This is a genomic window from Bacteroides xylanisolvens XB1A (assembly GCF_000210075.1).
GTDB classification, from domain to species: Bacteria; Bacteroidota; Bacteroidia; order Bacteroidales; family Bacteroidaceae; genus Bacteroides; species Bacteroides xylanisolvens.
Genome location: NC_021017.1, coordinates 3,439,693 through 3,670,378, shown reverse-complemented (window position 1 = coordinate 3,670,378; position 230,686 = coordinate 3,439,693). Strand labels below are relative to the sequence as shown.

The 230,686-nt window shown below is 42.4% G+C and carries 152 protein-coding genes, 1 tRNA gene and 4 pseudogenes (1 of these 157 cut by a window edge); 79 read left to right on the top strand and 78 right to left on the bottom strand.

Features of this window, described 5'->3' with window-relative positions; genetic code table 11:
* The 4 genes from BXY_RS14225 to folP form a co-directional block, all read right to left on the bottom strand.
* Positions 1-502: the 5' portion of a glycoside hydrolase family 43 protein gene (locus BXY_RS14225; protein ID WP_015532272.1), read on the bottom strand. The gene continues 476 nt to the left of window position 1, outside the view; the window shows 502 of its 978 coding nt (coding positions 1-502); it begins with the start codon at positions 500-502; its stop codon lies beyond the left edge, outside the window.
* Between the two features lie 23 nt (positions 503-525).
* A complete protein-coding gene (locus BXY_RS14220) occupies positions 526-2,862 on the bottom strand; it encodes a beta-galactosidase (protein ID WP_015532271.1) in 2,337 nt (778 codons plus the stop codon).
* Positions 2,863-3,170: 308 nt separating this feature from the next.
* Positions 3,171-3,935 (bottom strand): diadenylate cyclase CdaA, encoded by a 765-nt coding sequence (cdaA, locus tag BXY_RS14215; protein ID WP_004299718.1) that lies wholly within the window; start codon positions 3,933-3,935, stop codon positions 3,171-3,173.
* Between the two features lie 11 nt (positions 3,936-3,946).
* A complete protein-coding gene (gene folP, locus BXY_RS14210) occupies positions 3,947-4,813 on the bottom strand; it encodes a dihydropteroate synthase (RefSeq protein WP_015532270.1) in 867 nt (288 codons plus the stop codon).
* A gap of 117 nt (positions 4,814-4,930) precedes the next feature.
* On the opposite strand from folP, the gene BXY_RS14205 reads away from it, so the two are divergent.
* A complete protein-coding gene (locus BXY_RS14205) occupies positions 4,931-6,946 on the top strand; it encodes a tetratricopeptide repeat-containing sensor histidine kinase (RefSeq protein ID WP_015532269.1) in 2,016 nt (671 codons plus the stop codon).
* A gap of 77 nt (positions 6,947-7,023) precedes the next feature.
* On the top strand, positions 7,024-8,319 hold the full coding sequence (locus BXY_RS14200; RefSeq protein WP_015532268.1) for a UDP-N-acetylmuramoyl-tripeptide--D-alanyl-D-alanine ligase: 1,296 nt from the start codon (positions 7,024-7,026) through the stop codon (positions 8,317-8,319).
* Between the two features lie 138 nt (positions 8,320-8,457).
* On the opposite strand, the gene BXY_RS14195 is transcribed toward BXY_RS14200, so the two are convergent.
* Positions 8,458-8,850, bottom strand: coding sequence for a VanZ family protein (locus BXY_RS14195; RefSeq protein WP_015532267.1), 393 nt, complete (start codon positions 8,848-8,850; stop codon positions 8,458-8,460).
* Positions 8,851-8,953: 103 nt separating this feature from the next.
* Here BXY_RS14195 and BXY_RS14190 point away from each other — a divergent pair, with 103 nt between their 5' ends.
* Entirely contained in the window at positions 8,954-10,324 is a 1,371-nt protein-coding gene (locus BXY_RS14190) for a sodium-dependent transporter (RefSeq protein WP_008642982.1), read from the top strand.
* Positions 10,324-11,244, top strand: coding sequence for a helix-hairpin-helix domain-containing protein (locus tag BXY_RS14185; protein ID WP_008642981.1), 921 nt, complete (start codon positions 10,324-10,326; stop codon positions 11,242-11,244). Before BXY_RS14190 ends, BXY_RS14185 begins: the two co-directional genes overlap by 1 nt.
* 178 nt (positions 11,245-11,422) lie before the next feature.
* Here the strand turns inward: BXY_RS14185 and BXY_RS14180 are convergent, their stop codons facing one another.
* From BXY_RS14180 to BXY_RS14170, 3 genes are read right to left on the bottom strand one after another with little or no spacing between them, the layout of a single operon-like run.
* Positions 11,423-12,079, bottom strand: a complete 657-nt coding sequence (locus BXY_RS14180) for an ABC transporter ATP-binding protein (protein WP_008642980.1) — start codon at positions 12,077-12,079, stop codon at positions 11,423-11,425.
* An 8-nt stretch (positions 12,080-12,087) separates the two neighbouring features.
* Positions 12,088-12,822, bottom strand: coding sequence for a tRNA threonylcarbamoyladenosine dehydratase (locus tag BXY_RS14175; RefSeq protein ID WP_208946820.1), 735 nt, complete (start codon positions 12,820-12,822; stop codon positions 12,088-12,090).
* Entirely contained in the window at positions 12,804-14,939 is a 2,136-nt protein-coding gene (locus tag BXY_RS14170) for a cation:proton antiporter domain-containing protein (RefSeq protein WP_008642978.1), read from the bottom strand. Before BXY_RS14170 ends, BXY_RS14175 begins: the two co-directional genes overlap by 19 nt.
* 507 nt (positions 14,940-15,446) lie before the next feature.
* Between BXY_RS14170 and BXY_RS14165 the strand changes: the two genes are divergently transcribed.
* From BXY_RS14165 to BXY_RS14070, 20 genes are all read left to right on the top strand, one after another.
* Positions 15,447-16,454, top strand: a complete 1,008-nt coding sequence (locus BXY_RS14165) for an aspartate-semialdehyde dehydrogenase (protein ID WP_008642977.1) — start codon at positions 15,447-15,449, stop codon at positions 16,452-16,454.
* A gap of 241 nt (positions 16,455-16,695) precedes the next feature.
* Positions 16,696-19,533, top strand: a complete 2,838-nt coding sequence (locus BXY_RS14160) for a TonB-dependent receptor (RefSeq protein WP_015532265.1) — start codon at positions 16,696-16,698, stop codon at positions 19,531-19,533.
* A gap of 4 nt (positions 19,534-19,537) precedes the next feature.
* On the top strand, positions 19,538-20,770 hold the full coding sequence (locus BXY_RS14155) for a DUF4876 domain-containing protein (protein ID WP_008642975.1): 1,233 nt from the start codon (positions 19,538-19,540) through the stop codon (positions 20,768-20,770).
* Positions 20,763-22,274, top strand: coding sequence for a DUF6850 family outer membrane beta-barrel protein (locus BXY_RS14150; protein WP_008642974.1), 1,512 nt, complete (start codon positions 20,763-20,765; stop codon positions 22,272-22,274). The genes BXY_RS14155 and BXY_RS14150 overlap by 8 nt, the downstream gene beginning before the upstream one ends.
* 58 nt (positions 22,275-22,332) lie before the next feature.
* The gene (locus tag BXY_RS14145; protein ID WP_008642973.1) at positions 22,333-23,955 is read left to right on the top strand and encodes a fimbrillin family protein; all 1,623 of its coding nucleotides are present in this window, start codon (positions 22,333-22,335) and stop codon (positions 23,953-23,955) included.
* A 115-nt stretch (positions 23,956-24,070) separates the two neighbouring features.
* Positions 24,071-24,658 (top strand): hypothetical protein, encoded by a 588-nt coding sequence (locus BXY_RS14140; RefSeq protein WP_008642972.1) that lies wholly within the window; start codon positions 24,071-24,073, stop codon positions 24,656-24,658.
* A complete protein-coding gene (locus BXY_RS14135; RefSeq protein ID WP_008642971.1) occupies positions 24,645-25,211 on the top strand; it encodes a PepSY-associated TM helix domain-containing protein in 567 nt (188 codons plus the stop codon). The genes BXY_RS14140 and BXY_RS14135 overlap by 14 nt, the downstream gene beginning before the upstream one ends.
* 23 nt (positions 25,212-25,234) lie before the next feature.
* Complete coding sequence (locus BXY_RS14130; protein WP_004314891.1) at positions 25,235-26,122, top strand: ABC transporter ATP-binding protein; 888 nt, start codon at positions 25,235-25,237, stop codon at positions 26,120-26,122.
* A gap of 70 nt (positions 26,123-26,192) precedes the next feature.
* Positions 26,193-26,861, top strand: coding sequence for a hypothetical protein (locus tag BXY_RS14125; RefSeq protein WP_015532263.1), 669 nt, complete (start codon positions 26,193-26,195; stop codon positions 26,859-26,861).
* A gap of 41 nt (positions 26,862-26,902) precedes the next feature.
* Positions 26,903-27,937 carry a DUF4857 domain-containing protein gene (locus BXY_RS14120; protein ID WP_008642969.1) on the top strand — a complete coding sequence of 345 codons (1,035 nt, stop codon included), beginning with the start codon at positions 26,903-26,905 and terminating at the stop codon, positions 27,935-27,937.
* A 260-nt stretch (positions 27,938-28,197) separates the two neighbouring features.
* On the top strand, positions 28,198-29,478 hold the full coding sequence (locus BXY_RS14115) for a lamin tail domain-containing protein (protein WP_008642966.1): 1,281 nt from the start codon (positions 28,198-28,200) through the stop codon (positions 29,476-29,478).
* A gap of 92 nt (positions 29,479-29,570) precedes the next feature.
* Complete coding sequence (locus tag BXY_RS14110) at positions 29,571-31,064, top strand: sodium:solute symporter (RefSeq protein WP_015532261.1); 1,494 nt, start codon at positions 29,571-29,573, stop codon at positions 31,062-31,064.
* Positions 31,064-33,529 carry a DUF4922 domain-containing protein gene (locus BXY_RS14105; RefSeq protein WP_015532260.1) on the top strand — a complete coding sequence of 822 codons (2,466 nt, stop codon included), beginning with the start codon at positions 31,064-31,066 and terminating at the stop codon, positions 33,527-33,529. The genes BXY_RS14110 and BXY_RS14105 overlap by 1 nt, the downstream gene beginning before the upstream one ends.
* Positions 33,526-34,884, top strand: coding sequence for a SpoIID/LytB domain-containing protein (locus BXY_RS14100; RefSeq protein ID WP_015532259.1), 1,359 nt, complete (start codon positions 33,526-33,528; stop codon positions 34,882-34,884). The genes BXY_RS14105 and BXY_RS14100 overlap by 4 nt, the downstream gene beginning before the upstream one ends.
* Positions 34,885-34,898: 14 nt before the next feature.
* Entirely contained in the window at positions 34,899-36,182 is a 1,284-nt protein-coding gene (locus BXY_RS14095; protein WP_004309646.1) for an MFS transporter, read from the top strand.
* Positions 36,183-36,195: 13 nt separating this feature from the next.
* Complete coding sequence (locus tag BXY_RS14090; protein WP_008024377.1) at positions 36,196-37,032, top strand: ATPase; 837 nt, start codon at positions 36,196-36,198, stop codon at positions 37,030-37,032.
* A gap of 40 nt (positions 37,033-37,072) precedes the next feature.
* Positions 37,073-37,888, top strand: coding sequence for an N-acetylmuramic acid 6-phosphate etherase (murQ, locus tag BXY_RS14085; RefSeq protein ID WP_015532256.1), 816 nt, complete (start codon positions 37,073-37,075; stop codon positions 37,886-37,888).
* Positions 37,889-38,395: 507 nt separating this feature from the next.
* The gene (locus BXY_RS14080; protein ID WP_134993014.1) at positions 38,396-40,933 is read left to right on the top strand and encodes a glycosyl hydrolase 115 family protein; all 2,538 of its coding nucleotides are present in this window, start codon (positions 38,396-38,398) and stop codon (positions 40,931-40,933) included.
* Between the two features lie 709 nt (positions 40,934-41,642).
* Positions 41,643-44,078, top strand: a complete 2,436-nt coding sequence (locus BXY_RS14075; RefSeq protein ID WP_015532253.1) for a glycoside hydrolase family 95 protein — start codon at positions 41,643-41,645, stop codon at positions 44,076-44,078.
* Between the two features lie 158 nt (positions 44,079-44,236).
* Positions 44,237-48,256 carry a hybrid sensor histidine kinase/response regulator transcription factor gene (locus tag BXY_RS14070; protein WP_015532252.1) on the top strand — a complete coding sequence of 1,340 codons (4,020 nt, stop codon included), beginning with the start codon at positions 44,237-44,239 and terminating at the stop codon, positions 48,254-48,256.
* Between the two features lie 21 nt (positions 48,257-48,277).
* Here the strand turns inward: BXY_RS14070 and BXY_RS14065 are convergent, their stop codons facing one another.
* The 21 genes and pseudogenes from BXY_RS14065 to BXY_RS13965 all read right to left on the bottom strand — a co-directional run bounded on the left by BXY_RS14065 (position 48,278) and on the right by BXY_RS13965 (position 86,121).
* Complete coding sequence (locus tag BXY_RS14065) at positions 48,278-49,663, bottom strand: glycoside hydrolase family 43 protein (RefSeq protein ID WP_015532251.1); 1,386 nt, start codon at positions 49,661-49,663, stop codon at positions 48,278-48,280.
* A gap of 7 nt (positions 49,664-49,670) precedes the next feature.
* The gene (locus tag BXY_RS14060) at positions 49,671-51,596 is read right to left on the bottom strand and encodes a sialate O-acetylesterase (RefSeq protein ID WP_008776482.1); all 1,926 of its coding nucleotides are present in this window, start codon (positions 51,594-51,596) and stop codon (positions 49,671-49,673) included.
* A gap of 22 nt (positions 51,597-51,618) precedes the next feature.
* Positions 51,619-53,577 (bottom strand): cellulase family glycosylhydrolase, encoded by a 1,959-nt coding sequence (locus BXY_RS14055; RefSeq protein WP_008776483.1) that lies wholly within the window; start codon positions 53,575-53,577, stop codon positions 51,619-51,621.
* 44 nt (positions 53,578-53,621) lie between these two features.
* Positions 53,622-54,359, bottom strand: a complete 738-nt coding sequence (locus BXY_RS14050) for a hypothetical protein (protein ID WP_008776484.1) — start codon at positions 54,357-54,359, stop codon at positions 53,622-53,624.
* Positions 54,360-54,438: 79 nt separating this feature from the next.
* Positions 54,439-56,697: an endo-1,4-beta-xylanase gene (locus BXY_RS14045; protein ID WP_032851292.1), complete on the bottom strand. Its 2,259-nt coding sequence runs from the start codon at positions 56,695-56,697 to the stop codon at positions 54,439-54,441.
* Positions 56,698-56,733: 36 nt separating this feature from the next.
* The gene (locus tag BXY_RS14040; protein ID WP_224262915.1) at positions 56,734-57,801 is read right to left on the bottom strand and encodes a DUF5627 domain-containing protein; all 1,068 of its coding nucleotides are present in this window, start codon (positions 57,799-57,801) and stop codon (positions 56,734-56,736) included.
* A gap of 44 nt (positions 57,802-57,845) precedes the next feature.
* A complete protein-coding gene (locus BXY_RS14035) occupies positions 57,846-59,603 on the bottom strand; it encodes a RagB/SusD family nutrient uptake outer membrane protein (protein WP_015532248.1) in 1,758 nt (585 codons plus the stop codon).
* 44 nt (positions 59,604-59,647) lie between these two features.
* The gene (locus tag BXY_RS14030; protein WP_004309632.1) at positions 59,648-62,458 is read right to left on the bottom strand and encodes a SusC/RagA family TonB-linked outer membrane protein; all 2,811 of its coding nucleotides are present in this window, start codon (positions 62,456-62,458) and stop codon (positions 59,648-59,650) included.
* Positions 62,459-62,489: 31 nt separating this feature from the next.
* Entirely contained in the window at positions 62,490-64,391 is a 1,902-nt protein-coding gene (locus BXY_RS14025; RefSeq protein ID WP_004309631.1) for a RagB/SusD family nutrient uptake outer membrane protein, read from the bottom strand.
* A 14-nt stretch (positions 64,392-64,405) separates the two neighbouring features.
* Positions 64,406-67,549, bottom strand: a complete 3,144-nt coding sequence (locus BXY_RS14020) for a SusC/RagA family TonB-linked outer membrane protein (protein WP_015532247.1) — start codon at positions 67,547-67,549, stop codon at positions 64,406-64,408.
* A gap of 120 nt (positions 67,550-67,669) precedes the next feature.
* Positions 67,670-69,100: a glycoside hydrolase family 43 protein gene (locus BXY_RS14015; RefSeq protein WP_208946819.1), complete on the bottom strand. Its 1,431-nt coding sequence runs from the start codon at positions 69,098-69,100 to the stop codon at positions 67,670-67,672.
* Positions 69,101-69,316: 216 nt separating this feature from the next.
* Positions 69,317-70,648: a glycoside hydrolase family 43 protein gene (locus BXY_RS14010; protein WP_015532245.1), complete on the bottom strand. Its 1,332-nt coding sequence runs from the start codon at positions 70,646-70,648 to the stop codon at positions 69,317-69,319.
* 19 nt (positions 70,649-70,667) lie between these two features.
* Positions 70,668-72,644, bottom strand: a complete 1,977-nt coding sequence (locus BXY_RS14005; RefSeq protein ID WP_015532244.1) for a glycoside hydrolase family 97 protein — start codon at positions 72,642-72,644, stop codon at positions 70,668-70,670.
* Positions 72,645-72,665: 21 nt separating this feature from the next.
* Positions 72,666-75,110 carry a glycoside hydrolase family 31 protein gene (locus tag BXY_RS14000; RefSeq protein WP_015532243.1) on the bottom strand — a complete coding sequence of 815 codons (2,445 nt, stop codon included), beginning with the start codon at positions 75,108-75,110 and terminating at the stop codon, positions 72,666-72,668.
* Between the two features lie 25 nt (positions 75,111-75,135).
* A complete protein-coding gene (locus BXY_RS13995; protein ID WP_149968520.1) occupies positions 75,136-76,863 on the bottom strand; it encodes a glycoside hydrolase family 43 protein in 1,728 nt (575 codons plus the stop codon).
* Between the two features lie 432 nt (positions 76,864-77,295).
* A complete protein-coding gene (gene xyl3A, locus BXY_RS13990) occupies positions 77,296-79,881 on the bottom strand; it encodes a xylan 1,4-beta-xylosidase (RefSeq protein WP_015532241.1) in 2,586 nt (861 codons plus the stop codon).
* 96 nt (positions 79,882-79,977) lie between these two features.
* The gene (locus BXY_RS13985; protein ID WP_134993118.1) at positions 79,978-81,576 is read right to left on the bottom strand and encodes a glycoside hydrolase family 43 protein; all 1,599 of its coding nucleotides are present in this window, start codon (positions 81,574-81,576) and stop codon (positions 79,978-79,980) included.
* A gap of 296 nt (positions 81,577-81,872) precedes the next feature.
* On the bottom strand, positions 81,873-82,889 hold the full coding sequence (locus tag BXY_RS13980; protein WP_015532239.1) for a zinc-binding alcohol dehydrogenase family protein: 1,017 nt from the start codon (positions 82,887-82,889) through the stop codon (positions 81,873-81,875).
* 25 nt (positions 82,890-82,914) lie between these two features.
* Positions 82,915-84,211: pseudogene (gene fucP / locus BXY_RS13975) on the bottom strand (L-fucose:H+ symporter permease).
* Positions 84,212-84,249: 38 nt separating this feature from the next.
* A complete protein-coding gene (locus tag BXY_RS13970) occupies positions 84,250-85,173 on the bottom strand; it encodes an amidohydrolase family protein (RefSeq protein ID WP_015532236.1) in 924 nt (307 codons plus the stop codon).
* 15 nt (positions 85,174-85,188) lie between these two features.
* The gene (locus tag BXY_RS13965) at positions 85,189-86,121 is read right to left on the bottom strand and encodes an aldo/keto reductase (protein ID WP_008642918.1); all 933 of its coding nucleotides are present in this window, start codon (positions 86,119-86,121) and stop codon (positions 85,189-85,191) included.
* Positions 86,122-86,299: 178 nt separating this feature from the next.
* Here BXY_RS13965 and BXY_RS13960 point away from each other — a divergent pair, with 178 nt between their 5' ends.
* The gene (locus BXY_RS13960; RefSeq protein ID WP_015532235.1) at positions 86,300-87,328 is read left to right on the top strand and encodes a LacI family DNA-binding transcriptional regulator; all 1,029 of its coding nucleotides are present in this window, start codon (positions 86,300-86,302) and stop codon (positions 87,326-87,328) included.
* A 90-nt stretch (positions 87,329-87,418) separates the two neighbouring features.
* Here the strand turns inward: BXY_RS13960 and BXY_RS13955 are convergent, their stop codons facing one another.
* The 4 genes from BXY_RS13955 to BXY_RS13940 form a co-directional block, all read right to left on the bottom strand.
* Positions 87,419-88,036, bottom strand: coding sequence for an FKBP-type peptidyl-prolyl cis-trans isomerase (locus BXY_RS13955; protein ID WP_015532234.1), 618 nt, complete (start codon positions 88,034-88,036; stop codon positions 87,419-87,421).
* A gap of 11 nt (positions 88,037-88,047) precedes the next feature.
* On the bottom strand, positions 88,048-89,589 hold the full coding sequence (locus tag BXY_RS13950) for a glycine--tRNA ligase (protein ID WP_004299629.1): 1,542 nt from the start codon (positions 89,587-89,589) through the stop codon (positions 88,048-88,050).
* Positions 89,590-89,692: 103 nt separating this feature from the next.
* Entirely contained in the window at positions 89,693-90,961 is a 1,269-nt protein-coding gene (locus BXY_RS13945; RefSeq protein WP_004324509.1) for an ATP-binding protein, read from the bottom strand.
* 81 nt (positions 90,962-91,042) lie between these two features.
* Positions 91,043-91,540, bottom strand: a complete 498-nt coding sequence (locus BXY_RS13940) for an HU family DNA-binding protein (RefSeq protein ID WP_004305143.1) — start codon at positions 91,538-91,540, stop codon at positions 91,043-91,045.
* A gap of 233 nt (positions 91,541-91,773) precedes the next feature.
* Here BXY_RS13940 and BXY_RS13935 point away from each other — a divergent pair, with 233 nt between their 5' ends.
* From BXY_RS13935 to BXY_RS13865, 16 genes are all read left to right on the top strand, one after another.
* Positions 91,774-92,919, top strand: a complete 1,146-nt coding sequence (locus tag BXY_RS13935) for an AraC family transcriptional regulator (RefSeq protein ID WP_022199325.1) — start codon at positions 91,774-91,776, stop codon at positions 92,917-92,919.
* 108 nt (positions 92,920-93,027) lie between these two features.
* Positions 93,028-94,215, top strand: a complete 1,188-nt coding sequence (locus BXY_RS13930; RefSeq protein ID WP_008642909.1) for an alpha/beta hydrolase family protein — start codon at positions 93,028-93,030, stop codon at positions 94,213-94,215.
* Positions 94,216-94,383: 168 nt separating this feature from the next.
* The gene (locus BXY_RS13925) at positions 94,384-97,533 is read left to right on the top strand and encodes a SusC/RagA family TonB-linked outer membrane protein (protein WP_004309612.1); all 3,150 of its coding nucleotides are present in this window, start codon (positions 94,384-94,386) and stop codon (positions 97,531-97,533) included.
* Positions 97,534-97,545: 12 nt separating this feature from the next.
* A complete protein-coding gene (locus BXY_RS13920) occupies positions 97,546-99,180 on the top strand; it encodes a RagB/SusD family nutrient uptake outer membrane protein (protein WP_004299618.1) in 1,635 nt (544 codons plus the stop codon).
* A gap of 19 nt (positions 99,181-99,199) precedes the next feature.
* Positions 99,200-100,897: a DUF5018 domain-containing protein gene (locus tag BXY_RS13915; RefSeq protein ID WP_004314071.1), complete on the top strand. Its 1,698-nt coding sequence runs from the start codon at positions 99,200-99,202 to the stop codon at positions 100,895-100,897.
* Between the two features lie 41 nt (positions 100,898-100,938).
* The gene (locus BXY_RS13910; RefSeq protein ID WP_008642908.1) at positions 100,939-102,507 is read left to right on the top strand and encodes a glycoside hydrolase family 26 protein; all 1,569 of its coding nucleotides are present in this window, start codon (positions 100,939-100,941) and stop codon (positions 102,505-102,507) included.
* A 23-nt stretch (positions 102,508-102,530) separates the two neighbouring features.
* The gene (locus BXY_RS13905; RefSeq protein WP_004305152.1) at positions 102,531-104,735 is read left to right on the top strand and encodes a beta-glucosidase family protein; all 2,205 of its coding nucleotides are present in this window, start codon (positions 102,531-102,533) and stop codon (positions 104,733-104,735) included.
* A 6-nt stretch (positions 104,736-104,741) separates the two neighbouring features.
* Positions 104,742-106,058: a sugar MFS transporter gene (locus BXY_RS13900; RefSeq protein WP_015532230.1), complete on the top strand. Its 1,317-nt coding sequence runs from the start codon at positions 104,742-104,744 to the stop codon at positions 106,056-106,058.
* Between the two features lie 17 nt (positions 106,059-106,075).
* On the top strand, positions 106,076-107,263 hold the full coding sequence (gene nagA / locus BXY_RS13895; RefSeq protein ID WP_134993120.1) for an N-acetylglucosamine-6-phosphate deacetylase: 1,188 nt from the start codon (positions 106,076-106,078) through the stop codon (positions 107,261-107,263).
* Positions 107,244-108,035, top strand: a complete 792-nt coding sequence (locus BXY_RS13890; RefSeq protein ID WP_004305159.1) for a glucosamine-6-phosphate deaminase — start codon at positions 107,244-107,246, stop codon at positions 108,033-108,035. Before nagA ends, BXY_RS13890 begins: the two co-directional genes overlap by 20 nt.
* A gap of 6 nt (positions 108,036-108,041) precedes the next feature.
* A complete protein-coding gene (locus BXY_RS13885; protein ID WP_008649456.1) occupies positions 108,042-109,046 on the top strand; it encodes a Gfo/Idh/MocA family protein in 1,005 nt (334 codons plus the stop codon).
* 4 nt (positions 109,047-109,050) lie between these two features.
* Positions 109,051-110,460 (top strand): putative oxidoreductase C-terminal domain-containing protein, encoded by a 1,410-nt coding sequence (locus tag BXY_RS13880; protein WP_008649448.1) that lies wholly within the window; start codon positions 109,051-109,053, stop codon positions 110,458-110,460.
* 51 nt (positions 110,461-110,511) lie between these two features.
* A complete protein-coding gene (locus tag BXY_RS13875; RefSeq protein ID WP_008649447.1) occupies positions 110,512-111,282 on the top strand; it encodes an FAD:protein FMN transferase in 771 nt (256 codons plus the stop codon).
* A 1-nt stretch (position 111,283) separates the two neighbouring features.
* A complete protein-coding gene (locus BXY_RS13870) occupies positions 111,284-112,609 on the top strand; it encodes a Gfo/Idh/MocA family protein (protein ID WP_015532228.1) in 1,326 nt (441 codons plus the stop codon).
* A gap of 3 nt (positions 112,610-112,612) precedes the next feature.
* Positions 112,613-112,852 carry a hypothetical protein gene (locus tag BXY_RS23605; protein WP_004299591.1) on the top strand — a complete coding sequence of 80 codons (240 nt, stop codon included), beginning with the start codon at positions 112,613-112,615 and terminating at the stop codon, positions 112,850-112,852.
* An 87-nt stretch (positions 112,853-112,939) separates the two neighbouring features.
* Complete coding sequence (locus BXY_RS13865; RefSeq protein ID WP_015532227.1) at positions 112,940-114,283, top strand: Gfo/Idh/MocA family oxidoreductase; 1,344 nt, start codon at positions 112,940-112,942, stop codon at positions 114,281-114,283.
* A gap of 99 nt (positions 114,284-114,382) precedes the next feature.
* Here BXY_RS13865 and BXY_RS13860 read toward each other — a convergent pair whose 3' ends face one another.
* Complete coding sequence (locus BXY_RS13860; protein WP_008642883.1) at positions 114,383-114,970, bottom strand: RNA polymerase sigma-70 factor; 588 nt, start codon at positions 114,968-114,970, stop codon at positions 114,383-114,385.
* A gap of 301 nt (positions 114,971-115,271) precedes the next feature.
* Between BXY_RS13860 and BXY_RS13855 the strand changes: the two genes are divergently transcribed.
* From BXY_RS13855 to BXY_RS13765, 19 genes are all read left to right on the top strand, one after another.
* Positions 115,272-118,616, top strand: coding sequence for a PL29 family lyase N-terminal domain-containing protein (locus BXY_RS13855; RefSeq protein WP_008642881.1), 3,345 nt, complete (start codon positions 115,272-115,274; stop codon positions 118,614-118,616).
* Between the two features lie 30 nt (positions 118,617-118,646).
* Positions 118,647-121,067 (top strand): PL29 family lyase N-terminal domain-containing protein, encoded by a 2,421-nt coding sequence (locus tag BXY_RS13850; protein ID WP_229037500.1) that lies wholly within the window; start codon positions 118,647-118,649, stop codon positions 121,065-121,067.
* A gap of 12 nt (positions 121,068-121,079) precedes the next feature.
* On the top strand, positions 121,080-121,961 hold the full coding sequence (locus BXY_RS13845) for a PL29 family lyase N-terminal domain-containing protein (RefSeq protein ID WP_008642877.1): 882 nt from the start codon (positions 121,080-121,082) through the stop codon (positions 121,959-121,961).
* Positions 121,962-121,974: 13 nt separating this feature from the next.
* The gene (locus BXY_RS13840; protein WP_008020125.1) at positions 121,975-122,913 is read left to right on the top strand and encodes a glycerophosphodiester phosphodiesterase family protein; all 939 of its coding nucleotides are present in this window, start codon (positions 121,975-121,977) and stop codon (positions 122,911-122,913) included.
* 39 nt (positions 122,914-122,952) lie between these two features.
* On the top strand, positions 122,953-124,035 hold the full coding sequence (locus BXY_RS13835) for an SGNH/GDSL hydrolase family protein (protein WP_004312647.1): 1,083 nt from the start codon (positions 122,953-122,955) through the stop codon (positions 124,033-124,035).
* 123 nt (positions 124,036-124,158) lie between these two features.
* Complete coding sequence (locus BXY_RS13830) at positions 124,159-125,145, top strand: FecR family protein (protein ID WP_004312646.1); 987 nt, start codon at positions 124,159-124,161, stop codon at positions 125,143-125,145.
* 23 nt (positions 125,146-125,168) lie between these two features.
* Positions 125,169-128,711, top strand: coding sequence for a TonB-dependent receptor (locus tag BXY_RS13825; protein ID WP_008642873.1), 3,543 nt, complete (start codon positions 125,169-125,171; stop codon positions 128,709-128,711).
* Positions 128,712-128,733: 22 nt separating this feature from the next.
* Positions 128,734-130,485: a RagB/SusD family nutrient uptake outer membrane protein gene (locus BXY_RS13820; RefSeq protein ID WP_004312644.1), complete on the top strand. Its 1,752-nt coding sequence runs from the start codon at positions 128,734-128,736 to the stop codon at positions 130,483-130,485.
* 102 nt (positions 130,486-130,587) lie between these two features.
* A complete protein-coding gene (locus BXY_RS13815; protein ID WP_004312643.1) occupies positions 130,588-131,916 on the top strand; it encodes an MFS transporter in 1,329 nt (442 codons plus the stop codon).
* 135 nt (positions 131,917-132,051) lie between these two features.
* Positions 132,052-134,697 carry a DNA gyrase/topoisomerase IV subunit A gene (locus tag BXY_RS13810; protein ID WP_015532224.1) on the top strand — a complete coding sequence of 882 codons (2,646 nt, stop codon included), beginning with the start codon at positions 132,052-132,054 and terminating at the stop codon, positions 134,695-134,697.
* Positions 134,697-135,557: a DUF3316 domain-containing protein gene (locus BXY_RS13805; RefSeq protein ID WP_015532223.1), complete on the top strand. Its 861-nt coding sequence runs from the start codon at positions 134,697-134,699 to the stop codon at positions 135,555-135,557. The genes BXY_RS13810 and BXY_RS13805 overlap by 1 nt, the downstream gene beginning before the upstream one ends.
* A gap of 14 nt (positions 135,558-135,571) precedes the next feature.
* Positions 135,572-136,666, top strand: a complete 1,095-nt coding sequence (locus tag BXY_RS13800; protein ID WP_015532222.1) for a S41 family peptidase — start codon at positions 135,572-135,574, stop codon at positions 136,664-136,666.
* Between the two features lie 73 nt (positions 136,667-136,739).
* Positions 136,740-136,821: transfer RNA gene (locus BXY_RS13795), tRNA-Leu, on the top strand.
* Between the two features lie 184 nt (positions 136,822-137,005).
* Complete coding sequence (locus BXY_RS13790) at positions 137,006-138,268, top strand: site-specific integrase (protein WP_032849599.1); 1,263 nt, start codon at positions 137,006-137,008, stop codon at positions 138,266-138,268.
* The gene (locus BXY_RS13785) at positions 138,265-138,522 is read left to right on the top strand and encodes a hypothetical protein (protein ID WP_004313901.1); all 258 of its coding nucleotides are present in this window, start codon (positions 138,265-138,267) and stop codon (positions 138,520-138,522) included. Before BXY_RS13790 ends, BXY_RS13785 begins: the two co-directional genes overlap by 4 nt.
* Before the next feature lie 38 nt (positions 138,523-138,560).
* Positions 138,561-138,875, top strand: coding sequence for a helix-turn-helix domain-containing protein (locus BXY_RS13780; RefSeq protein ID WP_004313899.1), 315 nt, complete (start codon positions 138,561-138,563; stop codon positions 138,873-138,875).
* Positions 138,872-139,915, top strand: a complete 1,044-nt coding sequence (locus tag BXY_RS13775) for a DUF4373 domain-containing protein (RefSeq protein ID WP_015532220.1) — start codon at positions 138,872-138,874, stop codon at positions 139,913-139,915. The genes BXY_RS13780 and BXY_RS13775 overlap by 4 nt, the downstream gene beginning before the upstream one ends.
* 20 nt (positions 139,916-139,935) lie before the next feature.
* Complete coding sequence (locus BXY_RS13770) at positions 139,936-140,217, top strand: hypothetical protein (RefSeq protein ID WP_015532219.1); 282 nt, start codon at positions 139,936-139,938, stop codon at positions 140,215-140,217.
* Positions 140,214-140,531 (top strand): hypothetical protein, encoded by a 318-nt coding sequence (locus BXY_RS13765; protein WP_015532218.1) that lies wholly within the window; start codon positions 140,214-140,216, stop codon positions 140,529-140,531. The genes BXY_RS13770 and BXY_RS13765 overlap by 4 nt, the downstream gene beginning before the upstream one ends.
* A 567-nt stretch (positions 140,532-141,098) precedes the next feature.
* Here BXY_RS13765 and BXY_RS13760 read toward each other — a convergent pair.
* Positions 141,099-141,536, bottom strand: coding sequence for a hypothetical protein (locus BXY_RS13760; RefSeq protein WP_208946818.1), 438 nt, complete (start codon positions 141,534-141,536; stop codon positions 141,099-141,101).
* 492 nt (positions 141,537-142,028) lie between these two features.
* Here BXY_RS13760 and BXY_RS13755 point away from each other — a divergent pair, with 492 nt between their 5' ends.
* Entirely contained in the window at positions 142,029-142,208 is a 180-nt protein-coding gene (locus BXY_RS13755; protein ID WP_117683347.1) for a hypothetical protein, read from the top strand.
* A gap of 582 nt (positions 142,209-142,790) precedes the next feature.
* Here BXY_RS13755 and BXY_RS13750 read toward each other — a convergent pair.
* The 3 genes from BXY_RS13750 to BXY_RS13740 form a co-directional block, all read right to left on the bottom strand.
* Complete coding sequence (locus BXY_RS13750) at positions 142,791-143,261, bottom strand: HU family DNA-binding protein (protein ID WP_015532216.1); 471 nt, start codon at positions 143,259-143,261, stop codon at positions 142,791-142,793.
* Positions 143,262-143,741: 480 nt separating this feature from the next.
* Positions 143,742-144,215 carry an N-acetylmuramoyl-L-alanine amidase gene (locus BXY_RS13745; RefSeq protein ID WP_015532214.1) on the bottom strand — a complete coding sequence of 158 codons (474 nt, stop codon included), beginning with the start codon at positions 144,213-144,215 and terminating at the stop codon, positions 143,742-143,744.
* A 164-nt stretch (positions 144,216-144,379) separates the two neighbouring features.
* Positions 144,380-144,631: a DUF4248 domain-containing protein gene (locus tag BXY_RS13740; RefSeq protein WP_008777676.1), complete on the bottom strand. Its 252-nt coding sequence runs from the start codon at positions 144,629-144,631 to the stop codon at positions 144,380-144,382.
* Between the two features lie 121 nt (positions 144,632-144,752).
* On the opposite strand from BXY_RS13740, the gene BXY_RS13735 reads away from it, so the two are divergent.
* Positions 144,753-144,971: a hypothetical protein gene (locus BXY_RS13735; RefSeq protein ID WP_240062594.1), complete on the top strand. Its 219-nt coding sequence runs from the start codon at positions 144,753-144,755 to the stop codon at positions 144,969-144,971.
* Positions 144,972-145,506: 535 nt separating this feature from the next.
* On the opposite strand, the gene BXY_RS13730 is transcribed toward BXY_RS13735, so the two are convergent.
* The 4 genes from BXY_RS13730 to BXY_RS13715 form a co-directional block, all read right to left on the bottom strand.
* Entirely contained in the window at positions 145,507-145,728 is a 222-nt protein-coding gene (locus BXY_RS13730) for a hypothetical protein (protein WP_165450649.1), read from the bottom strand.
* 507 nt (positions 145,729-146,235) lie between these two features.
* Positions 146,236-146,556: a helix-turn-helix domain-containing protein gene (locus BXY_RS13725; RefSeq protein WP_008770400.1), complete on the bottom strand. Its 321-nt coding sequence runs from the start codon at positions 146,554-146,556 to the stop codon at positions 146,236-146,238.
* 15 nt (positions 146,557-146,571) lie between these two features.
* The gene (locus BXY_RS13720) at positions 146,572-147,120 is read right to left on the bottom strand and encodes a hypothetical protein (RefSeq protein WP_015532213.1); all 549 of its coding nucleotides are present in this window, start codon (positions 147,118-147,120) and stop codon (positions 146,572-146,574) included.
* 86 nt (positions 147,121-147,206) lie between these two features.
* Positions 147,207-147,455: a hypothetical protein gene (locus BXY_RS13715; RefSeq protein WP_008770401.1), complete on the bottom strand. Its 249-nt coding sequence runs from the start codon at positions 147,453-147,455 to the stop codon at positions 147,207-147,209.
* Positions 147,456-147,765: 310 nt separating this feature from the next.
* On the opposite strand from BXY_RS13715, the gene BXY_RS13710 reads away from it, so the two are divergent.
* From BXY_RS13710 to BXY_RS13690, 5 genes are all read left to right on the top strand, one after another.
* Positions 147,766-148,656: a carbohydrate kinase family protein gene (locus BXY_RS13710; RefSeq protein WP_151926840.1), complete on the top strand. Its 891-nt coding sequence runs from the start codon at positions 147,766-147,768 to the stop codon at positions 148,654-148,656.
* Positions 148,657-148,903: 247 nt separating this feature from the next.
* On the top strand, positions 148,904-151,969 hold the full coding sequence (locus tag BXY_RS13705; RefSeq protein WP_151926841.1) for a SusC/RagA family TonB-linked outer membrane protein: 3,066 nt from the start codon (positions 148,904-148,906) through the stop codon (positions 151,967-151,969).
* 64 nt (positions 151,970-152,033) lie between these two features.
* Positions 152,034-153,566, top strand: a complete 1,533-nt coding sequence (locus BXY_RS13700) for a RagB/SusD family nutrient uptake outer membrane protein (protein ID WP_015532210.1) — start codon at positions 152,034-152,036, stop codon at positions 153,564-153,566.
* Between the two features lie 142 nt (positions 153,567-153,708).
* On the top strand, positions 153,709-156,018 hold the full coding sequence (bglX, locus tag BXY_RS13695) for a beta-glucosidase BglX (protein WP_004324488.1): 2,310 nt from the start codon (positions 153,709-153,711) through the stop codon (positions 156,016-156,018).
* Positions 156,019-156,066: 48 nt separating this feature from the next.
* Entirely contained in the window at positions 156,067-157,440 is a 1,374-nt protein-coding gene (locus tag BXY_RS13690) for a glucoamylase family protein (RefSeq protein WP_008024291.1), read from the top strand.
* A gap of 27 nt (positions 157,441-157,467) precedes the next feature.
* On the opposite strand, the gene BXY_RS13685 is transcribed toward BXY_RS13690, so the two are convergent.
* The 3 genes from BXY_RS13685 to BXY_RS13675 all read right to left on the bottom strand — a co-directional run bounded on the left by BXY_RS13685 (position 157,468) and on the right by BXY_RS13675 (position 163,978).
* Complete coding sequence (locus BXY_RS13685; RefSeq protein ID WP_208946817.1) at positions 157,468-160,029, bottom strand: outer membrane beta-barrel family protein; 2,562 nt, start codon at positions 160,027-160,029, stop codon at positions 157,468-157,470.
* A gap of 301 nt (positions 160,030-160,330) precedes the next feature.
* The gene (locus BXY_RS13680; protein ID WP_004309583.1) at positions 160,331-160,780 is read right to left on the bottom strand and encodes a hypothetical protein; all 450 of its coding nucleotides are present in this window, start codon (positions 160,778-160,780) and stop codon (positions 160,331-160,333) included.
* Positions 160,781-162,412: 1,632 nt separating this feature from the next.
* Positions 162,413-163,978 (bottom strand): ATP-binding protein, encoded by a 1,566-nt coding sequence (locus BXY_RS13675; RefSeq protein ID WP_008642853.1) that lies wholly within the window; start codon positions 163,976-163,978, stop codon positions 162,413-162,415.
* Positions 163,979-164,169: 191 nt separating this feature from the next.
* Here BXY_RS13675 and BXY_RS23880 point away from each other — a divergent pair.
* A pseudogene (locus tag BXY_RS23880) lies at positions 164,170-164,717 on the top strand (AAA family ATPase); the annotation flags it as partial.
* Positions 164,712-165,722: a PD-(D/E)XK nuclease domain-containing protein gene (locus BXY_RS23930; RefSeq protein WP_457851321.1), complete on the top strand. Its 1,011-nt coding sequence runs from the start codon at positions 164,712-164,714 to the stop codon at positions 165,720-165,722. The pseudogene BXY_RS23880 and the gene BXY_RS23930, both read left to right, overlap by 6 nt.
* 48 nt (positions 165,723-165,770) lie before the next feature.
* Here the strand turns inward: BXY_RS23930 and BXY_RS13665 are convergent, their stop codons facing one another.
* The 4 genes from BXY_RS13665 to BXY_RS13650 all read right to left on the bottom strand — a co-directional run bounded on the left by BXY_RS13665 (position 165,771) and on the right by BXY_RS13650 (position 172,108).
* On the bottom strand, positions 165,771-166,619 hold the full coding sequence (locus BXY_RS13665; RefSeq protein ID WP_032842026.1) for a DNA/RNA non-specific endonuclease: 849 nt from the start codon (positions 166,617-166,619) through the stop codon (positions 165,771-165,773).
* A gap of 97 nt (positions 166,620-166,716) precedes the next feature.
* Positions 166,717-168,669 carry a DUF6359 domain-containing protein gene (locus BXY_RS13660; protein ID WP_004313873.1) on the bottom strand — a complete coding sequence of 651 codons (1,953 nt, stop codon included), beginning with the start codon at positions 168,667-168,669 and terminating at the stop codon, positions 166,717-166,719.
* A 20-nt stretch (positions 168,670-168,689) separates the two neighbouring features.
* Entirely contained in the window at positions 168,690-169,532 is an 843-nt protein-coding gene (locus BXY_RS13655) for a DUF5689 domain-containing protein (RefSeq protein WP_149951169.1), read from the bottom strand.
* Between the two features lie 47 nt (positions 169,533-169,579).
* On the bottom strand, positions 169,580-172,108 hold the full coding sequence (locus BXY_RS13650) for a TonB-dependent receptor (protein WP_149951167.1): 2,529 nt from the start codon (positions 172,106-172,108) through the stop codon (positions 169,580-169,582).
* A 200-nt stretch (positions 172,109-172,308) separates the two neighbouring features.
* Between BXY_RS13650 and BXY_RS13645 the strand changes: the two genes are divergently transcribed.
* Both BXY_RS13645 and BXY_RS13640 read left to right on the top strand, forming a co-directional pair.
* Positions 172,309-173,334, top strand: a complete 1,026-nt coding sequence (locus BXY_RS13645) for an endonuclease/exonuclease/phosphatase family protein (RefSeq protein WP_015532204.1) — start codon at positions 172,309-172,311, stop codon at positions 173,332-173,334.
* On the top strand, positions 173,331-174,482 hold the full coding sequence (locus BXY_RS13640; protein ID WP_015532203.1) for a DNA/RNA non-specific endonuclease: 1,152 nt from the start codon (positions 173,331-173,333) through the stop codon (positions 174,480-174,482). Before BXY_RS13645 ends, BXY_RS13640 begins: the two co-directional genes overlap by 4 nt.
* A 218-nt stretch (positions 174,483-174,700) precedes the next feature.
* Here the strand turns inward: BXY_RS13640 and BXY_RS13635 are convergent, their stop codons facing one another.
* From BXY_RS13635 to prfB, 5 genes are all read right to left on the bottom strand, one after another.
* Entirely contained in the window at positions 174,701-175,993 is a 1,293-nt protein-coding gene (locus BXY_RS13635) for an MgtC/SapB family protein (RefSeq protein WP_008776007.1), read from the bottom strand.
* Positions 175,994-176,051: 58 nt separating this feature from the next.
* On the bottom strand, positions 176,052-176,519 hold the full coding sequence (locus BXY_RS13630) for a CYTH domain-containing protein (protein WP_004305204.1): 468 nt from the start codon (positions 176,517-176,519) through the stop codon (positions 176,052-176,054).
* A 111-nt stretch (positions 176,520-176,630) separates the two neighbouring features.
* Positions 176,631-177,683 (bottom strand): porin, encoded by a 1,053-nt coding sequence (locus BXY_RS13625; protein ID WP_008770408.1) that lies wholly within the window; start codon positions 177,681-177,683, stop codon positions 176,631-176,633.
* 235 nt (positions 177,684-177,918) lie between these two features.
* Complete coding sequence (locus tag BXY_RS23735; protein ID WP_004299554.1) at positions 177,919-178,053, bottom strand: hypothetical protein; 135 nt, start codon at positions 178,051-178,053, stop codon at positions 177,919-177,921.
* Between the two features lie 84 nt (positions 178,054-178,137).
* Positions 178,138-179,254 (bottom strand): peptide chain release factor 2 gene (gene prfB, locus BXY_RS13620; protein ID WP_117683141.1). Its coding sequence is split into 2 segments (ribosomal slippage): positions 178,138-179,190 and positions 179,192-179,254, totalling 1,116 coding nucleotides; the frame shifts between segments, so codons are not numbered across the junction.
* Between the two features lie 271 nt (positions 179,255-179,525).
* Here prfB and BXY_RS13615 point away from each other — a divergent pair.
* Positions 179,526-179,852: pseudogene (locus BXY_RS13615) on the top strand (insulinase family protein); the annotation flags it as partial.
* Between the two features lie 239 nt (positions 179,853-180,091).
* Here the strand turns inward: BXY_RS13615 and BXY_RS13610 are convergent.
* The 8 genes from BXY_RS13610 to BXY_RS13575 all read right to left on the bottom strand — a co-directional run bounded on the left by BXY_RS13610 (position 180,092) and on the right by BXY_RS13575 (position 192,140).
* Positions 180,092-181,906: an AMP-dependent synthetase/ligase gene (locus tag BXY_RS13610; protein WP_015532200.1), complete on the bottom strand. Its 1,815-nt coding sequence runs from the start codon at positions 181,904-181,906 to the stop codon at positions 180,092-180,094.
* A gap of 222 nt (positions 181,907-182,128) precedes the next feature.
* Positions 182,129-183,142 carry a discoidin/SUN/FTP domain-containing protein gene (locus BXY_RS13605; protein ID WP_009039753.1) on the bottom strand — a complete coding sequence of 338 codons (1,014 nt, stop codon included), beginning with the start codon at positions 183,140-183,142 and terminating at the stop codon, positions 182,129-182,131.
* A gap of 24 nt (positions 183,143-183,166) precedes the next feature.
* Positions 183,167-184,339 carry a DUF1735 and LamG domain-containing protein gene (locus BXY_RS13600; RefSeq protein ID WP_009039752.1) on the bottom strand — a complete coding sequence of 391 codons (1,173 nt, stop codon included), beginning with the start codon at positions 184,337-184,339 and terminating at the stop codon, positions 183,167-183,169.
* 17 nt (positions 184,340-184,356) lie between these two features.
* Positions 184,357-185,475, bottom strand: coding sequence for a glycoside hydrolase family 18 (locus BXY_RS13595; RefSeq protein WP_009039751.1), 1,119 nt, complete (start codon positions 185,473-185,475; stop codon positions 184,357-184,359).
* Between the two features lie 27 nt (positions 185,476-185,502).
* Positions 185,503-187,062, bottom strand: coding sequence for a SusD/RagB family nutrient-binding outer membrane lipoprotein (locus tag BXY_RS13590; RefSeq protein ID WP_004313866.1), 1,560 nt, complete (start codon positions 187,060-187,062; stop codon positions 185,503-185,505).
* Between the two features lie 25 nt (positions 187,063-187,087).
* Positions 187,088-190,369 carry a SusC/RagA family TonB-linked outer membrane protein gene (locus tag BXY_RS13585; RefSeq protein WP_004309566.1) on the bottom strand — a complete coding sequence of 1,094 codons (3,282 nt, stop codon included), beginning with the start codon at positions 190,367-190,369 and terminating at the stop codon, positions 187,088-187,090.
* A 183-nt stretch (positions 190,370-190,552) separates the two neighbouring features.
* Positions 190,553-191,542: a FecR family protein gene (locus BXY_RS13580; RefSeq protein ID WP_004309565.1), complete on the bottom strand. Its 990-nt coding sequence runs from the start codon at positions 191,540-191,542 to the stop codon at positions 190,553-190,555.
* Between the two features lie 52 nt (positions 191,543-191,594).
* Positions 191,595-192,140 carry an RNA polymerase sigma-70 factor gene (locus BXY_RS13575; protein WP_008642840.1) on the bottom strand — a complete coding sequence of 182 codons (546 nt, stop codon included), beginning with the start codon at positions 192,138-192,140 and terminating at the stop codon, positions 191,595-191,597.
* 244 nt (positions 192,141-192,384) lie between these two features.
* Here BXY_RS13575 and BXY_RS13570 point away from each other — a divergent pair, with 244 nt between their 5' ends.
* Positions 192,385-193,452 carry a M20 family metallo-hydrolase gene (locus tag BXY_RS13570; RefSeq protein ID WP_008642838.1) on the top strand — a complete coding sequence of 356 codons (1,068 nt, stop codon included), beginning with the start codon at positions 192,385-192,387 and terminating at the stop codon, positions 193,450-193,452.
* Positions 193,453-193,572: 120 nt separating this feature from the next.
* Here the strand turns inward: BXY_RS13570 and BXY_RS13565 are convergent, their stop codons facing one another.
* Positions 193,573-194,766, bottom strand: coding sequence for a TlpA disulfide reductase family protein (locus BXY_RS13565; protein WP_008642836.1), 1,194 nt, complete (start codon positions 194,764-194,766; stop codon positions 193,573-193,575).
* A gap of 83 nt (positions 194,767-194,849) precedes the next feature.
* Positions 194,850-195,869, bottom strand: coding sequence for a DUF2059 domain-containing protein (locus tag BXY_RS13560; RefSeq protein ID WP_015532198.1), 1,020 nt, complete (start codon positions 195,867-195,869; stop codon positions 194,850-194,852).
* A gap of 337 nt (positions 195,870-196,206) precedes the next feature.
* On the opposite strand from BXY_RS13560, the gene BXY_RS13555 reads away from it, so the two are divergent.
* Positions 196,207-196,674, top strand: coding sequence for a hypothetical protein (locus tag BXY_RS13555; protein WP_015532197.1), 468 nt, complete (start codon positions 196,207-196,209; stop codon positions 196,672-196,674).
* A 239-nt stretch (positions 196,675-196,913) separates the two neighbouring features.
* Here BXY_RS13555 and BXY_RS13550 read toward each other — a convergent pair whose 3' ends face one another.
* The gene (locus tag BXY_RS13550) at positions 196,914-197,549 is read right to left on the bottom strand and encodes an HU family DNA-binding protein (protein WP_015532195.1); all 636 of its coding nucleotides are present in this window, start codon (positions 197,547-197,549) and stop codon (positions 196,914-196,916) included.
* Between the two features lie 333 nt (positions 197,550-197,882).
* On the opposite strand from BXY_RS13550, the gene BXY_RS13545 reads away from it, so the two are divergent.
* Complete coding sequence (locus tag BXY_RS13545) at positions 197,883-199,226, top strand: VapE domain-containing protein (RefSeq protein WP_009039179.1); 1,344 nt, start codon at positions 197,883-197,885, stop codon at positions 199,224-199,226.
* A gap of 182 nt (positions 199,227-199,408) precedes the next feature.
* On the opposite strand, the gene BXY_RS13540 is transcribed toward BXY_RS13545, so the two are convergent.
* The 12 genes and pseudogenes from BXY_RS13540 to BXY_RS13485 all read right to left on the bottom strand — a co-directional run bounded on the left by BXY_RS13540 (position 199,409) and on the right by BXY_RS13485 (position 221,225).
* The gene (locus tag BXY_RS13540) at positions 199,409-200,497 is read right to left on the bottom strand and encodes an acyltransferase (protein ID WP_015532194.1); all 1,089 of its coding nucleotides are present in this window, start codon (positions 200,495-200,497) and stop codon (positions 199,409-199,411) included.
* Positions 200,498-200,523: 26 nt separating this feature from the next.
* Positions 200,524-202,578, bottom strand: a complete 2,055-nt coding sequence (locus BXY_RS13535; protein WP_208946816.1) for a beta-L-arabinofuranosidase domain-containing protein — start codon at positions 202,576-202,578, stop codon at positions 200,524-200,526.
* Between the two features lie 141 nt (positions 202,579-202,719).
* Positions 202,720-203,850 carry an aldose epimerase family protein gene (locus tag BXY_RS13530; protein ID WP_015532192.1) on the bottom strand — a complete coding sequence of 377 codons (1,131 nt, stop codon included), beginning with the start codon at positions 203,848-203,850 and terminating at the stop codon, positions 202,720-202,722.
* Between the two features lie 143 nt (positions 203,851-203,993).
* Positions 203,994-205,355 (bottom strand): annotated as a pseudogene (locus BXY_RS13525) (glycoside hydrolase family 125 protein); the annotation flags it as partial.
* 104 nt (positions 205,356-205,459) lie between these two features.
* Complete coding sequence (locus tag BXY_RS13520) at positions 205,460-207,751, bottom strand: GH92 family glycosyl hydrolase (protein ID WP_015532190.1); 2,292 nt, start codon at positions 207,749-207,751, stop codon at positions 205,460-205,462.
* A 12-nt stretch (positions 207,752-207,763) separates the two neighbouring features.
* Positions 207,764-210,241 carry a glutaminase domain-containing protein gene (locus tag BXY_RS13515; RefSeq protein WP_015532189.1) on the bottom strand — a complete coding sequence of 826 codons (2,478 nt, stop codon included), beginning with the start codon at positions 210,239-210,241 and terminating at the stop codon, positions 207,764-207,766.
* A 55-nt stretch (positions 210,242-210,296) separates the two neighbouring features.
* Entirely contained in the window at positions 210,297-211,556 is a 1,260-nt protein-coding gene (locus BXY_RS13510) for a glycoside hydrolase family 76 protein (protein ID WP_015532188.1), read from the bottom strand.
* A 281-nt stretch (positions 211,557-211,837) separates the two neighbouring features.
* Positions 211,838-213,034 (bottom strand): glycoside hydrolase family 76 protein, encoded by a 1,197-nt coding sequence (locus BXY_RS13505; RefSeq protein ID WP_015532187.1) that lies wholly within the window; start codon positions 213,032-213,034, stop codon positions 211,838-211,840.
* A 108-nt stretch (positions 213,035-213,142) separates the two neighbouring features.
* On the bottom strand, positions 213,143-213,949 hold the full coding sequence (locus BXY_RS13500) for a DUF3823 domain-containing protein (protein ID WP_015532186.1): 807 nt from the start codon (positions 213,947-213,949) through the stop codon (positions 213,143-213,145).
* Between the two features lie 40 nt (positions 213,950-213,989).
* Complete coding sequence (locus BXY_RS13495; protein ID WP_015532185.1) at positions 213,990-216,044, bottom strand: RagB/SusD family nutrient uptake outer membrane protein; 2,055 nt, start codon at positions 216,042-216,044, stop codon at positions 213,990-213,992.
* A 37-nt stretch (positions 216,045-216,081) separates the two neighbouring features.
* Positions 216,082-219,261: a SusC/RagA family TonB-linked outer membrane protein gene (locus BXY_RS13490; protein ID WP_015532184.1), complete on the bottom strand. Its 3,180-nt coding sequence runs from the start codon at positions 219,259-219,261 to the stop codon at positions 216,082-216,084.
* Positions 219,262-219,380: 119 nt separating this feature from the next.
* A complete protein-coding gene (locus BXY_RS13485) occupies positions 219,381-221,225 on the bottom strand; it encodes an MSCRAMM family protein (protein ID WP_015532183.1) in 1,845 nt (614 codons plus the stop codon).
* A 472-nt stretch (positions 221,226-221,697) separates the two neighbouring features.
* Between BXY_RS13485 and BXY_RS13480 the strand changes: the two genes are divergently transcribed.
* Positions 221,698-224,244: a Kelch repeat-containing protein gene (locus BXY_RS13480; protein WP_015532182.1), complete on the top strand. Its 2,547-nt coding sequence runs from the start codon at positions 221,698-221,700 to the stop codon at positions 224,242-224,244.
* A 127-nt stretch (positions 224,245-224,371) separates the two neighbouring features.
* On the opposite strand, the gene BXY_RS13475 is transcribed toward BXY_RS13480, so the two are convergent.
* Positions 224,372-225,361 carry a glycoside hydrolase family 43 protein gene (locus BXY_RS13475; protein ID WP_015532181.1) on the bottom strand — a complete coding sequence of 330 codons (990 nt, stop codon included), beginning with the start codon at positions 225,359-225,361 and terminating at the stop codon, positions 224,372-224,374.
* A gap of 165 nt (positions 225,362-225,526) precedes the next feature.
* Here BXY_RS13475 and BXY_RS13470 point away from each other — a divergent pair, with 165 nt between their 5' ends.
* The 3 genes from BXY_RS13470 (at position 225,527) to BXY_RS13460 (ending at position 230,379) form a co-directional block, all read left to right on the top strand.
* Positions 225,527-226,636 carry a glycoside hydrolase family 43 protein gene (locus BXY_RS13470; RefSeq protein WP_015532180.1) on the top strand — a complete coding sequence of 370 codons (1,110 nt, stop codon included), beginning with the start codon at positions 225,527-225,529 and terminating at the stop codon, positions 226,634-226,636.
* A 254-nt stretch (positions 226,637-226,890) separates the two neighbouring features.
* Positions 226,891-228,705, top strand: a complete 1,815-nt coding sequence (locus BXY_RS13465; RefSeq protein WP_008997660.1) for a glycoside hydrolase family 2 protein — start codon at positions 226,891-226,893, stop codon at positions 228,703-228,705.
* A gap of 123 nt (positions 228,706-228,828) precedes the next feature.
* Entirely contained in the window at positions 228,829-230,379 is a 1,551-nt protein-coding gene (locus BXY_RS13460; protein ID WP_015532179.1) for a sulfatase family protein, read from the top strand.
* Positions 230,380-230,686: the final 307 nt, after the last annotated feature.

Sequence of the window (230,686 nt, the reverse complement as noted above, 5' to 3'; positions counted from 1 at the left end):
TGTCCGGGCCATTGCCATGTTGCATGGACCAATAGATCATGTATTTTCCGGCTTCCTTGTCATAAATCGTTTGTGGCGCCCACACACGTTTCAGGTTTTCCTGATCGGGATATTTCTTCTGGATATTCACGATATTGGAAGTCCAGTGTACAAGGTCTTTCGATTTCAGCAATACCATGGCGCGATTAGAACTCCATCCATTGGCAGATACCATGTCTGTAACTACCATATAAAATGTCTTCCCATCTTCACAACGTAAAATATGAGGATCGCGCACTCCGCCTGTTGAACTAATCACCCGGGAATCAAGTACCGGTTGATTTCCATTCAAAGCTTTATAATTATATCCGTCGAGACTAACAGCCATCCTGACGGCTTCTTCACTCATGCGATTGCCGGTGAAATAAACAAACAGGTAGGCAGATTGTTGGCAATATCCAGTCAACACTCCTACGAAGAGGAGTGCGAAAAGGATTATATTTTTCTTCATATCTATTATCATTTCAATGCTTGTACATCAATAGTTTAGTAATTAAAGTCGGCAGATTTCACATACACCCGATATTCTTTAATCATGCCCGGATATTCTTTTTCGGCACGGGGCAGATAGCGGAAGCCGGTCACTGTTTCCACTTTACTCAAGTCAATCACCAGTTGATGAGGATAAGGGACATTATCCACAGTCATCCAGAAAGTAGATTCCTGCAAATCAAATATTTTGTCGGCTGTACGGTTGCCGCTACGCGTTTCTTCGCTATCGGCATAACGAATCTTCCAATGCTCACGAGATACCGGTTTGCCATCAGCTCCCAGGACATCGAACTCTGCCACTGCTGCGATGTTATCATTTGCTTGCGGAGAAAGCGCTTCCAAACAGAAATAACGTCCTTTCACTGGAGCAGCAAATCGTACTTCCTGCCAGCCGTTGCCCGGAGTGAAAGCACCTTCATGTATTACTTTCTCACCTGCCAGTTTCAGTTTTTCTCCATCCTTGCGGTGTGTTTCGGGAGCTTTTTCACGAAGCATATCAAGAATAGGTTTCTTCAAGCCTTTGATAGAAGCCTTGGCAGGACCTTTCAAATCCAATACGAGAATTTCATTCTCTCCTTCTTTCAGCCAGCAGCCCGGCATAAAGAGGGTCTGTTGCGGACCGATTTCCCAGAAACGCCCCATTGCATGACCATTCACCCAAACCATACCTTTACCCCATGTACTCATATCCAGAAATGTATCTCCTACTTTATCCAGTTTAAAAGTGCTCTTGTAGTAAGCAGGCATAAACGGTAGTATTTTTGTATCGTTATATTTCTTGTCTTTAATAAAAGAATAATCTACTGGAAAGTTGTACACAGTCCAGTTTTTCAATTCCTTAGCCTGATTACCCGAAACTAGCTCCACCTTTTCTGTAATACCTTTGCGGTCGTGAATGGATTTGTCAAAGTTGACACGTCCCATTGCTTCCACCAGAATATCCAGTTGCGTACCTTTTTTTAGTGCGGGCAAAGTCGTAGTAAATTCTCCTTTGCGACGGTCCAAACGAGCCAGAAGTTTGCCGCCGGCATAGATTTGCGCCCAGTCGTGCACTTCCGTAATCTTCAAAACGGTTCCTGCGGGGATTGCTTCAGGCAGTGTGGTCCGATACAGAATAGTTCCCCATCCTTGATTGAATTGTTCCATCGGTTGAATATCCACTATTTGTTTGGCTTCCGGCAAATTCGAGAATAGTGGAGCCACTTTATTGAAATGAATTTCTGGAATCTCAATAACAGGCAAAGCAGCGGGGATTTCAGGCAATGATTCACCCGCCGAAAGATAGTTTTTCAATAAATCGCGAAGCAAGAAAAACTTTTCGGTAGTCCATCCGGCTTCACTGATCGGAGCGTCATAATCATACGAACTGCACATAGCGGAATAAGCCGGGTTGTTTGCACCTCCCCAATGACCGAAAGTCGTCCCTCCGTGAGTCATATAGAGACTGAAAGAAATATTCCGGTCGAGCATATCCTTGATGCCCTGTACCATGTCTTTCGCAGGACGTGTTTCGTGTTTCCGTCCCCAATGGTCGAACCATCCGCTCCAGAACTCACTACACATCAATGGAGTTTCGGGACGAAGCTCTTTCAGTTTCTTAAACTGCTGGTCGATATTAGCCCCAGTTCCGAAATTCACAGTCCAAATCAAATCGTCGAGTGCGTTATTGGTAAAGTTACTGCTCCAGTCACATTGAAACAGAGGCACATCGGTAAAACCGGATTCACGTACCAAATCACGTACGGCAGAAACGTATGGTTTATCGGTTCCGTAAGAGCCATACTCGTTCTCCACCTGAACCATGATAATGTTTCCTCCTTTATCCACTTGCAACGGAGCCAGTTGTTTGCCGACTTCTTTCATAAAAATGCCTACGCGTTCCATGTAATAAGGATCAAGCGTGCGCAAAGCTACGTCTTTTTTCTTTAACAGCCACCAGGGAAGTCCTCCCATCTCCCATTCCGCACACACATACGGACCGGGACGGACAATGACGTACATTCCATGTTGCTGCGCAAGTTTACAGAAAGCGGCAATATCATTCTGACCGGAGAAGTCGAACTTTCCTTCTTCCTGTTCGTGGATATTCCAGAAAATATAAATGCAAATCGTATTCATTCCCAATGCTTTGCACATCTCTATGCGATGACTCCAGTAAGCCTGTGGGATACGGGTGTAATGCAATTCAGCCGCCTTCACTACAAATGGTTTTCCATCAAGCAGGAATGTGTTCTTGCCCGCCTCAAATTTGTGGGCAGTGGTTTGCGCCTGTGCACTACTAAAGAGAATAACTGTAAAAAGTACCAGTAAAGCAATAATTTTGTTTTTCATGGTTTATTCAAAAATAGAATTTTAATAGTATACGGCAAAGGTAGGCGATTCACCTAAAAAGGAGGGGATAATTATCATTCAAAAAGGGTTAGAAATAAAGCAAAATAGCGCCAATTGGCGCTATTTGGCTTTATTTCATTTATTCCCGATCGCAGAAATACCTGGCAGAAACATAACCATTAAGTCACAAAAGGATAGTTCATATCTATTGTTATTGCCCTAAAGATAATAAATAAAACACCAATGGTCAAATAATGATAGTCATAAAACGACCATCATTATTTGACCATTGGCCTATCACTATAAAATCAGTTTTCTTTTGTCAGCAGACTTTCCAATTCTTCCGCGTTCAGACGAAGATAAAATTGTCCGCGATAGGCTACGGAGATACCGCCTGTTTCTTCCGAAACAATAATAGCATGAGCATCCGACTGTTGAGAGATTCCCATTGCTGCGCGATGTCGCAAGCCAAGTTCTTTCGGTATATTCAAATCATGGGATACAGGAAGAATACATCCTGCCGCCTTGATACGTTTTTTGCTGATTACCATTGCGCCATCGTGCAACGGACTATTCTTGAAGAATATATTTTCGATTAAACGTTGGTTGATTGCCGCATCAATCAGTTCGCCCGTACGGACAACTTCATCTAAAGGAACGTTATGCTCTATGACAATCAATGCACCGACTTTTTGCTTCCCCATATTCAAACAAGCCATTACCACCGGCATGATATCGTCATGCTTCAACGACTCTTTTTTCGAACCGTTAAAAAGACGGGCCAGTGCGCTGACATGTCGGTGAGACCCCAAAGTCAAGAGGAAACGGCGTATCTCATCCTGAAAAAGAACAATCAACGCGATCACACCCACATTCATCAATGTGTCGAAAATAGAGCCCAACAATTTCATTTCCAGCACTTGCGTCACCACCAGCCAGATCAGGATAAAAACCAAAATTCCGGTGAATACCTTGATGGAGCCGGAAGCTTTCATCAGTTTGTAGGTATAGTACAAAACAAAAGCTACCAGCAGGATATCGATAAAATCTTTTATACCAAACTCAAAAAACATGCACCCTCCTCTTATTTGTCATATCCACTCTCTATTTTTAATTTCTCTGTGATCCGGACAGCTTCCACCGCCTCACGCACATCATGTACACGCAGGATGTGCGCTCCTTTCATTAACGCAACAGTGTCCAATACGGTTGTCCCGTTTAATGAATCTTGCGGGGTTCCTCCCAATAATTTATAAATCATTGATTTCCGCGAAACTCCCACTAAAACGGGAAGTTCGAAGATATGAAACTCTTCCAGATGTGCCAATAGTTCATAATTATGTTCCAGTGTCTTTCCGAATCCGAATCCCGGATCGAGAATGATATCTTTCACTCCCAAGTCGCGAAGTTGCTGCACTTTACGGGCGAAATACAGGAAAACATCTTTTATCAGATTATCATAAGACGGTTCTTTCTGCATATTTTGGGGAGTTCCCTGCATGTGCATCATTATATAAGGTACTCCCAAGTCGGCTACTGTCTGAAACATCCGGTGATCCATTTCACCGGCAGCTATGTCATTAATAATAGCCACTCCATATTCTTTCACACATTCTTCCGCCACATCAGCCCGGAAAGTATCAACGGAAATAATGGCTTCGGGATGATTACGATTCAAAATTTCCAAACCGGTGCGCAGTCTTCGCATCTCTTCTTCAGCAGAAATATGTTCGGCATTCGGTCGTGAAGAATAGGCTCCTATATCAATTATTGAAGCACCTTCATCAAGTATCTGCCGGGCCCGGGCAGCAATGTCTTCTTCAGTCTGCATCCGGCTGCCGGAATAAAAAGAATCGGGAGTAACATTTAAAATTCCCATCACCTGCGGAGTAGCAAGATCAAGCAACCGCCCTTTTACATTTATACAAATAGGAGATATAGGTTTCATCATTGACAACATTCCTTTTAGATCGCCTACAAATGTAGATAAAAAAAGCAAGTATTCGTACTAAAAAGAAGAAATAAACGTATATTTGCAAACTATAGAAGAACCCGAAAAATTCATACCATGAGCCGATTAACCCTATTTCGCGTAGGATTTCTTTTCCTCATTTTGTTCTTTACCACTACTGCTAAAGCTCAAAAAGAGGCTGAAACTTTCAATGTTGACTCTACTCTCTATGAATATTATCAACGTTGTCAAGAATACTTGTTAGAGCCTGTTGTACTTAATATGTCCGACACTTTATTCCGAATGGCCGGCGAACGGCAGGACGAACGAATGCAGGCAGTAGCCATAGCCACTCAACTGGATTATTATTATTTCCAAGGAACCAATGAAGACAGCGTAATCCACTATACCAACAAAGTAAAAGAATTCGCCAAGGCCACTCATCAGCCTAAATACTATTACTTCGCATGGGCTAATAGATTAATTACCTATTACCTAAAAACAAGCAGAACAAACATAGCACTTTATGAAGTGCAAAACATGTTAAAAGAAGCTCAAGAAGAGGATGATAAGACCGGCCTCTCCCGTTGCTATAACATCATGTCGCAAATCTACACCATCAAAAGATTCGATTCGATGGCGTTCGAGTGGCGATTGAAAGAAATCGAGCTGACTGAAAAATACAAGATCGAAAACTACAACATCTCCCAGACTTATGCCCAGATAGCCAACTATTACATCAACCAGAAAAAGCAAAAAGAAGCATTGGCTGCTGTGGAAAAAGCCATTGCGACTGCCAATTCCTCTACGCAACAAATATCTGCCAAGTTGGAATTTGTAAACTATTACAGCAAGTTCGGCGACTTTCAAGCTGCCGAAAAATTATTGAAGGAGTGTCAGGCAGCGTTTGAACAGGACAAAAGACTGGAGTCTATCAAAAAGAGACTGTATAATATAGAATGTTTATACTACCAGCAGACCAAACAATATCAGAAAGCGCTGGAAGCCGCAAAGATGCAGGAAAAAGAAGAACGTCGTTTAAGCGAAAGCATACTTAGCAGCAGCCATTATCGCACACAAGGAGAAATCTACCAAAAGATGGGGAATATGAACCTGGCGGTCAAATATCTGCAAATGTACATCAACACGGATGACTCTTTGAAAATAGCCAATGAGCAAGTGGCCAGCAGCGAATTCGCCACCTTATTAAATGTAGAAAAACTCAATGCCGAAAAGAAAGAACTCATGCTTCAGGCACAAGAGAAGGAGTTGCATAATAAAACAACCTTGATTATTTCATTGATTATTTTATTAGGTATCTTATTCATATTCCTTTATAGAGAAAACTTCCTGAAACGCAAACTGAAAGTTTCGGAAGCCGAACTTAAAACAAGGAATGAAGAGCTTATGGTATCGAGGGAAGAATTGCGTAAAGCCAAAGATATAGCGGAGGCAAGCAGCCGGATGAAAACAACATTTATCCAGAGCATGACGCACGAAATCCGCACACCGCTCAACTCTATCGTAGGCTTCTCGCAGGTATTAAGCGATCATTACAGCAATAGTCCGGAAACACAGGAGTTTGTCAATATCATCAAAAGCAACAGTAACGACTTGCTTCGACTGGTGACTGATGTGCTCACGCTGTCCGAACTGGATCAATACGAACAACTGCCCACTGACCCCGAAACAGACCTTCATGCGATCTGTCAACTTGCATCTGAAGTTGCCAAAGATAACACGCAGAAAGATGTAGAAGTTTTATTCGAACCTGAAAGAGAAAGCCTGCTCATACGCAGTAATTCGGAACGTATATCACAAGTATTGAACAACCTGGCACATAATGCCGCTAAATTTACGACTCATGGCAGTATTCGCATCGCTTATTCCGTATTGGAAGCTGAAAAGAAAATTGAAATCAGTGTGACCGATACAGGAACAGGCATCCCGAAAGACCAACAGGAAGCAGTATTTGAACGTTTCTACAAAATGAATTCTTTCACGCAGGGCACCGGGCTCGGACTTCCAATATGCCGGAGTATTGCCGAAAAGTTAGGAGGTAGTCTCCGAATCGACACTTCTTATACAGAAGGATGCCGGATGATCCTGACTCTTCCTTTGATATACGCCTAAGCAAAAAACTGTCCGAACTCCCATCAAATCCGAAAGAATAGCCTATCTTTGCAACGTTTTAAATAAAAGATCAGGTTATGAAACTTTCTGCTCTTTACCAGATTTTTCTGGATTGCCAATCAGTAACTACTGATAGCCGGAACTGCCCGGACGGTTCTTTGTTTATCGCCTTGAAAGGTGAGTCGTTCAACGGTAATGCATTTGCCAAATTAGCGCTGGACTCCGGATGCGCGTTTGCCATTATCGATGAAATACAGTATGCCATAGAAGGCGACCAACGATATATACTTGTAGACGACTGCCTGCAAACCATGCAGCAGCTTGCCAACTATCATCGCCGCCAACTCGGAACGCGAGTGATCGGCATTACGGGCACTAATGGGAAGACAACCACCAAAGAGTTAATTTCCAGCGTTCTCTGCCAAGCCCACAATGTACTCTATACTTTAGGTAATCTCAACAACCACATCGGCGTACCGACTACCCTGCTACGGTTAAAACCGGAACATGACCTTGCCGTCATTGAGATGGGCGCCAACCATCCGGGGGAAATCAAGTTTCTTTGCGAAATAGCCGAACCGGATTATGGTATTATCACTAACGTAGGCAAAGCTCATCTGGAGGGATTCGGTTCTTTCGAAGGAGTTATCAAGACCAAAGGAGAGCTTTATGATTTCCTCCGCAAGAAAGATGCCATCACCTTTATCCATCACGATAACCCCTATTTGATGAATATCTCACAGGGACTGAACCTGATTTCTTATGGAACAGAAGATGATCTCTATGTCAATGGCCGGATTACCGGCAATTCGCCTTATCTTGCTTTCGAATGGAAAGCCGGTAAGGACGGTGAACGCCATCAGGTTCGCACACAGTTGATCGGAGAATATAATTTCCCGAATGCCCTGGCTGCCATCACTATCGGACGTTTCTTCGGAGTGGAAGCAAAGAAGATCGATGAAGCTCTGGCAGAGTATACGCCACAGAACAACCGTTCCCAACTTAAAAAGACGGAAGATAACACGCTTATCATTGACGCATACAACGCAAACCCAACCAGCATGATGGCTGCCTTGCAAAACTTCCAGAACATGACAGTCCCTCACAAGATGCTCATATTAGGAGATATGCGCGAACTAGGTGCTGATAGCCCGGCCGAGCATCAGAAAATCGTTGACTACATCAAAGAAAGTGATTTTGAGAAAGTATGGCTCGTGGGAGAACAGTTTGCCACAAGTGAACATTCTTTTAAAACTTATGCAGATGTGCAGGAAGTTATAAAGGATTTGCAAGAAGATAAACCCAAAGGATATACCATTCTTATTAAAGGTTCCAATGGGATCAAGCTTAGTTCAACGGTAGAATTTCTATAAAACCGGAATGGTAAACTTCAAATGATAAATAATAAACGGTGAATAATGGTTGACTATATCATATCCATTATTCACCGTTTATTATTTGCCATCGTTCACGGCTTATCGTTCACCTTTGTTGTTCATAGGTTGCCTTTACTATTTATTTATTTTCATCCTCGGCCGTACGACATAATAGGCCACTAAACTAGCCAGAATCGCCCCTGTTGTATTGGCCGCAAAATCCAACCAGTCACCACCCCGGTAAGTAGTACAGTATTCCTGCAGCAACTCCACACAACCGCTGAAAAGCACCGGACAAAGGAATGCCCCTACCCACGCATGCCACATGGGAGCATGATCCCTGCGATGTGCACGCAAAAACTCCAGCCACAACATCCCCGACATACCGAAATACATACAAACATGAACCAGTTTGTCTAAATTGGGAATTTCATTCAAATCCGTCTTAGGCGGTTTAAAGAACGACAGATAAATCACTGTCAAAATGATAAAAAGCGAGATAGGATATTTCTTAATATAAGATAGCATATCTAAATAATATTACAATTTTCGTGCAAATATAAGTATCATTTTCTATATTTGCACTTTAACTCGCATATTTTATAACGATTTGTAAGATAAAACAAGATTTATGGCAAAAATTGATAGAGCGAACTTCGGCAGCAAATTAGGGGTCATACTCGCTTCTGCCGGCTCTGCAGTTGGGTTGGGTAATATATGGAGGTTTCCATACGAAACAGGAAATCATGGAGGTGCCGCTTTTATACTGATCTATTTAGGTTGTATCTTTCTCTTGGGATTGCCTATTATGATTGCCGAGTTCCTGATAGGACGCCGATCAAGAGCCAACACTGCAAGAGCGTATCAAACATTAGCTCCGGGAACGCATTGGCGTTGGGTAGGACGCATGGGAGTATTAGCAGGTTTCCTGATACTTAGTTATTATGCAGTAGTAGCAGGGTGGACACTTGAATATATTCTTGAGGCTGCCACCAATGGCTTTGCCGGAAAAAACTCCGGAGAGTTTATCTCTTCTTTCCAACAATTCTCCAGTAGCCCATGGCGACCGGTCGTATGGCTGGTAGCATTTTTATTGATTACTCATTTCATTATCGTGAAAGGAGTAGAAAAAGGGATTGAAAAGTCTTCGAAGATCATGATGCCTACCTTGTTTATCATTATCCTCATACTGGTAGTTTGTTCGGTCACTCTACCGGGAGCTGGTGCGGGTATTGAATTCCTGCTCAAACCCGACTTTAGCAAAGTGGACGGAAATGTGTTTTTAAGTGCTATGGGACAGGCTTTCTTCTCTTTGAGTCTGGGTATGGGATGCCTTTGCACCTACGCCTCTTATTTCAGTAAAGAAACCAACCTGACTAAAACAGCTTTCAGTGTAGGAATCATTGATACTTTTGTGGCAATACTAGCCGGATTTATCATCTTCCCGGCAGCCTTTTCGGTTGGCATACAACCGGATTCAGGTCCCAGTCTGATCTTTATCACGCTGCCTAATGTATTCCAACAGGCATTTGGCGGAGTTCCCGTACTAGCATACATATTCTCTGTAATGTTCTACGCATTGTTGGCGATGGCTGCTTTAACTTCTACCATTTCTTTGCATGAAGTAGTAACCGCTTATCTTCACGAGGAGTTTAATCTTTCCCGTGGAAAAGCAGCAAGGTTAGTCACCGGCGGTTGTGTCTTCCTCGGAATATTCTGTTCATTATCATTGGGAGTCATGAAAGGATTCACCGTTTTCGGACTGGGAATGTTCGATCTCTTCGACTTTGTAACAGCTAAAATCATGTTACCACTTGGCGGACTGTGTATCTCCCTCTTTACCGGATGGTATCTGGATAAAAAGATTGTATGGTCAGAGATTACCAATGACGGCTCGTTAAAGATACCGGTATACAAGCTTATCATCTTTATATTAAAATATATCGCACCAATCGCCATCTCACTGATATTTATCAATGAACTTGGGCTAATCAAGCTATAATGTGGAAAAACTTCCTTTATTATACTAAAACCGAACGACAAGGCATTATCGTCCTTGTCGTTCTTATTTTAGGAGTATATGCAGCTCCTGAACTCTTTACCTTTTGCACTCGTACCGAAGATACCGACTGCACAGAGAATGAGAAAGCCGATCAAGAATATAATGACTTTATTTCCTCTCTCCGGGAAACAAAACCTCACCCAAAGTCCGGTCATTCTTTTCCATCAACCCCTCAAAGGGAAATCAAGCTTACGATGTTCGATCCGAACACCGCGGACTCTACTACTTTCCTTTCACTCGGATTACCGTCGTGGATGATAAAGAATATCCTGCACTATCGCCATAAACAAGGCAAATTCCGCCATCCGGAGGATTTTCGGAAGATATACGGACTCACAGAAGAACAATACCAGACTCTTCATCCTTATATCCAAATTACAGAAGATTTCAGTTCGAAAGATAAAGATACAACACGGTTATTAACCGTACAAAGCATACAACGGGACACACTTGTGAAATACCTCCCGGGAACTGTCGTCAGCCTCAACTCTGCTGATACCACCGAACTTAAAAAGATTCCGGGAGTCGGAAGCAATATTGCCCGGATGATCGTAAATTACCGCGAACGGCTGGGGGGCTTTTGCCGGATAGAGCAGTTACAGGAGATTCATCTAAAAGTAGAAAGACTCCGCCCGTGGTTTTCTATTGACACCCATCAGATACACCGTATCAATTTAAACAAAGCCGGTATGGAACGAATGATGCGTCATCCATATATAAACTACTATCAAGCGAAGGTCATCATAGAATATCGGAAAAAGAAAGGAATCTTAAAAAGTCTGAAGCAATTATCCCTTTATGAGGAGTTCACTCCTATTGATCTTGAACGGATCGAGCCCTACATTTGTTATAATAAATAAAAAAAGATGCATTCCTATCACACCAGACAAGAATGCATCACACACAAACAAAACAAACACTCTACTATCATCTTCACAGACTTCCGTAGAGAAGCGACTATAAATATATAGCTAAAAGATAGAACACTTGCAAGGCTCTACCTTTTTGGTATACATTTTTAGAAGTTAGGTTCTCTAATTAATATTTTTTAATCATACCATCCACCATATGGACTGTCCGGTCCGTAATTTTGGCAAGTCCCTCGTCATGCGTCACTATGACAAAAGTCTGCCCCAGACGGTCCCTCAAATCGAAGAACAGTTGATGTAAATCTTCTTTATTATGTGTATCCAGACTACCGGATGGTTCGTCTGCCAGAATAACTGCCGGGTCGTTAATCAAAGCCCGCGCTACCGCTACCCGTTGTTTCTCACCTCCCGACAGTTCATTCGGTTTATGAGAAGCCCGGTCAACCAGCCCCATGAAATCCAGAATCTTCGTGGCACGGTCATTTGCCTCTTTGGAAGAAACGCCTGCAATAAGGCCGGGAATCATCACATTTTCCAATGCCGTAAACTCCGGCAACAGTTGATGAAACTGGAAAACAAAACCGATATTCTTATTACGGAACGCAGATAGTTCTTTCTCTTTCATCCGGCTTACTACTGTTCCGTCAATCTGCACCGTACCCGCGTCCGGTTCATCGAGAGTGCCCATGATTTGCAACAAAGTCGTTTTACCGGCACCGCTCGGGCCTACGATACTGACAATTTCTCCTTTATTGATTTCCAGATCAATGCCTTTCAACACCTGTAATGAGCCGAAACTCTTCGTTATACCTTCTAGTTTTATCATAATAGCCTTTATAATCGTTTAATGACATATTCAGCCAGATAGCACCCAAACACGGCCGGCATATAACTGACTGTTCCACACGTCGATTTCTTATTCTGTTCATCATCCGTCAGCAACACGGCTTTCGGATCGGCTTGTTCCGTACTGAACACTACCGGAAGTTTCCGTTTCATTCCCATCTTCTGCAAGCGTTTCCGTACCGCCTTGCTCAAACCGCAATGATACGTCTCCCAAAGATTGGCAAAACGAACTTGGGTGATGTCACTCTTCGCTCCTGCTCCCATACTGGAAACAATCTTTATACGACGTTTCATCGCCTCATAAATCAGAAAGCATTTCGGACTGATTGTATCAATAGCATCTACTATAAAATCATATTGATTGGCATCCAGCAGTTCCGGTATATTCTCATCTTTCAGGTAGACGGGCAGAACGGTCAATTCGATATCCGGATTTATATCTTTATAACGGGCAGCCAATACTTCCGCTTTCGACATTCCCAGTGTGGAATGCATGGCCGGCAACTGACGATTCATATTGGTAGGCTGCACTGTATCGGCATCTACAATCGTCATCCGTCCGACTCCTGCGCGGCAGATCATCTCGGCGGCGTAAGCCCCCACTCCACCCAATCCCACGACCAATACGTGCGCGTTCCGGATGCGTTCCATCTTTTCCTCTCCTAACAGGAGTGCTGTTCTCTGTTGCCAGTCGTATTTTTCCATCAGTTTTTCTTTAACCATTTATAGAACCATTTACCCACTTTCTCATAATGTTGAGATTCATTATGTCCGCGCGGATCAGAGAATGACACAATTTCCTGCGGTTCTCCAAACTGATCGGGATAGATGATAATCAAACTATTATTAGAGAAATATTTTCCCAGTTGCGCCGGCAGACGTTCAAAAGAGGTATCGTAAGAGATAGACCCGCGACGGGCAGAAACAACCACCAGCAAGTGGTCATAATTCACCTGTCCCGTCAATAACAGGAGATCTTCCCACTCTTCCAGGATGGAAAATTCTGTCGGGGTACCTGCATGTCTTTTCTTCACCAGTTGCTGAAGGCGCATCAATGTACGCTCATTAGCAAAGAAATGCACCCGACAGCCGAGGATACTTCCCATACGGCAGAAATGTTCCACCCACTTTGAGAAACCCGATTCATATTCAGCCTTTGGCGGAACGGCAATATTAATTCGGCGCAGGGTGTTAACCGGCATCAGGAATTTGGCAATCATCACTTCACGATGCGTACCTTTCAATAGGCTTTCAGCCAGATGTCCGAAGAAAGAGTCGACAATATTGGCCTTCCGGTGCAGACCGATCACAACATCTGTAGCTTCATATTCTTTGATCGTATGGATAATCCCCGAAGCAATATTCAAATCATAACGGCTCACCATCGTGACAGGCACATCGGCGGCAGCAGCAATCATGGCAGCCTTCTCCAAATTCCGTTTACCCTGCTGCTCTTTCTTCTCCGAACTGTTATTATCATTAATCACATTCAATGCAACCAATGCATTCTTCTGCTTGGCATCCTTTATCACCAAAGCCAGATTAACCAAATCTTCAATCGTCTCCGGATTAGCGACCGGAATCAGGATCTGCTCCTTATTTATCTGTTTAGCTTCTTCTTCCGCTTGCACATTTTCATCCAGAGCGAAACGGCGGGCCGAACGTTCGGTCACCAAAGAACTGATGACGCAAGTGAAAAGTATCATCACTACCGTACCGTTCAATACATCATCATTCAACAAGCGTTCTCCATTCTCCATAATAATTTCGTGGCCGATCAGTACTGCTGCCAGTGTAGCCGCAGCCTGCGCATTACTCAAGCCGAATATCATGCTCCGTTCATTCGACTGCATCCGATAGATCTTTTGTGTGATCCAGGCAGCCAGCCATTTACTAAAGGTTGCCACCACTGTCATCACAATAGCCACTTTCAATGCTTCACCTCCGGTAAACAGGCTTCTTACATCAATAATCATTCCGACACCAATCAGAAAATAGGGAATAAACAGTGCATTTCCCACAAATTCCAACCGGTTCATCAAAGGAGATACATGAGGAATCAGGCGATTCAATACCAAGCCCGCCAGGAAAGCTCCTAAGATTCCTTCCATTCCTACAAATTCCATCAATCCTCCTCCGAGGAAAACCATCGCCAGCACAAATACAAACTGCATCACGCTGTCATCGTACTTCCGGAAGAACCAGCGTCCGATACGGGGGAAAAAGAACACAATCAGAAATCCGAGGAAAGCCACTTTTGCCACAAGAAATACCCAGAACCAGCCATCGACAGTTCCCTTAAACATGCCTCCTATGACAGCAAGAATAATCAAAGCAAGGGTGACGGTGACAGCAGTACCACCAATGGTGATATTGACACTGCGCAAACGAGACAGTCCGTAACGACTAATAATAGGATAAGCAATTAAGGTGTGAGAAGCATACATACTTGCCAACAATACCGCCGTAAGAAAACCATATCCCAGCATACTCATACTACTCCATATTCCCAACACCATAGGAATCAGAAAGGTAAGCCAGCCGAACACGAAACTTTTCGTCCGGTTCTTCTTAAAGTCCTCCATATCCATCTCAAGACCGGCAAGGAACATGATATAATAGAGCCCTACTTTGCCGAACAGTTCGAAACTACTGTCTCGGTCGAGTACATGAAAGCCGTGTTCGCCAATCAAGACACCCGCCAGAATCATGCCTATAATATGAGGTATATGAAGACGTCCGAGGATCATCGGAGCAAAGAGAATGATAATCAATACCAAAAAGAATACCCAAGTCGGGTCGGTAATCGGTAAGGTTAAATTAAAATCAAACAGGTTCATAGGCTGTGGCTTTAGGAATTCAATGCAAAGGAACAAAAAAGTTTGCAGAATCACAATGAATGTCCAGACGTATTATTCAGTAGTCAATTACTCACCTTACTACTTCTTTTCCCCCGCTTACCTATCAAGATCTATTTCATTAGGCACTTTTATTTCGTTCTACTATAGTGTCTCTTGCGTATGACTATAGTTATACGCAAGGGAGACTATAGTTATCCTTGCGTTACACTATAGTTAAACGAAGTAATATTAGGCAATAAAGATAATCTTATCAAGCTACGAAACCAATCCGATTCGCATCGCGACGGAGAATGCATCCCTTTTGGTGCATTTATCCGATCCAACAACCACACTTGATTATACGTAAGGTTAAAGAAATCCACCGAAAAACTGAAATATTTCTCTCAAAAGCGATGTTTATATGCTAAATTGTTATAATTTTGCAGCCAAATCTTTTCTATTCGACAGGAAAGAAATTCAATATTCACAATTTAACAAAAGAAAAAGATGAAAGTAGCTATTGTTGGCGTAAGCGGAGCCGTAGGACAAGAATTCCTGCGCGTGCTCGATGAGAGAAACTTCCCGATGGACGAGTTAGTTTTGTTCGGTTCTAAACGTAGTGCCGGAACAACTTACACTTTCCGCGGTAAACAGATCGAGGTGAAACTCTTACAACACAACGATGACTTTAAAGGGGTAGACATTGCTTTCACTTCTGCCGGTGCAGGAACATCCAAGGAATTCGAAAAAATAATCACCAAGTATGGTGCTGTGATGATCGACAACTCCAGCGCATTCCGTATGGATGCCGATGTACCTTTGGTTGTGCCTGAAGTAAATGCCGAAGATGCATTGGAACGTCCGCGTGGCGTTATTGCCAACCCGAATTGTACGACTATCCAGATGGTAGTTGCACTGAAAGCCATCGAAAAGCTTTCTCATATAAAAACCGTGCACGTGTCTACCTATCAAGCAGCAAGTGGTGCGGGTGCTGCTGCTATGGACGAATTGTACGAACAATATCGCCAGGTATTGGCAAACGAGCCTGTGACTGTAGAGAAGTTTGCCTATCAGTTGGCTTTCAACCTGATTCCGCAGATTGACGTATTCACAGAAAACGGTTATACGAAAGAGGAAATGAAAATGTACAATGAAACACGTAAGATCATGCATTCTGACGTAAAGGTTAGTGCAACTTGTGTACGTGTTCCTGCATTACGCGCTCACTCTGAAAGTATCTGGATAGAAACAGAACGTCCGATTTCCGTAGAAGAAGCTCGTGAAGCATTCGCTAACGGTGAAGGGCTGGTTCTTCAGGACAATCCGGCAGAAAAAGAATACCCGATGCCGCTGTTCCTGGCAGGTAAAGATCCGGTATACGTAGGCCGTATCCGCAAAGACCTGACAAACGAAAACGGATTGACTTTCTGGATTGTAGGTGACCAGATCAAGAAAGGCGCTGCCCTGAATGCTGTTCAGATTGCCGAATATCTGATTAAAGTAAAAAATATCTAATACAATAGACTGGATATAATATCCGGTCAATGACAGATAAGCCCAATAAATCAACCGGCTTGCAATGTGATAGTGATCGCAATGCAAGCCGTTTTTTTATTTTCTAAATTACCTATTAAAGAAAAGGTACCCATTATTAGGTAAAAGATCCCCAGTTGCAGGTATTAAGATTTGTGAAAATAACTATTTATAGTGATTGATATAAACTTGGTTTTTATCGAATTTTGCACAAAACTTATCTATGAAATATTGTCTTTTTAACATAGCATTCTGGGGGCTGCTATTTTTCAATTTATTTGAGGCCGCAGCTAATTCAAACATCTATACAATCTCGGGACGTGTGACCGAGCCCAAAACGAATTCCCCCTTGCCCGGTGCTTCCATTCTCATTAAAGGCACCTATTTATGGGCTGTATCCAATCAGAAAGGCGAATTCACGATACAAGGAGTGCAGGAGGGAAAATATAATCTGGAAGTTTCTTTTCTGGGTTATGTACCGGCAACAATTCCGGTAAATGTGCACAGTAATATCAAAAACCTACATATAGAACTCAAAGAAAACACGCTTGCACTGGATGATGTAGTCGTTACTGCACAAGCGCCCAAGAATGAGTTAAACACTACGCTCACTATCGGTAATAATGCGCTGGAACATTTGCAGGTATCCAACGTGAGCGATATCTCCGCTCTTCTTCCGGGAGGAAAGACAAAAGTGCCGGATCTTACCACTAATAATATCTTCTCATTACGCGACGGAGGGTCGACAGTCGGTAATGCAGCCTTTGGGACAGCCGTTGAAGTGGATGGGGTACGTATTGGCAATAATGGCTCATTTGGAAATATGAACGGAGCAGATACCCGTAATATCACCGTGGCGGATATTGAATCGGTTGAAGTCATCACCGGAGTACCTTCGGCTGAATACGGGGATTTGAATAGCGGAATGGTCAAGATTCACACCCGGAAAGGGAAAACACCCTGGAACATATTATTGTCCATCAATCCCCGCACCGAACAGGTTTCCTTCTCCAAAGGATTGGATTTAGGAAACGACAAAGGCGTTATCAACATAAACGGAGAATGGACAAAGGCTACCCAAAAGTTGGTATCTCCCTATTCGTCTTATACAAGAAGGGGATTCTCTGCCGGATATAGCAACACTTTCAGCAAAGTGTTCAGATTCGATATCGGTGTTACAGGTAATATCGGAGGAATGAATACCAAAGATGACCCGGATGCCTATTCGGGAGAATACAACAAAGTGAGGGATAACGTATTCCGGGCAAACACTTCACTGGCCTGGCTGCTCAATAAATCGTGGGTCACCAACCTCAAGTTCGACGCATCGGTATACTACAATGACAATAACTCCCATGCACATACTTTCTATTCGTATGCATCGGAACAGCCGGCTGTTCATGCCACGCAAGAAGGATATTTTATGGCAAGCAAACTGCCATATACCTACTTCGCAGATCAGATCATCGACTCCAAAGAACTGGATTATGCCGCATCGTTAAAGTATGAATGGAACAGACGGTTCAAGACTGTAAACAGCAACCTGAAAGCGGGTGTTCAGTGGAAAGCAACAGGGAATGTGGGTGAAGGAGAATATTACAAAGACCCTTCACTGGCTCCGAACGGTTATCGCCCCCGCCCTTACACCGCTTATCCATATATGCATAACGTTTCGCTTTATGCCGAAGAAAGTCTGTCGTTACCAGTGGGAAACACCCTGCTTAGACTGATGGCGGGAGTGCGTTGGGAACATTTGTTTATCAAGGGAACGAACTATAAAAACCTGAATACTCTTTCACCACGTTTCAATGCCAGATGGCAGTTGAACGAACATATCGCTATCCGTGGCGGTTGGGGAATCACTGAAAAGCTTCCCTCTTTCTATACCTTGTACCCCAAACAGGAATACCGGGACATACAGACATTCGGTTTTTCCTATAATAACAATGAATCATCTTATATCTATTACAGCCAGCCCTACACATTACTGCACAATGAGAATCTACGCTGGCAACGGAATCAGAATTCGGAATTGGGCATTGACGTCCATATAGCCCGGACCAGGATTTCGCTAGTCGGTTATTTCAACCGTACCAAGTTACCGTATAAATACACGAGTTCCTATAACCCGTTCTCTTACGATGTTCTCCAATTACCGGAGGGATTCACTATGCCGACTAATCCGCAAATCAATGTGGATAATCAGACGGGAATGGTGTACATACGTGACAATGCATCGAGCTACTGGACTCCTATGGATGTAAAGGTGACCGACCAGACTTTTGTCAAGTCAACCTCTCCCGATAATGGAATGGACGTCATTCGCCGTGGAGCGGAAATGATTGTTGATTTCCCGGAAATAACTCCTATCCGTACGCAATTCCGGTTAGATGCCTCCTATGCTTATACTAAATATATCGACAATTCTTTGTCCTATTATTATCAGAACGGATGGTCGCACACCAGTCTTGCCAACCGCTCCTACCAATATGTAGGTATCTATGCCAATGGCGACAACTTATCGACGACTGCCAACGGTAAACGTACCCACTCATTGGATGCCAATATCACAGCCATCACCCGTATTCCGAAAGCCAGACTGATTATTTCATGCAGACTGGAGGCTTCGCTTGTGAAGCGTTCGCAGAATATCTCCGAATATAAGGGAAAAGAATACGCGTTCAACGTAAGTGAAAGCAGCAATGCCCAAACGGGTGGAAGCATTTATAACGGTGACTCTTATACGGCTATCTGGCCGGTGGCATATCTCGACCTGAACAATGAGATGCATCCTTTCACGTCAGCCGAAGCCGAGAATCCGGAATTCTCTTATCTGATACGCAAATCGGGCAATGCCTACACATTTGCAGCGGATGGATATGATCCTTATTTCTCCGCCAATATCAACATAACCAAAGAGATTGGCGACCATGTGTCTCTTTCTCTCAACGCTATCAATTTCACCAATTCACGGCCGTATGTAAAATCTCATGCAACCGGTGTGAGCGCGCTCTTTACCCCGGATTTCTATTATGGACTTACTTGCCGTATTAAATTTTAAAGATATGAAGCAGTCTATCTACATATTATTACTAACAGTGACCGGGATCTTTGCAGGATGCACGGATCTTGATAAAGAGAATCCGTACGACGATCAGTTGCACAGCCTGCAAGTGACTGCCGTATACCCGGATGGATACTCGGAATATCTCCGGGAAGGAGTGACCGTAAAGATTGAAGATGTCGATCGTGGAAATTCTTACAAGGCTAAAACCGACAAGAACGGAGTGGCGCAATTCTCTCTGACTAAAGGTATATATCGCGTGCAGGTCAGCGACAAGGACGGACAGGATATTTTCAACGGACTGGCCGATAATGTGAAACTGACCAGCGGAAACATGGCGTTCAACCTCCCGCTCATCCATTCCAGAGCCGGGGCTATTATTATTAAGGAGATTTATTGCGGAGGATGTACAAAGTTGCCGCTGGAGGGAAACTACCAGTCCGACAAATATATAATCCTGCATAATAACGATTCGGAAGTGCAATATCTCGATAGTTTATGTTTCGGAGCGCTTGATCCTTACAATTCCCAAGCTACCAATGTCTGGGTAACGCAGGATGAAATAACCGGAGCAACCATCTTCCGGGATTTTGCTCCCATCGTTCAGTGCATCTGGCAGTTTGGCGGTACCGGCAAGACTTTCCCGCTTCAACCGGGAGAAGATGCAGTGATTGCCATCAATGGGGCAGTTGACCATGCAGCGCAATACCCGCAATCTGTCAATCTGAACAAACCGGGATACTTTGTCTGCTACAATAACGTTTATTTTCCGAATACACAGTATCATCCGGCTCCGGGGGATCAAATCACACCGGATCATTATCTGAACGTGGTATTGAAAACCGGACAGGCGAATGCTTACTCGTTCTCTATCTTTTCTCCTGCTACGGTTATCTTTAAAGCTAAGGATACCACGATACAGGACTTTGTTCTAAAAGAGGGAAGTGTGATACAAAAACCGGGAAGTACCACCGACCGGGTGATAGCAGTTCCGCTCGACTGGGTGATTGATGGAGCGGAAGTGTACTACGGTGGTTCCTCCAACAACAAGAAACGTATATCTCCTTCCATCGACGCAGGATATGTCACTCAAAGTGCGACATACAACGGACGCAGCTTATATCGACATGTGGACGAAGAAGCTACGCAGGAAGCAGGTTATGAAGTATTGATGGACACCAACAACTCTTCTACCGATTTTTATGAAAGAGAAAAACAATCTTTGCATGAGTGAGATGAAAAAAATATATATAACAGGTCTTTGGTTACTATGTATAGTGTACGGTGTTTCGGCACAGACTTACGACATTATAGAACGGCGTAATTCCTGGAATACCGGAAAAAATGTTACAGGTATCAGGATGGATAGCATCTCTTCTTCCTATGCCGAACTGTATGGTAAGAATAACCATGGTGATTTCCACCACTCTTACGAAGCGGAGAAATCATGGAATGCCGGAGCAATAGCCAAGTCTATCACTCATCTGAAAGGGTATTCGCTGACTGGTTCTTTCTCATTCGATCATACTTCCGGTAAGGACATGAGTGGTTCCATGTTTATCCAGCCGGGATTTTATCCGGTAGACATTCTAGAGTTCACTCCCGGACGCAAAGACCTGCAACGATACGCTTTTATGGGCGGTATTGCATCAGATATTGCACCTAACTGGCGATTGGGAGGAAAGATTGACTTTGCCGCCTCCAACTATTCCAAACGGAAAGACTTGCGACATACCAATTACCGGCTGGATTTGAAAGTAGCCCCCAGTGTGATGTATCACTCGGGCGATCTAGCCATCGGTTTTTCTTATATGTTCAGCAAAAACAGCGAATCGGTCAAGGCGGAAGTAATCGGGACTACCGAAAACTCCTACAACGCCTTCTTGGACAAAGGACTGATGTATGGAGCTTATGAAGCATGGGACGGCAGCGGGATTCATCTAAGCGAATCGGGAATCAACGGCTTTCCGATCAAAGAACTGTCTAACGGGGGAGCACTGCAACTTCAATGGAAGAGATTTTATGGAGATATCGAATATACCTATTCTTCGGGGTCTGCCGGTGAAAGAGATGCTATCTGGTTCAAATTCCCCACTCACCGGATTGCCTCTCATTTGAGTTATCATTTCAAACAGGGAAAGAAAGAGCATTTTCTACGATTGAACCTGCAATGGTCACATTTGGTCAACAACGAGAATGTGATTAATAAGGAGACTGTTAACGGAATAACGACGACTTATATCAACGGCTCCAACCGCATTTTCGAAAGAGATGCTTTCTCGGTCCATCCCGAATATGAATTTATAAGTCCTCGTACAGAAGTTCGTTTGGGAACACATATTTCAACTTTCAAACGACTGACTACCCAGATGTATCCGTATGTAGCGTCGGAAAAGATGCTTTGTACGCAGACGTATGTATCCAGCGTGTTTCATATAGGGAAATTTGACTTAAAGGCAGCCGCTTCCTTTGCCATAGGAAACTCTACTGAGAAAAGCAGAGTCATTACAACAGATACGGAGCCGGGTGATCCTCCTTATCGCCTGACAGATTATTATAATCTGCAGAATGAATATGCTACTGCTCCACAAGCAACGCTTCGTCTCGGTTTACGCTATCATTTCAACCATGGGATCTATGCTGAAGTACAGGGAAGTTATACACGCGGTTTCAACCTTCACTATATAGATGGTTCGAGCCGTTGGAATGAGACTATCAAGTTAGGATATACTTTTTGAGAACCGGGATATGCTTTTTGAAAACAATGAATATATATATAAACTAAATTATTAAGCAATGAAAAAGAGTTTAACATTTATCTTCGCAGCAGCACTTTTGGTATCTTGCCAACAGGAAGAGAACGAAACGACGACTCCTTCAGACAGTCGTATTACTATCTCGCCTGTTATCACACGCGCTACCGAAGTTAACTTTGAAACCGGAGATAAAATTGGCGTTACAATCATCCAAAACGGTGACTTCGTATATGCGGAAAATAAACTAATGACATTCAATGACGGAGTATTTGCAGGTGACCTGCTTTGGTACCCGGAAGGAAATGACAAATCGCAGATAGTAGCATACTATCCTTATAGAGAAGGTAATACTCCTACTTCTTTTTCTGTAGAAGCCGATCAGACCACCGGATATGGGGCATCAGACCTTATGGCAGCAAGCAATAAAGATGTACTTCCTACTGTAAATACTATAACAATGAACTTTAAGCATCTGCTTACCAAACTGGTCATTAATGTAACAAAGGAAGTAGAAGCCAACATAACATCCATTGCATTGAAAGGCTCTATCCCGACTGCAACTCTTGATCTGGCTGCCCTTACAGTTACTGCTGACGCGAATGTCGCAGCTACAAACATTACGGCACAGGTTGTTGAAACGAACAAAACTTACCGCGCCCTCATCGTTCCCCAAACGGTAGCTTTGACGCTCGAAGTAGCAACTTCTGATGGCAAGACCTTGTCGCAGAAACTCACATCTACTACTTTAGCGCAAGGAGGACAATACAGCGTAAACATCCGTGTATTGCCTGACGATATAGAGGTTAAACTTATCGGTGACATCGAAAACTGGACAGATGAAGGTGAAATCGGAGCAGACAATGAGATTCCTTTCGAAGAACATCTCAATGAGAACTATTTCTTATACGATAATGTAAAATATAACACGGTAACTTTGGCGAACGGTACTACGTGGATGGCTGAACCGCTTATTTATCTTCCGAAAGGATATACTCCTTCTACCGATCCTACTGCTGATAGTCATGTTTGGTACCCGTATGAAATCAAAGCTGACGGTGCAACCGTAGCCACAACAGAGGAAAGTGCTATCAAAGAATTAGGTTATCTATATGATTTCCAAGTTGCACTGGGCGGTAAGGAAATTACTGAAAGCAATCTGAACTCTTTTGAAGGAGCGCAAGGTATTTGTCCGAAAGGTTGGCACATACCAACACGTCTGGAATACTTTAATCTGGTAGGAAAAACAACGAATGATGTCGACGGCAAGGTACCGGCTGATGGTGATAAAGCTCTTTTCTATGATGCAGTTTATGACGGCGCCAAAATATCATCACTGAATAATGCAGGATTCAATTACCAATTCTCCGGCGTTCGTATGGCAACAAGCCTTACAGGTGCCGGCAGCTATCAAAAAACGGCAATAGCAGAAGATGCCAATATTCAAACTGCATGGCACGGAAAACCGGCAATGAATTATCTTATGACTTCGACTGCCTTCAAGCCCGTATACAATAGCACCAGCGGACTACTTACCAATATACAGTTCTTTGGATTAATGAGTACAATCAATGCAAAGTATTCGGAAGGCAGATTATCATTATCTTATGTCAGCATTAAAGCCGGTATGCAACTCCGTTGCGTAAGGGATCAAGCTGCCAACTAAAGGAGTAGTATTTGTTTCAAGCATGGTTGAAACTCCCCGCCCGTAAGGCGAACTATTAAAAGCTATAAACAAACGAAAAACAGATTACAAACTATATAAAAACGAAGCAATAACAATGAAAACAAAAAAGCTAACAATCGCAATTGCCCTTATGGCAATGACTTTTATCGGAACTTCATGTGGTAACAAACAACAGAAAAGCGCATCAGAAGCGACTACAGAACAGTCTGCATCTTCCGCTTTGGAAATTGATTCTCTCCTTGCCAATGCCGAAAACCTTGCAGGACAAGAAGTAACCATTGAAGGCGTTTGCACACATACCTGCAAACATGGTGCAAAGAAAATCTTCCTGATGGGCAGTGACGATACCCAAGTGATCCGTGTAGAAGCCGGAACATTGGGAGCCTTCGATCCTAAATGTGTGAACTCTATTGTCCGTGTTACCGGAACATTGAAAGAACAACGCATCGACGAAGCCTACCTCCAAAACTGGGAAGCACAACTCAAAGCACAAGCTGCCGAAAAACACGGAACCGGTGAAGCCGGATGCGATTCTGAAAAGAAAGCACGCGGCGAAACAGCCAACAGTCCCGAAGCCCGCATCGCAGACTTCCGCGCAAAAATAGCCGACCGCAAAGCAGAAACAGGAAAAGAGTATTTATCTTTCTATTTTATGGAAGCCAACTCGTATGAAGTGGAGTAGTACTGTTCGTAAATGGAGCCGGCTCATACACCGTGACCTGTCATTTTTCTTTTCCGGAATGGTATTGATATATGCCATTTCCGGAATTGTAATGAATCACCGTGACACGATTAATCCGAACTTCTCCATCACACGGAAAGAATATAAAATAGCGGAAAAGCTACCGGACAAAGCAGGAATGAGTAAAGAGAAAGTACTTACTCTACTGGAACCTTTGGGAGAAACCGGCAACTATACCAAATACTACTTCCCGAAAACGGACGTAATGAAAGTCTTCCTGAAAGGCGGTTCCAGCCTTCTGGTAAACGTGAAGACAGGAGAAGCGGTATATGAATCCGTCACCCGTCGCCCGCTTATCGGAGCGATGTCCCGTTTACATTACAATCCGGGACAATGGTGGACTTACTTCGCGGATATTTTCGCTATCGCCCTTATTATCATTACTCTTTCCGGCATTATCATGCTGAAAGGGAACAAGGGCATTATCGGCAGAGGAGGAATAGAACTAATAGTCGGAATCTTGATTCCCATTCTTTTCCTTTTCTTCTTTTGAATCGAAATAACAGATAAAATCAAATGGAACAAATTATCGAATGTAACAACCTGACGCACTACTACGGTAAACGGTTGATTTACGAAAACCTTAGTTTCACAGTGCCCAAAGGACGTATCCTGGGACTATTGGGAAAGAACGGTACGGGCAAAACCACCACTATCAATATCTTGAGCGGTTACCTGAAACCCCGTTCGGGAGAATGTCGCATCTTCGGACAGGAGATACAGACCATGGCACCGGCTCTGCGCCGCCATATCGGACTGCTCATCGAAGGTCATGTGCAATACCAATTCATGACCATCACCGAAATAGAAAAATTCTACGCAGCCTTCTACCCCGGCCAGTGGAAAAAAGAAGCGTACTACGAACTGATGAATAAATTGAAAGTAGCTACCGGACAGCGCATCTCACGTATGTCCTGCGGACAGCGCTCTCAAGTAGCTCTCGGACTGATTCTCGCACAAAACCCGGAACTTCTGGTACTGGACGACTTCTCGCTCGGACTCGATCCCGGCTACCGCCGCCTGTTTGTGGACTATCTCCGCGACTATGCCCGTTCGGAAGGTAAAACCGTCTTTCTGACCTCGCATATCATTCAGGATATGGAGCGTCTCGTTGACGACTGCATTATTATGGACTACGGAAAGATACTGATTCAGAAACCAATCGCCGAATTACTGGAAAAAGGACGCCGCTACACCTTCACCATTCCCGAAGGTTACGAGCTTCCTGCATCGGATGATTTCTACCATCCTTCCATCATGCGGAACCAGTTGGAGACTTTCTCCTTCCTGCAACCGGCAGAAACAGAAGCCAAACTGAAATCAATGTCAGTGCCCTATACAGACTTGCACTGTGAGCAAGTCAATTTGGAAGATGCCTTTATCGGCCTCACCGGGAAATACTGATTAAATTAAGAATAAGAGTTGGCAACTCGTAACCCATAAATCATCATTCATAAATCATAAATCCTCAAGAATGTACGCTATATTTTATAAAGAATGGATAAAGACACGGTGGTATTTTCTGCTTGCCGTGCTCGCCACACTTGGTTTTACAGGCTACTGTATGCTCCGTATCAACCGGGTGGTAGAAATGAAAGGGGCTGCCCATGTATGGGAAGTCATGCTGCAACGGGATGTCATCTTCATTGATATGTTGCAATATATTCCTCTGATTGCCGGAATCCTGATGGCAATCGTGCAATTTGTCCCCGAGATGCAACGCAAATGTTTGAAACTGACCCTCCATCTGCCTTATCCGGAACTGAAAATGACGGGCAATATGTTACTCTCCGGACTCATACTGCTTCTTGTCTGCTTCGCTTCCAATTTCCTGTTGATGGAGATCTATCTGAACGGAATCCTTGCCCATGAGCTCAAAAACCACATACTGCTTACCGCTTTAACGTGGTATCTCGCCGGCATCTCCGGCTATCTGCTCGTCGCATGGATTTGCCTCGAACCGGCATGGAAACGCCGTATCCTGAATCTCATTATCGCAGTATTGTTACTCCGAATCTTCTTCCTGTCGCCTACGCCGGAAGCATACAACAAGTTTCTCCCTTATTTAGTGGTCTATACTTTGTTGACAGCCTCTTTCTCGTGGCTCTCTATCGTACGGTTCAAGGCCGGAAAACAGGATTAACCAATAAAAAAATTAAAGATTAAAAATTAAAAGATTGAGAAATGAGACGTTTCAGTACCATACTATTATATGTAACCATCGCTTTTCTGCTTCTTTGGCAGTTGCCCTGGTGCTACAATTTCTTTGTCGTAAAGCCAGAAAAGACTCCCTTTACCCTGTATAGTTTCGTAATTGGCGATTTCGCCCAGATGGGACAAGAAGAAGGGAAAGGAACCGTGCGCCGCGACCTTGCAGGAAACATTTATTCGGAAGCTGCTTTCGACAGCATCCTGCCTATGTTTTATTTCCGTCAGTTGATGTCTGATGAGCGTTTTCCGGATACCATTCAAGGAATCGCAATGACTCCTAAAATGGTGCAGACAGAAAACTTCAACTTCCGCAGTGTGCCTTCGGATATAAACGCACCTTCTATCGGGCTTTACCCACTGATGGAATCTATGTCAGGACGTGTGGACCTGAAAATGCCGGATGACGTATTCCGTATCACCTCCAAAGGGATCGAATTTATCGACATGGCTACCAACAGCGTGAAGGAAGACAAAAGCCTTCAGTTTACCGAAGCTATGACTAAGAAGGATTTTCGTTTTCCGGCAACGGAAATCGTAGGAAATCCGACGGTGAAAAAGGAGTATGACGAAGGTTATCTTCTGTTGGATGCCGACCGTCGTCTGTTTCATCTGAAACAGGTGAAAGGACGCCCGTATGTCCGTGCCATCACCTTGCCTGAAGGCCTGACATTAGAACATCTGTATCTGACCGAGTTCAGAAACAAAAAGACGCTTGCTTTTATGACCGATGTCAACAAGGCTTTCTATGTGTTGCAGAACCGGACGTATGAAATCGTTAAAACAGGAATCCCGGCATTTGATCCGGAAACGGATGCGCTCACCATCATCGGTAATATGTTCGACTGGACAGTCCGCGTGACAACTCCGGCTTCAGATAACTATTACGCATTGGATGCCAACGATTATTCGCTGATAAAGAAGCTGGAGAACGAATCGAACGTTCATTCCATGCCAGGTATTACGTTCACATCTTACACAGATAAATATGTAATGCCACGCTTCGAATAATGTTTCAATAATTGAATGTAACATGGGTGAGGGGTTATCAAAAGTCACATTTAATTTATTGACTTTTGATAACCCCTCACTGTTTCCTTTCCACGCATTTAGAGAAAACAAAAGGATTTACAATTATTTCTTCAATAAGTATGTTTTTTCCAGCAAAAAGGTTTACCTTTGCCGACTCATTCAACTATTTAAACCGCAATTGCTTCTGCATTATACTCAAACAAATACGGTAAAACGAAATAACTCAAACTAAAAACCGTATGAAAGTTTACCAAGCATTTGCTTTCCTAAGTATCTTCATCATATTGTTCTATAATTGTTCGCTCCCTGCTGATGACGAAAAAAAGGGAGAATTAGGAGGAGGAGACACTATCACACCCGAACTTCCCTGGGAAGGAGAGATGGACAAATTCACCATCAACTCTAAAGAAGGAATCCATCTGAATGATCCACAGGAAGACGCCGGAACAGCTTATGTCACCATTCCTTCTACCTCTATAAAAAATACCCGTTGGGAATTTGGAGTTCACCTCACCTTCAACCCCTCCGCCAACAATTATGCACGATTTTATCTGACTTCTTCCTCAAACATTCTTTCCGGTAATTTAAACGGCTATTATATTCAGATTGGAGGAGCAAAAGACAATGTAGCTCTTTATCGTCAAAACGGAGAGCAGTCTAAACTACTGGCTTCGGGAAGAGAACTGATGAAAGGCGACTCATCACCGAAACTATATATAAAAGTAGAACGTGACAATAACGGTTACTGGACTTTTTGGACACGGCTTGAATCCGAGAATGAATACGTAAAAGAAAAACAGATAAAAGATACCGATATACAGACTTCCCGCTACTGCGGTATATACTGCATTTACACCAAAACCCGTTGTAAAGGATTCACGTTCCATCACATACAGTTGTCTAATGACGTAGAAACGAACACATCACCCGACGAAACACCCGATACCCCCGATACGGTTCTACCGGACAATCCCGACACTCCCGAATTACCGGAAGATGTGAGAGGTATGCTTCTTTTCAACGAAATAATGTATGATAATGCTACTGACGGTGCAGAATATGTAGAAATTTATAATCCGGGTGAAAAGACTATTACTCTGCCAACTCTCTATCTATACAAAATGTATGAAAGTGGCACAGTATACAGTACTACCACTCTTTGTAACGAGAGTTCCTCCACTCCCATCACCATTCCATCCAAAGGTTATCTTTGCTTCAGCAAATACACCAGCAAGGTCATTCGGAAACATAAAGTAAATGGAGAGAACCTGATAGAAATACCCAAATTCCCGACTCTTAATAACGACGGAGGCTATCTGGCACTCTCCTGTAGCGAGAAGCCGGAGAAAGGACAAACTTTTGATACTTGCCGTTTTAGAGATGAGATGCACGATTCTGACAACAAAAAGACAACCGGCATTTCGCTTGAAAAGAAATCTCCGGAGTTGTCCTCGCTCAACAAAAACTGGCGTTCGTCCAAACACGCGACCGGAGGCACACCGGGAATAAAAAATAGGTAAGAGTATACATATCTATGATAAATTCCCTACTTTTGTAGACAAAGATAAACTTATTCGAATCATTCATCCTCAAACGAATTTAAATAGCAGATATGAGTCCAGCCGTTATATCTATCACTATTGTGGCATACTTTATAATCCTGTTCACTATCTCTTATATAGCAGGACGCAAAGCTGACAATGAAGGGTTCTTCGTAGGAAACCGTAAATCGGCATGGTATGTTGTTGCCTTTGCCATGATTGGTTCCACCATTTCGGGAGTTACTTTTGTATCTGTTCCGGGCATGGTACAAGCTAGCAGTTTCTCTTATCTGCAAATGGTACTCGGCTTTATAGTCGGACAGTTTATTATCGCCTTTGTGCTTGTTCCACTGTTCTATCGGATGAATCTGGTTTCTATCTATGAATATTTGGAGAACAGATTCGGAGCTTCATCCTATAAAACAGGAGCATGGTTCTTCTTTATCTCAAAGATGCTGGGAGCTGCCGTTCGACTATTTCTGGTATGCCTGACGCTGCAACTGCTGATCTTCGAGCCTTTCCATCTTCCTTTCCTGTTGAATGTCATACTTACCGTATTTATAGTATGGCTCTATACTTTCCGGGGCGGAGTGAAATCATTGATATGGACGGATGTATTGAAAACATTCTGCCTGGTAGTCTCTGTGATACTATGTATCTATTATATAGCCTCCAACTTGCACCTCAACTTTAGCGGCCTGATTACTACCATATCAGATAGTGACTTCTCCAAAACATTCTTCTTCGACGATGTTAATGACAAACGCTATTTCTTCAAGCAATTCCTAGCAGGAGTGTTCACTGTCATTGCTATGAATGGGCTCGACCAGGATATGATGCAGCGCAATCTTAGCTGCAAGAACTTCCGGGACTCACAGAAGAATATGATTACCAGTGGAATCTCACAGTTCTTTGTCATTCTGCTTTTTCTGATGCTAGGAGTACTGTTATATACGTTTACAGCACAGCAAGGCATTGGGAATCCGGGAAAAAGCGACGAGTTGTTTCCGATGATTGCTACCGGAAATTATTTTCCCGGCATAGTCGGAATATTATTCATTATCGGACTGATAGCCTCCGCCTATTCTGCAGCCGGTTCTGCCTTGACGGCACTGACCACTTCCTTTACTGTAGATATTTTACATGCACAGAAAAAAGGAGAGGCGGCACTTAGCCAAATACGCAAACATGTACATATCGGTATGGCAGTTGTGATGGGAGCAGTCATTTTCGTATTCAATCTGCTGAACAACACCAGTGTGATTGATGCGATTTACACATTGGCCAGTTATACGTATGGCCCTATCTTAGGACTGTTCGCTTTTGGCATCTTCACCAAGAAACAAGTTTATGATAAATATATTCCGTTGGTAGCTATCACTTCTCCTATTCTTTGCTATATCCTGCAAAGAAATTCGGAAGCATGGCTCAACGGTTACCAAATTAGTTACGAGTTGTTGATAATCAATGCCCTGTTCACATTCCTTGGACTCTGTTTGTTCATCAAAAGACAAGACAAAGAAACATCTTACACAACTCATACTACAAAACAAAAAGTAAAATAATGAAAACAACAATCAACTGTTTTCTTCCTTTCAGCCGGTTGGAAGAAACTGTGCAAACAGTTAAGGAGTTACGTGCATCGACGCTGGTAGACAAGATTTATTTATTGGCATCGCCAATTACCAATGTCTGTATTCCCGGATGCGAACTCATCTCTGTAGAGAAAATGCAGTCTACACAAGCGATGCGAGCTATTGCAGATCATTCTGATAAAACATATACCTTGCTTTATACCAAACACACTGCACTAAAAATAGGCATGTTCGCTCTTGAAAGAATGGTTCAAGTAATGGAAATGACCCAAGCTGGCATGGTATATGCAGACCATTACCAACAGATAGACGGTGTGCAAAAAACAGCTCCGGTCATTGATTACCAACCCGGTAGCCTGCGTGACGACTTCAATTTCGGCTCGGTTTTACTGTTCAATGCCAACGCATTCAAGGAAGTTATAGAAAATACAGAAGAGGAATATCAATATGCAGGCTTGTATGATTTGAGACTCAAAATATCCCAAAAGAGCAAACTGGTACACATCAACGAATATCTATATACCGAAGTAGAAAGTGACAAGCGGAAAAGCGGTGAGAAGCAGTTCGATTATGTAGACCCTAAAAACCGTCAGGTACAGATTGAAATGGAACAGGCATGCACCAACCATTTGAAGGAAATTGGCGGATATCTTTATCCTATCTTCCGTCCCGTAGACTTTTCTTCTCACACTTTTGAATATGAAGCTTCTGTCATTATACCCGTACGCAACCGTATTCGCACAGTCAAAGATGCCGTACGCTCGGCACTGAACCAGCAAACGACCTTTCCGTTCAATGTCATTGTCATCGACAATCATTCAACAGACGGGACCAGTGAAGTTCTCCATGAACTTAGTTCGGACAAGCGGCTGATTCACGTCATTCCCGAAAGAGATGACCTCGGTATAGGCGGATGTTGGAACATAGGTATCCATCACGAGAAATGCGGAAAGTTTGCCGTCCAACTTGATAGCGATGACGTGTATAAAGACGAACATAGCCTGCAAATCATCATTGATACTTTCTATAAACAGAAATGTGCAATGGTAATCGGCACTTATATGATGACTAACTTTGATATGCAGGAAATTGCCCCCGGCATCATCGATCATAAGGAATGGACGCCCGACAACGGACGAAATAATGCATTACGTATCAACGGTCTGGGAGCTCCCCGTGCATTCTACACACCCATTCTTCGGGAAATCAAAGTCCCGAACACAAGCTATGGAGAAGATTATGCCCTTGGATTGAAAATTTCACACGATTATCAGATAGGCAGAATATACGACGTGATTTACCTTTGCCGCCGTTGGGACGGCAACTCGGATGCTGCACTGCCTGTTGAGAAAATCAACCAGAATAATCTATATAAAGACCGGCTTCGTACGTGGGAATTGGAACAGCGCATCCTGCAACAAAAAACGACATTAGAGAAAATTCAGCAAAGTATCGAACAGTTATTCCAAAAGCAAACTCTTTCTTGGGAACTAGCCAAAGAAAATTACCAAGCACTGGAACAGTATCGGTCACGAACAAAAAAAATATCCAAGTGGTTTGGTAACAATTGTTTAAGTGCGAAACTATTCTTTAATCCGAAACGTATTCTTTCGGCTACCGCACAGACAGATACTGCCTCCATTCACTCACGGCCTTGCTTCCTCTGCCAAACAAACCGACCGCAGGAACAAGAGTTCATCAGTTACAGGAATTATCAGATACTGGTTAATCCCTATCCCATATTTAAACACCACTTTACAATTGTAGATAAGGAACACAAGTCACAATCCATAGCCGGGCGTTTTAAAGATATGATAGAACTCACCGACATTATGGAAGAATACTTCCTTTTGTATAATGGACCGGAATCTGGAGCTTCCGCTCCCGATCATGCCCATTTTCAAGCTTGCAGTAAAGAGGAAAGTATACAGGGAGCCTATTACGATCGCATGGAATTAATAGATAACGACAAGGTGCAAATTAGTTATGAAGGTTTCCCGTACAGTTTCATCAGGATTCAGGCGGAAAATAAGACAACAATGTCGAAAACCTTTCATCTGATTTACGACATTTTAGCTGCCAATAATAACGGAAAAGAACCAATGATGAATATTCTTGCCTGGTATGGTTTGGAACGCACCAAAGAGGATTTTGGAAAGAACTATGACGATGAATTTGAGTCAGTGGCCGAACACCCTTACAATTGTATTATCTTCTTACGCAGCAAACATCGTCCTGACTGCTATTACGCAAAAGGGGACGAACAAATTATCATCAGTCCTGCTATTGCTGAAATGAACGGCATATTCCCTATAGTACGTGAAGAGGATATGGAGAAACTGACTCCTGAAAAGGTATATGAGATCTATCGGGAAATATCTATATCCAAAGAAAAACTGCAAAAAATATTAGAACGTATTAAGGCTGTATTATGACTCAACCTCAAATAACAGTTGGTATCCTTTCCGGGAAAGAGATTGAATTCTCTTTCCCGGTGAAATTTAGTTCTTCTGTCGGAACGGAAATTTCCGGGACACAGAAAGTTATTTATCAGGATGGGAAGATTCATTGGCAAGGGAAAGAGTACGACGAATTATCCTTCATTCCTCCACAAAATGCACATGCTTTCTTTGAACTGAAAGATGTGACCATCGGAATCAACTTCCATTGGGAACGCAAAGAAGTCCAGAAATTCAAAGGGGAATTAAAGATTATCATCGAAGGAGAACAACTAACCGCCATCAATGTGATTTCCATTGAAGAATATCTTACCAGTGTAATTTCATCCGAAATGAGCGCAACAGCTTCTTTAGAACTACTAAAGGCTCACGCCGTCATCTCCCGAAGCTGGCTACTCGAAAAAAATAAAGAATTAAGAATGAAGAATGAAGAATTTAAAAGAACTTTGCAAAAAGACAGCGCAGCCAATTCTTCATTCTTCATTCCTAATTCTTCATTTATTAAGTGGTATGACCATGAAGCACATAGAAATTTCGATGTATGTGCCGATGATCATTGCCAGCGTTATCAGGGAATTACACGAGCCTCAACACCACAAGCCATCGAAGCAGTCTCCGCCACGCGGGGGGAAGTGCTGATGTATAAAGGAGCGATTTGTGATGCCCGTTTCTCTAAATGTTGTGGCGGAGCTTTTGAAGAGTTCCAAAATTGTTGGGAAAACGTAAAGCATCCTTATCTAATCAGACAACGGGATAGCAAGACTGAAAAACAACTTCCCGATTTGAACATAGAGGCGGAAGCTGATAAATGGATACGTACCTCACCTGTTGCTTTTTGTAATACGCAGGATAAGAAAATTCTAAGCCAAGTACTAAACAACTACGATCAGGAAACAGCAGACTTCTATCGTTGGAAAGTCAGTTATTCGCAGCAGGAGCTTTCAGAACTGATTCATCAACGTTCAGGGATTGATTTCGGACAAATCATTGATTTAATTCCTGTAGAACGGGGAACATCCGGACGTCTTGTCCGACTAAAGATTGTAGGAACCTTACGGACACTCATCATTGGAAAAGAGTTGGAAATACGCCGTACCTTATCTACTTCTCATCTGTATAGTTCCGCCTTCGTAGTAGACAAGGAATATGAGGAAAAAGGACATAAAGAGGATAAAATCCCTTCACGATTCATCCTTACTGGAGCCGGATGGGGGCATGGAGTAGGACTTTGCCAGATTGGTGCTGCCGTAATGGGAGAGCAAGGTTACAAATATGAAGAAATACTGTCTCACTATTACCCCGGCAGTACGCTCGAGAAACAATATCAATAAAAAAGAATAATACCATGACAACCCCCACTATAAAAAGAAATCCCTGGAGCTGGATACCCACCCTCTACTTCGCAGAAGGGCTGCCATACGTAGCGGTAATGACGATTGCTGTTATCATGTACAAGCGTTTAGGATTATCCAATACGGAAATAGCCTTATACACTTCCTGGCTCTATCTTCCCTGGACTATCAAACCGCTATGGAGTCCATTCGTCGACCTGGTGAAAACGAAGCGTGCCTGGATTATTGCCATGCAAGGTTTCATCGCTGCCGGATTTGCAGGAATAGCCTTCTTTATTCCGACTGCTCATTATGTACAGTTGACTCTTGCTTTTTTCTGGCTGTTGGCGTTCAGTTCCGCTACGCATGACATCGCAGCAGACGGTTTCTATATGCTCGGACTCAATAATAAGGAACAATCTTTCTTTGTCGGTATCCGGAATACTTTCTATCGGCTTGCCAATATTTTCGGGCAGGGAATTCTAGTCATGCTGGCAGGATGGCTGGAAACGTCACAGAACAATATTCCCCTGGCATGGAGTATTACATTCTACCTCCTTGCCGGATTATTTCTGGCTCTTACTATCTATCATCGGCTTATCCTCCCCCATCCTGATTCGGACATTAAACGTCCCGGACTCACACCGGGTAAGTTGTTGGGAGATTTCCTCCTGACCTTTGTCACATTCTTTCAGAAAAAGAACCTCGGTCTCATGTTCTTTTTCCTCCTCACCTACCGGTTGGGAGAATCACAGTTAGCCAAAATAGCTTCTCCTTTCCTGCTCGACACGACCGATAAAGGTGGACTGGGTTTATCCACAGCAACTGTCGGAATGATCTACGGCACGATAGGTGTCATAGCTTTATTGCTCGGTGGAATCATTAGTGGTTTCCTCGTTTCCCGTGACGGATTCAAGAAATGGATATTACCCATGGCATTAGCCATCAACATTCCCGATCTATTATATGTATGGATGGCTGCCGCCACCCCGGACAATCCTATATTTATAGCCATTTGTGTAGCGATCGAACAGTTGGGGTATGGTTTCGGTTTTACCGCTTATATGCTATATCTGATTTATATAGCAGAAGGTGAACACAAAACGGCGCACTATGCTATCGGAACCGGATTTATGGCACTAGGCATGATGATTCCCGGTATGCCTGCCGGATGGATACAGGAACATCTCGGATACACAAACTTCTTTATCTGGGTTTGTATTTGTACCCTACCCGGTATCGTCGCCTCATTAATGATTCGCAACCGACTGGAGGATTCTTTCGGAAAGAAACAATAAAAAACTCAAAGATATGATACTCATTGCAGATAGTGGTTCTACAAAAACCGACTGGTGCATCGTTTTCAACGACACCCCAATCAAACGAATGGGAACGAAGGGAATTAATCCCTTCTTCCAATCAGAAGAAGAAATTCAACAAGAGCTGACACATTCCCTTCTGCCACAACTACCGGAAGGAACGATCAACTCCGTCTTTTTTTATGGTGCAGGCTGCACTCCCGAAAAGGCTCCCGTCCTCCGGCGGGCCATCGCCGACAGCCTGCCTGTCATCGGAAATATCAAAGCCAACTCGGATATGCTTGCCGCTGCCCGCGGACTATGCGGACATGAAGCAGGGATTGCCTGCATCCTCGGCACAGGTTCCAATTCCTGTTTCTACAACGGTGAAGAGATTGTCAACAACATCTCCCCTCTTGGATTCATCCTGGGAGATGAAGGAAGCGGCGCAGTCTTAGGAAAACTACTGGTAGGCGATGTACTGAAAAACCAGCTTCCACCCGCCATCAAAGAAGCTTTCTTAAAACAGTTCGACCTGACGGCCCCCGAAATCATCGACCGCGTTTACCGCCAACCCTTTCCGAACCGTTTTCTGGCTAGTCTCTCCCCTTTCCTTGCACAGCACTTGGAAGAACCGGCTATCCGTTCACTAGTACTCAACAGCTTTATCGCTTTTCTCCGCAGAAACGTGATGCAATATGATTATAAGCAATATCCGGTACATTTTATTGGTTCCGTAGCTCACTGTTACAAGGAGATTTTGCAGGAGGCTGCGCAAACAACAGGAATTCAGATCGGTAAGATTCTTCAAAGTCCGATGGAAGGGCTGATTCAATACCATCAACAATAGTTCTTTTACCTATTGTAATTTATAACCAGTAATTATAAAAATGCAAATAACCGAACAACCGTCCTTTTACGATCATCTGGAAAAGAAATCTGTGCGAGAGATCTTAGAAGATATCAACCAGGAAGATCAGAAAGTAGCGTTAGCCGTACAAAAGGCTATTCCACAAATTGAAGAGCTTGTCAATCAGATTGTGCCCCGCATGAAACAAGGCGGACGCATCTTTTATATGGGGGCCGGCACAAGCGGTCGCCTGGGAGTATTGGATGCTTCCGAAATTCCTCCTACTTTCGGTATGTCTCCCAACTGGATTATCGGACTGATTGCAGGAGGCGATACAGCCTTGCGCAATCCGGTAGAAGGAGCCGAAGATGATGAAAATCGAGGTTGGGAAGAACTCGTCGAACACCAGATCAACGAAAAAGACACCGTTATCGGCATTGCCGCTTCCGGCACTACCCCGTACGTAATCGGTGCTTTACGGGAAGCCCGTAAACACGGTGTCCTGACAGGTTGTATCACCAGTAATCCCGATTCTCCAATGGCGGCAGAGGCAGATGTCGCCATCGAAATGATTGTAGGACCGGAATATGTAACAGGCAGTTCCCGGATGAAATCAGGCACCGGACAGAAAATGATTCTGAATATGATTAGCACCTCTGTCATGATTCAACTTGGACGGGTGAAAGGAAATAAGATGGTAAACATGCAGCTTAGTAATCATAAACTGGTAGAAAGAGGCACCAGGATGATTATGGAGGAACTAGGATTAAATCATGACCATGCACAAAAATTGTTACTGTTACACGGTTCGGTTAAGAATGCAATTGACGCTTACCGATATTCTCAAGATCATTAAAATCTCTACTTACTCTTGTTAAACCAACTTATATTATACGCATCACATACCAATCTTATTAATACGGAATATGACACATTAACCATCATTATTCATCCGACAGCCTCATAGATACAATACAAAAAGATTTTGAAACAAAATCAAAAACATTTATTGAACAAAGCAGTTTGTTCACACTTCTTCATTTTATCTCCGAAGAAAAAACTTCAAGAAAAAGTAAATTGGTATCAACAGTATAAATAATTGAAACATACCCAAAGCCCGTTCTTATCAATACCAACTATCTTTGCATCGTGTCACAGTACAGACAAAAATAAACCATTTTTGGGATTTAAGACACAAAGAAGATAATTTCATTAAATATAGTATTTATGAAGAAGGATATTTACATCATTTTGAGCCTGCTGTTATATACTTTTCAATTACCAATTATCTGCAAAATAGAATATCCGGTTACAGTGAAACGTAAGATCAATGATTAACAACAAATTATTAAATATTGAAACCATGAAAAGATTATTTCTATTCTTCTACCTCTCTGTTGTGAGTATAGTGGCATTTGCCGCTGAACAATTTGTAATATTCACACCGGCCGGTAATCATTTTCCGTTGATTGCCAACGGAGTTCCTTGTCCGATATATGTAGATTCTTCCGAAGACAAAGGGGTAATGATAGCTGTCGGCAATCTTCAACAAGATATACTGCAAGTATGCGGAACGAAGCCTGAATTCTTAACAAACGTAAGTTCGAAACACTGTGTCATTGTAGGTACCTATAGTACTCCTTTTGTAAAAAAACTGATAGCTGCAAACAAAATAGATAAAAAGGAGCTGGAAGGGAAAAATGAGAAATATATCCTGCAAGTTGTCACCAATCCCTGTGAAGGAGTAGATGAAGCAGTGGTTATCATCGGCAGCGACAGACGCGGTACGATCTATGGTATCTATGAACTTTCCGAACAAATAGGGGTATCTCCCTGGTATTGGTGGGCAGACGTCCCTATCCGAAAACAACAGAATGTATATGTAAAGCCGGGACAGTATACAGACGGAGAACCTGCGGTGACCTACCGCGGCATCTTCCTCAATGATGAAGCGCCCTGTCTGACCGGTTGGGTAAAACAGACCTACGGCACAAACTATGGTGACCACCGTTTTTATACACAAGTTTGCGAATTGATACTACGCCTAAAAGGTAATTTCCTTTGGCCTGCCATGTGGAGCTGGGCTTTCTATGCAGACGACCCGGAGAATAGTAAGACTGCTGATGAAATGGGAATCATCATCGGTACATCCCACCACGAACCAATGGCACGCAACCATCAGGAGTGGTCACGCAAGCGCAAAGAATATGGTGCATGGGATTATACAACTAACAAAAAAGTGATCGATCAGTTTTTCCGTGAAGGTATCGAACGGATGCAGGGCACAGAAGATATCGTAACCATCGGTATGCGCGGAGACGGTGACGCAGCCATGAGCGAAAACACCAACGTGAAACTGCTGGAAGACATAGTAAAGAACCAACGCAGAATCATTGAAAAGGTGACTAAACGACCTGCCAAAGCAACCCCGCAAGTCTGGGCACTATACAAAGAAGTACTGGATTACTATGATAAAGGTATGCGTGTGCCCGATGATGTTATCATGCTATTATGTGATGACAATTGGGGCAATGTATGCCGTCTGCCAAATGCCAAGGAACGTAAGCATCCGGGCGGTTGGGGCATGTATTACCATGTAGACTACGTAGGTGCTCCGAGAAACTCCAAATGGCTGAACGTAACCCCTATACAAAATATGTGGGAGCAACTTCAACTCACATACGATTACGGAGTAGAAAAGCTGTGGATACTGAATGTAGGCGATTTGAAACCAATGGAATATCCGATCACGCTCTTCATGGATATGGCATGGAATCCCAAGCAATTCAACGTCTCTAACTTGCTGGATCATCCCCGTCGTTTCTGCGCACAGCAGTTTGGCGAAGATCAAGCGGATGAAGCTATGCGAATCTTAAACCTGTACAGCAAATATAACGGTCGCGTAACGGGAGAAATGCTCGACCGGAATACTTATAACCTGGAGACCGGCGAATGGAAACAAGTATCTGATGAATATCTGAAACTGGAAGCGGAAGCTTTGAGACAATACATATCATTGAAACCGGAATATAAAGATGCCTACAAGCAATTAATCCTCTTCCCTGTTCAAGCCATGGTAAACCTGTACGAGATGTATTATGCACAAGTCATGAACCATAAATTGTACAAAGAAAACAATCCGCAAGCTAACGAATGGGCAGATAAAGTGGAACAGGCTTTTGCACGGGATAAAGCGTTGAGTGACGATTATAACAATGTTATGTCCGGCGGTAAATGGAAGAACATGATGATTCAGAAACATATCGGTTATACCTCATGGAATGATAATTTCCCCGCTGATACATTACCACAAACCTACCGAATCAAGCATCCGGAAAAGGCTGTCGGTGGATACGTCTTCACCGGACAAGACGGATATGTAGCTATGGAAGCCGAACACTATTACAGCACTAAAGCAGCACCAAGTACGGAATGGACAGTGATCCCCTATATGGGGCGTACCCTCAGCGGCATGGCTCTGATGCCTTATACCCAGCCGACCGACGGAGCTTCTATCTCCTACAAAATAAAATTGCCTAAAGGAGTCGACAAAGTGACTGTTCACGTGATAGTGAAATCGACTCTTGCTTTCCACGACCGGAAAGGACATGAGTACAGTATCGGATTCGAAGGAGCGAAGGAACAGACTATCAATTTCAATCATAACTTAAACGAGCTTCCTGAAAATGTATACAGCATATACTATCCGACAGTTGCAAGACGTATCGTTGAGAAAAAGGTCAAACTGAATGTGCCGAATACATCAGACGGCATGCAGACACTAATTTTCAAACCTCTTGATCCGGGCATCGTGTTGGAAAAGTTGGTTGTAGACTACGGAGGCTACAAGAAATCTTATCTGTTTATGAATGAATCGAAAAGCAAGAGAGATAATAGATAAAAAGATCAATGTAGAGACAAGTCAATTACTCACACTGATTGTATTTACATATAAATTTTGCAGTTCTTATTGTCAGCCGTCATTCCTATTCATTAGACGAATGATTTCCAGCACATTAGACGCTGACAATAAGCCCTGACAATAGGCTGACAATAACATTTTATAAGTTTTATTGTCAGCCTATTATTTTATGATTTTGCTCTCCCATATCTCATATCCCTCCAGCTTTACTTACCTTTCAAGAAAAGCCTCCATTAAACATCCGTCATACAACCGGCATACTTATATCATTCAATAACTATTGTTCGATCAGGATACCGGTATACTTAATTCTTCACGGTCGTGGTAGCTTCTTCCCACAGCCGTGACGAGTTCCTACCACGGCCGTGGGAAGATCTTGTCACGGCCGTGGGGAATTAATGATACCGGTACTTTCATAGAACAATACCGGTATCCCAACGCAACTATACCAGCTTCCCTTCTTATACCTCCCTACTTAATCAGCCTGCAAATAAGCTATATGACAAGAGGGCAAGGCTGATAATAAATCAAAAAGAAACCAGCAGTTATTATTTTATCCTGTGGAACATACACCATATATATTAGTAACACAAATATGGAAAGAAGTTACTTCCAAGGTAGATTTCAGAAACAGTTTTTTGCCTTTTGTATTGGGAAATGAGCTACCTTTGCTACAAATCCATACAATATGAACAGAAACACTTTTTTTGTATTATTCCTATTAATAAGCAACCTTGTTTCAGGACAGGACCTGAAACTGTGGTATAGTCAACCTGCACAAAATTGGTCGGAAGCTCTCCCTATTGGCAACTCCCGTCTTGGAGCCATGGTATATGGCGGAATCGAACGCGAAGAATTACAACTCAACGAAGAAACATTTTGGGCAGGTTCTCCATACAATAATAATAACCCGAATGCCATACATGTTCTGCCGGCTGTACGCAAACTGATTTTTGAAGGGAGAAACAAAGAAGCGCAAAGACTCATTGACGCCAACTTCTTAACCCAGCAACACGGAATGAGCTATCTGACATTAGGTAGCCTTTATCTGGAATTTCCGGAACACCAAAACGCATCCGGCTTTTACCGCGATCTGAATCTGGAGAATGCAACGACAACTACCCGTTATCAAATGGATGACGTCACTTATACCCGCACCACTTTTGCTTCATTTACTGATAATGTCATTATTATGCATATCAAAGCAAGTAAAGCAAACGCACTGAACTTTACTATTGCATATAATTGCCCTCTAGTACATAAGGTGAATGTTCAGAATGATCAGCTGACCGTCACCTGTCAAGGGAAAGAGCAGGAAGGTTTGAAAGCCGCACTACGGGCAGAATGTCAAATCCAGGTAAAAACAAATGGCACTCTCCGCCCGGCAGGAAATACGCTCCAAATAAATGAAGGAACAGAAGCAACCCTTTATATATCGGCAGCAACCAACTACGTAAACTACCAGGATGTCAGCGCCAATGAATCCCACCGGACCAGCGAATATCTGAAAAGAGCAATGCAAATACCTTACGAAAAAGCTCTCAAAAGCCATATCGCTTATTATAAAAAACAATTTGACCGTGTACGCCTTACATTACCGACAGGCAAAGCTTCCCAACTGGAGACTCCCAAACGAATTGAAAACTTCGGATATGGAGAAGACATGGCAATGGCAGCTCTACTTTTCCATTATGGACGTTATTTACTGATTTCTTCTTCGCAACCGGGTGGACAACCGGCTAATCTGCAAGGTATATGGAACAACAGTACTCATGCACCTTGGGATAGTAAATACACCATCAACATTAATACAGAAATGAACTATTGGCCGGCAGAAGTCACTAATTTAAGTGAAACACATAGTCCGCTATTCTCTATGTTGAAAGATTTATCTGTCACAGGAGCAGAAACAGCCCGAACTATGTATGATTGTAGGGGATGGATGGCGCATCATAATACTGATTTATGGCGAATTTGCGGAGTTGTAGACTTTGCTGCAGCCGGCATGTGGCCTAGCGGCGGTGCCTGGTTAGCTCAACATATCTGGCAACATTACCTCTTTACAGGAAATAAAGAATTCCTGAAAGAGTACTATCCCATCCTGAAAGGAACAGCGCAGTTCTACATGGATTTCTTGGTAGAACATCCAGTGTATAAATGGTTGGTAGTGTCGCCTTCTGTATCACCGGAACACGGTCCCATCACGGCCGGTTGCACCATGGACAACCAGATTGCCTTTGATGCACTGCATAATACCTTATTGGCTTCATACATCGCAGGTGAAGCCCCCTCTTTCCAAGACTCCCTCAAACAAACACTAGAGAAGTTGCCACCTATGCAAATAGGAAAACATAACCAACTACAAGAATGGCTGGAAGATGTTGACAATCCCAAGGACGAGCACCGTCATATTTCACATTTGTACGGGCTATATCCGAGTAATCAAATTTCTCCATACTCGAATCCCGAGTTATTCCAGGCAGCAAGAAACACATTGCTGCAACGCGGTGATAAGGCTACCGGTTGGAGTATCGGCTGGAAAGTCAATTTCTGGGCACGCATGCTGGATGGAAACCATGCCTTCCAGATCATCAAAAATATGATTCAACTATTGCCCAGCGATCACTTGGCTAAAGAATATCCGAACGGGCGTACCTATCCCAATATGCTGGATGCCCATCCGCCTTTCCAGATTGACGGTAATTTCGGTTATACAGCCGGAGTAGCGGAAATGTTGCTCCAAAGTCATGACGGTGCCGTACATTTATTGCCAGCATTACCTGATGCATGGGAAGAAGGAAGTGTGAAGGGGCTGGTGGCACGTGGAAACTTTACTGTCGATATGGACTGGAAAAACAATGTGTTAAATAAAGCGATCATCCGATCGAATATAGGCGGTACGCTCCGCATCCGGTCTTATGTCCCACTGAAAGGGAAAGGCTTAAAACAAGTAAACGGGAAAGAGTGCTCAAATAGATTATTCGCCACCACTCCTATCAAACGACCTCTTGTAGCCAAAGGGGTAAGTGCGCAATCTCCCAAACTGCAGAAGGTTTATGAATATGACATCGAAACAAAGGCGGGTAAAACCTATATTGTAAATACAATCGAAGGAAAACAATAATACAGAAGAAGGGATAAATCTTTTCTCATGTTACATTATTTACAAACGATGTTACAACATCCGATTGTACCCCCGAAGCCTAATGAAAATATTCATTTTTTATTAGGTTATATTTAGGTTTTTAGTTTTCTTTGTACAACAAACAACGATCTATAACTATGAAAAATGTATTCACTTTTCTATTATTATTGTTTTCTTTGTTATGCAACGGGCAATCTCCTAAGTTATTCACTACTGACAAAGAACTCTCCAGTAGTCTGATTAATCAAATATATCAAGACCGGAACGGTTTCATTTGGATTGCAACAGAAGATGGTCTGAACCGTTATGACGGTGCTAAATTTACCATATACAAACATGAGCCCAATAACGAACATTCGTTAGCCCACAATTTTGTTCGTACTGTTTTTGAAGACAGCAAAGGTCATTTGCTTATCGGCACATATATAGGAATTCAAATGTATGATCCGGCCACGGACAATTTTACTCCACTTGCCAAATTGGAAGATACCGGGGAAACGCTTGAAAGCAACATTAATTCTTTCATCGAGCGAAAAAACGGAGAGATATGGGTATCCGGAAATGTGTTGTGCAAGCTGGACATCAAAGACCATCTGTTGACTGTCCGGAAAGTCGATATTGCAGTCACTTCACCCGGAAGCCTGTTTGAAGATAAAAAACAAAATGTATGGATGGCAAAAGGGGAAGAAGGAGTATATCAACTCACTCCCGACAATCAGCTTACGTTACACTTGTCTAAAGACAACGGATACGTCAAAAGTATATGTGAGGATCAACGAGGCAACATTTATGTAGGAAGTATACGAAAAGGACTATTCATTTACGATAAAGAACGTAAAACCTTTGTTCCGGTCGATTTGAAAGAGAAAGGAGAACTTCCTGTTTGCTTCCTTTATTCCGGTATACCCAATGAATTGTATATCGGCACTGACGGCAAGGGAGTAGCCATTTATAATATCCGAACACACGAAATCTCCGAATACAAGTTTGACAATAATTATTTCGATTCGGGAAACTCAAAAATACACTCCATTCTAAAGGACAATTCGGGTAACTTATGGCTAGCTGTTTATCAGAAAGGAGTTATATTAATTCCGGCCCGCACCAACAGCTTTAAGTATATCGGACATAAATCAACAGATAAAAATTGCATAGGCTCCTGTTGTATTACTTCGTTCTGCAAAGATAATAACGGAACTTTATGGATAGGAACGGATAACGACGGTATCTATGCCCTTACAGAAAAATTAGAGCCGGCAAAACATTTCTCACACACCACCCATCCTCATTCAGTACCCTCAACTGTTATTAAATTGTATGAAGACTCCGAACACAATATGTGGATTGGCTCCTTTATCAACGGTATGGGAAAGCTGAATAAACAGACAGGATTATGCGATTACCAGTACAAACTGGTAGATAAGAACAACAACTATATACAACGTGTATATGATTTCGCAGAAGATAAAAACAAGCGTCTTTGGATTGCGACAATGGGATTCGGTTTGTTCTACTATGACCTGAAAACGAAAGAATTTACATCCATACAATCTCGGACATCTCTAATCAACGAATGGATAGGTTGTCTGCACTATTCCGATGATAATAAACTGTATGTCGGAACTTATGACGGCGTCAACTGTATAGACCTTGACAGTCCTGATTTTCAAAGTCATAAGATACTCTCACAAAATGTTATTTATTCAATCTTTGAAGATGACGAAGGAGTTGTCTGGTTGGGCAGTTCCGAAGGATTATCCGGTTGGAATAAAAATACGAAAGAACTAACCACTTATACTACTGCAGACGGATTGCCCAGTAATACAATATATGCCATACAAGGAGATGGAAAAGATTTTCTTTGGATAAGCACCAATGCCGGAATTTCCCAATTCCAAAAGAAAAACGACAAATTTATCAATTATTATGTCAGCGACGGATTACAGGGAAATGAGTTCTACAAGAATGCCTCCTTCAAAGATAAACAAGGTATTATCTGGTTTGGCGGAATGAATGGTATCACCTATTTCAATCCGCAAGACATTATCAATCCGGCAAAAACATGGAATATCCGGATTACCGACTTTTTCCTGCATAACAATCCGGTTAGAAAAGGAATGAAATCCGGTATTCACAATATTATCAACTGCCCTGTATTCAACGCTAAAGAGTTTTATCTATCCCATAAAGACAATGTGTTCAGTATCGAGTTTGCCACTCTGGAATTAAATGCCCCCGAACATATCAACTACCTTTATTCTATCAACGATGAAAAATGGATTAGTTTGCCCAAAGGTGTAAACCGTATCTCATTCAGCAATCTGAAACCCGGTACCTATAACTTTAAAATCAGAGCAAAAGACAACACTGTGTATTCAAATATAAAAGAAATTACCATCTTTATATCTCCTGCATGGTATGCTTCATGGTGGGCCAAAGTTATCTACTCCTTATTATTACTGACCATTATATTTATCATTATTCTTCAGATCAGACATCGGTACAGAATGCATCAGGAAATGCTGCAACATATCCATGCCGAACAAATCAATGAAGCAAAATTGCAGTTCTTTATCAACATCTCTCATGAGATACGCACTCCGATGTCTCTAATCATCAGCCCTCTACAGAAACTGATTAAGAATGAGGAGGACAATGAACGCCTGAAAATATATCATATTATCTACAGAAATGCGGAACGTATTCTGAATCTTGTCAATCAACTAATGGATATTCGGAAAATTGATAAAGGACAAATGTTCCTGATGTTCCGGGAGACCAACATTATTCCTTTTATAGAGGATTTATGTACAACTTTCGGTCAACAGGCAAATACAAAAAATATCCAACTACAACTTCACAGTACACTCCGGGAACTGAATGTATGGGTAGACACAGGCAATTTTGATAAGATTATCCTGAATATTCTGTCTAATGCCTTCAAGTTTACTCCTGAAAAAGGAAACATAGATATTACCATCCGTACGGGAGAAGACAATACACTGCCCGATCCCTTGAAACAATATGCCGAAATAATTATCGCGGATACCGGAACAGGCATCGATGAACAGGAAAAAGAACATATCTTCGAACGTTTCTATCAGATCCGTAACAGCCAACAGAATCCGAAAGGCGGAACAGGAATAGGCTTACATCTGACTCGTTCATTAGTGGAATTACATCATGGAATTATCTATGTAGAAAATAATAAAGAACAACCGGGTTGCCGTTTTATTATCCGATTACCGTTGGGTAACAAGCATCTACGACCTGAAGAAGTTGACAACAATGAGCAAAAGGTAACAGTAGCCGTACCAACTGTTCCTGTCATCTCTCCCATTATAGAAAATGAGGAAGAAAAGAAAGTCAGGGTAAAAACTAAATATCGCGTATTAATTGTAGAAGACGATGAAGAAATCCGAAATTATATAGCGAAGGAGTTTGGGGACAAATTTCATATCATGGAAAGCCGTAATGGTAAAGAAGCATTAGAGCAAATATTTAAGAAGACTCCGGATTTAGTCATTAGTGACATCATGATGCCCGAAATGGACGGACTCACCTTATGCCGGAAGATCAAGCAGAATGTAAACCTCAACCATATCCCAGTCATTTTGCTTACCGCGAAAACGAGGGAAGAAGACAACCTTGAAGGTCTGAATACAGGAGCCGACGCCTATATCATGAAGCCATTCAATATCGAAATTCTGCAAAAGACGGTAGAAAATCTGATTAATACACGGCAGCAGTTACGCAAAGTATTTACAGGCCAGCAAAATCTGGAGAACAAGGTTCAGAAACTGGAAGTGAAATCACCCGATGAGAAATTGATGGAACGTATTATGAAAGTGATCAATGAAAACATCAGTAACCCTAACTTGACAATAGAGACAATCACCACCGAGGTAGGTATCAGCCGCGTACATCTTCACAGGAAACTCAAAGAGCTCACCAACCAGACAACCCGTGACTTTATACGTAATATACGTTTAAAAGAAGCCGCTCGTTTATTGTCCGAAAAACAGCATACCATATCCGAGATAGCCATGTTAACAGGATTCACTGATCCTAATAATTTCTCGACAACATTCAAAGAATTGTATGGAATGCCGCCTTCAATGTATATGAAAGAGCAGTTGAGTAAAAAGGAAGAGTAACCCAACTGCTCTCTAGCATGTTTATCTGTTAAACTTGTACCAATCAAAGTTAAACAGTTTGCAGCCTTTACGTCCTTTGAATACAAAATAAATATCTTGTATTCCTGTGACCGGTTTTACAATATCAGTCTGCAATGTTTTCCAGCATTCCCAACCTCCCGTTGAAGGAATAGTCAGTTCCGCAATTAATGGTCCGCTTATACTGTCTGTACGTACTTCAAGTGTTCCGCCACGAAGGGCACTGGCAACGGTAGCAGTGAACCGTTTGGGGGATTTATTGCCGAAATCCACTTCACGTACCTTTATATAATCTCCATTATGAATTTCAGATATATATATACCGGTTTTCACATTTGGTTCGGACTTCACACCTTCAGAAAAAGCGATTGTTTCAGCTTCCACCCTTTCGTAAGGATTGAGCGTACCTACCGGTGACACCCCTTCCCGGGTAGCATTAATAATCGGGAAAGTGCCGTCAGCGTTATACTTAAATTGCTCCACCGCCGTACTTCGCCCGAAGCCTCCACCACCCGGCAACTTACCCGTATGATAGAAGAAATAAGAATTGCCTTTATAGTCTATCACTCCACAATGGTTAGTAAACGAACCCGTATCTTGTAAAGGCATGATTTCTCCCATATACTTCCACGGACCAAGAGGTCCGTCACTCATGGAATAGGCAATATGTTCGGGTACACCTCCGGCAGCATAAAGAAAATAGTATTTTCCTTCCCGTTTATGAAGCCATGGACCTTCTGTATAAGTATCTTTATACTTAACACCTTTGACACGCTTTTCCGGATTAGGTGCACCAAAGCTCTCAACAGTCTGTTCCAGTTTGCCCACTCCACCTTTCAAAGAAATCATATCTTCATTCAATTCTGCATAATAGATATTCGGATTTCCCCAATACAGATAAGCACGACCGTCATCATCTATATATACGGTAGGATCTATATAATCCCAGCTCCCGTCATGAAGCGGTTTGCCGATGGCATCTTTAAAAGGACCGACAGGCGAATCGCCTACCGCAACACCGATTGCCATCGTATTGGAAAGTTTGGAATGCAGGCAGACATACCAATAAAACTTACCATTACGTTCGATGCACTGTGCTGCCCAGGCACGGTCGTCCGCCCAGTCGAATGATTCGATGGCAAGAGGAGAGCCGTGATCGGTCCAGTTCACCATATCTTTGGTAGAATACACGCGCCATTCCTGCATCCAGAAAAAATCAGCCTTATCTTCATCATGTCCCGTATAGACATACAATGTGCCATCATGCACCATAGGAGCAGGGTCTGACGTATAACAGGTTTGCACAAACGGATTTTGCGCTCCTGCCTCATGGGGTAGAGCACCTCCAAGCAGCAATAATGCCGCCACAAGTTTTGCTTTCAGATTCATATCATTTTCAATGTTTAAACAAGTGTGGAACAAACTCTTTCAGACAGCGTCTCCATGTGAGCCATTCGTGGCCGGTGCCTTGCGATTCATAATAAGCCACGTTGATGCCCAGTTTGCGGAGAGACTCCACCAACTGCTTCGTGCCCATCTGTTCGTCCGTGCCGCAGCCGAGGAAGAGATAATGCACTTTCTTGTTGAACTTACCTGCATCGGCAAACACACCGTCGAAGCACGTTTTCACGTCCAGCCCGAAAATCGCCCCGCTGAACCCGCCAATGTAGGAGAACATGTCGAGACGCGGCAACGCTGTTTGGAACGTCTGGTGTCCTCCCCACGACAAGCCTGCCATTGCACGGTGTTCGCGGTCGGTCTTGGTGCGGAATGTACGGTCTATCATCGGAATGAGGTCTTTCAAAATGACATCATAGAAAGAAGCGCCGTAAAGCGCACGCTCTTCGTTCACATCTTTCCCCGGACGCGGCACGAAGGGAGTCTCCACATCTCCGCTATCCATCACCACGAGCATGGGCACGCACTTGCCGGTGGCTATCAGGTTGTCCATGATGTAGTGCATATATCCCTGGGTGCTCCAGCCGGTTTCATCTTCTCCCATGCCGTGCTGCAAGTAGAGCACCGGATAGCGTTTTTTGGGGTGAGACTCATACTCTGCCGGTGTGTACACCATGCAACGACGAAACTCTTTCTTCGCTTCCGAATAATAGGTGCAGGAGCGCACTTGCCCATGCGACACTTGCTGCGGGCGATAGTAATCGCCCTCTGCCCCTTCGGGTATCTCGATGCCGCTCGCCATGCGGCAACAACCGAAGAAGGTGCACGAAGAGGGATCTACCACCCTGAATCCGTCTACCAACAGGAAATAATAGTGGAATCCCACCGGCAGCGGGTCGGTCTTCACGCTCCACCAGCCGTGCTCGTCCATGGCCATCTCATACTTCTTGCCGCAGACGTCTGCCTGCAAGCGTTTCACATCGGGAGCGTAGCAACGGAAATAAGCACGGTTGTCCTTGTCGATACGAGGGAAGTCGCTGCCGTGCATATTGGTGGGGGCTGCCACTGTGTGCTTCCACACATCATCGGGCGAAGGAAGTTCAATGCCCATCAGGTGGAGTGCCTGTGCCGCATAGCGGCGTCCCAGCACCCGGTAACCGGCAGCATCGAAGTGAAGATGGTCGGGAGCGCAGCTCAACCCCTTGGAGGAGACAATAGCGCAGTTCTTTATCACCTGCGGCAACATAGCAATTACCTCGTTCATGCCTGCACAAACACCACCGTGGTCGGCATTCACCACTTCACCGGCAATCAGGGGCACCTCGTCAGCCTGCAGATGAAGGTCAGCAAGCAGGTTGTCGTATACGCTCTTCACCTTTTGGGGCCACTCCTTGTCACCGGTGTTCGACTCGCCCTGATGTAGAAGTATCCCTTTTATCACACCGCTTTTCTGTGCAATGCGTGCCATCTTCACCAAACGGGTATACGGGTCGTTGTCATACTCTTTCAGCGTATTCACCATCCAGTCGGGAGCTGTTTTGATATACTCCTCGCATTTGTCTTTCTGGAAAAGCTCGATCCGGCACCCGCCTATCGCCACGTGCACCACTCCGATGCGCACATGCGGGGGCAAGTTTTCTACCAAGGTCCGTCCGAAATAATCAGCCGGTGTCAGCCCGGTGTTCGGACGGCACAGCGGAGCGCGGGCGGGATACCATTCGCCTTTCACGCGTCCCAACTCTTTATTGTCTACCGCCGCCAACACTTGGAAGCGTGCATCCACCAGCGTATCTTGTGCTTCATAGCGGGCATTGCCTTCCATGTTAGACTGCCCTAGGCACAGATAAATGTAAAAGTTTGCATCCTGTGCAACCGCGCAAAGGCTTGCACACAACAAACAACTCAACAATAATAACTTCTTCATTTACTATCTTTCTATATTATATTTATTCCAACTTCATGCTGCTTATCACAATCGGCTTGCCACCAGTCGACCAGAACCCGACAATGTAGAGGTGCGACGGGTCTACCCTATTGCCGTCAGTATCTTTCATCTGCTGCAAATCTACCACCACTCTGCGTGTCTGTCCGAAATCGTAGGTGGCGGGCTTCGTCCAGTAGTCGTTCTTGTCAAAAAGGCGGAAAGAGACACCGCACTCGTTGTCGTTGCCCAATTCCACGGTCAGCCTCCGGTAGCCCGACAAGTCAAGTCCGCCGGGGTATTTCCATCCGCCAAAGCCATATTTGCCTGTCACCAAGATGCGGGTCGTTTCGTCAAAGGTGCCTTCTTCCCATATCGAAGGGTCAAACACGTCTTCCGTCAGCACAAAAGGCGAAACCACCGTCACCTGCAATGTCTGTTGCATGCTGTTTCCCGCTGCTGTGCGGTAAGTCACCGTTACCGTAGCATTGCCTGGTGCCACTGCCACCAGTTTGCCAGTCGGCTCCACCTTCAGCACTTGTTCGTCCGAGCTATTGATAGTCGCCTCGGCAGTCACCATTCGCGAGGTGCCATCTTTATACACCGCCTTCACTTTCAGGTAGTGCACTCCTCCCATCTGCAACGAGCGTGTCGCCTGCTCGCCCATCAGTTCCAGTCTCTCGGGCTCGCCATTGACGGTCACTCCCTCGGCATACTCCTTGAACCAATGATACATTGCCCACGGACAGGCTTCGGGATCGTTGAGGAACGTATAGTTGCCCTCTGTACCCGGCACGTCCTTAAACGCTGCCAGCTCGTGGCTTCTTGTAGTGAAAAAGAGCCACGACACATTTCCCGCATTGTCGGCTATATATTTGAAGTTGGCGCCGAAGCCCTTGCCACCGGCTTCGCCTGTGATGCTTTTTCCCCAAGTGGCATCGTATTTCAAAGGTGCCCAGTCTATTTCCGTCACCATGATGGGGGCAATCGCCGCCACCGGACCTACTTGCGTATCCCATCCGCGCTGGAAGGGCTCGTAGCCGCCACCGGTGGAAGAGCCGATTCCCTCGCCACTGTCTTTTTCGGCATCGCTGCCATACCATCCGGGATAGCAGTGCACGGCAAAGCCGATGTTATCGCCCTCGATGCGGTGGGTGGCATACCCGGCATACTGCGACTGGTAGGCCAAGCCTGGCACCCAAATGATATTACGGCAATGGCTCCTTATCTTGTCTACAATGGACTGGAAGTAAATCTTTGCATTGGCAAAGCAGGCATCGGAGGTGCTACCATAGGCGCCGTCGGTCCCTTTGATGTTGACCGGTTCATTGGCAAGTTCGAACATGATGTCCGTATTGTTCTTCACTTTAGGATGTTGCGAAACGATGTCCCACACGTTAAGCAGGAACTGCTGATAGCTATCGCCCACCTCTATTCCCTGATAAGGAGCTTCGTTGGGGCATACCCCGGGCGGGCGCATCACCACATACATTCCCTTAGATACAAAATACTCCGCCATCGGCACAAACAGTTCGTCGAGATACTTGCGGAAACGGGTCTCGGAAAAGCGTTCGTGCCCTTCGTATCGTACAAACGGCTTTGAAGTATCATCGCTCCAATAAGGGTCGAGATGCATCCGCACGAAGTTGAACTTCCATCCGGCAGCCACAATTCCGTCTACCATACGTTTGTTATAGCTGAGACACGACTGCACGTCATAGTTAGTCCATGCGTTATCGTTAAAAAAGGGGCTGTAGGTCTGTGTAAATCCATGAAGATTGACCGTCTCGCCCTTTTCGTTTTTAAGGTAGCGCCCCTCTACGTGCAACACCGGCAACTGATGATAGTCTTTCTCCGGAGCCGGTTCGTCCTTAGGTGTTTCCGGTTCGGCAGGAATCTCCGGTTGTATAGGAAGAGAGCTTTCGTCTGAGCAAGACGCCAAAGTCATGCCTATCCACACCAGCAAATAAATTATCTTTTTCATAATGATGTTGATGTTACATAATAGTTGTTGCAAAAATAACAATACTACCAATAGCGATAAAAACTATAGTTGTAAATACCGTCACCACTGATAGTTCCTTCATACAATTTATAGCCTTTTATATCACCATGATAAAAAACTAACGGAGAGCCGTTATAATCCATTTCGTAAGTTCCTTTCGTTTCCCCTTTAGGAATAGTGATTGATGCACTACTCTCATACTTTCCACCATCATTGTATGCTTCGTATGGGATTCTGCAACTTATATCTTTTTTTACGGGATAAGTTGTCGTGGCAGTAAAAATAGGATGATTGGAATACAGTTCTTTCATTGAAATCATTATGCGATTATCAATTCCATTTTGAGTAATACCAACTGTTAATGTTTTATTAGATCCCGGCTGTTTCAATACAATTTTTCCACTTCTGAGAGAGGAAGTATTGTCCTGGGCTACTACCGATAGAACATATATATCATAATACTGAAAACATATAAGATAATCCAACCATGAAGGACCACTCACTATTTCAGGTTGCAATAATGTTTTTGTTCCATTAACCTCTACATAGGAACATAAAGTTCTACTAAGAGGTTGTGAGTCATCCTTCGGACTAATAACAAAGTCCTCCACTACATCCGAATCTGAAGCCCCAAAACAATATGTACTATCCGAATTTGCAGCCCTTGTAACTATATCTCCTACTTTATCTATATCAAACAGAATTTCATTACTACAGCTACACCAAATAATCAAACTTAAAATAAATAATATGTTTTTCATTATTATCCGACTTTTATTGAAACAATAAAGGCAGCGGATTCATGTTATATGCCCCGCTGCCTTTTCTTATCAATCTCTATTATTTACCAGCCAATCCGTCAGCAAAACCGGCATAAGTATGCTTACGGTTGTAGTTGGAATCCCATAAACCTACAGGTTCACCGCCACGCCAGTTAGAATCACCGGGGGCACCGGGAGCATCGGTAGCACACCACTGCGTGATGCCGTATTGCTGTGCCACAGGAATAATCTCGAAGTATTTCTTCACGATAAACTTATAATATTCAGCCATCGCTTTATGTTGTTCTTCTGTCATATCCTTTGTCAACACCGTAGTGCCGCTTTCATCCACATATCCCATATCCAGCTCAGATACTTTCACGAGTTTGCCACTCTTGGCTAAGATTTCAAACATTTTCACTACATGTTCTTCTTGCTTCTGCTGGTCAGCAGCATTGGCGCGATAAGCCACGTGCATCTGTGTACCGATACCGTCAATCTTTGTCACACCGTCAGATTCCCACTTCTCTATCCAGTGTACCAAGCTCTTGGCTTTCTGATTGTTATCCCAAGTGGATTCCAGATTGTAATCGTTGATGAAAAGTTTGAGAGGTTTAACACCACCGTTTTCTGCATAATATTTACGGGCGGCAGCTACAACAATACGAACATAATCTTCACTACCCAAGTAATCTTGCCAGTAGAAATTATTGGCAGCGTCAGCACCGGCATTAGATGCAGATTGCAAGACATAGAAACCTTCACCGTCGTTGCCACCACCTGAAATAGCTTCGTTCACTACATCCCAAGTAGTCACGTAACCACCAGTAGCTTTCATCATTCCTTCAATCCAATTGTTCATTGCCCGAGTAAGCGCTTCTTTTTTCTCTTCGGGAGTAAGAGGAATAGTGTTACCTTTAGTAACTATTTGCAATTTGATATTATCAAAATAATATTTATTAGCAGGTGCATTGGGCGCGCCTACATCCAAGTTCCATGCAAAAGTCTGCATGTTTCCCTCAGGAGAAAGGGTAGTGTTAATAGTAATAGTTTTTTCAAAGTGTTGCCATTCCGTAGTGAAACTAACAGCACACCCACCATCATAATGAATATAAGCTCCAGGGGCAGCATGAGCCTGAGACTCAGAATTATTGGGTGTATCTGCACGATAATCGAAAGAGATACGTACAACATCATTTTCCACCAACGGACGGTCAGCATACAAAAAGAATTGAGTATCCCAACTGTTTGTTCCTCCACCAGCAGAAGTAACAACGAAAGCACGACTACCGTCTTTACCTACTCCATCAACAATATCGCAAGCAGCATTAGCTCCTCCCACATGAGTAGAAACAAAATTGGTAGTTTCACTGCCTTGCGCATCACCATTAGTAATGATGTCAGTTAAAATCTCTACTGCCGCATCTCCCGGTGTAGGTATAATTGAATAAGAATGCGCATGCCAACTTGGTTTAGACCAATTAGAAGGCAGATTTCCTTCTTCAAAAGTTCCGTTCTTTATCATATTTTGCTCAGAACCTTTTTCAACCAGCACCATGTCATCAAACCAAAGATCTCCTCCAAACTGTCCGAAATTGAATAACAAACGAGAACAATCACTATTAGGTGTAAATTCAATGCTTATTGTGCTCCATGTAGTTCCTGCTGAAATCTGTGGTATGCCATAATGTGTATTACCAGCATTCGGTGTTTCTATCCAAAGCGGAAATGTCACAGCTGATGAAGCCTTGGTTCTCATAGAGAATACATAAGATTTCCCTTGTAAAAGAGGAGATTCCAAATCATAGTAATTTTGCCAATCCCATGGATTCGCCTTCGCTTCAGAAGTATTGATATGCAAACAATTTCCTTCTCCTACAGAGGGCGGCAATTCTTTGTCTTTAATCAAAGAATTCAAATACTTATTATTCTGCTGTGCATGCCAAGCCAATGTATGTCCATATATAGTAATTCCGGCAGCTTGGGCGGCAGTGACAAATTTATCCACAGTTTCGAAATTCATCTCCCCTTTATCGTTCACACACGAAGCATATTTCATCGCATTGCCTGCGGTCACTTCGTCGAAGTTGGCTTCCGCTAAACGAAATACCAATCCTCCTTCGATAAATTCGTTAGCTGCCAACGCTAATCCCAATTTAAAATCGGGATTAGCTGCACGGTCTATGTACGATTTCAGCGGGGCATAATCATTCAGATACTCGTATTGCGCTATCGACTCCGGTTTTGTCACCGTGACATCGGCAATCTCGGTATCCACGCAAGAAGCCAGCAAAGCTGCTACCAGCGTGCCCCATACCATATTATTTTTTCTATTCATCTTCATGTAGTTTTCTTAAATTGTTTAGATTGCGGTTCACTTCAACTTCACGTTAAAAGTTTCAAATTTGCTCTGTCTGTCGCGTGACACCAGCGCGTCCGTGCTGCTACATTTGGCAGTGCCCGTTTCACCGGTCACAGCATTCAACACATAAGGCGCATAAGTCACTTCATAGGTCAGTTCGAACAGGTCGCGGTCTTTGTCGCCCCACGCTTTCTTGGCACCATGATAGGTCCACTTGCCCGAACCGCTTGCCTGAGCCCCCGGTGTGTCGGTAGTGATGGAGCAATTGCCGTTGTCGTCAACCGTTATCACCAAGTCCATTGTCAACGTTTGCTTGGAAGATTCGCCTTTCTCATTCACCACATCCACCGAAAGCGAAAGAGGATAACGCACTTTGTTGAGGGCAATAGTTCCTAATGTACGTTGGTCTGCTTTCTCTATATTCTGCGGGTTACGGTTGAGCGTAGAAGTGTTGCCATTGATGTCGAGCTGGTCTGTGCCACGACTCAACCAAACGCCCTCATACTTGTTTTTGTAGGTCACCCCATAAAGCGCATAGTCTTTGGGAAGCACGTCCCAGTCTGCCACATTCAAGCGATTGGGAGACTCAACTTTAGGTTTGCCCGCCAAGATAGAGTCTGAAGCCTGTGCTAACCGTACCGGAATGACATAGGTGAGTTCGGGCGTGAGAGGATCATTGAAGAAAGCATCGGTCAACTGTATGTCCATACGTCCATAAATGTCTCCTTTGGGAAATACCACCTGTTCCGAAGAATAAGTATAATATTCCTTAGGCATAGGAAGTATCGGCTTGCCATTGTCGAAATAAGCATTGGTACACAAACTTTCATCGATAACAATCTGTGCTGTGCGCTCTTTGCGGTTTGACCACACACCGCCCAATGTAGCGATGATCTGCATCCGATATTCATTGTCTTGTTCGGTAGGATATACATCTTCGCCCAATGTGATGGTGCGTATAGGAGTCTGAGTAGCAAAACTGATGGTCTGATATTCGTAATCGTCGAATTCTTTGTCTCCGTTTTCACAGCCGGCAAACAACAAGCCAAGGACCATGCATTTCATTATTGTCTTATTCATAATCATTGTATGCTTTAGCATTTTATTAAATTTACACTATCGGTTTACCAACCCTGATTCTGTTTCAGTTCGTCATACTTAAGAACTTCCGAATAAGGAATAGGACCGTAATACATATACTCACTGAACGAGCGTTTGTCTACCTCCATCGGAGTATAACGGGTTCCACTGATATTCATCCCTTTAGCGGTTTCGGTCAGATTGCTCTTCCAGCGGCGCAAATCCCAGAAACGGAAACCTTCGAAACAAAGTTCGATGCGACGTTCGTTGCGGATGAGTTCCGCCATCTTTGCCTGATCGTTCTTGATGGATTCCAAGTAAGCATCACCATTGTCGCGACCGATGCCGGCACGGTGGCGCAACTTTTTCACCACATCATAAGCAGAATAGCCGTTGCCTCCTTTATCTTGCGGACCGTACGCCTGATTTGCCGCCTCGGCATACGCCAAGAATATCTCGGTATAGCGGATGCGCGGTGTGTAATGATACTGGTCGGCTTTCGCATTCGGGTCGAGGCTGATGTCCTGACGCAACAGTTTGCGCAGATAGTATCCGGTACGGGTAGAACGTCCTACCACCTTGTTCAGTGCATCATTGGTAGTTCCGTCGGCTGCCGTAAAGATTTCCTTATTCGTATTGCCTGCCTTACAACCATTATAGAGAATGTATGCTTCCAAGCGCGGGTCACGGTTGGCATACGGAAGATTTTCATCATATTCGCCGGACAGATGAGACACCGGATAACCGTTCAGCATCGGGAATGCATCCACCAGATTTTGAGTTGGGTTGATACGTCCGTTACCGTAGAGTGTGGGCGGGAAGTTATCTTCTTCGAGCGAGAGGGATTTGGCACGTTCACCACGCCACAGAATTTCAGCAGGTGATTCGGTTGGGCTAAGTTTTTCAATATCATCTACATTGCAATACCATGTCCATCCGGTAGGATCCATACCGTCTACCCCTCCGATATGATTCAGTACCTTTGCAGCACTAGCAGCAGCCGTTTTCCAATCAACGCCTGACTGGTCACTATATGCCGGACTGGCAGCAAGCAAATCCGCTTTTGACACAAACGCTTCCACCACCTTTCCAGACATACGGCCGATAAAGTTTGCGCCAAACACACGGGTGACTTTGCCTTGGTCTGCTCCTGCATATTTAGCAGACAAGCGTTGCATTTCCGCTGCGTCACCATATTCCCAAGGCAATCCTTCGAGTGCCAACCGGGCGTCTTCTTTCAACGCCTTCATGCAATCTACAAATGTGCTGCGGGGCACATTGAAATTGGATCCGGCTGCTTCCGGTTCGGTCAGGATGGGCACCCCCATCAACACACCGTCTTCGGTATAGCCCGCATGGGCTTCGAGGAGGTAATACATATACATGGCACGCAAGCCATAGGCTTCCGCTTTCTCACGGTCGCAGAACATCTGCGCCACCACTTCGTCTTTCGCCCATTTCACCTTGTCGGCATTGGCAAGGAAAAGATTGATATACTGTATGGCGGAACGGCAGGAAGTCCAACGGTCGGCAGGATTGTTGTTTGCCGTCCACATGCCGGAGGCTATTTTACGCCAGCTGTTTTCCGCATCATTGCTCACAGCGTCATCGGTAGCCACGTCGTTGAAAGAATAGCCTGCGCAGGGTATGCGTGTATAGGCATTTGCCAGTATTCCTTCGGCATATTGCGAATTCTCGTACATATATTCCAGTCCGAGGTTGTTCTCGATAGCCGGTTCGAACAAGTCATCGCATCCGGTCAGACAAGCGGCAAAGGCACATATTGTTATAATTTTCTTCATGACTTATTTATTCTATATTTTTATATTCTACAACGAGAGACCCATCAAAAGTCTACCTTTACACCCAGTGCGTACGAACGGCATTGGGGAGAAGTCCCTACATTCATCTCCATATATTTACGCTCCTTCGCCAAGGTCAACAGGCTTGTTCCGTTGGCATAGATTTGTAAACCTTTCACAAGTTTGCCTTTCAGCATAGCAGCCGGGAAGTCGTAAGACAATTGAACACGGTTCAAATCGAAACGTGAAGTGTCGTACAACCAGAAGTCGGAAGCCACAAAGTTCAGGTCGCCACCTTGTGTTGTGAGACGCGGGTATGTGGCGATATCTGCCGTCTCTTCCGTCCAGCGTCCGCGAACCACTTCAGAATATTTGCGATCGCCATACACGTGCATATAACTATTATTCTTCAGTCCTTTGCCACCAAACGATCCGGTGCCTGCCACAAACAATGTGAAGCCTTTGTACTTGGCAGTCAGGTTGAGACCCATCACCCAGGAAGCACCCCACTTGCCCAATACCACCTGGTCTTGCTCATTGATGACACCGTCGTTGTTTTGGTCTACATACTTCAAATCACCGGGTTTGGTATTAGCATTCACCTTTGCCGAGCTTTCCACATCGGCAGCGTCTTTGAAGAATCCGATGCATTGATATCCGCGCAAAGCATCAATCGCCTCACCTTCGGCTTTCAGCCAGTCATATTTCACATTCTCGTCCCATTTGGTGTTCTTGGAGGTGTAGTACATACCCACAAGCCCCACATTCCATTCAAAGTCACCGTGCTTTTTGCCCACATTTACACTCAAGTCCACACCCGTACGACGTTGGTTGTTCATGTTAATATAAGGACGCATATCGGACTTCGGATAATAAGTCTGGAAATAAGACGGATAATTTTGGGGCTGCGCCAGCAATCCTTCGGTATTGGTTACGAAGTAATTGGCATTGAGTCTCACCAATCCCTTCCAAAGAGAAGCGTCCAATCCTACCGTAAATTCCTTACGCTTGATGTAGCCGAGGTCGGGGTTTCCACCTTGCAGGAAGTCGGTGGTCTGCATCGAGTTGTTTACCTCGCTCCATCCCCACCACGTACCTGCCTGTGTAAACTTGGTAGCATACATGTAGTAATCACTGATATCCAAATCCTGATTGAGCACACTATAGCCTGCCATCAGTTTCAGGTTATCGAGCCAATCGGCATCTTTGAGGAAACCCTCTTCGGAAAGACGCCATCCCAACGTAAACGAAGGCGAAAGCCCTATCCGGTTGCCTTCGGGCAATTTGGCGGAATGAACCGCTGCCATGCTGAAATCGGCGTAATACTTACCGGCATAGTTATAATCGAGTTGCAAACCCAAGTTGGAATTGCTAGTGCGATGGTAGGTACCCGAATAGGTCTGCTGGCTGCCTTGAGCCAACAACAATGCATTCACATGATGATTGTCGGCAAAAGTGTTCTGATAGCCGAACTGTGCAGAGAAATAAATGGTCTGATACGCCGTACTGCCCGATACGTTTTGCGTACCGGTATGCTTGTCCATATTGTACTTAGTCAATGAAGTAATACGGTCGCCTCCGAAAGCATTGTTCCAAGAGGCTTCATACACTGCATAGTCGTCGTCGATAGAAGTGATGTAAGAAGTTCCGTAGTCTACGGAGAACTGTGTACGGAATGACAATCCTTTCAGTACTTTATACAAATCGAGGTTGATTCCCGCATCAAACTGGAAACGACGTGAAGTAGCTTTCTGATAACCGGACGCATACATGGCAGCAAAAGGATTAGTCATGTTCAACTGCGTACCTCCCAATAGATATTTGCCGTCAATAAGGTAATTGCTATTATTGATCAACGTCCACGAAGCAGCATCGTTTTTATCGACAAACTCAATGGGAATGAAAGGTACAAGAGGCGCCGAACCGGGAGCAGTCGGACGTAACGTAGCCGAGTTAGCCCAGTAGTCTGCCTTATCGTGACGGGAATCGTAGAAGATAGCATTTGCATTTACCCAACCGCTGATCCAATCGTTCATACGCAAATCCACATTACCGCGGATATTCAGGCGCGAATTGCGGTTGTTCTTACTTTCACCGAAGTTGAGCAAGTCGTTGGAACTCTCGTAACCGATGTTCGTATAGAAGTTGGCGTAGCGTCCGCCGCCCGAAAACTCGGCCACTCCGTTATAGTCCTGACTTGTCTTCCGAATATAGTCATCGGAAAAGAAGTTGATGTTCGGATAACGGTAAGGGTTACTTCCGCTTGCATAGTTGTAAATCTGCTCATCCGAGAAAGCGGGATCCAACCCGTCGTTACGCAACGCCTCGTTATACAACGTCATGTATTCGGCAGAAGCCAGATATTTAGGATAGCTTTTAGGCACATTGATACCGGCATTGGCACGCGCACTCACCCGCAAGTCTTTATCGCATCCGCGCTTCGTGGTGATAAGAATGACTCCCTTCGCACCACGGCTGCCGTAAAGCACCACGGCTTGCGCTGCTTTGAGGAATGTGATTTGGGCTATTTCGGTAGGACGAATGTTGTTTGCCTCACGAGGGACTCCGTCTACCAATACCAACGCTTCGCCCATGTTCCATAATTGTCCGTTGTAACCTCCCACTAAAGATTGCATATTGTCGAGACTGTACAGCGAATAACTTTTATTAGTCAGTTCCTCTACATTGACGGACGAGACACCACCCATCAAATCCGCCCGGTCCACTGTGCGGAAAGCCACATTCACTTTCTGAGCCAATGTATCAGTCTTCTCCACATCCGTCTGAGCCATCAGCCCGGCAGAAGCAAACAATAGTCCGGCGCTAAGAATTATATTTTTATGAATTTGTTTCATGATATTCTATTTCGTTTAATAAGTCACTTGTTTACCATCCCGGATTCTGATAGAACTCCGGATACAAGGTCACGTCAGACAATTTCAGAGGCAACCAGTAATGCTTCTCCGTGAAATTACGCGTCACGATTACCCGATATGTATAGCCGCTTACAGCTGTTTCCTGAGGGTTCTCGGCAAGGTCGCCTACCCGTTGGAAATCGACAGCAGTCTTTTCGGTATAAGGTTTCTTGTCGATAAGCAACCAGCGACGCAAGTCAGTGAAACGGTGTCCTTCGTATGCAAGTTCTACCGCACGTTCGCGGCGAATCTCACTGTTGAACAGATCGATTGAACCGGTATATTTGGCATTGACACCTTCTACTCTCGCACGTTTGCGGATGGTGTTGACTGCGGCCAGTGCCGTAAGTGTACAGTTGGTTGACTTTCCTGTAGACGAGCCGGTAGCATTTGCCGCAGCTTCAGCATACATCAGATAAATGTCTGCCAGACGCATATAGCTGCAATAGATATGCATCTGCGGACTCCATCCCCAGCCATCATCCCATTTATTGGCTGTCACCGGAATAAACTTGCCAAGCAGGAATCCGGTACGGCTTCCGAACTGGTCGTCACGGGCGTTTCCGCCTGTGTAGAGGGATGCAACGGCTAAGTCACCGACCTCCTCCGAATCTTTTTTTGCATCAGATACCATAGGCGAACCGTCGAAGCGAATATCATGATAGAAACGTGGGTCGCGTCCTTTCCAAGGATGAGTCTTGTCCCACTTGGATTCCTGGTCGTCGAGCGGCAATCCATTTGCCATACCGTAATAGTGTACATAGTTGGCTGTGGGCGAGAGTTGCGGATTGTTATCTTTCTTATAGCTGGCAGGCACAAACTGAAGAGCTAAACCAAAAGTTGAGTTTTGCCAGCCATCTGCCACCAATCCTCTGAACAATGCTTCTGTAGAACCCGGCATTTGGGCATTCTTTCCGTATGTGTAGAAGAGGTCGGAATAGTCCTCAAAGTCCACCAAGCTATATTGCGTCTGTCGGTTCTCTACCAGCGTAAGCAACTCCCCGAACGCTTCGGCAGCCTTCCGGCAATATTCCTGATTGTAGGATTCACTTCCTGTGGACACCTTGTTCATCAACGGACTTCCTGCCCACAAGTAGTTTTTACCTAAATAGCCCAGTGCCATGATTTTGTTGATGCGCAGTTGGTTGTATCCTTTCGTGCTCGGGCTGATAGATGTCTTGTCCCAATCAATAGGCAGCAGATCGGCAGCCATCCGGAAATCATCGGCAGCCTTGTCGGCACATTCGTGATAGCTGAGTCGCGGCTCGTTGAATGTTTCGTTGGGAGGCAACACCTTATCTATATAAGGCAATCCGCCGAAATATTGTATCAGCATGAAATGAAACCACCCGCGGAAGAAATAAAGCTGTCCGGCAATGGCGTTCTTCTGTTCCTGCGTTGCATCGGTAAGCAGGTCCAGATTTGCTAATCCCGTATTACATTTACGGATTCCGTACCAAGAAGCGGGCCACAAGTCGCGGTTCCATCTGAATCCGTCGTTCGGAGTAGTAAAGTCCAGATTCAGAGTTTTGCAATCCATAAATCCGGCCCCCCAGCCGTCGTGTTCAGCCTGCCACCCCCAAAAGTCGCCTTGGTCCACTTTATAGCCCATGTGATAATTGCAGTCTACACCAATCACTTCGTCTTCACCCCAGTTCCAAGAGTTTGACCAGTATTGTTTGGCCATGTCGGGAATACAAGCATAAAGCTCTTCTACAAATCCCTGAAAATTGTGGAAGTCCTTAAAGGCATTTTCCGGAGTGACATCCGATTCGGGTGCCTTGTCCAGATAGTCGGTACACGAAGCAGTCGTACCCGTCAATCCGAGACTCAAACAAGCCATTACAGCATATTTTATAATGTATTTTTTCATAATTCGATGATGTTTTAAAGGTCAAATTTAATACCCAGATTGAAACGACGTACAGTAGGATAAGCACCTTGCGAAGCCAATCCCGTACCTGCAAAGTTCGATTCGCGGTCATCCGGCATACGCGACCATACCCAAAGGTTGTTTCCGTTCAGGAATATTTTAAATCTGTTCAATCCAATTTTCTTTACCCAAGGTTGTGTAAAAGTGTAAGCCACTTCAGCATTCTTCAGACGAATAAACGAACCGTCGTAATGGAAGCGAGTACCTTCATAATAACTCGGAGTAGAATTGATACGAGGCATGGGAGCATCTGCATCAAAACGATCTTTCGACCAGAATACTCCTTCGTCGAATACAGTATTCACGTTATTGTGCAAGGAAGTAAAACCCACATAACGGTTGACGTTGGTCACTCCATAGAACTGTACAAAGCAGCTGAATCCCTTGTAATCGAATCCGATAGTAGCGTTGTACGTATTTTCGGGAGTACCCGTATAGCCGTAAGGAGCGCTGTCGTTGGCATCTATCACGCCATCACCATTATAGTCCATAGTGATATACTGTCCGGGCAATTTCTGATCGTTCATCGTATTGTGTGTAGGCATGGCGAATACTTCGTCCCACGTGTTGGCAAATCCTGCCGTAAGATGAGCGTGGTCTTGTCCGATGGCAAATCCTTCCGACTTCTGGTATGCGGGACGCAACACAGGGTCATCGTATTTGAGAATCTTGTTTTCAGCATGAGTCATATTGAAGTTACCCCACAGACGAAGACCGTTGTTCAATGTTTTATTTACACGAAGTTCCAATTCGTATCCTTTCGTACGCACGCGTCCTAAGTTGGCAGCCGGGGCGGAAATTCCTAAATAACCGGGAGTGGCACGTTTGTCGCCGGCTACAAGAATGTCCGAACGCTTGTCATAGAAAAATTCCAAACTACCGGCAAGCAAACCATCGAAGAAAGCGTAATCAACACCGATATTCTGCTTCAAAGCTGTTTCCCAATGTACATCGGGATTACCTACCGTAGCTTCCTTGTACCAAGTGTAAGGAGACTCGGTTCGATTGTTCAAACCGTGGAAAGACTTACCTCCGTAAGCCCACTGTGTAGCATATAGAAAACGAATACCAAGATTATCGTCACCTACCTCACCGATAGAATAACGTACTTTCAACATATCTACCCACTTACGGAGAGGCTTGAAGAATCTTTCTTCGCTTATCATCCAGCCCAACGCACCTGAGTTAAACAACTCGAAACGATAGTCGGGACTAAACTTCTCGGAACCGTTGTATGCACCGTTGTATTCCAAGAAATAACGGTTGCCATAACTATAAGTGGCGCGGAACGCCCAGTCTTCACGATAGTGAGGGAATTCGCTACCAGTGCTTCGTTCGGTACGGTTGAACACTCCCATGGCGCTGACATCGTGGTCACCGAACTTGCCGCTCCATGACAATTGTCCTTGATAAAAAAGATTGCGTTGAGTAGACCAGTCCCGCACAGCACCACCTGCTGTAGACCACAAGATACCTTCCTGAAAATCGAGTCCGGTTTTAGAGTCGGTTTGCGCGTTGCTATAATGCACCTCGCCTGTTTCCGGATCTATCCATTTGGTCTGCGTCCCGTGATTCAAGTCATTGACACCACGACCGGCTTCCACAAACACGTTGTCCCACGAAATCATGGCACTTGCACGTAATCCTTTTACGAGGAAACTCAAATCCTGTTCCAATACAAAGTCAGTATTGACGCGGGTAGTAGTAAGCATTTCATAGCCTGCATTGGCGAGATTCAACACAGAGTTCGGCGCACCTTGCGAATTGGGCTTGTAGTATCCCCACGTACCGTCGGAATAACGGGGCAAGAAAGCGTCTGACGGAGAACTGTAGGCAGCCTGCCACAACTGCGAGGCACCAAATGAATCGTCGGCAACTCCCCACGGTGATTTCTTCACACCGTAAGAACCGAAAATATTGGCTTTCAATACGGTAGTTTTGGTAATCTTGAAGTCCAAATTACTACGTGCATTAATACGGTTGAATCCGTAACCTGCCTGATAACCACGGTTATTGTCCCATTCGCGGAACAAGTCACCTTCATGCAGAAAGTCTACCGCAGCGAAATATTTGACGTGGCGTGTACCACCCGACAGGTTGATGCTCGGATTGTATGACATGGCATAATCTTTGAAAAGCTCTTTCTGCCAGTCAACGTTCGGATAACGTTCGGCCTCTTCCAAATTAGCAGGATGGCGATATTTGTCAATCGTCTCCATCGGCAATATTTTATTCCAAGAAGCAGGATTCAAGCCTAACTCATATTCGGCAGCCTGATTACGCACATACAACGCATCCGCCGACTCCATTCTTCCCGGCAGAGCAGAAACCACTTTAGCCGTCATGTTCATACTTACGTCAATCTTGGCCCGACCTTCGTTACCGCGCTTAGTGGTTACAAGAATGACACCATTGGCACCCTTCACACCATAAACAGCAGTTGCCGACGCATCCTTCAATACAGATATAGACTGTACAGAACTCATGTCCACACTGCTCATCGGACGTTCGATACCGTCCACAAGGATAAGCGGTTCGCTATTATTCCACGAGCTAACGCTACGAATTACAATTTTCGGGTCTTCGTCACCCGGCATACCAGTAGAGGCAGAAGTCACCACACCCGGCAAATTACCCGTCAATGCCGCACCCACATTCGACACACCACCTGCACGCTGTAATGTCTCACCAGTGGTTTGTGCAATAGCACCTACCACTGACGCTTTCTTCTGTTGTCCGTAACCTACAACTACTACTTCTTCCAGTTGTTTGGTATCATCTTCCAACGTCACTTTTATCAAACCTTTGGAAGCCACTTTTACTTCCTGTGGTTTCATTCCTACATACGAAACAATAAGGATAGACTTCTCACTGGGCACAGTCAATACAAAATTGCCATCTATATCTGAGATCGTACCTACTGAATTATTACCTTTTAAAGTTACCGAGGCTCCAATGATTGTCTCACCATTACTGTCAAGAACCGTTCCCCTCACCGTTATCCCTTTCTGTGCTGATGCTGTTACAAAACTAAACAACATAAGGAGAAACAGGTAAGGAATTTTTTGAATTTTCTTCGTTACATTTTTCATTACCATTAGTTTAAGATGTTAATTAACTACATTGTTTTCTAATCATCATTCTTTTTTTAATTGCATTAGCTATCATTATAAATACCACCCATAGTTGCTAGTATTAGATTTATATAAAAAAAATAATTATTTGCAAGTAGCGTATAATCCAATTGTAGTACCGGTAAATCCACCAGCCGTTGTAGTAGAGAGATAACTGGGATCTACATCTTTACAAAGCAGTTTCCAGCTTTTTTCACCATCAATAGAATAATAGAAATCGTAACCAATTCCTTGAGATACTAATTTCAAATATACCTCATTTGTATCTGCGTCTATTTCATCTGAAGCCAATGTCTGTTCCTTTTCACCGATTTGTTTCAGAGAAATATTTTTATTCTCACCCACTTTATTCAAGCAGAAGAAATATTGATGCGCCTCATCTTTAAACAATAACATTCCGGCTGTTTCCTTATCGTTAGAAGGATTGAACAACATACGGGTAGCACATTCAAATTTATGATGTTGTAACCGACGACAGACAAATGCCGGAGTTTTCTTTTCCGTAGCGCTAATATCTGCACACTTCAAGGTCAGGTATCCGGGCGTTTCCGTCAATGAATATAAATCGGAAGCAGAAGCTCTTAAAGTCATCCATGGCATATCAAGTACAGGAGAATCAAAGTTCGCTATTAACTCGAAATTACCATAAGTAACTGTCGTATCGCGTTTCGCACCTTCACGTTTTACAATCATAGGTACTAAATCATCTCCTTGTGTCATGTACGGGAATCCGTCTTCACTCCATTTCACCGGCATCATAAATGTTTCACGTCCCAAATTCTCAAACTGATTATTAATAGGGCGACAAGCCAGAAAAACAGCCCACCAATCTCCCTCTTTTGTTTGAATCAAGTCTGCATGACCAGCACAGGTTACCGAATTAGGACGGTCAGAATTCAAATGTCTTTGCGTCAGAATCGGATTGTTTTTCCATGGAAGAAATTTACCCATCGGAGAATCACCACGGAAAATCACTTCCGAATGCCAGTTACCCGTTCCACCTTCGGCGGACATCAAGAAATACTTTCCATTTATTTTATATAAATGAGGACCTTCTATCCAAATTGGTTTGTCTGCCGGTTGAGCTCCTTTGTTTACAAGAATCTTACGAGGACCGATCGTCTTATCTGTTTTCACATCAAACTCTTGTATGCGTATAGTACGGTGGCCGCTATATTCAGGTTTATTATCCGGAGCCTCATCATTATTAACAATATATGCCTTACCATCTTCATCAAAAAAGAAAGAAGGATCAATACCTCCGACCTCCGGCAACATGACGGGTTCCGACCATTCACCAAACGGGTCTTGCGTCTTAACAAAGAAATTTCCGGCTCCGACATTGGTTGTTACCATATTTCCTTTATAAGAAAAATAATCAAAGAGAGCCACAGATTTTCCAATAGCCGGTAATTGTTGTTCTTTCTTTGAGTTACATGACATCATTGTTATCCCCAACATAAATATGGAGAGCCGGACGATTGACATTAATTGTATTACCTGTGTATTCTTCATAATACCTCTTATTTTCTTTATAATCAAATATGAATTACTGATCTTTTTCTGCAAAGATATGCCAGCTTATAAAACTACAAACATAATTATGTTACGGGCTTCTTTTCCTAAATAACATCTTCATTTTCAATGTTACATCTATCTTTCCCCTTGTAGCATACCCAAATAATTACACTGATTATAAGCACATTACAATCTCATTTTTTTGAATAAAAGCTATTCAAATTCCCAATAATCCAGATTGAAAAGTTTGTTTCCTTTCTCTCCTTTAAAGCAGAAATAAAGATCATGTACACCCTTTGCATTCTTTATCCGGCATGACATCTGTTTATATATATCCAGTCCTCCTGTTGGTGATATACTGACACAGCCTATTACCGGACCTTCCGTGCTGTCCAGACGAATTTCTATCATTCCGCCTTTTTCAACACAAGCTGCGCTTACACTGAATTTCTTTGCTCCCTTCTTGCCAAAGTCGACACCACGCACACACAGATATTCATTATCATCAATATCGGTTATATACAAACCACCATTCTTATGATTTTCAGCTTTCAGACCATATCCCCAAGCCATCGTTTCGGCTTCCACTCTACGGTAAGGATTAAAGTTTTCAATCTGTTCCAGTTTCGTCTCCTGCCAATAAGGAACTTCCTTAATGGTTCCATCCGGATTATAATGCATTTTTGCAACAGATACCGAACGACGTTCTTTATGGTCGAAAGTCTCCAGATGAAGCAAATCATAATTTAGGCCGAACACATAAGAACTGCCTTTATAATCAATAATTCCGGGATGATTTCCTCTGGTTCTTTCCGTTGGACGCATAATATATCCTTTTGTACTCCATGGTCCGGTAGCTTTGTCGCTCATAGCATAGCCAATCCCTTCCGGACAACAAGTAGAAGCAAAAGCCATATAATAATGACCGTTACGTTTATATACCCACGGACCTTCCTGATAATGTTCCGGTTTATCAGCCAATTTGGCTATTTCCCCCGAATATGAAATCATATCTTCATTCAGTTTCACATAATAAACATTCGGATTGCCCCAATACATATACGCTTGTCCGTCATCATCAATAAATACGGTAGGGTCAATATCATCCCAATGCTCTTTTTGCCAAACTAATGGTTTATTCAAAGGGTCTTTAAAAGGACCGTAAGGAGAGTCGGATACCAATACGCCAATACCATTACCGTGAATCGGGCAATACATGTAAAACTTGCCATTACGTTCGATGACCTGTTCTGCCCAGGCACCATTATCACGTTTCACCCAATCAAAACTCTTCAGAGAAGCGACCGCTCCGTGATCGGTCCAATTCACCATATCAGTGGAGGTATAAAGCAACCAGTCCAACATTTTGAATCCTTCGGCATCATCCTCATCATGGGTTGTATAAAGGAAAACGGTATCGTTATATACCATCGGAGCCGGATCGGCAGTATATTTTGTTTGTATAATAGGATTTTGTGCAGTTCCTGAAGTAGCGGCAGTGATTGCCAACAAAAACGACACGCCTAAAAATTTAAAGTTTCTCATATTCTTTTATTTAAAATGGTTATTTGGTTATTAATACTCCACCATTGCAAGGAATAGCCAATTGTAATTCTTGTTTCTTCCCTATTTCTATTTGTTTCACACCACCCTGCAATGCCTTATCATCACTAAATAGTCTCACCTTTTCTCCATTGGAGAACATCGGCAAATTAACTTTAAGTTTCAGTGTTTCCTTCTGCGCATTTACTCCGGCAATATACCATTTGTCACCATGACGACGGGCAAGAATAACGTATTTACCAGGATAACCGTCAATGAAACGTACTTCGTCCCAAGTCGTTGGAACCTCTTTCATAAAATCAATTGCCCACGACGGAGCATCGGTCAGGTTATTCGGTGCCAAAGCGAAATGCTGTACCGGACTCTGAAATAGCACCGCCGTAGCCAGTGCGTAGACATCTGATGTCACCCGCCGGCTTCCCCGTGGAGCATTATCCGCATTATAATATTTGTTCAATGCACTACCTCCAAAATCCATGCTACCCACAGTATTACGAATAAACGGGTGCAAGGTAGCATTAAAGGCCTCATTATCACAACTGCCTTGAGAGAAATGAAGATTTTCACTAGCCAATACAGCCTCACTCGATGCGAAGTTAGGATACATACGTTCCCAGCCACGAGGCAAAGTACATCCATGGAAAATAACTAAAAGACCGTACTCGTTTGCATCCGACAAGATATCCTCATACAACTGCATAGTCATTTGCTTGTCACCTCCGAAAAAGTCAACTTTTATTCCACGAATACCAATGCTTTGCATCCATTTCATCTCCTTACGTCTGGCTATCGCATTATCCATTATACCTCTCGGAGTTTGCGGAGCATCATTCCAATACCCATTCGAATTATACCACAAATAAAGAGCTACCCCTTTGTCCTTCCCATATTTAGCCAATTCTTCAATTTTATCACGTCCTATTTGTTTATCCCACAGGGCATCCACCAACACAGATTGATACCCCATTGCTGCCGAAAAATCAATATACCGGAGTTGCTCTTTATAATTAGTACTTCCATCCATACCGATAATCCAGCTCCATGAACCCCGTCCATACGTATACTCTCCTTTTGCCGGATAAAGCGGTTTTACAACATCAAAAGGAACCGTTGTCTCCACTATTGGAGCCAAAGTCTTGCCCACAGTAATAGTACGCCAAGGCGTCTCGCCCGGTAATGCTATCCCTGGAGAAACCGTACCATTCCCATTTGCTTCACCTTCTTGCGGAAATCCAATGGTATACACCCCTTCTTTGTGTCCCAACAGACGGCTCGCACAATATCCACCATTTACTCCCGTTTCGGAAACAAGCACCCAACCGTTATCTCCATTACGGAACAGACAGGGAAATGTGTATCCTTCTCCCCAGCCATTTTTGCCTGCGACATCATCTGTCGTATAAGACGTCTCATAACTTGGAGAAGTACGGGCAAATCCCCCCATCGGTTTACTTTGCGGACAAAGAAAAGTGGTGGTTCCGTCAGGAAACGCAAATCCTGTGACTTCTTGCTTAACCACGCAACTTAGTGTCTCACCTTGCGGATACATCTTATATTTAAAAGCAACATCGTTATTACTTATGCGGAATATAACATCATAAATTGTTTTCCCTTGTTGTGTAAACGAAAATACAGCTTCATTGGCCACATAACGAACCTTGCTCTTTTTAATAGAAGCCAACTCGTATGTTTCATCTATTTTATTGGTTGAAACATTCTTTTCCAGCGACATCCCCGATGAAAAATCTCCTATATTTGCAATCATCCCCAATGGAGATGGCTTCAAAAAGAGAACATTGTCATAACTAACAGAATAAGAAGGTCTTCCATCCATATCTGAGACTGTTACTACCAGCTTTCCATCAGGACTTGTTATCTGTTTATTTTCTGCACTTGCAACGCTACTACCCAATAGCATAGCCATTACTATAAAAAACTTCATCATATTTCTACTTTTCAGATTCTTTTCTACTGACATAATCACACATTCTATTTACAATCAAAACTTTACAGAAACTGCCTTCCCATTATAATCGACGCTTTTTTGAGTTCCATCCTGAAGGGTTACAGTAAACTTACGGTTCTTCAACATTCCCTCATACGCACCTTTTCTTGCCCCTATCGTCAATTTACGAGATGCATTATTCCAAGAGATTGGAATTTCCGTATATGCTCCTTTTTCGTAATTATAATTATCAAATTCATCTTCATATAAAATGAAGTATCCATTCGCACCCGCATACACCTTCAATTCAAGATGATCCCACGGTTTTTCAGTGGCATACTGAACTTGTGGACCGACAGGAATGATACTACCCGCTTTTACATACAATGGAATAACATCCAGTGTAGTCTCTTTGGTAATTTCCTTTCCGCCTTCATGTTTCTCGTTTGTCCAGAAGTCATACCATAGCGTTCCTGCCGGTAAGTATATGTTAGTAGATTTCGTTTCCATGAAATCCACAGCAACATCAGTTTTTGTTTTTTTCGCTCCATCTCTGTTCCATCCTTCTTCTTCGGAGACTTTTACCACAGCTTCCGGTGTATATTGTGCATGAGTAATCGGAGCCACAAGGATCGATTTTCCAAACATATATTCGTCATTGATATCCCACACCTTTCTGTCATCTACAAAATCCATCATCAAAGCGCGCATAAAACTCGATTGACGATTGCTTACCTCCCAAGAAGTAGAATAAATATAAGGCAACAGAGAGTAACGTAAACCTATCATCTTCTCGATAGCATCATATACAGGCTCGCCTTTCTTTCCGAACTTATAGATTTCCCTATAAACATCCGTCCCGTGCGAACGCATCATCGGATTGAACGTTCCAAACTGCAACCAACGCACATAAAGCTCCTGATACAATGGATTTTTTGAAGCACTATCATCATTCCAGCTTTTATTATAATGTCCTGCAAAAAAGCCACCAATATCACTATTCCAGTGAGGCATACCACACAAAGAAAAGTTTAATCCGGCAGGAATCTGATTTCTAAAACTCTCCCATGTGGAAGCGACATCACCACTCCATACATTTGCACCATAACGTTGCTGCCCCAAGAATCCGGAACGGGTTAAAATAAACACGCGTTTGTCCGAAGTCACTGCACGCTGATGGTCGTAAACCCCTCCGACAGTCATCAACGGATAAGCATTGCGCACCTTACGGAACGAACCCAGATAGGTTTTGGTATCCATATCCTCCGGCTTCCAGTCCAAATGGTCGGGTTCGGTAGAGTCCATCCACCAGGCATCCATTCCCAACTTGAAAATTCCATCATTCAGATATTTCCAATAAATATCACGCGCTTCGGGATTGTAAGCATCATACACTCTTACACCGGAAGGATATTCCATATTGGGGGGCCATGACTCCAATCCCGATTGCGGCCAGGTAGTGAAGTTAAACAACATCCCTTTTTTGTCCAATTCTCTATAAGGTTTAGTCATCGGTCCGAATGACGACCAGATAGATATAGCCATGTGTGCGTTCATCGCATGGACATCCTCAATCATCTTTTGAGGATTATTGAAAGTCGGATTCTGAAAATCCATCGCATTCCACAAATAGTTATGCCCCCAATATTGCCAATCCTGAATAATGCCATCCAAAGGAATACCCAATTCACGATATTTACGAACAACGTCTACCACTTCCTCCTGACTCTTATATCTTTCCTTACTTTGCCAGTAACCATAAGTCCATAAAGGAAACATCGGCGCTTGCCCGGTCAGGTTGCGTACCTGTGCTATAACACCGTCGGCATTTTTCCCATACATGAAGTAATAATCCACACAGTCACCTACTTCAGAACGGAAAGATGTTTCAACTTCGTTATCCGTAAAAAGAGTCGGCGAATAGTTATCCCAAAACACACCATATCCTTTGGTGGACTGGAAGAAAGGTGACACATCTTCAACGTTACCCTGTAGCAGATTTTTAGTCATGTTCCGCTGAATCATCTTTCCATTTTGCAATTGTCCCAAACCATAAATGGCTTCTTCCTTATCTAATATAAAAGGTTGATAAACCTGATAAGTTTTTGTCCCGGCATCATCGAAATCGATAAACTGCATACCGGATTTCTCTGCCAATAATACTTTGCCATCCTTTGAGAAATAAGAAACAATTCCCGTCCCGGTGTCCACACTGACACTTAGTTCACTGGTATTCAATACAATCTTATTATCTTTTATATCAGCTTTGAAACTTACCTTTTCAGGTTTTGCAATTACAGAAAGACTCTCTTTTTCATAGGCAACACCTTCCGGAGACTTTATTATCCTCGCCACAGCAGGCGCAAAAAATTGTACTTCTATATCCACTGCATTCACTGTGGTCTTGATACCCGACGATGTTTTCTGATAATTTTGTGCGAATAAAACATTTGTACTGAAGCATAAACATATACCCCAAAATAGATGATGTATTTTCATAATTATAGAATAATAAGGTTTCTAATTAATTACCAACAGATGTTGCATACAGTCCAATCATTGCTCCTGTAAAGCCACCAGCCTCATTAGTAGAAAGAATATCGCCGGAAACGGTTCCTCCTAAATTCATAAATACCTTTCCATCAATCGAATAATTAAAACGATAATCATCTCCATTGGCTGTTACTTGCAGTGTCACAGGTTTCTCTGTTTCTATTTTCATCTCACCCAGGACACTCGCTTGTCCTTTTTCGGTTCTTTGCAGCATCAGGTAATAGTCTTTTCCCTTTTTAGTGATACCGAAAACATAGTGATATCTTTCATTCTGATAACATGTTATACCGGCAAAATCTTTCTCATTTTTCGGTTTGTACTCCATGGTTGCTGCCGCTGTAAATTGATTATGCTGCTGACGGTAGAACAAGGTAGAAGTAGGTTTCACTTCATTGATATTTGAGGTAAAAGGGACGATCCGCAATCCTTTATCGGTCATATCAACGAATTCTTCACGAGGACCTCTAAGACCAATCCATCTAAAGTCTAATGTCTTATCGGAGAAATCATCCTTAAAGACAAAGTTGCCACTAGGCAAATAACCGTTTTTTCCTGTTTGGTTCTCTACTCCCGAAGGCATCTTCAATGTAGGTTTCATAGGGATAAGCCCATTCTCGAAAACGGGAAATGTTCCGCTCCAGTCCACCGGAAGAATAAAAGTTTCGCGTCCGGTATTCACTCTGTTCTTCTCATTGGGGCGTATTCCTAAAAATACACCATAATATTTTCCGTCGGGTCCCTCCACTAAGTCTGCATGACCAGCCCAGTCTACTTTATTCGCCCGATTTGCAGGAAAATAACGTTGAGTCAAAATAGGATTATTATTTGCCGGAAGATAAGGTCCTTTCGGATGATCACTTACAAAAATGACTTCGCTATGCCAGCCTCCGGTTCCTCCTTCCGCACACATTAAGTAATAACGTCCATCTTTCTTATAGATATGAGGAGCTTCAATCCATATCGGCTTTTCTTCTATATTGACGCCACCGTTTACTATGATCCGGTCCGTTCCCGGAACCACTTTATCATTTTCCACATCATAATCCCATATTTTTATGACACGGTGTCCCGAGTAACGCTCGTTTGCTTTAGCAGGAGCATCATTATGTACCACGTATGCCTTGCCATTATCATCAAAGAAAAGAGAAGGATCAATGCCTTCAAATTGAAGTTTGATCGGATCACTCCAGCCATTCTCCGGATTCTTTGTCTTTACCACCATATTTCCAAAGCCGCCGGAAAATTGAGTGGTTATCATATAAAACGTATCATTATTGGGATTATATCTTATAGCAGGAGCATATACACCAGCACTAATACCACAATCTTCAACCTTTAATTGTGACGTTCTGTCCAGCACATGACCGATTTGCTTCCAGTTGACCAGATCATTAGAATGGAAAATAGGCACCCCGGGAAACATAGCAAAAGATGAGCACACTAAATAATAATCATTACCTTTCCGCGTTATACTCGGATCGGGATAGCAACCCTGCAAAATAGGATTATAGAACTCACCCGGCTTTAAAGGATTGTTTTGATAAATAGCATCCTCCCCCTGATAAATAAATTGCGTAAAGACAGGAGCATTTTTTGTTATTTTACCCTTGCCACTCACCTCCATATTAAAAAACAACATAATAAATACGACAAGCCCCACGGATTGCCAGCTCGACAAAATCAATTTTAATGTTCTCATATTATCACTTTTTATTTTCTATAATTTCCTGTTCCATAGTAGTGTTTGCAAATGTATCGATTCGGTTTTATCATATATGTACAATCATGATACAGGCATCTATATACAGGTTACATTTATCACAGACATGTAACATGATTCTTTTCTGATGTAACAAAAAGCCCAAAAACAGAAAAATGGTAAGATAAATAACTACATTACCTATTATTTCAGCACTTTTATCTTCCATCATATAAAATGCTGAATATCAATAATTAGCAAATATTCATTTTCCTTTAAAAGAAAGCCCCCATTGGTTTAAAAGAAACGGGGGCTTGGTTTAAAAGAAACGACCCGTTCCTTTTAAAGGAACAAGGTCGTTCTTTCTTTATTCATTCAATAAATAAATCCGGATTGTCTATCTGTAAAAATAAACAAAATTCCAAAGCGGTATTACTGTACGTTCATTACAATCGTTTTCAACTTATTTCTATCAGAAGTTCCTCCATACAGTAATTCATAAGTACCTTCCAACGGACACATCGTATTCGACTCTACATCAAACCATTCAAAGTTCTCACCGGTAAGAGGAATAGCTACTGATTCAGTTTTCCCTGCCGGAATATGAACGCGTTTGAAAGCACGCAAGGTATAACGGGGACCTTCCTTATCACCCGGACGTCTCAAATAAACCTGAACCACCTCTTCTCCATCACGTTGCCCGACATTACTTACCGGAATAGTCAATACTACATTTTCACCTTTGGCGATTGTATTCTTGCTCAATTTAGCTTCTCCATAAGTAAAGTCAGTATAACTCAACCCATGACCGAATGGGAAAAGTGGTTGCTGTTGCATATATCGATAGGTACGCCCCTTCATGGAATAGTCTTCAAAGTCCGGCAATTGATTCACATCCTTATAGAAAGTGACCGGCAGGCGTCCACCGGGATTATACTCTCCCCAAAGAGCATCAACGATAGCTGTACCACCCGCCTGTCCCGGATACCATGCCTGCAGAATCGCTTCACAAGTAGTCGTTTCGGGCACTAATCCGATAGCTGAACCGGAATAATTGATAAAGACAACCTTTTTACCAGCCTTCTTCAAAGCTTTCAACAAATCACGTTGAACGTCCGGAAGTTCAATATCCGTACGGTCACCACCCTTAAATCCGGGAACTTCTACCGGCATTTCCTCACCTTCCAGACTTGGAGAAATTCCACCTGCAAAAAGAATCACATCAGCATCCATTACTTTCTTCACTGCGAGGTTCAAGTCAATCCCTACCTCTTTGCCCAAATCAAAATCAAGTGTAGCCCTTTCATTCCGTTGTTTGAATAAAATCTCGATATGATACTCTTTTCCAGCTTTCGCCTGTAACGTATAGAGGTTCGTCGGATTCTTAACATATATTTTCCGAGCCACTTGCTCACTATCTATAATAAGAGTCACTTCACCATCCAGTTGGAAACGGAAAGCAACATCACCCGACTGCGAAGGACGAAAGACAGATTCATAACGAGCCGAGAAATCTGTTATCTCCACCCCAGGAGCAAAGGTAGTAGCCCCTGTCGTTGCAAAATGGAACGGAGTTGAAATCTGATCGGTGGCAACGACCTCCCCTTCACGATTACGATTATTCCAGTATTCTGCCAAGAAACCGGGTTTACCATTTATGCTACATTCATCAAACAGGCTTTGGAGTGTCTTTCCGTCCACACGGTCACAACCCGGTTCGTATATGATTTGTCCTTCCGGTAGTTTGGCACGGACAGCTTCCAATAAGGTAACCGTATGTGCCGGAATACCGTTATAATTTCCCCACTGCATCACGGAGTCATTGGCATTAGGTCCCATAACAGCTACTTTCAGATGGGTATTCAGAGGCAAGATGTTGTTTTTATTCTGCAAGAGCACCAATGATTCACGGGCCATACGCAAAGCCAATGCCTGATGTTCCTTACTATTCAAGACAGAGGTTGGAATTTCCGACCAAGCCGATTGTTCGTCCATTTCTCCCAGTTCAAAACGTGCCGTCAACAAACGTTTCAATGAAATATCTATTTCTTTTTCGTCAATCAAACCGGCTTTTACAGCATCCGCCAGTGAAGCATATTCACTTCCACATTCAAGGTCTGTACCTGCCCGCACGGCACCAGCCGAGGCGTGTTCCTTATCCGGGTGAGTCTCATGCGTTCCCGGTCTATAGAAATCGGAAATCGCTCCACAGTCAGAGACTACAATGCCTTTGTATCCCCATTCATCCCGCAATATTTGCATCAACAGGCGATTACTGCCACAACAAGGCTCTCCCTCAAAACGATTATAGGCACACATCACTTCCTTTACATGCGCTTTCTGTACCAAATCTTTAAAAGCAGGCAGATAGGTTTCCCATAAATCCCGGGGATCTATATTCTCCGCATCAAAACTATGCCGGTTCCACTCCGGTCCTGAATGAACGGCAAAGTGCTTGGCACATGCGTGCAGCTTATCATACCTGGCATCTTCCGGTCCTTGCAAACCACGGACTACAGCCATTCCCATTTGTCCTGTCAGATAAGGGTCTTCACCATAAGTTTCCTGACCGCGTCCCCAACGAGGGTCACGGAATATATTGACATTCGGTGTCCAGAATGTTAATCCCTGATAGCGTTTCAGCACGCCGCTTTCACCGAAAATACGCGATTTTACGCGAGCCTCATCGGAAGTGGCATTGAACACTTCATATAATAATGAATCATTAAAAGAAGCTCCCATACCGATAGACTGGGGAAAAACAGTAGCCAATCCGGCACGTCCCACACCGTGCAACGCCTCATTCCACCACTCATATTCTTTAATTCCCAGTCGAGGGATAGCAGGTGACGCATTTTGCATTAATGATACTTTTTCTTCCAAAGTCAACCGGGGCAACAAATCCTCCGCCCGTTGTTCCGCCGTTAAAGAAGTGTCCTGGTAAGGCAGCAATTGCTTACATGCCGAAAACGATAACACCAAACAAACACCCATAATCGGTATCCAACCTCTTTTCATAATATTATACTTATTAGTTATGATTAATTTGGAAACAAAAATAGCCTATTTTCTAATAAAACAATGTTTCATTGGTTACAAATACATATTTGTTTGTTACATTGACGCATCACAGAACGAATAATCAAAGGAGTCCACATCTACATAACCGCCCACGGAACGTGTAGCATAGTTAAATATAGCAAACTTACTGCCCATGAACATACGGGTGTAGTCAAATTTCATCTTAATAGGCAGACCGACAGGTATCCATGCTTTCCCATCAAGACTATAAGAAAAACGAGCCTCATCCCGTCCATTGGTAAAGTCACCTTCCACACGCAAGTAGACAAGCTCTTTGTTAAGAGGTATACGGGCTTGTTCGGTCATATCCACACGGCTAATGGCACGCTTCGTTTTCTCAAATACACTTTTCTGTTCACTCATCACAAGAGACAGTTTATTTCCGTTCTTTTCAATCGTAAGCACACCGCTGTCACCATTAAAAGCCGATAATCCTGCACGGTCACCATCTTTCATCCCCCCCAGAGAGAGACTGACAGTGCCCATGCATTTCGGTCCTACCATACGTTGGGTCAACGTATTGGGAGCAACAAACAGGTTATCTACCACACGGGAGGTTTTCAAACGCAGAAATCCGGGACGGTCGGTAAGACTCCATGCCTGATCGACGGGGTTATGATTCCACTGCCAATAGAGGGAAAGCCCGGAAGCGGAAAAATCATCCGAACCGCAGATACCATCCATTGACATATACGATAAAGTGGTATCATTCGGAATGTGCCCATCCTTGTCTCCCAGCATAGGCCAACCATCTTCCGTCCATGTACAAGGCATAAGACACGGTACACGCCCTACGCCACCGCGATCCTGAAAAATCAGCCCGTACCATTCACCGTTTTTCCCGTCTACGATACATCCTTGACCAACACCGCCATGCCCGTCAAACTCCGTTTCAAGAATGACACGCTTTTCGTAAGGTCCGGTAATCTTATCGGCACGATAGCATACTTCACGACGCAGACGGCCGGGAATACTCCAATCCATAGAAATCATCAGCAAGTAATATTTCCCATTATACTTGATGACGGAACTACCTTCCAACAGACCTTGTTCGTCAGCATCCCGTTCAAATATTTGCTGATTGATGCCACCGGGAAGTACATCGGTCAAATCGGGTTTCAACTCCGTAAGCTGTCCTGTACTGTGAAAGAGATACACCCGCCCGTCATCATCAAACAGAAGCGAACCGTCATGGAAATGCGGGGGGCGCGAAAGAAGTTTCCAGGGACCGGCCGGATCTGCCGCAGTATAGACAAACCCGCGTCCGGGCGCGCCATTGGCTGTAAACCATACATAGAATTTTCCGTCATGATAGCGGATAGATGATGCCCATTGTCCTTGCCCGTAAGCAGTGCCTTCGAGCAGATCATAACGAGGACCATCGTCAATGCGGGGAAATACGTAGCTGATAGTTTCCCAATGTTTCATGTCCGGCGAACGCATGATAGGTGCTCCCGGCATCAGGTGCATAGTAGTGGAAACCATGTAAAAGTAATCACCTGCACGACATACCGACATATCAGGCACGTCAGCATAAAGAATAGGATTACGGTATTGTGCTCCGGCTGATAGCGGGAAGAACAATGTAAAAAGAGTACACAGCAGAATAGTGTTGATTTTTGTTTTCAGCATAATCATCGTTTTTTTATTAACTGGCTACATTATCTATTATTTGAAAGCTAATTATTTAAAATGTTCCTTGTTATCTTCCACATCACAAAAATAGAAAATGCAAACAGATATATTGTCCAAAGTATGCTACATGATTTCTTTGTGATGCTACATATCGAATGAAGAATGTTACATCTATATTTACTCATGTTACATCACCCTATCTCCCAAAGAAAGGAGACTGTATTCAGCCTCCTCTCACTTATTACATACCCGGAACAACGAGTATCAACAACTATTCTTATTACAAGAACTTATCAGAACTCAACCAAGATACGGAACACCTTTCCCGGATTAGCAGTCCATTCCTGCATAGCTTCCAAAGCTCCTTCCGGTTTTGCTATCCTCGAAATCAGTTCTTCCACCGGACAGTTGCCTTCTTTCATATAATTAATAACCGCACGGAAATCTGCCGGCAACGCATTTCTGGAACCACGGATATCCAGTTCTTTCTGAACGAAATATTTCGTTTGGAAAGCTACTTCGCTTTTGGCATAACCGATGCAAACCACACGTCCTGTAAAACCGACTTCATCCACCGCCATCACATAAGTGACCGGACTGCCGACAGCTTCAATCACCACATCGGCACCGAAGCCCTCCGTTACCTGTTGCATCCGTTCGTGTACATTTTCTGTCTTGGAGTTAATCACATAAGAAGCACCTACCCTTTTCGCCAGTTCCAGTTTCTCGTCATCCAGATCGACAGCAATGACCGTTGCCCCTCTCAAAGCAGCACGTACAATGGCACCGATACCAATCATACCGCAGCCAATAACCATCACATATTCATTATCGATCACCTGCGCACGAGATACCGCATGGAATCCGACACTCATCGGCTCAATCAACGCACAATCGCGAGGAGAGATATTGCCTGCCGGAATAATCTTTGTCCAAGGCAATACGGCATATTCGCACATCACTCCATTGCGCTGTACCCCTAACGTTTCATTATGCTCACAGGCATTGACACGACCATTACGACAAGAAGCACATTTACCACAATTGGTGTATGGATTCAATGTCACGTTCATCCCTTTTTCGAAGCCAGCCGGAACATTCGGACCAACCTCCTCAATCACCGCTCCTACCTCATGTCCCGGGATTACCGGTAACTTCACCATTGGATTACGCCCCAAAAAGGTATTCAGATCAGAGCCACAGAAACCAACATACTTGATTCTTACTAATACTTCACCGACACCAACGGTCGGTTTTTCCAGTTCAACCACCTTCATTTCGGAGGGATTGACAATTTGAACTGCTTTCATTGGATATGTTTGATAAATAAATTTATTAATCGATTACTTTATAACCTTTCCAGCCGTAATATGCACAGAAGACAAAGCAAATCATCGGTACACAATAGGCCATATAATAGATATGCTCATTGGCATGCATGAAATAAGCCGTCAACTGTGGCAGGCAGGCAGGCATTGCCGACAATAGCCATTACCAGAAATGCCGAACCGCTCTTTGTCTGACTCCCCAGTCCTTTTAGCGCCAATGAAAACTGCGTGGGATACATTATAGACATAAAGAAAGAGATAGCCAACATTGCGTATAACCCGATCATACCTCCCCATATCATCACTGCCCCGCACAAAAGAATATTCATCAAGGCGTAAACCAGTAACATATCCTGTGGACGGAATTTCACCATCAATCCGGTACCGATCCAACGCCCCAAAAGAAATGCAAGCATATACAATCCGAAGAAGGTAGTCGCTGTATCTTCCGGCAATCCGGCATAAGTGCAACAGTAAACCAGGAACAGACTGTTTATCGCCGTCTGTCCGCCGTTATAGAAGAATTGCGCAATCACTCCCCACCGCAAATGTGAGTGCTTCAATACACCGAAGTCTATCAGTTTTTCTTTCTGGCTACCCTCTTTCGTTTTACCCGAAGAAGTCGTTTTATCGGAAGAAGCCGTTTCTCCTTCGTCCCCAATCTTCGGCAATTTTGAAAAGACGAAGACGACAGCTATGGCAATCAACAATATAGCCAATATCAGATAAGGGAGTTTCATGGCATCCGTTTCCAATTGGATATAGGCCTGCCAGCCTCCCGGATAATCTACAGGAAGGGTCTCTCGCGTGTAATGAGTTCCGCTAAGGATGAGCTTACTCAAAAACATGGCAGCGATAAAAGCTCCGAGTCCATTGAAAGACTGCGCCAGATTCAATCGGCGGGGAGCTGTTTCGGGAGCTCCTAAAACCGTCACATACGGATTGGCAGCCGTCTCCAGAAAGCACATTCCCGTAGCGATAATAAAGAAGATACAGAGGTAAGCCCAATATTCTTTTAAAATGGCGGCAGGAAAGAAAAGCAGGCCTCCGATTGCTGCTAATACCAGTCCGAAAATAATTCCCGCCTTATAGCTGTAACGTTTCATAAACATCGCTATGGGGATGGGGAAAATAAAATAAGCCAACCAGTAGGCAGTCTCGGTAAAGGAGGCTTCAAAGGTATTCAGTTCACATGTCTTCATCAATTGCCGGATCATCGTGGGAAGCAGATTGCTGCTTATTGCCCACAGAAAGAAAAGGCAGAAAACCAACGCTAAAGGTATTGTATATGTATTCTTTTTCATGGTATAAATCTAGTTTTACGATAAGGATGTTTTCTCCATCATTCGGACATGTTCTTGATGTAAGGAAGTACGGGGAGATCCGTGAATCCATAGAAGTTCCGGGCATTTTCTCCCAAAAAGAGTCTTTTATCCTCTTCCGTCAGCTCGGAAGACTTCACTATAAAATCGTATGACATCTTATAGGTGATCGCAGTAATGGTGCGCGGATAGTCCGATCCCCACATCAGTTTCTCCATGCCAACTAAATCCGCCGCTTCCCGAATGGCTTTCACTGCTCCTTTGAAAGGATAAAATTCATCATTGAAAAGCCAGGTGATTCCGCCGGATTCAATCATCACATTGGGATGACGTGCCAGGCGGATTTGTTCTTTCCAGTCCGGACGTGTCACCATTCCGAAGTGTCCGACAGCTATTTTTAGGCGGGGACATTCCTGAATAATCTCTTCCATTTCGGGAACCTGTGTTGCTCCGTCAGCCAAGTCGATGGAGAGCATGACATTCCGTTCTTCCATAGAATGAAACATCTGCATCATTTCCTCATTATTCAGCATTACCCGTCCCTCTTTTAACAACAAGCGTTGGGCAGGTATTTTTATAGCCTTAAAACCTTTGGCTATAAGCTCTTTCGCCTGCTCCAAAAATCCAGGTTTGCGAAACTCACACATTCCGCAAACAAAGAAACGGTTGGGATAATGGGAAACGACTTCCGACAAATAATCATTCTGAATACCGTCAATAAACTCTTGGGTAATGACAGCCGCAGCCACTTGCGCATAGTCCATATTCGAAAGAAAAACTTCCGCGCTATTCACTCCGTCTATCATAAAGGGCGGAACCATTTGCCGGATTTCTCCCATAAATTCCGAACGGCCATTTTCCAAAGTCCGGATAGGCAATCCGTCCACAACAGTATCCTGTCGTAACCACAGATGGGCGTGCGCATCAATAATTGTATAGTCCATACGAATGACGCTGTTTTATGAGTTTGCCCAACTTACACGTTTCTGCTCTCCGATAATCTCCTGCACTTCCCGAACGAGTTCCCAGTCAATAGGTTCTTCGATGAAAGCGATGTTCTTTTTCACATTCTCCGGATTAGTTGTACTAAATAAAGTCGTTGCTATACGGGGATTGCTGACGGAGAACTGCATAGCCAGTTTCTCAATCGGATAATTCTTAGCTTTGCAATGTTCCATTGCTTTACGGCAAGCCTCTACCAAGGGTTTGGGAGCCGGATGCCAAGCAGGCACGCCACGTTCACTCAACAGTCCCATTGAAAGCGGAGAAGCATTAATCACGCCGATTTCTTTGGATTCGAAGTAGTCCAGGAAGTCTGCTAATTTATCATCACACAGGCAATAATGGCAGAAGCTAAGCACAGATTCAATCGTACCGCTTGGTGAATGGTCAATTACCCATTTCAGGTTTTCGAGTTGCAAGTCGGTAATTCCAACGTGTCCTACCACTCCCTTTTCACGCAACTCAACCAAAGCAGGTAGAGTTTCATTAACTACCTGGTTCAAATCGGCAAACTCCACATCGTGTACATTTATCAGATCGATAAAATCTATATTCAGACGCTCCATGCTCTCATACACACTTTCTACCGCACGTTTTGCAGAGTAATCCCACAGATTTACTCCATCTTTTCCATAACGTCCCACTTTGGTAGAAAGGTAATAACGGTCGCGAGGAAGATCTTTAAGCGCCTTTCCTAAAACAGTTTCCGCTTTATAATGTCCGTAATAAGGAGACACATCGATAAAGTTCATTCCTGCCTCAACAGCGGTAAACACAGCTTGAATGCCTTCTTTTTCTTTCAAATCATGGAAAACTCCTCCTAAAGAAGAAGCTCCAAAACTAAGAGATGATACTTTCATCCCTGTCTTTCCGATTTCATGGTATTGCATACTTTTAGGTTTTAAATCATTTTGTATGCGACAAAAATAGGTCAGTAATAGTTTCAGTGCAGCAGAGAGCGGTCGAAAAACCAACGTAACGGTTTACGTAAAAAATATTGCTTCAGATGCTTTTATTTTCCGGGAATGTGCTTTCTTTGTAAAAAGAATCTAAGTTGCAGACTTTCAAATGGAAAACCGGAAACATACTTCACTCAAAGATCTCGCCCAAGCATTGGGGGTGTCGATTCCTACTGTATCCAGGGCACTAAAAGATAGTCCGGAAATCAGCCGTGAACTTTGCGCCAAAGCAAAGGCACTGGCTAAAGAGATGAACTACCGTCCCAATCCTTTTGCCATGAGCCTGCGGAAAAATGCGCCACGTATCATCGGAGTGATCGTTCCGGATATTGTCACTCATTTCTTTGCATCAATTCTGAATGGAATAGAGAATATGGCTATTGCCAACGGATATTTCGTGATTATCACGACCTCGCATGAGTCTTACGAGCACGAAAAAAGAAACATTGAGAATCTGGTCAATATGCGCGTGGAAGGCATCATCGCCTGTCTGTCTCAAGAAACAACCGATTTCTCCCACATCTCCGCCTTGAAAGACATTAATATGCCACTTATCCTGTTCGACCGTGTTTGCCTGACCGACCAATTTTCATCGGTGATAGCAGACGGGGCACAATCCGCACAGATGGCTACACAACATCTCCTGGATAATGGAAGCGAGCGGGTAGCTTTTATCGGAGGGGCCAATCATCTGGATATTGTAAAGAGAAGAAAGCACGGCTATCTGGAAGCGCTGCGCGAAAACCGTATTCCTATCGAAAAAGAACTGGTTGTTTGCCGAAAGATTGATTATGAAGAAGGTAAGATTGCAACAGAAACCTTGTTATCCCTACCACAACCTCCCGATGCCATTCTTGCGATGAATGATACGCTGGCTTTTGCTGCGATGGAAGTAATCAAAAGCCACGGACTTCGGATTCCGGAGGATGTTGCCATTATAGGATATACGGACGAGCAACACGCTAACTATGTAGAGCCCAAACTATCTGCCGTATCTCATCAGACTTATAAAATGGGGGAAACTGCTTGCCAACTACTTATCGATCAGATAAAAGGAGATAAGACAATCAAGCAGGTAACGATTCCGACACATTTGCAGATTAGGGAGAGTAGTATAAAATACGATAAGAAAAAATAAAAACAAGACACGATTTATACCTAAAAAGAAAAAGTTATTTGACGTTCTATAAACAATCAAACAACTTTTTCTTAAATAACAATATATTTTTTAATCTTTTGACGGCTCCGACTTCTTCTGAATACTATCTGCATCAAGCAGTTGAATATCAAAAATCAAAGCTGAATAACCAGGAATGAGAGTTGTATTACTATTTCCGGTACTGCCATAACAATATTTCCAAGGTATATATATCAACCAACGTTCACCAACTTTCATATGAGGTATTGCTTCTTTCCAGCCTTCTATTACCCTACCGGACAAATCGAATGACACTGGAGGGGTATCCGGTTGAGAGGCATTCGAATCTCCATCCACCGGATCAGCTCCCTCAAAACCATCGAAACGTTCACCCAATATATTCGTACCTTTATAGAAAGCCTTCACAACCGCTGTGGATGTCGGCTTCTCTCCGAGAACTTCCGTATGTACGCTATTCACAGTGATCGGAGTTTTCGTCTTATAATAAATATAATCATTGCCTTGTTCCACTTTAATCCGTAGTAACAGAGGGTCAGTTCCCGCTTCAAACACATTTGCCAAAGAATCAATAAATGATTCATTGCGTGAACGCCAATTATCATACTTGTCTACTGTTTCCGTTTCACTACAAGCAGTGAACGCCAAAGCCAGCAATACTAAGGAGAATAAATAGATCTTTTTACTCATTCGTTAAAGGTTTATTGTAAAGTTTTCAATAGAGAAGTGATGCTTACTCTGTCTGCAATAATGTTATTCAGTTCAGAGATAGCTACACGCTCTTGTTGCATGGTATCGCGATTACGCAATGTCACGCAGTTATCTTCTAATGTCTGATGATCGACTGTTACACAGTACGGAGTACCAATAGCATCCTGACGGCGATAACGCTTACCGATACTATCCTTTTCGTCATATTGGCAATGGAAGTGGAACTTCAGGCTGTCAATAACTTCACGGGCTTTTTCAGGCAGACCGTCTTTCTTCACCAACGGCATAACTGCCAGTTTCACCGGAGCCAAAGCAGCAGGCAATTTCAGAACCACACGGCTTTCACCATTCTCCAATTGCTCTTCGCAATAAGATGCGCTCATGATGCTAAGGAACATACGGTCAACACCGATAGAAGTTTCGATTACGTACGGAGTATAAGACTCGTTCAGTTCCGGATCGAAGTATTTGATGCTCTTGCCGGAGAACTTCTCATGTTGAGACAAGTCGAAGTTAGTACGAGAGTGAATACCTTCCACTTCTTTGAATCCGAACGGCATCAGGAATTCGATATCAGTAGCGGCATTTGCGTAGTGAGCCAGTTTATCGTGATCGTGATAACGATAGCTTGCATCGCCGAATCCAAGAGCTTTATGCCATTTCAGACGGATTTCTTTCCATTTCTTGAACCAGTCAAGTTCAGTTCCCGGTTTTACAAAGAACTGCATTTCCATCTGTTCGAACTCACGCATACGGAAGATGAACTGACGGGCAACGATCTCGTTACGGAAAGCCTTACCAATCTGTGCGATACCGAAAGGAACTTTCATACGACCCGTCTTCTGTACATTGAGGTAGTTTACAAAAATACCTTGTGCAGTTTCCGGACGAAGATAAATCTTCATTGCTCCTTCGGAAGTAGAACCCATTTCAGTAGAGAACATCAGATTAAACTGACGAACTTCTGTCCAGTTCTTTGTACCGGAGATCGGGCATACGATTTCTTCATCAATAATGATCTGACGCAATTCTTCCAGATTACCGTCGTTCAGAGCTTTAGCAAAGCGAGTGTGAAGTGCGTCGCGTTTTGCCTGATGCTCCAATACACGTCCGTTGGTAGAACGGAATTGAGCCTCATCAAAAGATTCGCCGAATCTCTTGGCAGCTTTCGCTACTTCTTTATTGATTTTATCGTCATACTTAGCCAGCTGATCTTCGATCAACACGTCAGCACGATAACGTTTCTTAGAGTCTTTATTGTCAATCAAAGGGTCATTGAATGCGTCTACGTGTCCGGAAGCCTTCCAGATAGTAGGATGCATAAAGATGGCAGAGTCGATACCGACAATGTTCTCGTGCAACAGCACCATGCTGTCCCACCAGTATTTCTTGATGTTATTTTTCAATTCAACGCCCATCTGACCGTAGTCATACACAGCGCCTAGTCCGTCGTAGATATCGCTCGAAGGGAATACGAAACCATACTCTTTGCAATGCGATACAAGCTTCTTAAAAACGTCTTCTTGTGCCATTTTCTTTTCTATATCTATTAATTTGAATTTGCTTTTTTCGTAAAAAGTGCCACAAAGATAGGGATTTATCTCATAAATAAGACAGGGAGGGTATTAATTTATCTTATTTACCCAACAACCACTTCCAAACCGGTATTACCTCAATCGCACATTTTTCCAACTCAATCCGTTCTTCATCGTCATACGTTATTATCAATAACTGCCGACATTCAAATACCTTATTCAATTTTACTAATGCCTGAACTTCCCGTTGGAAAGTCTCATCAGAGAGATTCATGGTATAACAGACCTGTATAGCCACTCCTGTATCAGGCAAATAAAAATCAACCTCTACATTTCTATTATAAAAGAATACAGCATCGTCCGTCCCATAACGCCGCAATAGTGTCACAGCAACCAAATTCTCAAGCAACGAGGTATCAGCATCCAAAAGAAGCAAATTGAGAATGCCATTATCCGCAAAATAATATTTCGGATTAGTTTCACGCTCCACCAATTTATCCGCAATATTTTGTATAGGAATCAGCAAGCAAGCATCTTTGGCATATTCCATGTAGTTAATGACAGTATTCTTCGATATTTTCACTCCGGTTGAAGCAACAATATTAGTTATACGAGTAAACGAAACCGGTTGCTTTATACTTTCGGCCAATTTGCGGAAAAGGATGCGTAAAGCAAAAGTATTTTCGATGGAATGTCTTGCAGCAATATCTCCTAAATATATCTTTTGGTAAACACTTGTCAGATAATCCCGTTTTGCGGCAAGCGATGCCCCTTCCGGAAAACCACCGGAACGAAAATAATCATTGAATATACGCTTTATTTCTGCCCGGCTCTCTGTTGCAAACAAAGAATTCTCTGTAACTTCAACCCCATTAGCATAAAGAAACTCTTTAAAATCATAAGGGTATACATGTACTGTAATGTATCGTCCCCCCAAAGTGGTAGCTACATCCTGACTAAGCATTTTAGCATTGCTTCCTGTCACATAAGCCCTATATTTATTATCAGCCAATCGCCGAACAAACTTGTCCCAACCATCAATATTCTGAATTTCATCCAAGAAAAGCATCGGCCTGTCTGTTGACATCTCGGCATGTACTTCCAGTATGAGATTTAAATCTGCCGCCGTCATTCCAATCAAACGTTCATCTTCAAAGTTCACATATAGCATTTCATTCCAAGTATGCCCATTATGCAAAAGTTCCTGTATCCGTTGATAAAGTAAAAATGATTTTCCTGCTCGCCGGATACCTACAAATACATAATTTCCAAACTCTTCAAACTGAAAGCTACGAGGTATAACTTGATGTTTGACCACCTCATTTCTATTATCTAATAGAACTTCTTTTAGTATTTCTCTTCTAATCATATTTCAAGATATTGTTCTAACCACTGAACAAATATAATCTAATTCTGTTCAATTAACAAGACAATATTGTTTTTTATTCAACTATTCGTCGATTTCCGGCTCTTCTATGTCGTATTCTGTTTGTTCCAGTTCCCGGTCTGCTTTCTTCATATTTTTCGTTAGCATACTTTCGGGCATATAATATTTAAAAGGTATGCGGGTACACTTTGTCTTCTTCAGTTCCCTGCTGAATTTTGAGTTTGCCACAAAATATACGCGTGAAATAGCAACTTTCCCCGGCGTTACCTGTTCGGGCAGCACACATCCCTGACTGGTCAGTGCCGTTTGAAAGGTTCCCAATCCCTCAATGGTCACCGAATGACCGGAGGAAAGCAGGTCTTGAATACTTTCAACCAACTCCGACAGGATTCCTTCTATCTGCCCACGATGAAAGCCTGTTGTCTTTGCCATCCGTACTGCAAGTTCTTTATTTTTCACTCCTCCTCTTCGCTGCATTTTACTAGGTACACCATACCATAACTCTTTCCGTTCTCCGGATGATAAATCCGCTTTCTTTCTCACTACATAAGGGATAGACATAATCTTACGCTCCTTTCTTTTTAAGTTAGTTATCATAATTTGTACGACACCCGGGTGTCATGCATACTGAGACCCGGGTGTCGAACACAACAACACCCGGGTGTCGTACAGCACGAGACCCGGGTGTCATACAAGTTTTTCTTGCTACAAAATTAAGTTTTTATTATAGGAAAACAAAGGAATTCTTCTATATTTGTGCATCCCTACATTATACTAAAGAAAAACATAGAACTATGATTAAGATTCTTCTATTGATAGACTATTCAAGCGAATTTGACAGGAAACTGCTACGGGGACTTGTCCAATACTCCAAAGAAAACGGCCCCTGGCTCTTTTACCGACTACCTTCTTATTATAGCGCAATGCATGGTGAACAAGGCATTTTAAGATGGGCGAAAGAATGGAAAGCCGACGCCATTATCGGTCAGTGGAATAATGATACGATCGATTTGCAGAAGGAGCTGAATATTCCGGTAGTACTACAAAACTACCATCACCGGAGCGTCACTTACTCTAATCTGACAGGCGACTATAAAGGAACGGGAAGAATGGCAGCCCAGTTTTTTGCCAAGAGAATGTTTCGCAATTTTGCTTATTTCGGCGTTAAAGGGGTGGTTTGGTCTGACGAACGTTGCGAAGGGTATCGGCAGGAAGTAAAACGCATCGGAGGCGAATTTTTCAGTTTCGAATCGGATAAGCAGGAAGACGAGATAAGAATGGAAGTCAGCCAATGGTTGCAGCAACTCCCCAAGCCAGTCGCTCTATTTTGTTGTGATGATGCGCACGCCCTATTCATTTCTGAAACTTGCAAAATGACGAATATTCCTATTCCGGAAGAAATTGCTTTATTAGGCGTGGACAATGACGAACTGATGTGTAATATTTCCGACCCTCCCATTTCATCCATAGAGCTCGAAGTAGAAAGAGGCGGATATTCTATCGGCAGACTTATTCATCAACAAATAAAAAAGGAACACGAAGGTACTTTCAATATTGTTATCAATCCTATCCGCATCGAATTACGGCAATCTACGGAGAAACACAATATCAAAGACCCTTATATTCTGGAAGTAGTGAAGTATATAGAGTCTCATTACAGTTCCGATTTGACCATAGAGTCTCTGCTTGCAAACATTCCGCTATCCCGCAGAAACTTCGAAGTGAAATTCAAAAACGCACTGAATACCTCTATATACCAATATATTCTGAATTGCCGGTGTAATCATCTTGCAGATCTACTGCTCACAACCGACCGTCCATTGGCCGATTTAGCAATGGAAGTAGGCTTTACAGACTATAATAACATTGCCCGGATTTTCAAAAAATTCAAAGGATGTTCACCTATTGAATACCGGCAGAAAAAGACTAGACAAAGATAAAATAAACGCTTTCTGAAGACTGTTTTTCGTTTTGACATTAAGATCATTCATGAGAATGACCTACCTTTGTTTTCATACCTTTCGAAATACATTTTAGATATTAATACTATGCAAAGACATACCATAAGAGGAAAAACAAGAACGATTATCTATCCTATTATTATTTATTTGGGGGTCACCTCAATAATGGGGTGCAAAAGATTAGAGATTAACCAGACAAAAAGAAACTGGGAGAAGCTATCCGCCTACTTTACCCCACCACCACTGTATCAGGAGAAATTTGGAACTTACCGCAATCCTCTTTTATTTTACAATGGAGATACAGTCAAAAACGCAGACGATTGGCTAAAACGAAGAAAAGAAATAAAAGACAAATGGTTGAACCTGATCGGTCATTGGCCGGCTATCATCACCAATCAAAAACTGGAGATTATAAAAACCACAGAACGCGAAGATTTCAAACAACATTTAGTGCGTTTTTATTGGACTCCTCTGGAACAGACTTACGGCTATTTACTGGAACCAAATAAGAAAGGGAAACATCCTGCCGTTATCACAGTATTCTACGAACCGGAAACAGCTATCGGATGGGGAGGAAAAGCTAATAGAGATTTCGCCTACCAATTAACCAAAAGAGGATTCGTTACTCTCTCATTAGGAACTAGACAGACCACCAAAGATAAGACTTACTCTCTCTATTACCCGACTATTAACAACTCCACTATGCAACCTCTTTCAGTACTTGCTTATGCGGCAGCCAATGCATGGGAAGTATTAGCCAGAGTCGAAAGTGTCGACTCTACCCGAATTGGTATCATGGGACACTCTTACGGTGCTAAATGGGCTATGTTTGCTTCTTGTTTATATGAAAAGTTTGCCTGCACCGCCTGGAGTGATCCGGGTATCGTCTTTGATGAAACCAAAGATAATTATATCAATTATTGGGAACCTTGGTACTTGGGGTATTATCCCCCACCCTGGAAAAAGATCTGGAGCAACAACGGCAATAACTCTTCAACAAGTGTCTATGCCAGACTATGTAAAGAGGGGCATGATTTACATGAACTCCATTCTTTATTGGCTCCTCGCCCATTTCTCGTATCAGGAGGTTATTCTGATAATGTAGACAGATGGATTCCATTAAATCACTCTGTTGCAGTCAACCGACTTTTGGGTTATCATCATCGAGTGGCAATGACGAACAGGCCCAAACATGATCCTACTCCCGAATCAAACGAAACTATATATAAGTTCTTCGAATGGTTCTTAAAAAGAAAAACGCCAAAAGAAGATTAACGATGCATTATTCTTCGTTTTTTGAAGATAGTTTTTCGTTTTTGCCACCGCACATATCTTTGAAACAGAATACTTTTGTATCATTAACTAGTTAACCGGTCTAAAGAGACTATTGTTAGAAATTAAAATTTCAAATCGACGATCTAATATTTAAAAACTTATCATGCAATGAAGAAAATCAGATGGAATCCAAGGTTAGTAACCTCGTTGTTTATTACTCTTTTAATGTGCACTCTCGATTGTCTTGCACAAGAAGTAATAAAAGGGTTTGTGAAAGATGGTAATGATGAACCATTACCTGGCGTATCTGTAGCTGTCAAGGGTGCAACGAATGTCGGTACCATTACAAATGTTGACGGCAAATATAGCATTAATGCCCATAAGAATGACGTATTGGTATTCTCCTATATCGGAATGGTCAGCCAGGAAGTCAAAGTAGGTAATAAGACGAATATCAATATCACTCTTAAAGAAGATGTTTCCTCGCTGGATGAAATCGTAGTGGTAGGCTATGGAACTCAAAAGCGCGGTAGTCTGACCGCCGCCATATCTACTGTCTCCGATAAAGAAATCCTTAAAGCCCCAACCATGGGAATCAGTAATATCATCGGTGCACGTGTTGCCGGTATTTCCGCCGTACAAGCCAGTGGACAACCCGGTGCGGATAATGCCTCCTTGTCTATACGCGGGCAAAGTGGTATTATCTATGTTATTGACGGCATCAGAAGAAGCGCAAGTGACTTCAACGGACTCGATCCGAATGAAATAGAATCTGTGTCTGTATTAAAGGATGCATCAGCCGTAGCCGTTTATGGTCTGGACGCAAATGGAGCATTCATTGTCACAACCAAAAAGGGACAAACAGATAAAGTCACCATTAGCTATACAGGTACTGTGGGTATCAGCCAGAATGCAGAAGAACAAGAATGGCTCGACGGACCGGGATATGCTTATTGGTACAATAAAGCCCGTCTTCTACAAGGTGATACGGAAGTGTTTACTGTCGACATGGTGCGCAAAATGCGCGAGGGTGTCGACGGATGGGGAAATACCAATTGGTACGATAAAGTATATGGAACCGGTGTTCGCCAACATCATAATATTTCAGCATCAGGAGGAAGTGAAAAGATTCGTTTCTTCACATCTATCGGTTATCTGGAAGAAAAAGGAAATATAGATAAGTTCAAATACCGTCGAATGAATCTTCGTTCTAATATCGATGCACAGTTGGCTAAAGGACTTAGTCTGTCATTAGGTGTTTCGGGGCGTATAGAAAAACGGGATGCTCCCAAATTTTCTGCCGATCCGGATGATTGGATGAATATTCCCCAACAGGTATGCTATGCTTTGCCATACGTACAGGACACTTATGAATATAATGGGAAAATATACGATGTTTCAACCCCGACTTCCGGTTCTCCGGTAGCTCCTATCGCATCCATATACGATTCAGGATATAACAGGTCCAACCAATCATATATGCAGTCTAATTTCAGTCTGAAATACGACACACCTTGGCTTAAAGGATTAAGTTTAAAATTCCAGGGAGCGTACGACTTAGTTCATGGGATGACTAAACAGTTGACCAAGCCGAATGAAGTCATGATTATGGATTTACCTAATGCAGCCACTACCACACTCACCTACCATAAGGACTACAGTGTTTTGAAAGATACACCTATATTATCCGAATCGGCATCACGCGCCCAAGAGTTCACTACGCAAACCAGTATCACGTATGATAACAAATTTGGAGATCACTCGATCGGAGTATTATTACTGGCCGAAACACGGGAACGTAATAGCAACAATCTCGGTGTAACGGGAACCGGATTAGATTTCATTCAGTTGGATGAGTTGAACCAAATCACAGGATTCACCAAAGAGGGGAAAGAGCAACCTGCTATACCTTCGGGTAGCAGCAGCCAGACACGTGTAGCCGGTTTTGTAGGTCGTTTGAACTACAATTACGCTGACAAATATTATTTGGAGGCTTCACTACGCCACGATGGTAGTTATCTGTTTGGTGGTATGAACAAACGCTGGGTCACCCTGCCCGGTCTCTCTCTTGCCTGGAGAATCAATAATGAAAAATGGTTTCATGCTACTTGGGTAGACAATCTGAAATTAAGAGCAGGTATTGGAAAAACTGCAACCAGCGGTATCCAGCCTTTCCAATGGAGAAATACGATGAGCACATCCCCCAATTCTGTAGTAATAGGCGGAGCCAGTCAAACTGCTATCTATCCGTCCGTATTGGGAAATCCCAATTTGACATGGGCGCAATGCCTCAACTATAATATCGGAGTAGATGTAACTTTATGGAATGGATTATTAGGAATGGAACTGGATGCTTTTTATAAATATGAATATGACAAATTATCTTCTGTAACCGGTTCGCACACTCCTTCCATGGGAGGCTATTATTTTTCAACTGCCAACGTTAATAAAGCAGATTATAAGGGTTTTGATGTCACCTTTACACATCAGAACAGAATCGGAAGTTTCAGCTATGGAGCCAAATTAATCTGGTCATACGCATACGGAAGGTGGCTCAAATATGCAGGTGACTCTGAAAACACACCGGAATACAGACGACTGACCGGAAAGCAAATCGGTTCGAAAATGGGATTCATTGCCCAAGGATTGTTCCAGAGTGAGGAAGAGATAGCCAACTCCGCTACCATGCCCGACCGACCGGCTTATCCCGGATATATCAAGTATATGGATAGAAATGGAGACGGTATTATAACAGTCAATCAAGATCAAGGGTATGTAGGTAAAAGCTCAAGACCGACCCACACAGGTTCTTTCAATTTATTCGGTAACTGGAAAGGATTCGATTTTGATATTTTGGCATCATGGGGGCTTGGCAGCGATGTTGCATTAACCGGAGTATATACGGCAACCGGTTCATCCGGAATCCAAAGCGCTACGGCCTTCACGCGTCCATTCTATCAGAATGGCAATGCACCAGTCTATCTGGTGGCAAACTCCTGGACACCCGAAAATACAAATGCAGAGTTCCCTTGTCTGGAAATCAATCCGAGAAGTTTGAATAACGGGCTGGCCTCCACATTCTGGTATCGTAACGGAAACTATTTGAGAATAAAAACAGCACAAATAGGATACAATTTCCCTAAAAAATGGTTGAGCCCATTGGGAGTGGAAGCTCTTCGCCTCTATGTTGAGGGATACAACCTTCTGACTTTCAGCGCTGTGTCCAAGTACAACATCGACCCGGAATCTCCAGCTGTAAACAATGGATATTATCCGCAACAAAGGACTTATACACTTGGAGCTAAAATCACATTCTAAAATATACGCTATATGAAAAAGTTATGTATTAATATATCACTCTTCTTTATGTTGCTGACTTTAAGTTCGTGCAACGACTGGCTGGATGAAGTAAAACAAACGACTACCGTTAGTGATGAAATCATCTGGCAAGATGAAACCCAGGTTGACAAATATGTGAATAGTTTCTATCCCCTCCTGCATGATTACGGTCAATTCGGGGAGGCCCAATTCTACGGAAGTTTTACAGAAAGTCTGACTGACGCATTTAAGTATGGTTCATATACGCTGGGACACAGAGCCGGCCATCCTAATCTTTATGTACTTACACCGGATGCTATCTCTCCGGATAACTGTCTATACAGTATCTGGCTACGTTCAACAGCATACAAACAGATCCGAGAAACAAACCAATTTCTATCTCTACAAAGAAAATATTCCGAATTTTCAGCAGACAGAAATAAGCTTTGGGAAGCTCAAGTACGCTTTTTCCGTGCATTTGTATATTTCCAGTTAGCCAAAAGACATGGAGGTGTCATCTTGTATGACGATCTGCCGGTATCAACTAATAAAGCCCGCAGCAGTGCTGAAGAAACCTGGCAATTCATAGCTGACGATCTTGATTTTGCAGCCAATAATTTACCCAAGGAATGGGATGCGGCAAATAAAGGGCGTATCACCAAAGGAGCAGCCTATGCACTGAAATCAAGAGCTATGTTATATGCCAAACGTTGGCAGGATGCCTATGATGCTGCTAATAATGTAATTGCACTCAAACTATATGGTCTGACGGACAAATATGAAGATGCATGGAAAGGGAATAATAAAGAAGCGATTCTGGAGTTTGATTATGATGCTGCCAACGGGCCTAATCATCTTTTCGACCGGTATTATGTACCACAATGTGATGGTTATGACAATGGTTCAACAGGAACTCCTACCCAGGAAATGGTAGAATGTTATGAAAGCAAAAATGGAGAAAAGATAGACTGGACACCCTGGCATGGCATTACTGATGAAACTCCTCCATACGACCAACTGGAACCTCGCTTCGCCGCAACTGTAATCTATAGAGGATGTACCTGGAAAGGGAAAAAGATGGATTGCAGCCTTGACGGAAAGAATGGTGTGTTTATGCCTTACCGGGAACAGGGTACTTCATACGGCAAAACCACAACCGGTTATTTTTTAAGGAAATTGTTAGATGAAACGCTAACAGACGTCAAAAATGGGAAAAGCGCCCAACCGTGGGTTGAAATTCGCTATGCAGAAGTTTTATTGAACAAAGCAGAAGCAGCTTATCGACTCAATAAGATCGGGGAAGCCCAAAGTGCAATGAATGAGGTACGCGCCAGAGTAAAAGTGAATTTACCGGGTAAATCCTCTACAGGCGAGGCTTGGTTCAAAGATTACAGAAATGAAAGAAAGGTTGAACTAGCCTATGAAGGTCATTTATTCTGGGATATGCGTCGTTGGGAATTAGCCCATATTGAATACAACAACTATCGCACACATGGCTTCAAAATCATTGGCGCTACCAATACATACGAATATGTTGATTGCGACGGGCAGGACCGCAAGTTTATAAAGAAATTATATGTCCTTCCTGTACCGTCTGAAGAATTGAAGAATAACTCATTGATTGAGCAATATGATGAATGGAAATAACAATAAAACTCTTAGAACAATGAAAAACAAAATTATATCAATCATCCAGGCATTAGTTCTTCTATGGGGAGTAACTAGTTGTCACAGTCCTGAAGAGTTGGGTTCTGACATTCAACGCGAAGGTATCAACAGCATCACTGCATCGTTTCCGAACGATGACAGCAGCGAAAATAGTTTCAAAGGTGAGATAGATTATACCAATCATTCAATCACATTTGTTTTCCCATACAATTATCCCAAATTGTCGGATAATGTATTGCCGACCTCTGCACTAAAACGGGTAAGATTGAGTGCCAGTTTAGCGAATAATGTCAGTGTAACTCCACCATTACTTTATATGGATCTTACCCAAGACAACTATATCACAGTGAAAGATCAGACCTCCGGGACTAGTACCGAATTCAAAGTAATAGGTGAAATCCGTAAGAGCAACGAATGTAGCATCACCAAATTCGATATTCCTGCCATAGGGCTATTGGGAGTCATTAATGAAAACGAAAAAACAATTTCATTAGTAACCATAGATAATGTAGGGGAGCAGATAGCTAACATTGATATCTCACATGGAGCAACATGCAGTCCCAACCCCGAAACAGAAGCACTAGACTATGAACAAGAACAGACCATCGTCGTCACAGCACAGAATGGCATAGATAAAGCAACATATACGGTAAAAAAAGATATTCCGCAAAAAACTGTTGCAGGTATCCGCCAAGGAAGCGGTAAGCTATTATGGTCTAAAAGACTATCTGAAATAAGCGGTATTCTGCTACCGGGTAAAGTAACTGGACTTGCAGTAGTCGACAAATATGTTGTCATCAACGAACGTGCCAATGATCGTGCCATTTACTTAAATAGCCAGACCGGAGAAATAGCAGGTTCTATGGATATCAGCCAATTTGCCGGTGACAATTCAAACTTCCATGCAACAGCAGATCGGGGAAATAATATTTTATTCTGCAGCTATACTCCATCAGGAGGTACTTTCACCGTATGGAAAGCTAATGGAGTGAATGAGAAACCACAGAAATATATTGAATATAAAACTGGCACTAATATAAGATTTGGTTGGAAGATCTCTATCCAGGGAGATTTGGATGCCAATGCCCTTATCACAACTCCAGTATTCCAAAAGGATAGTAAAGTGCAATTCGCCCGTTGGCGTGTCATAAATGGTACTTTACAATCACAAAGTCCGGAATTTGTCATTATGAGTTCCTCTCTACTGACTTCAAACTGGATTAAATGGGCGGATGTGATTTATGCTGATGACACCGATACTCAAAGTGACTATTTCTTGGCCAGCCATGTCACAGATACTTCTGCCAAACGCTATTTCTACTGGTTTAAAGGAACAGACAACAGCATAAAAGCGGCAAATACGGGTGCTCCGGGTAACACAATTATCAATGCTGTAGACTATGCCGTGTTCAACAAAGTACCTTATGTCATTTACAATCATGTAAATAGTTTCAACTATGCCGTAACTGGTTCTGATGCTGTCCGTATGTATGATCTTAGTAGCGGCTCGTTCGACAACCAAATAGTAGTATGTCCGGACAAGATATATGGAGGTCTCGAGAATTCCGGTCAGAACACCGAAGGAACCGGAGATGTCGTATTTAAAGTTGCCCAAAATGGTTATTATCTATACGTTTATCTCGTATTCTCTAATGGAGGCATCGCCTGCTACCAATATGACTGTATTGATATGTAATACAAACAACCAGTAATCAACCTTATAATATACCACTAAATATGAAATTAAAAAATTTATGGTTAATAGCAGTTGCAATACTCATATACGCTTGCAATGCAGAAGAAACGAGATCGTGGGAAGTTACTTTTGATCCAAATAAGCCCAAAGATCCAAATGAACAAAGCATTATTAATGTGGCGGCAGGCAAATTCTATAAAATGAATGTTGTAGCCAACAGTGCCTATGCTGATAAAGCCCCTCTCGATCCCTGGACATCCGGCACCAAACTGACGGATGAGGAGACCGGTACCCTCTCGACTAAAAACAGAGGAGTCGGTTGGGATGCACAAACTGTAGAAGTTATAATTGATTTGGGATCATTACGCAGTATCACAGAAGTATCAGTACATGCTATTTCCGATCCGACATCACAAATTGTATTCCCTGCTCAAATAGAAGTATCAACCAGCAAGGACAAAAGCCAATGGGAAAAAGCAGCCTCACCAATTACCTATTCCGACAGCAACGGAAAGTCGGATGCTTGGGGAAAAACAGACTTTAGTAATGTAGCATGCAGATATGTGAAAGCGACTCTCAAATCTTCAGCTTCCACCAGTATGATGATGCTCATCGACGAAATCAAGGTAATGGGAGAATTTCATAATGACATGAAGTACGTCCCCGAAAAAGGGTGTTATCATGGAGCATTCCCACCATTATACGGATTCGATCCGGAAGACCGCGAAGGAAGTACTGACCAGTGTGCCGTTGCCTTATTTGAAAAATTGGTGGGAAAGCAACTATCTATGATCTTATGGTATCAGAATATGGAACCGGGACGAAATTTCAGCGAAATGCAAACAGTACGTGAGAAATACTGGGGAAAAAACTATCAGGGCAAATACCGATTCTTCCTTTACGGATGGCTGCCCGTCATTCCCACCCAACAAATGGCAAATGGCGAACTCGACGATTTTCACAAATCATACTTCGCCGAAGTAGCTGCCCAAGAAGTACGTGACATGGGACCTATCTGGTTCAGACCAGCCAACGAAATGAATGGAAGCTGGACTCCGTATTACGGAGATCCCACAAACTATGTCAAGGCTTGGAGACGTATGTATAACATTGCAGAACAGTTGGGTGTCACTGCCTACAATGTCTTCGTATGGTCACCCAACAGTGTAAGCATGCCAGGTACAGAAGCAAACGCAATGAAAAACTATTATCCAGGAGATATGTATGTAGATTGGCTGGGAGTAAGCTGTTATCCACCATCGCTTAGTGCTACTTATCCGGAAGAAAGAAGATATCCGCTCACACTGATGCAAGGAATCAAGCAGGTATCGGCAGACAAGCCTATCATGATTAGTGAAGGAGGATACTCCAGCACATGCGACCACCAGAGATGGGTAAGAGAATGGTTTAAGCTGAAGGATGAAGAGCCACGTGTCAAGGCCGTCGTATGGGAGAATCACGAAAATGCAGAGAATGGTGACCGCCGTCTGCAAAGTGACCCTCTGGCACTTGAACTGTACAAGGAACTCGTCCAGGATCCTTACTGGCTTGATTTGATCCCGGATGCTGTGTACAGTGAAATTGAAACAAGAAAGAATAATTCAAAATAATCAAAGACAACAAGTATTCTAGTATGAAAAGACTGACTCCATATAGCTGGCTGATTCTGATTATATTCTCCTCCTGTCTGACTGGTAATAAAGTAGCAAGTACTGATAAACAGATAGAAAGTTTATTATCACAAATGACTTTGGAAGAGAAAATTGGAATGTTGCACAGTAACACGATGTTTTCAAGTACCGGTGTTCCAAGGCTTGGCATCCCCGACCTGCACTACTCCGACGGACCTCACGGAGTAAGATTTGAGGGAGTAGCCAATGGGTGGGAATCCGCCCGATGGGATAACGACGCATGTAGCTATCTACCTGCATTAAGCGCCTTAGCATCTACTTGGAACCGTGATCTGGCACAGCTATATGGAGAAGTTCTTGGAGCTGAATGTAAAGCACGCGGTAAGCATGTGAGCCTGGCTCCGGGAGTCAACATTCACCGTTCCTTACTCAATGGACGTAATTGGGAATATTTCAGCGAGGATCCTTTCTTCTCCGGTGAACTGGCTGTTCCATATATACAAGGAGTACAGTCACAGGGAGTAGCCTCTTGTGTGAAGCATTTTGCTCTGAATAGCCAGGCATACAACCAGTACAAAGTGAGTGTAGAAGTAGACGAACGCACCTTACACGAAATTTATCTTCCGGCTTTTGAAGCTGCCATACAACGAGGTGGAGCCATGGCAGCCATGGCGGCATATAACAAGGTTCGAGGGTTGTGGTGTACGGAAAGTCCTTATCTTCTTGATACTTTACTTCGTGATGAACTAGGATTTGACGGATTAGTCGTATCGGACTGGAATGCAGTCCATAACACAGAGCGAACAGCTCTGTGCGGTATGGATGTCGAAATGGGAACAAGCATCAAAGAAAATGGGAAATATGCTTTCAATAAATATTATTTGGCCGATCCTTTATTGAAGAAAGTACGTAATGGAGAGATTCCGGAAGAAGCCGTCAACAAAAAAGTACGTAATATTCTGAAATTGATGATTCGACTTGATTTAATAGGACAAGTTCCTTATGACACTACAGGTATGGCAGCCAAACTTGCAATACCTGCCCATACTAAGGCTGCCAGAGAAATAGCGGAGGAATCATTGGTATTATTGAAGAATTCCAAAGATATGCTACCACTAGACCCGGCACAATACAAGAATGTCGCAGTGATTGGCGCAAATGCAACCGAAGTATTTGCAGCAGGAGGTGGCAGTACAAAACTTAAAGCTAAATATGAAGTTACTCCTTTGGAAGGGCTACAAAATCTTTTAGATGGAAAAGCCCGGATCGAATATGCACCCGGTTATCAATTGAGTAAAAAGGCGTATAAGGTTGGTCATTGGTTCACGAACGAATTTGATAAATCCGATGAAGAGCTATATAAGAAAGCAATCAATACAGCTGCCCAAGCAGAATTGGTTATCTATATAGGTGGAACCTCCCACGAACATGGTTCTGACTGTGAAGGGTACGATAAGCCGAATTTAAAGCTTCCTTACCAACAGGACAGATTATTAAAAGGTATCCTGGAGGTTAATCCCAACACTGTAGTGGTACTAATCTCCGGTGGCCCCGTCGAAATAGGAGAATGGTATAATGATGCTACGGCATTACTGCACGGCAGTTTTCTAGGGATGGAAGGAGGAAATGCACTGGCACGTACATTGTTTGGAGAAGTCAATCCTTCGGGAAAACTGACTACTACCTGGTGTAAGCGTCTGGAAGATATGCCTGATCACGTATTTGGAGAATATCCGGGTATAAACGACACCGTCCGTTTCAAGGAAGGGCTTATGGTCGGCTACCGCTACTTCGATACTTACCGTGTAGTCCCCCAATTTGAATTCGGTTATGGATTATCCTATACCACTTTTACTTATTCAAACATAAAGATGAAACCTGTATGGAAAGACTCGGACACAGAGTTTGCCGTATCATTCACCATTACTAACACGGGAAAACGATATGGCCAGGAAATTGCACAGTTATATTTGCATCAAAACAAATGTTCTGTAGAACGCCCGTTTAAAGAATTAAAAGGGTTCACTAAGGTTGGCTTAAAACCGGGTGAATCCAAACAAGTCACTATCAAGTTACCGCGCCGCGCCTTACAATACTACGATACCGAAAGTAAATGCTGGAAAGACGAACCTGGCATGTTTACAGTATTAATAGGCGCATCGTCACGGGACATCAAATTACAGAAAGATTTCGAACTGAAAAAATAAAAACACATGGGAAACAATAACCTTATAAGTAGCAAAAAGACATACTACATATCAATTGCAATTCTGGCAGGGATGTTCTTTATCTTCGGATTTGTGTCGTGGGTCAATGCCATACTGATTCCATACTTCCGCATATCCTGTGAACTGACACATTTCGAATCCTACTTTGTCGCCTTTGCATTTTATATCGCCTACTTTGTAATGGCTATCCCCTCGGGAGTACTTCTCAAGAAAGTGGGATTCAAGCGAGGTATTATGTATGGTTTTATGCTTACCGCCTTAGGAGCTTTCTTATTTGTTCCGGCAGCATTAGCCCGTCAATTCGAGATATTCCTGGCCGGTCTATTTTCCATCGGCACCGGATTAGCCATATTGCAAACTGCCGCTAATCCTTATGTCACTATTATCGGTCCTATTGATAGTGCCGCCAAACGAATCAGTATTATGGGAATATGCAATAAATTCGCAGGTATCGTCTCACCACTCATATTTGCTGCATTGATATTAAATGTTACCGACAAGGAGCTTTTTGCCACTATAGAATCGGGGACTTTAGACATAGTCACAAAGAATGCTATGCTTGACGAATTAATACAACGCGTCATTGTGCCTTATGCTGTTCTAGGCGTTATTTTACTGCTTACCGGTATCGGTATCCGTTACTCCATTCTGCCTGAAATCAACACAGACGAAGAAAACAGCACGGAAGATACAGGTAGCCACCATCACACCAGAAAAAGTATTTTCGACTTTCCTTACCTTATCTTGGGAGCAGTGGCTATATTTCTTCATGTAGGAACACAAGTTATCGCAATTGATACAATCATTAATTATGCCAATTCGATGGGTATGGACCTGCTCGAAGCTAAAACATTTCCCTCATATACATTGGCCTGCACTATGATTGGTTATCTGCTGGGGATTCTGTTAATACCCAAATATGTTTCACAAAAAAATGCACTTATAGGGTGTACCATCACCGGATTACTCCTTTCATTCGGAGTTGTATTTGCAGATTTTGAAGTAACCCTGTTCGGTCATCATGCCAATGCCTCCATTTTCTTTCTGAATGCATTGGGTTTCCCGAATGCTTTAATCTACGCAGGTATCTGGCCACTTTCCATTCATGGACTAGGGAAATTCACCAAAACCGGTTCCTCTCTTCTTATTATGGGATTATGTGGCAATGCCATTCTGCCTCTGATATATGGTCATCTGGCAGATATGTATAGTCTGCGTTTCGGTTATTGGGTATTGATTCCCTGTTTTTTATATTTGGTTTTCTTTGCAGTTAAAGGTCATAAAATAGACTCCTGGAAATAAATTAAAAACGAAATAATATGGAAAGACTCATCATAACAAATGGAAAACTCATTCTACCAACAGGCATAGAAATGGGCCAAACATTGATATGCGAAAATGGAAAAATTGAGCAGATTATTCCCAATGAAAGCTATCAACCGCTCGTTGGTGACAAGGTAATAGACGCCCGTCAGAATTATGTTTCACCAGGATTCATCGACATGCATATCCACGGAGGAGGAGGACATGACTTCATGGATGGTACTGTCGAGGCTTTTCTCGGAGTGGCCGAAACACATGCCAAGTATGGTACTACCGCAATGGTTCCCACCACACTTACCAGCACTAACGAGGAGTTAATGACGACGTTTACCGTATATCGGAAAGCCAAAGAAATGAATATCAATGGTTCGCAGTTTATCGGTTTACATTTGGAAGGACCTTACTTTTCACCGAAACAATGTGGTGCGCAAGACCCGAACTTCCTGAAAAAGCCGCAAGCTGAAGAATACAATGCCATTCTGGAAGCCTCAAAAGATATTATCCGTTGGAGCGTAGCTCCAGAGTTGGAGGGTGCTCTAGCACTAGGGCAAACTCTGCAACAACATCATATTCTCCCCTCCATCGCTCATACCGACGCGATTTATGAAGAAGTTGAGAAAGCCTTTACAGCAGGTTATACACATGTGACCCACCTTTATTCGGCCATGTCATCAGTGACCCGCAAAAATGCTTTCCGCTATGCCGGAGTAGTAGAAGCCGCCTACTTGATTGAAGATATGACAGTGGAGATTATTGCCGATGGCATACATCTTCCGAAACCCCTGCTCCAATTCGTATACAAGTTCAAAGGAGTTGATAAAACAGCCCTCTGCACTGATGCCATGAGAGGAGCGGGTATGCCGGACGGTGAATCGATATTAGGTAGCCTCAACAATGGCCAGAAAGTCATTATCGAAGACGGAGTGGCCAAAATGCCGGATCGGAAAGCTTTTGCCGGTAGTGTTGCAACAACCGACCGGCTGGTTCGAACCATGATATATTTAGCCGGTGTTCCTCTCATTGACGCCGTCCATATGATGACCCTGACGCCCGCCCGTATTCTTCATATTGACAAAGAAAAAGGTTCTTTAGAAATCGGTAAGGATGCCGACATAGTCATTTTTGATAATCAAATAAATATAAATAATACAATATTAAAAGGCCATGTTATCTATACTAAATGAAACTAAGACCAAAGTTTTTCAGCAGGAACAATTAACAGTTCGAATTTTCCCGTCCATTCAAGAGATGGGCAGTGTAGCCGCAAAAGAAGTCGGCGACCAAATTTGTCGCTTATTGGAAAGCAAACCGGAAATAAATATGATTTTCGCCGCTGCCCCCTCACAAAATGAGTTTTTGAGTCATCTGATTCATGACAAACGCATCGACTGGACCAGAATAAACGCTTTTCATATGGATGAATACATCGGTATACATCCGGAAGCCCCACAAAGTTTTGGACATTTCCTTAGAATTCGTATCTTTGACAAAGTTCCTTTCAAGAAAGTCAACTATCTGAATGGTCTGGCGGAAAACCTTGAAGAGGAATGTCAGCGATATGCAGACTTGCTGACTAAGCATCCGGTTGACATCGTTTGTTTGGGAATTGGAGAAAATGGGCATATTGCTTTCAATGATCCGGATGTAGCAGACTTTAATGATCCCAAACTTGTGAAAGTAGTTGAACTGGACCCAATATGTCGCCAACAGCAAGTCAATGAAAAATGCTTCAAGACACTAGACTTAGTACCCAAAGAAGCTTTAACACTCACGATACCGGCTTTGCTAAAAGCTGAATGGATGTTTTGTATCGTCCCGTTCAAAAATAAAGCTCAAGCAGTCTATCAGACTGTTTATGGTGAAGTTTCAGAAAAATGTCCGGCCAGCATATTGCGAAGAAAAGAAAATTCTTCGTTATATTTGGACCCGGAAAGTGCAGAAAGAATTAATTTATAAAGGATTATGAAAAACAGAATCTCACTTCTTATACTACTGGCTATCAGCTTCAGTATACACGCACAAAAAGTTATGCGGATCGGAATTATTGGTCTGGACACATCCCATTCCACCGCTTTCACCGAATTGATTAATAGTGGTTCGGATGAGACCTTTTCCAAAGGTTTTAGGGTAGTAGCAGCGTATCCGTACGGTTCAAAGACTATTCAATCCAGTTACGAACGAATCCCCGGATACATTGAAAAGGTCAAAGCAAATGGCGTGGAAATCACCTCATCAATAGCAGATTTACTGGAAAAAGTAGACTGTGTCCTTTTGGAAACCAATGACGGCAGACTACATTTGGAACAAGCCGTCGAGGTATTCAAATCAGGTAAGATATGCTATATTGACAAACCTGTCGGAGCTACTTTAGGAGATGCAATCGCTATTTATGAAATGGCAGAAAAATACAATGCACCTGTTTTTTCCTCTTCTGCTCTTAGATTTACTCCTCAAAACCAGAAATTAAGAAATGGAGAATTTGGCAAAATCCTTGGAGCCGATTGTTATTCTCCTCACAAAGTGGAGCCAACGCATCCGGATTTCGGTTTCTATGGCATTCATGGAGTAGAAACATTATACACAATTATGGGAACAGGATGCGAATCAGTCAACCGGATGTCTTCAGATAGAGGGGATGTAGTAGTAGGACGATGGAAAGATGGTAGAATCGGAACTTTCAGAGCGATTATAAAAGGACCGCAAATTTATGGTGGAACTGCCTATACTTCAAAAGGAGCAGTAGCCGCAGGAGGTTACCAAGGTTATAAAGCGCTTCTTGAACAGATTCTTAAATACTTTCAAACAGGAATCTCTCCTATCTCCAGAGAAGAAACAATTGAAATATTCACTTTCATGAAAGCATCCAATATGAGTAAAGAAGAGAATGGAAGAATTGTCACATTGGAAGAAGCTTACCAAAAAGGATGGAAAGACGCCCGGAAATTAATCAAAACCTATAATAAATAAGAAAATGAAATTTATATATAAAGGAATCGGGCTTATATCAATCTTATTTATAGTTTCTTCATGTTCTTTCTCCAAGAAACAGATTATGAATAAGGCGGAAGCCAATGATTCATGTAAAATAGAAGTAGTGGTTCTCGATCCCGGACATTTCCATGCCAGCCTACTTCAAAAAGAGACATTGACAGATGTCAGTGACACCATCCGGATATATGCCCCCGAAGGAATAGCCGTCAACCAATATCTGGAAAGCATTGATTCTTATAATCAGCGGGCGGAATCTCCTACGACATGGAAAAAACAAGTATATACCGGAGATGATTATCTCCAGAAAATGCTTGCCGATCATAAAGGTAATGTAGTAGTATTGGCCGGAAACAATCAGAAAAAGACGCGCTATATCATGGAGTCTATCAAAGCCGGATATCATGTCCTTGCCGATAAGCCACTGGCTATCAATCCACAGGATTTCAAGTTATTGACAGAAGCCTATCAACTCGCCAAAGAAAAGAATCTTCTTTTATACGATCTGATGACGGAACGTTATGATATCCTCAATATCATAGAAAAAGAGCTTTTGCATCAGACGGAATTATTCGGAGATTTACAAAAAGGTTCACCGGACAATCCATCTGTCATAATGGAAAGCGTGCATCATTTTTTCAAGACAGTTTCTGGCAAGCCATTAATTCGCCCGGCATGGTATTACGATGTAGAGCAACAAGGAGAAGGCATTGCAGATGTTACAACACATCTGATCGACCTCATCAACTGGCAATGTTTTCCTGATGAAACGATTCATTATCAATCGGATGTCACCGTGAATGCCGCCAAACACTGGCCAACTCCAATTACATTAGCAGAGTTCAGTCAATCGACACAAATCGATTCTTTTCCCGCTTATCTTAACCGATACATAAAAAACGATGTATTGGAGGTGATGGCAAACGGAAGTCTCAACTATACCGTTAAAGGGATTTGTATAGGAATGAAAGTCACATGGAATTATACTCCACCCACTAACGGAGGAGATACATTTACTTCCATAAAGAAAGGAAGTAAAGCCACTTTAAAAATCGTTCAGGATGAAAAAAATGGATTTGTAAAAGAGCTATATATACAGAAAGAACCGGACATTGACAATCGGACATTTGAAGCTCAATTGCAAAAAACAGTGGAACAGCTTCAAATAACTTATCCGTTCTTATCTGTCAAAAACAAAAAGAATGGAACTTATCTGATTGACATACCACAGGAAAAACGATTAGGACACGAAGAACATTTCAGCAAAGTGGCAAAGGCTTTCCTGCATTATGTACACAATCAGGATATGCCGGAATGGGAAAATGAAAATACACTAGCTAAATATTACATTACTACTACTGCTGTAGAAATGGCAAAGAAAGGAAACAAATAAACAAAACAATAGGTGTTAGAAACAAGATGCAAATATTATGAAAATGAAGCCATGTTTCATGGCTTCATTCCTCATATCATGGGGACCCGATTCGATATCCTGCTCATTCATTCCGATATCGACCGATTGAATACACTTTGGGCAGATATCGCCTATGAGCTGGAGCGATTGGATAAAATATTAAATCGTTTTGATCCTCATAGTGAAGTTTCCAAGATTAATAATCATGCTTCTCAAAGCAAGATTCAAATCAGTAAAGAGATGAAATCAATCTTACAGCTTTGCTCATACTATTATGAGACCACTTCACACTTATTCGACATTACATTAAAAGATTTCTCCCAAATACAACTTCATGAACATTCATATATCTCCTTTACATCTCCTGATATTTCACTTGATTTTGGAGGTTTTGCCAAAGGATATGCTTTGAAGAAAATAAGAAAATTCATTGAACAGGAGAATATTAGTGATGCATTTGCTAATTTTGGAAACAGTTCGATCCTGGGTATAGGACATCATCCTTATGGAGATTGTTGGAAAGTCAGTTTTCTGAACCCGTACAATCAGTCTCTTCTAAAAGAATTCGATCTGCAGGATACAGCATTATCCACTTCCGGCAATACGTTACAATATACCGGACACATTATGAATCCGCTTACAGGCATATTTAATAAACAACGAAAAGCAAGTTCTATCCTGTCCCCCGACCCGTTGGAAGCCGAAATTCTTAGTACGGTCTGGATGATTGCCAATGAACAGGAACAAAAAAAGATTTCAGAAAAGTTCAATAATATACAAGCAACCCTATACAATTTATGATATGAAAGAACATAAAGAAAAAGGAGTAGACTTAGGACTCAGACAATTCATCAAAAGCCTGGGATATGTTGCCGGAGGAACCGCATTATTGGCGACCACTCCTTGGCTGACTTCCTGTACTCCGGAGAAACTACAAGAGATCAAGCATGAGAAAGCACGAATCGCTTTGATTGGTACCGGGTCCAGAGGACAATACCACATCCATAACCTCAAAGAAATACCTCATGCACAAATTGTTGCCGTATGTGATAATTATGCCCCCAATCTTCAACAAGCATTAGAACTTTGTCCGGATGCAAAGCCATATACGGATTACCGCAAACTACTGGAATCGAAGGACATCGATGGAGTCATCATATCCACACCACTAAACTGGCATGCACCTATTGTATTGGACGCATTAGCTGCCGGCAAACATGTCTTTTGCGAGAAAGCAATGGCACGTACCCTTGACGAGTGCAAGGCTATCTATGACACTTACAACCAGTCAGACAAAGTCCTCTACTTTTGTATGCAGCGAATGTATGACGAGAAGTACATCAAGGGAATGCAGATGATCCATTCCGGTCTCATCGGAGATGTAGTAGGTCTTCGCTGTCACTGGTTCCGTAATGCAGACTGGCGTCGTCCGGTTCCTTCACCAGAGCTGGAACGCAAAATTAATTGGAGATTATACAAAGAGAGCTCCGGAGGATTAATGACGGAATTAGCATGCCATCAGTTGGAAGTTTGTAACTGGGCAGCCCAAAAAATGCCGGAATCCATTATGGGAATGGGTGACATTGTATACTGGAAAGACGGACGAGAAGTTTATGATAGCGTCAATGTCACTTACAGATACTCGGATGGAGTTAAGATCGCATACGAATCATTGATTTCCAACAAGTTCAACGGAATGGAAGACCAGATTCTGGGAAGTAAAGGAACCATGGAAATGGCAAAAGGTATTTATTATCTGGAAGAAGATCATTCAACTTCGGGTATCCGGCAACTGATTGACCAGGTAAAAGACAAGGTCTTTGCCGCCATCCCGACAGCAGGTCCCAGTTGGCGACCGGAAACAAAAATGGAGTACACACCACACTTTATCATTGATGGAGATATTCACGTAAACAGTGGATTGAGTATGATCGGAGCAGACAAAGACGGTTCGGACATTATCCTGTCTTCTTTCTGCCAGTCGTGTATCACCGGAGAGAAAGCACAGAATGTAGTGGAAGAAGCATATTGTTCAACGGTTCTTTGTTTACTTGGAAATCAGGCAATGGATGAACAACGCCATATCCTCTTCCCCGACGAATATAAAATACCCTATATGAAATTCTAAACTATGAAAGATATTATTATCACCTCAAAAAAGTTGAAACAAGAAAGGAATATCTTTCTTCTAAGTTTCCTGCTTGCATTTATCATCAATGTAATTGCAATCATTATCTATTCCCGCCCATGGATTGAAATAATATCCCAAATCGGGTATGTCATCGTGATTAGTTTTTTCATCTATCTCATATTATGGATTCCCCGAGGAATCCTGATATTCTTGAGTCACCTTTTCCGAAGAAAAAAATAAGAGATTTACGTTTTTTGAAGGAGAATTGACGGAAATACTCATTCACATATTCTAATAACAACCTAATTTTGGAGAAAAATAGATACTATGACAACAAGAAGAGATTTTATCAAAAAAACAGTAGCAGGTACAGCTGCACTCTCATTAGGAAGCATACTTCCAGGATTCGGTTCAAGCCGTAATCAAGATATTCTGGGAGCTAACGAAAAAATACGTATCGGAGTCATTGGAGTGAACTCGAGAGGTAAGGCCCTGGCGCAAGGATTTGCCAAACTTCCAGATTGTGAAGTTACTTACATTTGTGATGTAGACTCAAGAGCATTAGAAAAATGTCAGGCTGCTATCCACAAAATTACCGGACGTACTCCCAAAGGAGAAAAAGACATTCGTAAGATGTTAGAGTCGAACGATTTTGAAGCAGTGGTGATTGCTACCCCTGACCATTGGCATGCCAAAGCAGCCATTATGGCTATGCAGGCCGGAAAGCATGTTTATCTGGAAAAACCGACCAGTCATAATCCGGCAGAAAATGAAATGTTGGTTCGAGCCGCTTTGAAATATAACCGGATTGTTCAAGTGGGTAACCAACGCCGTTCCTTTCCCAATGTAATTAAAGCTATGGAAGAAATAAAATCCGGTTCTATCGGAAAAGTGAGATATGCCAAATCTTGGTATGTCAATAATCGCCCTTCCATTGGAACAGGGAAAGTTGTTCCTGTACCTGATTATCTGGATTGGGATTTATGGCAAGGTCCTGCCCCACGTGTTGCTGATTTCAAAGATAATTTCATCCATTATAACTGGCATTGGTTCTGGAATTGGGGTACAGGTGAAGCGCTCAACAATGGAACTCACTTTATTGATATACTCCGCTGGGGATTGGGTGTAGATTATCCTACAAAGGTTGATTCTATCGGAGGTCGGTATCGTTTTCAGGACGACTGGCAAACTCCTGACACACAACTTATCACCTTCCAATTTGGTGACGAAGCATCTTTTTCATGGGAAGGACGTAGTTGTAATACGATGCCGGTAGACGGATATGGAGTAGGAACCGCATTTTATGGAGAAACCGGAACTCTCTTCATTGGCGGTGGCAATGAATATAAAATTGCAGATTTAAAAGGTAAAACGATTAAAGAGGTAAAAAGTGATTTAAAATTTGAGACCGGCAATCTGTTGAATCCATCCGAAAAGCTGGATGCCTTCCACTTCCGAAACTGGTTTGATGCCATTCGTAAAGGAACAAAGTTAAATTCCGGAATTGTAGATGCCTGTATCAGTACCCAGTTGGTACAATTAGGTAACATTGCCCAACGTGTTGGACATTCATTACAGATTGATCCGGGAAGCGGACGAATTCTTAACGATTTGGAAGCTAATAAACTTTGGGGAAGAGAGTACGAAAAAGGTTGGGAAATACGGGTTTAAATCAACTTCTCATTAAATTATCAGAGATATGTCATGTATACGACATATCTCTTTCTACTATAAAATCCACCCATTATCATCACACTTCCTTCTCTTCATCTAAAGAAACCACCCTACAAAAAGAGCAAAGAAGCTCCCTAATTGTTCCTTAAAAGTACGGAGAGCCAGTTCTATATGTTTCTCGACAGTACGAATGGAAATACCAAGTTTATCTGCAATCTCCTGATTAGTCAGAGATTTAAAGCGACTAAGGCAAAACACACTCCGGCGTTTAGGTGGCATCGTGTTAATCACACTTTGTACTGCCTCTCGCAATTCACGATAGTCGGTAGTTGGTTCATCCATACTTGAAGGTCGCTCCAATGTCATCATGTCTTCCGTTAACACTACATGAGTATTGTATTTGGCCCGAAGATGATTAAAGACTTCACGTTTGGAGAGTACATAAATATAGTTTTTGATTGACATTGTTTCGTCCAGCGCCTCACGGTGTATCCAGATTTTCATAAACACATTCTGAATAATATCTTCCGCTGCCCCTGCATCTTTCAGCATACCTTTGGCAAAAGCAAAAAAAGTAGGATAATAACGATGAAACAAGGTTTCATAGCTCCCCATGTCCCCTTCTCTCAACCGCTGTAACAACAGTTGCTCTTCAGTAGCAGAAGATAAATCAGTTTTATTCATCGTTTTTTCTAAAAAAGATTCTAGTCAACAAAGCTATAAATAATATAGAAGATATACCAAGCCGTATTTAAAATCACATCATATTGTAATATGTAAGGGAGAAATAAACAGGGAGTAGCATACTTCTGGTGACAAAACTATGAAATTAATATGAAAAATTCAAGTCTTATTGAAAATAGTGATGATTTTAAAAAAAAGTTCAAATCCGATTACGTACCCCCGTTAGATGATGTGTTCTTCATTATAGAAACGAATCACACATAGCGCGCTATTAACCATTGAATCAATTTATTTAAAGAACATGAGAAATTTTCTACTTTTATTCCTGCTACTCATGCCCGTGATTGGCAGTTGCACCGATGACTATGATGACTCGGCTGCCTGGAAGGACATTGATGGAATCTACAAAGATCTCGATCAACTGAAAGAGAAGCTAAACAGTTTACAACTGCAAGCGAATGCGTTGAGCCAGATTGTGAAAGGAGGAGCCATCACCTCTGTCACAGAAGCTGCTAACGGTGGTTATGTCATTTCTTATAAAGGAAGTGACAATATTGAGCATAGTTTCACCATTGCTACCACTGACCAAATGGTTTCCAGTCCGATTATCGGAATACAAGAAGAAGCCGGAACATATTATTGGACTACTACCACCAAAGGTCAAACGACTTTCCTGCTGGATGCCAACAAACAAAAAATACCGGTATCAGGTAGCGCCCCTCAAATACGAGTGGATGAGAATGGATATTGGATTATTAACGGCCAGCAAATTCTAGACAGCAACCAAAAGCCGATTAAAGCTGAAGGAAAAACAACTTCACTTATTACTAAAGTGGAAATGAACGATAACGGAACTGCTTCAATTACTCTAGGCAACGGAGAAACTCTATCGGTCAATACCTTTACACTATTTAATGTGGAGTTTAAAAATACAGATCAGACTGCCATTTCTCCTATTATTATAGAGGAAGGAACAAAAAACCTTACCTTAAATTATAATATCATTGGGAAAAAGGCAGCACAAGCATTGATGCTCATCACACGCAACGACGATGGATTAGAAGCCAGGTTAAATAGTAGTAATAAAACATTGGTCGTCACCTTCGCTGATGATTTCGAAGAAGGGGTAACAATGATTATGCTTTATGACACTGAAGATAACGTACTGATCAAACCGATGCGCTTCACTTTGCCTATCATTGAAAACGGAGGCATTGCTACTGCAACAGACTTCAAAGCATTTATAGATGCTGTGACCAGTGGAAGTAGTTTGCGTAAATTCAAAGATACGGAAGGAAACGTTATTCTGTTGAACGATATTGATATGAAAGATATCACGTTGACGAGCGGTGCAGGAAGTAATGTAACAAGCAATACGACCAACGCCAATACAAAAGTGGTTTATACAATCGGCGAGCAAACCTTTAACGATGTATTTGATGGTAAAGGACATTCAGTTATTAATCTGACTTTTACATATAATCTTGAAGACGGCAATATTGCCCATGGATTATTCAATGCACTCGGCAGTTCCGGTGTCATCAGGAATTTAGTGATTTCGGGTAATGCCACCATTACAGGTAAAGCTCCGCAAGGAGCTGCTATTGGCGGCTTAGTAGGCTATTGTGAGGGAAGCATACTGGCATGTACCAACCAAATAAATCTATCTTTTGAAGGAACAGACGCTGCTAATGTAGGTGTTCGAATGGGAGGTTTAGCAGGTGTATTATACGGAAATAAAATAGGCGACACAACACAAGCAAACGGTTGCAGCAACGAAGGTAACCTGACGTGCAGCAACATAGTCAACACTGCTTCCGGTGCCTATTCAGCTTTCAACCAAGGAGGTATTGCGGGATATATAGAAAATGATGAGGCTTATATCGGCTACGCAATTAACAAAGGAAATATCAGTGCACCTTCCGGGCGTGGTGGTGGAATTGCAGGAACTCTACAGGAAGGAATTATTGAAAACAGCACTAACGAAGGAGTCATTCAAGATGACGTGAATGGTGTTTTTGCTTCAACTTCCAAACGATATAATGTGAAACGCATCGGCGGACTTGCAGGAGGTATAAATACAGATAAATACCTCAAAAATTGTATTAACAACGGAAATGTCTATTCCCAAAACGGAAGTCGTGCAGGTGGATTTGTCGGACACAATGCCGGATTTGTTCAATCGTGTACAAACAATGGAATCATCTTGTCCGATGCAACTGCTGATGGAGCCAACAAACATGGTGCCGGATGGGCCTGTGGTTATAGTGGCACCAAAAACGGTACGAACTATATCACAGATTGTCATATCGGAGGTAAAGTTGGAGATTACAGTATTTACAAAAATAATCCGGAAGATACTCCGGGAGCAACTTACAGTAACGCTGTCCGTCACGGAGCTTTCTCCAAAGAAGCCAATAATTTCTCTAACCAGGATGAGGCATACTATGACTGGCAGGTGACCGAGGACCGTGAACTAGCATCAGGTATTGTGTACAAACACTACTCCTTTATCAATTTCAATCAAAATATCTATGCTATTGAAATTGACATGAACAACCCCAAAGTTACATTCGAGACAGTCATGGCAGACGAAATTTGCCCAAACCCGAATGGTAATAATAATTCAAATAATGGTAAAGTCCTCCGCGAAACCTTATCGGAGACTTGTACCAGACGAAGAGATGAAGGAAGAAACATTATTGTAGGTATAAATACCGGCTTCTTCAATTCACATGACGGCTTCCCCAGAGGAATGCATATTGAAGAAGGAGAACCGGTATTCATCAATAACCCGTATGTACGTTCTATCTTAACTAATCATGTCTGGGGATTCACCTTCTTTGACAACCGTACGGTTAGCTTCGAAAAAAGAGATTTCACAGGCAAACTGAAAGTTGGTACCAAGGAATATGAATATTATTCAGTCAATGATACTATTGTCCGTTTGAGTGGAAAACCATCATACGATGCAAACTTGTACACCTTCAGGTATGTAAAAGAGCCCCATCCCGGATTAACTAACCCGATAGGAACTAAAGCCCTATTTATCATCGGCAAGAACAACCAACCGCTAAAGGTTAACTCTGGTGATTTTGAAGCCACAATTACTAAAATCATTGACGGACGAGGCACTACAGTAGAAGCCCCATACGTAACAGATAAAAATGAATGGGTACTGCAAGTAACAGGAGACAAAGCTGACGAACTAGTTCAAAACCTAAAAACCGGTGATAAAGTACAAATCAGTGCCGAACTTAAAATAGGCAGTTCTACTAATCCAATCAAAGTACACAACTCCAGTATGTACCGCTATGTATATAATGGCGTATACTCTGCACCTCCTAAAAAAGAAGATGCAGAGACAATCAACCCGACCACCAATCTCGGTATGACACAGGATAAATCAAAGATTGTTATTTTCTGTGTAGACGGAAGGACAGATAGTGACAGAGGACTTGATTTCTACGAAGCTTACCGTGTTTGCAAAAAGTTGGGATTATATGATGTAATCCGTTTCGATGGGGGAGGCTCTACAGTAATGTGGACTTATGAGAATGGTATCGGAAAAGTAATCAATCACGTGTCGGATACGAAAGGTGAGAGAAGTTGTATGAACTATCTGCATGTCAGAGTACTCGAATAATGAATCAAACGAATGTTAATCACTGAATATATGAAAAAGTTTATAAGTATATCATTATTTATATCTGCCTGTTTTCTGGGAAGTTGCAGTTCTTACGACGACGAACGAATCTGGCAGGACCTCAACGAAATAGAAAAGACGATCGGAGATTATGAAGCTCAAGCCGAAACATTGACCAAGCAAATGACTTCACTGTCTAAAGTGATCGGGAGTTCGTTTATCACTTTAATCAGTCAGGATGCCGATGGCAACCACGTAATATCTTACAGTGACGGTGGTGGGGAAACCCACACCGTTACGATCGCTACTCAAGAAGATGCCATCAAACTTCCTATCATCACGGCCAAACAGGATACTGACAGTAAATTCTATTGGGCGCAGACGACTGATAAAGGGAAGACTTATACATTCATTCTCGACGGTGACGGAAAGAAATTTCCGATAGGCGGAACGATGCCTGACGTTAAAATAAACGAGAACGGTTATTGGAGTGTGAATGGCGCCAGCACCGGTGTATTAGCCAATGATTTAAGTAATCTGTTATTCAAATCGGCTTATATAGATGATAAAACAGGAGAAGCCGTATTTATTCTGGCAGACGGTCAGGAATTGCGTATGAGTTTACAAGAGGCACTCGGTATCCGGTTCAACAGTCCGGTTTACAATGCAGTAACAGACTATGCTACTCCGGTTAGTATTCCATATGAAATATATGGTACCCAATCGGAAAATGCATATGTAGACTTGTTTACTGCCTACAATATGGAAGTCAAAATAGATAAAGCCTCTTCCACCCTCATCGCTACCATGAAAGAAGGAGCGACTGAAGGAAATATTCTGTTGCTGGCAAGTGCAGGAAATAATACCGTATTGAAACCGATATACTTCACATACGGTACCGCAATTCTGGACGATCCACTATACCAAGGTCATGTAGGTCCTATCCAACTCAAAGGCACCCAAATGGACATAGAAATGCAGATATCTGCCAACATATTCTATCAGGTCAGTACAGAAAACGAGTGGATCACTTACAAAGGAACCCGTGCATTAATTACAACCACACATGCCTTCACCATTCTGGCTAATGAAACGGGTGACGAACGTTCCGGGAAAATAATATTCTCTAATTCGCTGTATAATATATCTTCAAGTATCGATGTGATACAAGAAGCTAAAGAAGTGGAAGCTAAAGGAGGAATCAGTACTGCTGCCGATCTAGTTAATTTTGCAAAAGCCGTAAATAACGGAACAAGTACCTCCCGCTGGCAGAATGACGCCGGAGAGATAGTATTGTTGAATGATATTGATATGTCATCCGTGACCAGTTGGACACCTATCGGTGATATAGAAGCTTCCAACTATACTACGGCCGAACCCTATGTTTCCATACATCCGTTTACTGGAACTTTCAACGGACAAGGCCATGCTATCAAGAACCTGAATTGTAGTGCAGATATAACAAATGGTGGATTGGCGTATGGTTTATTCGGTTCGATAGAAAATGCGACAATCAAAAATTTAGTTTTAGGAGATGCCAGTACCACTATAACTTGGATGATGAGCGGAACAGCATCTAAATATACTGTCATAGCTCCTCTTGTCTGCTTCGCCAAAAAATCGGTAATAGAGGGCTGTACCAACTATTATAATATCGACTTCACAGCCGATAATAAATCCGGAGAATTTAACGCACTTTCCGGCCTGGTAGGTACAATTGTCAACACAACCATTGGAGGAGAATCCAAAGCACAAGGTTGTTCCAACAGAGGATTTGTCCGTACAGGACGCATCAGCAATACAGCTAATGGCGGTACAGGTATGCAGACAGCCGGAATCTGCGCCTTCATGGCTAAAGCAGAAGGAGGAAAATTGAATTACTGCACCAACTATGGCGATATCAGTTGTCCGAGCGGAAGAACGGGCGGAATTGTAGCAACACTAATGTATGGTAACATTTACAACTGTGACAACAGAGGAACCATTGAAGATGACAAAGTAGGGCAACATGAAGGCAAAGAAGCGAGTGTGACCTACAATTACAAACGTATGGGTGGAATTGTAGGAGGTACAGACGACCTGAAAACCAAACCGGAATATACAGTAGAGTCCTGCACGAATTACGGAAATGTCATGACTCACCTAAGTGTCCGCACAGGAGGCATCATCGGTCACTCTAACATACAGATTATCGGTTGCGTAAACAAAGGTGCTGTTTTGGGAGATGTATTCACCGAAGGAAATGGGACCAACAGACATGGTCCGGGCTGGTTATGTGGTTATTCTGGTGCTTCCACTGCAACCTGGACCAATTGCAAGGCTTGTGTATGTGGAGGCTATGTCGGTGATTACAGCAAGTATAAGGACGATCCTACTTCTGCACCAGATGCCACTAACCAGAATGCATTTTGTCATGCAAACCAAAATTTCGATCCTAGTATTAATTTCTAAAAGACACAAGATATGAAAAGAATATATTTTGTCTGTTCGGTGCTTTTTTCCCTCCTGCTCACCAGTTGTGGGGATTATGATGACTCTTCGATTCAGAATAAGCTCAATGATTTCAAAGAGCGAATAGCCGCCCTTCAAACCAAAGCGGATAAACTCAATGAAGATATCTCAAAACTGGGATATTTGACGGAAGGAAATGTAATTACCTCTGTTTCCCGAAACTCGGACGGGCAATATGTTATTACCTATAAAGACAACAATAATGAAGAAAAAGCAGTTGTTGTAGCAACCCAGGAAGATGTAATAGAAGCCCCTATACTCGGTGTACGCCTCAACGATGACGACCAGTTGTATTACTGGACCACCACTATTGGCAATGAGACAAACTGGCTCACAGATGATACCGAAAAAAAAGTACCCGTCTGTGGCTATACCCCCGAAATGGGGGTAAATGCCGACGGTTACTGGACAGTCAATGGTGAGATACTCAAGGATAACAAGGGGACTCCTATTACAGCTACAACCGACGAGACGGCCATTTTTAAAAATATTACCAAGACTGATGAGGGATATCTCAAAATCACATTGGGTAATGGGGAAACACTCACACTGGAAGTGTTCAGTTCTCTGAATCTCAGGTTAAAAGCAAATGCTGTTACAAAAATAACCGATCTTTCCAGTCCCCTAAAAATTGAATATGAAGTAACGGGAGCATCTGCAGAAGAAGCATTAGTCACTATTGCCCAAGCGGTGAACGTAAAAGCAACAATCGACAAAGAGACTCATACCCTTACTGTAATATTCGAAAACAATTTTGATGAAGGTCATGTGATCATCACAGCTTACGATCTTCAGCATCTTGTACTTCGTCCTCTTTTATTCAAAAAAAATTAATCCTTAAAATGATATGAATATGAAAAAAAGAATCTTATTCACCGGACTTCTTCTGTTGCTGACTCTAGGCACTTTTGCAGTCACTCCTGTCGCTCCGGACAAGACACATGCGCAAAAGATAGTAGAAGCCATTCACAATCCGAAAACAGACTATGTAGTGGTAGTATCCCACCGGGGAGACTGGCGGGATTATCCGGAGAACTCCATCCCTGCCATCGAATCGATTATCCGCATGGGAGTTGATGTCATGGAACTAGACCTGAAACTAACAGCAGACAGTGTACTTGTCCTTTGTCACGACGGTACTATCGACCGGACTACCACAGGAAAAGGCAGAGTCAGCGACGTAACTTACGACTATATCAAAAGCTGTTTCCTGAAAACAGGTCATAACTGCCCCACTAAATACAAGATGCCGACCTTAAAAGAAGCATTGGCCGTCTGCAAAGACCGTATAGTGGTTAACATAGACCAAGGGTACCAATATTATGATTTGGTAATGGCTATCACAGAAGAATTGGGAGTCACAGAACAAATCTTGATTAAAGGTAAAAAGTCGGTTGATTTTGTAGATGCACAAGCTAAGAAGTATAAACACGCCATGATGTACATGCCCATTATTGATATCAACAAACCAAGCGGACAAGATTTGTTCCGTCAATATATGGACAAGAAAATCATTCCTCTAGCATATGAAGTATGCTGGCAGCAAGAAACTTCGGAAGTAAAAAAATGCATGAAGGATATACTTGCACAAGGTTCTAAAATCTGGGTAAATACTCTTTGGGCCTCACTCTGCGGAGGTGAAGAAGCAGGTATGTACGATGACTATGCTTTTGAACATGGGGCAGAAGTTTACCAAAAGGTATTAGATCTCGGCACATCCATCATACAAACCGACCGACCGGAGTTATTAATCAGCTACCTGAAGAAAATCGGACGGCACAATTAATCCCCGAAAGTAATTATTCTATTTACCAGATAAGAAAACATGAGAAATTTCAGATTGCTCCTTTTGGCTTCGCTTTTGGCACCGACTATCCTATGGGGACAAAGTATAAAAGACATCCGCTATGTAGATGCCTCCCAACTGACCCTTGTAGGAAAAGCCTTGCCTACCCCACATCTATATCACCGTATAGATACGGTAGCTTTCAAGGGATTTTCAAAATCAGAAAACCAGCAAGCCAGATGTTCAGCAGGATTAGCGGTTGTTTTCAGGACCAACTCACCCCAGATTGACCTGCTTCCCTCGTATAAATGGGAATACAGGAAAGATAATGTAACAGGAATAGCAGCTGCCGGCTTCGACCTCTATATCAGACAGAATAATGAATGGATATATGCCAATTCGCTAGCTCCTGCTAAACGGAACGAAGCATTCACACTGATGTATGGTATGGAGCCAAAGGAAAAAGAATGTCTGCTTTACCTGCCGATGTACAGCGAACTCGAATCTCTGAAGATAGGCATTCAGCCGGGATCTTCAATCGAAACGATCCCGAATCCTTTTGGGCAAAAAGTCGTATTCTTCGGTTCCAGTTTTACGCAAGGTATTGGAGCAAGTCGTCCGGGGATGAGTTATCCGCTGCAAATAGAGCGTAATACAAACTTACATGTCTGCAATTTAGGATTCAGTGGCAATGCCAAACTTCAGTCTTATTTTGCGGAAGTGATAGCAGCCACCGAAGCCGATGCTTTTGTATTTGATGTGTTTTCCAACCCCGACGCAATGCAAATCAAGGAACGTTTACAAGCATTTGTAGATATCATTGTAGCCAAACACCCTAAGACTCCTCTGATATTCGTACAAACTATTCAACGGGGCAATGAAGCATTTAACACCTTGATTCGAGCCAGGGAGAGTGACAAACTGGAAATAGTAGAAACTCTTATGAAAGAGATCATCCGGAAATATCCGAATATCTACCTGATAGGCAATCCGTTGCCATCTCCCGAAAACAGGGATACCTGTACCGACGGAACCCATCCGTCTGACCTCGGCTACTACTTTTGGGCTAAGAATTTAGAGAAAAAAATAATCGAAATACTAAATAAAAACAAGTGCTTATGAATATGAGATCAGATTAAAAATACAAATCTATCCCAAATAGAATATCTTATTCAGAAATAATCAACATAATATACTCATTGATAAAGAAAAAAAATGCATTTTTGTACTTTAAACAAATACGCTATGAAGATAACTAATGACATATTAAAAGATTATTTCTATGATAAGTGTTCTCACGAGGAAGAAATAGAAATCCAAAAGTGGTTGACAGAAAATGACAATAGCCTAGTGGACCAGAGTTTCCGTGAGATTATCTCTGAAATTCAAATGGAGAATCATGAGTTATCTCAAAAAGCTTTTGAGAAATTTCAAAAAGCAACTCAACCCCAACAGGTCCGCACACCACGCCCGGGACTTCAGCGTTCAATCCGCTGGATGCAGCGTGTGGCAGCCGTCCTTTTTATACCACTCTTATTTTTAGCCGGATATTTACTTCTTGACAAGAAGGCAAATACACACTGGAATGATATCACCGTACCACACGGTATGCATCAGACACTCACTCTTTCGGATGGAACGACGCTCCATGTCAATTCAGGCACGCGAGTAATTTACCCTTCCGATTTCACAGAAAATAAAAGAGAAATCTTTGTCAGTGGAGAACTCTTTGCCGATGTGGCAAAGGATCCGGACAAGCCTTTTATCATTTCTGCTGGTGACGTCCATGTGCAGGTGCTGGGTACAAAGTTCAATCTCCGTGCCTACGAGAATATCGAGACAGTAGAAGTCGCGCTCGTAGAAGGTTCGGTACTGTTCAAAACTCCAACTCATCCTAATGAGATTTTGAAGAAAGGAGAAATGATTCAGTATAACCGAACTTCACAGAAGATTGTCCGCGATACATTCCTTGCCAATCTGTACAAGTGTCCGGCCAAAAACGAAGGATTCTATTTCAGTAATCTTCCCCTTAATGATATTGTGAAGGAACTGGAATATTATTTCGATACCAGAATCATCATATTAGATCAAAAGCTAGGTGACAGCACTTACATTGCTTACTTCACTAACGGGGAAACTCTCGATGAGATTTTATCCAATCTCAATACAGACGGACAAATGTCCATAACCCGGAGTCAGGGAGTAATCTTGATTACTTCTGCAGCTCCATAAAATTAGCAGTAGTATAACCTGATATGAAGCAAACTAATATTTATAAAAAATATATATCAACGATCTGGTTTGCTTGTGTGATGATATTTTTCTCTCAACCCATTCTAGCACAAGACATAACCTTACAATTAAAGAATGTTACTGTAAAAGAAGCAATAGAAGCTTTACATAAGACCAAAAATTATTCTGTTGTGATCAAATCCGCAGAGATCAACATGAGTAAAAAAGTGTCAGTCAATGCCACTAATGCGCCTATTAAGGCCGTTTTGGATCAGATTTTTGTGGGACAGAATGTTAGCTACGCCATCAACGGGCATAGTATCATTATCAGTAAAAAGTCAGATACCAGTCAGCAAAAGCCCGGTGAGAAAAAGAAACAGACGATTACCGGTATTGTTTATGACGAAGAAGGTAATCCTGTTATAGGCGCTTCAGTGATGAACAAAGAAACCGCACAAGGAGCAATTACCGATCTGGATGGAAAGTTTTCTTTAGAAGCTTTCATACCCTCAACAATCGAAATTTCGTACGTAGGTTATGAAATGGCAACAGTCAATGTAAAAGACAATCAGACCAAGACCATCCGCCTGATTCCTTCCAGCCTGATGATTGACGAGGTAGTCGTAGTAGGCTACGGTAGTCAACGCAGAAGTAACCTGACAGGTGCCGTTTCCACCATCTCTAGTAAAGACCTGAACAACCGCCCGGTAGTGTCTGCTGCCAATGCATTGCAGGGAGCCGATCCATCTGTAAATCTTACTTTTGGTACAGGTTCGCCCGAGTCAGGGTATTCATTAAACATTCGTGGAGGTATCTCTGTCAACGGTGGCACGCCGTTAGTATTGTGTGATGGCGTAGAAGTACCGCTAAATCAAGTCAATGCAAATGATATCGAATCGATTTCTGTATTGAAAGATGCATCTTCGTGTGCCATTTATGGAGCAAAAGCATCGGCTGGTGTGGTACTTATTACCACTAAATCGGGAAGTGCCGCAACAAAAGGAAAAGCCAAAATTTCCTATAACGGTCGTTTCGGATGGACACAGAATACGACTTCCACTGATTTTATCCGTACCGGGTATGATTATGTAACTTTCGCCAACAAGTTCTACCATGCATACAATGGTGTGAATATGTATTTGTATGAAGATGAAGAACTCCAGAAGCTCTACGACCGCAGGAATGATATGACTGAGAATCCTGAACGCCCCTGGGTAGAAATCGGAGAAGACGGGAAGTACTATTATTATGGAAATACAGATTGGTATGGACACTTCTACAATCGCACCCGCCCACAGATGGAACATAACATTTCCATCACCGGAGGTGGCGAGAAGGTGAATTATTATATCAGTGGACGCTACTATCAGCAGTATGGTATGTTCAACATTGATAAAGACCTCTATAAAGATTACTCATTCCGTGCCAAGATGGATGCCCAACTGAATAAATGGATAAAATGGTCGACAAATATCGGATTGGACAACAACAATTACAGATATAACGGAACTTCCAATTATGCAATGACCATTGCTCGTCTGGAATCGAATATCAGTCCGTCATTCGTGCCTTTCAATCCTGACGGAACAATTGTGCAATATACAAACCAACTTTATGCCAACTCCCCTCTCGGAGCCGGCGACGGTGGCTATCTGACATCTCAAAGAGGGCATAACACCAAATCCAGAACACTCTTGTCTGTAGTCAACCAGATTGATATTACTTTACTGGAAGGATTGACTTTGACTGCCAATTACAGTTATCAGCAAAGAAAACAGCTGTATCGCTATCGCAACAACTCATTTGAATATTCACGTAGTCAGGGAGTGACACAGACATTCACTTCCGGAAGTATCTTTAACAACTATGAAGAAGACGAATCTTTCCCCGTCACTCATATGCTGAATTACTATGCTACTTTTGAACATTCATGGGCAAAGAAACATAATCTTAAAGTGGTGGCAGGTAGTCAGTATGAGACTTACCGTAATGTCAACAAAGATACTTCCATGACCAACTTGTCCAATGATAACCTCGACTCCTTTTCGGCAGTAACACCCGAAAGTGTGCTTACCGTATCACAAGATATCAGTGCCTATAAGACTCTTGGTTTCTTTGGGCGTATCAACTATGACTACATGGGCAAATACTTGCTTGAGGTATCCTGCCGTGCTGATGGTTCTTCCCGATTTGCAGAAGGAGACAGATGGGGAATATTCCCCTCGGTATCAGCAGGGTGGAGAATTTCTGAAGAAAACTTCTTCAAACCTGTAAGTGACTGGTGGAGCAGTTTAAAATTACGTGCTTCTGTCGGCAGTCTGGGTAACCAACAAGTAGATTATTACGCTTATCTGCAAACAATCACTTCCGATAACCAATTCAGTTATACCTTTGATGGAGAAGGAAAAGCATACTATGCGAAAATTTCCAATCCAATCTCTTCCGGGCTGACCTGGGAAACTGTTACAACATACAATGTCGGATTGGATATGTCATTCCTTAGAAACCGTCTAAGTATGAGTGCCGACTATTACGTCCGTAAAACAACGGATATGCTGACCACCTCATTGACTTTACCGGATGTATACGGTGCTTCTACCCCAAAAGCCAATTGCGCTGACTTACGGACAAACGGATGGGAATTATCTGTTTCATGGAACGATTCGTTCAAAGTAGCCAACAAGCCTTTCCGATATGGGATACAAGCTACCTTGGGAGATTACCAGCGCACAATCACCAAATACAACAACCCGGACAAACTGATTTCCGACCACTATGTAGGAAAGAAAATGGGAGAAATCTGGGGATACCATGTAGACGGATTGTTTAAAACAGACAAAGAAGCTGCGGAATATCAGGCAAAGATTAATGACAAAGCCGTGAACGGACGTGTTTACAGTAGTAAAGTAGACGGTTATCTACGTGCCGGTGATGTACGCTTTGCCGACTTGAATGGAGACAACGTGATCGGAGCAGGAGCAGGAACCGTAGATGACCCGGGCGACAAACGGATCATCGGAAATACGACTCCAAGATACAACTATTCTTTCCGCCTGGATGCAAGCTGGAATGGTTTTGACGTATCTGCTTTCTTTCAAGGGATCGGTAAAAGAGACTGGTATCCGTCCTCCAGTTCCAGTTCACAAGGAGCGAATTCTTTCTGGGGCCCCTACTCTTTCCCTTCTACCTCATTTATAGAAAAGTCATTCCCGGAAGACTGTTGGACAGAAGACAACAGAAATGCCTTCTTCCCACGCATCAGAGGTTATCAATCCTACTCCGGAGGTTCACTCGGAACAGTCAATGACCGATATATACAGAACATTGCTTATCTGCGTTTCAAGAACCTCTCTATCGGATATACCCTGCCCATCAACAAGCGTTTTTTCGAAAAAGTCCGTGTTTATGTTTCAGGAGAGAATCTATATTATTGGTCGCCTCTGAAGAAGCATAATAAAACCATTGATCCGGAATTGGCTATCTCTAGTAGCACTTACTCATCCAACACAGGTTCGGGATATGCTTATCCACGTGTTTATACTGTTGGAGTAGATATTACTTTTTAATTAATGATTAATCAGATATAGTATGAAAGCTATCAACAAAATAATTATCCTGGGAATGGTGACAACCCTGTTCAGTAGTTGCGACCTGACACTCCTACCGGAAAATGCAGTGACACCGGAGAATTACTTTCAAAATAAATCCGACCTGGAGTTATGGACCAATCAATTTTATACTTTGCTGGATGAACCGGACGCTTCAGCCGGTACAAATGCAGACGATATGATTGACAAAGGCATGGGACAGGTGATTGAAGGTACCCGTTCGGCTGCTAGCGAAACCGGATGGTCATGGAGCAAACTCCGTCACATCAATTATTTTCTGCAACATTCCTCCAATTGTGATGATGAAACCGCCCGCAGCCAATATAACGGTGTGGCACAGTTCTTCAGAGCTTATTTCTATTTCGTAAAGGTACGTCGTTATGGAGACGTGCCCTGGTATGATCAGGTATTAGGTTCGGAAGATCAGGAATTACTGGCTAAAGCCAGAGATTCACGCGAATTTGTGATGGATCGGGTCCTCAAAGATTTCGAAGATGCCGCCACCAGCTTACCAACTAAAAGCACAGACACTCGGAATACAAGAGTCACTAAATGGGCAGCACTGGCATTTGCCAGTCAAGCTGCACTCTATGAAGGAACTTATCGGAAATACCACGGACTGGACAATTATGAGAAATATCTGGAAATTGCAGCAAGCACTGCCAAGCAGTTTATTGATGAAAGCGGCTTCAGTCTGTATAAAGAAGGAACAGAACCTTACAGAGATATGTTCTGTGCGGACAATGCCAAAACAACAGAAGTTGTACTGGCAAGAGCTTATAACTTCGAAGGTCTACAATTATCACATTCCGTACAATTCAGCATCGCCAATCTGCAGATGGGCTTCACCCGCCGGTTTATGAATCACTACCTGATGACTGACGGAACGCGTTTCACAGATAAACAAGGATATGAAACTATGTTCTATACGGAAGAGGTAAAAGACCGTGATCCACGCTTACAACAAACTGTACTTTGCCCGAACTATATCCAGAAAGGAGAAACCACCGTTACTGCTAATGATTTAACTGCCTACTGCGGATACAGACCTATCAAATTCGTAGGAACGAAAGACCATGACGGAGCCGCCAAAAGTACCTCCGACTGGCCACTGATGCGAGCCGCAGAAGTGTACCTGAATTATGCCGAGGCTAAAGCAGAATTAGGAACTCTTAAACAAGAAGATCTGGATATCTCTATCAATAAAATTCGTGAACGGGCAAAAATGCCGGATTTGATTCTTACAGACGCCAACAACAATCCTGATCCGTATTTGGGTACCTGCTATCCGAACGTTGAGCAGGGAGCGAACAAAGGAGTCATTCTCGAAATACGTCGCGAACGTACCATTGAATTAGTTATGGAAGGCTTGAGACAATGGGATTTGTTCCGATGGAAAGAAGGAAAACAAATGTTCAATCAGTACATTCCTTACTACGGCATCTATATTCCTGGAGTAGGAACGTATGACATGGATGGAGACGGAAAACCTGATTTGGAAATCTACGAAACCACAGCTACTTCGCAATGTGATAATAAAAAGAAACTGGATAAGGATATTTACCTCTCCAATGGTACATCCGGCTATATTATCGGATTTCCTAAAGTTACTTATGGCAATGACTGGAAAGAGGAAAGAGACTATTTATGGCCAATTCCTGCCGATCAACGCGTATTGACACAAGGCATTCTGACCCAAAATCCGGGTTGGGAAGACGGCTTAAGTTACTAATTAATCCACAATTTATATTTTTATCAGTAAGGTGTATCGGTAATCCCCGATACACCTTACTATCACTATTGCTTTTTTTTAAAGCAACAAACACTAATTACCATGTTAAAACAACTTATCAAATTCTATCAAATCAGTACTCCTGCACCAGTTCTTAAAGAGAACAAGAAGAAGCTCAAAAAGCTACAATGGGCAACCTTTTTTTCCGCAACTGCCGGATACGGTATTTATTACGTTTGCCGACTTAGTCTGAATGTAGTAAAAAAGCCGATTGTCGAAGAAGGTATATTTTCAGAAACCGAACTCGGTATCATTGGTGCCGTGCTGTTTTTCACATATGCCATCGGAAAATTCACCAATGGATTTCTAGCAGACCGCAGTAATATCAGACGCTTCATGTCCACCGGATTACTGATTACCGCTTTGGCTAACTTATGTTTAGGGTTCACTCATTCTTTTATTCTATTTGCCGTACTATGGGGAATCAGCGGCTGGTTTCAGTCAATGGGAGCAGCTTCCTGTGTAGTCGGACTATCCCGTTGGTTTGAGGACAAGAAACGAGGGTCGTTCTACGGTTTTTGGTCGGCAAGTCACAATATCGGAGAGGCTATGACTTTCATCATTGTCGCTTCCATTGTGAGCGTTTTAGGGTGGAGATATGGTTTCATAGGAGCCGGTAGTATTGGAATAATCGGAGTTTTAATTGTCTGGAACTTTTTCCACGACTCTCCCGAAAGTGAAGGACTGTCAGCAGTTAATCATCCACAAATAAAAGATGAAACCGATGATAAAGCTGACTTCAACAAGGCACAAAAACAGGCGTTAATGATGCCGGCAATTTGGATACTTGCCATCGCAAGTGCGTTGATGTATGTCAGCCGATATGCAGTGAACAGTTGGGGAGTCTTTTATCTGGAAGCCCAGAAAGGGTATTCTACGTTAGATGCCAGTTTTATCATCTCCATCAGTTCGGTTTGTGGAATTATTGGTACGATGTTTTCCGGGGTAATCTCCGACAAGTTTTTCAATGGACGTAGAAATGCTCCTGCGCTTATCTTCGGTTTGATGAATGTAGCAGCACTATGCCTGTTTCTACTAGTCCCGGGCGTCCACTTCTGGATAGACGCATTATCCATGGTACTATTCGGAACCGCTATCGGAGTACTTCTCTGTTTTTTGGGTGGATTAATGGCTGTCGACATTGCTCCCCGGAACGCTTCTGGTGCAGCGTTAGGTATTGTAGGCATTGCCAGTTACATCGGAGCAGGTATACAAGATATAATGAGCGGAGTTCTCATTGAAGGGCACAAAAGCATCGTTGATGGTAAAGAAATCTATGATTTTTCTTACATCAATATTTTTTGGATCGGAGCAGCATTACTTTCCGTTTTTTTCGCTTTATTGGTGTGGAATGTGAGATCAAAGGATTAACAGAACTGTCAGTATCATAAAAAACGTGAGTTCTTTTCGTCCTCATATGAATTTATTTCGTATTTTTGCGTGGACATCCCCTTTTTTGATGTTCAGGAAGATAATTTGTTGTTAAAGCAAAGCGAAGATTGATATATGAGTGACGAAATCAACGAGATAACGGAAGAACATTCAGACTACAAACCAGCGGACGCGCGGGACGAAAGCGTAAAACATCAGTTAACAGGCATGTACCAGAATTGGTTTCTGGACTATGCTTCATACGTTATTCTGGAACGTGCCGTACCTCACATCAATGACGGTTTAAAGCCTGTGCAACGTCGTATCCTGCATTCTATGAAACGTCTGGATGACGGGCGGTATAACAAAGTGGCAAATATTGTGGGACACACCATGCAGTTCCACCCGCATGGGGATGCTTCTATCGGGGATGCCCTAGTACAGTTGGGACAGAAAGACCTGTTGATTGACTGTCAGGGTAACTGGGGTAATATTCTCACCGGAGACGGTGCGGCTGCTCCCCGTTATATCGAGGCACGTTTATCCAAGTTTGCGCTGGATGTTGTCTTCAATCCCAAAACTACCGAATGGAAATTGTCATACGACGGACGAAATAAAGAACCAGTCACTCTTCCTGTGAAATTCCCGTTATTACTGGCGCAGGGAGTGGAAGGTATCGCCGTTGGACTTTCTTCCAAGATATTGCCGCATAACTTCAACGAACTTTGCGATGCTTCCATCAGCTATCTGCATGGGGAAGAATTCCAACTGTATCCCGATTTCCAGACAGGCGGATCGATCGATGTAGCCAAATACAACGACGGAGAACGTGGCGGAGCAGTGAAAGTACGTGCCAAGATCAACAAGATTGATAACAAAACGCTTGCAATTACAGAGATCCCTTATGGGAAAACCACTTCAACAGTGATCGACTCTATCCTGAAAGCAGTTGATAAAGGAAAAATCAAAATTCGCAAGGTAGATGACAACACAGCTGCCAACGTAGAAATATTAGTGCATCTGGCACCAGGTACATCATCGGACAAAACAATCGATGCATTGTACGCATTCACCGATTGCGAAGTAAGTATCTCACCCAACTGCTGCGTGATTGACGACAGCAAACCTCATTTCCTCACTGTCAGCAAAGTCTTGAGAAAGTCGGCAGACAACACGCTGGATTTGCTAAAGCAGGAACTGGAAATCAAGAAAAACGAAATACTGGAAGCGTTGCACTTTGCTTCGCTCGAAAAGATATTTATCGAAGAACGCATCTACAAGGACAAAGAGTTCGAACAATCCAAAGATATGGACGCAGCTTGTGCTCATATTGACGAACGCCTGACGCCTTATTATCCGAAATTTATCCGTGAAGTCACCAAAGAGGATATTCTCAAACTGATGGAAATCAAAATGGGACGTATTCTGAAATTCAATTCGGACAAAGCGGATGAACTGATTGCCAGGATGAAAGAAGAAGTGGCCGAGATTGATAATCATCTGGCTCACATCGTAGATTATACCGTCAACTGGTATCAGATGTTGAAAAACAAATACGGCAAGAACTTCCCGCGCCGTACAGAACTGCGTAACTTCGACACCATCGAAGCTGCCAAAGTAGTAGAAGCAAACGAGAAACTTTATATCAACCGCGAAGAAGGATTTATCGGAACAGCCTTGAAAAAAGACGAGTTCGTTGCATGTTGTTCGGATATCGATGATGTCATTATCTTCTTCCGCGACGGTAAGTATATCGTTACTCCTGTTGCCGACAAGAAATTCGTCGGCAAAAACGTTCTCTATGTCAATGTATTCAAGAAGAACGATAAACGTACGATCTACAATATAGCTTACCGCGATGGAAAAGAAGGAACGACATACGTAAAACGTTTCGCCGTTACCTCTGTAGTTCGCGACCGCGAATATGATGTCACACTGGGAACTCCCGAATCACGGATTACCTATTTCAGTGCTAATCCGAACGGAGAAGCCGAAATCATCAAGGTGACATTGAAACCGAATCCGCGTGTACGCCGTATCATCTTCGAGCATGATTTCAGCGAGGTCAGCATCAAGGGACGTCAGGCACGAGGTGTGATTCTTACCCGCTTGCCGGTACATAAGATATCCTTGAAACAAAAAGGAGGTTCTACGCTCGGTGGACGTAAAGTATGGTTTGACCGTGACATACTCCGCCTCAACTATGACGGACGAGGTGAATATCTGGGTGAATTCCAAAGCGACGACAGCATATTGATTGTTCTGAACAACGGTGATTTCTATACTACCAACTTCGACTTGAGCAACCACTATGAAGATAATGTAAGCATCGTGGAGAAATTTGATCCTAACAAGATATGGACTGCCGCGCTTTACGATGCCGACCAACAGAATTATCCGTATCTGAAACGTTTCTGTTTTGAGGCCTCCAACCGTAAACAGAACTACTTGGGAGAAAATAAGAACAACCGTCTGATCCTGCTGACCGACGAGTACTATCCTCGTCTGGAAGTCATATTTGGCGGACACGACAATTTCCGTGATCCGTTGAATATCGATGCGGATGAATTCATTGCTGTCAAAGGTTTCAAAGCCAAGGGAAAACGTATCACTACCTATGCAGTGGAGACGATCAATGAGCTTGAACCAACTCGCTTCCCCGAACCCTCACAAGAACAACAGGAAGTTCCTGAAGAGGAGCCGGAAAATCTGGACCCGGACAGCGGCAAGAGCGAAGGCGACATTATTGATGAAATCACCGGGCAGATGAAATTATTCTGATGAAGAAAAAACTAATATACCTGGGGCTGACAGGTTGCATCCTGTTCGCCCTTAGCACAAGATTACAAGCGCAGACCGACAGTCTGCAAGCCCATCGGTATGTAACACGTGCCACCATGTATGGCGTCGGACTTACTAACGTTTTCGACACCTATCTTTCACCACAGGAATACAAAGGAATCGACTTCCGTGTTTCCCGTGAATTGATTCGGATGACCAAGTTGTTTGATGGAAATGTATCTGTGCAGAACTTCTTTCAGGCAAACATCAGCTATACGCACAACCGGGCCGATAACAATAACACTTTCTCCGGATTAGTCAACTGGAACTATGGATTACATTACCAGTTCCGCCTGACAGATAATTTCAAATTATTAGCCGGAGGATTGATAGATGTCAACGGAGGCTTTGTCTATAATCTCCGGAACACCAACAATCCGGCATCCGCACGAGCATACGTCAATCTGGATGCCTCCGGAATGGCTATTTGGCACCTGAAAATCAAACGGTATCCGATGGTGCTTCGTTATCAGGTCAATCTGCCGGTTATGGGAGTGATGTTCTCTCCCCACTACGGACAATCTTATTACGAGATATTCTCTTTGGGAAATTCGAGTGGAGTAATAAAATTTACCTCCCTGCACAATCAACCTTCGTTGCGACAGATGCTCTCCGTCGACCTGCCGATAGGATATACCAAAATGCGCTTCAGCTACCTGGCTGATTTGCAGCAATCCAACGTTAACAATATCAAGACACATACCTACTCCCACGTATTCATGGTAGGATTTGTGAAAGACCTATACCGTATCCGAAATAAGAAAGGAACTGCTCTTCCTTCATCGGTTAGAGCTTACTAAGAGAACAAAATTTAATGTTGAAACTTCAAGTGAGAGATCAATTAATGATGAGAAATAAGATTAGACAAATACTTTGGCTGCTCTGCTGCCTTCCGGTGCTGACTGGTTGCATTGGGGAAGATGACTACGCCAATGATCCCAGAGGTAATTTCGAACAACTATGGAAGATCATTGACGAACAGTATTGTTTCCTGGATACGAAAGGTATTGACTGGGATGCTGTTCATGACGAATATAGCAAACTGATTATTCCGTCGATGTCCAATGATGACCTGTTCGACATCCTAAGCCAAATGCTTTATATCTTGAAAGACGGGCATGTCAATCTATCTTCTGCCAGTCGTATTTCTTATTACGATGCATGGTATCAGGGCTACCCCTGGAATTATAGAGAAGATATTCTTTATAACTATTATCTGGGTAGTGCCAATTCAGGCTACCGCACATCCGCCGGTCTTAAATATAAAATATTCGACAATAACATAGGATACATACGTTATGAAAGTTTCAGTGCCGGAGTTGGAGATGGCAATTTGGATGAGGTCCTTTACTATTTACAAATCTGCAATGGATTAATTATCGATGTCCGTGATAACGGAGGAGGTAATCTGACCAATTCTTCACGCATAGCTGCCCGGTTCACTGATAAACTGGCACTAACAGGATATATCCAACATAAGACAGGTCCGGGACACAATGATTTCTCAGAGATGGAACCCATTTATTTAGAACCCTCCAACAGTATTCGTTGGCAAAAAAAGGTCGTGATACTAACCAATCGTCGATGTTATAGTGCCACAAATGATTTTGTTAACATAATGCGCAGCTTAAACAATGATAACGAAGATAAAAGAATCATCCAGCTGGGTGACCAGACTGGTGGTGGATCAGGACTACCATTTTCATCAGAATTACCCAATGGTTGGAGCGTCCGCTTCTCAGCCAGCCCCCACTTTGATAAGTATGGAAAGTCATTGGAGGATGGAATAAAACCTGATGTATATGTAAATATGGATAAGATTCTGGAAGAAGGGATAGAGCAGGGTGACATAGAATCACAAAAGAAAGATCCACTGATTGAAAAAGCACTCGAAATCTTAAGTGAATAACTTTATTGCCGAATTATTTGCCAAATCAGAAAATCTTCCTATCTTTGCACCGCTAAACAAAAAAGCTACGCATGCGGCTGTGGCGTAATTGGTAGCCGCGCCAGACTTAGGATCTGGTGTCGTGAGACGTGTAGGTTCGAGTCCTATCAGCCGCACAAACTACACTGTATTTACAGTTAAAAAGCCCCTAAAACGGACATTTTAGGGGCTTTTTTGTGTCCTCTTCGCTGGTCATCCGAAAAATGCTAACAACAATTCGGTGCCATTCTCGGTGACAGGATTCCTTTTTTTATCTTGATTTTTTGGATTCAAAGTAGGATTCACCAAAAAAAATCAAGTATGGAAAGAAAAAAAACTTTCAACGTTCTGTTTTGGCTACGGAAAAGTCGAACAAATGAAAGTCTGTCACCTCTGTTCTGCAGAGTTACAATCATGGGGCAAAGATACGAAATTCCGACGAATTGTCATATCTCCCCCGCTTCATGGTCGGCAGTCGCCCAAAAGTCACTCGGAAAAACAGCTGTAGACAAGGAAACAAACAGGTATATCGAAGATTTAAAACTGCAAATTGAAGAAACCTGTAACAAGCTCCGGCAAAAGAACTATCCCCTCAACATCGAGAACTTTAAACTCATGTTCCAATCAGAGGATAACGAATATTCTACCATTAAAACGCTGTTCGAATATCACATGATTATGGAAGGGAAAAAACTCTCCCAGTCAACATGCTACCAATACGGAGTTACCTTGAAATATCTACTAAGCTACGTGCGAATCAAACACAAAGTGGCCGACTACGATATAAGTATCATCGACGCAGCTTTTGTCAATGAGTTTTTCGCCTATCTGCAAGGTTATTTGCGACAGGACAACATGAAACGATGCGATATTAACGGAGCATTGAAGCACATGGAACGCTTCAAAAAAGTCATGGAAATGGCTTTCAATAACGAATGGATAAATCGAAATCCGGTAAAAGCACTCAAAGCACATAAAGAAAAAACCGACATCAACGAACTGGACGAAGAAGCCGTAAAACGACTTTCCACTGTAATACTACCTCCTAATCTGGGCATTGTCAGAGACTTGTTCATTTTTGCCGTGTATACCGGAGTCTCATACGAAGATATGACACGATTAACGCAAAAGAACATCGTTATCGGCATAGACAAAAGCCTGTGGCTGCATTACAAACGGGTCAAAACAGGTGTCCGTGTATCATTGCCATTACTAGAACCTGCATTGGAAATTATCAATAGATATGACACCTACCACAAAGGCGGCAAAAAGAACCAGCCGCTATTCCCTTATGTCAGCAATCAGATCATGAACCGTTATCTCAAAAAAGTAGCCAAACTCGCCGGAGTAGAAGACAGAGTTACGTATCACGTTGCCCGCCACACGTTCGCAACGACAATCACCCTGCAACATGAAATCCCACTCGAAACCGTATCAAAAATGCTGGGACATACCAAAATCACAACGACACAGGTATATGCACGAGTAGTCGATACGAAGGTAATGCGCGATATGGCAACACTCAAAGATATGTATTCACATAAAGAAGATAAATCACCCAATAATAAAGCCGCAAACGAATGAAAGCAACCGTAATTATCAATCAGGAAGAACTGGAACTGAAAGCTATCGACAGCATGATAGCGTATGAGAAAAGCTTCATCACCTATTCAGAAATGAAGAAGGCGGTTAGTGATGCGTTGCGGCATTATGGCAGCAGGGAAGGACACCGGAAAATTGTCCTGAAAGGGTGGATTATAAAGACGATCTACGCTCTCGACAGTAACCAACTGAAGGACCTCGACCGGATTACTTTTGAATACCTGAATGAACATTAATCACTTGAATGAATATTAACCATATAAAAAGCAGAATTATGAAAACAGAAACCAACAGCATGAGAATCGTGAAACCTGAAAAGACAGATACAGCCGGAACTCCACAACAGGAAAAAGACCCTGAAAAATCGAAATACAAGCCCGTTACGCCCGTTATGCTTGACACCGTGCCCGAAGATGCTGTATTCATCCGATCGGCCGATGTATGCAAGCTGCTCAACATCAGCAACTCGACATTGAGAAACCTGCGCGCGGAGCGAGCTATCCCGTTCTATAAACTGGGTGGGACTTTCCTATACAGCAAAGAAGAAATCATGAATTACCTGGCATCTAATTACAGCAGAAGAATATGAGCAAGAACGGATTTTCCTATTACAAAGCGGAAACAGACCGCTTTCAGGACATCAAAATAAAACGCCTGAAAAAGAAATACGGGTGCGACGGCTATGCCGTATACCAATATGCATTGAACGAAATCTACCGTGTCGACGGTTCGTATATCCGCTGGACAGAAGATCAGCTTTTCGACTGTGCCGACTATTGGGGCATGAACGAGGAACGGGTGAAAGAGATTGTAGACTATTGCGCTGAAATCTGCCTGTTCGACCCCGTCGTGTGGAAGATGAAATGTATTCTCACCTCCCGGGCCATTCAGAGCCGATATATAGACATCTGCAAGCTGGCGAAGAAGAAAATGTATATCCCGCTGGATATTCTTCTCGTAGAACCGGAGCAGCCCATAAAGGAACCCGTCACTATGCCTCTGTTTGAAGCTGCGACAGCCGCAGAACCGACCGGGCAAAATGTACCGGACGTGTCGGTGTCACCGACAACGGTAGAACCTACTTTCGAGAAAGTTCCGGAAGATTTCCAGAACTTTCCGGAAACTTCTGGAAACCTTCCAGAAAAAATCGACAAAGAAAAGAAAAGCAAAGAAAAAGAAAACAAAGAAAAGTCCTCCTCTATCCCCCTACCGACTATCGGAGAACTCACGGAGGAGGAAGCGAGAGCTTTGCTTTCTTCCACTCCGTTGGGGAGAAACAAGCCTGAAACGACCATTGCAACAGGTGGCAATACTGCTTCCACAACTACCGGGAAACGCCCGCCACAAGTGGAGGCGGCGGCGCGCGAACAAAAGCCACGCAATCCCAAAGGGTTGATAGAGGCCCTAAGCCCTTACAATCTTTCCCCCCGGGAACTTGAGGAGGTGCTCAAACTGTCCGGACACGGCGAAATAGGAAATCCCGTATGGCAAATTCTAGGCGAAATGCATGGAAACAAACGCCTGCGGATGCCCCGGTTGTTCCTGTTGAAGCGGCTACGGGATGCCGTGGGGGTGATAGCGGACAGCAGTCACGGAGATGACGAAATAAAAAACAAATCGGCTTCATAGCCTCACAAAAAGCAACAACGATGAGCGAAAACAAAAAAGCAACCGACACGCCGCTCTACTACCCCCGCAAAATGCGTACAGGGTGGTGCGTGGCGCACGAAGTGACAGCCGCAGGCATCACTATCGAGAGATACGGAATACACTGCCAGACGTATGCGGAAGCATACCGGCGGGCGGAAGTGATGAACCGGAAACAACAGGTGGAAGCGGAAGCGGGGCGCGCCGGAACACAAGTCGGAGAAACCACCGGTTCGCTGGAACCGTCCGCCTCCGATGGCGAGAAAGGGGGTGAACGATCATGAGCGAAAAAGTAAGCACCATCACGCTACGGCTGACTGCCGAGGAAGTCACACAGCTTGAAATTTTGAAGAATCTTACAGGAAAGCGAACGGCCAGCGAAGCAATCAAACACGTTGTGCGGGAGTACCCCCGTTTCTGTACCCACTACAAGCAGGAAGCGAAGGAACACGGAGAACTGAAACGAAAGTACCGGGAGCAAGACGAAGCCGTGCGGGGTTTTCTGTCGGCACTCGACAGGTTGGAGAAAGCGGGCAGGGAGAAAGAGCAGGGGAAACGATTGCTAGCAAAATACGCTCCGGAAGATCTTGGCCAATGAAATATTTGCTAGCAGATGTTTCCGGATCGTGTGCTCGAGCTGCGTAAAAGTGCTAGCGGATTCTTCCGGATCGTGTGCTACAGATCGGGAATAATGCTAGCAACTGTTTCATCCTGGAAGAATCCGGCTGCCGGATTCTGCTAGCGGATTCTTGTTCCCGGTTCGTTCCGGAGCAACTAATTTGCTAGCAATTAACGGGGATATCAGGTTGATGAAGCCGGGATCCCGACAGGTATGTGATAGCAAGTGAAGGTAATAGGCAAGTGCCGAACCAAGCGGATTACTTTCGCGAGCGGCTTATCGTCTGACAGCTCACCGTGCCGCCGTGTGGTTCGTGGCAATGCGTGCAGCGGGAATACCGCCGCCCACACAGCCCCGTCCCCCGCAGCAGCACTCCGTCAGTGTTTAATCGGAACATTCCTTCACCGGCAGCGTTTCTCGGACGTTCAGTGTTTCTGTGCACCGTGCCGCTTTCCTTGCTTTCCCGTAGCCGTCGGACTGGCGCAAAGAAAGCCGCCCTTTGACAGTGTTTCTATGGAACGTTCTTGGGGGAAGTCTTCCCAAAAGTTACTCCTGTGTGTAACAGTCGAGGCTTGCCAAGTGGGTGATTACGGAAGTTACTACCGCCTGACGCATACGGCTCCGGCTTCCGCTCACACCCCGGTATAGCCGGACTACAGGCGACAGCCTATGCGGTGGAAACCCTTGCGGAAGGGTATCCCCTGCGGAACGGGTGACAGCTGTGATGCCCGGTGCGGTTTCGCTCCGCCCGGCACTAACGCCGGGACTAAGGCGAGAATCCGCTACCTCTTTTCGACTGACTATAGGAACGGAAGTGTTAGCCAGGAGTGCAGCCCTGCGGTGCGGGGTTCCCGGGTTTACGGTTGAGTGGGTTTGTATTGTGGAAGTAAGCACCCTTCGCCGTCCTTCGGGCGCGTGCAGACGTGATGCTGTGTGCGCTGTGACAGCAATTGTTTTCCTTCCGCCTTCCTTTTTGGGGGACACCCAAAAAGAGACCGGCAGAAAAACAAAGGGGTAGCGATATTAAACATAACGGGTCATTATGCCCGCACGCCTTGCCATTCAGGCAAGTCGGGTGCATAATGCGTGGTTATGTTTAATATGGATTGTTTTATTTTTCCGCCCCCGGGCGAAAAAAGCCATGCGGAGTGGAAACGCCACCACTATGGCGGCAATCCGCCACCCCGACCACCGCCCCTTAGTTACTTCTGCCAGTCCCGAGCCGTGCGGTTTTCTGACCTGTTGCGGGTGTTTGTGCTTCCTGCGGGTTGCGCCTGGCGGCGTGCCCGGCTGACTGTTTACGCCTTTCGGAACATTGGAAATTCCCGGCGGTCGGCTTCGCCGTCCGCTCCATGAAGCGAGGCGAGACGCCCCGCCGAAGAGTGCAAATAACAAATCCGTGACAATCGGGCAAATGTCACAAAATAAAATAGTAAAAAACGTAAGTTCTTAAAACTTATATTAAACAGAATAGAAATGAAAGAATCACATACAGGTATTGGTATCTGCCGTTGCTACCAATGCCGAATGAGAAAAAAGAACTGCAGCACATCGGGACGTAAATCGCTCAAACGGGCAATCAACAAGTTTCGCCGCAAGCAATTGAAGTTAGACAAAGTAACCAGGCACAATCACTTCGGCGGATATTGGGCCTAAGACTAATACACGCTTTTATCCGCCCCACACTGCACAGGAACACATTTTTTTCCTTTTTTCATCTACCTCTCCAAGGGCATGGATGAACGGCAGACAAGAAATTTCAGATAAAAATACCGCACGACGTAGGAGCGCAGGATATTTTTATCTGAAATAGCGTAGCGGTTCTTGACTGACGGGCGGCCGTGGCCTATCTTTGTAGAAGAAAAGAGGAAAAATACGCTGTAAAACAGCAAACTTATCATCTATCCCTTCCCGTCACTTTATAGATAATTGCGTTTCTGTCTGTGTCACTACGTTTATTTACAGATGGAATCATACGGGAATAAAACGTAAAAACGCCCAAAAACAGTCGGAACGGAAGTAAAAACGTACTTGAAACCCTTCGAGATGTTCTCAAAAATTCATCAGACGTTTTTTTATTTCGTCAGACGTTTTTTGAAAAACTCCTGATGTTTTCTATGAGACTTTCAGAAGCATATTCCGTTCACCAAATACCCGCAAATGAAAAGCCCGGTGAAATGATTTCTCATTCATCGGGCTTTTTCTTTGACAGGTTTGCGATATGCGGAACGATGATAATTAAGCTGCCGGGTCCGGAGCTTCTCCGCCGCCTTCGTCAGGTTTCGGGTCTGGTTTCTCGTCTCCGCCTTCTTCATTCGCTGCGCTTGCTCCTGCTTTTGAGAAAGAATACATTGCAACGGCTTCTTTGATTTCCGTAGAAGGAACGTAGATGACACGTGCTTTCTTGACGCTGTTTGCGCCGCACTTGCTGGCATCCTCGAGACCTTTACCGGAAACGGAAGGACGGAAAGACCCAAGGTCTCCCAGGCGGACGGGTGAACCGTTGGCTAAGTTGCGCTTGATGACGGTCATCAATGCGTCAAGAACAGCTTTGATGTCAGAACCTGTCAGTGTACAACGGTCTGCGATTTGTTCAACGATTTGTTTCAGTGCCATCTCCGGGGCGAGTACTACTTGGGCATAGTATTTTGCGGCGGCGTCTTTGTTCTGCGGATTCTTGCGCAAAGCGGGTTTGATTGTAATTGCCATGTTAATTAGTGTTTTAATGATTAATAATGTTGCAAATCTACATATACGTGCGTGGGCGTGCAGACGTATGTTCTTATCTGTGATGATACGTGTTTCATCATACGATTATGTACATGAAAAAAGGGCTGCGGTTTGTATTCCGCAGCCCTCCAAACAGGGGTTTTCACTCCGATCGTAAAGTTTACTCCTTAATCGTTTCTCCTTTCATCATCTTTCACGGGACTGTCTGCCCCGGTGAGCCAAACAAAAATTTTACCGATAACTTTCAATACCTTCAACGTCGTTCTCCAAAATGGTTTCATAATGACCTCCTTTTTAATTGTTCAATGAATTGAATGTCGGCGGCATTCGGGATAACACAAGCGAGCTTGGTTCTCCGCTCATTTGCACAACATTTCCCCGCAAAGGTAGAAGAGAGCGATGAACGGTTAATGGTTACCGATTAGTGGCTGCGCTTTCATGCGTATATCTACGTGTTCATCACTCACCGTTAACCGCTAAATACCCGTATTCGATGGAGACACAGAAGCAGGGGCATTGTTTGATGTACTCGCAGGGTTCTATGGTACCGTTGTGGTTGAGGTCGGGCGAGAGGTCGCGGTGACCGCAAATCTTTGCTCCCGGATAGGTGAGCAGCAGGAAGCGGAGAAGGGTTTCAAGGCTTTGTTTTTGTGCGTCTGTGCGGGTGTCGGCGGCACGTCCGGAAGCGTCCAGGCCTCCTTCGTAGGCAACTCCTATCGACGGGGTGTTGTAGCCTTTGGCGTGGGCGCCGACATGAGTGATGTCGCGCATGTGATGTATCGTTCCATCTTTGGTGATGTAATAGTGATAGCCACATTCGGCAAAGCCTTGGCGTTTGTGCATGGAGTCGAGGGCTTCCGGGGTGAGGTTGCTTGTACAACGGGATGCGGTGCAGTGCACCACAATCAGGGTGATGTTTCTTTGTTTAATCATTGTTTTTTGTGGGTGATTTTTAGTTGTGTATTCTTGTTCTACCCCCCTTCCGTCCCCCTTTGGGGGAGACGCTTGTCGGGGGAAGTGCTCTTCCCCCTTGCCGCAGGGCGTTCCCCTAGCAAAGAGGGTTCGGGCTGTAGCCGTAAGAGCTGCTGCACTAGGGCTTAAAAGGGTGAGCCGAAAGAGATGGTTATCAGTTCCTTTTGTTTGGGGGTGAGGATACGGTTACTTAACTGGTAGTTTGTTTCCTGCAATGCTTCGAGTAGTTCGGAATCGTCCTTTATCCACTGTTTGAGGCGGATAGAAGCGGATGCAGGTGCAATATTCGGGAAATAGAGAACGGCCAGTTCTTTAAAACCGTAGCTACGGTTGGTTAAACTTTGGCAGTTGTTTTGTTGGTGCACGTTGGTATACATAATTATAGTGTTGGTTTACAGATGTAAAGATAGGCTTTTTAGTGGCTGGTTGTTACCTGTATACTTGGTAGATATAGTTATATATGTTTGTTGGCAGAGGAAATTTGTGATATTCGGGCAATTGTCACGAATTTCTTTTGTCCGTAACTTTTCGGCGGGGCGTCTGCCCCGCTTCGTGAAGCGGACAGCGAAGCCGACCGCCGGGAATCTCCGATATTCTGCAAAGACTGTCCGCAGGGTGCAAACAGTCAGCCGGGCACGCCGCCAGGCGCAGCTCGCAGGAACAGGAAACCCGCAAGATGTCGGAAACCCTGCAGGGAACCGGGATAGGCAGGGGTAACTAAGGGGTGGTGGTCGGGGTGGCGGCTTGCCGCCACAGTGGTGGCGTTTACATTCCGCAGGGCGCAGTCCGCAAGGGTGAACATTAAACGGAGTAACTTTATGCTCGTTCCTGAAACAACAGAAAAGCCCGCAAACAGCAGGAATATTTGGAAGATGCTGTTATGTTGAATTAAAGCACAAAATCCGGAACGGTTTTGTGACTAATTAAACATAATTGCTCTTCCGGATTTCCTGCGCAAAAGCTGCACTCCATCAGAAAAACCGGAAGAACACGGCGCAAGCAGCATCACGTCAGCATGGCGGCGGAAGCTTGCGCCGCCTCCTATCCAAACAGACAAACCCGCTCAATCATAAAACACGGGAACCTCGCACCGCATGGCTGCACTCCTGACTAACAGCCCGTTCCTATAGTCAGACGAAAAGAGGTAGCGGATTCTCGCTTTAGTCCCGGCGTTAGTGCCGGGCGGAGCGAAACCGCACCGGGCATCGCAGCTATCACCCGTGCCGCAAGGGCTTACATTCCGCTAAGGATATCATCCGAAAGGGTCCCCATCGCATAGGGTGCTGCTTCCTTTGCTGTATTCGGCAAGTGAGGGAGCGGCAACCGGAGCCGTATATAAGACGGGAGTAACTTCTGCTATCGTCCGCAAGGGTGTCCACCGCATAGGCTGTCGCCTGTGGTCCGGCTGTGCCGGGGTGTGGGCGGGAGCCGGAGCTGAATGCATCAGGCGGTAGTAACTTCTGTAATCACCCACTTGGCAAGCCTCGACTATTATACACCGGAGTAACTTTAAAGAAACTTTCCCCAAGAATCTCCCATAGAAACACTGCCGTAGGGCGGCTTTCTTTGCGCCAGTCCGACGGCTACGGGAAAGCAAGGAAAGCGGCACGGTGCACAGAAACACTGAACGTCCGAGAAACGCTGCCGGTGAAGGAATGTTCCGATTAAACACTGACGGAGTGCTGCTGTGGGGAGCGGGGCTGTGTGGGCGGCGGTATTCCCGCTGCACGCATTGCCACGAACCACACGGCGGCACGGTGAGCAATCAGACGAAAAGTTTCAAGCATGACTTTTTTCCAGTTTGCTAGCACATACCTGGCAGGATCCCGGCTTCATCAACCTGTTATCCCCTGCCAACTGCTAGCAGAATCCGGCAGCCGGCTTCTTCCAGGACGAAACATTTGCTAGCACTATTCCCGAGCTGCAGCAGCTGATCCGGAAAAATCTGATAGCAAATCTTTCCTACTGCAGCCGATGTGAGTTATACAGCCATCGGTTCCTCTTTGATAATCGAGATTTCCAGTGCGTTTTCAATCTTGGTCAAAGTTTCGAGTGAAAGGTTCTCCCGTCCTCTCAACACCTTTGAGATGTATTGCGGGCTGCAATTCATTTTTTCAGCCAATTGCTTTTGGCTCATTCCTAATTCTTCCATCCTGTCCAGCATCAGCATGGCAATATTTTGCGAATGTCGGAGCCAAGACTTGTTTGTTTCAAGGAAGTCAAACAGCTCACGCCATTTCGAAGGCGTTGGAGAAGCATGTTCTTCAAGCCTTTGTGCGATAGATTTCATACGATTTTCCATATCATTCCTCCCAAATTATAATTCACTAATATACTCTATAAACCCTTCGTCGTCAATGATTCCTTCTTCAAGCAGGTAGCGTCGAACCCTGTCTATTTTCACAAGTTCCTGCCTGGTGTGCTCTCTTTCCTGCATCGTAGCCGTCAGCTTGATGGCGCCTCCGGTGATGATGTAGTTGCCTTGAATCAATTTGATAGCGTATAGCCGGAGCCATGACGAGTGACCGTATTTACGTTTTAACCGGGCCTTTTCTTTTTGCAGCATCATATCCGAAGCCTGGTTGTTGTCCAGCGGGCGGAATATCTTGCTTAAATCGGTTTCCGGGGAGATGTCCATTATGATGTATCGAAGGCGTTCACTATCTTCAATAGTATCGCTGATAGCTTCTTTTATATCTGTTATTTTAAAGTAGGCGTTCAAGTCATCTATATTCTCCTTGAAGAAAGTGCGTAGCCAAACCACGTCGGCCCAGTTGTTGAACACCTTATAAAATTCGTTATCATCCTCGCCTTCAAAGTGTACAGCCCATAATTTTCTGTCTCCAGTAATGTCGTCAAATGTCATATCTCCTTGTTTTATAGTAAGACAAAGATACGCAAAAGTAACGAGATAATAAACTTATAGGTTGATTATTTAGCAAGAAAAATGTTTTATTTAGTTGGTTTAGTGGTTGTATGGTAGATGGTGGTGTCTGTGTCCCAGTCATTAATTTCATCATTCGTGTTTATTTGCAGACTGTCAATGAGAGTTTTTTGATGAGTTATTTCCGGTTGTTCGCAGCCTCCTATCAGTTGTATAATGAATATTATTCCTGCTATAACGATTCCTGCTATAGTGTTATTGATAACATTTCTTTTTAAGCCTTTAATATAAGAATTCTGATACCTTTTATTTTGCATAATTTATATTTTTTACGCTGTGAAGTTAATAAATTAAATGCGATATTTATCATTATTTGTCACTTTAATTAGGTTTATCCGATTAAAAACGATACCTTTGTATTACAAATAAGAGTTCATTGATTTAGATAAAAAAAGGAGTTCGTGACTTAGTCGGTGGCTAATTCGGTGGCATTGACTAAAATGAAGGCTCTGTAAATAACTGATAATAAGTGCGAAATAGCCAAAATGTTTTACGGCTATCAGCCGCACTAAAAATAAACTAGAAGCCTTCAAGATACTATCTTGGAGGCTTTTTAATTGGTTAGACATGAATAAACATCAACTTTGCTGCATCGGTCACATCACATTAGACAAAGTAGTCACTCCCCAAAACACTGTCTATATGCCGGGAGGAACGGCTTTTTATTGTTCACATGCCATCCGCCATTTTAACGACATCAATTACGCTTTAGTAACAGCAGTTGGTGCCACTGAAATGAACGTCGTGGAGCAACTACGTGAAATGGGTATTCATGTAACCGCCCTGCCAAGCAAATATTCCGTATACTTCGAGAATATCTATGGCGCCAATCCGGACGACCGTACTCAACGTGTATTAGCGAAAGCCGATCCGTTCACTGCCGGTCAGCTGAAAGATATAGATGCGCAAATCTACCATCTCGGCTCTCTGCTGGCAGACGACTTCTCGTTGGAAGTAATCAAAGAACTATCTCAAAAAGGGTTGATTGCAGTAGACTCACAAGGCTATTTACGTGAAGTGCGTGACACTCACGTCTATCCGGTGGATTGGACAGATAAGCGGGAGGCTCTGCAATATATCCATTTCCTGAAAGTCAACGAGCACGAGATGGAAGTGCTGACAGGTCTTTCTGATCCGCATGAAGCTGCCCGCCAATTACATGAATGGGGCGTGAAAGAAGTGCTTGTCACCTTGGGAAGCATGGGATCACTTATTTTCGACGGAAAAGACTTCTATCGTATTCCGGCATATAAACCCAAAGAAGTGGTAGATGCAACAGGGTGTGGAGACACTTACACCATCGGGTATCTATACCAACGGGTATCGGGTGCCGGCATCGAAGAAGCAGGACGTTTTGCAGCCGCCATGTCAACTCTAAAAATAGAGAAATCAGGTCCTTTCAATGGCAGCAAAGAAGATGTCATTCAATGTATGACCACTGCGGAACAGATGTTTTAAAACAGGAAATCATAAAACGAACAACGTATACATAGGATATACCTCCCCCGACGGAGAATCCTCATCCTATTATTCAGGCACGAACAACACCGGTTCGTGCCTGACTTTTTTCAACAGTCACCTCTCTTTTAGTGTTAAAATCAACCATTCCCTCTTTTTTCCAAAATCTTTTTTGAATTTCGTTTGTTTCCTTTGTTACTCTTGCCAAAAGACGGCAGAAAAAAGACTTCAACCTAAATAATAACAAATGGAAAAATTTAATGCAATGAGGACTAGACTTTTACAACATCTTCAGAAAAAAGCCATCAGGTCAAAGAGCATCATGACGCTTGTTTGCCTGCTACTGGCCTCTGCATCAGCCTTTGCACAGACAAAGACGGTGACAGGAACAGTGACGGACGCTGCCAATGAACCATTGATCGGCGCATCGGTACTCGTACAAGGAACTTCCACCGGAACCATCACGGACATGGACGGTAAATATTCAATCTCTGTCACTCCGGAGGACGTACTGGCATTTTCATACGTGGGGATGACTTCGCAAACCATTAAAGTGGGGACACAGAACGTCATCAATGTCACTTTAAAAGAAGATTCACAAGTACTAGCCGAAACAGTCGTTATCGGATACGGTAGTGCAAAGAAAAGAGACTTGACAGGTTCTATCACCAATATCAAAGGAGAAGAGTTAGCCAACAAACCGGCAATGAATCCGCTGTCTTCCCTGCAGGGAAAGGTAGCAGGTGTGCAGATTGTCAACTCCGGCCGGGCCGGATCTGATCCGGAAATACGTATTCGCGGAACAAACTCCATCAACGGATATAAACCGCTGTACATTGTCGACGGATTATTCAATGACAACATCAATTTCCTGAATCCGGAGGACATCGAATCTATGGAAATCCTGAAAGACCCGTCATCTCTGGCTATCTTCGGTGTTCGCGGTGCGAATGGTGTCATCATCATTACCACAAAGAAAGCCAAAGAGGGGCAGACGCTGGTCAATATCAATACTTCTTTCGGTTTCAAGAAAGTGGTGGATAAAGTGAAACTGGTGAATGGTTCACAATTCAAGGAACTATATAACGAACAGCTCGCCAATCAAGGAGACGATCCTTTCGATTATACCGGCTGGGATGCCAATACAGACTGGCAAGACGAAATTTTCCAGACTGCTTTCATTACAAACAATAACATCAGTATTACAGGGGCTTCGCCCAAACACAGTTTCTATCTGGGCGTAGGCTACTCTTACGAACAAGGCAACATCGAGCATGAGAAATTCAGCAAGGTAACCATCAACGCAAGTAATGATTATAAGATTACGGACTTTTTAAAAGTCGGTTTCCAATTCAACGGAGCACGTATGCTTCCTGCCGATTCCAAACAGGTGTTGAATGCCCTGCGTGCAACTCCTATCGCTCCGGTGTATAACAACGAATACGGATTATATACGGCTCTGCCCGAATTCCAGAAAGCGCAGATTAGCAACCCGATGGTAGACGTCGAATTGAAAGCGAATACTACCAAAGCGGAGAACTACCGGGCATCCGGTAATATTTATGGTGAAGTAGACTTCCTGAAACATTTCACGTTCAAAGCAATGTTCTCCATGGATTATGCGTCGAACAACGGACGGACGTATACACCGATCGTAAAAGTATACGATGCCGCTGTCAACGGAGGGATCTCTACTTTGGGAACAGGCAAGACCGAGGTCAGCCAGTTTAAAGAGAATGAAACAAAAGTTCAGAGCGACTATTTATTGACATACACCAACAGCTTTGATAATGGAAATCATAACCTGACAGCTACCGCCGGTTTTACTACCTATTATAATTCGTTGAGCCGATTGGACGGAGCACGCAAGCAGGGGGTCGGACTGGTTATTCCGGATAATCCGGACAAATGGTTTGTTAGCATCGGCGATGCGGCTACCGCTACCAATGGAAGTACTCAATGGGAACGCAGTACATTATCCGTACTTGCACGTGTGATCTACAACTATAAAGGTAAATATCTGTTCAACGGATCTTTCCGCCGGGATGGTTCTTCCGCTTTCTCCTACACAGGCAATGAATGGCAGAACTTCTTCTCACTGGGTGGAGGTTGGTTGATGTCCGAAGAAGAATTTATGAAAGACATCAAATGGCTGGATATGTTGAAAATCAAAGCATCTTACGGTACGTTAGGAAACCAGAACCTGGATAAAGCCTATCCTGCCGAACCCTTATTGACCAATGCTTATTCGGCTGTATTCGGTAAACCGTCCATCATTTATCCCGGATACCAGCTTGCCTATCTTCCTAATCCTAACCTGCGTTGGGAAAAAGTAGAAGCCTGGGAAGCCGGATTTGAAACGAACCTGCTTCGCAACCGCTTGCATTTTGAGGGTGTTTACTATAAGAAGAATACCAAAGATTTGTTAGCCGAAGTTCCCGGAATTTCCGGAACTATCCCCGGTATCGGAAACTTGGGAGAGATCCAGAATAAAGGAGTGGAAATGGCTGTAACCTGGCGCGATCAGATTGGTGACTGGGGATATTCCGTCAGTGCCAACCTGACTACTATCAAGAATGAGGTAAAAAGTCTTGTTCAGGAAGGATATTCCATCATTGCCGGAGATAAGCAGCAAAGTTACACAATGGCAGGTTATCCTATCGGATATTTCTATGGTTATAAAGTGGCAGGCGTTTATCAGTCACAAGCAGATATTGACGCATCACCCAAAAATACACTGGCTACCGTTACCCCCGGTGACCTGAAATTCGCCGATGTGAACGGTGACAGAGAAATCACCCCGGAAGACCGTACCATGATAGGCAACCCGACTCCAAAGGTCACTTACGGTTTTTCTCTCGGAGTAGACTACAAGAATTGGTCGTTAGGCATCGACATGATGGGACAAGGTGGAAACAAGATTTTCCGTACATGGGATAACTACAATTTTGCCCAGTTCAACTACCTGGAACAACGCTTGGACCGCTGGCACGGAGAAGGTACGTCCAACACCCAACCGTTGCTGAACACCAAACATTCCATCAACAACCTCAACTCCGACTATTACATTGAGGACGGCAAATTCTTCCGTATCCGCAACGTACAGTTAGCGTATACGTTCGACAAGAGCTTAATTGCCAAAATACGTCTGCAAGCTCTGAAAGTCTATGTCAACATACAGAACTTGAAGACATGGAAACATAACACCGGATATACTCCCGAACTTGGAGGAACTGCCACCGCATTCGGAGTAGATAACGGCAGTTATCCTGTACCTGCAGTCTATACCTTCGGTATCAACCTAACATTCTAGTGACAAGGTGCCACTGCCAGTTTTCCATGCGGAACACAACTTTAATCTTTAAAACTATCATTATATGAAACTGAATAAATATATATTTGCAACCCTTATTACTTCAACTACATTATTTCTAGGCAGCTGTAGTGACTTTCTGGATCGTAGTCCACAAGGACAGTTTACGGAAGATGATAATCCGAACGCTCTGGTCAACGGGAAGATTTATAATGTCTATACGATGATGCGTAACTATAATGTGACAGCCGGCCCTCCTGCTTTTGCCATCCACTGTTTCCGTTCGGAAGATTCGGAAAAAGGAAGTATTGCCAGCGATGGCTCTGATGTAGCCGAAATGTATGATGATTTTGTGTATACACCGACCAACGGCCTACTGGGTGCTTATTGGGGACAGAATTATGCCATCATCTACCAATGTAATGAGATTCTTGATGCCATTGCAGAAAAAGAAACAGCCGGACAAACAGAAACTGAAGACATCATCAATAAGGGAGAAGCCTCTTTCTTCCGCGCTTATTGCTACTTCAATCTGGTAAGAGCTTTCGGCGAAGTTCCTTTGGTGACTTACAAAATCAACGACGCTTCGGAAGCCAATATCCCGAAGACAACCGCTGATAAAATCTATGAGCAGATTGACAAAGACCTGAAAACAGCAGAAGAGTCATTGCCGGAAACATGGAGCAGCGAATACACCGGACGACTGACTTGGGGAGCTGCCCGTTCCTTACACGCGCGTACTTATATGATGCGCAACGACTGGAACAATATGTACACAGCCTCCACCGATGTCATCAAAAAGGGGCTCTACAACTTAAAGACTCCGTATAATGAGATTTTCACGGATGATGGTGAAAATAACGGAGGTTCTATATTCGAGTTGCAATGTACAGCTACTGCCGCTCTTCCTCAAAGTACCGTTATCGGTAGCCAGTTCTGTGAAGTACAAGGTGTACGCGGAGCAGGTCAATGGGACTTGGGATGGGGATGGCACATGGCAACAGAGTATATGGCGCAAGCATACGAACAGGGTGATCCACGCAAAAACTCTACCCTACTCTACTTCCGCCACTCGGACAGCGATCCTATCACACCGGAAAACACCAACGAACCATACGGCGAGTCTCCGGTTTCCCCGGCAATGGGTGCTTATTTCAATAAGAAAGCCTATACCGACCCGGCATTGCGTAAAGAATATACCAACAAAGGATTCTGGGTAAACATTCGTCTGATCCGCTACGCAGATGTACTGCTGATGGGAGCCGAATCAGCTAATGAAAAAGGTATTCCGGGTGAAGCAATCGACTATTTGGAACAAGTACGCGCACGCGCCAGAGGCACCAATAGCAATATATTGCCTAAAGTGACGACTACCGATCAGGGAGAATTGCGTGAGGCCATCCGCCACGAACGCCGTGTGGAATTAGGGTTGGAATTCGACCGTTTCTATGACCTCGTTCGTTGGGGCATTGCAAAAGAAGTGTTGCGCGCAGCCGGTAAAACCAATTATCAGGACAAAAACGCACTGCTTCCACTGCCACAGACAGAGATCGACAAGTCTAAGGGAGTGTTAGTACAGAACCCCGACTACCAATAAGAAAGTTCCTCGGTGCCGAACGGTTGTTTCCTCGGTGCCGAAACTACTGTTCCTCGGTGTCGAACAATGTCCTCCTCGGTGCCGAACATTCAACGCATCAGGAGGACTTTATATGAATAGAGATAAAAGTAACTATAATAATATGATATACAAAAAGTTAAGTCTATCCGTCCTGTTGTTTGCCGCAGGTTTTCTAACCGCGTCGGCACAAAAGTCGCCACAGGATATGGATCGTTTCATCGACGTATTGATGAATAAAATGACGCTGGAAGAAAAAATAGGACAGTTAAATCTTCCTGTCACCGGAGAGATCACTACGGGACAGGCTAAAAGCAGCGACATCGCCGCAAAAATCAAGAAAGGCGAAGTGGGAGGATTGTTCAATCTGAAAGGAGTAGAGAAAATACGTGAAGTACAGAAACAGGCTGTGGAAGATTCCCGGCTGGGTATTCCGTTATTGTTCGGGATGGACGTTATTCACGGATACGAAACGATGTTCCCTATCCCGCTCGGTTTGTCTTGCACCTGGGACATGACAGCCATTGAAGAGTCTGCCCGCATTGCAGCCGTAGAGGCAAGTGCCGATGGAATCTCATGGACTTTCAGCCCGATGGTGGATATTTCACGTGACCCTCGTTGGGGACGCGTATCCGAAGGTAGTGGCGAAGACCCGTTTCTCGGTGCCATGATTGCCGAAGCGATGGTGCGCGGCTATCAGGGGAAGAACATGGAACGGAATGACGAAATCATGGCCTGCGTAAAACACTTTGCGTTATATGGGGCAGGCGAAGCCGGCCGCGACTATAACACCGTGGATATGAGCCGCCAACGAATGTTCAATGATTATATGCTACCGTATGAAGCAGCCGTTGAAGCGGGTGTAGGCAGCGTGATGGCTTCTTTTAATGAAGTAGACGGTATTCCGGCCACTGCCAATAAATGGCTGATGACGGATATTCTCCGCGGACAATGGGGATTCAACGGTTTTGTAGTGACTGATTATACCGGCATTTCAGAAATGATCGACCACGGTATCGGCGATCTTCAGACAGTATCCGCCCGTGCCATCAACGCCGGAGTGGATATGGATATGGTAAGCGAGGGTTTTGTAGGGACACTGAAGAAATCCGTTCAGGAAGGAAAAGTCTCTATGGAAACATTGAATACGGCTTGCCGTCGTATTCTGGAAGCCAAATATAAACTGGGATTGTTTGATAATCCCTATAAATATTGCGATCCGAAACGTCCGGCACGCGACATCTTTACCAAAGCCCATCGTGATGCAGCCCGCAGAATTGCAGCAGAAAGTTTCGTTCTTCTGAAGAATGACAGTCCCGACGGTAATCCGAACGGAAATCCGTTGTTGCCTTTCAACCCAAAAGGAAATATTGCAGTAATCGGTCCGTTGGCAAACAGCCGTAGCAATATGCCGGGTACATGGAGCGTAGCAGCTGTGCTCGACCGTTGCCCTTCTTTGGTAGAAGGATTGAAAGAGATGACAGCCGGAAAAGCGAATATCATGTACGCTAAAGGAAGCAACCTGATTAGTGATGCAAGTTACGAAGAACGGGCAACGATGTTCGGCCGTTCCCTGAACCGTGACAATCGCACCGACCAGCAGTTGCTGGACGAAGCATTGAACGTAGCCCGTCGGTCGGATATCATCATCGCAGCGCTAGGCGAATCTTCTGAAATGAGCGGTGAAAGCAGCAGCCGTACGGACTTGAATATTCCCGACGTACAACAGAATCTGTTGAAAGAACTTTTAAAGACAGGCAAACCGGTGGTACTGGTGTTATTTACCGGACGTCCGCTTACGCTGAACTGGGAACAGGAGCATGTGCCTGCCATTCTGAATGTATGGTTCGGAGGTAGTGAAGCCGCTTACGCCATTGGTGACGCCCTCTTCGGTTACGTCAATCCGGGTGGAAAACTGACCATGACTTTCCCGAAGAATGTCGGCCAGATACCTCTTTATTATGCGCACAAAAATACCGGACGCCCATTGAAAGATGGCAAATGGTTCGAGAAATTCCGCAGCAACTATCTTGATGTGGATAATGATCCGCTTTATCCGTTCGGTTACGGCCTTTCTTATACGACGTTCTCTTACAGCGACATCGACTTGAGTCATTCTTCCATGGACATGAACGGTTCGTTGACCGCGGCAGTGGAGGTTACCAATACCGGAACATGGCCCGGCTCGGAAGTGGTACAGCTTTATATCCGCGACGTTGTGGGTAGCAGTACCCGTCCCGTCAAAGAGCTGAAAGGTTTCCAAAAGATATTCCTGGAACCGGGAGAAATGAAGATTGTCCGTTTCAAGATTGCTCCGGAAATGCTTCGATACTATAATTATGACTTGCAACTGGTTGCCGAACCGGGCGACTTTGAAGTGATGATCGGTACGAACAGCCGTGATGTGAAAACCGCGAAGTTCACGTTAAACTAAACTTTTATCACCTTGATTATGAACGATAAATATAAAAGAATAATAGAAATGAGTGCACTTCCGCTCATGTTACTATTTCTATCCGCCGTTGCCCTGACTTTCCAGAGCTGTAAAGGGAAAAGCAAAAGCAACAACCTTTCCGCAGCCACCGACTCGTTATCGGACGACGCCCTGATGGATACCGTCCAGCGACGGACTTTCCTCTATTTCTGGGAAGGTGCCGAGCCGAATAGCGGCTTGGCTCCCGAACGTTATCATGTGGACGGCGTTTATCCTGAAAACGATGCCAACGTAGTCACTTCTGGTGGCAGCGGCTTCGGCATCATGGCTATCCTTGCAGGAATCGACCGCGGTTACGTCACCCGCGAAGAGGGACTGGCGCGAATGGAACGCATTGTTTCTTTCCTCGAAAAGGCAGACCGTTTCCACGGAGCTTACCCTCATTGGTGGTATGGTGATACGGGCAAAGTGAAACCATTCGGCCAGAAAGATAATGGGGGCGATCTGGTAGAGACCGCTTTCCTCATCCAAGGGCTGCTGGCCGTACACCAATATTACGTCAACGGAAACGAGAAAGAGAAAGCCCTCGCCCAACGGATCGACCAGATTTGGCGGGATGTCGACTGGAACTGGTATCGGCAAGGCGGGCAAAACGTTCTTTACTGGCATTGGAGTCCGACGTATGGCTGGGAAATGAATTTCCCTGTACACGGCTACAACGAATGTATGATTATGTATATTCTTGCCGCCGCTTCTCCTACACACGGAGTACCTGCGGCTGTCTATCATGACGGTTGGGCACAGAACGGAGCCATCGTTTCTCCGCATAAAGTGGAAGGAATCGAGTTGCACCTCCGCTATCAGGGCACCGAAGCCGGACCGCTTTTCTGGGCTCAATATTCTTTCCTCGGACTTGATCCGGTGGGACTGAAAGATGAATACTGCCCCAGCTACTTCCACGAAATGCGCAACCTGACACTGGTGAACCGTGCTTACTGCATCCGCAACCCTAAACATTACAAAGGTTTCGGACCGGATTGTTGGGGACTGACCGCCAGCTATTCCGTCGATGGATATGCAGCTCATTCGCCCAATGAGCAGGAGGACAAAGGAGTAATCTCCCCTACCGCCGCGCTTTCATCCATTGTCTATACACCGGAATATTCCATGCAAGTGATGCGCCATCTATATGGTATGGGAGATAAAGTGTTCGGTCCTTTCGGATTCTACGATGCTTTCAGCGAAACGGACAATTGGTATCCGCAACGTTATCTGGCTATCGACCAGGGTCCTATTGCTGTCATGATCGAAAACTACCGGAGCGGATTATTGTGGAAACTCTTCATGAGCCATCCCGACGTACAGGCCGGATTAACCAAACTTGGTTTTAACACCAACAAGCAAGACGTGAGACAGAAATAAGAGGGAATCTCGGTGTGCGGAAGTGGTCTACTGACCACCTCCACCACCGGTGTTTCCACCTCCTCCGCCGCCACCTTTCACATCGTCATTGTCGATGCTTCGTGCGGCTTTCTTCACACTGGCTTTCAACTCACCAAGCCGATAGCTAATACTGAAACCGTAATACCGGCTCGGATATTTGCTCGAACTCTTCGAAATAAAGTTAGCTCCTTCTGTGTGGTTATTGTAAGTTCTGTATTTCTCCAGAACATTGCTGCAATAAATATTCAAAGAAAGACGTTCTTCTTTCAGGAAAGAACGGCTCAATCCCAAACTATAATAACTATATCCTGAACCTTTTCCCTGCAAACTGATTCGGGGTGTGCTACCTCCGCCGTTCAGGCTCAAACGTACTTTTCCCGGTAAGGTCTGCTGAATTCCTCCATAAGCAGAAGCATTCCATCCATAATTGTGCAACTCTTGGGCAGGACTCCGCAAATCGCTATAATTGCCACGTCCATTGACGTAAATTCTCGTTTTAGGAGAAGCGTTCCAGTTCAAATAAAAGTTCAATCCTGTTTCCCGGCTCTTTCCGATATTACCGTATGTGCTATACAGTGCACCGTAGGGAGCTTTATGCCCACCTTCAAAGATTTCTCCGTCTTTATCAGTAATCAAACGGCTGATTCTTTCAATTCCATTGTTATTGAAAGAATGACGCAAAGAAAGATTGATGTTGAACTTGGACGTAAAACTGCTGTAAGACAAGTCGAACGAATGACTCTTCTCACTCTTCAGGTTCGGATTTCCCTGATTGATAAACATCGGATTCTGATTATCGAAATAAGGATTCAAATTCCAGATACCCGGACGCCAGATACGCATATTATATCCACCACGCAAATTCTGCGTCTTTCCTAGTTTTATTCCCAAGGAAACGGAAGGAACCAGATCACTAAAATTCGAATCAAAGTTCTCGCCCGGACCCACCAGATACTTCACCTCTTGTATGGTTTGCTCATAACGTAATCCCGGTTTGAAAGTAAATCCCTTGTATTTCAGCGTATATCCGGCATAAGCAGAGAGAATATGATTCAAATGACGGTACTCGCTACTACGATTCTCATTATATGCATAGTTTTCACTTGCTCCCTCGGCTTCATAAAACCGATTATCACTGGAGTTACGTCGGAAAATATATTTGGCACCGGTTTCAATTGTATGCAGCTTCCCAATCGGAGTAGTATAGTCCACCTGGAAAGTCTGCTCCATCGTATTTGTCTTTCCGTCCGAATGGAAATTCTTTAATGACAATTCTTTGATGATATCCAGTTTATTCTCATCAGGCTCGATGTCCAGATAAGTATTATATGAATCATTCGTTTGGGGTTGGGAATTGATTTTATAAGAAAGCGTAATCATCCGTTCTTTATTTTTTCGGGAAGTACGTTGATAGTCTATATTTCCGTTGATAGAATACCATGACCCTTTTCCATGATTGTCGGTTCTATAACGGTACGCAAAATCCTGTCGGTCAGCTCCGTGCATAATCGTATTTCCGCCACTGTTACTTTTGTCACTGCTACCGTACATTCCGAAAGCCACGGTCAGCAACCTCAACGTATCAATCTCGTAACTGGCTTCCAAATTGCCATACTGGAAATTCCCTTTCGACTTGGAGCTACTTTCCGATTCCAGATATTTTTCATTCTCTTTATCCGGTTCGTAGTTTTCGCGGTAACTGTCGGAGTAGCTGCGCGGGCTATTATTATAATTGTAGTTATAGTTGGCAGAAACAGTCAGTTTACCTTGTTTCACCATTGCGTAAGTGCCGGCACCTACTCCGTTATTATTAGCATTTCCTCTGAAAGTAGCCGTGTAGCCTTCAAATCCGGAACCTACTGTGACGATATTCAGAATACCTCCGATACCTTCCGCATCATATTTAGCTCCCGGTGAAGTTATCACCTCAATATATTTGATTGTGTTTGCCGGCATACTTTTCAGTACTTCCTTCGGATTATTGCTCATCATATTATTGGGCTTTCCATTCACATGTATCTTGAAACTGCTACTGCCGTTCACCTGTACATTGTCTTCTCCATCCACCGTTACCAAAGGCACTTTCCGAAGCATCTCCAATATACTGTTCGATTTTGAGTCCGGATCATCTTCAATATTATATTCAATCTTATCCACATCTACCTTTACCAAAGGTTTTTGTGCAACTACCTCCACTCCTTTCAATACGTTATTGGCTTCCGAAGAAATCATTGTGCCCAAATCAACCTCCTTCACGGACGGTTTTAGAGTAAATTCCTTTACTATCGGCGCTTTACCAATCGAAGAAATGGTGATGATGTAATTGCCCGCAGCGACATTCAGTTTCTCCTGAAATTTACCATTCGCCCCAGTCACCGCCATCTTGACTGCTTTATCCGGAGCATTTTTGGGAGTAATCTTAATCGTTGCATACGGTTCTCCCTCTTGTGTTAGAGAATCAAGAAGTACTCCTTTGACAGTATAAGAAGGAGCTGTGGATTTTTGTGCCCATCCCGCCACGGAGGTAGCGAACACGAATAGAATTAGTAGTAACAGTCTGTGTTTCATGACTAGAAATATTTAGTTTATGTTTATTAGACGCAGGACATTCAAAAATGCTGCAAAGTTGAAGGTCAAAAGTAGTTGGTTTATCCACACTTACGAATTTTTCGGAGTTAAGAATATAAAACGAATGGATAAAAAATCTTACTACAGTATATTTCTAGTATTTTTAAACATTTTTGTTCAGGGATATCTTTAAATATATCTATTCAGGGGCATCTTTAAATGTTTCTATTCAAGAGTACTTTTAGACATTTCTGTTCAACGGTATCAGTTATTCCATATTTAAAATGAGATAGGATGGTATTTACCGTCGCATCAACCGTATCAGTCGCCTTAAGTGAGCGCAGATTCTTCCAATCCAGCAGGTACTAAAGTTCTCTTCATATTCCGTGAACACTTTCTCGCAATCCCGGAGTCGGCTGTTTTGCCTTTTCATAGCTGTTTGTATCTCTTTCATTCGGACAATTTGTTCCCTTTGACACAAGAGTTCCTTGTCCTGACAGCCAATAATTTTAACATATAAGTTACAGATATTTGCTTTTTCAATACATAGTTCTTCCAATGTGTCGATATACTCGGCTGTAATTCGATCCTTATTCTGATGAAGAAATCCGATAAGGCTTTCTTCATCGACAGTGGTGATGCCTTTCTCATAGGACATCGGGAATCTTTTCATCTCTGCCCAAAGCCAAATAACTTCTTTGTTGATTCCATACTTGGCCGCCGCTTCTTCTACGCTAATCCATTTTGGCATAATGCTTTTGTTTTAATGTGTTCCACAATAAAGATTGATATTATTCTGTTTATGTGGCACAACGGGCATACACGTTTTCTGTATTTCAGGCAGGCAGGTAATTGGTTAGGTTAAATTTTCTGGGGTAATCATAACCGGCCGGACATAAGAAAGACGTGAATGCTGTTGCACCATTATCCGGAATCAAGGTCTAGCGAAACCCTCCCAAAAGATAATAATGACAACAGACACCCACGTCAATCGTTTATATATAACACATCTTTTACGGATATGTTGATATAAGCCGTTAACGTGGAATATCTGCCGCATCATCTCTCCTTGGTTTAAATCGCTAGATTCTGATTCCGAGAGATAACACTTACATATTCCTATTTTAGTAATATATACCGCCTCCCGCTAGTTTCATCACGCTGATGAGCAGAAAGCGTATGACAAAGATATACATATTTTTTTAGATGCAGTGGAAATATGGAAATAAATGCAGGAAATTATGTATATTCAGCAAGCCGGCTCAGTTGTAATTCTTGGGGGATTTGGTTCAGGACAGCCATATCCCTAAAAATTGATTCATTTCCGTGCCGGTTTTGAGCTAGAACTCGTTCGTTTCCGCAAGCTAATGAGATAATTTATTTAGTTCAACGGTTGATTGGGTGAGTCACTTACTCAACTGATGTTGGTTTTGAATCAATTGCCACTAATGATTTCATTAGTTACTTTTAGGTAATTGCTTGCCTATTAATATGTATTTCATAGCCTAATGAGTTTTCGTTTGACTTAAGTCGAACGAACGCTTAACTTAAGTTGAACTATCGCTTGACTTAACTCAAACGAAAACTCATTAGGCAATCAAAAAAATAATATAGGCAAGAAGAAAAAATAAAAGTAGCATAGTGGCGAGGTATAATTAACGATAGCATAGTTTATTCATTTCTGAAACAGAAAGGAACAAAATCGCATCTCTGCGATGAAGTCAAAGAGTGCTAATTACTTCAGAGCATTTCGGCCTTTAAATATCCAGAAAAAAGTTTGCGATGTTTTTACTCTAACACCCTCACCCATTAGCTCAAACCGTTTATCCATCATGGTTACAGGTGTGAGGGTAAGAGTGAGGGTAACTTTTTACCCTCACCCTACCTCTTCCTGTCTCGTCCTGATTTTAGTTGACTGATTAAACCTGAAGTTTAAAGGATATAGGTATACACTTTGTTTCCTATAGCAAGACAGAGTGTTTCAAGTAGCGAAACACTTTGTTTCTCGGTGTGAAACACTTTGTCCCAAGCAATGAAACAAAGCGGGACTGGCCTCAACTGGAAATTCTCCAGTAAGTAATTACTAGACAGGGTGAGGGTAACTTTTTACCCTCACCCTTACCCTCACACCTGTAACCATGATGGATAAACTGTTTGAGCTAATAGGTGAGGGTGTTAGAGTAAAAACATCGCAAAACTTTTTTTAGAGGAATATTTGCAGTGATATTCGGCAAGCCGCATGAAACATATTTAGAATAGGTAGAATATGATGATTTGGATCAAATCCTCTATCACCACTCTGTAAATACGATGAATAAAGAGTTTCAGAACGATGGTGATAGGTTGAAAGAGGAATTGATGAAATCAATAGGGAGAGAAAGAATTATACTTCTTCTACAATTTTCCAATCACCGATACTTCTTGTCGTACTATCGAAGTTAACTCCTATTTTTACAACTTTCCGATGATCAGGCTGATAAGGAATAATATATCCCTTACTATTTATTTGCTCCAGTGCTTCCTCCGGAGTTCCATCTACCTTAAATTCAAAGACATAAATGGCATCTTGCATCTTTACTACCACGTCTGCCCGTCCGATTGCACTTTTCACCTCTGTATCTACATACTGCCCCATCAAACGGAACAACAAATAGAAAATTGTCTGATAATGTTTTTCCTGCTTATTTTCCAAATCATTGGGAATTGAAGCAAAGAAAGACCTTATTCTCTCCAGACATTCGGTCAGTTTTCCGGCACGCAAATCCTTGATAAAAGAGACTACATAAAAGGTATTCTCACGGGCAGGTAAATGCACATACGCGGGCATAAGAGATTCTATGAATCCTTTCCGCACTTCTTTGTTAGGATAAGCCAATGTGTAGAGTTGGAACTCCGGATCATATCCCTTGATGGTAAGATAGCCGCTTTGATAAAGTACAGGAAGAGGATCGGTAATAACACTCGTTGGCGCATCAAACTGTTCTGCAGTAGCCGTTGCACCATCCAATTCGCGAATATCAAAATTACTCTGCTGCAATATATTAATTAAAAAAGTAGGTGTCCCGGTAGAAAACCAGAAATTGGCATATTTCTTCTGTGCAAAAGCATTGAACAAACTGAATGGATTGTAAATGTCTTCGCAGTTCTCACTAAAATGATATCCGTCATACTGCTGCTTCAAATGCGTACAAGCCTCCTCGTAGGTTTCATTATTAGCCTGTGCCATCATTTCAATATCAGTTTTCAATTGTGTACGCAATTCCCGTTCGGTTATGCCACAGATAGCACTATAATCATCTCTCATGCTGATATTCTGCAAATTATTCAGTTCACTGAAAATACTCATTTGACTGAATTTGCTAATACCTGTCAGGAAAAGGAAACGAAGATATTCTCCTTGCGCTTTCAAGGGACTAAAGAATTTCCGCATTTCTTCTCGAAGTTCATTTTGCAGTTCCGGCAAATGGTTACTGTCTAATAAAGGAGCATCGTATTCGTCAATAAGTACTACTACCGGTTTGCCCGTCTGTTCATAAGCACGACGAATCACTCCCCGGAAACGTTCCGCCGGCGTACCTTCTACTTCTTCCTTTCCATAGAGTTTTTCCCAATCGTATAGATTCAGATTCAACTGTCCCAAAAGGTCGGAAAGTGCTGTGTACTTTGTCATACTGAAATCAAGGTGCAACACCGGATAAACATTCCACTCTTTCTCCAAACGCTCCATTGCCAAACCTTGAAACAAGTCCTTCTTCCCCCGAAAATAAGCATCAAGAGTGGACACCAGCAAACTTTTTCCAAAACGACGGGGACGACTCAAAAAATAAACCTTATTGGTATTAGCCAAACGATAAATCAACTCCGTCTTATCTACATAAACGTTGTTATTATTGCGTAAGTCTTCAAAATTCTGTATCCCTATCGGGTATATTCTGAAAGTAGTATCCATAATGCCTATCCTTATAAAATTGAAATGTAGACAAATATAGGCATTAAAATATAGACTTCAAACAGTACGTACTGTTTTCTACACTTCATTCAGTTAAAAGCAAACTATACTTATACTTTCCTCTTTTTAAAAGCAATGAAGTACCCGGAAATTTATTATCTTTGTGTAATTGATTTATAAAACCGGAGTATATGAGCACTAAAATTTATCCCATTGGCATACAGAATTTCGAAAAGATTCGTAATGACGGCTATTTATATATTGATAAAACGGCTTTGATGTATCAAATGGTAAAAACCGGTAGTTACTATTTCTTAAGCCGCCCGCGCCGCTTCGGAAAGAGTCTGCTCATCTCTACTCTTGAAGCCTATTTTCAAGGAAAAAAGAACTGTTTACAGGACTGGCTGTAGAAAGGTTGGAAAAGGATTGGATTAAATATCCGATACTACATCTGGACCTTAATATCGAAAAATATGATACGCCGGAAAGTCTGGATAATATACTCGAAAAATCGTTGACTGCATGGGAAAAGCTCTATGGTGCCGAGCCATCCGAACGCTCATTTTCCCTGCGTTTTGCCGGTATCATAGAACGCGCCTGCAAGCAGGCAGGACAACGCGTAGTTATTTTGGTAGATGAATATGATAAGCCCATGTTGCAAGCCATCGGCAACGAAGAATTACAAAAACAATTCCGGGATACTTTAAAACCTTTCTATGGGGCACTCAAAACAATGGATGGCTATATAAAGTTTGCGTTCTTGACCGGCGTTACAAAGTTTGGCAAAGTCAGTGTGTTTAGCGACTTGAATAATTTGGATGACATCTCAATGCGAAAAGATTATGTTGAAATCTGCGGTGTCAGCGATCAGGAGCTTCATGAAAACTTAGATATCGAACTTCATGAGTTTGCAGAGACGCAAGGTTTGTCGTATGACAAGCTCTGTACAAAACTAAAAGAATATTATGATGGCTATCATTTTACACATAATTCTATCGGTATATATAATCCGTTTAGTCTGCTCAACGCTTTCAAATATAAAGAATTCGGCAGTTATTGGTTTGAGACGGGGACACCTACCTATCTGGTTAAGTTACTAAAAAAGCATCATTATGATCTGGAACGGATGGCACACGAAGAAACTGATGCACAAGTACTGAATAGCATCGACTCCGAATCAACCAACCCGATTCCAGTGATTTACCAAAGCGGATACCTCACCATTAAAGGATATGACGAACGTTTTGGCATATACCGTTTAGGTTTCCCCAACCGTGAAGTAGAAGAAGGATTCATTCGTTTTCTACTTCCTTTTTATGCAAATGTGAATAAGGTAGAATCCCCGTTTGAGATTCAAAAGTTTGTCCATGAAATAGAGATAGGTGATTATGATTCTTTCTTCCGCCGCCTTCAGAGTTTCTTCGCCGATACGACTTACGAAGTTATCCGAAATCAGGAATTACATTATGAGAACGTGCTTTTCATTGTTTTCAAATTGGTTGGTTTCTATACCAAAGTGGAATACCACACCAATAACGGACGTGTAGATCTCATTCTGCAAACAGACAAATTCATTTATATTATGGAATTCAAGCTAAACGGAACAGCAGAAGAGGCTTTGCAGCAGATTAACAACAAACGCTATGCGCTGCCTTTCGAAGCGGATGGACGCAAACTATTCAAGATAGGAATTAACTTCAGTGAGAAAACCCGTAATATCGAGAAATGGGTGGTAGCATCCTGAAGTATACCCTGCCTTGACAAAGAGACTGTTATTATTAACGTGGTGATCTTATTCCAATCCCGGCCACGCTTTTGTTGAATACGTAGCCTCAAGCGCATTTTCTAAATTATCATTCAGATTCGGAAAGAAATCAATTCCTGTCTTTTTTTCCAGTTCGTCTATTGATAATGCATAATCAACTAACTTTGTTGATTTCGGAGTGTCGGTATGCTCCATCCAAAAAGCGATCGCTTTGAATGAATCTCCTTTTTTAAACAACAAAGCCATATAATAATATCTAGGAATGGGCTTGCTACGGTCGTTACTAATATATCCTCTGATCTGATCTTCCTTATCAATCGTTCCTCCTTTTACTACATACAAAGTATCTGAAGCTGTACAGCTACGCCCCCATGATTGCACTTGTCCCTCCAAAGTCAACCAAATGCCTGTATTAAATTTATTTCGTTGAGGACTCATATTAGTGTAATAAAAAGTCTGTTCATTTACCTCACGTGAATAAAGTCTGTCGGCGGAAGCACAAAGATGTCCTCTGTCATAACCTTGTTTTCCAAAATCTGCTTGTACACGTTGATACTGTGAACCAATAGCTGGATCAGCATCAAAAGGCTCATCACTACGTGATACATTTTGCTGTTTTGTTTGATTGTCAAACCGGAATGCAATCCAACGGGAATGTTTCTTACTCTTATCGTATTCCATACTGAAAGAGGTTACTTTCTGCCCATTGAATGTGGTATAATGAGTTACAAACACATCGTTTGCACCATTACGAAGGGCAGGGAGTTCTACGATGCCGGTGGCAAAATTATTGGAGTTGTTGTTTTCATCTTTATCACAAGCAGCTAAAAGCAAACACAAACAAGCTACCCACACATTAATTCCTCTATACTTCATTTCCTTCTTCCTAAACATTAAATTATAATTAATCATCAAAAGATGAAAAGCTGCCACTCTTGTGGAGGGCAGCTTTCTTGTATCTTACAACTATTTTTTATTTCCCCACCTCTGTAATACTAGTTGGAGATTTCAATCCAGGAGTACTAAAATAGTTTTCCAAATTAGCCTGAATAATAACCTGTTTTCCAAGCTTGTCTGGATTCGTTTTCAATGCCCACGCTGTACGGATAGCCCCAGAAGGCAGCTGTACAGGAACCAGTTTATTAACTTCTGTCTCACCTTGTTTGTCAGCAACTACAATATTAGTATCTACACTAAAATTAGATGTTTGAATTTTACTCATCGCACCATCTGCAGCACCAACAATATAAGCCTTTACATAAAAAGGACCTTTCCGAGTACTATTAAGTGTTATTACATCTGCAGCAGAATATGGATGTGCTTCTGTTCCATCAGCATCACCCGGTTCAGGATCAGGTTCTTCCACACCTCCTACAATACCTCCATCTTCAGTTTTTAAACTAACATCGTCTACTAACAAATCTTTTCCTGGATTTCCCGAATTCATGATAACCAAGCATATCTTTTGTTCTCCACTTAAAGTAAATGTAAAGCTTTTCGTAACCCAATCTTCATTAGATATACCATTTACATAATCAGCATCATATACATAACTTCCAGCTTTACCAGTCTCATCAACAGGAACATAGCCTAAACGAGCACTTGCTATATCTGCTGTAGCAGCCTTAAAATAAGCAGAGAACATATAAGTACCAGCTTTTAATGTCATTTCTGCGCTACCAAGCCGCTTATTACTTGATGAAACTCCCTTTACTAAAACAGAATACGTACCACTCCGTTTATCAGTAGACTGTTCAAGAGTCGCATTACCAGCTGTAGATGTAGACTTCCAACCTATCGGATATCCATCTGCCCAGTTTTCAAATCCTCCATTAGTTAATAACTCTGTACCTTCTCCCGGGGTTTCTCCACCACCTTGGCCTTTTCCTGCTTGAATATCATCTAAACGATAGCTTAAAGCTTCTGTGCTACTTGTACTAGTATATTTGAATCCAACAAAACCCGTTTGTCCTGCATAACTATCCAACTTAGCTTCCAATGGCACCCATGTGTTATCAGTTGTAGGCATCCCATCAATTGTCAGCTTACTAGATTCCATCTTACCATTCACTAATTTCAAGAAGTAAACTTCCAAATTAGAATTAGCAGCTGCTGTTGCATAATTATAAACCGCACACTTGAAAGAGACAGTCTTATCTGCGATTTCATCAACCTTAAAAGCCGGAGTTACGAACCAACATTCAAAATTACTACCTGAAGCATTGTAAGAAGTAGCCTGAATATATTTATCTGTATTATTAAAGATTTTTCCTTGCCAACGTCTGCCACCAGTAACAGCTACATTATACCAGTTTGTCAAAAGATAATCGTTATTATTTACTGCATCATCAAAAGTAGCAGAGAATGAGTTCACAGGATTAGAATCATCCAGTCCGAGAGGATTATCCGGATCTGTTTCACCACTTCCACCAACATCTTTACCATCTAATGTCGCTGCAGTTGTACTCTTCACTCCTGGAAATCCATAGAATTTTTCCAATGAACCCTGGATAGCAAGAATATGTCCCAAATTAGTGGCATTTTCTGCAAGGTTTAATTTCGAATACAGCTCTGTTCCAGAACTTAATTGCACGCAAACACAATTCTTTACATTTGTCTCTGTTGCACTAGCAGCTATCAACAGATTATTTTTAGCTGTAAATGGTGCTGCAAATTTTGCACTTCCAGAAGGATCTTCGTAATTTTCTACAGTACCCACAATATATCCTTGCACCCAAGCAATTGTACCGTCTTGTTTCTGTTGTGCTGCTTCTATGCTATATGGATTTTCTTTCGTACCATCACCCGTCAATCCCGGAACATCACCTTCTCCCAATATATCATAAGGAGCCGGTACATCACTACATGAACTAAATGTGAACACCGCAAGCAGTGTCAAGAATAAAGCATTTAGAATCTTTTTCATAATTATATGTGTTAATTGAATTAATTATTTCGTTTGATATCGCTTAAAGTACGAACAACAACCTCCCACTGGTTATTGTAACGCAACAAAATACCTGTAATATTTACACTACCTTGCGGCATTACTTCCATTGAAAAGTTTGCATAAGCACTGGTATAAAGGAATAGATTACTTCCACTCTGCGTTCCGTCAGCATAAGTGAAATAACGTTTTACCGAACCTTCATCTCCTGGAGCATAAGTCGCTGTTCCATCTGCTTCGGAAAGTTTTATATCTTTGAAAGTAACCAGTACCGGAGCTTCTTTCAAGTCTATAGCAGCAAGATCAGCTGGAGTAGTAATTTCAATCGGTGTTAGTTCTGGATAGTATAATTTAGGTTCATTAATCAGACGTACATGTTGTTTCCACACATATTCCGGCATACGGCCTACAGAATTATTATATACTGTTCCGATCTGTGCCTGTTTACGATAGCTACCTATCTGCAAACCCTTACAGTCGATTACCACTTTCTGTCCTACCGAGCAGAATGCATACAATCCGGTTGCATTAACACCAATAACGATAGCACCTGTCTCATCTGCTACCACCAGCTTCTTATATAAGTTCCCACTTTCGTCATCGCAGGTAATCACTCCTTCAATGCGCGTTTCACCTTCGATAGTGGTATAGGTATCTTTACTTGTATCAATGAAATCATTGTATTTCTCTTTCAGCGCAGCTATTGAAATGGTGCGTCCTTCCGGGATTGAATTATTGCCATAAGCATTTCCCGTCACCGGATCATCATAGTTCTCACAGGAAGTGAGACCTGCGCCACATAGCAGCAATCCGGTACATAATATAGATAGTAATTTCTTCATAATTGTTTCTTCCTTTCTTATTGTTTTGGATTGATAACTACACATTCTTAAAATCTATAACCAATGTTCAAGAAAGCGTTGAACGGGAATGCGTAGAAATACTTAGAGTTCTTAGAAAACTTGTAAACACGTGCGTCACCGTCTTTGTAATTATCATCACGGTTCTGTTCGAAACCACCTGTACGCAAATCTGTATTGTTCAAGATATTAGTCAAACTCAAATTAAGGCTAATGCTCTTTCCATTGCGTAAACGAATGTATTTTCCGATGGAAGCATCCAACATAAATCCACCATCCAGTTTCTCCTGACCCGGTACATGGAGAACCGGATTTCCATTAGCATCTACGCCGGCACCATTTTTATCCAATACGCTGCCAAGACGACGATAGCTTGAGAAATCGATATATACACGATCATAATAGTTTCCGGTCAAATTGAAGAACCAACCTTTTACGTTATAATCCAAAGCAAGGCTATAAGCAGAAAGCGGAGTACCATTAGCACGCATACCTTTAGCATAAACACGATCGAGGTTTGACTCATTCTCACTTTCATATGTCAATACAGCATCCGGATTATTGGTGTATTTAGCTTCACTCCAAGTACCGATAGCCGTCAATGAAAGTTCACTTGTCAACTTAAAGGTAGCCGCTGCTTCTATTCCCCAATGTTCCTTTTCAATGCCATTCATAGAAAGATAAGTGAAACGTGCTTCGCTATCATTATAAAAAGCATCCATTTCTACCTGATTCTGGAAGCGAGTGTAATAACCAGTCAAACGTCCCATCACCCATGGAGTGTTGAAGTTATAAGTCAAATCACCACCAATGATGCGCTCTGTTTTCAAGTCTCTCACAAAGTCATTCTTAATACGTGGAGCAATAAAAGAGTTATAGGCCAACGGTGCACGTTCTTCATATCCGGCATTCAACGTGAAAGAATGGTTACCATTGATAGCCCAATTCAAACCGGCTTTTATACCTCCTTCAAGGAATTTAGCCGTACCGCTGCTACCAAGTGATTTCAACGGAGCACGTCCGTTTCTCATCAATCCATCGCGGAACATCTGTGTAGATCCTATCTTACCGGAAGCAAAATAGTTTAATGACCCGCCATTGTTACCCTGATAACGCACCCATGCACTCTGCTTATTCACATAGATGTTATAATCATAACCAAATTTATCACCTTCACCAATACGGCGGTTAGGATTATCAAGATCATTTTGCACCATACTGGAACTAGCTCCATGATCGCGCACTGCAAATTTGTCGACGTCAGTATAAAGCTGTCCGCCCAGCAAATCCTTCATTTTTTTATAATGCATACCTTTGGTTGTATTCACGGCAACTCCCGCAATGTAGCTGTTGTGTTCATTCCATTGATGATTGAATACCGAACTAAAGTTGAAAGCCAACTGATCATCATGACGTTCTTCTACATAATAAAGTGTCTCTTTACCTAATGCATTCGCCTGTTTATTGGCAAAATAAAGAGCATCCCAATCTAACTGACGATAAGCTTTATTATTTTTCCAATTATCTGTAACTTCATTAAACTGCTGCAATTCATCGGCAGTAGGAACAGATTCCCATACATCAAAGATTGAGCTAGGCAACTTTTTATAATAATCCGGGCGTGGATCGGCCGCATTACCATTCCAGCCTAGAGCACTTTTCCCATAGTTAGAATATTTGAATCCGGCACTTGTCACTAATTTCTTATTATCATCAATAGTGAAATTCCATGAAGCAATAGCCGATGGTTCGAACTGACGTACAATACGTGCATTTCGTTTTTCTCCATTCTGATATCCCCAGTTCGGATTATAATAATGACTGTTCGCTAAATAATAAGCTTCTTCGGTTGCCGCCATTTGCTGTCCTCTCTCTGTCGGTGTTCCCCAAGTTGCCAAAGAGAGACTATGGCGTTCGTTGAATACTTTCTCCGCACCGAGGAAGTAAGAAAAAGAATTATATTTGATTCCTTCAATATTTCCCTCATTACCCCAGCGATAACCTAATGATCCGGTAAATGCCCAACCATTGTTCATCAGACCTGTAGAATAAGTATACATTCCACGCAAAATGTAGTTGCGGTTACTACCTGACAGTGTTAGTTTTGAGCCAGCCGCATATTGGCTGGCACGTAAATTGATATTGGTGGCACCTCCTATCGCACCAAAAGTAAAGTTGTTAAATTCAAAAGGACCGATCCCTTCCTTATTACGGGTAGCATCGTTCAATCCTCCTATTAATCCGTAGCTGAAACGTCCTGTTTCTGCATCATTAAACTGTACCCCATTGATATACATGTCACTGTACTGGGAATCATATCCCCTTACACGAAATCTCATTGGGCTAAACAGATAACCTACATTTGACAGATAAACATCATTGTTAGAAGTGACCAATGCAGATGTGCTCTGTGCTGCATCATCATCCTCATTCAATTGTGATTCTGTAAACATGAAAGAAGCATTGTCCTCACGGGCGTTTTGCTTTGCCTTTTGCTGCGCAAAAAGTGCTGGCATTAAGCAAAATAGCACGATCGCTAACCCTAGTCGTTGTTTCATAATTTAATTTATATTAATGTTAATTGGTCTTTCATTTTGCAACATAAAAGAAATATGTTGTTACGCAAAATAACAAAGAATTTTATATATAACAATGTTTTTTGCAAAAAAAGTAACTAGCAAGGGTGGTTTTTCCGTTTTCTTTTTAGATATTTGTCATACAAATGACAAATTACCCACTTTTAAAATCAATTTTAAAGATGAAAAAAAGCTTAATGACTTTAGGTGTACTCGCTCTTTTTGTCCTCATGGCCTACGGACAAGAAAAGAAATTTGCCCTCTACAGTGTAGCGTTCTACAATATGGAGAATTTGTTTGACACCATTCATGATGAAGGTAAGAATGACTACGAGTATCTTCCTAACGGTACTAATCAGTGGAATACGATGAAGTATAAGGCTAAGCTGAAAAACATGTCGGAAATATTAAGTATGTTAAGTACCGACAAGTTACCAATGGGTCCCGCCATTATCGGCGTTTCTGAAATCGAAAATTACAGAGTATTGGAGGACATACTGAAACAACCTGCTTTAGCGGACAGAGGGTACCAATATGTTCACTACGAAGGAGCAGACCAACGTGGTGTGGACTGTGCTTTCTTCTATAATCCCAAATTGTTTGAACTGACAAATAGTAAACTCGTACCTTATGTATATATCAATGATACGGTGCATAAGACACGTGGTTTCCTGATTGCCAGCGGTAATATCGCAGGTGAGAAAATGCACTTTATCGTCAATCACTGGCCTTCGAGAGCAGCTACTTCTCCGGCGCGTGAACGCGCAGGGGAGCAGGTTAGAGCGATCAAAGACTCACTGTTAAAGGAAGACTCCGCAGCCAAAATTGTCATTATGGGAGACATGAATGACGACCCGATGGATAAAAGTATGGCTGTAGCGCTTGGAGCTAAACGGAAACCTGCTGATGTAGGACCTACGGACTTGTACAATCCTTGGTGGGATACTTTGAAAAAAGGATACGGAACTCTGATGTACAAAGGCAAATGGAATTTGTTCGATCAAATTGTATTCACCGGGAATTTGTTGGGCACTGACCGTAGTACACTGAAATTCTATAAACATGAAATCTTCTGCCGTGATTTTATGTTCCAAAAAGAGGGGAAATACAAAGGTTATCCTAAACGGACGCAAGCAGGTGGTGTATGGCTAAACGGATATAGCGATCACTTGCCTACTATTATTTATCTAATCAAAGAAGTGAAATGACAAAAGCATTATTTAGACTATTCATCCTATTCATAACCTGTAGCACTGCAATCTCATGTAGTGAACAGGATTCGCCTGACCTTCCGGACAATCCGGGCAATACCAATCAAGGAATTGCCTCTATTGACCAAACGCAAATCAATGCAAATGGAGGCGGATTTATCATCCGTGTAAAAGCTGATGGCACATGGCAGGCTTCAAGCAGTGAGACTTGGTGTACATTGAGTAGAGCATCGGGCAATGGAAATGGCTCTATCAGTGGATATATGAAAGCAAATACCGGAGCTGAACGAAGTGTCATTATTACAATCATAGCGGGGAAAGAAAAAGCAGAGTTTGCACTCAAACAATTAGCAGGCAATGGCTCAAATCCGGATCCAGACCCGGAAAAACCTTCGGGATATGCAGGGAGGATTGAAATTCCAGCTTTGCGTTCTGGAAATATGTATAAGTTCATCACGCACACTACTAAAGAGAATAACAAAGAGATTATTACTTATAGCTATGAGTATGATTGTAACAAAATGCATTCTCGTTGGGTCGCATGCACTTTTAGCACTGCCACTTCTGACAAAGATGCAGGAAGAAATGAGAACTTTACAGAAGATCTTTCATTACCTCCAGCATACAGACTTGGAGAAAAAGCTTTTTCTGGTTCTAACTACAGTAGAGGACATTTAATAGCTTCCGAAGACAGACAATATTCAGTAGCAGCCAACAAAAAAACATTCTACATGTCAAATATGAGTCCACAAATTCAAGATGGATTCAACGGAGGTATTTGGCTAAATTTAGAAAGACAAGTTCAAAGTAAAGGCTATAGCATTACTAATTCAAAAGATACATTATATGTAGTAAAAGGGGGAACAATTAGGGATGACCAGATACTAAAATATATATCTGATGGCTCTCATAATATAGCCGTTCCCAAATACTATTTTATGGCACTGTTATCCCTTAAAGATGGAAAATATTCTGCCATAGGGTATTGGTTTGAGCATAAATCTTATAATAGTAAAGAACCCTTTTCTAAATATGAGGTTACTATAGACGAGTTAGAAGCTAATACGGATATTGATTTTTTCCCTAATCTTCCTTCCGACATAGAAAAAGACGTAGAAAAGAGTAAAGACAACTGGAAATGGTAACAAGTCATACCACTACTTAAAGATATTCAACAAATATCTCACTTTGAATTTAAATGAAGAGTAAATTTTCTTTTTAATGATATTTACTCTTCATTTTTTATCCATTTCACTTTATCGAGTATAGTCGATAAAAACACATCTATTTTATCTATTATATTCGATAAAATAGTAAATTACTTGAATTGGACCAATGAAAAACGATCAATTGCTCCCTTTTCTTAAATATAAAAGAACAGCAACAAAACGAGATTACAAGCAATTACCACACCGAATCCTCCCAAAATCCAAGGACGAAGTTTACTCCCCTTCCCTGCAAAGAATAAAGCATAGAACATATTTACCATTATATTGCTAATGATAGCCTGCATACTACAAGCAGTAATTATCAATGCAGCCACACTGCCTGTATTTTGCAACAAGTTTAATATAAAAGGAGTTATATCACTAAAACCGGAAACAAAAGACAAGAGATTTAATCCGCCTGTGCCCGCATACACTAACGTATAGTGAGTTAAGAAAGTGAATATCACAAAGAGTACGGCAAAAATCAAAGCAACTTTAAATTCCAACGGGTTGCTACTATCATCCTCTTCTGTTTCAGCAGGCTGGTCTTCCGGTCGTTTTTGTCGGGAGTGGATAAACCAGGCAACAATAGCCGCCACCACCGCCATAGTCAACAGATACGGATAAATAGACAGGAAGATTTCTCTACTGAAAATAAGTATCAGTATCATAAATCGCAGAAACATCATGCTGACAGCCAGCAGCATGGCAGCAACATAATCAGTAGCTTCCTGTTCAGAGGCTTTTCGGCTTTTACGGGCAAGTACCGAGATCGTAGCCGTACTGCTGTATAATCCACCAATAATACCGGAAACTAACGTTCCGGATTCATGGAATACATACCTTTTTAATAGATAAGAGAGATAGGAAATGCCGGATACTACTACCGTTGCCAACCAGATAGAATAAGGAGTAAGATTAATATCCGGAATCAGATTCTTATGCGGAAGCATCGGTAATATGATACCGCTGATAGCCAAGAACTTGGCTAACGTAATCATTTCATCATTCTTCATCCGTTGCGCAAACTCCGTAAAAGTATGTTTGAGTTCAGTCAGCAGAAGCACAGTCACAACTACCATAACATAAAACCAGGAAGGTTGGGTAGCTACGATAGGAGCCATACAATAAGTAATCAGGGCAATAATGATGGTAGTTACACCAAAAACATGAAATTGTGATTGCTTTACATAATAGTTTAATCCCAACAGCAATCCCAATACCGCTCCACCTCCCATAAACAGACGCATATCCGTAGGGTCTAAGATATAAAGCAAGTAACCCAGTATACCAATAAAGGTAAAAGTGCGGTCGGTTCCGAAAAGAGTAGTTTCCCCCTCACGCTTCAGACTGATTCGACGTTGCGAAAGTCCGATTAATAAAGAAAACAAGGTTACTAAAACAAAAGTAACCAATTCACGCGGCACATAACTGTACAACTGTTCCATATCCATATACTGCTCTCTTTTTTATATAAGAACAAATATACGGTTTATTTGTTAACGCTCACCACGTTTTATACGGTTTTTTCATTAGCTGTGAGTTATAGTAGCGTATGTCGCCCGTTACCTCCTCACCGATAAAGTCGGGTTTTACAAAAGCCTCATCTTCCGATTCCAACTCTACTTCTGCCACAATAAGTCCTTCATTCTCACCATAAAACTCGTCGACTTCAAATACATGTTTGCCACTACGTACCAAATAACGGGTCTTGTCAATAATCCCCGGTTCGCAAAGCCTCATCAATTCTTCTGCTTCTGATAAGGCCAGCTCCTTTTCCCATTCATAACGACTGGTACCGGAAGCATTAGAAGCTCCCTTTATTGTCAGATAACCTTTTTCATCCCGAATACGAACCCGGACAGTACGCCCGCGAGCACTACTGATATACCCCTGCACAATATGACTCTGCGCAAAAGCCGAAGACTTGAATTCACCGATAACTAAAAATTTACGTTCTATTTCCTGTGCCATGGCACAAAGATAAATTAAAAATTGAGAATTAAAAAATGATAGTTTGATACCTCACATCATGTATCAGAAAACTACAATTCTTAATTCTCAATTTTCAAGTCTCTATTTATTTCAGAATCTCGTCATGAACTCAATCACGATTTTGTCCCGTTCCGATTCTTTTGGAACGCCGGAGTTCTTATAGAAATATTTCTCGAAGTTCAGTCGGAGGTCGGCAATGAAAGCTTTGGAAAGACTTAATGTGATTCCGCCTGTCACACGATGTCGGGCATAATCATTTATAATCAAAGCTTTTGTCGTTTCATCCATCTTACCATCACTATGATCGGTCATCATATCATAGCGAGCCAGGAAGGAGATTTTATTGAATACTTTCTTTAATGGTAAATCGTAATTAATAAAACTATTCACCGCATGAACATCTTTAAATGCTTCGTGACCGTACATTTTATATAAATATTCCGCCTCAATATGAAAACGGTCATTCTGATAATAGACACCGGCATCGTACATATTAATCCGCACATTTTCCGGTTTTATCATTTGGGTGCTAAGTGTCAGATTCCAGTTCTTATTAGGCAGTAACTGCGCTTTTATGGAGTAATTCAGCGTTTTATGCCATTCTTTCTGATTTGTCAGACCGGAGCCGTTAAACAATCCCCCTTCAAGAATAAATGGGAAACCGTCTTTATTCGTATAACCAGCCGTCAAACCGACATCACGCACATTTCCTACTTGCTTGGCAATGAATGAACGGTTGGCAAAATACTGCTGATGTGGTGAGCGGTGAGCATCTATCGTGAAAGGAACGCGCATCTGACCGATCGTAAAATTCAGGTCTTTCACCGGAAAAACACGTGCATACGCATCAAGCATCTTGATAGAGCCTTCATCGGAAAGGTCGATTTCCGCTTTATAAGCAACTATCGGATGCACATTTCCCGAAACACTGAAGCGTGCATTACGTACTTCAAAACGGCTTTCACTTGTTTCTGTCTGGTATTCGTACTTTCCCCGGATTGTTCCGTGAATCTCCGGCAGATAATCCTTAAACTCCATGGTCTGTTTATCCAGCATCTTACCATCCCCTGCATCTTCTTTTGCCTGTCCAAAGGCCATTGTCGCCAGCAAAAGCATAACGACGGTTGTTCTGATTCTACTCATTTCAGTTGTCTGCTACTAAATTCACGGCAAAAGTACAACTGTGAGGATACACGGAGATGACAAATTAACTACGGGAAAATGACAGAAAAGTTACATTTATATTACAGAGAACACAAATGCATTACAAAACAAAGAGTTCGCCACAAATTACGCAGATTAACACAGATCGGATTTGATATTCATCCTATCAATAACCAAACAATCTGGGTTAACCGTATAATTTGTGGCGAACTTATCAGCCGAAAAAGGAAAATGCGATCAGCATAATCAATGCCAAAATAATTAATGAGACGAACACTATTTTGACAACCTTCTGGGCTTGTTCTTCTTCTTTCTTACTAATTGCTACTTTTTTCTTCACCTTACCCATAATAGTTAGCTTTAAAGTTCAACGCTAACAAAGTAAGTACAAATCTATTAACTTTCCAAAAATAATTCTTGCTAATTTTATTTTTTATGATTCTTGTGAAGAAAACTCCATCAGATAAGCTTTGATAAAGCCATCTATTTTGCCATCCATCACACCGTTCACATCCGAAGTCTGATAGTTGGTACGATGATCTTTCACGCGACGGTCATCAAATACGTAGCTACGGATCTGTGAACCCCACTCGATCTTCTTCTTACCGGCTTCCACTTTCGCCTGTTCTGCCATACGATGCTGCAATTCCTTATCATACAAGATGGAACGTAGTTGACGCATTGCATTCTCACGGTTCTTCGGCTGGTCACGGGTTTCGGTATTTTCAATCAGAATTTCTTCTTCCTCACCGGTATAAGGATCTTTGTATTGATAACGCAAACGGACACCGGATTCTACCTTATTTACATTCTGTCCACCGGCACCACCGCTTCGGAATGTATCCCAAGAGATGTTGGCAGGCAAAATATTTACCTCGATACTGTCATCCACCAGCGGAGTAACGAATACAGAAGCAAAGGAAGTCATACGTTTACCTTGCGCATTGTACGGAGAAACACGAACCAGGCGGTGCACACCGTTCTCTCCCTTCAAATAACCGTATGCAAAATCACCTTCAATATTGATAGTACAGGTTTTGATTCCGGCTTCGTCACCTTCCTGAAGGTTGGCAATGGTAGCTTTATAACCGTTGGTCTCGGCATAACGCAGATACATACGCATCAGCATAGAAGCCCAGTCCTGACTTTCCGTACCACCGGCACCTGAATTGATTTTCAACACACAATCCATCTGGTCGGCTTCGTCACGAAGCATATTTTTGAGTTCGAGTGCCTCTACCGCTTCACTAGCTTTGGCGTAAGCAGCGTCCACATCTTCCTCGGTCACCAGTTCTTCTTTATAGAAATCAAATGCCAGTTCAAGTTCATCTGCCAATGTCTTGAGTTCGTTGTAGCCTTCAATCCACTTTTGCAGGTCTTTCACCAATTTCATTTGAGCTTCGGCCTTCTTCTGGTCATCCCAAAATCCCGGAGCTTGTGTTCTTAATTGCTCTTCTTCGACTTGAATTTTCTTCCCGTCGATGTCAAAGATACCTCCTCAACGCATCAGTGCGCTCTTTCACGTCTTTAAGTTGTTCAATAGTAATCATTTGATTTACAATTTTATTATTTACAAAATTCAGATATCGGGGGACAAAGATAAGCAAAAATCTGCTACCTTTGTTTTTGTTATTAAAATGTTGTCATATTATGAACAAACTATTGAAACTTTCTTGCTTGTCACTCTTCCTGACATAATATCTGGGTACTTCGGACATGACACCGGAGGAACTGAAAAGTGAATTCTATCGCTTGGCTTGTACTTTCTACGTATCTCCGGGCAACGAACGTACGTATGTCGTACTCTCCGGACTGAATGAGAATATGCCGGAATCGGAGGCTGCATTCAAACTGGCTAAAGACGGATTAACGAACCGCCTGCGTACCAAACGTATCATCAAAGGTGACATCATCTGGAGTTATATCAATGCACAGGACCTAGGCCAAAACGTAGACCCACGTATCAAGCTCTACAATGATATACAGAACATGACGCTGAAAGACATTGCCGATTTCCAAAAGCAATGGGTAAAAGGACGCACGTATGTTTATTGCATTCTGGGAGATAAGAAGGATTTGGAACTGGATAAGCTGAAAGCTGTAGGTCTTATTGAAGAATTGACGCAGGAGCAGATTTTCGGATACTAAAAAGGAACGAATAAACTAAGTCTGTCCTCTAAATAAGTTTATACTATCAAAATCAAGAAGTTTTTCTTTATAAGGAATTTGTAAAAATGAAAACAATACAAACTAATTAGGGAGATGTACTTATAAATAATAAACGGTGAACAACTCTGCCAATTGCACAGATTTTGTTCACCGTTTTATTGTTTGCGACTTATCGTTTACGGTTTACCGTTTCATATTTAACGTTCACCGTCCATCTCTTATTTCTCATTTTCTTCGTACATCTTTTCAATCTGCTCACTATAATTCTTGGCAACTACCGACCGTTTCAATTTCAACGTATTAGTCAGTTCTCCACGTTCCATACTGAACGGTTCGGGAAGCAGAGTGAAACGTTTGATTTGCTCATAGTGTGCAAACTGCTGTTGGAGTGTATCAATCCGTGCACGGAACAATCCTACAATCTTCGGATGTTTCAACAGTTCCTCCATATCTTTGTATTTAATGCCTTTTTCTTCCGCATACTCTTTCACAAACCCATATACAGGAACAATCAGAGCGGAAACAAACTTACGCTGATCGGCAATAATGGCAATCTGGTCAATATAACGGTCAATAACCAATTTCGTTTCCAAAGCTTGCGGAGCAACATATTTACCGTTCGATGTTTTGAACAGGTCTTTAATGCGTTCCGTCAGGAAAAGCTGGCCATTTTTAAAGTAACCGGCATCACCTGTATGGAACCAGCCATCGGGTTCAATGGCAGCAGCTGTAGCTTCTGCTTTCTTATAATAACCTTTGGTAATCGTCTTTCCCCGAAGAAGAATTTCATTGTCTTCACCGATTTTCACTTCAATTCCCGGAAGTACAACACCTACTGAACCGATATCATAGCCAACCGGCAATGTACAAGATACAGTGGCCGTCGATTCCGTCAAACCATATCCTACCACCATATTGATTCCTACCGAATGGACAAATTCATTGATTTCATCGGGAACGGCAGCACCGGCAGTCGGGAAAAAGTTACCGTTCTCAATACCGATTGTTTTTTTCAGTAGAGAGTAGATTGTCTTTTCGTAGAATTTATATTTCAGTTGATTCATCACCGGAGGAGTCTTACCCAAACGCAGATAATCCAGATTATGGATTCTACCTACCCGGATAGCATCCAGCATCAGTGCTTTCTTCAACCCTGCTGTTTCGTTAATTTTCTCCTGTACACCTGCATATACTTTCTCCCAGAAACGGGGAACACTACACATCAGTGTCGGACGAATTTCCTTAATCGTTGTCTGAATATCCGCCGGACGGAGATTGATACAAATCTGCACTCCTTTATGAATACAGAGATAACACCATGCTTTCTCAAACACGTGTGTCAAGGGGAGGAAGTTCATAGATACATCCTTATCCGACATGGTCGTCAAACGGTCATCGTGTGTATGAAACTGTTCCAGATAACAGGAATGATGAAGCATGACGCCCTTCGGTTCACCCGTTGTGCCGGATGTATAGAGAATGTTTGCCAAGTCATCGTATGAAGCCCGTTCGGTACGCTCTTCTACCGTATCATTGTGAGGTAATCCCTCTCCCATCGCCATAAACTCATCAAAATAGATAGACGATACGTCGCGGGGATCTTTCACTACCGAACGGTCAAAAATAATCAGTTGTTGCAGAGAGGTACAGAAACCAAAGATGCTGAAAGCAGCATCATACTGGTATTGCTCGCCTACAAAAAGGAAACGAATCTGCGCATCATTAATGATATATTGCGCCTGCGCAGGTGAACTCGTTGCATAAAACGGAATAGTAACAGCCCGATTGGCAAACGCGCCAAAGTCGACATAGAACCATTCGGGTTTATTTTGTGAAAATATACCGATATTCTCTTGTTCTTCTACTCCCAATGCCACGAAAGCATTAGCTGCTTGCCGTACTGATCCGGAGAACTGCTTCCATGAAATAGGAATCCATTGAGCTGTCTCATAGTCACGGTATTTTAAGGCTACCTTGTCGCCATATTTTTCGGCCTGACGATGGACCAGGACAGATAAATGATGATAAGTCATACTCTTTGTATTAGTAAATATGGTACAAAGGTATTGGTTTTACTTCATTTAGGCAACATTAATCCAAGAGTTTTGCAACGAACATTATGAATCAGATATTTGGCAATAAAAACCAAACGATTATAAACCAAACTATGCCAGCAAAGTATACTTCATCTTTACCGGCATAGTATAAATTACACTCTACTGTAAATTAGGAAAAATAATCATATTCCCTAACTCCTATCGATACAATCGTATTTCAGCACATAATGCATTCACAGACTCACCATTAGAGAAATTATCCAGTACATGCACTGTCAGATATCGCAGTTTTACAGGCGAATAAAAAGCTATTTCCCAAGGAGTATGATCAGAAGGCATCCCTGTTGTGCATGTCGCTATACCTATGCGCGTCAAATTATCCGGATCATCCCCACCTAATAATTCCACTTTTGAATAATCCAAATTCCATGCTCCCCAATAACCAGCAGGAGTAATTGAAAGCCCTATAATTTCCTGAGGCTCATGCATATGAAATGGTATTTTAGCATTTGGATAGTCAATATAACTCATTAGGAATGTGTTCATGTCATCATCACTTAAATCTTGTGTAGGAAGGCCATATCCTCCAATCACATCATAAGAAGTAACATCAATCATTGTTTTATCTTTCAAACTACCATTCACATCTATATTCGTGATTTCCTTATTCACTTTCCATAAATATGTACTATAATTTTCACTTATCTCAACTGCATCAGTAGTTACCAAAGACAAAGCCACCATTCCACTCTCAGCAAGTTCCTTAAGTGAACCAGATTCCTCATCAAGCGTGAAGGATATCATCTCCCCACTTTCAAGTTCTCCCTTTTTGATGGTAACCGTTTGATTCAGAAAGGAGATTGCGTCTTCTCCCAACCATGTTACGTCATCCTCTCCAGCATCCGATACCGAATTCTCCACTTTCATCGAAAAAAACAAATCCTGGGGAGCAGCATTGGTCAATTGCACCCGGAGATCCACCTGTTCGGAACCCGCAATCAAATCCCCTCCGTTTCCTGCCTGCACAACTGTAGATTCCATATAATTCTTGGGATAAAAACAACGGTTGTCAATAAATGCTTTGACAATGTCACCACTGTTTCCTTCCGGGAAAAGAGTGCTTCCCACTTCCCGTTCACTTTCACATGCAACAAACCACAATGGCAAAAGCAATACCATCGAAGTTATGATATTCTTCTTTATTGATTTCATGATATTTCAGTTATAATACATTATTTAATTGTTAGCATTGAGGCGAACATTATCTCTCCATTCAACAGGATCATTACACCATGCCTCATTTCCATTTCCTGTAGCATCGGTAAACCTGTCACCTTTTCCTTCATTGAATTTAAAATAAGCAAACAATGCATTGGAATGAGGATCGGTCGCATACAAGTTGTTGGCTATTTCCCGCTGAGATAAAGCCCGCTTCCATAAGCGGAATTCGCTCATCTGAACATCTGCTTTCAAATATTCGGCATTTCCAATTTTACATTTCGTTTTACTGAGATTGGTCACTTTACCCGGTACATCTATCGAATTATCCAATTTTCCGTCAACATACAGATACAACTTGCTGCTTGTACACACCCAAGCTATCTGATACCATTTATTCTCTTCAAACAACGTTGCACTGTTCATCTGTAAGCCCTGAGTCTTTATCTGCAAACGATTTCCTTCAATGGGGGCATCACCAAAACGAGTATAAATCTGCCCATCCGATTCGCCCAAACTGCTTGAACCATCAAAAAGGGCCTGATTATTCAATTCCCCAACCTTCTTCCCAAGTTTGCTCATATTGACACAGAACTCTAAAGTCCATTCACTTAAAGATAAATCTTCAACCAAACTGAAAGTAGCATTATGTCTAGAGTTGAAAACCGGGACTGAAGTCACAATGGCCGGATCAAGTAAATAAAGTATAGTACTTCCAGGTTTCAAGACCTCTGCCGCGCCATCTTTACTCTGAAGTGTCAAAGCAATGGCGTATTTATTTCCGCTATCTTTCATTTCCTGCGTCAAGGGAAGAATTTCCAATCCTGACGATTCCGAAAGAACCTCCCCCTGCTTTATCACAGCCTCTTTCCCCTTAAAATTATACTGTTCGGCAGGAAGAAATTTATAGGATGTATAATTAACTTCATTATACTTTGCCAATAATTCAGCATCTTCCACAAACTCAAAGTTATAGTCTTTCTCTGCCGGATCGGAAAGACGCACATTCAAATTGGCTGTCACCAAATCTTGATCAATAAACACTTTTAATGCAGTATTCGGATTCGTACCAGTTTGTGAAATATAGGCCTGATTATGTAACACCGAATATTCGGCATTATCACAACCGACAAACAGACATGTAAAGAATAATAGTCCGATTATATTTTGTTTTAATAAATATCTGTTCATTTTTTATTCGTTTTTATTTACTTAATACTTGGATTCTGAATTTGTATGGCTTTACGCAACGCCGGATAAGTTTCGCTCCCTTGTGCATTCACTTTATACTCATATTCCATATGGTAAGTTCCTACACCGCCTTTGCGATATTGTATGCCACCAACCGACGGATTCCAATAAGCAAAACCACTAAGTGAATTTATCTCCGTGCCGTCAGGAAGTATAAAAGCCGCCCCACCAGTCTTGGCATGATCCTCAAAATTCTCACAGATAATAATCTTTTTCGCAATCTCTCCAGCTGTCGCCACATCTTTAAAGTGGGCATACTGTTTGTCGAAGCGAGCATCCAGCCGACTGTTGTCTTGCTTATAATAAGTTGTATACGTTTGCAGAATCAGATAATCAAAATGGTGAAACAGCTCAGCAGGCAGTGCATCCGGTTCACCATCCACAACCAGCATTTTTCCCGTACCAGACTTCGGGCCGACTCTCTTCGACATCGTTTCCACAAACTTCGCGATTACTTGACCGTTATTTTGCCAAAGTTCCTTATTGGTAGGAAACGGATGCTGTACATTCGGTTCAGCATCGAAATCGAACCCATCATAATTATACTTTTCGATCGTATCACACAAGGCGTTCGCATATTTCTCCACTGCAACCAACCGATTCTCCAGTGAATAGTCCCACCCCCAAAACTTATGTCTCCAGTCTTCTATAGATGTACCATTGTCTATTTCCTCCTGTGGCATCGGCGGTGTAATCTGGTCGCCAATATCAAGCACCAGGAAACAGAACAATACCTTCGTTCCCTTTTTTTCTTGCACATAACGTAAATCTTCCATCATAGCAGGTGACGGATTCTTCCAGTTTCCCCACAATGACACAAAATCTACACTATCCGGCAATCCTTTTAAGGAATTCTCATAAGAGGCACCGGTTCCCGTCCAGTTACCATACCATCCGAACGCAACCGGATGATCACTCTTTTTATATTCACGCAGACGGGCATAATAAGCCTCATCCTTATTAGATATAGTCAGATTCGCAGGATCTTTAATTTCCGTATCCAACCAATCATCACAGGCCGTCAAAGCAAATGATATTCCTAAAATTCCAAAGAAATATTTATATAATCGTTTCATTTTTATAGCTTTTTACATTTAGATTTCTTACTTGTTACCGCCATTTTGCCACCACATCCTTGCAGCATAATCATCTTTCCCGCCTAACATTTCAACAGCTTTCCGATAATTTTCCTGATTATTGCCATTCATCTCTCTCGGATCAAACGGAATACGATTCGGCACATCCAGATCGTATCCATTGGTGGACTGAGCCACAGGAAATACGCAAGGATAACCGGTACGACGTATTTCATTCCATCCTTCCTGACCATCAGGAAACAAAGCAATCCATTTCTGTACAATCAGCCTTTCCATTTTTCTTTCGGGGGAATCATTATCATCCCACTTCACCGTGATTGTACTGACAGGTGCATGATTGCCTCCATATCCATCCGCAGCATCATAATAATACTCTTGTGTGTTTTCCGAATTTTCCAAGTAGTAATATTCCTGGCCGGCCACCCCCCATTGTTCAAACGACAAACGAACCGCCTGATTATAAAGCGCACCGGGAGTTCCTCCCATATCCCAACCTAACATCGCACCTTCAGCCCGGCAAAATGTCATCTCGGCAGCCGTCATCCACATTCCCCTTGAGTCTTCCTCAATATTGGCAGCAGAATATTTTTTCATAGCAAGGTCCTTATTGGTCACGTTGGCACCTGCACGGCAACCCACAACCGAACGTCTACCATATTCTTCCGTATTTTTAAAATACTGATAAATACGCGGGTCGCCAAAACCATTCATATAACTTTCCAAATCGGCACAGGCACGACTGTCTCCCCAGTCGACAGAAGTCTTATACTGTCCATTGGGAATATATGTTATAGCGCAATTGTCCTCGTTCTGTTCAATAACTCCCGCTTTATACGCTTCCACAGCAATTCGCTGAGCTTCATCCTGATTGACAAATCGCATGCGGATGGCCATACGCAACTTCAACGAGTTTGCAAATTTACACCATTGATTCATTTTACCTCCATACACCTTATCCGCATCCGCTTTCAAAACCAATCCCGGATTCGTCTCCACCAAAGGAGTTATGATGGAAATTGCTTTATCCAGAGTCTCTATGAGATGGCTATACACTTTCTCTTGAGAAGAATAAGCATTGGCATCTTCTTCCACCCCAATAGGAAGAGGACCGTATGTATCAGTAAAACGCAACATTAACTGCGCACGTAAAATTAATGCCAATGCATACATGGGGCCCTCTTCTTGTGTGAGGACAGCCACAGCATTAAATGAAGACGTCGCTTTGGCAAACACGTCCCGCCACGGTACGATTTTCCAATCGTCCGATGCATTAAAACAAGTATAATTCTTCACCGAAAAATCCGGCTTCACATAAGTCATGTAACGCCCCAAATAATTACCAATAAGATCTTCCGTATTTTGATAAGTATTCTCCTGTTCAGGAAAAGCAAAGTTCTGCAACTCTGTGATAAAAGAGGAAACCGCATAGTCGTCTCGTCCAAGCTCTTCCAACGAAGTCTCATGTCCCGGACGGTTAGCATCCTCAAACCCCGCAGTACAAGAGGTAATCCCGAATAGAACAAATGAACCGATCAACCAACTTCTCACTATATTTATTTTCTTCATCATCTTTCTTTTTTTTAAGTTAATATCAAAGTTTCAATTTGATGTTGAATCCCAGGGTACGCAAACTTGGCTGCATAAAATAATCAAACCCTTGATAATAAGTCCCTGTTGACGCAGTTGATTCCGGATCAAACGGAGCCTTCCTGTATATCATAAACAGATTATTGGCAGTCACTCCCAAGGTCAGTTCTTTACTCTTCAACCATTTTCTAGGTAAAGTATAGCTAATATGAGCTTCCTGTAAACGTACATTGGTCGCACTGTAAATATATTCGGACCATATAGGATTGTCTCCACCTACTACCGCATAATATCCTTCGGCTGAGATTTTTCCGGTATTTACTGCTATACCACCATTATTTCGTGCTTCAGCACTCACCGCTGAAACGCCATACTCATCCAGAATAGCCTGTGTCTGTGACATACATATACCTCCCAGGCGCGCAGTCAGGACAAATCCCAGATTCACACCTTTCCATGAAAAATCATTTGAAAAACCAAGATTGCCTTTAGGCAATACCGAACCCCGGTATTGTGGATTGGACAAGTTGGTCTGCATCACATTCCCGTTGGAATCAAGAGCGATATTCCCCTCAGCATCACGCTTAAAGTCAGTATATGTATAAATATCGCCCATACCACCACCTTTTTTCAGGACTACTCCGCAACCACTAAGTCCTGCCTGCCTTACCACCTCATTAGGATTCTCCAACAGTTCTACTATTTTGTTACGGTTCATACTGTAAGCCAATGAAGAGCTCCATGTAAAATCCGCCCAGGATTTAGTATATCCCACCGATAATTCCAATCCACGATTCCTGATATTACCTGTTTGAATATATTCCTTATTAAAACCTGCAGCTCCAGACGTAACATCCCGCAACAATGTCTGTTTGCGTGTATTGGATTGGTAAACAGTCAAGTCAACAGACAAAGCATTTCCAAACAAGCGTGCAGTGACACCTGCCTCCCATGAATCCGTACGTTCCGGATAAAATTTCTTCGGAAATTTGTAAGTTACTGTTTTATAAGTTCCCAAAGCGGGATTATATTCATACCTCCATGCCGATGACAGATTAGGCTCAATGGCCGAACCGACAGACGCCCACGAAGCACGTACTTTCAAATAATTAATCATTTGTGGCATCTTCGCCATTTCCGAAATAACCGCAGATACCCCTACAGAAGGATAGAAGAATGATGTTTGTGCGGTTCCATGCAAAGCTGAGTCCCAATCATTACGACCGGTCAGAGTCAAGTAAAGCATACTTCTATACCCCAACTCGGCACTGATAAACATTGAATTGATATAATGTTTGTAGCTCTCAAAAATAGGACGATTGTCATTGGTTGCGTTTCCATAATCTATAGCATTCGGCGTAAACACATTAGAAGGAGCTTTCAGACCTCCCTGAAAACCGGTAACATCATATTTCAAACGGGAAAATGAAGCACCCATATTAGAAGAAATGCTAAAATTCTCCCCTAATGTCTTATTGATATTAAGCATCAAGTCTCCATACAATGTCTGATCATTAATCTTATCATAGCCATAAAAACCGTAATCGGAAGGTGCAAACAACTTTAATGTAGAGGCATACCGTTTATCTTCCTGCTTAGTGGCAGCATCATCCCAGCGCAAACGCCCGGTAACATTCAGCCAGTCTAATATTTCATATTTCAGGCTGGCACTCACCATATAACGATTCCGGTCATTAGTGCGATTCATACGGTTTGCCACCCAATAAGGATTCTGCATCTTAAGAGCATCTCCATAGTTCCAATTTTGCACATATATCTTACGAACAGGATCATATACCTCAAATGTACGGATTGCATCAAAACTTTCTCCCCTCGGGAAAAGATAAAGAGAAGTCAAAGGGTTAAACCACTGACCTTGAGCCATCAGATTTTTATCTTTCTCACGAATATAATTAAAGTTAAAATCACAAGTCATCTTATCATTCAAGAATGAGGTGGTATTACGAAACGTAAAATTATACCGATCATATGAGTTATTAGGAATAATCCCTTGTGCATTCGTCGTACCCACAGAAAGATATGTCTGATTCTTGCTAGTACCTGCTGTCAGTGAAATATTGTTTTGAATATTAGTACCCGTATTAAAGAAATCAGCCGGTTCATAAGTACCGAATTCCGAAGTAGCTTTATCTCCCCAAGTTTTTATCTCCCCCGGACGATTCACATATTGGTCCTGAAACTTTGGCATTACAAATGGATTGGCAAACTGTGAACTATTAGAAATCGTGACGGACACTTTTCCTTCTTGCCCCTTCTTAGTAGTAATCATAACCACTCCCTGAGCAGCAGCCGAACCGTAAAGAGCGGCAGCAGCCGGTCCGCTAAGCACCGAAATAGACTCGATATCTTCCGGATTGACATCCGCAATACTTTCTGTCCCCGGCTGATTCGCATACATCATTGCATCCCCCTTCAATTCTCCCTGGCTTCTACCAGTCACAGGAATACCATCAATAACATAAAGAGCCTGATTACTTTGGCTGATAGACTTCGGACCACGCATCACCACACGGGCAGCGCCGCCCATACCAGCTGAGGAAGCATTGATATTCACTCCTGCAACCTTACCGGACAATGAATTCATGAAATTGGCACTCTTCACAGTAGTGACAGCATCATTGCCCACTTTCTGAACATTATAACTTAATGCTTTCTCTGAACGCTTAATTCCTAAAGCCGTAACGACCACTTCCCCCAGTTCCTGAGCTCCATCCTCCAAAACAATATTGACAATATTTTCTGTAGCATGAGTCTCTTTTGTCTGATAACCTACGTATGAAAAAACAAGAACAGGCGTTGCAGTCTTAGTTGTTATTTTATAATTGCCATCCAAATCGGTCACCGCACCGTTAGTTGTTCCTTTTTCAATCACTGTAACTCCGATTAACGGTTCTCCTTTCGCATCTACAACATTGCCGGATATATTTCTGCTTTTAGCCTTTTTGATATTTTGTTCCGGCACAATCATTATATAATTATCTTTTATCAAATATGTAAAACCTGTTCCTTTAAGAATTACTTTCAAAGCTTGCTCCAAAGGTTGTTTTTCAATATCTAAAGATATTCTATTCACAGGAAGTTGAGAATCATTATAAGAAATAGACATGTGGGTTAACTTCCTGACTTCAGCCAATGCTTCCTGTAGTGAAATATTTTTTCTTTTTATTGTTATTTTACTACTATTCTGAGCATAAATCGCTGACCCTACTAATAGCAGACAAATTATTAATATACTTTTTCTAATGTTTTTCAGATATAAATTCATATCTTAGCAGCGTTTTAGTGTTAAAATCATAATATTTTCTCAAGTCAAACAAAGGTAGTAAACTATTTTTTACACCATTTTAATACTAAACTTATTTCATATCCGGAGTAGGTGGGGCCTTCTCCGGATATTTTTCTACATAGGCGGAGTAAATTGAGCGTTAAATAATAAGAAAAATATTCATTACCAAATTATATGGCAGGCATTGTCTTTCAAACGATAATCAAATTGGCCGACAACCACTTGCATCACTTCCAAAACTTCTTCCAGCCCTGCATTTTCTTTAAACACAAAGTTGTAGCGATCCTGATTACGTTTCTTCGTAGAAACATAAAACATAATTCCAAAATGACGCTCCAATGTCTGTATAATTTCAGCAATTGTGGCTTTATTAAATACAATTTCCCCTCGTTGCCATGCCGTTACATCTTTCATGTTGGCAGTCAGCACTTGGCAGTCAGCTGTACATTTATTATACACAACCTGATATCCGGGAGTTAAAACATAACTAATCGTATCATTACAGTCCACTCGTACTTTCCCTTCGATCAAAGAAGTGGTTATTATATCTTCTTCCGGATAAGCTTTCACATTAAACTCTGTTCCCAAGGCAGTTATTGCCATATTTGATGATCGCACAATGAAAGGTTTCTCCGGATTTTTTGCCACTTTAAATTCGGCTTCTCCCATCAGATAAACCGTTCGGGTCTTGCCCTCCAGATTTTCAGGATAAAATACATATGAACCAGAATTCAGACATACGGTAGTTCCGTCCGGAAGACTGATTGTCTCTCTGGCCCCATTATTCACATAATGTTCCACCATTGCGATATTGTCCCTGTCAAAATGATTATAACTTACCCACAAAGTAGTTGTCACAGACAGAATGACGATAACAGCAGCTGCCGCAACAGATTTCCACAACTTCCAACGATTTACATTTGTAACCATTGGAGTATATTCAATGCCGATTTTATCCAATACCTGCTGAAACGAATGCTCCATACCGTGTCCAAACTTTCCTTTCGTCTTAAACCATAAATTATGAAGCGCCATTTCTTTCTCTTCTGCAGAATCAGGACTAATCATCCAACGATGAAATCTGTCGATTGTCCGCTTTGAATAATCAAAGTCAATAAAAGAGCGTAGCTGTTTTTCCAATTTACTTTTCATCTATACCAAATCAAGTGTTACATATAAGAGACAACTTGCCAGACATACATACTTAGTCTAAATAGAAAAAAAATAAAAATAAAATGATTTTTTTTAGATCTTGAAGGGCTTTATAGATATGTTGCTCAACTGTACGAACCGAAACATTCAACTTCTCAGCAATTTCCGGTGAAGTCATCCCTTCCTCTCTGCTCATTAAAAAAACACGCCTGCGCTGTTCCGGCATGCGTTCAAGAGCCATCTGAACAAAAAGCTCAAGTTCATGAGCACAAAATTCATCATCCGGCGTAGGCAATCCCAGTTCCGCCATTCGCATTTTTTCTGCTGCAACATCCAAGTAGTCATATTCAACAGCCTTATGCTTCAAAAAATTATAGATATGGTTTCGTACAACTGTATATAAATAACTATCCAATTTTTCACGTTCTAACCATAAATCCGGTTTCTCCCATAGCTTAACAAATATATCTTGAGCTATATCTTCTGCATCTTCTTCTGATTTTAACAATTGCCATGCGAAAGTTTTTACTTTGGGGAAATTCAGATCAAAAAACTTTTTAAAACGAAGAACTTTATCTTCCATTCGTGTGATAATCATCATGTATATCCATTAAGATTAACAAGTAAAATATAAAACCCTTCAACAAAGTTAATTATTAAATAATTTATCAACAACCTTTTTCATAAGAAAAGAATCAAAAAAAGAAAGATTTCAATAGTTTTCCGGACCTAAGCAACTAATAATCAATAGATAAGAATTAATTCATTATTTTTATTTGAAACAACTGTGCAAAACGACTATCTTTGTGCAAAGATTAAGGTATAGATAAAAGATTTGCACTATGAAATATGATATTCCGTATATGACAACAGAGGCTGTAAGCCTGCTTAAATCACTGATTAGTATTCCTTCAATCAGTCGGGAAGAAACCCAGGCTGCGGATTTCCTGCAAAACTATATTGAAATGGCAGGTATGCAGACGGGACGTAAAGGAAATAATGTGTGGTGCTTTAGTCCGATGTTTGATCTGAAGAAGCCGACTATTTTACTTAACTCCCACATAGACACAGTGAAACCGGTTAACGGTTGGCGGAAAGATCCGTTCACTCCACGTGAAGAAAACGGTAAGTTATATGGATTAGGAAGTAACGATGCCGGTGCCAGCGTTGTTTCGTTATTACAGGTGTTCCTGCAACTATGTCGTACTTCGCAAAAATACAATCTGATTTATCTAGCCTCTTGTGAAGAAGAAGTCTCAGGAAAAAACGGAATTGAAAGTGTATTGCCGGGACTTCCTCCAGTCTCATTCGCTATCGTAGGAGAACCTACAGAAATGCAACCTGCCATTGCCGAGAAGGGATTAATGGTACTAGATGTGACCGCAACAGGTAAAGCAGGCCACGCAGCACGTAACGAAGGAGACAATGCAATTTACAAGGTGTTAGACGACATAGCTTGGTTCCGTGACTATCGTTTTGAGAAAGAATCACCCTTGTTGGGTCCCGTGAAGATGAGTGTCACTGTTATCAATGCCGGTACACAACACAATGTGATTCCCGATAAATGTACTTTCATCGTCGATGTCCGGAGTAACGAGCTTTACTCAAATGAAGAATTGTTTGCTGAAATCAAAAAGCATATTTCCTGTGAAGCCCAAGCTCGTTCATTCCGTCTCAATTCTTCACGAATCGACGAGAAACATCCGTTTGTTCAAAAAGCTGTGAAGCTAGGACGCGTTCCTTTTGGTTCTCCAACATTGTCCGACCAGGCACTAATGTCCTTTCCATCAGTGAAAATAGGTCCGGGCCGTTCGTCACGCTCACACACGGCAGAAGAATATATCATGTTAAAAGAAATAGAAGAAGCTATTGGACTTTATTTAGAGCTATTGGACGGGCTTCTGATTTAAGCCATAGCTATTCATACTTGCTGTAAGAAATCCGATATAACTGTCACGGCAGGTATGAATTGTCCACCAATACGAACAAATTCATCCAGATTAGCAAATCACGATACTATAATACAACAATCATTCCAACAGATTAAACAATGTCTTTTCCAGCTTCTTACTTCTTAAATCTTTTGCAACAACAATGCCCTCCGGATCTACAAGAAAAGTTTTGGGTATTGCATAAATACCATATACATCAGCAGCATCCACATTCAATACTTGTGTCCAGTTCATTCCGAGTTCTTCAATAGCAGTCCTCCAAGCTTTCTGTTTCTTATCTATAGAGATACTAATCACCTCAAATCCCTTAGAAGCATATTTCTCATAAGCAGCTTTCACATTGGGCATTTCATTCCGGCACGGACCGCACCATGAAGCCCAAAAGTCTATTAACACATACTTCCCCTTACCTACATAGTCGGACAACTGTTTTATCTCTCCAGCATTGTCTTTCACCTTAGCGTTCGGAAAACGTTCGCCAATCTTTATCTTAGCGTCCATTGCCTGCCGTTTCTTTTGTTCTTCACGCTCCTCCGGAGTCATTTTCTTTTCACGCTCGGCCTCAAAACGCCGGGCCATTTGCCTCATTTTTTCTAATTTATCTTTCACCAATACATGCTGCGCAAACACAGAAGAAGCCTCGCTCATCATATCTTCCAATAGACTGTGATATATAGACACTTCTTTTAAAGATAACAGAAATACTCCCACCAAACTGTTTTGGTGTTCTTCTACAAAAGCGCGAATCGAATCCCTCTGTGCCAAATCTATCTCCACATTTCTCCGCCATATTGCAGCAAATGCAGTATCCCGTTTCAGTGCTTCTCTAAAACTCTCTCCAGATTTTTGGCTCATGACAAGTGAAATATTACTTTTCACTATTTGTTTGTTATTATTTATCACCGACTGCATTCCTTTCCAAGCCACATCCAAAGTATCATTCAGCGGCGTACCTCCTACGGTCCTCGTGGTAAGATTGATCACAATCTTTCCTTTTTCGAGAATCAACGGATAAGTTTCTCCATCCCTATCCTTAATAAGTGCAATATTCGGTGTCTGACGTACACCAGAAAAAGAGAACTTTCCCTTTTTCACTTTTGCACTGTCGAGAACGACTTCTTTGGCTTTTTCTCCATCATCCATCAGACACAAATACAACAACTGATTATTCAATTCCTCATTAGCAATACCTTGGATAGAGAATTTCTCTTGGGCAGAAGAAAATATAGCAATAGCACAAAAAGTGCATAAAATCATAATTCGATTTCTCATATAGAATAAATTTATATCAAAAACAGTAAACACTCATGTTCAATACCTGCTATTATCATTTCAAATTCTGATAATCATTTAAACTAATAATAGATCTTCTTATTTTTCTTATCGGAAATGGTCTGATAATCTTTCACCTTTATATTAAAATATGATTTAGACTTTCCATCATCATTAGAAGGCAACTGTTCTTTATCTTTTTTGTGTGGCAACTCAAGAATATCTATTTCTTTCACACTCTTCTTCAGTTTCGGGAATAAAAGACTGATATAAATATATTTATGATTAAATCCTTTGACAGCCAACAGCCTCCCTATCGGAGCTCCACCATCATATCCCCGCACATTATACTCATCGCCACTTTTCTTATCGATAATCTTAAATCCCGGACTATAATACAACCATTGCCAATCCCAATAAATAGGTTGTATGAATGTCACTTTAGTATCATTCTTTCTCCTTTCAATCGAATATAAAGAAGGACTTGTAGACATCCCATTTTCATACGCTTTCTCATACACTTCTTCAGGAACTATAACTATACTATCGCTTGGAAGCATATAGGCTTGTGCATATAATTCTTTATCACGCTTCTGCTTTTGCTCATATTCTTTCAACCGCTGTTCACCTCTTTTTACTCGTTCACTTTTCTCCGGCATTACCTCTTTGGACATCTCTGTATGGAGTTGCTGCACTAACAACGGCGTTGTCTCACGCATAACAATCAATGAAGCCTCTTTATATTTTTTACCTACGGGAGATTCATAAAATGCAGCAACAGCTTTTAATTCTTCCAATGTTAAATGCTTCTCATAAACAGGCATATACATTTCAAACACCTTATTCTCTACTTTCTCTTTCCAGTTTTTAGAGAACTCATTCCAATAAGCCTCATCCTTTTTCGGCGCATTCAATTTCATTATAGATGATAATCTCTGGAGAAAGTCATCCGTAGTAGTCGAAGTACCAGAAAAATCCATGATTTTCTTCAACGTTTCTTTGTACTCATCTGTCGCATTTGTATTTTGTGCAGAAGCTGGTAAAATTAAAGTAAACAGTGCAATTATACACATCGTTACTTTAGGAAGGAAAATGTTTTTCATAATTATCTAATTTCATTTATTTTGATTCCATGTTTTATTTTGCATTTTTTACAAAGATACACATTAAATCTATATCATTTAATAGAATAGTACAATCAATGAGGCTACTATCCGGCTGCCCTGCAATGTATAGATAAACGAAATATCCCCTATTCATCGCTAATTATAACATTCATTCCCCTCTCTTATCAAAATGGCTTTGGACAATTCATTTCATCTTTTGATATGATATTATTATCTTTTTCTCACATACTTCGTTCATTTTTCGTAATTAACGCTATCTTTGCAATAGGTCGCTAAATCTAAATAAGACTTTCAAAATACATAATATACGAATATGAAAAAGATTTTATTTTTATATATCATTCATCTAGGATTTGCCCTACAACCCATACAAATTCAAGCTTGTTGTCTCGACAATGAGGCTGTTCTCGCCAATGGGACTGCCATTATTCTACAATCACCTAAAGTGGACAATACCAAAACCATTCAGTTCATCAAAGATTTCTACGCAAACTACGTTTTTGGAGCAAAGAATTATGTTCCGGCAGTAAAAAAGCATTGTACAGCCAAATTGCAAAAGCAGCTGAAAGATAACTACGAGTATGACAGCGAAGGATATGCGATATGGAACTTCCGAACAGGTATGCAAGACGGACCAAGCGACATATCTAAAGTAACATCAGTAACTGCATTGGGAAATGGTTTATACAAGGTCAATTTCATTGATATGGGAATAAAGGGTAACCGTACTTTGAAAATTATCGACGTAAACGGGACACTGAAGTTCGATGCTATTAAATAATCCCCTCTAAGCAGATATATTATCAATTTAACAGATAACTAAAAAAGCCTTACTATTCAATCAAATAATGAAAGTAAATCATCTATAAGACTACATCTTTCACCACTTTCACCTTCTTCCCGAAACCTCCATCCAGAGCAGGAAAGCGGGTGAAAGCGACCATGCAAAAGCCCTTCTATCACGCTTTCACCATTTTCACCGACACACTTCAAATCGACGCTTACTCAAATCGTTTCCATTTACCGCCGGAGCACATCACGAGATACCCCGTAATAACCCGCTGCAGCCACATAAATCGGCTGCATACGTTTGCCGATATTTCGCAATTTACCTTCTTCCAGCAATCGCCGGAGATGACGATTCGCCGTAGTCCGTGTCATGCAGCATACTTCCTGAAAATCATAACGAAGCATTACGTCATGATCGGCGAAATATTCCTTCAGCCGCATATCTATCTCCACCTCCGACAAAGACTCCGAATGGCGCGCATACTTACTCCGGCTGGCTTTGGCACCTACCAATTCACCCCGCAGGCGAGCATCCGGACGGAAACCGATTGTTTTCAGTTCCATCTTCGACCATTTGTTTTTAGTACTGCGGGTCACCTTTTGCGTGCTCCTCAAAATAGGGGCAAAATAGCCTAGCCCCTCGATATGTACCTCGCGTCCTTCACGTAGTTCTTCACCACAAATTTGGGCAAGCATCTCGAACGCATTTTTTACATCACCTACAGAAAGCGAACTGCGTCCGTGAATCATCCGGCACAGTTTATCCGTTCCCACCTTACCATTCAAAAAAATGCGGGGATGCAAACCTTTCTCTTCCGAATCATCGGACTCACCGGGATTCTCATACCAATCGTAAAGTATAGCCATTAGTAGTTAACGTTTTGATAGTGAATATATTTCATGTAAAAACTTTAAGTTTATCATCAAACCACTACCGTGGTTCATTTAAATCACAGTTGTTATCCAAGTAGATCACTTTTGTCATTTGATTAAACCACGAAAGTGAATCAACAATAACTCTTCGTCAAAGATACGATAAAAAATAGAGAAAAGGACGATAAGAAGCCGCCTTCTTCAGTCAAGTAGAAATTTATATTTTTTCCGGAGAAACACTTGCAAACCGGTATCATCCTATAGTACATTCGCAGTATCAGTGCTGAACAATAAACCGATTTTAATCACTTAAAAATAGAAAAAACAATGAATGCAATAACATTGATATGGAGACAGGTATTGAAGGAACTAAAATTGTTTCAAATGAAGGAAAACAAAGAAGATGCAGTTGAGAAAACAGACAAAGAGCCACAGAAAACGCTAAAATGTCATGAAGATAAATATACCGTTCCCCTGCCGGACACAGCACCGCCTACTGGAAGGGAGAAAGAGACAGAACGAAAACAACCGGTCCGATTAACCCAAGAGGTACGTACATTCCTGCAAAAACAGTATGATTTTCGTTACAACCTATTGACGGAAGAAACGGAATATCGTCCTGCCAACAAGCGTGCCGTTCCTTTCGAACCTGTAAGTAAGCGGGAACTGAACACTTTCTGCATGGAAGCACACGACCAGGGCATATCCTGCTGGGATAAAGACTTGAGCCGTTACATTTATTCCACTTGTATTCCTAAATACCATCCTTTCCGGCTTTACATGGAGGAACTGCCCGGCTGGGATGGGACAGACAGACTGGAAGCTTTGGCGCAGCGTGTCTCTGACAATCAGCTCTGGATAAAAAGCTTCCATACCTGGATGCTGGGACTCACCGCCCAATGGTTAGGCATGACGGGAATACATGCCAACAGCGTAGCCCCCATACTTGTCAGCAGCGAGCAGGGACGACAAAAATCCACATTTTGCAAGGCACTGATGCCGCCGGCACTGTCACGTTATTACATGGACAACCTGAAACTGTCTGCACAAGGAAAACCCGAAAGGTTACTTGCCGAAATGGGACTTCTGAACATGGATGAATTTGACAAATACGGAACGCAGCAAATGCCATTATTGAAGAATCTGATGCAAATGGCAAACCTGAATATCTGCAAAGCTTATCAAAAGAATTTCCGCAACTTGCCGCGCATCGCTTCGTTCATCGGTACAAGCAACCGTTTTGACTTGCTCACCGATCCCACCGGTAGCCGGCGATTCATCTGCATTGAAGCAGAACATTTGATCGACTGCGAAGGTATCATGCACGATCAGATCTATGCCCAACTGAAAGCTGAACTGCTCTCCGGCATCCGCTACTGGTTCACAAAAGAAGAGGAACGGGAACTGCAACGCCACAACGCCGCTTTTTATCATCCGTGTCCGGCAGAGGAAGTCTTTCATGCCTGCTTCCGGATAGCTAAAGATGATGAAGAGGGAAGCGAACGGCTCTCGGCTTCGGACATATTCAGAAGACTGAAAATGTATAACCCCGCTGCCATGCGTGGAAGTAATCCGGCTACGTTCGCGCAAGTTTTGCTTGCGGCAGGTGTCACCCGCAAACATACCAAATATGGAAATGTGTATCTGGTGAAACCGATGAAAGCGGCATAAAGCTTCTGACAGAGGAAGGATTCACCCGTAAGAGACTGGGAAATAACAGTTTACAAAGGGGTGAAAGAGGTGAAAAGAGAAAGAGGACATTAAGAGGGAAATAGGCTATAAACAGTAAGATTTTGAATAGAAAATCAGAAAAGACTTGATTATCTATTCAAAATCTTATTGTTTCCGGATATTTATCCTACTATCCATTTACTGCCCGGTATAAACGAGATTATCTTAGTTGTTACCAAACAACAGATAAACGTAACCACTGCGATACATGGTATAGCGGCAACAGTGGGAAGCGCCAATGTATCTTTGAACACAGTCACCCACAGTCCGAGCCAGAATATGTGCATAAGATACATACCATAGCTAAGTTTCGATGTTTCCGTCACTAACTTGGGAGCTTGCGGACGTTTGATACATGTAAACATAAGGAATGTACCCGTTGTGAGAAGCACACAGTTAATCGTACAGAAAGCCCATCCTATTTCTATTACAGGTGTGGAATGGAGTTCGCCGGGTATAGCCTGCACATAGAATGAATAAATAGTCCATACAGCACCGATTACCATTAAAATGATTCCTACAGTGAAACGTTTGGAACGGTTCCAGGTAAGATGTACACGAATGTAATGTGCCAGAACAAGATAGCCCAAATAACCGGAGAAGTACCACAACATGTGGTATTCATTCCAGAAACATTGTCCCCACACTTCACCGCACCAACGATTGAGATAAGGCATACAGGTTGACAACACGAACAGCCCTATAAAGAAACGCTCTTCTTTAGCCGTGGCTTTTCTCAACCATGGGGATATAATTGGGATAAACAAATAAAGGCTTATCAGAGGATACATAAACCACAAGTGTCCGGCTAGCGTCGGAAAATTCAGGAATATCCGCGACAAGTCCTTCATAGATGTTTCTCCGTCTATCTGTCCCCACAGCATAGGTAGAGTGCTGTACAGTATCATGAATATGAAAAACGGTGGAAGGATGCGAAGACAGCGCTGGCGATAGAATTGCCACATAGACTGCTCTTCCTTCATCGGTGCAAGCAGGAAGGCAGAGACTATCATGAACAGGGGTACTGCCATACGTGAAAAACCGTCGTACACTGATACCCATAGCCGGTCTACTTCATTTGCCAAAAAAGACTGCGGACCTGCCATATCAGTGGCTCCGGGAGCACAGTAGAAATTTTCACTGGCATGAACAAGGATGACGAGAAAGCATGCAAACACACGGATGTAATCTAAAAAAACAATACGTTTCATTTATTCTAAGTTTTCTAGTTATTAATTTATTCTTTTGTGTTCGGGAACGCAGAGATTCTCAACCGTGCCGCACCCATAGGGATCAATGTTATTTCTTCTTTATCACCTTTCACCGCATCTTCTTCCGGCAATACGCCACACAGTCCTGTTTCGTCTATCTTCCATTCAGGAACCGGACGACCGATAGCTTTTACTTCCAAAGATACACTGGCTACTGTGAAAGGATAGTTGTCAGCCGGCCAAGATTTACGGATTACCTTGAAATTCTTCAAAGGTTCTTTCTTATCCAATACCAACGAATAATTCCAAGGGCTATCTGGATAGATTTCAGTAGTAGGCCATTTCTTCGAATCAGCACCTTTCTGCCATTTTGAATCACCGATAGCTGTTTCTCGACTGTCTTTCTCTACATATTTCTCTGCAATCTTAAGAGACAAAGTCAAAGGTCCGTAATCTACGCTTACGCTGTTTTTATTCACCTGCCAGGTACGCATAGACAAAGACATCGGAAGAGTCAATTCCACACAATCACCATTCGCCCACTCGCGATTGATGCAAAGATATTTTCCCGCTACAGGAGCTGCACTTACCTTCTTGCCATTCACCCGCACTTCCACCTTTTGAGTCCATGAAGGAATACGAAGATAAAATGGAAAAGCGACCTTTTCATCGGTAGAAACAGTGAAGGCAATGCCTTCTTCAAAAGGATAATTTGTCTCTTCGTGAAGAGTGATTTCCTTGCCGTCACCCACTTTCACTGTAGCTTTGCAAGCTGCATAAATAGCTGTTGCCACTCCGTTGTCGGGAGTTGCCAATACCAGATGTTCGGTGAAGTAAGGCCAGCCCTGTGCATGATTATGTTGGCAGCAACGACTGCTGAAAGGATTCATCGAAAGGAACGGGCCACGATTGTCAATGCCCGGATGATGGTTCTTCGAATCACTGATGGCATGGTTCGGACAAGTGATATAACGCAATGCCTTGAAATCGGGCATCACGGCAGCCGGATAAGAGTTGAACGCTACTTCTTCACAGTGTTCAGCCCACATGGGATCTCCTGTCATGCAAAGCATGATTTCATCGGAAGCCATTTGTTCTACCAAACCGCAGGTTTCCACTCCCTGTCGGGGATCGATATATCCCAGACGAGCATTTTCGTCCGCACCGAACATACCTCCGGGAACCTGTCCAAAAGTACGCCGTATCAGATGATGGACATTATAAGAGGCTTTCAGCATCGCTGAATCTCCGGTCTGCATATAATAAGTGGCAGGTTCACGGAAACATTGGGCGATATTTACATTGTGCCAGTTAGGTAAGGAGGTGGATTTCGTCCAGTCGGCTGTGTTACGGTGAATCTTCTCGGCTAATTCGAGTAGGAAAGCATCCCCAGTATGGTTGTAAAGCCAGTAGATACTGATGATGTTATCACCGCCACGGCTTTTCTCCCAATAATCTTCCAGAAGTTGGTCATCGGGAACAGTCATCTGCCACTTGAAGTAATTCGTCATCAGGTCAATGACACGCTGATCTTGAGAATACTCATAATAAGATTGCAGACACCAGAGCATAATCATCTGTGCCCAAAGTTCGCGTTTGCCGTTACGTTCATTGACCGGACCGAAATAGCCATCCGGCTGGCGACTGGCAAATACACCTTCAATCCAATATTTGGTTTCTTCAATCATCTTCGGGTCATTCAGGATATATGCTAGATTGCCATACCCTTTGAGCCAGTAAGGAACTTCCTCCCAGCCGTGATCGCCACCAGTTGTCAACCAGGCATTATTATCCTTTTCCAGCCAAGCGCTGATTTCTCCCAAATGTCCGGTCAGACCGTCACGTTGCAACTCCAGATACTTCTTCACCCATCCTTCGGGCTGAATACTACCTACCGGCAACTTTATAAAATTCAACGGTCGAAGCGGAGCGCGATACCCGATATAATTGGTATTGACGGACTGTATGTCCGGTCGGTCCACTACCGTCACCGTACCACAAGAAGAAGCAGGCGCACAAGCTGTAACCGCCACTCCAAGCACTATCGATGCAAAAAGTCCTTTCGTTTTATTTTTCTTCATTTCGTCTATTCTACTACTTCCGGAAATCATCCTAATTTCCCTATGAACCCAATTGAGCACTAACAAATTACATTAAAATAAAGAACGGATAATCTCTAATCAGACAACCCGTTCTTCAATGGCATGAACTGCCTTTATAACCTATTTATCAACAGAGAATTTGAAGATACATTGGCTTGTATACTTTTCGCCCGGGCGAAGTACAGCCGACGGCCATTCCGCTTTGTTCGGAGTATCCGGATATTTCTGTGTTTCGAGACATACGGAAGCACGTTGGTTGTAAGTAATGCCTTTCTTTCCTGTCAGTGAACCATCGAGGAAATTACCTGCATATACCTGAATACCCGGTTCATTAGTATAAACGTCGAGTACGATACCAGTCTTCGGTGATTTCAAAGAAGCGCATTTACGGGTTACGTCGCCTTTCGTGTTCAATACCCAGTTGTGATCGTAACCATTGCCATTTTTCAGCTGTACGAAATCATAGTCGTTGATACGTTCGCCTACCGGAGTCGGGGTGCGGAAATCCATCGGAGTTCCTTCTACCGGAACGATCTCGCCAGTTGTCATGAAGGTACTGTCCACCGGAGTATAATAGTCCGCATCCACCATCAACAAATGACCGGAGTTGTTGCCGGCATCGCCTTCAAGATTAAAATAAGAGTGGTTGGTCATATTTACAATCGTCGGTTTGTCTGTTTCCGCTTCGTATTGAATATCGATGGCATTATCGTCCGTCAGTTTCATCAACACTTTACAAGTGATGTTTCCCGGAAAACCTTCTTCACCGTCTTCTGCACGGTAAGTCAACTGCAATTCCTGCGGATTCAGCAATTCGGCATCAAACACCCGGTATTGGAATCCTTGCGGTCCGCCGTGCAGACAATGACCGTAGTTATTGCGGGGAAGCTGATATTCTACACTATCCAAAGTGAACTGTCCCTGATTGATACGATTGGCATAACGTCCGATAGTGGCACCGAAATCCGAAGGCTTGCTGATATAGTCCTGAATAGAATCGAAACCGAGAACAACGTCACGCATCTGTCCGTCTTTGTCGGGAACCATCACTGAAACAATACGTCCACCGAAGTTCGTGATACAAACTTCCATGTTGTTCTTGTTACGCAAAGTGAACAAATCAGTCTTCTTTCCATCTACTTCTGTCTGGAATTTACTCTGCAATAAACCGGAATCTGTAGCCTTTTCAGCTTTCGGAGTACAAGCTGCCATTAAAAGGGCGGCAACTGCCCATACACATAACTTTTTCATGATACAATTGGTTTTTAACTATTAGTTTTCAGCTATTCATATTTAGATGCAGACGACGCGGATAACACGTTTTTTCTGATTTTGCACCAGAAAAAGAACCGCATCATCCGCGTTATCCGCGTTCAATTTACTATGTCAGCATATTACTGTATACTATTCAATAAATCTACCTTTCCTTCATTAACCAACTTCAAAATCAACTCACCGAAAAGAGTATTCTGCCAGGCAAACCATGCACGGGTAAAATTCTTCGGATTATCCTTATGGAAAGATTCGTGCATAAAACCGGTACCGGCATCGGTGTCCATCAACATCTTGATACAGGTTTTGATTTCGGCATCATTCTGACTTGTGAAGGCTTTCATCATAATACTCATCGGCCACACCATATCATAACCGATATGCGGTCCGCCGATTCCTTCGCCTGCCTTGCCTTTAAAGAAGTAAGGATTGTCCTCACTCCATACAAAACGGCGGGTATTCTGATAAATCGGATCGTTTACATTCACATCACCCAAATAAGGCATCGCAAGCAAACTCGGCACATTGGCATCGTCCATCAGATGATGATTTCCAAAACCATCTACCTCGAAGGCATAGATTTTACCATATTTAGGATGATTATACACCGCATATTTCTTCAATGCTGTTTCCACTTCCTGCGCCAGGTTCTTACATTCTTTGGACAAAGCTGTCTTCTTGTTTACCTTCTCCAAAATCTCGGCTGCCTTACGCAAAGAAGATACGGCAAAGAAATTGGAAGGAACCAGGAATTGAAGCGTAGTAGCATCGTCCGAAGGACGGAAACTGGAAACAATCAAACCGACTGGTTTCACCGGTGCTCCCAGACCGTCATTGCTCACAGTATCCAGTGCACGTTCCGTCTTACGTTGGAATTTATAAGGACCTACTCCGTCTTTGCGTTGTTGCTCTTTGAATGTTTTCAGTACATTAGTGATTGCCTGAATCCATTCTTCGTTAAATATGCTCGCATCTCCGGTAGTCTTCCAGTAATGATAGGCCAAGCGCAACGGATAACACAAAGAGTCTATTTCCCATTTACGTTCGTGCAACTCCGGTTTCATGTCCGTAAGGTCACTCATCCAATGACCGTCAGGAATAGCGCCGTCATTAAAAGCATTCGCGTACGGATCGATATTGATACATTTGAACTGGCGGAGAATAACACCTGCCAGCATTTCTTTCAGTTCGGGATCCGAATTAGCCAATTGTACGTAAGGCCATACCTGTGCACCGGAGTCGCGCAACCACATGGCGTGAATATCGCCCGTATATACGAACGTATCCGGTTTGCCATCGCTTCCTTTACGGAAATGTACGGTTGTATCCAGTGTATTCGGGAAACAGTTGGTAAACATCCATGCCAACTTCGCATTCTTTAAAAGTTTCTGTACACGGAGAATCTCCTTCTCTACCGCATTGGAACGGAACAAACGATTGGATATTTCCGGGCGGTTATCTTTCTGAATGGCATCCGCCAGACATACATGCATTTCCGTCATACGGTTGGAGGCTTGCAGCTCCCCGCCACAGAGAAGCATACCTGCCAGCATACCTGCGCTGATATATTTGACCTGTTTCTTCATGATTACTTCTTCTTTTTAAATTCGTTAGAGAAAGAATAAGGGAAATCGGACTCTTTTGTACCACGTTGCTGATTGGGTTTCGCGTCCATCTTGAAAGAAATGCTAGCGCCATTCAACAAATCCTGATGAGTCAGATAGTTTTTGGTATATTCTTTACCGTTCAATGTCATTGATGAAATGTAACGCTTATCGTCTCCGTTATTCGGAGCGGAGATAGTCACCGTCTTTCCGTTTTCCAGATGCAGCTTCATCTCCTTGAAGTAGGGAGTACCCAAGACATATTCATCCGTACCCGGACATACCGGATAGAATCCCATTGCCGAGAATACATACCAGGCAGAAGTCTGGCCGTTGTCCTCATCACCGCAATAACCGTCGGGAGCAGGAGTATAAAGTTTGTCCATCACTTCACGAATCCAATGTTGCGCTTTCCAGGGTTGGCCGGAATAGTTGTACATATAAAGCATGTGCTGAATCGGCTGGTTGCCATGTGCATAGTTGCCCATGTTCATAATCTGCATTTCACGGATTTCATGAATAACGGCTCGATAATAACTTTCATCGAAAATCGGAGGCAGGATAAATACAGAATCCATCATCTGGTTGAATCCGTCTTTACCACCCATCAGGTCGATCAGACCTTGAGGATCATGGAATACCGACCAGGTATAATGACAACTATTACCTTCCGTAAAGGCATCCCCCCACTTCAACGGATTAAACGGAGACTGGAATGTACCGTCTTCATTCTTGCCACGCATCAGTTTGTATTCGGGATCGTAGAGATTCTTATAATTCATTGCACGCTTTGCGAAAATTTCAATCTCTTTTTTCGGTTTCTTCAAGGCTTTACCCAATTGATAGATACACCAGTCATCGTATGCATATTCCAGTGTACGGGCTGCATTCTCGTTAATACCTACATTATAAGGCACATATCCTAATTTATTATAATACTCATGTCCTAATCGTCCGGTAGAGCCAACGTTCGGATGCACTGCGTTCGCTCCGTGTTTCACAGCTTCCCACAAGGTTTCGATATCGTATCCTTTCAATCCTTTCAGGTAAGCATCGGCAACTACGGAAGCGGAGTTGTTTCCAACCATGCAACCTCTGTGTCCCGGACTCGCCCATTCCGGCAGGAATCCGCTTTCTTTATAAGTGTTCACCAATCCTTCCTGCATCTTTGTATTCATGGATGGATACATCAGGTTAAGGAATGGGAAAAGACAACGGAACGTATCCCAGAAACCGGTATCGGTAAACATATAGCCCGGAAGCACTTCGCCATTATAAGGACTGTAGTGCATCACGTCTCCTTTGGCATCTATCTCATAGAAACTTCTGGGGAACAATACCGAACGATACAGGCAGGAGTAGAATGTACGCAAATGGTCGATATCATCGTCTTTCACTTCGATACGTCCCAGTACATCGTTCCATATCTTGCGGCCTTTCGCTGCAATCTGTTCAACATTGTCCGTACCCAGCTCTTTCAGGTTCAGTTCCGCCTGTTCAGGGCTGATAAAAGAGGAAGCTACACGCACATTTACCTGTTCGCCCTTGCGGGTTTTGAAACCGATCAGTGCACCGGTATGATTGTCTGTCGCTTCCAGTTTGTTGGTGTCAATCACACCACTGGCTACGGCAGCCGTATAAGTAAACGGTTTGTCGAATACCAGTACAAAGTAGTTTTTAAAGTTGGCAGGAACACCACCGCTGTTTTTAGTGGTATAACCGATAATCTTGTTCTCCGAAGGGATTACTTTCACAAACGAACCTTTATCAAAAGCGTCTACCACTACATAAGAGTGGTCGTTTTCGGGGAAAGTGAAACGGAAAGCAGCCGCTCTCTCTGTCGGAGCAATTTCGGTCACTACATCATGATCGGCGAGATATACTTTGTAATAATAAGGAGTAGCCGTTTCAGCTTTATGAGAGAACCAACTGGCACGCTCATCCTGATTAAATACTGCCTTACCGGTTACCGGCATGATGGCAAATTGACCGTAATCATTGATCCAAGGACTTGGCTGATGGGTTTGTTTGAATCCTCTGATCTTGTCAGCGTCATACGTATAGGCCCATCCATCGCCCATTTTACCAGTCTGCGGAACCCAAAAGTTCATTCCCCAGGGCAGCGCAATGGCAGGGTAAGTATTTCCGGTAGATAATGCGTGCTTTGACTGCGTACCAACCAGCGGACTAACGTAGTCCACCGGTCCGGTAATTGTTTTTGCAGTCATAGCCCATGCACTAAGTAACGTAAAAGCGAATAGAGCTAGTTTCTTCATGGTATTTTTGTTTTATTTAATCAGTTTTCCTTCAAGCATTTTGATATAATATCCACCTACAACGGAACGTGCCTGGAAGCCTCTTTGATTCGGTTCGTCTGTAAATACCCAGTCGGACATCGGAACACGGTTAGGTGTAACGTTCATAAACAGATATACGGGTTCGATAAATTTCTCAAAGGTAGCTTTGTCATTTGCCAATGTAGCTGTCCACATGATCCAGTCGGTCTTTGTGTATGTTTCACGGTTATCCAACGGAAGACCATATTTATTTTGCTTCGAAAGATAGTAAGCTATTTCCGTTTCTGCAACATTTTTAGGGAAGATTTGCAGATTCAACAGTTTATCCCACACCAGGTTATACTTCTGGCTCCATGTTCCCGGTTTGTCAAATGTAAGACGATAGTGGTCACCATCATCAGCCATTTTCACCCATTCGGCAGCCATTTCTTTCGCTTTCTGTGTGTACTTTTCAGCCACATCTTTTTTGCCCAGCATATCTGCCAGATAACCGTATGAAGCAACACCCATGATTGCTTTGATAGAAAGGTTGGCATTGTGTGCAAAGTGACCTGCAAAGTCATCGGTACAAAGTTGGTTGGCCGGATCAAGTCCGTTCTCTACCAGATAGTCTGTCCACGTAGTCAGGGTTTCCCAATGTTTCTGTGCGTAATCTGCATTACCTTCTACCTTTGCAATGGCAGCAGCCAATACCACCATATTACCCGATTCTTCTACCGGCATATCACCGCCATAAGTCTGGCCGTTAGCCAATGGATAAGTACCGACATCATGCGCAGCAAATGGTTTCGCCCATTTTCCGCTTTCGCTATAATAGAAGATATGGTTCATGGTAGCTTTCACCAATTCCGGATTGTAGTATAAAAGCAACGGAGCTCCCGGATAAGTCAGGTCGACTGTTCCGATGGAACCATTACTGAAGTTCTCCTTAGAAAGGAATACCAAGTCGCCGTTCGGAGCCTGTACCAGTTTATGTGCAGCCAATGCCTGACGATAAGCCAATGCACAAAGTTCGGCATATTTACGTCCACCGGCAGCAATAGCTTCTTCCATCAGTTTCTTGTCGAAAGCAGCACTGTTCTTCATTTGTGTCTTGTATTCTTTCTCCGCTTTCTGGAATTGGGAAACAATCGTTTCATTGCCCTCACGATTCCAGTAAGGACGCAGGTTATCACCAAAGTATTGGATAGAATAAATATCATCATATCCGATCAGCAGATGGCCATCAGCTTTTTGTGTTTCGCCCAATGAACGTACCAAAGCCAGTTTATCATAACCGTTTGTGGTAGGAGCTTCCAGTTTATTGGCTACGAAGTTCTTGCGCAGCTCTCTGCCGTCACCGATTGCATAGGTACTGTTTTCCTTTTCAGCTGCCAGATAGAAATGTCCCCAGTCAATACGAACATCATCACCCTTTTTCTTCAGAATATCCTGATTGCGGCTTCCGGTACGAAGGAATAACAAATCGCCGTCAGTAAAGCTGTCGGCAACAGATTCCTGGTGAGGTTGGTCGATTGCCCATTGCGGAGATGCTTCGAAATACAGCTCAACCTGATGTTTCTTTCCGTCATTGGAGGCTACTTCATAAGAAATATAGTTGACCGGACGTGACAACAAGTCCAGATTATCCATGAACATAGGAGCGGTAAATGTCAGTTTCAGATCTACCGGACCGCAAGTAAATGTATAATAAGTCTGCATAGGTTGTACGTCTACAGAAGTTTGTTGTGCTGTTTGATGGAAAGAACGGTAACCGTCCAATTCTACCAGTAATCCGAAATCTAGCAGTCCGTTTCCTACCCGGTTATGACAATAACCTGCAATCAGATTTTCACCCGGTTTCAAAGAAGCTACTACTTCTTCCGACAGTTTCACCCGTTCGTTCTTTTTACAAGCATTACCTGTATCTACCACTTTGATGCCGTTGATATAAATAATAGCATCATCGTCATGAGAGAATTCAAGATATACATTCTTTCCTGTCAAGTCCTCCTGAATATCAGCTACCCGGCGTACCCAGATAAATTCTTCACCCCATTGGGTTTTGGCTGTATGTTCATTCTCCATGGTTCCGAAGGCAGCTTCGCCTTCTTTCCAGGCTTTATCATTGAATCCGGCATTCTGCCATCCGTCAGCAGGCTGTTGAGTGGTATACTTTCCTGTCCAGCTACCTTGTTCGGATGTCTTTACCAAAGGACGTAGTTCCAGTTCTTCCGTTCCCATGAAACGGTAGGTTTGTCCGTCTACTTTTGCAACACCAAGTAAAGAAAAATCCTTGCCTGTCCAATGTTTTACAGGACTGTCGTATAGATTGTCCGTAGTAGACCATGCACTAGTATAAGGATCAATTGTCACCAGCGGATATGCCGGAGCACGTAATTCATTCTTCTCGTGCTGTTCTACCTGGGTCTCACAGCTACAAAATACAGAAGCTGTTCCCAGTAACAGCATCATCAGTTGTTGTTTCATAATTTAAATCACCTGTTTATTTAATCTATTTTACGCAAATTCCGTCGTTTTCTATTTATTTTTTAGCCGGAAACAAAAGCATCAATGCCGGTATACCGGAAGCAGAATAACTGTCGATTTCCGCACCTTCCGGCAACTTTTTATAGTATTCGCCTCCACATACGTTCCGTGTCTTATCTCTGTTTGCCCAACCTGTTTTGATGGTACGTTTCAGGAACGGGAGATATTGGGTTTGTCCGCAATCATACACCAACCATGCCATGTATTCCGCAAAGATGGCAGTATAGATACCCTGTTCAATACCACCTTCGAAAGGTAGCACTTTATGTTCTGCAGACATATCTTTCACTGTATAGTCTGCTGCCAGAATAGCATTGTCCAGATAACGTCTCTCTCCGGTCGCCTTATAAAGCAGTATGGACGCTCCGATAAAGGTTGCCTGGTTATAGACATGTGCTTTCCAGGCAGGATTACCATTTCCATGACGGCTATCGGCAATCTTTCCTGTTGCTTTATCCAAGAGATTTTCCACTCCCCATTCATAGATTTCTTTACCTTTGGCAAGATATTGAGCTTTCGTCTGATAATCCGGCCGTTTGTCGGTCGATTCTTTTCTATTTTCAGGTACGTTATTGTAGAGGGTTAATGCTGCAACAACTGTCGGAAAGTTGATACATGCCATCTTTCCATCACCGAATTTATTCGGTTTCGGATTTTGAATGGGTTGCCATTGCCAGAACATACCTCCGTTTTCTTTGTCATACGAACCTGTATCACCCACTTTTTCCGAGCCATACCATACCCGTTTGAAACTGGCTTCCGAGAGTTTCAGATATTCATCCACTCCAAAAAGTTCGTAGCCGCGTGCCAAGCTGATAGTCCACCACATGATGTCATCGTAGATGAACCAACCGGTATTTTCGTTGTTATCATCAAAATCAAACTGACAATATTGCGCTTTGTTCCCTGCGAATATTTTCTCGCAGAGTGTTTTATAATAACTTGTCTTCTTTCTGTCTTTCTGTGCCTTTGCCAGTTTATAGGCATTCATTGCCATATCCCAATAAATAGGCTGACACCAGATAGCCGCTGCTCCATTGCCACGGTCAACAGCACTCGGATAGGACGAATTTGTCTTGTAAACATATTTATTGGAGTCTAGTAGTGTATTATTAAATCCTTCATAAGCTGCCCATACATCTTCGTTCGTATACGCATGCTTCTTCTGGTTTGCTTTTCCTAAATTACCGACTGCCCATGTGGTAGTTGATACTCCCAATAGTAGTGTCAGAGCCAAAAGAATTTTGCCTTTCATGATAGTTTATAAGTTTATAGTATTTTTCCTGTTACAAAGATTGCAGAAATAGCTGAAAAAAAACGATAATATTTATTCAATAAAGAACAAATACAGACCAAAACACTTTTCTACAATAAAAAATGAGACTGTTGAATATCATTTTCCCCTAATAAATTTACTTTGCTTCAAACTAGAAAATCATTTGTACCTTTCAATAAAACACTTAGCAAAGGTACAAATGATTATTATAATGAACCTATTGATTTTCCTCTATGCAGAGATTTATAATCAGTGCTTTTTTATCTCCGGTCTTTTACATTCGGGAAAGTTAGCATTAGTGCAGGAATGCCGGAAGCTGTATAAGAAGACAGGGGGGACGTTGATAATGGAACTCGCTCCAAGAACTTATTAGTCAGATTACGTTCCTTGTCACGGTTTTTCCAGCCGAGATTGATGCTGCGTTCTATGTATTCGGTGTATTGGGTTTGCCCGCAATCATTAATTAAAATAGGTATGTATTGGGCTAAGATGGCATTATAAATACCTTTTTCGTCTGTTAATTCTTCTTGAGATGGATTACCTTCCGGCCTTAAAACTTTATTTGCTGTTGACTTCTTTGCTATAATATAATCCATAGCGGCTTTTGCATGATTTAGATAAGTCTGATCTTTTGTCACAAGATAAAGCATGGCGGCAGAGCCCATGCAAGTGGCTTGGTTATAAACAAGCATTGTCCAAGCGGCATCAGCATTTCCATCATGTTTAGAGTCTGCTACTGCACCTGTTACCGGATTGAATAAATTTTCCGAAGCCCATTTATAAACGGTTTTTGCTTTTTCCAGATACTGGGAGTTGTTTGTAGCCTTATATAACTCCATTGCAGCTATGATAGTTGGATAGTTGATGCATGCCATTTTCCCTGTACGACCAAATTTCCAGTCCCAGTACATGCCCCCGCTGTTCGGATCGAACGAACCTTTATCCAAAGGATGTCCTCCTTCTGATTGTGGCTTTCCATTCCATACTCTATAAAAACCATCTTCTGATATTTTCAGGTATTTATCATCTTTGGTCAACAAGTATGCACGTGCTAACGAACCGACCCACCACATCATATCGTCATATAAATCCCAGTGGGAATAATCATACCAATCGAATGTAAACTCATTAGAACATCCCTCGAAATGCTTTTCCATCAGGTCCATATATTTTTTATCACCTGTGAGTTTATAGGCGTTTATCGTCATATCAAACATCATGGCTTGTGTCCAACCTACGGCAATCTCCGATGTTCCACTTCCTGCATCTCTACGATAAACTTGGCGGGAATCTTGGAATAAGTACTCATTAAACGAATCGTATGCTGTAATTACATCACTGTATGTAAATCCTTTATCACCGGAATTGTTGTTTTCATTGGCATCTGAATCGGAACACCCGAATAACATGGCTCCTAATATCCAGCTGAAAACGATGATTATTTTATTTTTATTCATAACTTGTTTTTTATATATGAAATTTATGAAAGAGGTTATCCACGTAAGGATAAGAGGCTAACCTCTTTTCAAAATAGGATTGTTTTAATCTAAATTCTATGCCAATAATTATGGAACTAAGACTTCCATAGGTTCACTGTAATTCCAGCGACGGACACTTTCTGTTTCGTAGTTTATACGGGCAGCTGCTCGTATAAATACTGTTCTGCCTGAAGGTATTGTACCGTTGGATTTGATGGTAACTTCCGTTCCAAAAAGAGGTTCAAAGTCTGCCCCAGTGTACTCTATCTTATTAGACCAACGATCGTCTCGTGCTCTATATCCAACAGTTGAAGAATAACTCACAAATAGTTGTATGTCAGTCATATTTAAAAAGCTGTCTTTATATTCTCCTAGAGGTTCAATTTTTTCTTTGAAGATTTCTTTGCTGACACCTCTCGTTACTTTGACCTTTACCGTAATTTTGCCATTGCTGATTGTCGGTTCACTTACGAATACTATTTTTAAGAAAGGTTCTACTTCAAAACGTACTTTTGTTATGCCTGATATTTCTTTCTCTATCGTTTCATCAGCTAAAGGCACTCCATAGTTATCTTCTCGCACTAGGGGTATGAATGGACCATCAATACGGATATTGTATGTGCCTTTGAATAATTTTGTATGCTGGAATGTGCCATCGGGCATACAATAAAAATCTGGGTTGTGCTGAACATTATCACCCCAACTGAGTTCAGTCAAGCGCACACGAATACCTTCACTGCCTTGGTCGGTCAGCACTTTTTCTCCTGTAGCTACATCTACTACTTCACCTTGCAATGTTTCCGCTGGTTCATCGTAATTGTCAACGCTGAACATGTCACAGGAACCGAAAGTGAACAGTGCACATAATAAGGTACAAAATGTTATCTTTTTCATATTCTATGTTTCTTAATTAGTTTTTTATATCACTTATCTTTTATCGGTTAGGCTGCTGATCGATTAGCGGACTCTTCGTTACTTCTCCACCCGGTATTCCGAAGTAGTAGTCAATAGTACTGTAGTCAGCAGTTCTGTTTGAAGTCCATTGGAAACGAGCGTCAAAGAAGTATTTACCAGCTTGGGTTGAGAAGAAAGGATATAATCCACGGAAACGATAACGGGAATTACTGCTAAACTTATCTTTATCTCTTGTTTCACCCCAAAATCCGCCTCTATTATTGTAATCTTGTACACGCCAACGACGCAAATCCCATTTAGTCTTATGCTCAAAGGCTAATTCTTTACGACGTTCTTTCCGTACGATGTCACGTCCTCCTTCTGTAGCTGTCAGGTTACTTGTCAACAGAGTAGCTCCTGCACGTTCACGGATATCATTTACTGCTTTGGTTGCCAGCTGGAGAAGATTTTCTCCATCAGGAGATGTTACTCCGGCTAAAGATAACTCTATTGCTGCTTCGGCCGCATTGAGCAGAACTTCAGCATAACGCATCAATATAAAAGGTTGAGCTGATTTTCCTTCGCCTGCCGCAAACGATGGAGCTGGGTTTAGCCATTTACGTCCATAAAATCCGGTTATTGCCGATTCTCCCTGGTCATAGAACGGACCATTTTCTCCGCCTGCAGTCATATCTTTACCGTCATATTTTACAACTTCCTGATTTTCCATCTTAGGACTGAGATATAATGTTTTGGGCTTGCCGGTATATGCATTTAAATCTTGGTAGTGAGTGTCAGCATTGGCAAAAGAGTAATCATTGAAAAAAGGTTTGATTGGAGTTGCTCCAGTATATATTCCCGCTCTGATTTCAATTTCTCTACCTTTAAACATGTCACCGGGGAAGATTACATAGGCACGTAAGCGAGGTTCCGCATTTTTAAAGAAATCCATCGGTGTATTAAACAGCAGATAGTTACCATCGGTGTTGGAAGCACCGTCAGTTACTTTCATTGTTCCGTCAGCATAATGTTCGAAGCCATCAAATAATTCTACAAAATCAAGAGTTGGACACGTTTCAGATGATAGCGGAGCGCGGAATACTAGTGGAGCACTGTAAGCGTCATATCCGTGTGTGATGGTTGGATATATGTATTTTCTTACATATATATTTTCCGGACTAGTCAGATCGCTAAACATATCTACCATATTCTGGTATTGAGCTTCTTTATCGTTTGCTGCCCATTTTTTCTTATAAAGATCATAACCGCCATTTATCATTACTTCACGGGCTGCTTTATAAGCTTCAGTGAAATATTTTTTGGATGCATCTTCCCATTGGCTCTCGTCGAATCCGATAACACGTACGCCTGTTTTGCGTCCTAATCCTGTAAGACGTCCTTGAACTGTTTCATTATATTTAGCAACGGACCCTGCGTATAGCATAGCTTCAGATTTGAATGCTAATGCGATGTATTTACTTGAATAGCCATCCTTTAACGGTTTGTTACTTAATAGTGATATGGCTGTGTCAAAGTCAGATAACACCTGGTTCCATGTCTCTTTCTCCGACGAGCGGGGAACTTCCAGCGTACTTTCGTCAGCCGGATATTGTATCACTCTCGTAACCAGCGGTACACCACCATAGCGCTTTGCCATCGTGTAAAAGACAAAAGCTCTTACGAAATAAGCCTCACCCATATAGTGATTATAAACATTACCAGCAAAGTTTCCTTCGTATTTCGGCAAGTTCTCAATTAAAAAATTGGCATCACGCAACAAAGGAAATGATTTTCCCCAGTATTGAGTATCTTCTCCTGTAAAGCTCTTGCAGATGTTATCTCTGCCTACGGCTTCACCTGTTCCTTCAATACCGAATGCACCTAACCAGGAATTGAAATCAAATCCCCATTTTGCCATATATTTAAAATCTTCGAAAGGCATATTACTGTACATTCGTGCCATATAAATATCCATTCCCGATTCGCTTCCTATTAAGTCTTTATCGGTAATGAGATTCTTGGGAGCAATATCTAGATCATTGCAACCGCTGAATAATAAGATACTAAACAATGATAATATAAATATCTTTTTCATATAGATAATATTTTAAATTATTTTTTTGTCCAAAACCTTAAAAAGAAAGAGACATTCCTACTGTATAGGTTTTGTTTAACGGATACATTCTACCCAGATCGTCGTCAGGATGTTCCGGGTCGACAAATTTCACGCCTGTTATTGTAAACAGATTGTAGGCATTGGCAAATATGCGAAGGTTCATGGTCGACAAAGCTTTTATCCGAGGAAGGGTATAGCCAATTTCTATACTCTTAAGACGTAAATAAGCTGTGCTGACGCGATTGAATTCAGAGTTCCCTTTTGGATAATGGCCCGTATATCCATAGTGACCGCTTACCCATTGAGTCTTCGGATCGTAGGGATCAGCCAGAGGGTCTGTCGGATGCCAACGATCAAGGAATTGCTCCAAAGCACCTCCGCCATTTTCACCCCATATATTGTATAAAGGTTCTTTATATTCCATAGAACCGAGGGCAGAACCTTGAAATAATATGTTCAGATCAAAATTCTTATATGCGAAATCCAAATTCAAACTGTAATTTAACCAAGGTGTTTGATCGAATGCAAAAGGATGTTCATCTTGACCATTGATTTCACCATCTCCATTCCAGTCTACATACTTGTAATCTCCAGGGAGTATATCTCTGTCTTTATAAATAGGGTATGTCCAGATATCATTCCAATCAGTGTAACGTCCTGCTGAATTATAACCGAATTGAACACCTTGATAACGATTGTTCAAATTGTCATTGCGCCATCTATCATAAGAACTGGACCAAGGACCTTTATTGACTGCAGTCATGTGTTTTCTGCGAGTAATAGTACCTATTGCTTTTACCTTATAAGAAAAATCTCCTATTTTATTCCGGTGTGTAAGCTCCAGGTCTATACCAAATTGCCGGTCGCTGTTAACGTTCTCTAATGGAGCTTCAGCGCCTACAACTGTTGGTAAATCTCCGCTACTACGGGCAAACATATTTTTGCGGCGGCGGTCGAAGTAGTCAATCACAAAACCGAATAAACCATTCCATCCCTCAAAGTCTACACCAATGTCGAATGTTCTTGATTCGTACCATGAGATACCCTCATTAGGAAGAGGTTTCGGTGAGGCGGCATAAACGAATTTATCGCCAAAGACGAAGCCGGGAGCATATTGATTATAATACCCTTTTTCAGCATTTCCGCTGGTAGCAGGATAATTATATCCTTGTGCCCATTCATAATTCCAATTATTACTTAAATCATCTCCTAATACACCGTAGCTGGCACGTACCTTCAACTGATTCACAAAAGAAAGAGCAGATATTGATTTGAAAAACGACTCTTCAGAGATACGCCATCCTGCTGATATGGAAGGGAAGAACCCCCATTTATGTCCTTTGGCAAACTTAGATGATCCATCGTAACGGAATTGTGCTTCAAGCAAATAACGGCTTCCGTAAGCATAATTTATTCTACCTATTAAAGCTGAATTAGCTTCCTCGTAAAGATCGGAGTTACCCGAATACATTCCACCTTGTTGGGCAGTGTCTTCGCCTACAAAAAGATATGGAACGCTGAAGGCAAGATTGCGTTGGGCATAGAAGTTATCTCCCTGACGTTTCTGAGTTTCCCAACCGATTAATCCACTTACGGAATGTTCTCCAAATGTGCGATTATAATTCAATATTAACTGAGCCAGAGTCTGTTGTTTATCGTACATTTTTCGAAGGAGGTTGCTCGGAGAACTGTTGTTATACAATTTTTGAGTATAGGTATCGGTCAAATCATCATAAGCATATTGATAATATTCCTTACGGTAACTTTCATTGTTGTCCAATCGGTAATCGTAACTAAACAATGCTTTTGCTGACAAGCCTTTTAAAACAGGTGTTATTGTTCCAAAATCATAATTGAGTGATGCTGAAGATTGGATATTTTTCTGTTTGTTCTTTTTGTATCCCGACACGTCGGAAGTCATGAAGGCAACCGTATTATTTTCCAATTCTAATCCTTTGTAATTTAACATTGTATTTTCCGGATCGGCATACGCTGGATACAATACCCCTTGCGACCAATAGTTGCGAATAATATCTACTGAACTGTAATAAGGAGAATTTCGTTCATCGAGGAAAGCACTAAGATTGAGTTCGAAAGTCAATCCTTTAAGAATTCTTGTCGAGATGTTAGAACGAATATTATATTTCTCATAATTCAAATCTCCTGATTTGAAAAATCCTTCCTGATAGAAATATCCCATACCTATATAATATTGGGTTCTTTCATTTCCTCCTGAGATGCTGATATCGTGTTGAGTTTGAGGAGAATGATCTGAAAATATTAATGAATTCCAATCTGTAGCTCGGCGTGAACCATTGCGGAAAGCTTCGAACTGATCTTCACCGTATATAATATTCCCACCATCTACTTTATTCATCGCCTTTTCATTATATAAAGTCATTGTTCCATACGGATCGGACAGTTTAGGCATGTCAGATGGCTGTTGGATGGTAAAGGAACCATTGTATGAGACTTTTGTCTTTCCCTCTTTTGAGCCTTTTTTAGTAGTTACTAATATAACACCATTGGCAGAACGTACCCCATAAATAGCAGCCGAAGCATCTTTCAGTACAGATATATCATCAATGTCATTAGCATTCAAACGCTGGAAGTCTTGCACGTCACGAGGAACACCGTCAATGATGACCAATGGAGCATCATATCCACGAATATCAAAATTATTACTATAAGATCCGGGTTCGGCACTTTTTTGCCATACGCGTACTCCGGAGATTTTACCGGTAAGCATATTCTGCGGATTCTCATTTTTTGTTTTCAATAGGTCGGTACTTCTCACTCCTGCTATTGCACCGGTAAGGCTCACTTTTTTTTGTACACCATATCCCACAACCACTACATCACTAAGAGTGATGTCATTGGATTTCATAGAAACATTGATTTGTGTACGTCCATTCACTTTTTCTTCTATAGAATTATAGCCTATAAAAGAGAATACTAAAGTAGCATTATCTGGAGCTTCAATACGATATTGACCATCTATACCGGTTATCGTACCTACGGTTGTGTTTTTGATTACAACATTGGCCCCGATTACAGGTTCATTGGTTTCATCTGTAACAATACCTGATATGGTTCTTTTCTGCGCCCATGATGGTGAGCTCAAAGTCAGAAGAAACACCATAAGAATGCAAGAATACAGATATTGCATTTTTTTTGCACGTTGTGTTTTCATCATAATGATAATTATTAAAATTTAGTTATGTTTTTATTCAGTATGAACTGGTTACTACTCGAATCTTTAGCCTGATAAATAGGCAAACAAGCAAAAGATTCGAGTAAGAACAGGGTCTTTTTTTAGTTTAATTCGACGCTGTGGAATACCAGCTTATTTTCATTGCTGCTCTTTTCTCCATTAAATACGCCTATGGCCAACACTACATTACTGCCGTTAAATTGAGCCAGGTCGTATACGAATGTAGCATAGGTATTAGGATTGTCCGGACCTCCTGCATCATGTTTGAACTTCCAACAACCATTTTCTGCAGCAGCTGCTTCTCTGGCCGTATTAGATATTGGATTTAGATTGATGAATGTTCCGTCTTCTTTGATAACAGTAAGTTTAAAGAATGTCCATTGATTACCAAACGTGCGGGTTGTCAACGTTAATTTATTATTTCCTTCTGCTATTGCAAATTTTGCATAGAAATAAGCCTCGGGTTTATTGGTATTAGCGGCTCCGTTCCCCGTTGTTTTTATCAGATAACCTTCACTAGGGAATACTTCTGGGTCTTTTACTGTCGGCATAAATGCCCAACAATAGGCTATATGATTTACATTTCGCCACTCACGGTATGCTGCATAATAATCGCCGCTACCACCACGAATGGGGCTTATTCCAGTGAATGATTTAGCTGTTTGAACCATTGTTGAACGGACCATTTCTGCAGTTAACTTCCATTCTTCCAAACCTGTGATAGCGGTGCCGGGCAGCCAGTTCCATCCTTCGACTTTTTGTGGAGCGAAGCGTATAGCGCGAAGAACCAATTGTTTCCAATAATCACCTGTTGCGGTACGATAGATTCCGATAGCTATAATAACTTCTTTTCCAACATAGTCACTTAAGTCAAAATCATAATCAGTATAACTTTGCGAACCACAGGTTTTGGTTCCTCCCACTTTCACAGCTACAGGTTCTGCAGCAGAAAGATCTACTACTTGCACTCCAAAATACGCAGGTGCTTTGTCATCTGCATTATGAGTGCGGATTCTTAATGACAATATCTTGTTGTCTTCCGTAATCTTCTTGCTGCCATAAGTATAAGAATCAAATGCATCCAGATTGGCCGGATTTTTTTGTTCATCCCCCGTATTTCTAATTCTTAGAGTGGTTCCTTCAGGCTGTTCTTCCATATTGCCCCAGAAACTCAAAGTACACATATAATCGGTTGACCAATCCCAATGAGGATAGCTATCAGCATTTTTTCCGCCTCTGTATTCATTATAAAGCCATTTATCAGCCTCTTTCAAATCATCAGCTGTTAAACCTGGCAATACTTCTACTCCACCCAGACGAATATCGAGAGTGGCTATCTTATCTATAAACTGGGCTTTCTTGATATCCCTTGAAACTGCTACATAACCGGTTTTACTAAATGTAATAGAATAATCATCAATAATGAGACTTTCAAATAAGTATGTACCATCATTGGCGGTAGTTGTAGTCAATGAACCCAGTTTTACTGTTACCCCTGCAAGAGGAGCATTGTTGTTCTTAGCATCAGTTACAGTACCCATAACCTTTGCTGCTGCACTTAGCATCTGAATACTTATAGATGCTACTTTATTAGCATCGAACTTGCCGGCTAAAACAGTTGCGCTGGTAGTCAGATAATCTTTTTTGGTGAATGTAATGGTACGTTTATCCATAGGTACATTAGAGAAAGAGTACTTTCCATCGGCACCAGTAGCTGTAGAACCTTCGACATCAGAAATAGTAACTGCAACGCCATTGATAGGCGTGTTGTTTTCGTCAGTTACCATACCTGTTACAGTACCATAGTCGGACTTGGTCGAATCATCGTCATCGCTACACGAACTAGTTGTGAAAGCGATAGCTCCCACTAACATAAAGAACGTAAACGTTCGTAAGTTTTTCATTAGTTTCATACGCAATTCAAAATAAAGTTTTTTGTTTTTCATAATTAAATATCTATGTATTGTAAGTTTACCGGATTTGTCAAATGTGTTTTTCTTTTTTTGATTTTTATATGCATTATAATTCGTTGTATAATTTTTGGCAAAAAAAGAGCATGACGGTTAATTTATAGGTTAAAAAGCGGTTATTTATCTAGGAAATACATTAATCTTTGCCATTTAAAGTCAATATTTTGATATATCAATAATGTTGAGAGTTCATTGTTTTTCATTAATGTAAACATATACAGAAGTTTTTTTCTATAAATATGATACCTGGATATATCTCTGTGGAACTAAGCGCTTCTTTAATAGTGGTTTATTCAAAAATAGGAGAGATGCTAGTTATGATTATTTTTTCTTGGAGAATATTTTTGAAAAAAAAATGAATATTAAAGGTGTTAAGCTTATTGCAATTTGATATTTTATTTTAAATTTGCATTCAATTCTTTGATTAGAAACACACAAATAAAATATTATGAAGTTGTCATCTTGCCATATCATAGCTACAATAAGTATATTTTTTTTATCATCAACCTTATACGGGCAAGGATTAGAATTTAAAGGGAATGATTATCCCATTGATGAGCGTACATCCTATAATGTTTTTAATGATACGCCTATTCAGTTTTCGGATAAGTTTAATATAAGTTTTGAAATGTCATTAACGCGTCCTTCTCGTTTAGGTTATATCGTTAGGATAAAGAATGAAAATAATAAGATATATAATTTATCTTATTATAACGATGGTATATTCTCTGTGTTTAAATTAAATGAAGAAGGAAAGAATAGTCTCATTGCTGCCAAATTTGAGACTAAGGATTTAGTAGCATCTCGTTGGTTTCAAGTATCAATAAAATTTGATTTACAAAAAGATTCTTTATGTCTTGCAATCAAACAACAAAAATTTTTTGTACACAACCTTGAGTTACCTTCTAAATGGACTCCAGACATATATTTTGGAAAGAGTGATTATATGATTGATGTGCCAGTTTTCTCAATAAGACAACTTATAATTTCTGATGATAAACAACAGTACAATTTTCCTTTAGATGAAAGTGAAGGAGAGGAGGTTCACTCTATTGAGGGAAAAGTATTCGGACAAGTTAGTAATCCGAAATGGCTTATAAATGAGTCTTATAATTGGGCACAGAAGTATAAGTTTACATCTTCTAGTGTAGCAGGCTATAATTTTGATGATCTTACGGACAATATCTACATATTTAATAAAGATACTCTTATTACCTATAATTTGTACTCGGGTGACGTAATATGTAATAGTCTTGCAAATAAGTGTCCTATCGATATTTTTCTGGGAACAAATTTTTGGAATAGTGGAGCTAATAAACTTTATGTATATGAAGTTCATGTAGATGATGCTGGCAAACCAACAGTTGCAACTTTGGATTTGCGAGCGAAAGAATGGACTGTAGTGAGCAATGAAAACTTACCCATGCAACTTCATCACCATAGTGTTGCTTATGATCGGGAGAATGAACGGCATTTCATATTTGGCGGTTTTGGAGACATATACTATAGTAAAGAACTGTATGTGTATAATTATAACAAAAACAGACTGGATTCGGTAGTTTTGAAAGGAGACCGGATAGAACCACGCTATTTTTCATCAATGGGATACCGTAAGGATGACAATTCTCTCTATATATATGGAGGTATGGGTAATGAATCAGGCGAACAAATAGTGGGACGTCAATATTTTTATGATTTACATAAAGTAGACTTGAACAATAACACGGTTTCCAAGCTGTGGGAAATACCATGGAATAGAGAAAACATAGTTCCTGTAAGAGAAATGGTTATTCAGGATGATTCTTATTTTTATACGCTTTGTTATCCGGAACATTGTTCTAATACTTATCTCAAATTATATCGTTTTGCATTCAAAGACGGAGCTTTTCAAATATTAGGTGACTCTATACCTATACGTTCCGAAAAGATAAAAACGAAAGCTAATTTGTATTATAGTGACAAACTCAATAAACTCTTTGCGGTGGTTCAGGAATTTGACGACGATGATATATCTTCCAGTGTGGGTGTGTATTCATTGGCTTTTCCTCCGATAAGTCATGCGCCATTGAGTGCATACAAACCTCACAGTAAAAATAGTGAATTTACTTTCCAAATATTGATAGCATTGCTTATATTATTAGTTATAGTAATTATATCTGCTTTGATCTTTTTTATCAGACGTCGCTCCCATGAGAAACAAGGAGCAAATGATAAAAAAACTATTATAAATCCAGTAAATGTAAAATGTTCCACTTCCTTGGAACAAAATTTAGTAAAAGCTAATAGCATTTATTTGTTTGGGGAGTTTATGGTACGTGACAGGCAAAATAAGGATATAACCTATATGTTTAGTACCAAATTAAAACAGGTATTCTTATCAATTCTTCAATATAGCCCTAAAGGAGGTATCTCATCACAGAGGTTAAGTGAATTGTTTTGGCCCGGTAAATCTGAAGATAAGGTGAAAAATTCACGTGGGGTTGCCATTAATCATGTAAGAGGAATCTTAAAAGAAATTGATGGAATTGAACTTGTATACGATAAAGGTTTGTTCAGGATTGAATACACGGATGAATTTTATTGTGATTATCTTGCTTGCGTCAAACTTTTGATGATAAATAATACTGGAGGAAATGCGACAGAACTAATTGGAATTGTATCTCGCGGGAAGTTTCTTCGGTCAATTGATATGCCAGAGTTCGATTCTTTCAAAGGAAATCTTGAGCAAAAATTAGAACCGGTATTATTGATTGAGATCGAAAATTGTTTTAAAAAAGAAGCATATAAGATAGTTGTTGCACTTTGTAAGAGTTTATTTCATATTGATCCTATCAATGATGAAGCTCTTTGTTATACAATTCAGTCTCTGACAAAAATGAATATGGTAAATGAGGCAAAAGTGCAATACTTGCAGTTTTGTGTTGAATACATGAATACAATAAATAGAGAATATACTTACTCCTTTATGGATTTACAAAAGAGGAGCATACACTAGTTCTCAGTAGCCATATCAACAATTATGATATATTGAATTTACAAAGGGACAAAAATAAAACAATAAATCAAAAAAAGACCCATCTTTATTAAAATATTAATTACGGACGGGCTGAACTTTTCAGATTTTACTTAAATGGGCTTGCCTTTACTCCCTCGAAAGTCATCTTTATGGGTTTTATTTTTCCATCTTTATCAAAGTACATACGGTCAACGCAGGTCACACGAGCGTTTCCATCCGTTTCACCCAATGGATGGCGATGATAAATGATGTACCATTCATCCTCTCCCGGCCCTTTTACAACTGAATGATGGCCGGCACCTGTTCCAATATTGGGATCTCTCTGTAATATTTTTGCTTCTCTTTTGAAGGGTCCGAACGGTGAGTCGGCAATGGCATAAGCAACACAATAATCCGGTCCGGTCCAACCGCCTTCCGACCACATAAAATAGTATTTTCCGTTACGTTTCAACATAAAAGGTCCCTCTACATATTTTTCGGGGGTTACTTCCTTATAAAGGGTACCATCTTCAAACGGTACGATACTCAACAAGTCCGGGGCCAGTTTCACCATATTACAATGTCCCCAGCCACCATAATACATATAATATTGTCCGTCATCATCTTTGTAAACAAACTGATCGATCGGTTGCGCACCATTTACAAATTTATCAATCAGAGGTTTGCCTAACGCATCTTTAAATGGTCCGGCAGGATTGTCGGCCACAGCTACACCAATACCGCCCAGTTCATTATTGCTTTGGATATCATTCGCACCGAAAAATATATAATATTTATCATTCGCATGAATCACGGCAGGTGCCCACAAAGCACGTTTAAACCAACTTATATTTTCTTTTGATAACACTTTCGAGTGCTTTGTCCAGTTCACCAGGTCTTTAGACGAGAAGGCATCCATGAAAGTCTGTTCGTCATAAGGCGCCGAATACGTAGGATAAATCCAGTATTCATCCCCAAATACAACTCCTTCCGGATCGGCATACCATCCCGGGAATACAGGATTGCCACTCGTCTTCGGTTGTTGATTGGCTTTTTGTCCAAATACAGACTGGGAACAGCAAATAATACTAAGAAGGATAAGGTGCTTCAGTTTCATACAATATCAATTTTAAAGTTCGTGCTGCAAAGATGAGAAAAAACAACTAGAAAATTCAATAAATACGAACCAATTAAGGATAAATACTAACCAATCTGCAAAAAAAAGATGATTTATCAAGATTTTATGCTTTCTTTGCAATATTATTATTAAGTAAAAAATACCATGAGAAGCAGATTGTTATTCCTAACCGTACTTTTAATAATTATTTGTGCATCCTGTCAACCCAAGAAGAAAACAGAGCCGGAAAAGGAAGCCGTAACAGGAGCGACTTATACAAATCCGCTACGTGAAAGAGGAGCAGAGCCATGGGCTGTTTTTTATGAAGGGAAATATTATTATACGCAAGGCTCTGAAAGCAGAATCATGCTCTGGGAGACCAGTGATATTACAAATTTGAATGACAGTCTTAGAAAGCCGGTATGGATACCAACCGATCCAAGCAATTCCCATCACTTATGGGCCCCCGAAATGCATCGCATCAACAACAAATGGTATATTTACTTCGCAGCAGACGATGGCAACATGGACAATCACCAGATTTATGTGATTGAAAACGAGGCTGATATTCCTACAGAAGGTAAGTTTGTCATGAAAGGGCGCATACCGACCGACAAAGATAATAACTGGGCAATTCATGCGAGTACTTTCGAACACAACGGACAGCGTTACATGATTTGGTGCGGATGGCAAAAACGAAGAATTGACAGCGAGACACAATGTATTTACATCGCTTCGATGGAAAATCCGTGGACTCTTTCTTCTGACAGAGTCCTGATTTCCAAACCTGAATATGAATGGGAGTGTCAATGGGTTAATCCCGATGGCAGCAAAACAGCCTATCCGATCCATGTGAACGAAGCACCTCATTTCTTTCAGCCGAAGAATAAAGATAAAGTATGCATTTTTTATTCCGCCAGCGGTAGCTGGACTCCCTATTATTGTGTAGGATTGCTAACAGCAGACGCCAATGCCAACCTGTTGGACCCTGCTTCCTGGAAGAAACATCCGACACCCGTATTTCAGCAGAAACCGGAGAATGAAGTTTTTGGCCCTGGCGGCAGTTCTTTCGTCTCTTCACCGGATGGAAAGGAATGTTATATGCTTTATCATGCCCGTCAGATACCGAATGACGCTCCAGGTGCAATGGACTCACGTACTCCCCGCTTACAAAAAATAGAGTGGGACAAAGATGGGATGGCTATACTGGGAATACCGAATAAAACCGGAACAATATTGCCCAAACCATCAGGAACAAAAATAGCTGAAAAATAACAAAAACATTTATTCATACGATTCAGCAGTCAAACGCAAATTTACATGAACCCATAAAGGACAAAAACTGACCATCACTTCCATTCTCTATTATCCGAAGCCGCTTTATACGGGACTTTATATAAAAAAGAAGAGAATTTATTATTTTTTGAACGGTAATTTTCCTTTATTCTCTTTTATTTCCACTTTCTTTGCGATATTCCTTTTTAATGGGATACCAATTCAACAACTAATTATAAATGTATACCATGAACATGAAAAAGAATTTTCTAACAATGCTGCTTGCATTGGCTTTATGCGGTTCGACTTTTGCTCAATGGAAACCTGCCGGTGACAAAATCAAGACATCGTGGGGAGAACAGCTTGACCCTAAAAACGTATTGCCGGAATATCCGCGTCCTATCATGGAACGTAATGACTGGAAAAACTTGAACGGGCTTTGGAAATATGCAATCACAAAGAAAGGTGATCCTACGCCTGCTGCTTACCAAGGCGATATTCTTGTTCCTTTTGCCGTAGAATCGTCTTTATCAGGCGTAGGTAAAATGATAAACGAAAAAGAAGAACTGTGGTACCAACGCACTTTCGATATTCCTTCAGCCTGGCGCGGCAAACAAATCCTGCTGCATTTCGGTGCGGTAGACTGGAAAGCAGAAGTTTGGGTGAATGATGTAAAAGTAGGCGAACACACAGGCGGATTTACTCCTTTCTATTTCGATATTACTTCTGTACTTAATAAAGGAAATAATGACTTGGTAGTAAAAGTATGGGATCCTTCAGATCGTGGCGAACAACCCAGAGGAAAACAAATAGCAAATCCTCATGGCATTTGGTACACTCCGGTTACAGGTATCTGGCAAACAGTGTGGTTGGAACCGGTTGCAACACAATACATCACTAATCTGAAAACTACTCCTGATATTGACAATAATTCTGTTAAGGTAGAAGTTGCCGCTAATACGACCTCTGCCGACAAAGTGGAAGTAAAAGTATTCGATGGTAAGAACCTTGTAGCCAAAGGCGCAGCGTTGAACGGAGTACCTGTTGAACTGACAATGCCTGCTAATGCTAAACTGTGGTCTCCGGACTCTCCTTTCCTCTACAATATGGAAGTGACTCTGTATAAAGACGGAAAAGCAATAGACCAGGTAAAGAGTTATACGGCTATGCGTAAATATTCTATCCGCAAAGGTCAGAATGGCATCACTCGCCTGCAATTGAACAACAAAGACTATTTCCAGTTCGGTCCGCTCGACCAGGGGTGGTGGCCTGACGGTTTGTATACCGCACCGACAGACGAAGCATTGGTTTATGACTTGAAGAAGACGAAAGACTTCGGCTACAACATAGTACGTAAGCACGTCAAAGTAGAACCTGCACGCTGGTACACTCATTGCGACCAATTAGGATTGATCGTATGGCAAGATATGCCGAACGGTGGTCCTAGCCCACAGTGGCAGGCACGCAATTATTTCAACGGTACGGAAGTGATTCGTTCTGCTGCTTCGGAAGCTAACTATCGCAAAGAGTGGAAAGAAATCATCGACTGTCTGTATTCTTATCCGAGTATCGCTGTATGGGTTCCTTTCAATGAAGCATGGGGACAATTCAAAACTCCGGAAATCGTAGCATGGACCAAAGAATACGATCCTAGCCGCCTGGTGAATCCTGCCAGCGGTGGTAATCACTATACTTGTGGCGATATTCTCGACCTTCACCACTATCCGGGCCCGAACATGTTCCTTTACGATCCGAGACGCGCTACCGTATTGGGTGAATATGGAGGTATCGGCTTGGTAGTAGAAGGAAACACTTGGGTGAATGACAAGAAAAACTGGGGTTATGTGAAGTTCAATACATCGGACGAAGTAACGAACGAATACATTAAATATGGCAAACATCTGTTGGAATTGATCCGGAAAGGATTCTCTGCTGCCGTATATACCCAGACAACAGACGTAGAAGGTGAAATCAACGGTCTGATGACTTATGACCGTAAAGTAATCAAGATGAATGAAGCTAAAGTCAGAGAAATCAACCAACAGATCTGTAACTCTCTGAATAAATAATAAATAGAATAATACTCTTTTCCTTATTGAATATCAAGACAGCACCTTTGAATTTTTAAATTCGAGGTGCTGTATTTTCATTTATAATAAGAAAGCTCTCTCATTGCCATCGGTCAGAGAGCAATGTTTCATTTAAAGGAGATTTTTATGAACAGCAAACATATCTTCTTATCCACCTTAGTCGGTCCCTTAGTAATTCCGTCACTCAATGCAGCCGAAACCAACAGGCCCAACATACTATTTGTCATTTCCGACGACCAGTCTTACCCGCACGCATCGGCCTACGGATCACCCATAGCTAAAACACCGGCCTTTGATTTTGTAGCCCGCAACGGCTGGTTATTCAACAACGCGTTCGTTACTTCTCCTGGAAGCAGTCCCTCGCGAGCTTCTATCTTAACCGGACTTTATCCCTGGCAAATAGCAGAAGCAGGTACTCATGCTTCCTCCTTCCCTGCCGAATATAAATGTTTTCCTGATATTTTGGCCGAAGCAGGTTATCATGTTGGCTGCACAGGCAAAGGATGGGGCCCCGGCGACTGGAAAATATCGGGACGAAAACATAATCCTGCAGGTCCGGAATACAATAAAAGACACATTCAACCTCCTTTCAAAGGAGTGTCCAATACCGATTATTATCAAAACTTTAAAGAATTTCTCCACGCCAGAAAGGAGAAACAGCCTTTCTATTTCTGGGTCGGCTCACGTGAGCCGCATCGTCCTTATGAAAAGGATAGCTGGAAAAAAGCCAATAGAAAACTGGCCGATGCAAAAGTTCCTTCTTTTCTTCCCGATAAGGAGGCCATAAAAGGAGATTTATTAGACTATGGAACGGAAATAGAATGGTATGACAGCCAATTATCCCGTATCCTTGACACATTGAAAGAAGAGGGCGAATTAGAGAATACTCTGATTATTGTCATGGCAGACAATGGGATGCCTTTCCCCGCAGCCAAAGCAACTTGTTTTGAATATGGTATTCATATTCCAATGGCTATATGTTGGATAGGTAAGATTAACAAAGGAGGTATCAGTGATGAATTTGTAAGTGGAGTCGATCTGGCCCCAACAATCCTTGATGCAGTTGGCATACATAATAAAGGGCAAATGGTAGGTATCAGTCTACTACCCTATCTTCAGAAAAAGAGAAAAGACACTGGAAGAACGATGGTTTTTGCAGGAAGAGAACGTCATGCTTCTGCACGTTACAATAATTGGGGATATCCGAGCCGTGCATTAAGAACAAAAGATTTTCTTTATATCAGAAACTTCCGTCCGGAGAGATGGCCTGCAGGTGACCCTTGCGCTATTGATAAAAAAGGAAGACTAGAAGCAATGCATAGTGCTTATTACGACATAGACCAATGTCCGGCATGGGACTTCATTGTCAGCAACAGAGATGACAGAGAAATATATCTTTATTTTCTGAAAGCAGCAGGGAAACGGCCTTATGAAGAATTGTATAATGTATCTACCGATCCCGGTTGCCTTCATAATTTAGTTGGAAATGGTAAATGCACTGAAAAGCTAAATAATCTCCGTAAAGAAATGGACAAATTACTTAAAAAGACCAAAGATACACGCTACTTGGATGATCCGACCCAAGATGACATCTGGGAAACTTATCCGCGTTTGAGTGGAGCAATCCGTACCTTTCCAACACCTTTATTTTAATTGGAGGATCCAAAGGATATAAGTAATATCCTCTTTACATAAAAACGCATTGATATCCCACTCCAACAAATATAGAACCTGTTGAAGTGGGATTAGTTTATTCATATATTTAATGTATTAAAGCATAGCTAGTAAGTAATACTACCTATGTCTCCATGGTTTCCTGCTAACATGCCCGGATTATCTTACCGGCATCTCTTTCGTTCCACTCCAATGAACAGTTCCTTTCACTCCAGTGAACAAGCCTGTGCACTCTAGTAAACAATTCGTGCCACTCCAGTAGAACGAGCGGAATGTCTTATTAAAA

Coding starts and splice junctions, on each gene's coding strand:
- bglX (WP_004324488.1), top strand. CDS start 153,709: ATGATATACAAAAAGTTAAGTCTATCCGTCCTGTTGTTTGCCGCAGGT.
- BXY_RS13835 (WP_004312647.1), top strand. CDS start 122,953: ATGAGAAATTTCAGATTGCTCCTTTTGGCTTCGCTTTTGGCACCGACT.
- BXY_RS13825 (WP_008642873.1), top strand. CDS start 125,169: ATGAAGCAAACTAATATTTATAAAAAATATATATCAACGATCTGGTTT.
- BXY_RS13500 (WP_015532186.1), bottom strand. CDS start 213,949: ATGAAAAAGATAACATTTTGTACCTTATTATGTGCACTGTTCACTTTC.
- BXY_RS14180 (WP_008642980.1), bottom strand. CDS start 12,079: ATGATAAAACTAGAAGGTATAACGAAGAGTTTCGGCTCATTACAGGTG.
- BXY_RS14030 (WP_004309632.1), bottom strand. CDS start 62,458: ATGAAACAAATTCATAAAAATATAATTCTTAGCGCCGGACTATTGTTT.
- BXY_RS13915 (WP_004314071.1), top strand. CDS start 99,200: ATGAAAAACAAAATTATATCAATCATCCAGGCATTAGTTCTTCTATGG.
- BXY_RS13485 (WP_015532183.1), bottom strand. CDS start 221,225: ATGAAAAACAAAAAACTTTATTTTGAATTGCGTATGAAACTAATGAAA.
- BXY_RS14195 (WP_015532267.1), bottom strand. CDS start 8,850: ATGCTATCTTATATTAAGAAATATCCTATCTCGCTTTTTATCATTTTG.
- BXY_RS13530 (WP_015532192.1), bottom strand. CDS start 203,850: ATGAAAAAGTTATGTGTATGGGCAGTTGCCGCCCTTTTAATGGCAGCT.
- BXY_RS13785 (WP_004313901.1), top strand. CDS start 138,265: ATGAAAGCAACCGTAATTATCAATCAGGAAGAACTGGAACTGAAAGCT.
- BXY_RS14080 (WP_134993014.1), top strand. CDS start 38,396: ATGAAAAGATTATTTCTATTCTTCTACCTCTCTGTTGTGAGTATAGTG.
- BXY_RS13810 (WP_015532224.1), top strand. CDS start 132,052: ATGAGTGACGAAATCAACGAGATAACGGAAGAACATTCAGACTACAAA.
- BXY_RS13675 (WP_008642853.1), bottom strand. CDS start 163,978: ATGGATACTACTTTCAGAATATACCCGATAGGGATACAGAATTTTGAA.
- BXY_RS13910 (WP_008642908.1), top strand. CDS start 100,939: ATGAAATTAAAAAATTTATGGTTAATAGCAGTTGCAATACTCATATAC.
- BXY_RS13870 (WP_015532228.1), top strand. CDS start 111,284: ATGAAAGAACATAAAGAAAAAGGAGTAGACTTAGGACTCAGACAATTC.
- BXY_RS14000 (WP_015532243.1), bottom strand. CDS start 75,110: ATGAAAATACATCATCTATTTTGGGGTATATGTTTATGCTTCAGTACA.
- BXY_RS13750 (WP_015532216.1), bottom strand. CDS start 143,261: ATGGCAATTACAATCAAACCCGCTTTGCGCAAGAATCCGCAGAACAAA.
- BXY_RS14025 (WP_004309631.1), bottom strand. CDS start 64,391: ATGAAAAAATACATTATAAAATATGCTGTAATGGCTTGTTTGAGTCTC.
- BXY_RS23605 (WP_004299591.1), top strand. CDS start 112,613: ATGAAAGATATTATTATCACCTCAAAAAAGTTGAAACAAGAAAGGAAT.
- BXY_RS13770 (WP_015532219.1), top strand. CDS start 139,936: ATGAGCGAAAACAAAAAAGCAACCGACACGCCGCTCTACTACCCCCGC.
- BXY_RS13650 (WP_149951167.1), bottom strand. CDS start 172,108: ATGAAACAACGACTAGGGTTAGCGATCGTGCTATTTTGCTTAATGCCA.
- BXY_RS23735 (WP_004299554.1), bottom strand. CDS start 178,053: ATGGGTAAGGTGAAGAAAAAAGTAGCAATTAGTAAGAAAGAAGAAGAA.
- BXY_RS14065 (WP_015532251.1), bottom strand. CDS start 49,663: ATGAATCTGAAAGCAAAACTTGTGGCGGCATTATTGCTGCTTGGAGGT.
- BXY_RS14125 (WP_015532263.1), top strand. CDS start 26,193: ATGTACGCTATATTTTATAAAGAATGGATAAAGACACGGTGGTATTTT.
- BXY_RS14205 (WP_015532269.1), top strand. CDS start 4,931: ATGAGCCGATTAACCCTATTTCGCGTAGGATTTCTTTTCCTCATTTTG.
- BXY_RS14135 (WP_008642971.1), top strand. CDS start 24,645: ATGAAGTGGAGTAGTACTGTTCGTAAATGGAGCCGGCTCATACACCGT.
- BXY_RS13605 (WP_009039753.1), bottom strand. CDS start 183,142: ATGAAATCAATAAAGAAGAATATCATAACTTCGATGGTATTGCTTTTG.
- BXY_RS13875 (WP_008649447.1), top strand. CDS start 110,512: ATGTTTCATGGCTTCATTCCTCATATCATGGGGACCCGATTCGATATC.
- BXY_RS13765 (WP_015532218.1), top strand. CDS start 140,214: ATGAGCGAAAAAGTAAGCACCATCACGCTACGGCTGACTGCCGAGGAA.
- BXY_RS14050 (WP_008776484.1), bottom strand. CDS start 54,359: ATGAAAAACATATTATTTATTTTAAGTTTGATTATTTGGTGTAGCTGT.
- BXY_RS14105 (WP_015532260.1), top strand. CDS start 31,064: ATGAAAACAACAATCAACTGTTTTCTTCCTTTCAGCCGGTTGGAAGAA.
- BXY_RS14175 (WP_208946820.1), bottom strand. CDS start 12,822: ATGGTTAAAGAAAAACTGATGGAAAAATACGACTGGCAACAGAGAACA.
- BXY_RS13815 (WP_004312643.1), top strand. CDS start 130,588: ATGTTAAAACAACTTATCAAATTCTATCAAATCAGTACTCCTGCACCA.
- BXY_RS13755 (WP_117683347.1), top strand. CDS start 142,029: ATGAAAGAATCACATACAGGTATTGGTATCTGCCGTTGCTACCAATGC.
- BXY_RS13515 (WP_015532189.1), bottom strand. CDS start 210,241: ATGAAACAACAACTGATGATGCTGTTACTGGGAACAGCTTCTGTATTT.
- BXY_RS13560 (WP_015532198.1), bottom strand. CDS start 195,869: ATGAAAAACATTTTCCTTCCTAAAGTAACGATGTGTATAATTGCACTG.
- BXY_RS13860 (WP_008642883.1), bottom strand. CDS start 114,970: ATGAATAAAACTGATTTATCTTCTGCTACTGAAGAGCAACTGTTGTTA.
- xyl3A (WP_015532241.1), bottom strand. CDS start 79,881: ATGAAAAGAGGTTGGATACCGATTATGGGTGTTTGTTTGGTGTTATCG.
- BXY_RS14150 (WP_008642974.1), top strand. CDS start 20,763: ATGAGTGAGATGAAAAAAATATATATAACAGGTCTTTGGTTACTATGT.
- BXY_RS13775 (WP_015532220.1), top strand. CDS start 138,872: ATGAGCAAGAACGGATTTTCCTATTACAAAGCGGAAACAGACCGCTTT.
- BXY_RS13925 (WP_004309612.1), top strand. CDS start 94,384: ATGAAGAAAATCAGATGGAATCCAAGGTTAGTAACCTCGTTGTTTATT.
- BXY_RS14120 (WP_008642969.1), top strand. CDS start 26,903: ATGAGACGTTTCAGTACCATACTATTATATGTAACCATCGCTTTTCTG.
- BXY_RS13805 (WP_015532223.1), top strand. CDS start 134,697: ATGAAGAAAAAACTAATATACCTGGGGCTGACAGGTTGCATCCTGTTC.
- BXY_RS13900 (WP_015532230.1), top strand. CDS start 104,742: ATGGGAAACAATAACCTTATAAGTAGCAAAAAGACATACTACATATCA.
- BXY_RS13595 (WP_009039751.1), bottom strand. CDS start 185,475: ATGAAACGATTATATAAATATTTCTTTGGAATTTTAGGAATATCATTT.
- BXY_RS13575 (WP_008642840.1), bottom strand. CDS start 192,140: ATGATTATCACACGAATGGAAGATAAAGTTCTTCGTTTTAAAAAGTTT.
- BXY_RS13685 (WP_208946817.1), bottom strand. CDS start 160,029: ATGAAACACAGACTGTTACTACTAATTCTATTCGTGTTCGCTACCTCC.
- BXY_RS13745 (WP_015532214.1), bottom strand. CDS start 144,215: ATGATTAAACAAAGAAACATCACCCTGATTGTGGTGCACTGCACCGCA.
- BXY_RS14145 (WP_008642973.1), top strand. CDS start 22,333: ATGAAAAAGAGTTTAACATTTATCTTCGCAGCAGCACTTTTGGTATCT.
- BXY_RS13940 (WP_004305143.1), bottom strand. CDS start 91,540: ATGTCTATCCCTTATGTAGTGAGAAAGAAAGCGGATTTATCATCCGGA.
- BXY_RS13460 (WP_015532179.1), top strand. CDS start 228,829: ATGTTTCATTTAAAGGAGATTTTTATGAACAGCAAACATATCTTCTTA.
- BXY_RS14075 (WP_015532253.1), top strand. CDS start 41,643: ATGAACAGAAACACTTTTTTTGTATTATTCCTATTAATAAGCAACCTT.
- BXY_RS14200 (WP_015532268.1), top strand. CDS start 7,024: ATGAAACTTTCTGCTCTTTACCAGATTTTTCTGGATTGCCAATCAGTA.
- BXY_RS13495 (WP_015532185.1), bottom strand. CDS start 216,044: ATGAAAAAGATATTTATATTATCATTGTTTAGTATCTTATTATTCAGC.
- BXY_RS13565 (WP_008642836.1), bottom strand. CDS start 194,766: ATGAGAAATCGAATTATGATTTTATGCACTTTTTGTGCTATTGCTATA.
- BXY_RS13580 (WP_004309565.1), bottom strand. CDS start 191,542: ATGAAAAGTAAATTGGAAAAACAGCTACGCTCTTTTATTGACTTTGAT.
- BXY_RS13955 (WP_015532234.1), bottom strand. CDS start 88,036: ATGAGTAAAAAGATCTATTTATTCTCCTTAGTATTGCTGGCTTTGGCG.
- BXY_RS13665 (WP_032842026.1), bottom strand. CDS start 166,619: ATGAAGTATAGAGGAATTAATGTGTGGGTAGCTTGTTTGTGTTTGCTT.
- BXY_RS13820 (WP_004312644.1), top strand. CDS start 128,734: ATGAAAGCTATCAACAAAATAATTATCCTGGGAATGGTGACAACCCTG.
- BXY_RS14165 (WP_008642977.1), top strand. CDS start 15,447: ATGAAAGTAGCTATTGTTGGCGTAAGCGGAGCCGTAGGACAAGAATTC.
- BXY_RS13690 (WP_008024291.1), top strand. CDS start 156,067: ATGAGTGCACTTCCGCTCATGTTACTATTTCTATCCGCCGTTGCCCTG.
- BXY_RS13470 (WP_015532180.1), top strand. CDS start 225,527: ATGAGAAGCAGATTGTTATTCCTAACCGTACTTTTAATAATTATTTGT.
- BXY_RS14185 (WP_008642981.1), top strand. CDS start 10,324: ATGTGGAAAAACTTCCTTTATTATACTAAAACCGAACGACAAGGCATT.
- BXY_RS13490 (WP_015532184.1), bottom strand. CDS start 219,261: ATGATGAAAACACAACGTGCAAAAAAAATGCAATATCTGTATTCTTGC.
- BXY_RS14020 (WP_015532247.1), bottom strand. CDS start 67,549: ATGGTAATGAAAAATGTAACGAAGAAAATTCAAAAAATTCCTTACCTG.
- BXY_RS13800 (WP_015532222.1), top strand. CDS start 135,572: ATGTTGAAACTTCAAGTGAGAGATCAATTAATGATGAGAAATAAGATT.
- BXY_RS13885 (WP_008649456.1), top strand. CDS start 108,042: ATGAAAAACAGAATCTCACTTCTTATACTACTGGCTATCAGCTTCAGT.
- BXY_RS14095 (WP_004309646.1), top strand. CDS start 34,899: ATGACAACCCCCACTATAAAAAGAAATCCCTGGAGCTGGATACCCACC.
- BXY_RS14140 (WP_008642972.1), top strand. CDS start 24,071: ATGAAAACAAAAAAGCTAACAATCGCAATTGCCCTTATGGCAATGACT.
- BXY_RS13845 (WP_008642877.1), top strand. CDS start 121,080: ATGAAAAGAATATATTTTGTCTGTTCGGTGCTTTTTTCCCTCCTGCTC.
- BXY_RS13945 (WP_004324509.1), bottom strand. CDS start 90,961: ATGATTAGAAGAGAAATACTAAAAGAAGTTCTATTAGATAATAGAAAT.
- BXY_RS13570 (WP_008642838.1), top strand. CDS start 192,385: ATGAAATATGATATTCCGTATATGACAACAGAGGCTGTAAGCCTGCTT.
- BXY_RS14040 (WP_224262915.1), bottom strand. CDS start 57,801: ATGAATAAGACAATAATGAAATGCATGGTCCTTGGCTTGTTGTTTGCC.
- BXY_RS13545 (WP_009039179.1), top strand. CDS start 197,883: ATGAATGCAATAACATTGATATGGAGACAGGTATTGAAGGAACTAAAA.
- nagA (WP_134993120.1), top strand. CDS start 106,076: ATGGAAAGACTCATCATAACAAATGGAAAACTCATTCTACCAACAGGC.
- BXY_RS13535 (WP_208946816.1), bottom strand. CDS start 202,578: ATGAAGAAAAATAAAACGAAAGGACTTTTTGCATCGATAGTGCTTGGA.
- BXY_RS13905 (WP_004305152.1), top strand. CDS start 102,531: ATGAAAAGACTGACTCCATATAGCTGGCTGATTCTGATTATATTCTCC.
- BXY_RS14060 (WP_008776482.1), bottom strand. CDS start 51,596: ATGAAGAAGTTATTATTGTTGAGTTGTTTGTTGTGTGCAAGCCTTTGC.
- BXY_RS13980 (WP_015532239.1), bottom strand. CDS start 82,889: ATGAAAGCAGTTCAAATTGTCAATCCCTCCGAAATGAAGGTGGTTGAA.
- BXY_RS13715 (WP_008770401.1), bottom strand. CDS start 147,455: ATGCAAAATAAAAGGTATCAGAATTCTTATATTAAAGGCTTAAAAAGA.
- BXY_RS14220 (WP_015532271.1), bottom strand. CDS start 2,862: ATGAAAAACAAAATTATTGCTTTACTGGTACTTTTTACAGTTATTCTC.
- BXY_RS13630 (WP_004305204.1), bottom strand. CDS start 176,519: ATGGCACAGGAAATAGAACGTAAATTTTTAGTTATCGGTGAATTCAAG.
- BXY_RS14190 (WP_008642982.1), top strand. CDS start 8,954: ATGGCAAAAATTGATAGAGCGAACTTCGGCAGCAAATTAGGGGTCATA.
- BXY_RS14160 (WP_015532265.1), top strand. CDS start 16,696: ATGAAATATTGTCTTTTTAACATAGCATTCTGGGGGCTGCTATTTTTC.
- BXY_RS14115 (WP_008642966.1), top strand. CDS start 28,198: ATGAAAGTTTACCAAGCATTTGCTTTCCTAAGTATCTTCATCATATTG.
- BXY_RS13985 (WP_134993118.1), bottom strand. CDS start 81,576: ATGCTGAAAACAAAAATCAACACTATTCTGCTGTGTACTCTTTTTACA.
- BXY_RS13830 (WP_004312646.1), top strand. CDS start 124,159: ATGAAGATAACTAATGACATATTAAAAGATTATTTCTATGATAAGTGT.
- BXY_RS13700 (WP_015532210.1), top strand. CDS start 152,034: ATGAAACTGAATAAATATATATTTGCAACCCTTATTACTTCAACTACA.
- BXY_RS14130 (WP_004314891.1), top strand. CDS start 25,235: ATGGAACAAATTATCGAATGTAACAACCTGACGCACTACTACGGTAAA.
- BXY_RS13960 (WP_015532235.1), top strand. CDS start 86,300: ATGGAAAACCGGAAACATACTTCACTCAAAGATCTCGCCCAAGCATTG.
- BXY_RS13855 (WP_008642881.1), top strand. CDS start 115,272: ATGAGAAATTTTCTACTTTTATTCCTGCTACTCATGCCCGTGATTGGC.
- BXY_RS14010 (WP_015532245.1), bottom strand. CDS start 70,648: ATGAGAAACTTTAAATTTTTAGGCGTGTCGTTTTTGTTGGCAATCACT.
- BXY_RS13865 (WP_015532227.1), top strand. CDS start 112,940: ATGACAACAAGAAGAGATTTTATCAAAAAAACAGTAGCAGGTACAGCT.
- BXY_RS13720 (WP_015532213.1), bottom strand. CDS start 147,120: ATGACATTTGACGACATTACTGGAGACAGAAAATTATGGGCTGTACAC.
- BXY_RS13480 (WP_015532182.1), top strand. CDS start 221,698: ATGAAGTTGTCATCTTGCCATATCATAGCTACAATAAGTATATTTTTT.
- BXY_RS13600 (WP_009039752.1), bottom strand. CDS start 184,339: ATGAACAGATATTTATTAAAACAAAATATAATCGGACTATTATTCTTT.
- BXY_RS13610 (WP_015532200.1), bottom strand. CDS start 181,906: ATGACTTATCATCATTTATCTGTCCTGGTCCATCGTCAGGCCGAAAAA.
- BXY_RS13935 (WP_022199325.1), top strand. CDS start 91,774: ATGATTAAGATTCTTCTATTGATAGACTATTCAAGCGAATTTGACAGG.
- BXY_RS13970 (WP_015532236.1), bottom strand. CDS start 85,173: ATGGACTATACAATTATTGATGCGCACGCCCATCTGTGGTTACGACAG.
- BXY_RS13930 (WP_008642909.1), top strand. CDS start 93,028: ATGCAAAGACATACCATAAGAGGAAAAACAAGAACGATTATCTATCCT.
- BXY_RS13740 (WP_008777676.1), bottom strand. CDS start 144,631: ATGTATACCAACGTGCACCAACAAAACAACTGCCAAAGTTTAACCAAC.
- BXY_RS13555 (WP_015532197.1), top strand. CDS start 196,207: ATGAAAAAGATTTTATTTTTATATATCATTCATCTAGGATTTGCCCTA.
- BXY_RS14100 (WP_015532259.1), top strand. CDS start 33,526: ATGACTCAACCTCAAATAACAGTTGGTATCCTTTCCGGGAAAGAGATT.
- BXY_RS14090 (WP_008024377.1), top strand. CDS start 36,196: ATGATACTCATTGCAGATAGTGGTTCTACAAAAACCGACTGGTGCATC.
- BXY_RS13725 (WP_008770400.1), bottom strand. CDS start 146,556: ATGGAAAATCGTATGAAATCTATCGCACAAAGGCTTGAAGAACATGCT.
- BXY_RS13840 (WP_008020125.1), top strand. CDS start 121,975: ATGAATATGAAAAAAAGAATCTTATTCACCGGACTTCTTCTGTTGCTG.
- BXY_RS14035 (WP_015532248.1), bottom strand. CDS start 59,603: ATGAAGAAAATTATAACAATATGTGCCTTTGCCGCTTGTCTGACCGGA.
- BXY_RS13920 (WP_004299618.1), top strand. CDS start 97,546: ATGAAAAAGTTATGTATTAATATATCACTCTTCTTTATGTTGCTGACT.
- BXY_RS23930 (WP_457851321.1), top strand. CDS start 164,712: ATGGATGGCTATATAAAGTTTGCGTTCTTGACCGGCGTTACAAAGTTT.
- BXY_RS13505 (WP_015532187.1), bottom strand. CDS start 213,034: ATGAATAAAAATAAAATAATCATCGTTTTCAGCTGGATATTAGGAGCC.
- BXY_RS14155 (WP_008642975.1), top strand. CDS start 19,538: ATGAAGCAGTCTATCTACATATTATTACTAACAGTGACCGGGATCTTT.
- BXY_RS13585 (WP_004309566.1), bottom strand. CDS start 190,369: ATGAATTTATATCTGAAAAACATTAGAAAAAGTATATTAATAATTTGT.
- BXY_RS14015 (WP_208946819.1), bottom strand. CDS start 69,100: ATGAAGAATACACAGGTAATACAATTAATGTCAATCGTCCGGCTCTCC.
- BXY_RS14170 (WP_008642978.1), bottom strand. CDS start 14,939: ATGAACCTGTTTGATTTTAATTTAACCTTACCGATTACCGACCCGACT.
- BXY_RS13640 (WP_015532203.1), top strand. CDS start 173,331: ATGACAAAAGCATTATTTAGACTATTCATCCTATTCATAACCTGTAGC.
- BXY_RS13950 (WP_004299629.1), bottom strand. CDS start 89,589: ATGGCACAAGAAGACGTTTTTAAGAAGCTTGTATCGCATTGCAAAGAG.
- cdaA (WP_004299718.1), bottom strand. CDS start 3,935: ATGTTTTTTGAGTTTGGTATAAAAGATTTTATCGATATCCTGCTGGTA.
- BXY_RS13660 (WP_004313873.1), bottom strand. CDS start 168,669: ATGAAAAAGATTCTAAATGCTTTATTCTTGACACTGCTTGCGGTGTTC.
- BXY_RS13590 (WP_004313866.1), bottom strand. CDS start 187,062: ATGAAGAAAATAAATATAGTGAGAAGTTGGTTGATCGGTTCATTTGTT.
- BXY_RS13965 (WP_008642918.1), bottom strand. CDS start 86,121: ATGCAATACCATGAAATCGGAAAGACAGGGATGAAAGTATCATCTCTT.
- murQ (WP_015532256.1), top strand. CDS start 37,073: ATGCAAATAACCGAACAACCGTCCTTTTACGATCATCTGGAAAAGAAA.
- BXY_RS14110 (WP_015532261.1), top strand. CDS start 29,571: ATGAGTCCAGCCGTTATATCTATCACTATTGTGGCATACTTTATAATC.
- BXY_RS14045 (WP_032851292.1), bottom strand. CDS start 56,697: ATGAATAGAAAAAATAATATGGTATGGGGCACGCTGGTAGCAGCTTTG.
- BXY_RS13540 (WP_015532194.1), bottom strand. CDS start 200,497: ATGAAACGTATTGTTTTTTTAGATTACATCCGTGTGTTTGCATGCTTT.
- BXY_RS13680 (WP_004309583.1), bottom strand. CDS start 160,780: ATGCCAAAATGGATTAGCGTAGAAGAAGCGGCGGCCAAGTATGGAATC.
- BXY_RS13635 (WP_008776007.1), bottom strand. CDS start 175,993: ATGGAACAGTTGTACAGTTATGTGCCGCGTGAATTGGTTACTTTTGTT.
- BXY_RS13625 (WP_008770408.1), bottom strand. CDS start 177,683: ATGAGTAGAATCAGAACAACCGTCGTTATGCTTTTGCTGGCGACAATG.
- BXY_RS13465 (WP_008997660.1), top strand. CDS start 226,891: ATGAAAAAGAATTTTCTAACAATGCTGCTTGCATTGGCTTTATGCGGT.
- folP (WP_015532270.1), bottom strand. CDS start 4,813: ATGATGAAACCTATATCTCCTATTTGTATAAATGTAAAAGGGCGGTTG.
- BXY_RS14055 (WP_008776483.1), bottom strand. CDS start 53,577: ATGAAAAAGATAATTTATTTGCTGGTGTGGATAGGCATGACTTTGGCG.
- BXY_RS13890 (WP_004305159.1), top strand. CDS start 107,244: ATGTTATCTATACTAAATGAAACTAAGACCAAAGTTTTTCAGCAGGAA.
- BXY_RS13880 (WP_008649448.1), top strand. CDS start 109,051: ATGAAATTTATATATAAAGGAATCGGGCTTATATCAATCTTATTTATA.
- BXY_RS14070 (WP_015532252.1), top strand. CDS start 44,237: ATGAAAAATGTATTCACTTTTCTATTATTATTGTTTTCTTTGTTATGC.
- BXY_RS13475 (WP_015532181.1), bottom strand. CDS start 225,361: ATGAAACTGAAGCACCTTATCCTTCTTAGTATTATTTGCTGTTCCCAG.
- BXY_RS13710 (WP_151926840.1), top strand. CDS start 147,766: ATGAATAAACATCAACTTTGCTGCATCGGTCACATCACATTAGACAAA.
- BXY_RS13850 (WP_229037500.1), top strand. CDS start 118,647: ATGAAAAAGTTTATAAGTATATCATTATTTATATCTGCCTGTTTTCTG.
- BXY_RS13780 (WP_004313899.1), top strand. CDS start 138,561: ATGAAAACAGAAACCAACAGCATGAGAATCGTGAAACCTGAAAAGACA.
- BXY_RS13705 (WP_151926841.1), top strand. CDS start 148,904: ATGGAAAAATTTAATGCAATGAGGACTAGACTTTTACAACATCTTCAG.
- BXY_RS13995 (WP_149968520.1), bottom strand. CDS start 76,863: ATGAGAACATTAAAATTGATTTTGTCGAGCTGGCAATCCGTGGGGCTT.
- BXY_RS13790 (WP_032849599.1), top strand. CDS start 137,006: ATGGAAAGAAAAAAAACTTTCAACGTTCTGTTTTGGCTACGGAAAAGT.
- BXY_RS14005 (WP_015532244.1), bottom strand. CDS start 72,644: ATGTCAGTAGAAAAGAATCTGAAAAGTAGAAATATGATGAAGTTTTTT.
- BXY_RS13510 (WP_015532188.1), bottom strand. CDS start 211,556: ATGAAAGGCAAAATTCTTTTGGCTCTGACACTACTATTGGGAGTATCA.
- BXY_RS13520 (WP_015532190.1), bottom strand. CDS start 207,751: ATGAAGAAACTAGCTCTATTCGCTTTTACGTTACTTAGTGCATGGGCT.
- BXY_RS13655 (WP_149951169.1), bottom strand. CDS start 169,532: ATGAAGAAATTACTATCTATATTATGTACCGGATTGCTGCTATGTGGC.
- BXY_RS13645 (WP_015532204.1), top strand. CDS start 172,309: ATGAAAAAAAGCTTAATGACTTTAGGTGTACTCGCTCTTTTTGTCCTC.
- BXY_RS13550 (WP_015532195.1), bottom strand. CDS start 197,549: ATGGCTATACTTTACGATTGGTATGAGAATCCCGGTGAGTCCGATGAT.